Source organism: Vibrio sp. MMG023, assembly GCF_021654215.1.
Taxonomy (GTDB): domain Bacteria; phylum Pseudomonadota; class Gammaproteobacteria; order Enterobacterales; family Vibrionaceae; genus Vibrio; species Vibrio jasicida.
The window spans coordinates 461,373-692,058 of sequence record NZ_JAKFZP010000004.1; the positions used below are offsets into that span (position 1 = coordinate 461,373).

Consider the following 230,686-nt stretch of genomic DNA (forward strand, 5'->3'; position numbering starts at 1 on the left):
ACTTCCCGCTTTCAGAGTTAGATAAACACTTTGCTAATGTCGATAAAGACACGCAGATCGTGCTCTACTGCCGCAGCGGCAATCGCTCAGGGCAAGCGTATCAGTACCTGCATCACAAGGGTTTACCAACCTTCATAACGCAGGTGGTTTAGTTGAGATGCAACAAGCGAAGTAGCACGACTTAGCTCCTACCTAGCCAACTGAACGGAAAGCACACCTCTCGTGTGCTTTTTGTTTTTCACAACCTATTTGTTATCGGTTGAAGCCAGCTCGCCAAAGTAGTCTTCCAGTCGATGATGACCATAAGTCGGTGCGATATTGTCACCTCCTAACATGGTCAGGAAGAACTCAGCAGGACCGCCCCATTTCTCCGGCAAGTGGCTTACTATCAACAACCCTGCTGCACGTAGGAAGTCTGGTAAGTGCGTATTTTTCTCCACTTTATTTTGAGATTTGAACGCAAGCCGGGCAATATCATTGACAGACAAAACATCTGGACCACCGACATCGAGTTCTGTGTCATTTTGTTCAATAGCCTCTAAACAAAACCTTGCCAAATCTTTTCCGTGAATGGGGTTAAGCAGGTTTTCACCATCACCAAAAGTAAATACTCGACCTGATTTCGCCATGTTGTACACCTCGGTAATATCAGAGAAAAAACCGTTCGGGCGAATCACACAAGGGACTAATTTTGTTGATTGTAAAAGTCGACTCACAAAGCGCTCTTTCGCCTCTAGCAGACGAACTTGAGGATATTTCTGAGCATTAAACGCAGAGATGTAAATGAATTTACCGACACCTGCTCGCTCTGCTTCTTCAAGCAAGTTCAAATTTGCTTGGTAGTCGACATCCAAATAACCTAATCCGTCTTGTTGGCGAGTAATGCCCAAACATGAGATAACAACATCGACACCCTCACAAACACCTTTAAGCTCATCGGGATGAGTAACCTGCGCCTCTATCACTTGTGACTCTTCCACACCCATTGCGAGTAACGTGGTTTTGTTTCTCGCAATGGCTTTAAAATCAATGTGCTCAGAGAGAAGTAGCTCAACAATGTTCGAACCCAAGTACCCCGTTGAGCCCGCAATTAAAATTCGAGAGTGCGTTTTCATAACATGACGTCCTATTCTTGCTCTGGTCGGTATGGCTCTTCACGCAATACGTGGCTCACCAATAACTTTAGGTAGAACAGCGGTAAAAACCATTCCAAACCTTGTGGTGCTTGTGCCCAGTAAATTGAAATAATCACACTCAGAGAATACAGAGTTAGCGCCACAGGACGTTGTAAATACAACGGTGTTTTCATGACTAGGCTACATGCCAGAACCATGTAACCACCGATCACAACAATCCACATGATATCGAAATTCAAGAACGCCCAACTGTAGAGAGAAAGCTGCACGAAATGAGTCAGAATAAAGCTCATGTGCTGCTTATAACCTTGTCCTTCACGATGAAACCAGCGCTTTGCCGTAGACGTCGCATTGGTAATAATGCCGCCGATGATATCCACTGTGAGCAAACCCGCGATAACATATTGAGTAGTAGTCCAACCCAGTTGTGCAAAGTACGCATAAATCACCACGACAAAACCAGCAGCAAAAGGGACATACAGCTGTAAATTCTTTTCAGCTTTCGTTGCGCCCGGACCAATCAGCTTATCAATCCCACCCCAGAAACCCGCTCTTGCTTGAGGAACACTCCAATCAATTTTCATACTAAAACCTTATTTCGACCACTTGGTCTTTTTAAATTAGTACGCTTTGAGAGCTAGGTAAAGATCTTTTTTGTCCACTCGGTCTAAATAAAGGTTCTTGTGTTATACTGCAGGGCATTGCGGTAACAAAAGCTGAGAAGAAAACCATGCCGAAGATCGTCGATCATGAAAGCAGACGTAGAGAAATTGCCTTAAAAGCAACCGAAGTGTTCCTTGAGTTCGGTTACAAAAATATTGGTATGAGACAACTGTGCGAACAGTTAGGAATGAGCAAAAGTGCGGTTTATCACTATTACAAAAGTAAGGATGAACTGTTCAAAGCCGCAACAGAGGCCATCGTCAACTTTGACGCAGAAGTGCTAGCAGACAGACCAAACTCAAGTGAAGCGAATACAGGGCAACAAATCGAAAACTTCGTATTGATCTTCCAGCAAATGGCTCCGCGTTTCTTCCAAGAGATGAAGCTTGTCTCTGATTACATTGATGTGATTGGGCAAGAAAACGTAGCTACCGATCCATGCATGCTACTAGCGAATCAAAAGTACATGACGATGCTAGAAAACTACGTTTCAGCGCAACACAAAGAATCGCTTTATACCCTTATGCTAGGACTACTGAACCATCAATTGATGTTGGGTAAAGCGCTAGAAGATTCGTATGTTATTGAGCAAGTTGAGCGCATTTTATTTTAGATTCAAACTCGCATTTAAAACGAACGTGAAAGAGGCTCCGTCGAACCTCTTTTGTTTAGATTAATATGGTGAAGTCTAGTCGCTTAATCGCTCTACTTCCCTCGCCCGTACATCTTGTCGAAGTTTGGGATGTTCTTCTCCCAAATGGGCGTCTCTTCTCCCACAATGGATTTGAGTGTGTCGATGAATAACTTGGTTTTGATTGGTGCATCTCGGTGCGGGTACACGGCGTAAAAGGTACCGAAATCATCAATGTTCAAGTCCGTCATGATCGGCACCAACTTGCCTTGCTTGATTTCGTCTTGAACCATTTGCGCAGTCACCACAGAAAGCGTATTTCCTCCTGCTGCGCTTCTTGCCAACATTTCCACATCATTCACTTTATAAGCGACACTAAGCTGAAAGTGCTGTTGTTTACCTTGCTCATCTTGATAGCCGAATTTATCGAATAACAGACCTGGGGCCGCGTAAATAGTGGCGGGTAAAGATTCCAATTTCTCCAGACTGTTCACCTCACCATGCTTTTCTAAAAATACAGGGGCAGCAACAATCAACAGGCGACTTCGCGCAATCTTACGGGTAATCAAGCTCGAGTTTTTAGGTCGCCCAATTCGGAAGCCAATATCAAAGCCCTCTTGCACCATATCCACCATGCGATCTTCTAAGCGCAGTTCAAATTCCACATCTGGGTATTGCTGTTGAAACACCGAAATCGCATCTTGAACATATTGACGTCCGAACATGGTCGAGCTGGTAATGCGCAAGACACCACGAGGCTCTTCGTGATAATTCTGCGCCAAACGGTGAGTATCACTGAGAAGTGACCGAAGGGATTTGGCTTGGTTGACCATTTCATTCCCAGCAGCCGTCAATGATAAGGAGCGCGTAGTTCGGTTGAGCAATCGAACACCCAACTCATCTTCCAAACGGCTGATCTGTTTTGAGATCACCGAACGATCCACATTCTTCTGTTCTGATACCTTGGTGAACGAGCCAAGCTCGATCACTTCAAGTAACAGCAATAAACGACTAGAGAAATCCATAACGTCTTACCTAAAAAACCATTGTTGCTTTTATGGCACCAATTATATGCCATTTAGCTTATTTTTCTCATCTTATAACAAATCTATAGTAGCTGCACACAACGGGAGAGAGACAAACCTCCTCAATACCAAACCAATAAATTCGCGTTACCGAGGTCTGTTGATCTTACTAACGCTGAGGAAACAGCTATGAAAACTCTATCAATCACACAACAAAACGGCATCGCTACTGTTGAAATCAACAACCCACCGGTGAATGTACTGACTATCGATTTGATTAATGAAATCAACGAATTTGTCCTATCACTTAAAGATGACCGCGATACGAAAGTAGTGGTCTTCAAATCGCTTCATGAGTCTTTCTTCTTGGCGCATTTAGATTTGAACGTTATCAACGGCACACAAGGTGGTCAGGCAGCATCAATTGAATTCAATCATATGATTGCCAACATCAAAGCGATGAAACAAGTATCGGTTGCTGTGGTTGATGGCGTGGCTCGTGGCGGCGGTAACGAGTTTGTGATGGCGTGTGACTTGGCTTACGGCACTGAAAACGCAGCATTTGCTCAGCCAGAGATCCACGTCAATATCCCAACGGGTGGTCAAGGCGCGGTTCAGTTCGCTCGTCGCATGGGTAAAAACAAAGCGCTTCAAGCACTGCTACTTGGTAACGACTTTACGGCACAACAAGCAGAGCAGTTAAACATCATTACTCAGTTTGTTCCTAAAGCAGAACTGGATGGGTTCTTAGCGGCAACATTGGGCGTGATTAGCCAACTAGAAGTGCGTGACATCGTAATGTACAAAGAGATCATCGCAACCTCTATCAAAGACGAAGACGCAGGTGCAGAGCTAGAGTTGCGTTACTTCTTAGAGCGCGCAAAAGAGCAAAAAACCGCAGCGATCATCGATGCGTTCCTAAAATACGGTGGTCAAACAGAACGTGAAGCGGAAGACATCCAAGGCATCTTTGTGGATACCGCGGCAGAGCTAAACAAACAATAGAGCTTGGTTCGCCATCGACCTAAGGCACCAATAGTCCGTTGGTGCCTTGTCTATTTGCAAACTCTGAGGAATCTTATTGCATGAAAAACGATTACATCGGTCGTTTATTGCAAATTTAACTTTTCGAAAGCAATGTTAGAAACAAAATTGCGCGTGCGAGGAAATACAATGGAGGCAGTTAAACAATAGCCAGATCATTAGAGAAACGAGGTCCTCCATGAATCAACTTCCCGACGAAAAACAAAAACGATTTGTTGCCGTAATCAGTAAAAAAGTCGAAGTGGGACGCGCCGTTAACGTATTAGGACATTTGAGCGTAAGCCTTGCGAATCAACTTTCTGATGACGACGCAGTCTACACCGACTATCACGACCTTGATGGTAATCTTCATCCAAATATCTCCCACTATCCGTTTATCGTCTTGAGAGCGGACAACTCCAACAAAATCAGAAAGCTTCGCCAAGAAGCACTCGATAAAAGCATCCCCTTCTCCGACTTTACTCACACCATGGTAGAAGGCGGCTCTGAAATACAACAGCAAACCACCAAAAACACACCAGAAGCCGGGTTAGAATACTTGGGTATTTGCTTGTTCGGCGAGACTGAAACACTTCGAGAATTGACCAAGAAGTTCAGCTTATATCGCTAAAAGCGCGTGATACCTTGGTGATCCTCTCATCATTTTTTCATCAAGCTATCTGTACATTGCCACTTTTAGGGTTAGAATCTAGCGCATCTATCAACCAAAAGTGGCAACACTTACAACGAAATTAAGGAGGAATTTATGTCTTTGTGGTGTTCAATCAACCCACGTTTTTATGGCATGAAGGACCGCTCAAGAGTTTCAGATTTCGCGCTGCGATAATCTCGACTTGAGCGAATAATTACCCTTCGACGAAAACACGTCACCCGAGTACTTTCCCTCAAGCTCGAAGAATTATTGTCAGCTATGACAACGGCGTCTTGCGCCCAAAATTCTTGAGAACACTATGAGTACTTTTTTAACTGCACAATCACTAACCCTTTCTCACACAGCAACACCAATCTTCAAAGATCTAACGTTTACGATTCATCGTGGCGACAAAATTGGTCTTATCGGTCATAACGGCTGTGGTAAAAGCTCCCTACTCAAACTGCTTAGCGGTCAATTTGAACCAAGCCAAGGCACGGTTGCCAAAGCCAGTTCATGTTTGATGCGTTATGTTGAGCAGCATTTACCTAAGTCTTTAAGTACACATGCCGTATTGGACGCGTTAGCGGAATCCTTATCCGATGATGAGATTTGGCGCGCCGAACTCTTATTGGATGAACTCGGATTTTCAACCACAGAACGACACATGCCGGTTAAGAATTGCAGTGGTGGTCAGCAAATGCGACTCCTGCTTGCTCGTGCGATTATCCATCAACCTGACTTAGTGCTTCTGGATGAACCAAGCAACCACTTGGACTTGCCATCGCTCCTTTGGTTAGAGCAATTCTTATCAAACTGGAAAGGCTCATTCGTATTGGTATCTCACGATCAAACCTTACTCGATCGCGTCACCAACACCACTTGGGTCATGCGAGATCGCTCTCTGCATCATTTCTCTCTGCCTTGTTCTCAAGCAAGGCAAGCATTGAAAGAGAAAGATGAAACCGATCAACTTCGCTATGCCAGCGAGCAGAAAGAAATCGACCGAATCGAAAAAAGCGCCAAGCGTTTAGCCACTTGGGGCAAAGTCTACGACAACGAGGATCTTGCTCGAAAAGCCAAGACGATGTTTGCGCGCAAAGAACGTTTAGAGGAAGAACAAACCGAACTGACAGAAGGCACACCGTGGGCGCTACAACTTCAAGGTGAATCAATGCCAGCAAATCGACTGTTAGAGGTTTTGCCTTTCTCTGTAACGCCACCAAATAGTGATTATCACTTGTTTGATATGGCGGAAATGCGAGTAAAGAGTGGCGACAGAATTGCAGTTCTAGGCAGTAATGGTTGCGGCAAATCGACTTTGTTGAACCTGCTTTATCGTCAGTATGAAGCCATCCAAACCGACCTAGGCAACCAACATGAGAGTGTGACTTTCCACGATCGCTGTCGCTTGGGTTACTACGATCAATCTCTAAGGCAACTCGACGATCATCAATCCATCACGGATGCGTTGCAGTCGTTTGCCAGCATCAGCAGTGAACAGGCAAAACGTTCGCTTATTGGTGCAGGATTCGAGTACGCAAGACACGAACAGAAAGTCGTCAGTCTAAGTGGTGGAGAGCGAGCAAGGCTGCTGTTTGTGGGCTTAACCCTCGCTCGTTATCACATGTTGTTTTTAGATGAACCGACCAACCATTTGGATATGGAAGGCAAAGAAGAGCTGATTGAAACTCTGCAAAACTTCGAAGGCGCCGCTTTATTGGTGAGTCATGACCGAAGCCTGATAGAACAAAGCTGTAATCGATTCTGGTTTATTGCAAATGGCTTACTGACGGAGTATTTAAGCGCGGAAGAAGTGTATCAACGCGTAACTGATACTGCTCCCAAATCAGCCATATCGCATCATTGCAATGAAGTAATATCGATGGAAACAAACACCGCGTCTGATGAACAATCCGAAGAGCAAATGCTAGAAAGACTGTTGGAACTGGAAAGCTTACTGGAAGCCGATTTAGGGCGAAAACCCAAACATCAAAAACCAGCGATGCAAAAGCAATGGCAGCAAGAGATAGAGGAAATTACGGCGCAGCTATAAAAACAAAAGGCACCATTAATTGGTGCCTTTCTACTTTCTACTTTCTACTTTCTACTTTCTACTTTCTACTTTCTACTTTCTAGGAAGGAGCTTATTAGTCTTTTTCGAACGTAGCCACGGTCTTAATCACACCAGACATCATTTCGTTAGCATCTGATTTCTTAGCCGAACTTTGCATGGTTTGAGTATTTTGACGCAAGCGTTCACGCAATGCTTCTAGTTCCTTTTGTGTATCCGATAATTCCGTAGATTGGTGGTTACTCATCTTATTCTCTACTTGTACTTAACGATTAATGGAGCGATTTTCATCTAAAGTTTTTATAAGATATAGTTAGCTACCATCTAAAAATTAGATACATCGTTATGTTCAACCTTCAACAACTTGAAACGTTAGTCATGTGCGTGGAATATGGTTCGTTTTCTGCGGCGGCAAGAAAGCTTGGTAAAGCACAATCTGCGGTCAGTACTACGATTTCAAACTTGGAAATCGACACAGGGCTGACCATCTTTGATCGCACTTCTCGCTTGCCTACCTTAACGGCACAAGGCGAGCGACTGCATGCTCAAGCCATCTCCTTGTTAGAGCATGCTCAACACGTACAAAATATGCTGCAAACGTTCAATGTAGGAGTAGAAGATAGGATCTCGATAGGGATCAATGCGCTTTTACTAACACCGCAGTTTTTTGGCGTCATTGAGGTGTTTTATCAGCAATTCCCGCACACCGAGCTCAATCTCAATGTCTTGAAAAACAATGACATTGCTGATGCTGTCGCGAGTAATGAAGTGGATATCGGTTTTATGTTGTGGGGCAGCACACAGCCTAAGAACGTGATTTTAGGTTCGATTGGTTACGTGCCGTTTTCTATCGCCGTGCATCAATCACATCCACTACTGGCTGAAGACTCCGTTTCTTTTGAAGCACTTAAGGCGTATCGGCAAATCGTATTAAAAGACTACCCTGCTCATTACAACGCAAACTTATCTAATTCACTAACCAAAGTGAATGACTTAGAAACCCTAGTAGAGTTGATTAAACTGAATAATAACTGGAGCTTGATACCTGATCACCTGTTTCAAAAGCACTCGGATATCGTTCCCCTTAAGCTACAAGGGGAAGAGAAAGATTGGCTTTTACAAATTGACCGTGTGAAAAGTAAAGCAAAAGAAGCAGGTCCTGTTATGCAGTGGCTTACAGAGCGTTGTTTGGACTTTTATCCGAGCGTACAGCCCAAGTAATAGCCCGAAGAGCGGAGAGTGAACCGCTCAATATGACGAGTGAATTTGAATGTCATCACCCGTATCTCGATACCTTTCTAATGACATTATGCTCATTACTAATCAATGGTGATTAGTGAACCAAGCTTATTCTCGTTCCACGCTTCATTTTTCATCTTGTTTAAAGCCACTCAATCTCAGGTCCTACTGGCACAATCCCATTTGGGTTGATGTGCTTGTGCGAGAAGAAATAATGCAGCTTCATGTAATCAATATCGATGGTGCTGCGAATGCGGTCATCGGCAACCAAATCCAGCATACAACGATACAAGTTTTGGTGCGCCTTTAGGGGCTTTTTGTTGGCTTTGAAGTGCACTTCATACACCGCCTCGAAGCGCACTAATGTTGGCAGCAAGAACACGTCTGATAAGGTAACGTCTTCGCCATGCAAGTAGCGCGACTGCCCCAAACGCTGATCCAATTGCTCCAGCGCATCAAACAAAGTTTCACTCGCTTGGTCATATTGCGCTTGCGAGGTTGCAAAGCCAACTTGATACACCTTGCCATTCACATTGCTGTTAAGCCATCGATTTAGGCTTTCGATCTCTCCACGCAATGCGGCTGGTACCAACTCCACCGGATGTTTTGCCAAAGGCAGCCAATTCGTAGCTAGGTCCATTGCCATTGCGGCTGAATCATTGCCCACAATGGCATGGTTTTGCTTATCCCACAGTAAAGGGACGGTTACGCGTCCGGTGTAGTCGCTTTTCGCTTTTACATACAACGCCGCTAGATTATCCGCGCGGTATAGAGGATCAGGATGTGCGTCATCAAACTCCCAACCATTGCTGTAACGCTTTGCAGCAACGGAAGAGACGGAAATAACTTCATCCAAACCAAGGTACTTGATCACTAGGTAAGGGCGATGGGCAAATGGACAAGCCAACGACATATACAAGTGATAGCGACCCGCTTCGATCTGACTTGGTAACGCGAATTGATCTTCTGCTGTCAGCTCACTTGCGTCTTTGTTTGGATACCAAACGCCTTGTTCTAATACCGCCATACCTTACCTACCTTTCTTAATTAGCTACCCTGATGAATCACTACTTATGCGAGTATAGATAACTTACAGAGACTTCTCGAAAGAGGTCATTAGCTCACTCAATTCCGCTGAGGTCGCAGCATCAAATTTGCCATCTTGGAACTTGTCGTAGAAGCCGCCTAGGCTATATGTGCCTTTTACATCGCCACCCCACCAAGGCATCAACTCAGCCATGGTTTTAATGTTAGTTGCGCCGCCGTTTGCACCTGGAGATGTGCTCACCAGTAGAACTGGTTTCTTCGTGTCACCAAAGAAAGACGTACCTTGAGGTGCAACACGCGATAGCCAATCAATCGCATTTTTCAGAAATGCTGGCATTGAGCCGTTGTGCTCTGGTGATGCAATGATGATCGCATCGTATTCGTTTAACGTTGCACGCAGTTTGTGTGCGTTTTCTGGGATGCCCTGACCTTCAACGTCCAAACCGTACATTGGCAATTCAAAGTCATTTAGGTCAATGGTGTTTACTTCTGTTTGTGTAGCTTGGTTTGCCAACGCTTGAACCAATAGGCTGTGGATTGATTGGCTGTTGTTGCTACCAGTAAATGCGACGATCTTTTTCATAGTGGAATCCTAATTACGTTTGCCCCTACTTATGTCGGGCACTCAGTGATTGAGGTGATATTAATTAACTCCCACCAGTGAATAAACACTATAATAGTGGCTATATAGTTCACCATCAGTGAACAATAAAGTATGAGGAAACTAATGCGTGGATAAGATCAGAGCATTAACCGTATTTCGTCGAGTGGTGGAGCTAGGTAGCTTCGTCGCGGCAGCAGAAGATTTAAATCTCTCAAAAGCCGCAATAAGTAAGAACATCAATGAATTAGAGAGCTATTTGAAAAGCCCTTTGATTAACCGCACTACCCGCAATTTACACATTACCGATAATGGTCAGCTCTATTATCAGCAAGTGTGTCAGGTTCTCGATGCACTCAACAATGCCGATCGTTCAGTGATCGAGTCTTCGCACACATTAAAGGGCACGCTAAAAATCAGCATGCCGATGTCATTAGGGTTGATAGAGCTAAACCCCATTATCTGCGAATTTATGAAGCTGCATCCAGAGCTATCCATCGAAGTGGTGATGAGTGATGAACATATTGATTTGATTGAGCAAGGGGTCGATATTGCCATTCGTGGCGGAGGCGAATTGGGTAACTCTAGCCTACGCTCGCGCAAACTATTGGATATCCGCCGTGTACTTTGCGCTTCCCCTCAATACCTTGAAGAGTCGCAGCCGTTTAAATCCCCACGTGACGTGATACACCATCGCCTACTTAGCTATAGCCTCTCTTCAACGTCTCGCCGTTGGACATTTCAAAATGGCAGTGAGGTATTGGAAGTTGATCTGCCTGCGAGTGTTTACACTGTCAACAGTGGTTTGGCGCTCACCCAAGCGGCATGTGCCGGACATGGGGTTGCGTTGTTGCCAGACTTCTTTGTTGAGCCTCAATTAACTTCAGGTGAATTGGTTGAAATTACTCCTGAATGGCAGATGGAAAAGCACGCGCTGTATATCGTTTACCCTTACCACAAAGAGCAATCGCAAAAGTTACGAGCCTTTATTGATTATGTGGTGGAGAGCTTCCAAGCGCGATTCAGCCGTCAGTCAGATCCGCAGCAGATGTACTCTTCGATTATCAAGCTAGGGTCTGGATAAACAGATTTAGCCAAAGAAAAGGCAACAAAAAAAGCCAAACTGAATAGCTTGGCTTTTCATCACCTTTCTTGTTCACGAAGCATCAAAGCACATGAGAACAAGAAAACTGAAAGTTTATCGACGGCGATTGTTAAAACGAGCGCGATCTGCACGCTGTTTAGACGAACGCTCTTTGTGCGCAGACGCAGCTTTTGCTTGTGAAGCCAGAATCGATTCAACCGTCAGTTCCATTGGTTCACGTGGTTCCAATCCATGACGGAAAGTACGTGCACGTGGTGGCAGATTGTATTCGTATTCAGATGCCTTTGGCATGCGCTTGTAACGGTATAGGTAGAAGTTCTCTACACGCTCGCGAGCCCATTCTGTTTTCTTCAGGTATTTAACACTGCTCGCAATGCTTGGCTTAGTGTTGAAACAGTTCATACGCATTGCTGTGTCGAGGATTTCCCAACCGTAATGGTCAACAAGCTGCTGCAACATGTCTTCTAATTTAAGACCGTGCAGAGGGTTGTTCTTCTGCAGTTCAATACGTTCTTCGTCGGTCATAAATTCATGGCTCATGAACGGCTCCTTAATTGTGGGTGGCGAGCGTAGTACTCACCACCTTACCTCTATTAGGTTTAGATTAAATCACTATTACGAATAATCTGTTGTTTGTTTCGTCTCAAAGACGATCTATACATCCAATTATTCGCGATGATCGGCGCTTGGTTACGCAGCGCTAAGCACCTTTTGTTGGTGTGCCATGTACTCTTCAAATGTACCTTGGAAATTCACCAACTGTTTGTCTTTTACATCAATGATTGAAGTCGCCAATGACGATACGAACTCACGGTCATGACTGACAAAAATCAAAGTACCAGTGTAGTCTTTTAATGCGCTATTTAACGCTTCAATCGCTTCCATATCCATGTGGTTGGTTGGCTCATCCATCACCAAAACGTTGATGTCTTGCATCATTAGCTTACCAAACAGCAGGCGGTTCTTCTCACCACCCGAGCAGTTTTTCGCTTTTTTGTTGGCATCATCAGCGGTAAACAACAAGCGACCTAGAATGCCACGCACCATTAAGTCATTGTGCTTCACGGTACGCCATTGTGAGATCCACTCAAAGATGGTCAGATCATTATCGAAGTCTGCACTGCTGTCCTGTGGACAGTAACCAATCGAAGCGTTTTCAGACCATTTTACTACGCCCTGAGTTTGCTCTAACTCGTTCACTAGGCAACGCAGCAAGGTCGTTTTACCCACACCGTTTTCACCGATGATCGCAAGGCGAGTGCCCGCTTCAAGTAACAAATTGCCTTTTTCAAACAACAACTCATCACCAAACGAGTGACCCAGGTCTTGCAGTTCCAAGGCTAAACGATGCAGTTTTTTACCCTCACCGAAATCAATCGATGGGCTAACACGGCTACTTGCTTTCACTTCGTCGAGTTGGATTTTATCCATCTTTTTAGCGCGCGAACTGGCTTGTTTCGCCTTCGATGCGTTCGCACCAAAACGGTTTACGAAATCTTGAAGTTCGTTGATTTCAGCGGTTTTCTTCGCGTTAGAAGCCAATAGCTGCTCACGACGAAGACCAGATGCCTCAAGGAAGTATTCATAGTTACCAGGGTAAATTCGCAATTCGCCGTAATCGATATCTGCCATGTGAGTACACACAGAGTTTAAGAAGTGACGGTCGTGCGAGATGATGATCATCGTACACTTACGCTGGTTCAACTCTTCTGCCAACCAGTTGATGGTATGAATGTCCAAGTTGTTGGTTGGTTCGTCGAGCAACAAAATATCCGGGTTAGCAAACAGAGCTTGTGCCAAAAGCACGCGCAGTTTCCAGCCCGGAGCAACTTGTTGCATCAAACCAAAATGCAGCTCTTCTTCAATACCCGCTTGCAGCAAAATATCGCCAGCACGACTTTCTGCTGTATAGCCGTCCATTTCTGCGAACTCGCTTTCAAGCTCAGCGACTTTCATGCCGTCTTCTTCACTCATTTCTGGTAATGAATAGATGCGGTCACGTTCTTGTTTCACTTCCCACAATTTGCGATCACCCATGATCACGGCGTCAATCACGCTGTATTGTTCAAACGCAAACTGATCTTGGCTCAATACGCCAAGTTTTAATCCTGGAGTAATAGAAACGTTGCCTGAACTTGGCATGAGCGCGCCACTCAGGATTTTCATGAACGTAGATTTGCCACAGCCGTTCGCGCCAATCAGGCCATAACGGTTACCGTTGCCAAATTTAGCGGAAATGTTTTCGAACAATGGCTCGGCACCAAATTGCATGGTGATGTTGTTTGTACTAATGATAGCAGTGCCCTCGAAGTAAATTTCTTTTAATAACAAGCTCTTAATTTACTTTCGAGATACTGTTAAAAAAGGTCATATTGAATGTGGCCGCCATTCTATATGATTCATTCATAAGGTGATATAGGTCACATTCATATTGCGCCGAATTTTTCGAAAAACAAAAAGCGCGACATTTGCCGCACTTTCGTTTTTTCTACTCGTCACTATTAAAAGTCGAGGTGGTAGTTATTGTTGGACTGATTTAATGATACGACCCAATTCTTCTCTGATTCATTCGCACTCATGGGTACCCACTGAGCATACAACTGGCTCCAGTTACCATTTACCTCTAACTCCACTTCGCTGGTTCGTGTTGGATAAATGGTGGTAATGCGCGACATTGGATCGGCCACGACCACACCGTTTTCTGTGGTAAATGCCGCTTTGGTGTAAAGGTGTAAAGCGCCATCCGCAGAACCTTGATAGTTCATCGATATAGTAATGGTTTCTCCGATATCAAATGAAAAATCACGTTCCGCCACAATATCTTGGGTGTTATCGATGGTTTCAACAGTGGGCGTTGGTGCAGGCGTTGAAGAACCACCACCACCGCCGCCTCCACCACCACAAGCGACAATAAACACAGGAACGAACATGATGGTCAGCAGTTTTGTTGAAATTTTCATGTGAAGCTCCTTATTATTCCGCTACTGAAATGGTTTTTCCGCTTACTGGCGTGCTATACCAACTGGTATCCGTTTCACCATTGCTCGATACCCACGCAGGAAAACCGGTATAAGCATGGCTGATGTCCATAAGTTCGATAGGATGTTCCCACTCATCACGAATGTTGATCGCCCAAGGCATGTTGTTATCGGTCAGGAAGTATTCCGAACCACCCGTATCGTCATCATGCATATTGAATATTGCATTGTTCATCTCAGCAGTACCGGAGAACGACTTAAAGTGCGTTTGCCATGTCATACCAGGGAAGGTCGCCACAAAGTCGCCATGGTAGGTATTTTCAGCTGCAAAAATGAAAGAGTCATAAGGTGGATAGCCAACCAAATCTCTCTCCACAGGAGTGGTTAACTCAACAACAAGTTGGTATGCAAGGAGCTCAGCAGCTTGTTGGTTCAAACAACCGCTTTGCGTTCGGTAATAAGTACAAGTCTCACTGAGCACGCCAAGCGATTCCAACTCTGCTCGTAGATCTTCTGAAACCACAAGAATCGTTTCACTACCAGATTGTAAGACCGTATGTTCAACCGCCTGCCCATTTTTCGTGAGCGTAACAGAAGCAACGTTTGCCGGGTCAACATTCGGCAGTTTTACAGCAAAGCCGTTTGAAAACCCTGCTCCCATTGCCTGTAAGGTGTAATCCACGGTGATGGTTTTCAGTTCACGTTGACCATTCAACAGTTCAGTCACGCGGTAGCGCCACACCACATCGTTAAAATCGTAGTCGCCCATTAATGGCCAGCGATCTTCAAAGGCCATGGTCGCATAAGAATTAGAACTTGGATAAACAGAAGTAACGGTAACATCTGGGTCGTTTTCTTGTACCAGCACTTCGTATTTAGAATCCGTCGTTCCATCCGGGTTTACACCGTCTACTGCGGAGAATGGTGAAACATCGACGGTAAACAGTAAGTCGTTAAAGTCATTGTCACCGTAGGGGCGAAGAAGATCCTCGAACCCCAACACAAGAAATTCGTTTTGCGTATCGATAAACGCAACATTATGTCTACGATAGAGCGCTGTTGATTCAGGGTTAAGGTTCGAATAACTATAGAAAGGCGTGTTCCAAGGACCTAAATTCAAAATATTGTTGTAAGTACTGGCTCCCCACCCATTTGGGATAACGAAAAATGCCAGCGTTTGGCCTGCTGTCAACTGCACATTGAGGTCAATCGTATCACCTTCAGCCATCTCACCATCTGGTGCCTTGGAAGCATTAGGGAATACAATCACATGTGCGTTAACTTCGTCTTTGTTTGACGGTGGATTATCAGTGTCGTAAACGAAGTACCCCAATGCATTTCTATAACCAGCCCCTTCATTCAGAAACGTAATTGAGGCGGTCGCATAAGGGGCTCCATCGAGTTCATCGTCAATATCGATGTTCGAGTAACGCTCTGGTGCGATAAAGGCATTGTTGACGGCTGTACCCTCTGGCAGCATTGAATAAACATTACTGAGTGTGTCTTGTGGCAATGTCCCGGAAATAGAATACATATTATTCGGCTTGCCTTTTAGCGAGTAGTTTGAGCTATCGCTGCCAGATTCATATGCCAAATCACTGGTAGTAAGTGCGTATGCTGACGCAGATGCACAACAACACGTTAGCACGAACATTTTCCTTGTTTTCATATTATTCCCCTTGTCAACTGAATCGTTGGTTGTACGGGGGATAACGCAAATATAGTGCCGAGTTTAAATCCTTAAAAAACAAAATCTTATTTAGATGTTTTTATCATTATCATTTTGAGAATGAAGCTGATAGGCAAAGTGAAGCGAAATAGGAGAAGAAGAAAGAAATGCAAGAGGCGGATATCTGAAACAAAAAGAGCGCCCCGAAAGACGCTGTTAATATCGATGAGTTCGAACCTACGAACGCGCAGCCATTGGGTGGCTTGGGCTCATCTCTAACAAGTCCCACAGGTTGCCATAGAGATCTTCAAATACTGCTACTGTACCGTAGTCTTGCTCCGCAGGCGGGCGAACAAACTTAATGCCCTGCTCTACCATTCGGTTGTAGTCACGCCAGAAGTCATCGGTGTTTAAAAATAGGAACACACGTCCACCAGTTTGATTGCCGATAAAATCATGCTGTTCTGGCTTAGACGCTTTGGCTAGCAATAATGTCACACCATTAGAACCCGGTGGAGAAACCACAACCCAGCGCTTATCTTGCTCTGGTTGGTAAGTATCTTCCACCAGCTCAAACTTCAGCTTATTCACATAGAAATCAATCGCTTCATCGTAATCTTTTACGACCAAAGCAATATGGATAATGGATTGTTTCATCGCGTTATACCTTTAGTTTTCCGCTGATTACCGTCTTTGCGGAGCCAATTAGTTTAATGCGCCCATTTTCAAGTAGTTCGGTTTGTAAGTGGCCGCCACGTGCTGAGGCTTGATAAGCTTTAAACTGATTTTGACCGAGCTTCTGCGCCCAGAACTGAGTCAGTGCGCAGTGGGCTGAGCCTGTTACAGGATCTTCGTTCACGCCCACCCAAGGGGCGAAGTAGCGCGAGATAAAGTCGAGATCCGGGGAGTTCGATTGAGCAGTTACCACCACGCCACGCCCTTGAATGTTCTTTAATGCGTCAAAGTTAGGCTCGAGATCCAGCACGGTTTGTTCACTGTCGACTTCAATAAAGCCTTTGCTGTCAAACTGAGCGTAAGAAACCACCTGCTCTGCTTTCAATCCAAGCGCCGCTAGCAACGTAGCGTCTTGTTCAACATCCATTTCAAGCTGAGTCGAAGGAAAGTCGAGCTCAATTGTCGACTCGTTTACTTTTGCATGAAGCTCACCAGAGAGAGTTTGAAAGGCAATGGTATCGCCAACCTTCGCTAATCCTTGTTCTTTTAAGATTTGCGCTGTGGCTAATGTGCCATGACCACATAGCGCCACTTCTACCTTAGGTGTGAACCAACGCAGACGCATGTCTTTCAAACAGAGAAAAGCAGTTTCTGATACCGCCATTTCTTCAGCGATAGAGAACATCAATGCTTCTGGTAACGGTTCTTGTGAGAGACAGACTCCAGCAGGGTTTCCTTTGAAAGGTTCGGTGGTGAAAGAGTCCACTTGGTAGATATCGAGATCCATGATGCGCTTCCTAATACTGCTATTTTGGCAAGATGCCAAACAGCTTATCGGTTTCACCGCAAAGCGACAATGCATGCCCTGATTGTTCTTGCAAAACACAAACAAAAGGCACCCTTTGCGGTGCCTTTTTACATTCTGATGCTTGTTCAGCTCAAACCAATAACGTTCAGTTTACTTGAACGAAACTTTAAAATTACTAGATATAATTAACCATTCATATTGGATATCTTATTCCCGTGCTTTGATGGACATCAAAAACAAATCGTTTTTCCTGCCTCTTCAACACTTCTTTGGATGCTCACCCAAAGAAAATAAATAAGAAAAATCAAACTCATAGGTATTCAATATGAAACAGCCTTTAAAAACGTTAGTGCTGGCTCTAGGGTTATCCTTAGGCGCAGCCAACTGTTACGCATTAACTGTCGAACCGCTCGAAAAAGATTTTACTTTGCAGTTACTCGGATCGGGTGGACCAATCTCTGATGACCTGCGTGCATCGTCTGGTGAACTGATTTGGTGGAAAGGAAAATCACGCGTGATGATCGATGCCGGTGGCGGTGTCTATCTGCGTTTTGGTCAAGCGGGCGGCAAACTGGAAGACTTAGACTTCCTTGGTTTAAGCCACTTTCACACCGACCACGTCGCTGACGTCCCTGCCTTATTAAAAGGTGGCTACTTCTTTGATCGTCAAGATCCCCTTGATATCGCAGGCCCTGAAGCAGGCTCTGCATTTCCTAGCTTAACCGGTTACATGAAAGCGCTTTTCGACGGTGATGAAGGCGCTTACGCATATCTGAACGGTTTATTTGATGGCAGCGATGGCTTGTTCCCAGTCACCATTACTGATGTGCCATACAAAACTTCCCAAGGCACCAAGGTGTACGAGCAAGATGGGTTGACCATTTACGCTCTCGGCATCCCACATGGCGACGTACCTTGTCTCGCTTTCCGAATCGAAAGTGCCGAAGGGGTAATGGTGATTTCCGCCGACCAAAACGGCAGTAACCCTGACTTCATCGACTTCGCTAAAGGTGCGGACATCTTATTGATGCCATTGGCAATTCACGAAGAAGCCGACGAAGTCTCGTCATTTATGCACGCTAAGCCATCAGTTGTCGGCAAGATCGCCGCAGAAGTGAATCCAAAACTCTTGGTGCTTAACCACTGGATGGGCTTAGGTCTAAAACTCAAACCCGCTTCCATCAAGATCGTTAAAGAGTACTACCACGGTCAAGTTATCGCTGGTCATGACTTATCTAGCTACCCAATGAGCGCAGCGAAGGAGATGTCTCATGAACAATAAACTCGCTCTATCTATCGCGATGACGTCTGTCATTACTTTGAACTCTGGCATGGCGTTTGCCGATGCACCCACCGAGGCTCCCGTTGAGGCTCAATCCAGCTCTCAACATGGCGGTAAGTGTGCGGCTGGTAAATGTGGTACAGAGAAACGCTTTGAGAAACAAGAGTTAAAAGATGATCCGCAAGGCCGTTTGGTACGCGCTCGTGACGGCAAATGTGGCGTGACTGGCGAGGGCATTAACCCTTCGGCTGAAACCATCAAATTAACCAAAAGCAAAATCACAGGTGGGGTATGCGGACAATAACCGATACATCAAAAGGGATTGGGCTGCGCAGCGAACACGTTGATTTGCTGTGTCAGTTGCCCGAGCACCCAGATATCGATTTCCTCGAATTAGCACCGGAAAACTGGATGAATATTGGCGGCTTGAAACGTGAACAGCTGCAAGACATTGCGAAATATTATCCGCTTGTCGCTCATGGCTTGAGCTTATCGATTGGTGATTGCCAACCGTTAAACGAGTCTTTTGTACGAGACGTCGCACGCTTTCTCGATGAATTTAATATCGACATCTATAGCGAACATCTGAGTTTCTCTAGAGACAATCAGGGCTATTTGTATGAACTGCTTCCGATGCCTCGACATAAAGAGAACATTCCGTATTTGGTCGAACGCATTCAACGCGTGCAAGACATTATTCAGCGTCCATTGGCGTTAGAGAATATCTCTTACTACCACGATTACGGACATGAAATGCCAGAGGGCGAGTTTATCGCTGAAGTGAGTGACCGCAGTGGATGTGAGCTGCTTATCGACATCAACAATGTGTTCGTCAACAGCCGAAATCATCATTTCTGCCCTTACGACATGCTCAGCACTTTACCAAGCGACGCGATTCGTTATTACCACATTGCGGGTCACTTGAAAGAGCGTGACGACTTCTTGCTCGATACCCATGGTAAACCAGTGCCTGATGAAGTGATTGATCTGGCTCGTTACACCTACTCGGTACATGGCAGTAAGCCTTTGCTTCTTGAACGCGACCACAATGTGCCGTCGCTGCTTGTTCTGGCTGAAGAGCTTCGCAGCATTCATAGCGAGATCTTGGACTTCAGCCAAACCCTCGAAGTTTTATGTCAGGAGGTGCTCAATGCTTAATCCTCCGAGCAAAATGCGCGCGCAAACCGAGTCCCTAACGGCTCTGATTCGCACGCCTATGAATCAGCATGCGCTGTGTCGATATAGCGAATTTATCCGCGACAACATCTTGGGTGTCGTTGCGAATACGTTCCCTCTATTTTCTTCGCAGTTCGCTGATGAACAACTTGAACGCATGGTGGATGACTTTGTGGTGATGCATGGCGCGTCCGAGCCTGAGTTTCATCATATTGCCACCGAGTTTGTTCAGTTTTTGCAGCAGAAAGCGCATCAAGATTCCAGCTCTATTTCTGCCGACCAGATGGCGTTGTTGGAATATGAATGGGTGGCGTTCAATGTAGAAATTGACACCTTAGTCGTGGCATTCATTTCTGCATCGAATCCGATATTCGAAGAGAACCAAGCGCTGCAACTCAACCCAACATTAAAGCTGGTCGAAGTGCCTTTCTTGCTGCATCAAGACTCCGTGACCTTCTTAACTGACAGGCGTCACCCTGTGTTTTATGGCGTGTTTCGGAACTCACAGCATCATGTGATATCGCAAAAGCTCAGAGAAGTGGATGTCGCATTGATTCAGCTATTACAACAGCAACCAAACCTGACTCAGGCGCAACTACAACAAATGATTGCTCAGCAACTCGCCAGATTCAGTTTCATGGAGTGGGCTCAACACTTCAGTGAACTAGGACTCGTCAGCGTGCGCCCTTCAGGAGAAAAATTATGATTAAGTCAGCCCTCAATTGGTTCGACGGTCTCGTCGAGAAATGCAAAAGATACGATTACTTAGCGTTACTTGCGATTCGTCTCTACCTCATTCCGGTCATTTTTGTTGGCGCTCGCTCTAAGGTGCTGGGTTTCTCTGGCACCGTCGCGTGGTTTGGCGCGTCCACCGCAGATGGTGGTTTGAACTTACCATTTCCCGAGTTGTTAGCGTTTCTTGCCGCAGGTACGGAAGTGCTTGGCTGTATTTGTATCGCATTGGGTTTGTTTACCCGAGTGATGTCGATTCCGATGATTTTCTTGATGAGTGTTGCGAGCGCAATGGTGCACTGGAAACATGGTTGGGATGCCATCGCCACTGGCGGCATGGAAGCAACGGTGCGTTTGAACGGCTTTATTGAATGGTTAGCAACCAACTTCCCAGGTCGATACAACTACATCACCGAATTGGGTGACCCAGTAATGCTCAACAACGGTATGGAGTTCGCAGCCACCTACTTTGTGATGTTGCTGGTGCTGTTCTTCTACGGCGGTGGTCGCTACGTAAGCTTGGATTACTGGTTGAGAAAACCTTTCTCTCGCACACCAGCAAAAGCGTAACTCAAGCGCCCAAGTTTTAACGCTTAGTTAAACAGACTAATAATAACCTTATCTAACCCGCTACTCTGGTAGCGGGAAGGAGTTCTTATGTTTGCAGATGTCGTTGATCTGTCGCGGTTTCAGTTCGCTAGTACCGCACTCTATCACTTTATATTCGTCCCACTGACCATAGGTTTGTCTTTCTTACTGGCCGTTATGGAGTCTTTGTACGTCATGACGGGAAAAACCATCTACAAAGACATGACCAAGTTCTGGGGTAAGTTATTCGGGATTAACTTCGCCGTGGGCGTCGCGACCGGTCTTACCATGGAGTTTCAATTTGGTACCAACTGGGCGTATTACTCTCACTATGTGGGCGATATTTTCGGGGCGCCGCTTGCCATCGAAGCCTTGATTGCCTTCTTCCTCGAATCCACCTTAGTCGGCATGTTCTTCTTCGGTTGGGATCGATTATCAAAACGCCAACACTTGTCGGTCACTTGGCTGACGGCGCTAGGGTCTAACTTCTCTGGGTTGTGGATTTTGATGGCGAACGGCTGGATGCAAAACCCAGTCGGCGCAGAATTCAACTACCAGACCATGAGAATGGAAATGATCAACTTTGCTGATGTGGTGTTTAACCCCGTCACGCAAGTTAAGTTTGTTCATACCGTGGCTGCCGGTTATACCACAGGTGCTTTGTTTGTAATGGGCATCAGTGCTTACTACTTACTCAAAGGTCGAGATATCTCTTTCGCTCGCCGATCGTTTGCAGTGGCGTCAGCATTTGGCATGGCTGCGATTGTGTCGACATTGATGTTGGGCGATGAATCAGGTTACGAGCTTGGTGACGTGCAACAGGTAAAACTGGCGGCAATTGAGTCCGAATGGCACACCGAAGAAGCACCTGCCTCGTTCACGCTATTTGGCTTACCAAACCAAGAAACCATGGAAACCGACTACGCCATTAAGATTCCATATCTAATGGGGATCATCGCGACTCGCTCGCTGGATGAACCTGTGATGGGCTTACGCGATCTGATGGCGCAGAACGAAGATCGTATCCGCGATGGTATCCAAGCTTACGGCATGCTGGAGGAACTTCGCGCAGGTAACGACAGCCCTGAAAACATCGCTCAATTCGATGAGATGAAGAAAGACCTCGGCTACGGCTTGCTATTGAAAAAATACACCGAGAACGTCACCGACGCGACTGAAAGTCAAATCAAGCAAGCGGCGCAAGACACGATTCCTCAAGTAGCACCACTGTTCTGGAGCTTCCGAATCATGGTGGCGTGTGGGGTATTAATGTTCGCCATTATCGGTTTGTCTTTCGTCCAAGTCTGCCGCAGAAAATTAGGTTCGAGCCCTTGGTTATTGAGAGCGGCACTATGGGCGATTCCATTGCCTTTCATAGCTTGTGAAGCAGGTTGGTTCGTTGCCGAATACGGACGTCAGCCATGGGCAATTGGTGAGGTGCTTCCGGTCAATATGGCAGTATCTAACCTCGCGCCAAGTGACATTTGGATTTCGCTCGGCTTTGTTTATGTGCTCTACACAGCGTTCTTGATTGTAGAAATGTTCTTGATGGTGAAGTTTGCCAAACGTGGACCAAGCGTGCTCAAAACAGGTCGCTATCACCATGAAGAAAACAACGAAAAAGACAAACAACCCGACACATTCAAACTGATTGATCAGCACTAAGGAGGCACTATGTTTGATTACGAAAACCTACGCCTATTTACTTGGGCGATCGTTGGTGTGCTGTTGATTGGTTTCACCATCACTGACGGATTCGATATGGGGGTAGCCGCGCTGCTCCCTGTTATGGGGAAAAAGAACCTAGAACGTCGTGTAATGCTTAACGCTATCGCACCACACTGGGACGGCAACCAAGTTTGGCTAATTACCGCTGGCGGTGCCATCTTCGCGATATGGCCCTTGGTATACGCCGCAGCGTTCTCCGGCTTCTACATTGCCATGCTGTTAGTGCTCGCATCCCTTTGGTTGCGTCCTATTGGTATGGATTACCGAGCTAAAATCGATAATCCGCAATGGCGCAATGTGTGTGATGTCGCCTTGTTCATCAGCGGTGTGATTCCACCGATTATCTTTGGGGTTGGCTTCGGTAACTTGTTGGTTGGCGTACCGTTCGAGTTAAACAACTTGCTGATGCTCGATTATCAAGGTGGGTTCTTTGACTTGCTCACTCCATTCCCAATTCTGTGTGGCTTGGTGAGTTTGACCATGGTGGTGACGCAAGGTGCTGCTTTCCTTCAAATGAAAACTAAACATGAGCTACGCAGTCGAGCACAAAACATTACGTTGTGGGGTGCGGGTGCAACCATGATGTTGTTTATGTTCGGTGGTTTGTTTGCGGCATCGCAATCAGGTTACATCATCATCGGCGCGATGCTAAAAGATGGCATTTCAAACCCACTCAACAAACAAGTGGTGAGTATTGCAGGTGACTTATTGCATAACTTCAGCGAAATGCCACAACTTTGGCTGATTCCGTTCACTGCGGTAACCAGCTTACTCGTGTGCTTTTGGGCAACAGTCTCTCGCCGTGCTGGGGTGGCGTTTACTATGTCGAGCATTGCGATTGCTTGCATTATCTTAACCGCGGGCGTCACCTTGTTCCCGATGATCATGCCATCAAGCATCAACCCATCGCACAGCTTAACGCTATGGGATGCCACATCGAGTGAGAAAACGCTCGGAATTATCTCTATCGTAGCCATCATCGTTGTGCCTGTGATTCTGGGCTACACCGCATGGTGTTACTACAAAATGTTCGGACGTTTGGATAACAACTACATCCGCAGCAACAGCTCATCGCTCTATTAAGGAGGCAAGTATGTGGTACATGTGTTGGGTACTTGGCGTGTTACTCGCCTGCGCCTTTGGTGTCATCAATGGTTTATGGCTAGAGAACACAGGGCGCTTTGAAGAGGAAGAGTTCTAGCTTCTCACTTCAGAATGGAACATTCTCAATAACAAACGCCCTCAGTCACGAGGGCGTTTGTTCATCTCAATGAGTTTACTCTGGCGACAATCGATAGCGGCGCACTTCGTATTGATCTTGTTCTGAATAAAATGTATTGAGGAACTCGCCACCCGCTTTTTCGATCACGCGTCTTGATGCGATATTGTTCACGTCACAAGTGACGATTGCGCTGCCTTCAAGAACCTCAGCTTTCACCCAGTTCAACATAAATGTGGCGATGCCTTTGCCTTGAGCATCTGGCGCGGTTTCGTAACCAATGTGCCCAATCACATTTTCAAGGTAGTCGTTATTACCGTTACGAACTCGAATCGAACCAAGTATCATCCCCTCCTTGATACAAAAGTAAGTCGAAGACGGCGTCCAACCTTCCGGCAAACCTTGGCCTTTCGCGTATCCAATTCGTTTTTTCAGCAGCGCATCACTGTCGCGTTGGGCGGCGACGTACATTTCCATTCCCACCTGAGCACACTTTTCAACATACTGCTCAAACGCTTCAAAATGGCTGAGATTGGCTTTAGCTATTTCCATATCATTTCACTTATTTAGGCTTATTTCATATGCGCTTTAAATGACATAAAAAAATAAAGCTCAAAAGAAAAACATTACTTTTGAGCTTTACTAGAGTATCGATGCTCTTACATTTTTAAACTGTGTGCTTAGATTTCGCCAGATTTAATTTTCTGCTGAGCGTCACTAATAGTTTGCTCACCAAATAGAATTTGAATCATCGATTCAATACGCTTTGTATCGTCACCAAATTTGTCTAAATTACCATTGTTGGACGCTTTAAATTCAACGTGGCCGACTTTCTGATCATTCTTGTAAGCGTTAATTTTTGCATCAGCGATAAACGTTCTCAAATCCCAACTCCAACGTGAAACATAAGTTAACGTCAGTTCGTCTGTCTTAGGCGCTGTACCGTCACTTACAACAGTACATTTACGTGCTGTGTCTAAGCACCATTCTTGCAACGAATCCATGAACACTTCCCTTGTCGCATCATCTTTTACGATAGTGATTTCTTTGCTTTGATTCGACTGTGCAATAGGCTCAGCAGTGAATTTAGGAGCAGAACAACCTGCTAATACAACCGGAAGAGCCAGAACGAGTGCTTTTTTAAACATATTTTTTCTCTGTTTTTAAATGACAACCAATGACGCCAAATGAATAATCAGCATCGAATATTGGATTCTGGCAGTTTTAATTCAACACCTCAATAATCCTTCTCACAAAATCAACAGGATAAATAATTCATAACTCATTTATCTTCCTTGCACTTAGTGTTTAGTTTCTCACCAGACATTCATTTTGAAATACAACAAGAAACAGCTGATAAAGATCAAGCCACACCATGAAAAAAAGGTTATCGCCTTCTGTTCAGTCGTTGCTTCCTCAGGCTCTGGGTACAAAATGCCGTAAAGGCAGGCGATGGGGATCAGCTCGTAGGTTTTGCCAATGTATTGATGCCCCATTTCGAGAAATGGTGGAACGTACAAATACACCACAGCGTAAGTAATAAAATAAAGTATGCCGAGGATCCGGTTCAAGCCAATGACTTGCCCTTCTCGATAAAACCAAATTAACGCCGCTACCCCTGCAAGTATTGCGATGAGTAAAAACATCCGTTCTTCTACCCTTCTTTTTAATTTTCTTCCACACTATTGAAAGTGCTATATTTTTCAAATGGTTATATAGATAAACACGATAGAGATCAAACAGATTTATTTGGTCAACTTAGCTCGATAATTGATTAGCTTTCTTCCACTGCAAAGGGGTGATGCCATTCGCGCGTTTAAAGGCACGCACAAACTGAGTGGCATCAGCGTATCCCAAGTGCACAGCAATATCTCCAACCGCACTGTTTCTTTGAATCAAAACGCGTTTGGCAAAGGCAAAGTTGAGCGCCTCTTTTACCTCTCGAAAACTGGTGCCTTCTTGCTTCAAACTGCGCTGCACCGTGCGCTTTGAAATGCCTATTAACTCGCTAAACACTTCCAAAGACATATCAACTCGCCCTACATACGCTGATAAAGCTTTCTCAACATAGTACGTAAAAGGCTTGTCTTCCGCGCACACATTTATGCTATCGATCTCTTCTAAAGCGGGATACTCCAGCGCTAAATGTTCTTGACCAAGAAACTGCGGAATATCGTTTCTGATTTGGAGCTCAGTTAAGGGCTGGCCTTGCGGGTGAAGCAGATAGTAAGCGCTCGGCTCTTGCAGATTTGGGTACCAAGCTTTCATATACGCATGAAGATAAACCGTTAGAAACAGCTCGGCTTCTATTTGCTCAAAGGCACTAGCGTGAGCTTCTACACGAGTGACATGAGCTGTCGTTTCAACATTCAAGGCTCTTAGCCCTAAGCTCGTGATGACGTTTTCCGGCGTGGCTTGATTGAACTTCAAATTAATACTCGCGTGCTTCGCGATACGTTGTAATGAAGAGACAAACACCGTTGCACCCAAGTGCTGCCTCACCCCAGATAGCAACCGAGAAAAAGCATGGAAAGGAATGAACTCAGCCGTTGAAGTGTCTAGCGCAAATGGCATGTCTGCTTGCTCTTGCAGTTGCGCCAATGCTTTAGGCTCCAGAGCTAACTGACCAAGAAAATCATACACGATTGTTTTTCTAATCAATGGGATGGAATGACTCACACCTTCTCCTAGGTTCAACACGTCTCTTTTCATTACACGACTTCTGACGTTACTTGACTGGCTTTTCAAAAGATAGAACACGTGGCGCAAAATGCACATTTTCACATTCATAACTGACTAAGATAACCACATCGCTTGAGTGAAGTTAAGGCAAAAAATTTGAGCCATAGATCGTATTTCACATCAAGTTTCCGTTATCGCTTAGAGATTGGCAGCAAGAACGTGAGTTTTGACTAATATTCAATTAGTTGAATTAAACCGTTCACAACAAAAGCCATCTCTAAACGCTAGATGCCCCCATCAAAATAAACGGACTTACACTCACTATTGAGAGGTTACTATGATCAAGAAAATGTCATTGGCAGCAATCACTATCGCCGTATCAATGGGCTCCGCTTACGCCAGCGTAGAAAGCAAAACGTGGCCAGCTTCAGACAAAGCAAAAGCCTTTGTTCAAGACACCATTGTGATTGGCATGCTAGCAAGCCCTTATGGTGCTGGTTGGACAGACGATCAACAACTTCTCGATTACTTCCAGTTAGCACGCGACAACGGCATTACTGGTCATGAATATACGATTACTGCGGCTGACCATAACTTTGATGACTTCATTTTCCACCACCACAAACACCGTGCAGCCATGGCGAAAGAACCAGACAACTTTATTGTTGCCCATTCCAACCAAGACATTGAGAAAGCGCACGTAGAAGGCAAAACCGCCGTTCTTTGGAATAGCCAAACTGCCACCATTTTGGAAGAAGACGTGACTCGTATAGCGCTGCTTAAAGACATGGGTTTGAAAAGCATGATCTTAGCGTACAACGATATTTTTCGTACCGGTTCAGGTCAATTAGCGGCCTATAATGGTCGCGATATTGGCTTAACACCTTGGGGCCAATCAGTGATCGATGAGATGGTGAAATACCGCGTAATTCTCGACTTGAGCCATACAGGTTCCAAGACCGCCAATGATGCGATGGATTACATGGAAAAGAATCATGCTGGAACGCCATTTATCTACTCTCACTCAGTCCCAGCGGGTTTGTATAAGAGTGAACCCGATGCAACACCAAAAGGCTGTTATCGTGCAATCCCTGATGATGAGGCAATTCGTGCAGCGAAGTCAGGCGGTTACGTATCACCAACCTTTACCGAGTGGATGATGGATGGTGTATGGCCAGAAGACATCTCGCCAAAACAAGCAGCAGATATGATCGATTACTATGTGAAATTAGTCGGCGTTGACCATGTTGGTATCGCAACCGATGACATGTTCTCAACAAAAGGCGTGGTCGATTTTGCGATGAAAAACGCCAAGATGTATGACGATGGCGGCTACATGATTGACGCCTTCAACAAGGGCGCAACAGGCAACGGCGAACTATCCAAGATCTTAGCCGCAATTACTGATGACTTATGGGCACGAGGCTACAGCAACGAAGACTTGGCGAAGATTTACGGCGGCAATAAGATGCGAGTATACGCTCAAGTTTCCGAAGGCGTCGACCCAAAAGCGTTCCAAGAGCAGTATTCAAAACGCTTAGAAATGCTAACAAAAATGCGCCACGAGCATATGGGTAAATAAACTCAGACCAAAACGCAAAAAGGCACCAATCGGTGCCTTTTGTTTTAGTTAGTCAGTGTACTTACAGTTCGTGTTCAGTACGTGCGATGATGTCGTCTTGCGCATCTGGTGATAGCGCGGTGAAGAAGGCTGAGTAACCTGCGACTCGCACAACAAGATCACGATATTGCTCTGGGTTCTTCTTCGCGGCTAGCAAGGTCTCGCGAGAGACGATGTTGTACTGAACGTGCCAACCTTTGTGGTGGTTGAAGAAGGTACGAATCAACATAGAAAGCTTGAGTTTATCCCCTTCAGACTCAACCGCTGCTGGGCTTAACTTCTGGTTAAGCAGCACGCCACCAAGGATCTTATTCGCTTGGATCTTACCGACCGAGTTGTATACCGCTGTTGGACCTAAACGGTCTGAGCCAGATGACGGGCTTGCACCTTCTGCCAATGGTGTTTTCGCTTTACGACCATCTGGCGTTGCCATGGTTGAAGCACCGAATGGGACGTTTGCCGAGATACTTGATGTACCTGCGTAGTAACCGCCGCCAATTGGACCACGCCCATGACGCGTATTAACGAACTGCTCTAGCTCATCAATGTACACTTGGTACGCGTCTGCGAGCAGTTGGTCTACCGCGTCATCATCGTTACCGTATTTTGGTGCAAAGTTGATAAGACGTTGGCGAAGCTGTTCGTTCTCCATGCCGTCGAAATCTTCTGCCAATGCTTTTGCCAGCTCTGGCTGAGTGATTTGCGCGTCATCGAAAACAAGGTGCTTGATGGCGGCTAGGCTGTTACCCAAGTTTGCGATACCGACTTGCAAACCAGATACCCAATCGTATTTCGCGCCACCTTCTTTCACGGTTTTACCGCGAGCCAAACAGTCATCCACCAGCGTTGAACAGAAAATGTCTTGAGCTTGCTGTTCAAGTACGCTGTCGACTACAGTATCAATCTCAATCGATTTACGGGTGTAGTAGCGGATTTGCTCTGCCCAAGAAGCGGTCACTTGCTCAAAGTTCTCAAAGTTGCCTTTTGCTAATGACTTATCGTGTGGCAAGAAAGCTTTACCCGTTGTTGCATCCACACCTTCGTTCAATGAAGCTAGCAAGATACGAGCGAAGTTAATGAAGCTCATGCCCGTACAACGGTAACCCCATTTGCCCGGAACTGCGGTCTCGATACAGCCGATAGATGCGTAGTTGTAAGCGTCTTCTTTCTCTACACCAAGCTTGATGAATTCAGGAATAACAATCTCATCGTTGTTGAACGCTGGCATACCGAAGCCGCATTTAATCACTTCAATACAGCCCATTAAGAACTCTTGGTTTAAACCTTCATGGTAACGCACACTCAAGTTAGGTTGCGTCGAACGTAACTGACCACACGATTCCAGAATCGCCCAAGAAAGTGGATTCACTGCTTCTTCAGGCTCACCCTTTTCATTCAACTTCTGACCGCCGATACACACGTTTTGATACAGCGGAGAACCTGCCGATGCTTTTGAGTGTGCACCAGAGCGAATCTTGTTTACTTCAAGCAACTTCAACCAGCAGCTTTGTAAAAGCTCTAGTGCGAAGTCTTTCTCAATCGTGCCGTTTTCGATATCGCGAACATAAAATTCGTTGAGGAACTGGTCCATACGACCGAAAGAAACCGAGTGACCGTTCGATTCGATTTGTAACATCAACTGAACGAAGTAGCTCAATTGCAGTGCTTGCCAGAAGTTTTCTGGTGCGTGGCTTGCTACATGACGACAGTTTGCCGCAATGCTTTCTAACTCAGCTTTGCGTAGCGGACGCGTCTCTTCTAGCGCCATTTTTGCCGCCAATTCAGCGTAGCTCACCATGTGGTCTTGAATGGCAAGCAGTACAATTTCGACCGATTTGTAGAACTGCTCTTTCTTCAAGCCTTCAAAGGTCGAAACATCATTGTTAGCACGGTGCTGACGAACATCCTCTAGCAAACCGTTCATGCCTAGCTTCAAGATTTTCTCGTTATCCACGGCAAGGTGCGCGTCACCCGAAGTCATGTTGCCTTCAGCTTTAATGATGGTGCTGGCTAAGATTTCTTGCTGCTCATCAGTGAACAAGCCATAACAACGGTCTTGTACGGTTTTACCGCGCCAGTACGGTGTGATGCTGTGGATGCTTTGCTTATCTTCTTCAGTGACCGCAAAGCCTGCACCAGGACGGTCAGCTAGCTCATCAATTTCCGCTTCAATCCAACGCACTGTGTATTCTGGGAAAATAGGCGCAGCGCGTACTTTGCTCGCTTGGTTACCGACGATTAGCTCATCGTGTTTAATCCAAATCGTACGAGTGCGTAAGTGCTCTTGCAGTGCGAGCGCACGTTGGACAATCACAGGTTTGTCTTCGTTTGCTTGATAAGCACGAGTGTATGCCTCTGCACGCTCTGTACAGACAGGTGGCGTTACGATATTTACCAGTGCCGATTTGTGCGCTTTGATACGCTCAGGAAGGTAATTCAGGTCCATAGTTAACCTCTTACAATCACGTTAAGTTGGGTGTTTTCGCTTGCGTATTGCATGGCGCTTTCTAGCAGTTCTGGTTTGTTTAGTGGCTTGTCAGAACACTCGTAAGGCATATCGAGCAAACGGTATTTATTGATGCCGAGCGTGTGGTACGGCAGCAAGTGAAGTTCTTGGCAGCTTTCTAGTGAAGCCGCAAAATCGATGATGTCTTTCAACTCTTCGATGGTGTCATTGAACCCCGGCACCACGGGAACGCGAATCACAATGCGTTTCGCGATAGGTGCCAGTTTTCGGAAATTGTCTTTGATACGTTTCAGTGAACCTTTCGCCCAACTAAGAAATTTTTCTTCGTCGGTGTGTTTTAAATCCGCCAACCAGCAATCAATATGCGGCGCGGCTTTTTCGACATTCTTCCAAGGCACATGCATGCACGATTCAATGGCGGTAGAGACTTGGTTGTCATGCAGACGCTGCGCGAGTTCTGCCACCAAATCTGCTTGCATGAGTGGCTCACCACCGGAGAAGGTCACGCCACCTTGGCTTTGGTCGTAGAAAGGTTTGTCTTTCATTAAGGTGTCAAACAGCATGTCTGATTTCGCTTCTTCACCACATACAGTCAGTGCTTGCGTAGGACAGACGTCTCGCAGCGCGATCAGTTGGTCTTCTTTGATGGCTTTGCGATTAATGATGATCTGGTTGTCGATACGTTGAATACCATCGCTCACCATTTCACTACCCGCTGTGGTTAGAGTTGTGGCTTGATAAGCAGAAACGCACAGCTGGCAATCTTCCATGCAGCTTCGCTGATCAAACAACAGTGAATGCTTTTCGCTGCGGCTTTCTGGATTTTGACACCAAGGGCAAGACAAGCTGCATCCTTTAAGAAAAAGAATGGAACGAATGCCATCACCATCATGGGTAGAGAATCGTTGAATATTGAAATACATCTCTGCTTGCCTCTTGGTCTGTGCTACCGCTGTGTACTTAATCCGTTTCTTTTGCTCGTTGAGTCTTATGAACGGCTTTTCTTTGTTCGAACTGAAAGCTTCATTTGAGCGTTTACAAGTTTCACTCAACTTTCATTTAATGAAATTATTATAGTTTCAAATGAAATTTCAATTGATCAAAGTCAAGATCTCGTTCGATTGTCAGATCTATAGTGATCCCATCATCAAAACGAAGATTTTGTTTAAGGTAGAAACCATGATTGAACTTTATTTAGATACTGCTGATGTGGCAGAAGTAAAACGCTTTAACCAGTGCCTACCGCTAAAAGGCGTGACGACAAACCCAAGCATTTTGGCGAAGTCAAAACAGGGGCTGAATGAAACCCTAGCAGGCATGCAAGAAGCACTTGGCGGTACACCTCGCTTTCACGCTCAAGTCGTGAGTTCAACCGTCGAAGGTATGCTGGCAGAAGCGCGCCAACTGAATGAATTGCCTTACGATATGGTGGTAAAAGTGCCAGCAACAGAAACCGGCTTAGCAGCAATTAAGCTAATGAAAAAAGAGGGAATTCAGGTTCTTGCTACCGCTATCTATTCAGCTCAACAAGGCTTCCTTGCAGCACTGTGCGGTGCAACCTACCTAGCACCTTACGTAAACCGCATTGATGCGATGAACGGCAACGGTGTTGAAGTGGTCGCGGATCTTCAATTACTGCTCGACCAAAACCAATTACCAGCGAAGATTTTGGCAGCCAGCTTCAAGAACACTCAACAAGCGATGGAGGTGATGAAACTGGGTATCGAAGCCATTACATTACCAACTGATGTGGCGGCACAAATGTTTGCTCACCCAGCAGTAAAACCTGCGGTTGAACAGTTCGATAAAGACTGGAAAGAGACGTTCGGCGATAAACTTTCATTTGAAAGCTAATTAAAAGTAAGAACTCAATATCTTAGTCAATAGTAAGGGAATCTTAACTCACCCTGTGCGCCGGTGAGTTTGAGATTCCCTTTTGATTTCATATAAAGAGGTGAGGTTTACAGCAGTTCTCTATTGGTCAGTGACCAAAGGTACACGCGCTTGAGTAAACTGATTTTGATCCTTTTACGAATACCTCGTTTGGAATGGCGGAGTCGGTTTGGTAGCGCAATGGCTTTCATCTCGTTTTTCATTTCTTTTCCATCCACCAGCACAGTAGACCTCCGATGCAGTAAGCCAGTAGATCTTTCCAATCAAATGTGGCGCCCAAAATTACAGCCAGAGGCGATGAAGATTCGATACCAAGCCAAACCGCGACCTGTAACAATTGCCCTAACTCAACAGCAAACGCAATCAACACCACCAGTGAAACCAGCCAGTTAACAGGCATGGAAAACATACTTGCAAGAAAGTAGTAGAGCCAAACCACAACCAGAACATCACCAAATGTCGGACGAATAAAGCTGTCTCGAACATAGAGTGCGATAACGACCAATGCGATAAAACACACCAAACTTTTCAGTCCATTTTTTACCGAAAATCGCAGGTGGATAGCGCACGTTTCTTCCACCATATTGCTTGGCTGCCCAGTGAGAATTGCTCGTTTAAACATCTTCATGATTCGCCTTTGCGCTTTCTTCCGCTTTCTTGTTTCGTGCGTACCAGTCGACGTTGCGTGTAATGACCATAGTGAAGCTCAAAATCGCGAAACACAGTAATGTCCCCATGACCAATGCGTAGCTCTCTGCTTGTAGCAAGCCAAACAGCAATCCGTAGAGAGTGAGCAAACACGCTCCGAATATCGCGCCGTGTTTGGTGTTGCTCAACATACCGCTCACGTACACACTTAAAAGCCCCGTCGATGCGACTGCTGACACCACATATGCCCAGTTGAAGCCGAGGTGTTCACTCATCGAAATCAGCAATAGATAAAAAAGCGCTAAAGCCAGACCAATAAAGCCGTATTGCACTGGGTGAACCGGACGCGCTTGGAACAGCTCCAGTAAGAAGAAACTCGCAAATACTAATGTGATAACCAACAGTGAATAGTTCACAGCCCGGTGAGATTTCAAATAGTGGTCCACGGGATCAATCAAATCTACGCCCATTTGTCGCTGTTCAAGCTCATGACACGCGTGATTCGATGACAAACAGCTTTGGAACAGTTGCGCGATATTGGTAGAGAAGTTGTTGCTCGCCCATTGTGCTTTAAATCCATCTTCAGATACTTCTGATGACACCGGTAAGTAATCACCGATAAAGCTTGGATGTGCCCAAGTTGAAGAGAGTTCAACCGTTGTTTGACTGCCGATTGGTGTGACTTGAAGCTGTCCCATCCCTTGCAGTAAGAAGTTAAGATCGAATGCCAAAGGTTGCTCTGCGTTTAGGTCTGCGAGTGTCATAGCACTGTGGAAGCCTTGTGGTAACTGATCTAACCCCGTTCCCGGTGCGACTTCGATTTCAGAGCTCGCCATGGTCATGTCATCCAAACGAATCAATCCACGGCTGTCTTCAATGCCAACGACTAGGCTCATATTTTCAATATCAAGCCCCTGCAACGCCGCGAGATCGTCTGCATCAAAAGTGCCTTTCAGTGCCACTTGTGCTTTGTATAAACGCGCACGGTAAATGCCTCGGTACTTTTCAAAACTGTCCAGATTCGCGCTCATATCAAAAGTGCTAGGTAGGAGGAATTTACGACGCTCTTTAATCTGTACTTTGTCATCTCGGTAACTGGTTTCGGTGTAGTTAACCATGATGAATGGACCAATGATGCGCTGTTCACCGCTGCTGCTGCGTGCGATGTCGTTTCTGACTTCATCTTGGCGATATGAGCGTTCTGAGATCAGCCCTGTGACCATTGAAAGCGGGATTTGCAGTAAGACAAACAAAAACAGCACGAAGGCGAACTTCGTGCCGAGTTGGTTATTGAGGATCTTTTTCATGTTTCATTCTCCATTTGCTGATGGGAGTAATCTAAATCAGCAATTTGGAGAACGAATGGAGCTAATGTGGAGTTTCTATGGAGTTGGTAAAATCAAGGTCACTTTCACACCAGAATCGACGTTTTCTACTTGCAACTTACCCTTGTGCAGCTTGATCACTTGCTCAACAAAATTCAGCCCAAGCCCAGTGCTTTTAACACCATTTTCCCGAGCGAGCGAGTAGAAGCGTTCCGTCAAACGAGGCATCGCGTAGTCGGGAATGTGAGGACCTGAATTGAAAATCGACAGGCACACTTTCTCTTTCGTAACCTCCGATTTCCATTCAATGCGTCCCTCTGAATCAGCAAAATCCAGCGCATTGTCCATCAAGTTAAAAACAGCTTGTTTCAGTAAGAAGGCATCACCAAGCACGCCGAGATGGTCATCAATTTGGACGTTGGCAATCACCGACTTAGCACTCAAGCGCGCATCCGCCGATTCAACCACTTCATTGACCATTTGTTTTAGCGAGACAGCTTCGACTTGTTCTAACTCGGGGCGCTTTTCAAGACGAGCAAGTTCTAACAACTTATCAATCAATGATTGCATGCGATCGCTTTCTCGCTCAATGTTACCAGCAAAGCGCGCGACCTTTTCTTCAGGCAACGGCATTTGCAATATTTCACTCGCGCCTTTAATCGCTGATAACGGGCTTTTCAGCTCATGAGTCAGCGTCTGTACGTACTCTTCCACATATTGTTTACCATCGAGCTGATTGCGCATTTTCTCCAATGCGTCGCTTAACGTACCGTACTCATAAAAGATACGAAATGTCGGCTTAGAGACCTTTTCGCCCTCACCCATTTTGGTCGCGTAGTCTTCTAGCTTGTTCAATGCCGAGTGAATTCGCCAAGCAAACAATGCCCCTGCCAATAGCACTAAACCACTCATCCACACCATCCAAAACAATACATTGCGTTTAGAAAGATCGATGAAAGGTTGTACTGAGCGATTGGATTTTGCCACCGTCACGCTGCCAATGATTTCGCCTTTGTGGTAAATGGGCGCAGCAACGTGCATAACGGTTGAGAGCGGATCTTTCGGGTCTTCGATGGTACTGCGCGCGCCGTATTGACCACGCAACGTGAGATAAACATCGTTCCATTGCGAATAGTCTTTGCCAACGTCTTGCTGCCAAGAATCCGCAATCACAATGCCTTGTTTGTCGGTGATGTAAATTCGATGGTTAATCGCTTTTTTGCCAATTTCCCAAATGCGCGCTTGAGGTTCTCGCTGCCCATAAGCCGCTAATAGTTTGGAGAAGCGACTCTCAGGCAACTTTCCGTTTGCAACATCTTCTTCTGCCAATACCGCAAGCAAGTTCGCCATATCCACCAGCGTTTCTTCGGTAGTTTGGCGTACGGTTGGCTTAAGTTCTTGAACAACCGTTTTGCTCACCATATAAGCCGTCATCCCGACTAAGATGAAGTAGAGAAAAAACAGTCTGAGTCCAAGTGGGATCTTCGGCCAGCGATTCATCATTCACCTTTAATGCAGTAAAAGTAACCAAAGCCACGCTTGGTACAGATGCGTTCAGACATCTCAAACGGCTTCAACTTATGGCGAATAGCTTTGATGTGGGTATCGATATTGCGCTCGTACGCAGCTTCCGGCGCCATGTCAGCAGCGACCATGAGCTGCTCTCGGCTCAATACATTGGAAGAGACAGAAATCAGTTTATCGAGGATCTTGAACTCCACCGCAGTTAACCCAAGCATTTGCCCGCCAACACCATAATCGAAGTTCTGCGCAACTAAATCCTGGTTCAAATGAAGTTGTTCTGGAACAGCTGCAGGCTCCGGTTTGTGCTCCATCATTGGCGCTTTAGCTTTGATTCGAAGTTTAATGCGAGCCAACATTTCACGCGGACTAAATGGCTTCGTCACGTAATCATCCGCGCCAATCTCCAAGCCTACCACTCGGTCAATTTCATCGCTTCTTGCGGTGAGAAAGATAATGGGAATATCAGAAAACTCACGGATGGTTTTGCACAATTCAAAACCATTGCCATCCGGTAAGCCTACGTCTAACACAAGTAACGCGGCAGAGTTATGCTGCAAAAAGGCTAAGCCCTCTCCTGCCGTTGCAAACCACTCTGCGTGGTAGCCATCCATCTCTAATACATGAATCAGGTTCTCTGCGATGGCAGATTCATCCTCAATAATGACGACGGTTGATTGGTCGCTCAATGTTCTAACCTCACTGACGATACTTGTTTAGATGCACATCTTATTCACTTACTTTGGCGCAAAGGCTATCGGATTGATACCACAAAGGCAAAATCCGTGAATAATATTAATCAAACACCCTCTCATTCAGCGTGGTGAACTTATCACTCACACTGATGAGTCACTACAATTGTGAATACAATGATTTCAACCATTGATATGAACAGTGTTCATTTTACACTCGAGTTATCAATTCGATTTTGTTTAAAGGACAGTAACTGATGAAAAGAGCGCTAATCCCCCTAGCTTTACTCACTTTGCTCTCTGGTTGCGCCAGCATGTCTCCGGATGAGTGCAAGACGGCGAACTGGTACAAGGTAGGTTATCAAGATGGCCGAGACGGCAACGATCCAAACGTTATCAATAGCTATACCGAAGACTGTGGTGAAGCGGGTGTGACACCAGACCGAGCGAAATGGAAAGAAGGCTTTGATAAAGGCACGATTCTTTACTGTTCACCAGACAATGGCTATACCGTCGGTATTGAAGGTAAAGAATATTATGGTGTGTGTAGCAATAAACAGTTCATTGAAAACTATCAGTTAGGCCATCAAGAGTACCAACGCCAACAGCGTATCCAAGAGATCGATAATGAAATTTCTATCATCGATAATCAACTGGATAACAACCCAGATAAAGACAACGCTAAACGCTTAAAAGAGAAGAGAAAGCGATTGGCTGACGAACGTTCAAACCTCTTGTCGCCAACCATCAATTTCAATTTGAACTTCTAATTTCAACTCACTATCAATCAATGACCCTAGCTCAATTCTAGGGTCATAAACTGGCTATTTGGATCGAGTTCGTAGTCACCAAACGGATCGCAATACACAAAGCCATGCTTTTCATACAACAGGCGCGCAGGTTTAAAAAATTCCATCGAGCCAGTTTCTAAACTTAAGCGCTGCAAACCTTTTTGCTTCGCTTGCTCAATTACATGAATCAATAATTGAGACGCCACACCTTGGTTTCTTGCCGCTGGCGTGGTGCGCATGGATTTAAGCTCAGCATGTTGATCATCCAGCTCTTTAATCGCTGCACACCCAAGCAGTTGCTCACCCTTCCATCCGGTCCAAAATGTCACTTCTGGCGCTTTGAGCTTATCTAAATCTAACGCATGCACACTCTCTGGTGGCGACGTGGCGTACATGTCTTGCAAATGTTCTTTTAGCAATGCAATGACTGCTGTTCTTTCTAAATTGTCGACTTCTATCTTCACGACTCTTCCTTGATAACCAATGGCCTTTCTGGAATTTATGTGAAAACAGCCACATAAACAACTGTCTTCAACATCAAAGATATCAAGAGTCATCGTAATCAAAAATCTGTGTCTACACTCTTAAAGTCATTTCCCCACCTAACTGATCATTGAGGACATACTATGGATTTCTTGATTGAGGATATTCTGGCGCGCGAAATTTTGGATTCACGCGGAAATCCGACTGTGGAAGTCGAAGTCACACTTGGCTGTGGCATTGCAGCAAGAGCATCGGTGCCCTCGGGTGCCAGTACTGGTTCACGAGAAGCGGTTGAACTGCGAGATGGTGACGACACCCGCTTTGGTGGCAAAGGTGTGCTCAATGCCGTTCAACTGATCAACACCGAAGTGCTTGAAGCCATTGTTGGTTTGGACTCGCGCGATCAAGCGTTAATTGACCGCATTATGATCGAGTTAGATGGCACCGAAAACAAATCCCGTCTCGGCGCGAATGGCATTCTTGGTGTCTCCCTCGCCGTTGCCCGCGCAGCCGCACTAACCGCTGACGTACCTCTATATCAGTATCTTGGCGGTGTGGGCGCTAACCTATTACCTGTGCCTTGTATGAACATCCTCAACGGCGGTGTGCATGCTCGCTGGCAAGGTCCGGATTTTCAGGAATACATGATTGCGCCATACGGTGCTGAAAACTTCAGACAAGCCGTGCAATGGGGCAGCGAGGTGTATCATGCATTGCGCCAAGTTCTGTTGGAGTCTAATCACTCGGTTGGCGTCGGTGATGAAGGTGGCTTTGCGCCAGCTGTGAAGTCCAACCGCGAGCCATTAGAGTTGATTGTCAAAGGCATTGAGAGAGCTGGATTAAAACCTGGAGTCGATGTCGGTATCTGTATGGACCCAGCCTCTAGTGAGTTCTATGAGAATGGTAAATACAAGCTACGCTCAGAGAACCGTGAACTGACCTCTGCAGAGATGATTGAATACTACGAGAAGTTGGTAGAAGACTTCCCTGTGGTTCTTCTCGAAGATGGACTTGCTGAAGACGACTGGGATAACTGGCCGCTATTGAATGAGAAGCTTGGCGGTAAGATCGAAATCGTTGGTGATGATCTTCTGGTTACTAACACCAAATACATCCAAAAAGCGATCGACATGAATGCTGCTAACTCAGCATTGATCAAACTGAATCAGATTGGCTCGCTAACCGAGACCATTGAAGCGATTCAAATGTGTCATCACGCTGCATGGGGCGCGTTTGTTTCTCACCGTTCGGGTGAAACCACAGACAGCTTTATTGCCGATATGACCGTTGCACTTCGCACTGGTCATCTTAAAACAGGTGCGCCATGTCGCGGTGAACGTGTCGAAAAATACAATCAGCTAATGCGCATTGAAGACGAGTTGGGCTCAATGGCGGTGTTCGCTGGTCGCAAAGCCTTCGTTCGCTAACAGCTCAATACATCTAAAAGAAAGCCGCTCTGTGTAGAACTGGGCGGCTTTTGGTTTTTTAGCACAATGACTACAAGGCTTGTCGCATAATGTGCTGAGGCCCAACCGGACCACCATGATACAACTCATTAGTATCTTCAAAACCTGCTTTCAAATAGCACTGATAAGCCGGTACATTGCGGCAATTAACCGTCAAATAGAGAAAATCAAAGCTCGGAAAATGCAATTTCGCATAATCAGCAAATTGGCTGATGGCTCGCTTGGCAATGCCTTTGCCTTGATGACGATGATCCAACAATAACCAACGCACGCCTAAGCTCTTTTCCGGACAGAAGTCGCAATTCTCACTGTATCCGGCATCAAAGACAAAAAAGCCGACCACTTGATCATCCAATAAGATCAAATGCGCTAGCTCTGTCGGTTTAAGACTTCCCAATAACTCTGGAATGTTCGCTACTGTGTATTGGACTTGATCCTCTAAGACTTGCAGCTCAAGGGTTTGCTCATGACGGCATGGCGTGTACTTTTCAATGGTAATCATAGTCATCCTTGCTGTTTTTATACCCATTTCATACAGGGTATGTCGTAAATGGAAAAACCTGCTGTCGTATTTCCCACTCGCAGGCAAACGTTTAGCACACTATTATCCTCATCAACTGTTAGTGAGGTTGTCATGTTTCGTTTTCTGCTTTGTAGTTTCTCTCTTGTTTTACTCTATCCTACCGCCATTGATCTTTATCTTGTTGGGTTGCCTCAAATTGCCGCGGATTTAAACGCCAGTGAATCACAATTACACATCGCGTTTTCTATTTACCTTGCTGGTATGGCAACCACCATGCTGTTTGCAGGAAAAATCGCCGACTCCGTTGGGCGTAAACCGGTGGCAATGGTAGGTGCAGCCATTTTTATTGCAGCATCATTACTTGGCGGAATGGCAGAACAATCCAATACATTTTTAATCGCACGTTTTGCCCAAGGTATTGGGGCTGGCTCTTGCTATGTGGTTGCTTTTGCTATTTTGCGCGACACATTGGATGACAAACGCCGCGCTAAGGTGCTATCTATGCTTAACGGCATTACCTGCATTATTCCTGTTATCGCCCCTGTTGTTGGCCATCTCATTATGCTCAAATTCCCTTGGCCGAGCCTGTTCACCACAATGGCAGGCATGGGTGTGGTGGTTTGTTTGCTTTCGATCTTGGTGCTGAAAGAATCAAAGCCTAGTGCATCGCCACAACAAGACACCGCTTCAACTTCTACCCAAGAAACGTTCGCGGAGCGCTTTTTCATCAGCCGACTCATCGTTACGGCCATCGGCGTGACCACCATTCTTACCTACGTGAATGTCTCTCCAATGCTGGTGATGGGCGAACTTGGTTTTGATCGTGGTGGCTATTCTTCTGTCATGGCAGGCACTGCATTAGTCAGTATGATCACTTCTTTCTCTGCGCCATTGGCTTTGTCTTACTTTAAGCAACGTACTCTGATGCTGACTTCGCAAACCTTGCTTGTCAGTGCAGCGATGGTGATTGGTTTTGCTCATCTAAACCAATGGGGAATCCCATTTTACTTATTCGGATTTGGGCTGATTTGCGCTGGCTTCTCGATTGGCTTTGGCGTGGCCATGAGTCAAGCGCTCAACCCTTTCTCTCTGCGTGCTGGTGTAGCAAGCTCACTGTTGGGCATCGCTCAAGTGTGTTGCTCTGCCCTCTACATCTGGTTTATGGGGTTCATTGGCGTTAATGCGCTGAATATGCTGGTGTTTGTGTTAGCTATAGGTGGCGCAATCAGCTTGGCTCTAATACTATTTATTCCTAAGCCTGCTCATGAAAGCCACTATGAAGAAATCACTAGCCCGTCTTGATCTCAACTTGTTGTTCACTCTGCAATTGCTGCTGCAAGAGCAGAGTGTTTCCAAAGCGTCGAAGAAATTGAACGTCACGCCATCAACGGTAAGTAAATCGCTCAATAAGCTTCGTGACTGGTTTGATGATCCTCTGTTTGTGAAAACACCAAAAGGATTAGCACCGACTCCATTAGCGCAAAGCATGGAGCAAGATCTGGCGGAGTGGCTACAAATTGGTAGCCAAATTGCAGAGAAGCGCAGCGATATAGCCCCCAAAGGCGTGCGCTTTGATCTGACCATTGAGTCACCTTTAGTGCTGACGATTCTTGATGATCTTCTTGTTGCAATCCACCAGCGCTACCCAGATGCGAAAGTCAAAACCAGTAACTGGGATTACGATTCACTCGACGCAATTGTGCGTGGAGAGGCAGACATCGGTTTTACCGGCAGAGAGAGCCATCCCCGCTCAAAAGAGTCACTCGACCTGCTTCCCTACTTTCTTGATTTCGAAGTGCTGTTCTCAGATTTACCTATGGTGTACCTACACAAAGATCACCCCGCTTTGGAGCAGGAATGGAACCTTGAGACCTTTTTGAGTTACCAACACATCAATATTGTTTGGGAAAAGAGTGAGACGTGGGCACTGGATGAAGTATTGAGTGAACTTGGCTTACAGCGCTCCATTGGCTTAACCATGTCGAGCTTCGAACAGTCTCTATTTATGGCCGCGCAACCACACCACAATATGCTGACCACAGCACCGCAATACTGCGAGAGTTATACCAAGAAGCTGCATCCAGATTTGGTGTGCTTACCCATTCCTTTGGAGCAACCACAACAAGAAAAATTGCTGATCCCGTTCACCATGATTTGGCACAAACGTAATGCGTACAATCCCAAACTGGTGTGGTTACGAAATACCATTAAGTCACTTTATGGTTGTTCCAGTGACATCGATTAATGGCAAAAGGGGCGATGTTCTCGCCCCTTTTTCTTCTAATGGTGTGATTAGCTAAAAAACTCGATGATCTGCTCAACAGCTTGATCAACATATTCATCTTCGTCATAGAGCCCAATGTGATTCGCACCTTCAATTCGAATCAGCTGTTTAGGCTGCAAAGCTGCATCAAACATTTGCTCGCTTTCGTATGCGGAATCCGCTTCTGTACCGACAATCATCAGTAGTGGTGTCGGCGTCAAGTTTGCAGCAATATCCAAAGCTGAAAAGTTAGCCAACGTTTCATAAGACCAAGGCAAAAACTTGCTCTCGTATAAGCCTTTTGCTCCGCGCTCTGTCATGTAGTACTGGTAGAACTCTCGGAACAGACGTGGCATTTCCTCACTGTCTTCAGTTGGTGCATGAGGCAGAAAATCAATCTGCCCAGTAGCCAGATAACGTTCTCTCGCTTCATTACCTTTAAGCAGTAAATCTAACAAACCCTCTCGACCAATGACGTTGTGATAAAAGCCTCGGTGGTCAAAGTAAGCACTCACGGTCGCAAGTGATTTTACGCGTCGATCTGTCGCAACGGCATGAGCTAAATACCCACCGCCAGAACAAACACCTAACCCATAGATTTGCTCACTGTTTACGTATGCTAAGGAACGTAAATATGTCACCCCGTTGCGGCAATCTTCCGCTTTATTGTATGGGTTCTCATGAAATCTTGGCGCACCTTCACTCGCGCCAAAACTGGCATGGTCAAACGTTAATACCACAAATCCCTTGGCAGCAATTTTCTCGGCGTAGATTCTTACCGTCTGCTCTTTCACACCCGCCTGTGGCGCAGCAATCAAAACCGCTGGTAAAGGGTTTTCCACTACGGATGGACGATGAATTTCCGCTGCAAGTCGGTTGCCATTGCTGAAAAATGAAGCCTCATACCTTGTTACTGTCACTCGATTCACTCTCTATGTTTAACGGTTTTTAGACGATAAAGACGAGCATTCACAAACATTTGCACTCTGCTCCTCTCTTTTAAACAAGTATAAGGAGCGCTATTATTCGGATATATATGGCCATTATGAAAACACTGTTAGGTTTATATGAACAATCTATCTTGGCGCGGTATTCGAGCGTTTATTTATGTAGCGGAATGTGGAAGCTTCACCTCCGCAGCCGAAACGATGGGCGCATCAAAGGCAAACGTAAGTCAGCTCGTGAGTGAATTAGAGTCCTCGCTAGGTGTTCAGTTACTCTATAGAACCACACGTCAGCTCCGCCTTACTGAGATTGGCGATGGTTACTTTCGTAAATGTAAAGAAGCGATGCTCCAACTGGATTCCGCCGCAGAATGGGCACAGCAAGCCACCAGCGAAATTAAGGGTCGGATTCACATGAATTGTGTTGGAGGTCCGATTGGTGAAGAGCTTATTGCACCATTGGTGATGAGTTTTCAAGCCGCCTACCCGAACGTTGAAGTAGAGCTCGATTTCTCAAAACATCGCGTCGATCTGATTGAAGATAGCTACGACTTGGTGCTACGTGTTGGTGAGATGCCAGACTCGACTCTCATTGCGCGCCGTCTCACCATACTTCGCACACACTATGTCGCAAGCCCGGATTTTCTCGAACGGCACCCGAAGCTCCTCGTCCCAGAAGATCTTAAAGCCTTGCCTTTGATTCATGGCAGTGTTGATCATTGGATCATGAAGAATCATAAAGAACAGCGCATTATCAACGTAGGGCAAGGTATTAAAGCGGCTACTGGCAGAACCATGCGCCACGCGGCGATTTCTGGGCTAGGGGTAACGCGACTAACCGATGTGTACTGCCATGCTGATTTAACATCAGGGAGACTTATCGAAGTGCTCCCTGAATGGTCAGAAAAAACCTTACTTTCGCTCGTCTGTCCGCCAGTCAAATATCAACTGCCAAGAGTCAAAATGCTTATGGACTGGATAAGTGACCGATTTGAAGAGCACTATAAACAGTTCAAGATTGAGGGTGAGCATTCCAGCTAAGCTCGGTTTCAATCACTCCGCGCTCACAACCTTTTTCTCAGCAAGAGCCATGGCAATATTGGCTTTGCTGTATGCACTTTCATTGATGAAGTGCGGATAGATATCTTGTTTACCTTCCCAGAAAATGTCGTAACCAAAGAAAGTCGCGAGTAGTGGTTCGCCCGGTTTAACTACCTCGAAGTCTCGTCCACAGATCATAGGGTGAACTGTCGCGACACGCATACCATCTTGGCCGAGAGGAATCATGACCTCTTCGGTGTAAAAATAAGCGTCATAGTCACTCAGTTCGCCAACTTCTCCAAGGTTATGCACTTCAACGTAGTCCAGAACCATGGTCAACATTTTCTTCATCAGCTCCAAGGTTTCATATTTCAACGAACCATGGGCTTGAGCACCAACTTCAATCATCACACCATACTTCCCTGTGGTGCATAAATAAGGTTGGTCGTCCCACTCTTTTCTGTCTTCAAACAGGATATTCGCTTCTGGCATTCGCTGCTTCACATACGCCCCCATCTTTCGATAAAACGCGTTGTTCGACACCAAGATCAGGGTTGCGCCCATATTACTAGTAGTGTTGTGCAGATCGACGATCAATTGATTCTCTTGGCGAGCATGTACTTGCGTGAATTGCTGCGCGACTTCGGTTTCTTGCTGAGTCGCAGGCGATGATTGATTCGCCAAGGCAAATTCACGATTGAGATCCGTCTCAACATAACGAACGTTTTGCTTAACCGCTTCAGGGTTGCCAAGTACACACTGAGTATTGAACGTCGAACGGTCGGCAACATAAAGACGGTCTTTGATGAGCTTTTGAAGGTAAATACCAGAAAGCTCATTGCCATGCGTACCTGCCACGAGCAGAACACGATTGAGTTTGTCCATAAAAGTGATATTCCAAATAATTAAGTAAAAGTTAGCTTTGATTGACAGTGGGCGAAGCTATTTTAGCGAAACGCCATCGCTCCTTTCCCTACGCCTTCATAAGCGATGACCTGTAACGACTGCCCTTTGGCCAATGAAGGTGCAATGTCATTGGCAATAAATACAGCCAGTAGCTCTACCGTCGTATCCGTATCTAATACTTCAGTTTCGCTATGTGCGATAGCAAGTTGGAAGTCACCTTGTGAAGTGGTATATCGGAACCCAAAATGCGTGTCGCAGTTGATAAGGCTTGCATGTTCACTCAGCTCCAGATGACCAATCTCGACTAGGTCTTCGATGGACGCGAGGTAGATGTCTTGCCAACGCTGTGCAAAAGCGTGTTCACGAACGGTATCACGTTCACCATCAGTCAAGATTTCAATCGGTGAACGATGCCCGTGTGCAATGCGTTGGCAGTTGCCGTCGTGTTTTTTTAAACCATGGGTATAGTGGTAATACGCACCATTAATCTGTTCATGGCGTAAGGTAACGTCGATTGAAGCCACGTTGCTTGGCAAATGACCGATCAACACCTTGTGAATATGCTCAGTCACACTTTCAATCGAGATAGCTTCGGTTTCAATAAAGCAGAATGCTTCGTCGGGGCAGTTCAAATGAATACTTTTTTCACCGCGAATGAGATCAACTTGGGAATAACCCGCTTTCACATGCGCAGAATGCACTGCTGAGTTCTTTGACGGTACAAGCAGTCGATGGTCGACGTGTTCATCAACCAATTGTTTAATTTGCTTTTTCACTTTAGAGAAATCCAGCACCATGCTCATCTCGTTGAGATCACCATGCATTACGACATCAAGAATCCAACTCTCTCCGACCATTCCTCGTGTTGCGCACAAGTAAGAAGCATCAATAACAGTGAGGTCCTTAACAAATAAATTCAAACTGAATTCCTCATTCATCTAGTTTAGGGATTTAAAATTATTGTTATATTATAACAATTGCAATTTCTACTCAATTTAACCTAACGTTGTCTGTTCTCATTCCAGCTTGAGCGATGTTTTCCGCTATAACTAATCACTTTATCAACTAGTCCGTACTTGATATTTGGCGCTACACTGCCAGCTCTTACGATAAATAAGGATAAGGAATGTCGACATTTTTACTGACTGCGATTGCCATGATGGCATTTGCTGCCAATTCACTGCTCTGTCGTTTGGCATTGGCAGAAGGATTGATTGATGCTGGCAATTTTACCCTTATCCGCTTGCTCTCAGGCACAGTCATATTAGTTTTCATTCTTCTCATTCGTGGAAACTGGCATAGCCAACGACCGACAACCAAGTTCAGCGTACTCGCAGGGTTAGCACTCTTTGGTTACGCCACACTCTTCTCCTTTGCCTATATAAAACTAGCAGCAGGCACGGGGGCTCTGTTACTTTTTGGTGCCGTCCAGCTCACATTGCTCGCCCTGTATTGGTGGCAAGGACAACAATTTAGAACGCTCGAGTTGATCGGTATTGCGGTATCTTTGATTGGCTTTACATGGTTGATGCTGCCATCTGCGACTCGTCCTGATATCTGGTCAGCAATATTAATGGTCGCTTCTGGTATATGTTGGGCAGGTTTTACCGCACTTGGTAAACAAGCACCGACACCAAGTAGTGGCATTACGTGGGGGTTTATCACCGCTTCTTTATTCGGTCTTATGCTCTCTCCTCTCTTATCAGCTCCCGCTCACTTTACAATACAAGGTAAATTGTTGGCTGTTGCATCGGGTGCCATTGCTTCCGGTTTCGGCTACGTGCTCTGGTATCAAGTAATGCAAAAGCTGTCATTGTTACAAGCTGCAGTCAGCCAGCTCTCGGTTCCTGCTATCGCCTTGCTGCTTGGCTCGCTGTTACTCGGTGAAACATTGACATTCCACTCAGTCATGACCAGCCTAATCATCCTCAGCGGTATTGCGTTAGTATTTTTATCTCGCGCTCAAAAACCTAATATCGATCTCAAAAAGTAGCACTGCTCTCGGCAAGCCAATAAAAAATAAAAACTTTCCTATCTACTTAGCTATCATCATCTATGCTTTTCTATAGGCAGTCAGTCTCACAAATTTGGACGTGAGCGCTGCCGATAACGCACCGGCTCTATGTATTGATTGAAAACTTGGCTTGGTAATTCCTGCAAATCTGTATCACTAATGAGATTTTCTAGTTAAACGTTTTCTTTCTCATTTTCCTCTCGCGCCAGCAGCAGTAAGGCGTAAGGAACGATTGTGGCGTCTAACCCTAATTTGGTTTTGACAAAGGATTTACAAACCGCCTCTTTTCACTCGCTATATTCCGCCTCCGCATTTTATTCAGAACGAAATTCTGAATATTGACCGAGTAAATTCATTTACTTACAACTATAAGCCTGAGCAAACTTTGACACTATGAACGATAAAATCAAATTCGCCACAAAAGTCGCGCTTAGCCTAACTCTGGCTTATCTGATCCCATTTGCGATGGGTTGGCCTCAAGCTTCAACCGCAGCAACGACTGTCATGCTGATTGCTTCTACAGGCAGCCGTCGCGAATCATTAGCAAAAGGGACACTACGTGTACTTGGTACACTAGTCGGTGCCGTCATTGGCTTATTGTTGGTAGGCATGTTCGCGCAAGATCGCTTAATGTACATGTTTAGTGTTTCAGTGGTTGTGTCTTTTATCTTCTACTTCCGCAATGCCTACCAAAAAGACCCGACGTTATTAGCTCTAACCGGCGTAATGGTTTTGATGATGTCTAATGGCGGAGATGCCGAGGGCGCATTCATGTACGGTGTTGATCGTGCCCACATGACTATTTTTGGTGTCGTCATTTATACCTTGGTTGGTACTTTTTTGTGGCCGACCAAAACAGAACAGAATTTGCGCCAGATGATCGAGCAGCTTAACCAAGCTCAGCAAACTTTGTTCGCAGCGATCTTGCAAAATTTCGAAGAAAAGACAACGCCACACCACGTTAACGCCTCTTCCTCTGAACAAAAAGAAGGGGATGAAGATGAAGAACCGACTCCCACGATTGATGAGTTATTAGATAAGGTTTTCACTGCTCAGAATGCGCTAGAACAGCGCTTCGCCATGGTCAGTGTTGAATGCAGTGATGTCTCGGCTTACATGAAAGAATGGCAACTCGCGGTTCACTTCAATAAACAAATCACTCAAGAACTCAGTGTCGCGGCACACAGCCACTTTAGCCATCAGCAAGACCGTGATTGCATCAACAACTTTGATCAAGTGGTTAAAGAGATCCAGACCCTATTTCAAACCTGCCAAGAAATGTGGGAGCACGAAGGTCCAGCTTATCGTGCGCAAGAACTCAGCATTGATTACAACCAAGAAGCACTATCGAATGCCTCCCACCTAACCAAAGGCTCCGCTCTTACTCTTGGTCACTTGCTAAAGTTAATGCATCAAAGCTTATCTCGCCTATCAGAAAGCATCAGCTGTATTGATTCCGTCACGAACAATGTGTCTTTCAAGCAAGAGCTGCCGAAACAAAAAAGTAAGTTCCTTTGGTGGGATGCTGAGAACTTTAAAACAGCAGTGAAAACCTTTACGACTTATTGGGTAGCAGGGTTGATTTGGATTTACTTCAATCCTCCTGGTGGTTACTCATTCGTTACCTTCTCGACCATCTTTATGTCATTGCTGTCATTCGTACCCGTTCACCCATTTATGCTGCTGATTTTGTTTACGTTTGGCTTCCTATTTGCGGTGCCTTCGTACGTCTTCATCTTACCGGGATTAGAGCTCGGCGGTGAGCTCGGCTTGTTCATCTTCATCTACACCTTTATCGGCTTCTATCTGTTTAAAGGACCGGTAACGATCTTCTACATGATTGGCCTGTTTGTGCTCGGACTCGACAACAACATGACCTATCACTTCGGGATTCTAATGACGATCATGACCCTGTTCTACATGGTGGTGTTTATGATCATTTTTGCGCATTACTTTCCATTCAGCTCTCGCCCTGAGCATTTGTTCCTGACTTTGAAAGAGCGGTATTTCCGACACGTTGGCGACCTGTTTAGCAGTTATCATCAGCCATCAAACTCCAGCTTCAAATCCGTCAAGCGCTCACTGCACTTGGTCACTCTGAATGTGTCTTCGAAAAAACTCAAAGTGTGGGGCTCAAAGGTCAACCACAAACTGTTTGAAAAAACGACACCAGAGGCGATCGGCGCATTCAGTAAATCCTGCGATGCGTTGAGTAACCACGTCAACATCCTGATTGCAGCTGAACAAAAGTTATTAAGTAACCCACTTATCAAACAGTTACGCAGCAAGCATACCGATTCCATATTACCCCTGATGGCAGGCGCATTAGCAAGCCATCAGCCAACAACTGAACTCGATACTGTCTTCGAACAATACAGCCAAGATTACCAATCCTTTGAAAATAAACTGGAAGATTTCTTTAGTGAGTTGGATTTATCTGACTACGCTTATTCAGAGATTGCTGGTTTTTATATCTTGCTGAATTTAAAACGGAACGTGTTCGAAGCGATCAACCAATGCAAGCAAACCTATGAGGATATCGATTGGGTGAACTTACGTCAGAAGCGGTTTTAAAGGTGAGGATATGATGCTTCTAAAACTAACTAAACCAAGCCTCGCCATACTCTCTGTACTCGGATTAAGTGCGTGTACGACTTTGGGTCCGGATTATGTCCACCCAGAGCAAACCGCCTTGCCAAGTGACTGGTCGGTAGAAAAAGCCGCCGCCACGCAAGACGCAGAGCAGTCAGAGCAAAAATTGCAGCAGTGGTGGCAGCAATTTAACGACCCGACCCTTAACCTGTTGGTTGAGATGGCCAGCCAACAAAACCTTGACCTTGAGGCAGCTGGCCTGCGCATCGTTCAAGCACGTTCACTACTGGGCATATCGACTGGGTTGCAGTACCCACAAGTACAAACCGTCTCCGGTAACTTAGCGCGAGCTTATGTGAACGACCAAGGTGTCAATAACGCCGCGTTGTCATTTGATGCGGGTTGGGAGATGGACATTTGGGGCAAATACGCACGTGGAATTGAGTCTGCCGAAGCAGGCTATTACGCGTCGATTGCGTCTTATCACGACATTATGGTCACCATCACTGCGGAAGTGGCTCGCAACTACATTAACTACCGTACTTTCCAAGAACGTATTCTGCTTTCTCGCCGAAATATCGAGATCCAAGAACGTGTGGTGAACATCACTCAAGTCCAGTTTGATTCTGGCAACGTTACGGAACTCGACGTTCAACAAGCAAAAAACCAGCTCTTCAACACCAAAGCAGCGCAACCTTCGTTAGAAATCGCGATGAAGCAATCCCGAACCGCGTTAGCGTTGTTACTTGGTGTCTTGCCAGAAGAGGTTGAAGGATTGTTGAAATCCGCGGGCTTTGCACAGCGAATGGCGGATTACGAAGCCCAATTTAAATCCTCAGGAAGAAAGCCAGCGCTCTCCGGTAATGATGAACGTTCAATCGTGCCTCGCCCTCCTCTGCTTGATAACCAAGTGGATGCGAACTTAGTGATGCGTCGTCCTGACTTGCAAGTATCTGAAATGCAAGCACGTGCGCAAAGTGCGCAAATCGGTGTTGCTGAAACGGCTCTCTATCCTAGCTTCTCCCTTTTTGGTTCTATCGGCATAGACAGCACAGTGCCAGATGGCAGCAGCTTTAGCTTCAGTGACTCGCTCACCATGGTGATAGGTCCGACATTCAGTTGGAACATATTCCAGTACGGCCGTGTGAAAAATAACATTCGATTTGAAGATGCGAAGTTCCAAGAAACGCTCACTAACTACAACAAGAAAGTTCTGCAAGCAGTCAATGAAGTGACCAATGCGCTGGAGGCTTATGATCTTTACTTGGAGCAAAAGTCATTGCGTCTGCAATCGGTGAACTCCTCTATTCGTGCATTCAATATCTCGATGACTCAGTATGAGAATGGCCAAATTTCGTTTGAACGTCTACTCAACTCAGTAGAGAAAATGACGCGTGCGGAAGACAGCTACGCCACCATCAAAGGCAATGTTGCTAACCAAGTTGTCGCCTTATACAAAGCGCTCGGTGGTGGCTGGGAGGCCCAAACGGGCAAACCTTTCTTGTCGGAAGGTGTAGCAAAGCAAATGCAAGAACGCAGCGATTGGGACGGCTACTTGGATGAAGAAGCACGTGTGCTGCCGCCTTATCGTATCGAGGACTCAGCCTCGAAAGATAAAGTAGAAAGCAATAACGCACCACAAGAAGGGGAGGCTCAATAATGCCACATGAACTCTCTTGGGGTGACGTGTACTTCTCACCATTGTTGCTAGTGCTGTTTTTATCGGTTACTGCCACTTGGATTACCGTGATCATTTTAAACAAAACACGTCTGTCTCGTTTTATTGCGTTTCCGTCCCTGACATTCCTTGCCATCATGGTGTTTTACGTGGTGGCCATCGACAGTTTTTATATACAGTTTTAGGTGCCCAACAAGATGAAAAAACTACTCGTTATTGCACTCAATCTTGTCATTCTTGGTGGCGCGGCTTGGTTCGGCTATCAGAAGTTCGAAGAGTATTTTAATAACCCTTGGACTCGAGATGGCCAAGTTCGTGCCAATGTCATTAAGGTGGCGCCAAGAGTCTCTGGCCCTATCGTCAATGTCACCGTGCAAGATAACCAAGAAGTAAAGAAAGGCGATCTGCTATTTGAGATCGACCCTACTACTTACGAAGTTGCCCTCTCACAAGCAGAAGTGGCATTGCAAAAGTCTATCGTCAGTTCACGCGGCAAGAAGATAGAGTACGATCGTTTGAAAGACATTCGTGCTAAAGACCGCGGCGCAGTTTCTCACAAAGACTTAATCCGCCGTGAGATCACCTACGAAGAGTCACTGCTGCAAATCAAATCCGCTGAAGAGCAATTGAAATCAGCTCGTTTAAACCTTAGCTACACCAAGATTTATGCCTCGGTTGACGGTTTTGTCTCTAACCTTGATATCCGCGACGGTACACAAGCCGTTGCGAACCAACCTTTGGTTGCCCTTATCGATAAAGACAGTTTCTGGGTATTTGGTTTCTTCCGTGAAAACCAATTAGCGCAAATTGCTCCGGGCAGTGATGCGCGCGTTACTCTGATGTCACACCCAGACACACCAATCGATGCCACCGTCGATTCTATCGGTTGGGGGATCGCCCCAAAAGACGGCACCGTGGGCTATAACCTTCTGCCTAACGTGAACCCGGTATTCCAATGGATTCGCCTAGCACAACGTATTCCTGTTCGAGTGTCATTGCATGAATTGCCGGAAGACGTTGATCTGAGATTCGGGCTTTCCGCTTCCATCATGGTGATGAAGGACTCATCACAAGAACAAGAATAGGAGTTAAACAGGCAAACCATGGCTATTGGAAAAAAACTCAAAAACATCAATGAAGAAAACAACTTCTTCTACCTGACGTTAGCGCTTATCGGTCTGTTGATCGGTGGTGCGTTTGTACAAGTCGTAGGGGAAGGTGCAATGGAGCATCTTCTGCAAGGCTTCACCATTCTGACTTTCATCGTTTGTATGGCGAGTCTGCGTTTTGATAAGAACTGGTCACGCTTCCTTTATACCTTGTTAGGTACGTGGATCGTGGTCATTGCCATCAAAGCAGTATTAGGCATCAAAGAGATGGACGTAGTGATGCTCGCCCTAACCTTCGCCTTCTTCTTTGGTACGTTTAAATCGATTGCAAGACAGATTCTTTTCACTGGACATGTGAACACCAACAAGGTGATTGGATCTGTTGCACTCTTCTTGCTGCTCGGTCTGATGTGGGCAATTGCTTACCTCATTCTGCTGGAGTTTTCCCCAAACTCATTCACTGGGATGGAAGCCATCTCATGGGGCCAAAACTTCTCTAACGCAGCGTATTTCAGTTTCGTCACTCTAACCACTCTCGGTTATGGCGACATCAGCCCTCTAACACCTTTGGCGCAAGTCGTCGTGTATCTAGAGGCCATCGTAGGCGTGTTTTATATGGCGATTGTTGTTTCAAGTCTCGTCAGTTCCAACATTGAACATCAGGTAAACAAAAATGGATAAACAATCGGTAAAAATCGAAAGTAAGGTTTTCATCAGTAACATGGTGGAATCTGCAATACGAATCGGCTTGATCTTGATCTTGCTGATGTTTACATACGACATCATCAAACCTTTCATCCTTCCGGTGATTTGGGGTGCCATCATTGCCGTCGCTCTGATGCCAATCTGTAAAAAGCTGGCAAAAGTGTATGGTGGTAAACGTGGCCTCGCTGCAACGACCATCGCCTTGCTGGGTATCGCGCTATTGGTTACACCTTTAGTCATGGTATCGGGTTCTATTGTCGATGGCGCAACGCATGCGCTGGACGTACTGCAAAGTGGTGACATTAAGATCCCAGGTCCAAAAGCATCGGTAGCAGATTGGCCTTTGGTCGGTGACAAGCTTTACGAAGTATGGACACTGTTTGCGACCAACCTAGAAAAAGCAATCCAAACCTTTATGCCTCAAATTAAGGCAGGTCTGACTTCTCTGCTTGGTATGGTCGGTGGTGCACTGGGTAGCTTACTACTATCAATCATCTCTCTAGCGATTGCTGCTGGCTTTATGACTTACTCTGAGTCTCTAGCATCTGGCTTGAAAACCATCGCGGTTCGTACTGCGGGTGATAATGCGAAGAGCTGGACAACGCTTATTGCAGCGACCATCAAGAGTGTGTTGCTTGGCGTTGTTGGTGTAGCAGCCATTCAGGCTCTATTAATTGGTGCAGGTTTCTTCATCTTTGGTGTTCCGGCTGCGGGCTTACTAACACTAGTACTGATGATTCTTTGTATCGCACAGCTACCTGCTCTATTGGCAGTACTGCCAGTCGTTGGTTACATGTACATGACGCAAGACACCAGCACAGCAACCATGTTTACGGTTTGGGTTGTGGTTGCAGCGCTATCTGAAAACCTATTCAAACCAATGTTGATGGGTCGTGGTGTGGATGTACCAATGCCCGTCATTCTGCTAGGTGCCATCGGCGGTATGTTGTTCTACGGCATTGTCGGCCTATTCTTAGGTGCGGTTATTCTAGCGATTTGGTACGAGCTGTTCGTGTGGTGGTTGAACATTGAAAAAGCGCAACAGCAGCAAGAAGCGTTAGAGGAAAATGCCGAGCGAGATTCCAGACAAAACGAAGCCGGACACGGCGCTGGTATCTAATCGTTCTATCAATTGAAACAAACCGCTGCTTGCAGCGGTTTGAGCTATTTGGCTCACAGTTTCATCGACGCGAATAAGATTAAAATGACGTTCTTGTTAAATTTTCATACTTCTTACATTCGAGAGTTGCAATAAAGCACTTTACGATGCACTCTCGGTGACCACAAATGACAGTGCTTAGGATAAAAACAATGAAATTGATCAAGCCTTTAACTTGCGCGCTTGCTCTTGCTATGAGCGGAATGGCATTCGCGGATGTAACCGTAAATGTTCCTGACGACGTTTCAGTTTTGGCCGCAAACGGCGAAAAAGTAAAACTATCTGGTGGCTTCTTTGCTTCGGAAAAGAGCTTCACTCTACCTGACGGCGTAAACCAAGTTGTGTTCCGTTACGCGCCATATTTCAGCCAAGGTAATGACCGCCTAAGTGTTGAGAGTGACGTGATCGTAACGCGTTTCGACGCGACAGATGCAGAGCTGACTCTACAACTACCGGAATACCGCGACCTTCGTGAAGCCGAAAACAAAATCAAAGATCTAGATTGGAAACTGGTTGACGCTTCTGGCAACGCTATCGCAGTTGAGCAAGACAAGCTTATGAAGCCTGGCATGCAAATCGGTCGTGACTACGTTCGTGAAGTGGAAGATTACAACAAAGCTGGCGGTGTTGCGGCAGTTGGCGTTGTAAGTGCTGCAGTAATTCAACCAGCAACACTTCCTGCAAAGATCCCAGCGGACATGAAGCAAACTAAACCTGCGACCATGAAAGCCGATTCAACAGCTGAAGAGATGCTGCACTTCTGGTACCAAAAAGCAGACGCAGAAACACAAGCGCGCTTTAAAGCGTACATCAACCAGCAATAAGCACGTTGATTTAGTCACGTATAGCTAAATGCAAAAAGCCACACTCGAATGTGGCTTTTTTAATATCAGAATGTATATGCCATGGTCAGCATCGGCCCGTAAAACCGATAAGTGACATCCAATGCTGATTTGTCACTTTCATAATCAACGCCCACCTCATAATAGTTGAATGACCCCGTCATGCTGAACTGATTGGTAAAGAAGTATTTAGCGCCCAAATCGAATTCCAACAAGTAACCTTCAATATCATCTACGGCTAGGTAGAAGACTTGGGCGTGACTTTTCAAAATCCAATCAGGACTCAGCGAATACTCAGCTCGAATACCTAAGTCTGGTAATGGCGCTGTGACATCATTTAAAACCGCATCATCAACAAACATCACTGGGATTTCATCCACTCCACTCACTTTCGCACCGAGCTTGCCATCTAAACCCAATGACAGCCACATCACGTGCAACCCAGCCAATACATCCACCGCCCATTTATCGCTGGTATAAAATTGGTAACCGTAACCTAGGCGTGCAATATCAATATTCAGCTCTGTTGTAAGCTTTGAACCAGCCTGAACAGCATACGTTGTTCCATCTATCGTCACTTCGAATGGCTTAGTCACCGCCGTTCGGGTGGCTTCTCGATGCAAACTTCGCCAGTCTGCGTACACGCTGTGTTTGGGGTTAAAGTAATACTCCAACTCCACATAAGGCAGCACAGTAAACTCTTTCAAATCGAGATCCGATTCAAAATCGATAGTGCGTATTTGATCGAGATAAGGGTCGTAAGCGTTGAGTTTCGTATCGGTGCGAGAGAAAAACCCACCGGCTTCAATCTCCCATTCACCCGCAGAAGCAGCCGAAGAGAATAGTGCAGCGAAACAAACCGCCCAACCAGCTTTGTTCATCATCCTTGATCCTAAGCGATTGAATTTATGTCTGAAGAAAGTGTAGACGCTAGAGAAGGGTTGTGGAAAGGTGAGTCGCTCGCAACTCTGTATGAAACAGGCGAAATCCGAGATGTTTTAACAGTTCACAACTTTAGTTCCGGAAATTAAATCGTGCAGTAGTCGCCTTTGCGGGTGAAGAATCAGCAACAACAAATTCACTAACGGCGTATATGGAACAAGCATTTCTATCAAGTAGCCCACGCATAATCGCAATGAAGCAGTGACTTTCGTCGTATCATGGCCATTACTCATCACCACTTTAATCCCAACTAAACGCATGCCAATTGTCTGGCCGTCACGCAATAAATTCCAATTCATCATCATTAACATCGGAATTGTTAGGACGTAGTTTGCTTTGGTCTCATTAACGAGTTGAAGATTTTCACGAAAAGAAAGTTCGAAGCCATTAATGAGGGAATTGATCGTAAGAGCAATAAGTAGCACTATCCCTGTCACAAGCATTAAATCAATCAGCCCACCAATAAATCTGCGCCGTTTACTGGCAATTGAACACCACATACTTCCCCCCTGAAATGCAAGCTGATGCATTCTAGGGATGGACCACAAAGTGCTCAATTGTGAGATGTGATATTTGTGAACCTCTCTCAGAAGTGAGATGGATTAAAAATCAGTCAAAGCTTACCAATACCTTTCGTAAATGATATTGCCACCCGTTCTCGCTCGGTATTTATCAAGCCCTAATTCTTGCAGTACTGGAGAGGTATCTTTGATCATCTCCGGATTACCACACATCATCACAAAGCTACTTTCTTTAGAAAACGGTAAGTCAGCGCGATTAACGAGCTCTCCCGACGCAATCAGATCTGGAATACGGCCTTGAAGCTGACCCGGAATACTCTCACGGCTGACAATCGGTACATAACGAAGACGACCTTCATATCGCTGTTGGAGCTGCTCTATCAGGTATTTGTAAACTAAATCTCTCTCGTAACGCACACCATGCACCAGCACAATGTGATCGCTATGTGGCAGTAGATTGATGTCGTCTAACAAAGAGAGAAATGGACCAATGCCTGTGCCCGTGGAAAGCAGCCATAGATCGTTTGCGTGTTTGGGAATGGTATCGTGGGTCAGATCGCCATGGGCCGTTTCACCAACATAAATGCTATCGCCGGTTTGAAGCTGCTGTAGCCTTGGTGTCAATTGCCCTTCTGGGTTCGCGACGACTAAGAATTCAAGCCATTCAAACTGCTCACTGGGCGCATTTACTACCGAGTATGCACGGCTAATGGGATTACCCTGTTCGTCGAGTAGTGCAAGTTTGGTAAATTGTCCGGCTTTGAAGGAGAGAGGCGCTCCGGAAACTCGTAAACTGAACAGCTCACCTGTCCAGTCGATTCGTTTTTCTACTTTGGCAAGATTGAAACCTTTCAGTTCTGTCATTGGACATCTCCTTTTGGTTACGCTTACTTAAACCTACGCCTCACAACTGACTATGTAAAGTTTTTAGTTTACAAAAATAAGCATCTAATTCATTTCACATTTTACATACAATTTTATTACATTTTAATCAGTTCCATCTAGAATAAATACTCAAAGTGATAAGTCGCTTGGCAAATTGCGGCAACGTCGATGAAAAAGGAACATGAGTAATGGATACGTTATTAAAAGAATTCCCAGTGATTACGGAAATCAAAGTCGCTTGGGGAGAGATGGATGCCCTGCAACACGTCAATAATGCGGTGTATTTTCGTTACTTCGAAACTGCGCGTTTGGACTACTTCAACAAGATTAATCTGTTGGTAGATTTGCAGACGTCTCACATCGGTCCGGTTTTAAGTGAAACCCAGTGCCGCTACAAACTACCCGTTACGTTTCCAGATACGCTTTTGATTGGCTCACGCGTAATCGACATGCAAGAAGACCGCATCACGATGGAGTACCAAGTGCTGAGTAAAAAGTGGGGCAAGATTGCGACCATCGCAACCGCTACTGGTGTGATGTTTGATTTTAAGAACAATGTGAAAGCCGCGATTCCAGACCACGTTCGCCAGTCGATTTTAGACTTGGAAGGCACCGTGGGCAGTACGCATCATTTGGAGTAATAAAGAGGCGAGAAGCGAGAGATTAGAATCGAGATTCCCGACTGCGCTCCTTCGTCGCTATCGGGAATGACGCAGAGGTACTCTTCCAGCCTATATAATGAGAAAAGCTGTGTCATTCTAGCGAGCCATCCGGAATCTCTCTTTTAGACGTGCACCAAATCCAATTAGCAGAACGTCTCGATGTACAGCGCTTCCACTTTATCTCTTGCCCACTGCGTTTTGCGCAGGAACTTCAATGACGATTTGATTGAAGGATCTTTCTGAAAACAATTAACACGAACGCGCTCATGCATTCCTTTCCACCCGAAGTGCTCAACTAAACGGGTAAGGATTTTTTCTAAACTCAACCCGTGAAGTGGGTTATTCGGCTGCTGTTGGCTCATGCTATTGATCCAGTAAAGTGAAGTTGCGCGCTAATCTAACTCAAACTCGCCGTGCAACCTAGTGTTTTAACCTTGAATTGCCCTGCGACTCTCCCCTATAGTAGCCCAAACTTCTTAAAAGCCCTTTTCATTATGAAAGCCCTCAACGATCTGAATATCTTTGTCGAAACCGCACGCCAAGGCAGTTTTTCGAAAGCCGCCAACAGCATGGACATGACACCAGCAGCCATCAGTGCATCGATCAAACGTCTTGAGGGACAAATTGGCTTTCCGCTGTTTGTGCGCTCCACTCGCAGCCTTCGCTTAACGTCGGAAGGTGAGCTGTTCTTAGACAAAACCACCCAAGCACTCGCAACGCTACAAGAAGGGTTAGATCAGATATCAAGCGCGCGTGGCGAGCTCTCGGGCCAACTGCACATCACCGCGCCATCTGATTTTGGTCGCAACATGCTGCTTGATTGGGTTGATGAATTTATTGATGTTTACCCAAACGTCTCTATCAAGTTAGAGCTGTCTGATAGCTTAACCGATATGTACACCAAGCCCGTCGATATCGCGATTCGTTACGGCGAACCTGCTGACTCTAATCTCGTCGTATTGGCATTGTGTGGCGCAAATGAGCGAATCCTGTGTGCCTCTCCAGAATACGTCGCAAATCATCCTGTGCTGACCAAACCGGAAGATCTCAACCAACACAACTGTTTGTGTTACATGGTGGCGGATTCGGTTTACAACAAATGGACGCTGACTCGCGGAGACGAAACAGAACAGGTTGTCGTGAGTGGCAAGCTACTTAGCAACGACAGTGACTTATCCCATCGCTTAGCAATCAAAGGCAAAGGGATCACCAACAAATCACTGATGGACATCAGCCAAGATTTGATTGAGGGAAGATTAGTAAGAGTATTACCTGAATGGGATTGTGGTCCGGTACCGTTATACATGGTGTGCGCCGATCGTCGTTTGCTGACGCCAACCATTCGTACTTTCCGTGAATTCATTCATGAAAAATGCTGCCAGCAACGTAAGAAAGTGCTGGCAACATTCTGCTCGGAAGCTTAACCGACAAACGTCATTGGACGAATCTGAGAATATTCAACCCAGTCGTTATCTTCTAGAGCCGAGATGAACTGCGCGATATGTGGGCTTTGTAAGTGCTTATCTAACGCTTCTTGCGATGCCCAAATTTCTTGGAACATAAACAAGCCTTCGATCTTTTGATCCAAATACAATTCGTATTGGCAACAACCGTCCTCTTCACGAGTTGGCTCTAGCAGCCCCGAGAGTAAATTGGTCACGTTGTCGATACTATCTGGATACGCTTTAATTTCTGCAACTAAATGAATCATCTATATCAACTCTATTGATTATGAGGTTATAAATTGCGCAGGAAAAATCGTTTAGAACAAGGCGTGAACTGCGGTAACTAGTGGGTCTAATTACAAAGTTCAAAACGAAGTTATCAACGATTTTAACCAGCAAGGAGGATTAAATAATTGATAGAGTTGATATCAAATCTCAGTAAATACAGTTTCTGCTTCCCAGCGTGACTTAGGCGTCTTGGCATTAAAGTCATCTTCCGCATGGTAGCCAAGCGGCACAATCACAACGCCGGTGTAGCCCTTTTCGCGAAGACCAAATTCTTCATCCAGCACTTTCGGGTCAAAACCTTCGATTGGCACCGCATCAATTTCTAGTGTTGAAGCGCCCAGTAATAACGTACCGACGTTGAGGTAAACCTGTTTCTCCATCCAATGATTGGCGTCTTTCAGGTCAAAACGGTGCATGTTTACAAAGTAACTACGACCACCACGTACCGCTGCTTTTGCCTCTTCGGTTGGGAATCGACCGTCTTTTTCTTCCTGTGCCAATAGCGCTTCGATGTAGTCGTTATCGATGCCCGTTTTGGCACAGAACACCAACACGTGTGACGCATTCAAGATCTTCGCGGCATTGAACGCGTAGTTCTCTTGCGCTGCTTTTGCGATACGTTGCTTGCCCTCTTCTGTGCTCGCCAGAATGAAGTGCCACGGCTGAGAGTTCACGCTCGATGGACTAAAACGGATCAGCTCTTTAACTGCGTCGATCTTCTCTTGTGGCAGCTTACGAGTTGGGTCAAAGACTTTGGTTGAGTAGCGGGATTTAGCAGCTTGAACGATGTCCATAGGGGTCTCCAGTCGAGTAGTTTATGCTGGTTATCACTTTAACCTTATGAGTTACAGGGAAAAACCGATTTCAGTTAAAAACATCTTCAAAATAAATTTGAAAATCGCCGATGTAACAAGCTTTGAGCACTCTCACTGAAGCAACACTTGGTTTAAGCAATAATGTCGCCTTTGCTCTGTTACCGAACCACTTTCATGCTGCCTCAAGACAACATCATCACGCCCTTTCTCTGCAAAAAACTTGGGCATAATCACCTAAGAATTGCTGGCGAATATTGGCATATTGAAAAGCTGGTTGCCTTGCAATGTATGATGTTGCAAGAGGCACCGACTCTGCGTGAAGGTCTGTTGTGGTGGAGCAAAAGCGTTTCGCTGTTCGACCGTCGCTTGTACATTGTTTTCGAACACAGTGATAACAAGGTTCAGATGCGGCTAGAGTGCAGAGCTACTGAAATGCCAAGCTGGGCAGAATCGGTTTATGACTTGCTGCTGATGCAATTGGAACAGCTAGGTTTGAATAAATCTATGCGCATTCATCTTCACAACCATGACCTTCATTCTGCTCATTTCGAACTAGAAGAAGAAACCAACTCAACACAAAACTCGGTTGTGTTCGACTTGGTGAAACATGTTTATTTGCTGCTGTCTCACCAACCAATTGAACAGCCAGAATTGTTGAGCGTGCTTAATGCTCTGTTCGTCAAAAACAGCAATTACGCACTGAAATTAGACCAAGCCGCACTGCAACTGGGCGCATCCAAGCGCACCTTGCAACGTCGACTGCAAGAAAAACAAATGAGCTATTCGCAATGCGTCGACTTCGCCAAGAAAAAGCACGCACTTGCCCTACTTGCAGACACTCAACTCACAACGCAGCAAATCGCTTATCAGTTGGGTTATGAAGAGCCTTCCAACTTCCACCGAACCTTTCGCCGTTGGTATCCGTTTTCGCCAATGCAATATCGCCAGCAGTGCTTGGATAACCGCACTCATCTCAATAACCAACCCATCCGCTTGTACTATGCCAAAGCCAATACTTTAGCCGATAACGATATTGACCAACCCGTCGGTAAAATCTGGATGGAAGTGGATAATATTGCGTTTGAAAAAGTGGTCTCAGTTGAGTGTCGAGACCGTGATGGCACGTGGCGTCGCTACCCCGCCTTCTTCGAGCGTTTCTTGAATAATGGCACCGAACTATGGGCGACAACAGAGCTTCCTGTCGCTCATCCACTAACCTTTAGACTGTGTTATGAAGTCGATGGTGAACGCTACATTGATAACAACCACCAGCGTGATTACGTGGTTTCTAAAGGGCTTTTAATTGGTGCAACGGAATACATAGTCCCGACAAGGCAACTTATCCAACTCGGCACTCAGTACACCTTGTTTGTGGAACTCGCATGTCGATTAAAAGACGTGGCGAAAATCGAATGCTATGTCGGTGACGCGCCAGCTCCGCACGAAATGAGCCAAACTCAGAATGCAGAAGATTACACATGCTGGGCGCTACAACTTCCCCTCACCCAAATGGCTAAACAGTGTCGATTCCGACTCTATGATCATTCTGGTAATGAGTTAGCCAAAGACCATTACCCGATTCAATACCCAATTGTGCAACCACTCAGTTAAATATGTAGCACAGTTCAAACTCAGCACTTCGTGACATCATTCCACGTCTCTTTTGGCGTGAAATGACACTCTCAATTTCAAACCTTTGCTTTATCGTTTCCGCATTGCTGCATAACGGAGACAAAAACCGTGTTTGAAACCTTACCTAACCCTATGAATAAAATAAAAATACTACCTTTAGCGGTCGCCTTAGCTCTTTCTGGCTGTGGTAGCGATGAAACCACACCAGCAGATACAGGAAGCCACGTGGCATCTCCTGATTGGCAAGACCAGATCATTTATTTCTTGATGATCGACCGTTTTAACGACGGCGACAACACGCTTAACGATCAAGGCCAGAATGAGTACGATCCTACCTCAGACAAGAAATTTAGCGGTGGTGACCTTGTTGGTGTTAGTGACAAGCTAGGCTACATCGAAGACCTAGGCGCTACCTCTATCTGGATTACGCCGCCTGTGGCAAACCAATGGTGGGATGCCGAACAAAACTACGGCGGCTACCACGGCTACTGGGCGCGTGATTTCCAAAAAGTGGATGAGCACTTTGGTAACATGGAAAGCTACCAAGCGTTAGCACGAGAAGTGCACGCTCGTAACATGTTCTTGATTCAAGACATCGTGACCAACCACGTAGGTAACTTCTTCACTTACGATGACCCATACAATTACGATCCTAGCCTACCTTGCCAAGGTTTCCGTTTGATTGAAAATGCGCTGCCAGCAGGGCAAGAACTGCCTTATCCGCTCAACATGAATGAGTGTAAAGATGATGGCACCGGCATTTACCACTGGACGCCAAGCATCACCGACCACAACGACCCAGTACAAGAAAAAACCTGGCAACTGTCAGATCTGGATGACCTGAATACATCCGACCCTGAAGTACGCGCTTATCTAAAAGAGAGCTACCGAAAATGGATCCGAGAAGTTGGCGTTGACGGTTTCCGTATCGATACTGTGAAGTTTGTAGAGCACGATTTCTGGAATGACTTCCTGCACGCCGACGATGGTGTGATGACTCAAGCGGTTGATACTGGTCGCGATAACTTCCTGACCTTTGGTGAAGTCTTCGAAACATCTACGCCTTACAACACAGAAGGCGAAGAGAAGATGCTGACTTACATCGGCGAAAGCGGCTCACCGGAGCAGTTAACCTCGGTGCTGAACTTCCCATTGCAAGCTACTATGACGCGCGTGTTTGCAGCAGGACAACCGACCGATTACTTACGCTTCCGCCTTGAGAAAATGATGGAGATGTTCCCGAATCCATACATCATGCCGAACTTCATTGATAACCACGATATGCCACGTTTTCTATCGCAAGGCAGTATCAACGATATGAAGCAAGCGCTGATTACCATGATGGCGGTACCGGGCATTCCTGTGATTTACCAAGGTACAGAACAGGCGATGTCAGCAGCGCGCGATGCGATGTTTGCTGGCGGTTACCGTGAAGACGGTGACTACGTAGATTCATTCGACCAAAATAGCGAGATGTACTTGTTCATCCAAGAGCTTGCTAAGTTACGTACCGAAAACAAAGTCATGACACGCGGCGAAATGAAAGTGATTGGTAGCGATAAAGCTGGCGCCGGTGTGTTCGCCTTTACCCGAACGTTGGATAACGACGAAGTCTTAGTGGTAATGAACACATCGAATTCCCCGATGTTGATGAACCAACTCGATGTAGAGCAAACGGGCGGCACCGTCTTCCAACAACAAATCATGTCTAACTGGGCAGACGCTCCAGAGCAGTTAATCGCCGATGAAAACGGTCACGTAACCCTTGAGCTACCAGCCAAATCTGCTGTGATTTACTCGAAAACTAACGACACCCAATCGGTAGAGACCCCAGATCTCAACATCCAACTGGCACAGGATTGGGAAGGACAAACCATCACTGATGACATCGTGATTGCTGGTACTGCTAACGCAAACGAGAAATTGAACCTTGTCGTGGACGGTAATCTAGAAACCGCACAAGCCATTACCGTAAGTGCTGACGGTCAATTTAGCGTGACTTTATCTACCCGTCACTTTGCGATTGGCGAACAGCAACACCGCTTCGCGATTTACTCCACTGAGAAAAAAGCAGGCATTGAAGATGTGAACTTTGTGTCGGACTTAAGCTGGTCGAACACGCCAGATGACACTATTGATGACGCAGGCGATGCACAAGATGGCATGGGCGGTCCTAATGGTAACTACTCGCTACCAACGGATCCAACGTTCGACAAAGACAACAGCCAACTCGCAATCAACAAAGCCGAGGTGTTTACCGTCGGCAGTAATGTGCGCTTGACCTTCACCATGGATAAGATCACCGATACTTGGTTGCCACCAAACGGCTTTGACCACGTTGGTTTCACCATCTTCATTGATTTACCGGAAGAAGCAGCAACCAACCTGACGGAACTGCCTAAGATCAACGCTTCTATGCCAAGCGGAACATGGAGTCGCAATGCTGTGGTCTTCGGCTGGCAAAGCTCGATTTACAACACCCAAGGCGCAAACGCGACAACATGGGGCGAAGCAGTAACGCCGGCACCAATGGTGACGGTAGACAAAGCTAACAACACCATTTCGATGGACTTTGCAAGTGACGCACTAGGTCGACCTGATTCACTGGATGGCATTCGATTCTATGTGACAACTTGGGACTTGGATGGATTGTCTGCCACTTACCGTCCACTTGAACAAGACAAAGGTCCTTGGAACTTCTCTGGCGGCGCTTCGGATGAGAGCAAGATTTGGGATGACTTACCAATCATCACCTTGTCTGAATAATCACTGAAACCGCAATAAATGCGAAAGTCATCTCAGCTATAAAGAAAAAAAGCAAAAAGCAGCTCACCTTCGAGCTGCTTTTCTTTTTCTGAAACTCTTAACTCACTATCGCAAATATTGTCCTTGCGCTAGTTAAACAACGACTTCACCCACAGCACTAAACTGTCCCATAACTTCCCAATCCACGAGCCCTCTTCCACCGCTTGGTTACTTACCAACGGATAGCTCGCCACGGTTTTATCGTCACTCTTCCACACGACTTTACCAACCACATCCCCTTTTGCGATGGGAGCAATCAACGGCTCATTCACGACCACGCTTTTATCTAAACCAGCGGTTAGAGAGCGAGGCAGCGTCAGGTACGCATCTTGAGCGAAGCCCAAATCAATCTCACTGACATCGCCTTTCCATACTTTAGCACTCGCCTGAACTTCGCCCTGTTTTGCCACTTGTTTGGTGTCATAAAAGCGGAAGCCATAGCTGAGTAGATTCTTAGACTGGCTAATGCGTGACTGTTTGCTTGGCGTTCCCATCACTACCGAGATCAGTCGCATCTTTCCTTGCTTTGCAGAACTGACCAAACTGTACCCTGCATTGCTGGTGTAGCCAGTTTTGCCGCCATCGACATCCATCGATTTGTCCCACAACAGTTTATTGCGGTTGTATTGGGTGATCTTGTTCCACTTAAATACCTTCTCACTATAAAGCGCATAGACTTCGGGCACGTCATTGATGATGGATTGCATCAGCGTCGCCATATCATTAGGAGAAGTTTGAATGCCTTCGCTATCTAGACCATGCGAGTTAACGAAGTAGGTATCGTTCAGGCTGAGTTTATCCGCCCAACCATTCATCAAGGCGACAAACGCCCCTTCACTACCGGCAACATGTTCGGCGAGCGCCACACAAGCATCATTACCAGATTGAACGATCACACCACGCATTAAGTTGGCGACGGTGATTTCATCTTTAGGTTGGATAAACATTTTTGAGGAGTCTGGGAATTTGGCTGACCACGCGTTCTCACTCACCGTCACTTTGTCATCCCATTGGAGCCGCCCGGATTTGATTTCTTGCCCCACGACGTAAGCAGTCATCAGCTTAGTTAAACTGGCAGGGGCTAATCCGGCACGCGCGTTTTGCTCTGCAATAATGGCACCGGACTGAAAGTCCATTAACACATAGCCTTTTGCCTGCAACTGAGGCGGATTCGGCGTTACAACTGCCAATGCAGGGGCACTGATGGTCTGTAGTAATAAACAAGCGAGCGTTATTCGGGTAAGTGACGTGTTCATCAAGCATCCTCCATGGTCAATGACCGCCAAGTGTCTCGTTTCATAAAAACGGTAAGACAGTGATGTCTAAACTGCACCTATCAGATCATAGTTCACTCAGTGCATACCAACACGGAAAGATCGAAGAGTTTCTGTTTTGAGTGCCATTCCTTGCCTTTCCCGCTTCAAAAATCGTGTTCTTACAACAAATCTATTGTTTCTAATAAGGAATTCGATATCGTAAAGCGACTATAAACAAGGACAGACCATAACAATGAACGCTCAATCATTTATCGACGCAGGACTGCATTACACGCCCCACTCGTTTACCGTGCCGCTGGATTACCAAGATCTAAGCAAAGGCACGATCAACGTCTTCGCTCGCTCCGTTTGTTTAGTCGGCGATGAAGACTCCAACAAACCGTGGCTAGTGTATTTTCAAGGTGGTCCGGGCTTCCCTTCGCCTCGTCCAAACGGAAACAACGGCTGGATCAAACGCGCACTGAGTGAGTATCGTGTAGTGCTGCTCGACCAACGCGGCACTGGCAACAGCAGCGTGATTAATCACCAGACGCTTGCGCACCTCACACCGAAGCAACAGGCAGACTACTTAAGCCACTTCCGCGCAGACAACATTGTTCGCGATGCAGAATTTATCCGCGAACAATTTGGTGTTGAGAAGTGGGCAATTTTGGGTCAGAGCTTTGGTGGTTTCTGCTCGTTAACTTACCTATCGTTGTTCCCGAACAGCTTGCTGCAAAGCTACATTACGGGCGGTGTACCTTCGGTTTCTCGTCATGCGGATGATGTGTATCACGCAACATTCAAGCGCACCATGGAGAAGAACCAAGCCTTCTTCCAGCAATTCCCACAAGCGCAGCAGCTATGCCAGAACATTGCTAATCACTTGTTGGAGCACGAAGAGTTTCTGCCAAATGGTCAGCGCTTTACTGTCGAACAGTTCCAACAAATTGGGATTAACTTTGGTGTCAGTGACACCTTCTTGCCAACTTACTACTGGCTAGAAAGTGCCTTGATTGAAGTGAACGGTAAGCCTCAGCTTCGTTATGAATTCCTCAACGACATGCTGGCGCAGCAAAACTTCCAGACCAATCCAATTTACGCGATTCTGCACGAATCAATTTACTGCCAAGGGTTTGCTTCTCAATGGAGCGCACACCGAGTACGTCAAGAACACGATGCGTTCAACTATGAACAAGGCAAGCCGTTCTACTTCACCGGAGAAATGGTCTTCCCTTGGATGTTCGATCAATACGTGAACTTAAAGCCACTGAAAGAAGCTGCAGAATTACTGGCAGAGAAAGCCGATTGGACGCCGTTATACGATGCGCAGCAACTGGCAAACAATAAGGTGCCTGTGAGTTGCGCTGTCTATGCAGACGATATGTTTGTGGAAATGGACATTAGCCGTGAAACGCTAGCTGCAATGCCAAACTCAAAAGCGTGGATCACCAACGAATATGAGCATAACGGTCTTCGCGCAGATGGTGAGCGTATTCTCGACAAGTTGATTGCGATGGGTAAACAAACCGCAACAACGTTGAAATGAGCAGCTAACGCTCAGAATTCGCCAAAACAACCTAGATAGAAAAACGCCTCTTTATCACGAGATAGAGAGGCGTTTTTGATTCGATTCAGGTTTAAATCGACGCTAGTCTTTGACTCGCTTGGTCATCATTTTGGTGATCACACGGTAACCCATCTTATGGTAGAAATCTTCGCCTTCGTGATTAAATGACGCCACGGTTAAACCGAGCTCTTCAATGTCTTGGCTGCACAAATCACTCTCGATTTTATCCATCAAAGACAAGCCAATACCTAAGTTACGATGGCTTTCAGACACCACCAATTCATTGATATAACCGACGCGTCTTTCTGGAGAGAGAATCGAGTTGACCTCTCGCACGGTACCAGAGATAAAACCAACCACCTGTCGGTTAGAACAAGCTATAAAAGCCGTGATGCTGCCATCAAAATATTTATCGAAGATGTTGCGATCTTCCCTTAACTGCGCCATTTCTTCCGGAGAACGGTAGAAATCTGGCTCAGCATTATAATGAGAGGCGTCGAGTTCGACCAAGAGCGTTTTCAACAGTGGGACGTCTTCTTCTCTTAGTCTTCTGATATGAAACTGTTGCATGTTGAATTCCTTTGCCAACCGACCTGTATCAAGCACAGATCTTTGCTTCAACTGATTATCGGATAAGAAGTTTTAGGAATGTGAAGCGAATCAACAGTACAAATTTCGACCATTTATGTCGAGTACGTTTTCAACAGTTTTACGAGTTTTTACTGATAATTTGAACATCCACAAAATTTAAGTGGAAATAAAAATCCCCTTTTCTCAATAAAAGGGGTTATACCCAAGTGACTTCAAGATGCAGGATTCAGAGCGTTGTCATTGATTCGAGAGCAAGGAAAACAACGCAGTGTAATAGCCAGCTATTTCCAAGTTGTTTGACGCAGCAATCGGGTCAATGACACGCTCCCAAAGGGCGAGCTGCCTTGGCTTGTATACTTTGTTGCCGATTCTTGATTTAGACCCACTAAACCTTTAAATCGCCGCCGCGTCTACAAACCAAGTCAGTCTCGCTGAACCTAGCATCTCGAAGTTACTTGGGTATACATAATTTAGAAAGCGGCGTTTTGCTCAAAAGCGAGTGCGGATTTTAAGCGACTGAAATCACCAATCGGTTCGCCATCAAGCATAAACTGTGGGTAGCTTCTTGCGGTTGGGAATAACTCGAACAAGGTTTCTCGGTCAAACTCCACATCCAACTTGAGCGTTGCCACGTTAAAGCCCTGATTTTGCAACCACATCGCAGCGGTCTCACATTGGGAGCACTGCTCCTTACTGTACATTTCTATTTTCATCACTCTTCTCTGCTATTCCTTGCCGTTAGAAATCCGCATCAAAACTCAATTGGCGATCTTGAGGTCGTTTGTACTCAGTAACACGTTTTTCGAAGAAGTTGGTCTTTCCTTCCATGTCCAATAAACGCATGTAATCAAATGGGTTTTCAGCACCAAAGATCGGGGTGAAACCAAACAAACCAGCGATGACATCGGCAGTGTGCTCAATATATTGGCACATCAATTCGGCATTCATACCAATCAAGTCTACCGGTAGGGCTTCCGTTACAAACTCTTTCTCAATTGAAACCGCTTCACGGCAAATTTCTTCAAACTCTTGTTGTGTTACCTTGCCCTGCCCCAAGGTTTTGAATAGCAGCGCAGAGAAGCTAAAGTGCAACCCTTCGTCACGAGCAATCAAGTCATTGCTTGCTGCCAAACCAGCCAGCAAACCACGTTTACGGAAGTAGTAAATGGCACAGAAGCTACCAGCGAAGAACAAGCCTTCTACAAGACCAAAGGCGATCAAACGCATTACCAATGGTTTATCGGAAGAGATCCACTTCATTACCCACTCCGCCTTACGCTTTACGGTCGGGACGTTTTCAATCGCATCGAACAAGCGCTCACGCTCTTCAACATCGGGGATGTAAGTTTCGAGTTGCAGCGCGTAAGTCTCTGCGTGAATGACTTCATTAAATGCCTGCAAAGCAAGGAAGCAGCGCGCTTCTGCGATTTCAATTTCGCCATAAAATCGAGTCAATAAGTTCTCGTTGATCATCCCTTCGCTCTGAGCAAAGAACGCCAACACATGTCGAATGAAGTGCTTTTCGCCTTCGGTCAGCTTGGAAAGATCAGCAAGATCTTGAGCGAAATCGAGTTCTTCTGTAGTCCAGAAAGCCGCTTCGTGAGTTTTGTACGCTTGCCAAATCTCTTCGTATTGAATGGGGAACAAGCTAAATTTGTTTTTAACAATCATACCGTTTCCTTACTTTCGGTTGATGTGAATCTTTTTAATTGACGAGATAGGTTTATGCGCCGCAGTTTAGGCAATCTTCATCTTCGCTTTGCTGACCAACGGTGACTTTCACCGCATTCGTCGATGGCTTGGAGCGCAAGTAGTACATGCCGGTTTTCAGACCACGTTTCCACGCGTAGAAGTGCATCGCATTGATTTGGGCGAATGTTGGTGATGCAAGCCATAAGTTGAGGCTCTGCGATTGGCAAACAAACGGGGCACGAGCTGCCGACATATCAATGATCACTCTCTGAGAGATTTCCCACACGGTGCGATACACGGATTGAAGATCGTCTGGAATGGCATCGATGCCTTGTACTGAACCGTTATTGAGAATAATGGCGTCACGGATTTTGCTCGTCCAAAGCCCGCGCTGTTCCAGATCGCTGACCAGATGTTTGTTGATGATGATGAACTCACCCGATAAGGTTTGGCGTTTGTAGATATTGCTGGTTTGCGCTTCAAACGCTTCGTTGTTACCTAAAATTTGCGCTGTCGACGCCGTTGGCATTTGAGCAATCAGTAACGAGTTGCGCACACCATACTCTGCGATTTGGCGCTTGAGCTGTGACCAATCCCATCGGCTGCTTGGTTGTTCATCCCACAGATCAAATTGGAACTGACCATGACTGATTGGTGAGCCGTCATAACTGGAGTACGCGCCTTTTTGCGCCGCGATTTCACAAGACGCTTCAAGGGAGGCGTGGTACATGGTTTCCGCGATGTCACGGTTAAGCTGTAATGCTTCTTCGCTATCGAATGGAAGGTGCATTTTGAAGAATACATCCGCCAAACCTTGGATACCCAAACCAACAGGACGATGCGCGTGGTTTGATTTTTCAATCTTATCGGTTGGGTGATAGTTCACATCGATAACGCGGTCGAGGTTTTTAATCGCGACTTTGGTGACTTGGTGAAGTTTGTCGAAATCAAACCCCGCGTCTGTAACGAACTTAGGTAGTGCCATAGACGCCAAATTACAAGCCGCCGTTTCATCTGGCGTCGAGACTTCCATGATCTCTGCGCACAAGTTACTCGATTTGATGGTGCCGAGGTTTTTCTGATTCGACTTTTCATTACACGCATCTTTGTAGAGCATGTACGGCGTGCCCGTCTCGGCTTGCGACTCAATGATTTGCGTCATCAATTGGCGGGCTTTGATGGTCTTCACGCCCAAGCCCATACGTTCGTATTCTTGGTACTTCTGAGTAAATTCAGCACCATATAAATCAGACAAGCCCTTGGTATTGTGAGGGCTAAATAGAGTCCATTCCGCGTCGTTTTCGACACGTTCCATGAACAAGTCTGGCACCCATAGAGCGAGGAACAAATCACGTGCGCGGAACTCTTCTTTACCGTGGTTTTTACGTAAATCGAGGAAGGATTCGATATCCGCATGCCAAGGTTCCAAATAAACCGCAAACGAGCCCTTGCGCTTACCACCACCTTGGTCCACATAGCGAGCCGTTTCATTGAAGACTTTGAGCATTGGCACGATGCCATTCGACACACCGTTAGTGCCAATAATTGGCGCACCCGTCGCTCGAATATTGTGGATATGTAGCCCAATGCCACCCGCCGATTTAGAAATCAGCGCACAATCTTTGAGGGTGTCGTAAATACCGTTAATGGAATCTTCTTGCATCGCTAATAGGAAACACGAAGACAGTTGCTGCATCTTACAGCTAGCATTAAACAGCGTTGGCGTAGCGTGGGTGTAGTAGCCAAGACTGAGCAAATCGTATAGCTCTCGAATTTCTTCAAGATCGTCACCTGCGACAGCGACTGCCACGCGCATGAACATATCTTGTGGTCGTTCAACCACCACACCTTTTACTTTCAATAGGTAGGAACGCTCGAGAGTTTTGTAGCCGAAATAATCAAACTGATAGTCGCGTTTGTAGTCAATCATCTCTTCGAGCGCAAACTGATTCTTGGCAACAAAGTCGACGTAAGTATCGGAAAGAATACCGATTTCAGAGAGCTCACGTGTTGCAGTAGCGTATCCGCTGGTTTCTTTTTGCAGAGAACTCACCATCACGCGAGCCGCAAGCTTGGCATAATCAGGGTGTTCCGTCGCAAGGCTTGCTGCCGTTTCAGCGAGGAACACATCGATTTCCGTCACCTTAATGCCGTCGTACAAACCGCTTACTACGCGTTGTGCAACCGCAATAGGTTCAACTTTTAGTCCATCAGCCAGCGCTTCGGCTCTTCGAGTCACCTTATCTAGGCTGGCTTTTTCTTTCCGTCCATCTCGTTTTATAACGTCCATAATCTATATCTTGTGTGTAGTTTAAATGTTGAGCACCATATGTACGCAATAGATCTAGATGATAATGGTTATCATTACAAGTAAGTTTTTTAAAAGTTAGGACTGACGATAGAGAGGGTAAGGAAACATATTGACACTGACACCAAGCTCGATACGAACAGCAATCAGAGGCAAGCACCGCAAAACTGATAAAGTGATGAAGTTTCCCACAAAGCTTTAATTTTCATTGACTTAATTCATTTATAGAAAAGAACCACAAATGTGATATGGTTCAAACTTTAACGTCCTTGAGTTTCCAATGATATCCGCCAAGATTTGTTGAAAAAATGGCCGAGTCAATATGACTGAAAATATCCGCATAGTTTGTCCGTATTTCCGACTAAATTACTCAGGTATACTCCGAGCCGCTAAAATTGTTAGGTATCGAGCCGTCGAACCATCGACCTTTTAAAGTAAGGAATAATCATGAGTCAGTATGTTGTCTGCGCCCTGTATAAATTTGTGGAACTAGAAAACTACCAAGAGTTACGCGAGCCATTGCTTGCCCTAATGGAAGCCCACGGTGTACATGGAACGTTGCTACTGGCAAGTGAAGGTATTAACGGTACGGTTGCAGCGAAACGCGAAGGTATTGATACACTGCTTGCATGGCTAAATGCCGAGCCTCGCCTTACTGGTATTGTTTACAAAGAGTCGTACTCAGATAATCAGCCGTTTAACCGCACCAAGGTAAAACTCAAGAAAGAGATTGTGACATTGGGCGTTGAAGGCATCGACCCTCGTCATGTCGTAGGCACCTACGTGAAGCCGCAAGATTGGAACGATCTGATTGCTGATCCAGAAGTATTTGTGGTTGATACTCGTAATGACTATGAAATTGAGATCGGAACATTTAAAGGTGCAGTTAACCCAAATACTGACACGTTCCGTGAATTTCCTGACTATGTAAAACAAAACATGGATCCAGAGAAACACAAAAAAGTCGCGATGTTCTGTACTGGTGGTATTCGCTGTGAAAAGTCGACTGCTTACATGAAAGAGCAGGGCTTTGATGAGGTGTACCACCTAGAAGGCGGTATTCTGAAATACCTTGAAGAAGTACCAGAAGAAGAAAGCTTGTGGGAAGGCGATTGTTACGTATTCGACGGTCGCGTTGCGGTGAACCATCAGCTAGAAAAAGCGGACTACGACTTGTGTAATGCTTGCCGACTGCCTATCACAGAAGAAGACAAACAATCAGAGCAGTTTGAGCAAGGCGTAAGCTGCCCGAAATGTTTTGGTAAGCACAGTGACGAACAGGTAGCGCGCTTCCGCGAGCGTGAAAAGCAAGTGTCGTTAGCAGCGGTTCGTGGCGAACAACACGTCGGTGGTGAAAGTGCCAAACAACGCGAGCAGCGACGCGCAGAAAAGCTGGCGAAGAAAGACGCACAGCGCAAACGAGCGTAAGATTCAAACATATTAAGCACAAACGCCCCGTTTCTGGCTTGGAGACGGGGCGTTTTTGTTATCGTTGGAAGGTAAAAACTAAGATGTTCTGATAAGGCCTGCGTAAGCTACATCTGAGCCGCTGTCAGGAAATACGCTTTCTAGCGCACTCGATTCTATGCTCATGTGTTGCTGTAGAACGGCTTTGATCACCGCCCTCATATCATTAGCAGGGGCTAAGTCACGCCCTTCATAGAGCTCAGCTTGGCCAAGCCCCGGGAATTCTCCCAATACTTTGCCTCCTTCAATGGCTCCACCAGCAATAAACATGGCGTTTGCTGTTCCATGATCGGTGCCTTTGGTTCCGTTTTCCGCTGCGGTGCGTCCAAATTCACTTGCCGCCATCACGACGGTTTTCGACCAGTTATCCCCTAACGCTTTCTTTAGGTTGGCAAGACCGTTATCCAATTTACGTAATTGATTGGCAAGCCTTCCTGTTTCTGCCCCCTGCCCTGCATGAGTATCCCATCCACCCAGTTCCAATACCGCGATGTTGGGACCGCCTTGTGCAGAGAGAAAAGTTCCCGCTTGAGACGCCAAGACAGGAAACTGCTTACCGGGACGATTACGATTCGACATCATTTCAATCTTCAGCGCTTCTTCAAAATTACTCGCGAGCTTCTCATCACTTTGAAACAACGCCTCTAGCAGCTCCACTTGGCTGTCTCTCGCTTGCAAATTGTTTGGATACCAACTACTGACTGCCTTCTCCCCTTGAACAATCAAAGGTAACCCTGAATCGATCGCCAAACCTTTCGACTTCGCATCCAGTTGTAGCAATCGGTTTAACCACCCATCACGATGTAACGGATTGTCTGTACCGTTTTCTAAAACCTTTTGCCCATCAAAATGAGAGCGCTCACGATACGCGGTGGCACAAGCGTGAACCATTGCCATCTGCTTATTTTGATACCACTCGAAGCTGGTTTTCATCGCCGGATGCAAACCATAAAGATCGTCGAGTTTATTCAGTTTTTCTGTTGCTAAACCAATCGTCGGACGGAGAGCTAAATACTGCTTATCAGCATAAGGAACCACAACGTTTAATCCATCCATCGCACCACGCAGCGTAATCCAAACAAAGATATTTGGAGAGCTAGATTGAGCAAAGACTGCATTAGGCAACAAGCTTGTTGCGCCCACGGCTAAAGCCGATTTCAAGAATTGTCGGCGAGTCGATGTGAAGTTCGTTTGTTTATCTATTGTCATCACTCACCTCATCGATACTGGAATTGCGGACTAAGCCAAAGTAGAGAAAGCTTCATCTCTGCAGATGGGGCTTTGTTCATCACCAACCTTGTGTGTTCGTCCAACGCGTCGCCGTAGAGCTGTTGGCTAATTTGCTCAACAAAAGCTTGTGGTTTCACACCTTGGGACTTCGCACTTTTCACCGCCAGCCGAGCAATTCGATTCGCTAACTGCCACCGCTGAGTTAATGCCGAAGGGCTGTTGTAATCCGCATCTTTGTCTGGCCAACCAGCAGGAGAACCCGCCATAAAAGGAGGCTGACCTAAGCTTCTTTGCGCACCGAGTAATTTATTCCCCGACTTGCTCATTTGCATGTCATTCGATTCAGGAAAACGGACATCAGCACTGCGCAAAACCGCGAATAACCACTCTTGAGAAGTACGAAAGCGCACCGCTTCTGCCGATTGGCTCAAAGCGCTTTGAATCAACAATCGATAAACCAGGAGCAAATCCCCTTTACCTTTTAGGTAAGCTTGGCTGAGCGGTTCAACCAAGGCTTCACCGGAAGGTCCTAGGAAATGCTGCACCAACTTACGTGCAATATGTTTTGCAGTATCAGGATGAAGCGCAAGATCTCTCAAACACGCTCGTCCTTGTTCAATACCTTGTTGAGAATAGCGCTTGCCAAGCAGAGTTATCGAGCCTGGCTCATGGGTTCTTGCATTAAATTGGAAACCAACTTTTGGCGCTTTGAATCCAACGCTCCAGCCAGTAATGGCTTTTGCCAGCTCAATTACGTCTTGTTGTGTATATTGGCTATCGACACCAAGCGTATGCAGCTCCATGATTTCTCGCGCGAGGTTTTCATTGAGCCCTTTACCCTGTTTCAGTCCTTGTTTGGAGTTCGGTCCTACCGACAAGTTGTTATCCAGAAACATCAGCATGGTTGGGTGCTGACTCACAGCTAAGAGCATCTCAACAAAGTTGCCATTCCAGTGTTCTCGAATCACTTCATTTTCAACGCTAGCCACAATCGGACGCACCTTTCGTGTGTCTGCCGATATGGCAAAATGGTTGCTCCAAAATTGAATCAAGCGTTCCTGAAATCCACACGGAGTGTGCAAAGTCTGTTGGTTGCGAGCCTCGACTTGTCGCAAATATTGCTCACGAAAGAACGCACCAATTTGCTTTTGCACTTCACGTTTTTTGGTAGGGGATTGTTTGAGCTCTCGTTTGGTGTCATTGAGCTTTTTCAGTTCCAACAACACTTCGTTTGTACTCGGCAACTTGGTTACTGCCTCATGCCAATAGGTCTTACTGCTTAGTTGCTTTTCTAAACTTGGCGAATTGTGTTGATAAAGGGCCCCAAAGCCAAACCGCTGCTCAGAGATAATGTCTTGAGTTGGGTAATACTGCATAGCCGATTCCGTGTGATGCTTTATGTCAGTCTAGCAAGCATCACATGGCGTCGAGTTCAATTTTTGGTTATTTCTCAGTCAGTAAAGCTGGTTATCACGCAGAGGAACTTCTAATTCATTAGTACCATCTTTGGATGACTGCCCAACCATTTCGTCATAAGCGCTTTGTTGACGAAGCACCTGCTGTTTCGCTTTCAAGTGACGACATTGCTTTTGCAACTCCAGTATCGAATGCGCTCTTAAAAACTTGCCTTTATCGTCGGTAACAAAGTGTTCCTCTCCATCGACTAAGACGGATACTTGATACAAAGCGAGATCGAGAGAGTGGATAACGAGCTTGTCGATGTAGAAGAATTTTTCCAATTTACTGAGTGGCATAGACATAAAGCACCTCCTTGCTCCGTGCCTCTACGTCAACACCAATAAAATCGATCACTGAGTGAGAAATATGCCCCGCAAATACGTAGAAACCGGAAAAACAAGCGAGGGGCACAATGCAAACAATCAATTTAGTGTGGCTAAAACGCGATTTACGCCTGACCGATCATAGGCCTTTGCAACACGCTTTATCTTCAGAGCATCCAACTGTGCTGCTCTATATTGTCGAACCCATGTTACTGGATGACCCACATTACTCTGCTCGCCACTGGCGTTTTATTTGGCAATCACTCCAAGATATGAACAAAACACTCTCGGCTCGTGGCCATCAAGTGTCCGTAATGTCAGGTAGCGCAATAGATTGCCTCAGCGCGATTCAAAACCAGTTTAACATCAATGCTATTTTCTCCCATCAAGAAATCGGACTGCGTTGTACGTTTGAACGAGATAAACAAGTATCAGAATGGCTTCAATCACAAGGGATTCCGTGGCGCGAATTTGAACATGGCGCCGTCATTCGAGGAGCAAAAGACCGACTCGGCTGGGATAAGCATTGGGATACGGTTATGCGAGCAGAGATTGAAGATATAGACCTTGAAAGTGCTTCTCTCATTACCCTCGATGTTGACGCACTTGGTTGCTCGTTTACGCCCCCTCCTTCTTGGTTAGAAAAAATAAAAGGCATGCAAACGGGCGGAAGTTCGCTCGCTTGGCAAACCATGGAAGACTTTTTTCAACGTCGGGGACGCGATTATTATCGAAGTATTTCTAGTCCAACGGCATCTCGAACCGCATGCACTCGCCTCTCTCCCTATCTCGCATGGGGCAATATATCGCTTCGAGAAGTGTACCAATACCTGCTGCAACATTGGCAAGTGGCTGGGTTTCGTCGCAGCTTAATAGCACTGTCTTCGAGATTGCATTGGCATTGTCACTTTATGCAGAAGTTTGAATCCGAATGCGAAATGGAGTTTCGTTGTGTCAATAGGGCTTATGAACCTTTATTACAGCAAGCAAGCGTCAGAGATGAGGCACTCTTGGACGCTTGGAAGTCAGGCACAACCGGGATACCGCTCATCGATGCTTGCATGCGTTGTCTTCATCACACCGGATACATCAACTTTCGCATGCGCGCGATGTTGGTGAGTTTTTTAACGCATCATATGAACATGGATTGGCGCGATGGCGTCACTCACTTAGCTCAGTTGTTCCTCGACTTTGAACCGGGTATCCATTACCCACAATTTCAAATGCAAGCAGGAGTGACCGGCACCAATACGATTCGCATCTACAATCCGACGAAACAAGCACAAGAGCACGATGCTGACGGTGAGTTCATTCATAAATGGATTCCAGAACTTGCAATGGTTCCCACGCCCTTGTTGTTTGAACCATGGAAAATGACCGCAATGGAAACCGTCATGTACCAACTGGATCCCGATTCCCGATATCTCGCGCCCGTCGTAAATGTAGAGGCAAGCGCAAAAGCAGCAAGAGAGCGATTGTGGGCATGGCGCAAACGCACAGAAGTGAAAATAGAAGGAGCGAGAATTCTGGCGCAGCACGTTCGGCCTTCGAGCAAAAAGAAAGCAAGTTGATCGCCCAGAAAGAAGCGCGCGTACAAACAAAGGCTTTTATCAGGGAGAGAGCGGTACCCAAACAACGAAAGGAATGCACAATGTTAAAACGTATTTTGGTTACAACCACGGTTATGTTTGCCACTTTTTCATTTTTAATGCCAGCGCAAGCCCATGAACACGGAATGATGAAAGAAGATATTGTTGATGTCGCCGTTGCAAATGGCTCCTTCAACACCTTGGTGGCAGCAGTCAAAGCCGCAGGCTTAGTAGACACGCTTAAAGGAGAAGGTCCATTTACGGTGTTTGCACCGACTGACGAAGCATTTGCTAAGCTTCCAGATGGCACGGTTGATATGTTGCTGATGCCAGATAACAAAGACAAGTTGGTCGCGATTCTTACTTACCATGTGGTTCCGGGCAAAGTAATGGCCGCAGACGTAGTGAAAATGGACAAAGCGACGACAGTCCAAGGGCAAGACGTGATGATCAAAACTATGGGCGATAAAGTGATGATCAATAACGCTACCGTGATTGCTACCGACGTCAAAGCAAAGAATGGCGTGATTCATGTAATTGATGAAGTCATCATGCCGAAATAAAATCAACAAGGAGGGCGGGTTCACCCGCCCCTTTCAAGGATATGGAAAACATCAAACTTTCGAAGCACGACATTCAAGCGATGGAGCAACGCCAACGCACCCGATTGATAAACTCTCTAGCGGGATACAAAAGCGCTAATCTCATCGGCACAATGGACAGACATGGACAGGAGAACCTGGCTGTGGTGAGCTCGGTGGTTCATTTGGGTTCGCATCCACCTCTATTCGGCTTTATCGTTCGTCCACGTAAAAGTCGCCGTCACACGCTAGAAAACATCCTCGATACCAAGCATTTCACCATCAACGCTATCGGCGTCGACTTTGTGCAAAAAGCCCATCAAACCTCCGCGCGCTACCCAAAGCATATCTCAGAGTTCGAAGCAGTAGGCCTGACACCTTATTATGATGATGCGTTTCCTGTACCTTTTGTCCTTGAAAGTAACCTCAAGATGGGCCTAGCTTTGAAAGAACACATCAAGATTGAAAGTAATCAAACGGAGATGTTGATTGGTGAAGTGTTAATGGTGCACGCACCGGAAAGAGCGATCATGCCAGACGGTTACCTTGACTTGGAACTTCTCGACTTAGTGACCATTTCTGGGCTCGATAGCTACCACGTGACTCAGCGTCTGCATCGGTTAAGTTATGCCAAACCTGACTCTCGTCTGTTCCCCTTAACAAGAGAAGGAGAACCTTCATCTTGGGGAGCGCTTGAAGTCGATTTGGACTAACTCCTCATACTCGAGAACTAAATACAAAAATGGCAGTTTTCTCTGTCCAAGCCGTGTTCGCCCGCTCGGTTGGTAAGGTGAGCGCGTCCTGCTTCTAGCCCCATTTCATAGCCTTCGAGCAAGACAGATTGACGCATAGACAATCGCTGAACGTTGAATTCATCTGGCGGAGCAACTACGCGAACACGCGTTCCTTCGGGAGGATTGCGAATGAACTCAAGCGACTCATTGTAGTTCTCTGAGCGATGAAGCATAGCCTCTGCCATTTGTGGATGTTCAGCGAACAGCTTCTTCATTAACCAAGGCGTCTTCACTGGCTTTTTCTCATAAGCCAAAGGATGTGAAAGAACAACCGTGATATCACGAGCACCGCGACGATAGGCTTCTCGTACAGGAATGGAATCTGCCACACCGCCATCGGTATAACAACCACCGGAGAAACACGGGGTATGTTTGTAAGCAATAGGCAGAGCAGTTGTTGCTTCCATCGCGTTGTGGAAGTTATGACGATTCACTCGGTAGTAATCCGCTTTACCTGTATTGATGTTCGTCGTTGCCGCTAAGAAAGGAATGCCTTCAAACAGTTTCGCTTCATCGACTGGGTACAAACGATTTGACTCTTCAAACAACCATTTAACGTCGATCAAATCTCCACCTTTCAAAAAGCGGGTAGGATCGAAAAAGCGTTTGCTCGTCGCTAATTTAGTAATGACGTTGATGCTACGGTGCGGATAATCAGTGAGATAGCCGATCAAGTTTGAAGCCCCAGCTGATACGCCAATCGCAAAATCAAATGGTTTGTAGTCTTGCTCTAAGAATGCATCTAATACGCCGCTGGCAAAGACGCCACGCATTGCACCACCTTCGACTACGATTGCTTTTGTTGCCATGTTTCCCCCCAATAAAGACGTTAAAAAGATTACTGAAATTCGTGCTACAGCAACAATCGGTTATTCTTATTATTGAGATAGGCGAAGTCTATGTGTTTCTTGCTCTTTAAGTGGAAACTTAGGATCAAAAAATCCACATCAACCAAAGCGTTGATGTGGATTTTTAGTCGTTCAATCGGAGATTACGCAAAGACGGTTTTATACGCCTCGGCAGCACCTTCAATAAACATCTGTGTGCCAATCACCGCAAGAATCAAACCCATCATTTTGGTGATCACATTCAGTGCGCTTGGACCAACGGCTTTCACTAACTTGTCACCAAACAAAAACAGAACATAAGTCATCACACAAAGGACTGCGAATGAAGCAATGGTAATGATGGTTTCGGTGATTCCACCCGTTGTTGCAAAGTTCATCGCCGTCGCAAGAGTTCCTGGCCCCGCCAATATCGGCATGGCTAATGGTGAAACGGCAATGCTCAACGCAGCTTGTTCTTGCTCCGGAGAATAAGCCTTTTCCTTAGTCTTCTTGTGTGTCGATTCCCCTTGCAACATGTGGAAGCCAATGAGGAATACTAAGATACCGCCTGTAATGCGCAGTGCGTAAAGGGTAATACCAAACAGATCGAAGATGACTTTGCCAGCAATAGCGAATACCGCAACGATAACAAAGGCGATAAACACAGAACGAAACGCAATTGAGCGTACGGTTTGCTTGTCTTCATCCGCGGTCAGACTCAAGAAAATTGGGATATTAGCGATTGGGTTCATGATGGCAAAAAAGCCCATGAATACAGTAACGGTATGAAGTATCAGTTCTTTCATGTTTTCTACATTTGGTAAGTTATTGATTATTAAAAATCATTATATACCCAACTTTATAAATAACGTCACTTTATGTTCACTGTACTTTCCAAGCGCCTCACCTTTTGCTCATCGCCACAGTTTGAAGCCCATGCTGGTTTACGCTCAATATAAATAGCGTTATGGTGAAGATTCAGCCAATACAAAGAACAAACTAAGGAAGTTGATTGATCATGAACAGTACGATTGAAACCATTCTCGGTCATCGCTCTATTCGTAAGTTCACCTCTGAGCCTATTGCAAGTGAGCAACTACAAACGATTCTCCAATCTGGATTAGCCGCCTCTTCTTCTAGCATGCTTCAGGTGGTCTCTATCATTCGTGTGACAGACAGAGAGAAGCGCAAACTGCTAGCACAATACGCTGGCAATCAGGCTTACGTTGAAAGTGCTGCAGAATTTTTGGTGTTTTGCATTGACTACCAGCGTCACACAACCATCAACCCAGACGTTCAAGCCGACTTTACTGAGCTGACCCTAATTGGTGCTGTGGATTCCGGCATCATGGCGCAAAACTGTTTGTTAGCTGCCGAGTCTATGGGATTAGGTGGCGTATACATTGGTGGCTTAAGAAACAGTGCTGCGCAAGTCGATGAGCTACTCGGTTTACCTAACAACGCCGCTATCCTGTTTGGTATGTGTTTGGGCCACCCTGATCAAAACCCAGAAGTAAAACCACGCTTGCCCGTTAACGTTATTGTCCACGAAAACCAATACCAAACGCTGAACGTAGACGATGTACAAGCTTACGATCAAACCATGCAAGAGTACTACGCGAGCCGCACAAGCAATCAAAAGCAGAGTGCATGGTCACAAGAAACAGCCGGAAAGCTGTCTGGAGAGTCTCGCCCGCACATCTTGCCTTATCTAAACTGTAAGGGATTGGCAAAGCGCTAAGAAATAGAAAGGTGGTACGATCAAAAAAGGCCTCAGATGAGGCCTTTAGTATCAATTAGTTTATTAGCGATTAGTTACCGCCAGTACCGCCTGTGCCGCCACCCGGTGGATCTTCAGGTTCGATAGGCTCTCCCACTTCTGGATCAGGAATGGTTGGAACGTCAGGTTTGATATCTTCAACAGGCGTACCTGCTTCAATCGCATCCTTCACTTCCTCAACAACTTTCTTTGTATCTTCCGCAGGGATCTCTACATAGATAACATCACCCGTTTCACTTTTTGGGTAATCAGGGTTTGCAGTAATTACTTCCTCTGTGATCGCTTTTGCCGCTACAGAAATTGCTTCTGGAGAAGCCTCTGGGTTAGCTTTAATTACGTCAGAAACAACGTTTGCCGTCGCGATTAGTTGCGTAGCAATTGCGCTAGCTGCTGGATCATCACCGCCTTGCTCTTGTAGATCTTGAACGACTTGCTCTGTGTTTAGAAGAAGCTCATCCACAGAAACACCAATTTCATTGATATCGATACCAAGATCTGCAAAAACTTTTTCTGCTACTTCTGGTGAGTAAACTTCACCTTCTTCAAGAGAGCCAGCGATTAGTGTTGTAAAAGGGGAACCTGTAACTAAGCCATCAGCTTGTGCTAGTCCCTGTGGAATCGCATAATCAGTTGTGATTGGTTTACCGTTTGAAGCATCACGACTGGAGTCTGTATGAGTCAAAATAAATTCACACTCATCAGGAGAAGTTACTACATCTAGATTTTCAAAACGAGCTTGGCCAACCATGTTTTTGTAGTTGGTAGTAAGTTCGATAGCCTCGTAGGTTTCACCGCCACATACAGCTTCCACCTTCATGCCAATAACTGCTGGATCATATGCCTGAACTGAATAGGTTTTCACTACTGGGTCGCTATCGCTACCACAGCCAGCCAGTAGCACCGCCGCCACACTTGCCGTTAAAAGTTTGATTTTCAAAATTAGCTCCAATATTTTTGTTATATCCGACCGCAACAGGAAGCATAACGGCAGTTGCATATAGTGTAAATAGGATGCATAGAACTTTGGTATGAGTTTTTTCACATTAACAGTGGTTTACATGTGCAAAACAGCGCATTTTCACTAGTAACTTGAGATAGCCCCACTTTTGTCAGGTATTTGTCAGTATTTTTTCAGTATCAGGTTGCCTTCATTGCAACAAGATGGATAATAGTTGTCTATTTTTTGTTGGTTAGAATCTCTACCTTCATAAATAAAAATGACCTCTCTGAATCATTACGCACGATTAAGAGCATTTATTACATAAAAATACTGAATGGAATCGTTTTAAAAAGGCTAACGATGACACGAATACATCTGTATTGATGGGCGTCTCGTCAAACAAAAAGTGAACCAATTTCAGTCGGCAAATTTTCTTTCGGTAGTAAGAAACCAATGAATAAATTTAACAAAGTTTTGGGGATAACGATTCTTCCAATCGTTCTGACTGGGTGTACTGTACCCGGTAGTCATCTGTCAACCAGTGACAAAACGGTAATGACTACCGAAGCGACAGACCTAGAATCTCAAATTACTGTCTATCCGTTAACCCTTGAAGGTGTCTCCTCATTAAATCCTGCAGAACCATTTTCCAAGCCGAATCCCGAGCTTGATGTAGAGGTTGCGAAGTACGAGTACGTTGTTGGCCCTGGCGATATTCTGAACATTACCATTTGGGACCACCCTGAACTAACCATTCCTGCCGGCTCTTACCGTAGTTCCGCAGAAGCAGGTAACTGGGTCCATGCCGATGGCACCATCTTCTACCCTTACATTGGTATTGTTGAAGTTGAAGGCAAAAACGTACGTCAAATTCGTACTGACATCGCTAAACGTTTAGCCAAGTATATTGAAAGCCCTCAAGTAGATGTGAGTGTCGCTGCATTTCGTTCTAAAAAAACATACGTTACTGGTGAAGTAAACAAACCTGGTCAACAACCCATCACAAATATTCCATTAACACTCCTTGACGCAGTTAACCGCGCGGGGGGGTTAGCTCAAGATGCTGACTGGCGTAATGCGACACTAACACGCAATGGTGAAGTCCAAGACATCTCTCTATATGCATTGATGCAGCAAGGTGACTTGACTCAAAACCGCCTACTTCAATCAGGAGACATCGTTCACGTACCACGTAATGACGCCCAAAAAGTATTCGTGATGGGTGAAGTAAACGATCCGAAACTACTTAAAATTGACCGCGCGGGCATGAGCCTAACGGAAGCATTAAGTAATGTAGGAGGAATCAGCCAAATCTCTGCAGATGCAACTGGCGTATTTGTCATTCGACGCTCAAAAGAAGAAGCTAAGATGGCTGATATTTATCAGCTAGATGTTTCAGATGCTTCTGCTCTTGTGATTGGTACTGAATTTGACCTAAACCCATACGACATCGTTTATGTGACTGCAGCACCAATCAGTCGTTGGAATCGAGTAATTGCTCAGTTAGTACCTACAATTTCTGGCTTCAATGAATTGACGGAAGGCGCACTGCGTATCCGCAACTGGCCTTAAATCGCATACGTCTAGAGGGAGTAGCTTAACTCCCTCTACAAACATCAATTTTTAAGCAGAAAACGTTATTCATAACGTTTGTTCACTTAGAAAGGAAAAGAATTTGTTTTCTAATATTTTAGTGGTTTGTGTGGGTAATATCTGCCGTTCACCAACAGGAGAGCGACTTTTACAGTCTCTTTTACCCAACAAAAAGGTGGCATCTGCTGGTATTGCCGTAGAAAAAAGCCACTTAAAGGGCAAGTCTGCTGATGAAATGGCAACTAAAGTTGCACTTGAACACGGAATAGATTTAGAAGGGCATTGCGCTCAGCAATTAACCCCTGAGTTATGTGCACAATATGATCTGATTTTAGTCATGGAGAAAGGCCACCAAGAAGCCTTAACCAAGATTGCTCCAGAAGCTCGCGGCAAAACAATGTTGTTTGGCCAGTGGATTGGTGGAAAGAACATACCCGATCCATATCGCCAGAGCAAAGAAGCATTCGACCATGCTTATGCTCTCATAGATGAAGCCGCACAAGCTTGGACTAAAAAACTATAAGCCGAAAGGCTCATTTTCAAACGCCTATGGCAAGGTATTTAAGAAGTTAATGTAATGACAACACAAACTATTAAGCAATCACGTCAAGTCGACGATGAAATCGATTTGGGGAAGCTATTTGGGATCATCCTTGATGCCAAGTGGTTTATATTATGTACCGTATTCCTATTCTCTGTTGTAGGTGTCGGTGTTGCCATTCTATCGACACCCATATACAAAGCTGACGCGCTTATTCAAATAGAGAAGAAGAGCTCAGGTGGCATTTCAGCAATGGTTGGTGATATGGGCGAATTGTTTTCTGCCGAATCATCTGCAACGACAGAAATTGAGATCATCAAGTCACGTATGATCCTTGGTGATACCGTTGATAAATTCAACTTAACCACTGTCGTTACACCAAACTACATCCCATTTATTGGTAAAGGATTAGCGCGTTTACAGGGTGACCAAATCCGCCTTTCTGTGTCTCGGTTTAACATCCCAACTTATGCTCTTGGTATTCCTCACACATTAGAGGTCGTCAACGCAGAACAAAAAACCTTTAAACTACTGCAAGATGATGGTCGTGTCGTGCTTGAAGGTAAAGTTGGTGAGTTGATCGATAAAGACGGTTACCAATTTATGGCAAATGAGATGTTTGCTCAAGATGGCTCAACTTTTACAGTAAGCAAAATTAGTAAGCTTGATGCAATCAACCAACTGCAACAAAACCTGTCGATTAGCGAACGCGGTAAACAAACCGGCATCATTTCACTTAGTTTCTCAGGTCAAGACCGAGCTCGAATTCAGGAGATTTTGAATGATATTAGCCAAAACTACTTCTTACAAAATGTTCAACGTAATTCAGCAGAAGCAGAACAAAGCCTAGAATTTTTAAAAGGTCACCTTCCGGACATCAAAGTAAAGTTAACCGCCTCTGAAGATATCTTGAACCAATTCCGTCAAGAAAACGAATCTATTGACCTTGGCCTTGAAGCGCAATCAACCCTGAAAGTAATGGTTGAATTAGAAGCGCAATTGAATGAGCTTACTTTTAAAGAGAGTGAGATTAGTCAACGCTTTACACAAGACCACCCTGCTTACAAATCACTGCTCGATAAACGCCAAACACTTCTTAAAGAGAAAGAACGTTTAAATAAACAAGTACAAAAACTGCCTAAAACACAACGTGAAGTACTTCGTATGACACGTGACGTTGAAGTAAACCAACAAATTTACATCCAGCTTCTAAACAAAGTTCAAGAACTAAACATTATTAAAGCAGGTACCGTTGGTAACGTACGTATCCTAGACAGTGCACAGTCTTTCTCTAAGCCAATTAAACCAAAGAAAGCGTTGATTGTTGTTTTAGCAACACTTCTAGGTGGCATGGTAGGTGTTGCATTTGTACTTATCCGTGCAGCTTTCCATCGTGGTGTCGAGACCCCTGATCAAATTGAACAAATGGGTATGCCAGTATACGCAAGCGTACCAAAGTCTATACAACAGCTTGAATTTGCGAGCAAACTTAAGCGCAATAAAGGCAAAGTAAACAAAGAGTTGGTTCTACTTGCCGAAGCAAACCCTGCAGACCTCTCTATTGAGGCATTGAGAAGCCTACGCACCAGCTTACACTTCGCAATGATGGAAGCAAAAAACAACATCCTGATGATTTCTGGCCCAGCGCCATCTATTGGTAAGACGTTTGTCTCTACCAACTTTGCAGCAGTAGCAGCCAAGACAGGTCAGAAAGTTCTACTCATTGACGCGGATATGCGTAAAGGCTATTTACAACAATGTTTCGGCCTTCGTTGGGACAATGGCCTATCAGATCATCTAAGCGGCAAAGTAACAGCCAACGAGATCATCAAATCGACGTCTATCGAAAACTTAGATGTGGTCACTCGTGGTCAAGTGCCACCAAACCCATCGGAGCTTTTGATGCACCCACGATTCAAAGACTTTATTGATGCTATGGCTGCACAATACGACTTAGTCATTATCGATACACCACCAGTGTTAGCCGTAACTGACCCTAGTATCGTTGGCGCACTAGCTGGTACAACTTTGATGGTTGCTCGTTTTGACCAAACGACATTGAAAGAGATCGAAGTTGCCCAAGGCAGATTTGAACAATCTGGCGTAGAGGTAAAAGGTGTTATCCTCAACGCGGTTGAGAAGAAAGCATCTAACTCCTACGGATATGGCTACGGTTACTACAACTACAGCTATAAAAGTGAGTAACACCTAGCTAGAAACACAAAGCCCCGCTATTATCGCGGGGCTTTTTTATTTGTGCTGCAGGAACCGATTTTATTCTTATTGCTTCTTCCATTGAATAAAAGTAAGCACACTCAGTAATAAGAAGAAAGCAGGGTCACTCCAACCAAAGCCGACAAATACACCGGTAATGCCAGCATAAGTGGTGATCACAACGCCTAAGAGATTAGTGGTCAACAGCGCTTTGAACAGTTGCTTGGCTGTAGTGCTAGGTTCCACATCACGTAACATCAAACTGACCGCAGCAATCCCACCTAAAAAGATCGACGTATGCTGCGATAAAAACAGCGCGTACTGGTCGTTAATTTGTACGCCATACATCGGCCACATCATGGTCGGAACAAAAAACAGCGCAAACGCAAATACCGTATATATGACACCATGAACGGTTAGAAAAGTGCGGTTAGTCATAATGTTACTCTCCGATTGGGCCTTGGTTGATGATGCTCAGCGGCGTATTGATATCAAATATCTGGCCTCTTACTTCTTCTACACCCATCTGTTTCAAACGAGCAGTGTGCATTTCGAGATAAGCTTGCGCCGTGGCTTCATCTTCAAAAAGATAGATACCACCACCGAGTTTGTCTTTTTCGCTTTCCGTCCAGATTTTCCAAATCATGCTCGGCTCTTGGTTAATTGATTTCGCTAAATCGATCAGAGCATTCGACATCTCTTCACCAAATGGGCCATGAAATTCAAAATCAACTTGCAGTAATTTCGCCATCTTGAGTCTCCTCTTATTATTGACTCGCTTTCGATGAAAAGATTATTGCCTTTATAAAACTGACAAAAAAGTTCATAATTTTGCCATTACCTGTCGAAAAAACTGACCAATGAGACTCAAAACAACCCTAGAGCAATGGCAAACACTACAAGCAATTGAACAGGCAGGAAGTATTCAATCAGCCGCAGTAACGCTCAATAAAAGCCATACCACGCTTATCTATTCGGTGAAAAAGCTCGAAGAGCAGCTCGGCATTAAGTTGATAGAAGTGAAAGGCCGAAAAGCAGGGCTAACCGAACACGGTAAAACCATGCTTCGACGGGCTCAGTCAATGCTTGAGCAGGCTCGTGAACTTGAAATGATCAGTGAACAACTAAATAGCGGTGTAGAGTCGCAAATTACGGTAGCTATCGATCACCTGTGCGATCCAAGTTGGCTCTATACTCCACTTAGCGAATTTCTCACACAAAACAACACAACTTCAGTTCAAGTAGTAGAAACCTCTCTGAGTAAAACCACAGACATGGTAGTGAATGAATTAGCAGACATCGCGATCATCAACCTTCCCATTACTAACTACCCAGCAGAAGCGTTCGGTACGACCACGATGGTGCCAGTGATTTCGGCACATCATCCGCTTGCGCGAAAACCACAAGTGTCACTGGCAGACTTTGCTACCACCAGCCAGATTGTGGTGCGTGATCTAGGAGACTCTGATAAAGCGAGGCAAAATGTGGGCTGGCTGAGAGCGCGCCAGCGAATTACTGTCGATAATTTTGACCACGCTTTCAGAGCTGTAGAACAAAGTGTCGGGTTTTGTCGGTTGCCTCAACATCTGGTCGAATATCGTCAGAACAACAAAATCAAAGTATTAGAATTAGAACACTCCAATCAGTATCAAGTGGCTTTGCACCTTACATTACCTAAAGGTGCGAAAAGTGGCCCCGCTGCCCTTGCGCTATACCAAGCTTTGCTAAAAAGCGCCGAATACCGAGCTTAATCCTCTTGACTCCAATCTTTTATTTTGTGACACCATTCTCTCGCAACGTATTGCATGACAAAGCTTGAGCACCTAATATCAGGGTGCTCAAGCCTAAAGCGCCCAACACTCGCGGAAAGAACTCAGTTCATGGCAATTCAACTTCCCTGCTCTCATTAGCAGGAACAATTTGTTTTTACCTTCTTTATAGCTTCTGTTAAGGCGAGTGTGGAAGAATAAGAAAGGTGAAAAATGCAATCTCACAACAGCTTCTCAATTAATCTAAACCAGCAAAAATCCGTGGCAAAAAAACGCTTGAAAGCGATCCGCCAAAATAATGAAGATACCTTAAAGCTGGTTAAGCAGTTTCATACTCAGCCAGAAAAGCTCACGCCAGAATCAGTCAAACTTTCGGATGTGCAACACGCCTTAGCAAGAGAGCTTGGTTTACCTAGTTGGAGCAAGTTAAAAGCGCACGTGGAAAAACTCGAATTCCATAAACGTGCCATTGATAATCAAGAAAAGCCACTCGATGCCGAGTTGACAACGCTGCATGTACGCTGCGGTCATGACATTCAGCAGCAACTAAAGACATGCGGTTTCGAAGGTGACTTCTTGCCCATGATTGATCCGTTGTGTATTGGTCCAATTCCCGATGATGACAACACGTTTCTTGCCCTAAGAGCACAATACGTTGTGGACCGATTGCTGCCTGTTATGGGGAGAAAAGACTCGGTGCAAGAGGTAGCGCAGTTTGAGCAAGACAATATCCATACCCTGCTCGACGTGCAGTATGAACGTATCGTTTTTTGGGTTGAACATGATGCCTACGATCAATTCATGCTACTTCGAGGGCTCTCTCTGCTAGAGGAAACCGTAGGCAAAATCATTGAGATCATCGAATTCAATCAGTTTCCGGGAACCGAGCGCTTTATTGGATTTGGGCAACTGCCCGCAGAAGCCATTCGCTCTTGCTGGCAACACCGAAAACCTGTCTCTGAAAAACTATTAAGTCAAGCCGCGCGGTGTTGGCAAGCGTTAACATCCCCCACGCCGGATTCACTTTTGAATTTAATCAAACATCACGAGTTAGATTGCTTGCCAAACATCAAAGCTGTATTAAAACGGCACCTTCAAGAATTGCCTCATTCGAGTTCAGGGTTGAGCCTCACACAAAGATTGGCATTGGAAACATTAGCTAAGCACAGCGTCCCAATTACGGTCAAAGATTGGTTTCAGCAGTACCTCACCAAGGAACCACTACCAACCTTGGGTGATGTGATGTTTTACGCTTTGCTATTACCACTCTCCCAATACGAAGAACCGCTGTTTACGATAAGTGAACTCGAGAAAAACTGGTGGGAACATCAAGTTAGTTTAAGTAAACAAGGTCAAGCATGCTTGAATGGTAAATGCCGAGCCACACAAAGTTACTGGGTTGGAGGCATCCGCAATCAAAGGCAAGACTTCTGGACATGGGATCACGAGCAACTGCCTACATTGCGTCGCTTAACCACAAATTAGAGATAAGAGTTAACAACAATAACCATTGAAAAACAGCGTCAGGATTGATTCAACGGTTTCCTTGCGCTGTTCTTCATTTGGTACAGCTTGATTCGCCACCAGTTGTGGCCACAAAAAGTTGCCCTTGAGCAAACACATCAGCATGTTACTCATCATTGCAGGATCAAGAGGTTTGAATTTTCCGTCTGCAATCGCCTCAGCAAACCAAGCTTGGAGAAGTTCATCTTGACGTTGAAGTTGATGAAGGTAGTTTTCGGCTAAATCCGGTGTACGCATAAACTCACTGATCACCATTTTAGCCAAAGGCAAACCAAAGTCTTCGTACATAGAATCCAGCTTAGAATACAAATAGTCACGAAGCTGAGATTCTATATCCACATCTTGTCTGTATGTGAGTTGCAAACGCGCTCTTTGTGTTTCAAGCACCGATTGGATCGACTCAATAAACAACACATCCTTACTTTCAAAATGGCGATATAAGGTTCGCTTTGATGTTGCTGCTCGCTCACACACTCTGTCCATATTCGCACTGCTATAACCGTGTTCAATGAACTCTTGTTGAGCTGCTTCAATCAGCGCTAAGCGTTTCTTTTCTGAAATTTTCATGGTCCTAGATTCACCAACCTCATGTAAGTGGATGCAGAGTATAGCGCACAACAATCAAAAGTATACTTTGAAGTTTACTTTCTTAATTTTAGGAGTAAGATGCGCTCGCCGACGTTAAGATTCCACGAAAATACCAAACAATAATCACTCTTAACTCACGCTGTGGCGCTTCGTCCTTCTGATGAAGCTGTGATTTTTCCGTGACACAAACTCCAGAGTCGATGCCCTTATTACAAGGCCCCTGGTGTTGTTGTGATCGTCACGTTTAATGAAGTTACTTATGAAATTACGCTCCTTGCTTGTTGTCGCTTCCTGTCTATTCACTGGCGTGGCGAATGCTGACTCGATCTCACTGCCAATCTGGAAAGATAAAGCAGAAGCACTTGGCTATGACTTACCAAAACCCTTTGGCTTAAACCTAAGCTATATGAGTATGGAACAAGGCATCAATGTCGACTCTATTGCTCTAAGCGGACTGCATGGCTTAGAGAAAATGCTCAACATGGAAGCTGGCGCAGGAAAACAAGCCAGCGATGTGGTGACGTTGCGCGGTGATGTTTGGCTGCTTCCATTCCTAAATGTGTATGGGTTGGTGGGTACACTGGATGGCTATTCAGAGACCAACGTAAAAGTCAGTGTCCTTGGCCAAAAAATTGGTGAATTTCCATTCCGCCTAGACCTCGAAGGGTACACCTACGGTGGTGGTTTTGTTCTTGCTGGCGGCTACGACCAACTATTTGCCCTTGTTGACGCAAGCTACACCCAAACAAATCTAAATGTGATCGACGGTGCAATTGACGCGATCGTCGTCTCTCCTCGTGTTGGCTTCGACTTCCACAAAAATGGAGTACCAGTTCGACTTTGGGTTGGTGCGATGTACCAAAACGTAGAACAAGAACTTTCAGGTACGTTGAAACAAGCCGGTATCAACCTCTCTGGTCGCTTCGACGTTAAACAGCATTTGGAGTCCGAATGGAACACCATCGCAGGCATGCAATACCAAATCAATGACGATTGGTACCTTTTAGGTGAAGCCGGCTTTGGTGATCGTGAAAGCATCTTCTTCTCCATAGATCGTCGTTTCTAAGGTAAAGAGAAGATGAAAGCTTCTTATTCCCTTGCAATTGCAGCACTGTTTTGCACACCACATGTTTTTGCTATGCAGCAAAATGAGAGCAGCTTGATGGATGACATCCTAACTAAGCTGGGTTCAAGCGAAACGGTGGATGAATCGAAGTTAATCGATTGGGGTGTATTACCAGGTCCATTCGTCAACCCAGAGCAAGGCTTCGGAATCGGCGTAGCCGCCGTTGGGTTGTACACACCATACGACTGGCAACAAGGCGACCCTTATTCAACCGTCACTGTCACTTCTTACGGTTCAACCTCAGGCTCTTATGGCTTGGGCTTGAACAATCGCACTTATCTAAACAGTGACAAAGTCCGCTTACTTGGTGAAGCGTGGATCAGCCATACGCCCGGTTACTACTGGGGTATTGGCAGCCAAGCGGCTGAAAATGATCGCAACAAAGTTCAGTACGAAGGACAACGCTTGCAACTGAGTCCCAAAATTGCAGTAGAAGTCGCACCCAATACCTACGCGAAATTGGGCTGGCAATGGCAATCATTCAATAAAGTTGATGGCGTGGATGATGACATCCTACCTTCCGAAGTCACAGACGCCACCAGCAGTGGCGTATTAGTCGGAATGGAATACGATACTCGCGATTTCGAACCTAATCCCATGAAAGGGCAATTTCTCGATATCGAATGGGTTGCGAACAGAGATTCACTGGGCAGTGATGAAGACTACGACAATCTTATTGCTAACTACCGCCTTTACCAACAATGGTCTGACACGACGATTGTTGCGATGGAGGTATATTCACAATCTATTTTCGGTGATGCGCCTTGGTTCGATTACGCCCAACTGGGTGATGATCAACGCATGCGCGGGTACTACCAAGGGCAGTATCGCGACAAACATCAGCTTTCGACACAAGTAGAAATTCGCCACACCATTTCTGGTCGTCACGGTGTGGTCGGTTGGTTGGGTGCAGGTAACATTGCGCCAACCTACCACGATTTGTTTGCCAGCAGCTGGCTACCAACCGTCGGCGTTGGCTATCGATTCGCCTTTAAAGCACGCATTAATGTCCGTGTCGACCTTGGTATAGGTAAAGACAGCACCGGTTTTTATTTCCAAATCAATGAAGCATTCTAGGAGTATGGTTTGAAGAAAGCAGCACTATTACTACTTAGCCTTTGTAGCGGGTTCGTCCAAGCACAAGCACTGAAGGCGCCCGTGGGCGTCAGGCCATGTTGCGCATTCGGAGTCGATCTCAAAGCTGAGTTAGGAAGCGTGCCAGTACCCTTCTTCTCCTTAGAAAATGTATTGTCTAGCAACGAAGTGGGTACTCACCACTACAATGACGGCAGTGAGTCTGTACCCGGCAGTCTGCTTGGATTAAATGAAGAAGCCAATGGTCTGATTTTTACCGAATTAGGCGGCTTTATTGATACGGCACACGTGCGGGACACCTCAGATTACACCTACTATCTGTTTCAGTTAAATCGACACTATTTAGGCAGAGCAGCACACTTAGATCTGCCTGAAGAATTGCGTGTTCGACGTATTCGTTGGTACGAGCATAAAAACAAACTCAGCGAGCAAGAAAACATCGAACGCAGCGCTCAAGCTGCAGCACTGACTGCTTTTCGTCTCGCACAATGGCATGAAATCGCTCAATGGTTTGGCATGGTATCGGTGAGTGGCTTTAAAGAGCTGGCCTCTGCGTTTTCCTCTGAAGATCTTTACTCAAATATGCTTGGTGCAAACCTAGCAAAACAGGTACTGCTCAGTAACCCAGATCTAACACCTAAAAGTTTTTCAAAAGCCATGGACAGCGCTTTCCAACAAGCATTAAAGGATCTGCAAGCACAACCTAAGTCCGTGACAAAAGCAAAGATTCAACAACTAGACGGAGTATGGTGGGATAGTTCAAAACGCTTGCCAGATAAATGGGTAGTGAGATTCCGCGACTACCATATGGCGCTACAATTAACACCCAATTACTCCGGTGCGAACCATGAGCTTTCATTAGATGCTTACTTTGCCGATCGACAACCCATCGATCAGTGGATGAGCGTCGAACTAATAGCAAAAGACAAGGAAAAAGCATTTTCGTCATTGCCTAGCGCGCTAAAGTCACGCTCCACTTGGTCTCCAGCCGACTACCAAGCATTGTCGAACTTCGCTCACAGCGTTGATGAAAAAACTCGCCCACCGTTAAAGCAATAACCTGGAAGTAAGGTGAATAAATGATGCTTAGTTATGCACTAAGCATCAAAAGCCTCACTTTTATGCATACTGTTTTCTATTAACTGAAAATGTAAGAAATCATTTCTATCGGTTGTATATTCGATAAATTTGTTAAATTTAAAACTTTTCAACCATTCAGTTCGTTACTTGTTGGTTAAAATTCTATTTTTTAGAGTGACTCACTTCACATCTATTAACCATTCAGACGATTATTCTTTCGTATTTTCACACTCCACTGCTAATCTGCTCGCCGCCTTGAAGTGAACTTAAGGTGCATAACTATAAGGAGTGTTCTCATGAATACCAAGAAACCGATGTCGCTCACCAGCCGCGTAATTTTGGGTATGGTAGCGGGTATCTTGACAGGATTTGCAATTCGCACACTTTTCGCCGACAACGGATTTGTCGACGCATACATTGTTAATGGATTATTCGAAGTTGGTGGACAGATCTTCGTTGCCAGCTTAAAAATGCTTGTCGTACCGCTAGTATTTGTTTCGCTAGTTTGTGGTACCAGCTCCCTAAAAGACCTATCTACATTGGGTCGCATGGGTGGTAAAACCCTTGCTTTCTACGTAGCAACAACCGCTATCGCAATCACACTTGCTTTAACCATGGGTACGCTATTCCAGCCAGGCGCAGGTGCAGACCTAACTGCAGCAAGTTCATTCAAATCAGCAGAAGCGCCATCTTTGGGTCAAGTGATCATTGATATGTTCCCGACTAACCCAATCAGCGCGATGGCAGAAGGTAAAACCCTGCAAGTTATCGTGTTTGCCGTACTATTCGGTATCGCGATCAGTGCAGCGGGTAAGCCAGGCGAGCGTATTGCCGCTTTCTTCTCTGATCTGAATGAAGTCATCATGAAGCTGGTTGCGATTTTGATGAACCTAGCGCCTTACGGTGTGTTCTTCCTAATGGCGAAGCTGTTTACCGGTCTTGGTCTAAGCGCAATCTTCAACCTTGCTGAATACTTTGTTGTACTAGCAGGTACGTTATTGCTGCACGGCCTTGTAACTTACAGCTTGATGCTAAAAGGCTTCACGGGTCTAAACCCAATTACGTTCCTACGTAAGATGGAAGACGCGATCATGTTTGCTTTCTCGACAGCATCATCGAACGCGACGATTCCAGTGACAATGGAAACAGCTAAGCACCGCATGGGTGTTGAGAACCGCGTATCATCGTTCACAGTACCGCTGGGTGCAACCGTGAACATGGATGGTACGGCGATCATGCAAGGTGTGGCGACAGCGTTCATCGCACAGGCATTCAATATCGACCTAACTATGGGCGACTACCTAATGGTTATCATGACGGCAACATTGGCGTCGATCGGTACCGCAGGTGTTCCTGGTGTTGGTCTAGTAATGCTAGCAATGGTATTAAACCAAGTAGGTCTACCACTAGAAGGTATTGCACTTATCATGGGTGTTGACCGTCTACTTGATATGATTCGTACCGCAGTAAACATCACCGGTGACAGTGCAGTGACTATCATTGTTGCTAAATCGGAAGGCGCATTGGATGAAGCTCGCTTCAACGATCCAAAAGCTGGGGTCGAAGAAGAAGAAGTACATCTAAAACGCGCGGAAGCTTAATTCCTTCCAAGCTAAATTATCCTGTCTAAATGAAAGCCCCGATGGAAACATCGGGGCTTTTGTTTTAGCTGTCGAAGCTCAACGAAATGATAAATAAGTTCATTTTTATTCTTCGTATATTCCAGAGTCTACATAACCAGTTAACTTGCACTGACTGTATACATAAGTATCATCTTCACCAGTTCCAGAATAAGAAAAAGCGAAGTAGTAAACTTCATTGGTTACTTCACAATTCAAATTTCCCATATTTTCGCTAGCAAACTCATAAGTCTCATAACCATCAATTGAAGATTCCCATATCGTCACCTCTTCTCCATTTGCTAGATGAGTTTTCAGGAAAACGAGCACGAACTTCTGATCTAGGTTTAACACGCCTTGTGACTTGTGCTCTTCAAGTGCAGGAAAAGCAAACGCTCCGCTGGCATCAGTAAGAATTTGAAACTCATGTATGGTTCCACGAACACCAACTCGAAGGACCACTAATTGAGATGACAACGGTTTTCCTTTCAAAGTTAGCATTCCGCGGATATCTGGCGTATACCTGTACATGGAAGGCTTCTCTTTAGCTAAAAACTTAAATCCAAAAGTACCCTTTCCAATAGACCAAATCTACCACTGTAAAGTGCATTGCGACGAGCTCGTGTACTTTGAGTAAATATTAAAAATAACAATTTCTCGTTTGAGTTAGCCCAAACATAGACCATGTTTGATGGGCACTTTTCCTCCTACTCCGTCATCGAACTCAGCTTTTCTCTCGCTTGTTCTTCATGCTCGTCGGTAATGGCATTGCCGACCGAGTTCGCGGCTAGGGTAAGTGCTGCCATGTCATCGGTAAAGCCGACGCCTGCTAGTACGTCGGGCACCATATCAGTGGGGAGAACGAAGTAAGCTAATGCGCCACCTAAGATAGCTTTGTGTCGAACAGAGGTATTGGAATCTGCCATCGCGAGCCATGATTTGATGCCCATAACAGCAATCTCTTCGCCTGCTCTCTTGACGGAATTTTTCATTTTACGCCAAAAGGTTTTCTCATCTGGCGCTTGCATCGTTTGGTCTAAGACGTCATCGGACGCCGAATTTACAGACATGCTTGTGGTCATCGTGCCTCCTAAATTTATGACTGTGGCATAGATATTAAGGCGATGAACCTGAACGTAGGATTAATAGCGAGAAATGATAATGAAGAAAGGAAACCAATTGGCTAGATAAAAAAATCCCCAAACCGAAGTCCGGGGATTATTGCTTTGGAAACAAAAAGTTTTGGAAACCAAAAGCTCTGGGAAGCAAGCTTTAGAAGCAGAATGCCTTATTGAGCAATCTTCTCTAGGACACGCATCAACATTTTGATACGTGGTTCGATAGACTCAAGCAACAAGTACTCTTGATCACTGTGGAAGCCTGCACCGATAGGCCCTAGACCATCCAAAGTTGGAACACCAAGAATTGCAGTGTTGTTTGCATCAGATCCACCACCGACTTCTTTCCAGTTGATGTCGATCGCCAGTTCACTTGCCGCTTCTTCAACTAGCATCATCAGGCTTTCTGTTTGTGGGCTTGGCACCATAGAAGGCTTATAAGCTTCACGAACCAATTCGATACTTACGCCATCAACGAATGGTGTTTCCAGCATGCCGTTTAGCTTGCTATCGACATCATCGTATTCTTCGTTGCTCCAGAAACGCACATCCACAATCGCTTCAGCATGTTCAGGGACGATGTTCGCGCCGTTACCACCAGAGACAATACCGACGTTCAACGTGGTACCAGATTCAAAGTTGGTCATTGCATTGACTGCCAAGATCCAGTTCGCCATCTCAGTGATTGCGCTGCGACCATTTTCTGGCTCGTTACCTGCGTGAGCAGCAACGCCATTAAAGGTCATTTTGTAGCGAGCCATGCCTTTACGCGCTTTCACTAAACCACCGTCTGCACGTGCTGCTTCTGCAACCAGTACATTCTTAGCGTTTTTCGCTACTGATTGAATCCAATCCACAGAATCCAGAGAACCCGTTTCTTCATCTGGATTCATGCAGATAGCGATAGACAGCTTATCCAACACCGTTTGGTCTAGATTGCGCATCGCGTACACGATGTTCAGCAAGCCAGATTTCATGTCCGAGACGCCCGGACCGTAGGCTTTCTCTGCATCTTGAGACATTGGACGAAGCTCAGCAGTACCCACAGGGAACACGGTATCCATATGACCAATCAGCATCACGTCGATTTGCTCAGCTTCCGGCTTATTTCGAACTTCAAGACCAACACCCGCTCTGCCACAGTCGATGCGTTTTACGCTCCAACCTGACATCGCTTGGTACTTCTCTTCAAATTGAGAAGCGATAAACTCGATACCATCAGTGGTGTAAGTGCCACAATCCACATTGATTAGCGGACGTAGCTCTTCTAGATATTCATTTAGAGAGAATTGCATGACTCACTCCTAGACAAACAGATTCATCACCAGCATTGCGCCAAACGCGTTCAATACTGAGATTGCAATCATAACTGGGATGTAACGACCTTCAGTACCGATTGGGCCCATGATACGACCCATGTACTGAACTTGAGAACCCATAAGGTAGATAGCAGGCGCAAGAATCGCAATGTGCGTGCCGTTAAGGATACCTTGGTCAAACAGCGTGATAACCACACCCACTGCACCGCCCATCGACATCCAAGCGCCGATAAGAACGGCTGCCGCTTCACCAGGAAGACCAAACACCGCCATGATTGGAGAGAACACAGTACCCATCAGATCCAGCGCGCCAGTGATTTGCAGCGCTTTGATGATAACGAATGCCATCAATACGTTAGGAACCGTAGAGGTAGTCGCAATCACCCAACCTTTCTTAGCACCTTCGACGAAGATATCCGTCACCATTGGTTTTTTCGCTTTAACGTCACCCATTATGCCGTCTCCTCTTTTAGGTTCTCAGATTTGTTTTGGTCTTGCTTATCTTCTTTACCTTCAGTCATGTTCAGATAGATGCGGAACAGGTTCGCGCCAACGATCTTGAATGCAAACATCACAACAACCGCTAAACCAATTGAAGACGTTACCGCTAGAGAGCCGTCAGCCATCGTCAGCGTGAATAGCACAGCACCTGATGAGAAGAAGTTCACGATGGTTGCACCAGCAGTGAACTGGAACATGGTAAATACGTCCGTTTCACGCTTAGTTAGGTGACCTTCATCTTTTAGCTGACGCGTCATTGCCGCACCTGCATCGGTACTTTGTAGAGAAGCAATCAGAGCCAAACCAGAGTTACCAGGGATGCCCATAAGAGGACGTAGAAGAGGAGTAAGAAGCTTACGAGCAGCTTCAAGTGCACCGTAGTGCTCAAGTACGTTGATCATACCTAATGCGAACATAACGGTTGGAATCAAAGTAAGTGCGAAAATGAAACCGTCACGAGCACCGCTACCGCCAGTACCGCGGAAAGAGGTAGTCGCAGCTTGTACCGCGCCATCCGCACCTTCCGTTACGCCGTAAGCCACTTTACCGAAAGAGCCATTAAGCGTTGTAAAGTCGAATACACCATACCATTCGTTGGATTGCATTAAACCAGAGAAGAACACAACCGCAAACGCGAGTGCGATGTAACACCCAATCGTTACCTTGCGTTCAGCATGAACAGGGCTTGTCATAAATTCACCTATATATGTGGAACAGAACACATAGATGATCCCTTGAATAATGTGCTAGAGAGATGATCAAAATCAATCCGTTTGCCGAACAATCATCTCACTCAGTTATGAAGTTTTATTTTATGATTTGAATCACATTTAAAAGATAATAAATATTTATGACCAAGATAAGGTAGATTTATCTAACATCCGTACGAATCAAACGTTTAACAAAGTATGTTTAACTTTTGAGCAAAATTGTATTTAACCACACCTTCGACGTGCTTCATGTTTTGTTGCTTATTTGGTGTTTTCTGACCAAAAACTAACAAAAGCCCAATGAAATTTAATTTAGGGTTGTGCGGTCATATATAGAGTTTCACCTAGGATTTGCCTTTTGCTTCGATCACAATCTAACATCGCTCGCTGGACACTTGCCCTCGTAGCTTGGGTGATCGTGATCTGTTTAAGTAAAAATGCAGGCCTCTATCAATCTTGCCCTCTCATAGCGGATAAAGTCACGGCTGAACACGCTACTGCGCAACAACAAAAGAGCGAAAAAGGCCTAACGAAACAGTGTGAACTGTCTGAAAAGTTGATTCAGGTTTCACAAAACCATCTGGATAGCTTCATTGTTCCCTTATTTCTGTTTACGCTGATCTTACTCTCTATCTGTGGTGGTGAACGTAACGCTTTCCGTCATCATACCGAACCGATACCCGAAAAAGTTCGGGTGCACCTAAAACTGTGTGTGTTTAGAGAATAAAACCCGATTGTTAGGGCCTATTGCCCACAAATTAATTGTTTTATTTTTAACCACTTCACTAACAAAACAGTGAAGACCGATAGTTTTAGGAAAGATCATGAAATTCACACGCACCTTGTTAACGGTAGCACTTACGGTAGTACCAGTGTTTTCACAAGCAGCAGAAAAAACCACTCAAGAGAAACTGGATGACATTACGCAGATACTGCAAGAAAACCCGCAAGTCCTCGACTCTTTGCATCAAAACTTACAAGAGTACGTCGCCTACCAAAAATCATTCAGCTCTACGCTTGAAGAAGTGCGCACTTACTTGAACGATGGCAAGCACTCGTATTTCGGGGCGGAGAATCCAGAACTGACGATCATCAATGTGACTGATTACAGCTGTCCTTTCTGTAAGCGTCTTGAAGGCGAGTTGGTGAAGGTAGAGAAAGCATACCCGCAAATAAAAGTACTGAACATGACGGTATCGTTCAAAGAACAGTACGAGAAGAACGGTTACAACTCAGCAAGCTACGCATTGAACGTATGGCAAAACCAACATGACAAATACAAGCAAGTACATGACTTATTGGTGAAAAAACCGGGACCACACGATGCAAGTTCGCTGCAAAAAATCGCTAAGAAAACAGGCACCGAAGCACAGCTTGTTGACGACAAAGAGACCAAAGCGCTGTTGGATAAGAACTACGAGTACTTCACTCGCTTAGGTCTACGAGGCACACCAGCGATCATCATTAATGACCAAGTCATTCCGGGTTATGTACCTTTCGAGGAGCTTGAGAAAGTCATCGACCAAGAGCTAAAGAAATAAATAGCGATTGATACCGATAGCTATTGAAGTAGCTAAGTAAGAACCGAAAATATCAAAGCCCTTCCCTGAGTCGTCAAGGAAGGGCTTTTCTTTATCAAAAGAGCACGAGGCTAAATAGCAATTGGACGACTATTTGAGCTGGCTCCCACCAAAACTTGGCTCATTGTTTAAGTAACTCATTGGCGTGGTCCCCGTCTTTTGGCGGAAAAAGTAAATGAACGCGCTGTCACTTGAAAACTCCAACCGATGCGCAACATCCGATAGCCTCATGCCGCTGGATAACAACTCAATGGCCCCCAGCAGACGCCATTGCTGACGCCAACTTTGGTACGGCATCCCCGTCTCACGATTAAAGATCCTCGTTACCGTCTTTTCACTCGCCCCAACCAATTGGCTTAACTTAGCCAAAGAAGGCGCTGTAAACGCTTCATCATCGATTTTCGCGATCCAAGACTGTAATCGATAATCTTTGGGTAACGGCAATTGTAAATAGACATCTTCAGAATCGTTAAGCTCTTCTATAAATAAATTCAGGGTATTGATCTGTTCACTTTCAGGTTTATCAAATGGCCAGAAAGACATCCTTTCGATCAAGATTCTCATCAGAGGCGTCACATCGAAAATTCGAATCTTCCGCGGCAAACGCTCTGTCAATGACGGGTCAAAATAGAGAGAACGGTATTGCGCCACATTCGTTGACTGAGCGTTGTGTGATACCCCTTTAGGAATCCATGCTGCTCTCATAGGTGGCAACACATACTTGACGTCCTCAAGCGTTATCGTCATGCAACCATGTTGTGATGAAAGTAATTGGTCTTTCGCATGGAAATGAACACCTGAATCATGATCCGATACCTCGACAGCGACGCCAATGACCAATCCATTGTGTTCATCAGCACAAAAATGATCACCTTTCGAAAGTAATGCCATTGAAATCAACCTGTCCTTATTTCGATATTTTATGTTTGATTCTCATTATAAGCCCAAAGCATGGCACAGATATACTTTGCTGCATCACGTAAACCAAGAAACGTGAAACACGTAATTGAATGTCGTTCACTCAACATCAAGCTAAATGTTCAAACGACGCTCTGCAATAGAGGTATTTTTGAGAACTTAACAATGAATAAATTAATAGAAAAAGTGTCCATTCCGTTGGCTGTTGTGCTCTTAATGTTTCCACAGATCATCGAGACAATGTACAGCCCTGCACTGACTTCCGTGAAAAGTACGTTTGGCGTCAGTAGCAATGAAGCCGCACAAGCGATGTCCATTTTCTTTGTCGCTTTTGCGTTTGGTGTGGTTTTTTGGGGAAGAATGTGTGACGTCATAGGTCGAAGAGTATCAACGATACTAGGGCTTATCGTCTTTATTATTGCAGCCATTTTTACCATGCTCGCACCAACATTCAATTTGCTGCTAACCGGTTTTGGTTGCTGCGCTTTTGGAGCGGCGGTTGGTTCTGTCTGCACGCAAACCATCATTCGTGATGGCTATCATGGTAAAGAGCTCAGCCACGTTTTTTCGATTGTTGGAACATCGATCGGCATTAGCCCTGTGATCGGAATGTTGGCTGGCAGTTGGCTAACATCATTCGGCGGATACCAATGGGTTTTCATCGCCATGGTCGTGTTCATCATTGCACTGTTAGTTTGGTCGTTGTTCAAATTGCCGGAGACAAAGCCAACACACACCAAAAAAGATAGCCTGTTATCCGTCGGTATAAAGATGCTGACCGATGCGCACATCTGGTACATCACACTCATGGTAGGGTTGTTTAACATTGCGCTGTTTTCTTATTACAGCATCGCACCATTTATGTTTGAAAAACTAGGCACAAGCGTTAACTTTTTCGGCAATACAGGGTTCATACTCGCACTGGGTTCTGTATTAGGTTCTGTCATCAATATGAAGTTAATACGCATGCATTTAAGTCACGAAAAGATTGTGATGTTTGCATCGTGGCTACTTTTGATTGGCGGATTTGGTGTATTCATCATGCAAGAGTCAGTTTGGTTTTTCATCCCTGTGGTATTGGTTTCCCTATCATTTGGACTGGCTATTCCAAACCTCTTAAGCGGCGCGTTAACTCACTATCGCGATCACTTAGGGAGTGCAGGAGCACTATTGGGCTTGTTCTATTATCTGGTCATCGGATTTGGCCTTCACAGAGCCGCTGAGCTTGGTGATTTGGCGATGACTTTAATCGGCTGTGCTGGCATTGCTTGTGTCATATCCATCATCAAATATCTTGTTGGACTGATTACTTTCAAAACCTCTGATATTGAGTTTTAAATACGACTATCTAGAAATAAAAACCTATTAGCACTTACGCAGCCCCTCCCCACATTCAAGCGAGGAGGGGCTGATGCAGTAGTGTCGTTTATTTCTCACGACCAACAAACGCCACAACGACTTTGTCATTGCCAAGCGAACGAGAGAACACGTACGCGCCTTCTTGTTCAATCACTTGATGCTGACCCGCACCAATCGCTGGGTGCGCTTTACGGAACTGACCAAGTGTTTGCCAATGTTTTAGCAATGCTTGCTTCTCATCTGACAGTTTCCATACCATGTCAGAGCGTGTGCCTTGATGGAAATCGTCTGCGTAAGGACCAATGTTACGACCCACTTCGTCACCGTAATAAACCTGAACAGCACCTGGGCTCAAAAGTAGTGCATTCGCGGCATTACGCTGCATGCCATAATCTTTGAAACGAGAGAAGAACAGTTCGGTATCGTGAGAAGACATGTAGCTCACAGGGTTAAAGTCTTTCTCATTGGCGATAGTATCTGCGTAACTTTGGTAGGTGTCTGCCATTTGGCTAAAACACGCTGCGCCTTTGTCTAACTTCTTCTGCATGTCGAAGTTAATCAAGGCGTCAAAGCCATCGTCAAAGTAAGGGCTGCGATAAGCGGTATGCCCCCATACTTCACCCATCATCCAGAATGGCTGACCTGACTTACCGTTCTCTTTACGCCACTGCTCAAGACTGCTTGAAGCCTCTTCTTTTAAACGCTTCCACACATCACCTTCAACGTGCTTCACCGTATCGACACGGTAACCATCAATACCAAAGCGTTTCACCCAATCAGTTTGCCACTCAATGAGGTAATCGGAAACGGTGTAATTGTCACGCACTTCTACGCGAGTGCCTGGGTTATCCAATAGCCATTGCGCAGGCTTCACGGCTTTGTCTGATTCAGTGATAAAGTCAGGCAAACCCGCCAATGACATAGTGATATCACTGCTGCCCGGCGCAGGGTAGCCCGGCAAACCGGTTCTTACCCAGTCACCGCCCCACCATTTCGCCCAGTTTGGACTCTGGTAATCAATATTCTGGTGGTAGCTATGCCAATTTTCACCCGCTTTTGGTTGCCAGTCGCCCCACTTCTTCGGTAAATCAGCGTTTGGTTTTAACACCTCAATACCGTCAAATTGCAAATCGGCTAACGTTGAGTAACCGGTGTGGTTGATTACCGCGTCCATCAAGACTTTAAGGCCACGTTTGTGCGCCTCTTCCACCAGCTTTTTAAGATCAGCCTCGTTACCGAAGTTCTCATCAATCTTGGTAAAGTCACGCGTCCAGTAACCGTGGTAAGCATAGAATGGGAATGAGCCGCTATCGCCGCCACCCACAAAGCCGTGTACTTGCTCAACGATTGGCGATAACCAAATCGCATCTGTACCTAGGCTCTTGATGTAATCTAGCTTTTCGATCACACCTTTTAGGTCACCACCGTGGAAGGTGCCGATCTCTTCTTTACCGCCTTTCTTGCGACCATAGCTGTTGTCATTGCTGGTATCGGCATTGTTGAAACGGTCGACCATCACGAAGTAAATGTTGGCATTACGGTAATCAAACGGTACTGCTTCTTTGGTTTTCTTCACTGGCTCTAGTAGCACCAAACCGCCTGAATCTTTGCTTGGTGTCAGCGATACTTGCTGATCTTTTACTTCAACCATTTGCCCAGAGTAAGCATCACGCAACTTGGTGCCATCTGGGAAACTGTCACCTAACGCAATGGTGACCTCGCCGCCTTGGTAAACCTCACATTGCACTTGTGGGATTGGGCGTTTGAATTCTGTCTTGGCAGCTTTCTTAGGTTCACGCTTGAAGCGTAGAGTTTTGGCTTCCGCATCAAAAGCAAAAGAGTAATCGCCGGTAAAGCGGATTTTTAACGGCAGTTCTGTTGGTTTTCCACAGTTCAGCGCGATAGGTTTGTTGAACTTGACTTTCTGACCATCAGGCGCGACACAGTCGCCTTCAACGCCAGTGATTTTGAGCGTGTATCCGTCTTTGGTTAAGGGCACAACCAAAGGCTGCTCAGCACTTAAAGGAAAGTCACGGCTGTTGGTCGTGGTAGATATGGTGATGTTTGGCTCGGCGATGGCACTTGCCGATGCAAGCAATAAGGTAGTCGTAAGCAGATTCAGTTTCATCGTTCAGTCCATAGGTTGCGCATAGGCGCAGTATTCGTGTTGTAGTTTTATTCACACTAATAGTAAATGGATGAAAAACTGAGCACATCATTCTGAAAGGCTACGCCCTAAAGCTTGTGACGCTTCACATTTTGCTTTTATTGGGGCGTAGTTCTATTTATGAGCAAGGTAAAAGGGAGTTTAAAGCTGAACGCTACCAAGGTTACTCATTTGTCTCATCGCCCAATTGACGCGGCTGATGGTGTAAGAAGTCTGAGGATAGACTTTGATGCGATACGGATTTGGCAACACCACCGCAAGCCTTGCAGCTTGGCGAGTTGAAAGTTGTTTAGCAGGAATACCAAAGTAGTTTTGCGCAGCGGCTTCCGCGCCATAAATACCCGGGCCAAATTCCACCACATTCAAATACACTTCGAGAATGCGTTCTTTACTCCACATCGCTTCCATCAGCAGAGCAAAATAAAGTTCATACGCTTTGCGCACATAAGAGTGTGAAGGAAACAGAAACACGTTCTTTGCAGTTTGCTGAGTAATTGTGCTCGCACCGCGAGAAGGGCCGTTCTCGCCAGACTCTGAGATCACTTTAAACAAGGAATCAAAATCCACTCCGTAGTGGGTCGGGAACTTTTGATCTTCTGTCGCAATCACAGCCAATTGAATGTGCTTAGAAATGTCACTCAAAGGCACCCATTCATTTTGACTCTCTTCAGGGAATCCCTCAGGAGGAGAAATCATGCGGCTGATCTTCCATCCCCAAATTGGTGGATCGACGTATTTCACTATGCCAACGAGCATCACTGGTAAAAGCAAAAGCACCAATAAGATATTGAACAGAAGGGATTTAATCTTTCTCAAAGTCCGACCTAGCCTGATTTCATAAAACAATATGGTGCAAGTATAGAGTATGGAGTCTGTTTACCGTTAGTGAAAAAACGGTCAAAAAAAACCCGATTTACATTGTAAAGCGGGCTTGGTATTAATTATGTATTTTGGCTAGTTAAGTTTGTTTTACGAACTCAACTTACTTTGCCAATTTGTAGAATACGGTTGATAGTGGCGGTAAACGCAGCTCAAGAGACTGAGGTAGCGACTCGCTTTCTACTTCTTCTGTTTCTACGCTGGCCAGCACTTCAAAATCGCTGCCATCGTATTTCACATCATCAGTATTCAACAGAAGCTCATATTTGCCTTCCATTGGAACACCCAAACGGAAACGCTCATGCGGAACTGGAGTGAAGTTACTGATCACCAATACACGCTCGCCTTTTTGGCTGATACGCTCGTGCGCCAAAATGCTGGAATCAGCTTCATCTTGCAGACGCCATTCAAAACCAGCAGGCACGCAATCTTGGTCGTGCATCGCCGCTTCGTTTCGGTATAAGTGGTTTAAGTCACGAATCAGCGCTTGTACACCTTGGTGGCGACCAAACTCAAGTAAGAACCATTGCAACTGATCGTCGTGGTTCCATTCAGCCGTCTGGCCTAACTCAGCGCCCATGAAGTTGAGTTTCTTACCTGGCTGCGCATACATGTAGCCGTAGTACGCACGTAGGTTTGCAGTTTGCTGCCACTCATCACCCGGCATCTTGTTGTGAATAGAACCTTTGCCGTACACCACTTCATCATGAGATAGCGACAATACGTAGTTCTCACTATGTGCATAAACAAGCGGGAATGTGATGGTATTGTGGTGGTATTTGCGGTGAACAGGGTCTTCTTGAATGTACGATAGACTGTCGTGCATCCAGCCCATGTTCCACTTAAAGCCAAAGCCTAAACCGCCCATAAACGTCGGAGCAGACACACCCGGGAATGCGGTCGATTCTTCTGCAATCGTCATCGCATTCGGGAAGTGCTTGTACACCTCTTCGTTCATCCACTTCAAGGTTGCGATCGCATCGTAGTTCTCATTACCACCGTCGACGTTCGGGATCCACTGATCGTGGCTGCGTGAGTAGTCTAGGTAGAGCATTGAAGCGACAGCATCAACACGAATACCATCAATATGGAATTGCTCGAACCAGTACAGTGCGTTAGACACAAGGAAGCGACGAACATGTTCACGACCTAAATCGTAAATGTATGAGTTCCAATCTTGGTGCCAACCACGACGAGGATCTGGATCGTGGAACAGTGGCGTACCGTCGAAGTTCGCTAAGCCATGATCGTCCGACGGGAAGTGAGCAGGCACCCAATCCAGTACCACGCCCAAGCCAGCTTGGTGACACGCATCGACGAAGAATTTGAAATCGTCAGGTGAGCCGTAACGACTGGTTGGGGCAAATAGGCCAACTGGCTGATAACCCCAAGAACCAAAGAACGGATGTTCAGACACTGGCATGAGTTCAACGTGGGTATATCCCATGTCGACTAAGTATGGAACCAACTCAGTAGCCAGCTCACGATAATTTAGGAAATCACCGTCCGCATTGCGCTTCCAAGAACCAGCATGGAGTTCGTAGAAGGATAAAGCCTCATCACGTTTTTGCGTGACCGTTCGGTTTTGCCATTTGGTGTCTTGCCATTGGTAACGATTATGATCGTACGTAATCGATGCGAAAGACGGGTATTGCTCTGAGAAGAAACCCCAAGGGTCTTGTTTGTGAGGAAGCCCTTCCCCATTTGGTCCTTTGAGCTCAAATTTGTATTGTACGCCCTCTTCCAAATCAGGAATGAACAAGCCCCAAATGCCGTAATCAAGGCGTTGCATCGGATGACGGCGGCCATCCCACTGGTTGAAACTGCCAACTAGGCTAATGGCGGATGCATGAGGTGCGTAAACAAGGAATCGAACGCCCGAGATATTTTTACCATCTCGCTCCATCGTCACGAAATGTGAGCCCATGTAGTGGTACATGTCTTTTGGCGTATGCAGGTGCTCATATTCTTGATAAATATTGTGATATTGGTAAGGGTCGTCGACAAGCTGTTCAACACCATCCCAATTCACCGCTAATTGGTAGTGTGTTAAGTGCAAATCGCGCACTTCTTCTAGGACAAAAATGCTGTCACCATCGCGCTTTAATTCCACACGTGGCTCGCCTTCGACAACCAGTTCAACTTTGTCTGCACCTGGCATCCAGACTCTTAATGAACCTTCTTCGTCATTCGCAAAAGGACCCAGTGTAGCAAACGGGTCTGAGTAAGCCGCCTCAGCCAATAGTTCGTATGCGCGTTTGTGGTTTTTCTTTACCTTAGTTTTCAAATCTTTCTCCCTAGCACCGATATTCTCCTAGTGGTTTTTGAATATCGGATTTCCTCAGCCAAACGTTGCGAATTCACAAAAATATAAAACCGCTCACTTTATCCATTCAATGAATAAAGTGGCATCAAAAAACAAAAATGCCCGCTATTGTTGCGGGCATAATAACGGTACTCCATCCTAACGGATCGTACCGATTTAATGAGTGACCTAGGCTGTACTTTCGTACCTCTACGCAATTAAATTCACGATTTCCTACATCACTCAATACTCATTATTTGCCTACTTTCGCACGCACTTCAGTGAGACGTTTCGAAATGCGGTTTACGTCTTCGCGGCTAAAGATTTCATCAAGGTTCATCGACAGCTTACGACGCCAGTTTGGATACTCATCTACCGTGCCAGGAATGTTAACTGGTTGATCCATCTCTAACCAGTCTTCAAGCTGAACACTCAGTAATGCAGAATCACCCGCAGCAACGTGCAATTGAAGCGCTTCACTCAAGTACGTGTCCATTGGAACGTATTGAGCATCATGGCCAATACCTTCTGGCAAGTAACCATGCCAACGAACACTGTCTAGAATGCCTTGTTTACACTTCAAACGATCCTCAAATAGACCTTCTAATTGTTGCTCGTCTGGGTAAAGACCAATCTCACGCCCCATCTTTAAGTCATCGCAATGCCAGAAACCACGGAGGGTTGGCATGTCGTGTGTACACAATGCCGACATCGACTGTTCAGCGTAATGCTTCGGAGAAATGAAGCCGCCATCGTCTTTTGATGTTTCGAAGAAGAACACTTTGTATGAGTGAACGCCTGCGTCACGTAGGATATCGACAATTTCATCTGGCACGGTACCCAAGTCTTCACCGATAACTGAACACTGATGACGGTGAGATTCAAGAGCTAGGATTGCCAGCATGTCTTCAACTGGGTAGTAAAGGTAAGCACCTTCTGTCGCTTTCTCACCTTTTGGAATCCACCATAGACGAAGTAGACCAAGAACGTGGTCAATACGCAGTGCACCACAGTGCTTCATGTTGGCACGTAATAGCTTGATGTACGCATCGTAACCAGTTGCTTCTAGCACTTGTGGGTTTAGCGGTGGTAGACCCCAGTTTTGACCTAGAGGACCAAGAATATCTGGCGGCGCGCCGATACTTGCATCTAGAACTAGGTTGCCTTCATCAGCCCACGTTTCACTACCTGAATCCGCAACGCCTACAGCGAGATCTCGGTAAAGACCAACGGTCATACCTTTTTCTTCAGCCAGTGCTTGAGCTTCTTTGATTTGATCGTCAGCGATCCACTGTAGGTACATGTACAGGTGAACACGCTCTTGATTATCTTTGATGTACTTCTGAGTCGCCGCCGAGTCAAATGTACGGTATTTCTCAGGGAATACAGGCCAACCCCACACGCTTGAATCTTCCGCGTGCAATTCACCATGCAAAGCATCAAATGCCGTTTGATGAAGTAGGCTGTCACCGCCAAGCTCTACAAACTCTAGGAATGCACGAGCACGGTCAGTGTTCTTGTCTAAGTGGCGCGCTTTGAACTCACTAAATAGTAGCGGTAACACGCTCATCTTCAGCTCAGACACTTCGGTGTAATTCACCCAATGTGATTCACGCGCTTTTTGCAGACGTTGTTGGAACTCTGCGCTGCCAACGCGTTGTTGTGCTTCTGCACTTAGTGCAAATTCAGGCACAGAGCTTACGTCGATGTACATGATGTTCAGCCAACGACGAGAAGACGGGCTGTATGGGCTCGCACCTTCAGGGTTCGCTGGGAACAATGAATGAATTGGGTTCAAACCAATGAAGTCACCGCCACGAGAGGCGATATCACTGACCAGTTGCTTAAGGTCACCAAAGTCACCGATACCCCAGTTGTGCTGAGTACGCAGTGTGTAAAGCTGAATGCTTGGACCCCATAGCTTTTTATGTTGGTTTAGATCTTCTTGTTTGAAACACGCTTTCGGTGTGATGATCAGCGACATTTCGTAAGGTGTCTTACGGCGTTTACGGCTGATGATCAGTTTGTGGTAACCCCATGCCAAATTCTTTGGCAATGCAAACACTAGAGGGCCACCCTCAGCTCGTTCATCACGAACAATTTGCGACTGAAGATAGCCTTCAAGTACCTCTCCTTGTTCTGTTTCTAAACGCCAGCTAAATTCGCTCTCGCGAGCACTCGTACCTAGGTTTAGTTCCACTTCGACTGGTTCGCCGTCGCGTAAAACAAGAACAGGGGCTAGTACGTCTTTCTTATGTTTTTTCTCAGCAGAAGCCAATAGCTTCTCATCGCTGCTAGTATCGTAGCCAAGTGAAGTGAGCAAGCGGCGCAGTGTTTCTTCAGAAACTTTTGCCTCGTCTCCCCACGCGCTGACGTAGCTATCAGCTAATCGCGCCATGTCTGCGACTTTCTTTAGTGCTGTTTGTTCTTTCATCGCTTTCTCCGAAGGTAATACCAACACCTTCCATGTAGGGTTTTATTGTTATCAATAACTAATCTTTGAAAATGACCAAAGGTAGCGCTCGGCTACCTTGGTCTTAACTGGGTTCTATTAGCGTTTCACCGCTTCAAGTTTCCAGATGTTGTTCACGTAGTCGCGGATAGAGCGGTCTGATGTGAACTTACCAACTAGGGCAGTGTTAAGAATTGCTTTCTTAGCCCAACCTGCTTGGTCTTTGTATTGTTTGCCCATTTCTTCATGCGCTTTCACGTAAGATGCGAAGTCAGCAAGACATAGGTATGGGTCACCGCCATCTAGTAGGCTATCGAATGTAGCGCGTAGTAGGCCTGGTTGACCTGGCGTAAACTCTTCACCAGTTAGTAGGTCTAGAGACGCTTTCAGTAGGTGATCTGCGTTGTAGTAGTCGTAAGGGTTGTAGCCAGCTGCTTTAACCGCTTTCACGCCTTCAACATCAAGACCGAAGATGTAGATGTTCTCGTCGCCCACTTCTTCACGGATCTCAACGTTAGCACCATCCATCGTACCGATAGTTAGGGCACCGTTAAGAGCCATCTTCATGTTACCTGTACCAGATGCTTCTTTACCTGCTAGCGAGATTTGTTGTGAAACGTCTGCCGCAGGGATGATGATCTCAGCCATGCTCACGCGGTAGTCAGGGATGAAGACCACTTTCAGTTTGTTACCGATGCGAGGATCGTTGTTGATCTTGTCTGCAACCTTGTTCACCGCGAACATAATTTCTTTCGCTAGGTGGTAGCCCGGTGCTGCTTTCGCTGCGAAGAAACATACGCGTGGCTCACACTCGAAACCAGGTTCGTTCAGGATGCGGTGGTATAGAGATAGAATGTGTAGCAGATCTAGGTGCTGACGCTTGTACTCGTGTAGACGCTTGATTTGAACGTCGAAGATAGCGTTAGTATCTAGCTCAATACCCATGTTATCTAGAACCCAATCAGCAAGACGCTGTTTGTTTTCTTTCTTAACAGCCATGAATTCTTTTTGGAATTTCGCGTCTGTTGCGTATTTAGCGATGCCTTCTAGCTGCTCTAGTTTCGCAGGCCATTCTGGACCCACTTTCTCAGTGATTAGCTTAGATAGACCTGGGTTACAGAACTTCAGCCAACGACGAGGAGTGATACCGTTCGTTACGTTATGTAGACGAGTTGGGTACATCTCGTGGAACTCTGGGAATAGGTCTTTCTTAACCAATTCAGAGTGAAGTGCTGCTACGCCGTTCACTGCGTAAGAACCGATTACACATAGGTTAGCCATGCGAACCATGCGGTTGAAACCTTCTTGGATGATAGAAAGCTTCGCTTGCTTCTCACCGTCACCAGGCCACATCTTACGAACTTCTTGTAGGAAGCGGTGGTTGATTTCAAAAATGATTTCCATGTGACGTGGAAGTAGACGCTGGATTAGCGACTCTGGCCATGTCTCTAGTGCTTCTGGAAGTAGCGTGTGGTTAGTGTACGCGAATGTCTGAGAACTGATTTCCCATGCTGCTTCCCAAGTAAGACCTTTTTCGTCCACTAGGATGCGCATTAGCTCAGGGATAGCAATTGTTGGGTGCGTATCGTTAAGCTGAATAGTCTCTTGCTTCGGTAGATCCGCTAGCGAGTAACCTGCTGCTTCGTGGCGACGTAGGATGTCGCGTACAGATGCTGCTGAGTGGAAGTACTGTTGCATTAGACGCAGTGTTTTACCTTTCTCGTGGTTATCGTTCGGGTAAAGCACTTTAGTGATGTTGCCTGCGTCGATCAGCGCGTGCTGAGCTTCGAAGTAATCACCGTTGTTAAAGCTTTCTAGTGAGAATGGTGCGATTGCCTGACATTCCCAAAGACGTAGAGGGTAAACCGTGTCTGATTCGTAACCTACGATAGGTAGATCCCAAGGCATTGCTTTTACAGACATGCCAGGAACCCATTTACGAACTTCTTTACCGTTTTCGTTTACCACTTCAACGTGACCGTAGAAGCCGATTTCTTGCGCTAACTCAGGGCGAGCCACTTCCCAAGGGTAACCTTCTACACCACGCCATGCGTCTGGTGCTTCTTGTTGACGGCCGTCTTTGAACGACTGCTTAAATAGACCGTATTCGTAGTGCAGGCCGTAACCTACAGTAGGGAATTCTTGCGCCGCACATGAATCCATGAAACATGCTGCTAGACGACCTAGACCACCATTACCCAATGATGGGTCGCGTTCTTCTTCTAGAAGGTCAGTTAAGTTGTGACCTAGTTCAGCCATTGCTTCAGTGATCTCTTCGTAAAGACCCATGCTGATTAGGTTGTTACCCGTTAAACGACCGATTAGAAATTCTAGAGAAAGGTAGTTAACGCTTTTCGCATTCTTGATGCGAGGATCTTCTTCTGTAGCAAGCAAATCACAAGTCGTGAATTCTGCCAGTGCGCGACCCATTGCTAGGTACCATGCACGGCTATCTGCATTTTCAATCGTGTGTGCATAAGTTACAGATAGATGCTTCTTCACACTCTCTTGGAACGACTTCTTGTCAAATTGTTTTTGTTGAGTTGGTTTCATTAAGAAATTCTCACGTCATTTAGTAATTCATCTGCCATACATCCTGCATTTCCCTCTGTGAATAAACATCCTCCTGTTTCTCCTCCTTCGTGGGAGGAGGGGGTAGGGCGTAGAGGGAGTACCATTGAAAAGTTAGTGATCCAAATCGCAACACAGCTCTCTCTCGTCCTGTTCTTAGTGATTCGGATCACAACCAATCTTGAGAAAGATTAAAATTTGTTCATGACGGTTTTTATGCCCCCTTCCCACTCCAATGTAAAAAGTGTCTAATCGATCACATTACGTCTTTTAACATCGATAATTTTTTCGTAATAGATGTGCAACTCAAACTACATGAAATCAATACCAGCGACGTTTAAGTGACCAGAATCACAAATACAGGGCGTAGTTGACGGCATTTTCATCAACTCTCGAGAATTAGGAAGTGGATCAAAGTAAGAGGCATTTCTGATGTCGTACCATCCCAAACGACTCACAAGCCTGTACACTTTTCATACAAACTAAAATTTTTAGTGGTGTGGGTCAGTTTTCTAGTTTCGCTAGCTCAAAAAACAAGGACAGAATCAATAATGTGGATTCCATCTAAACTTACTCGTCCGGGTCGTTTGCATAATGCTATCGTCCGTCCACGAGTATTGGACTTACTACAACAAGCGCCTTACTACAAATTAGTACTATTCCGCTCGCCTGCTGGTTACGGGAAAACCACCATGGCGGCTCAGTGGCTGTCAGATAAACCCAATGTCGGTTGGTATAGCATTGACGATAGCGATAACGATGGCTTCCGTTTCGTTAACTATCTACTACAAGCCTTAAATAAAGCCACCAACTACAACTGCTCTAATGCTCAAAAACTGGCGGAGAAACGTCAGTTCTCTTCGTTGCGCTCTCTATTCAGCGAAGTTTTCGCCGAAATGGCGGATTTTCAGCATGAGTGCTATGTCGTTTTAGACGATTACCATTTGATCACCAACGACGAAATTCATGAGTCAATGCGCTTCTTCTTAAAGCACATGCCAGACAACCTAACCGTGGTTGTGACAAGCCGTGCGGCACCACCTTTGGGTACGGCTAACTTGCGCGTACGCGATTTAATGATCGAAATTGGCAACGAAATGTTGGCATTCGATACAGAGGAAACCACACGTTTCTTCAACCAACGTATTGCCGATGGCATTGATGAAGACATGGCAAACAATCTACGTACTTATGTGGAAGGTTGGCCATCCGCGTTGCAATTGATCGCGCTGCAAGCACAACATCAAAACCGCACACTGGCACAAACCGTCGAGTCGGTTTCCCAGTTTAATCATGCGCACCTATGGGATTACCTTGTCGAGGAAGTGTTTGATTTGCTTGATCACGAAACACGCCACTTCTTAATGCAAGTGTCGGTGCTGGACCATTTCAATGATGAGTTAGTTTTCGCACTCACACAGCGTGAAGACGCGCTAGGTATGATTGAATCTCTGAACCGTTATGGTCTGTTCATCTATCCGCTGGAAGGTGAGCAAAACTGGTTCCGCTTCCACAATTTATTTGGCGAATTCCTTTCTCATGAACGTCTTGCTCGAATTCCACAACAAGAAAAAGACCTACATCGTAATGCCGCCGTTGCTTGGTTGAACCAGAAAGCACCGCATCAAGCCATTCATCATGCGCAGAAATCTCATGATACCGACTTGATCGTCGAAATCTTAAATGAATTTGGTTGGAAGATGTTTAACCAAGGTGAGTTAACCACCTTAGAATCGGCGATCAACAAACTGGATAAAGAGTTACTCTTCAGCCATCCAAAACTGTCGATGCTAAGAGCATGGTTGGCACAAAGCCAACACCGTTACAATCAAGTGGGCGAGTTGCTGGCAGAAGCCGAAGAAGAACACACTAAGCGAGATATCGAGTTGGATTCTGGCTACCAAGGCCAAGCCCACGCCCTGCTCGCTCAAGTTGCGATCAACAGCAACCAACCAGAGCGTGCATTGGAACTAGCCGAACTTGCATTGAGTCAACTTGACCCTACCGTGTACCGCAGTCGCATCGTGGCGACATCGGTCGTCGGTGAAGTTAACCACGTATTGGGTAAGCTCGATCGTGCATTGCCAATGATGCAGCAAACCGAAAAGCTGGCTCGCCAGTATCAGGTTTACCACCAAGCGTTGTGGGCAATCCTGCAGCAAAGCGAAATTATGATTGCGCAAGGTTACGTTCAAGCAGCATTTGAACTGCAAGACTCAGGCTTCCGTCTGATCGAAGACCAGCAGCTACAACACGTACCCCTTCATGAATTCTTGCTGCGTATTCGCGCTCAAGTATTGTGGTGTTGGAACCGTCTGGATGAAGCGGAAGAGTGTGCGTACAAAGGTCTGCAAATTCTGGAAAATCACTCACCAAGCAAACACTTACATAGCTACTCAATGCTGGCACGTATTGCAATTGGCCGTGGTGAACTCGATAAAGCAGGAAAATTCATTGAGCACATCCAACACTTGATGAAACAGTCTACTTACCACGTAGATTGGACTGCGAACGCATCACTTTCTCTGATCTTGTTCTGGCAAGCGCGCGGTAACACAGAAGCGATTCAAGAATGGTTGAATACTGCCGTTCGCCCTGAATCCGCATGTAATCACTTCCAACAACTGCAATGGCGTAACATTGCTCGCGCTCATATCAACCTAGGCCAATATGATGAAGCACGTGAGGCACTGAACTTTTTGCAAAGCGAAGCTAGTCGTACGAATTTGGTGACGGATACAAACCGCAACTTGGTTGTAGAGGCTATCTTGGCAGCACGCCAAAAAGACGAAGACCAAGCGAAAGCGCTATTGAAAGAAGCCCTAGTTATGACGAACCAAACTGGCATGGTAGGTAACTTCCTTACTGATGGAGCCACCATTGGTGGTCTGTTAGAGAAGCTAAGTCTTCGTCACGAACTCGGTGACCTAGAACGTCATCGTGCTCAGCAATTGATGAAAGACATTTCATCAAACCAACGCAGTCGTTCTATTCACTTCGATGAAGACTTTATTGAGAAATTGGTGAATCACCCGAACGTACCGGAACTGGTTCGTACAAGTCCACTGACTCAACGCGAATGGCAAGTTCTTGGTCTAATCTACTCAGGCTTTAGCAACGAACAAATCGCGCAAGAGTTGGATGTCGCAGGCACAACGATTAAGACTCACATTCGTAACTTGTACCAAAAGCTCAACATTGCTAACCGTAAGGAAGCCATCGTAACAGCGGAAAATCTGTTGCAGTTGATGGGGTACTGATCGGACTGAATAAATTAGTGCTAGATACTAGGGTTGGCGTTATGCGTCAGCCCTTTTTATTGCTCATTAATCGTTGAAAAGTGCAAATTGCAAAGCACGTAGGAAACGTTGTACATATATACCCGAGTCACTCTCGCAGAATCAAGCATCTCAAGGTTACTTGGGTATACTACAGACAAAAAAATAGCCAACCGCAATTAAGGCGATTGGCTTATGTATGATGTGAACAATGTGTATTCACTAACAACGTCAGTTGGCTAGGTGACCCTCGGCTTAAGAAGGGTCGAAAAGAATTATGCATTAATCATGCCAATTTTAAAAGCCTTATTTTTGGGCACAAGATCTCATATTAGATCAGACCAGAACGGATAAATTTGCAATATGCAAAACCAAAACGCAAAACGCAGTTGCAAGACGCAACCATACTTCATAAATGATAAATAAATCATCAAATAGCCAGATTCACGATATTTATTGTTTAGTTAGGTTGATTTAGACAGTGTTACGCCTTTTATATTTCCCCTCTTCACATTGCTAAATCTCGCTTATCGTTCTGTTTTTATTTGTTCAAACTCGCGATAGAGTTTGTGTTTCTCCGATAAGCCATCATTTCGAACTCTTCCGAAACACTATTTCATACTTTTTTGACATCAATGTTTGTATACTCACTGCCATCAACATGACTTAGTACTTGAGAAATGAACTATCTAATCACCTACTTTAAAGGAATGGCCATGGGTGCAGCCGATGTTGTCCCTGGCGTATCAGGCGGCACCATTGCATTCATTACTGGCATTTACGACACACTGCTAGAAAGCATTCGACGTATTAACCCATCACTTTTCTCGATTTGGAAAAAAGATGGCTTCAAAGCCGCATTTAACCATATTAACGGCTTCTTCCTGATTTCATTGTTTGCGGGCATTTTCACTAGTATCGCAACACTGGCAAAACTGATCAGTTGGCTACTAGAAACCCACCCAATTCCAATCTGGTCTTTCTTCTTCGGCCTGATTTTGGTGTCGGTCTACCACATCATTCGCCAAGTAGAGAAACGCGATGCGATTCGCTTTGTTGCCCTCTTGATTGGTATTGGCTTTGCCTACAGCATCACGGTACTAAAACCACTTCACATGGAGCCAACTGCAATCAACACCATTCTTGCAGGTGCGATTGCGATTTGTGCAATGATCCTACCGGGCATCTCAGGCAGCTTTATTTTGCTGTTGATCGGCATGTACGCTCCTGTACTAGGCGCAGTGAAAGGGTTCCAAGTTGATATCCTTGCCTTGTTCCTTGTTGGCTGTGTGGCTGGTCTATTGTCTTTCTCTCACCTGTTATCTTGGTTACTGCGCAAATTCCGCGATTTAACGTTGATGTTCCTAACAGGCTTGATGATCGGCACGCTACCGAAGATCTGGCCTTGGAAAGAAACGCTAACATGGCGTACAAACTCGAAAGGCGAGCAAGTGCCATTGCTAGAGCAAAACCTGTCACCGTTTGAGTTTGAGCACATCACGTCTCAACCATCACAACTGGTGTTAGCCGTGATCATGATGCTAGCTGCCATTGCACTGGTACTTGGTTTAGAAAAGTTTGCGGATTCAAACAAATAAATCTGAACTACTATTCCATCATTTAAGAAGCGGAGCCATTGGCTCCGCTTTTTTATTTACGCTTTACAAACAATAGGTTTCAAATAGATAGGAATATACCCAAGTGACTTCATGATGCAGGATTCAGAGCGTTGTCATTGATTCGAGGGCAAAGAAAACAACGCAGCGTAATAGCCAGCTATTTCCAAGTTGTTTGACGCAGCAATCGGGTCAATGACACGCTCCCAAAGGGCGAGTTGATTTGGCTTGTATACTTTGTTGTCGATTCTTGATTTAGACCCACCAAACCTTTAAATCGCCGCCGCGTCTACAAACCAAATCATTCTCGCTGAACCAGCATCTCGAGGTTACTTGGGTATAGCGCACAATTTGTTGAAGTTACGAGTTTTCCTACATCCCATCTGTGCTAGGATGCAGACAATGTTAAGTGATAAATACTGAATCTTAATGAAAGTGTTACAAATCGCAGGGATAGCCGTTGCACTGGTTGCTGGCTTTTACGCGCCTACCCTCATCAAAAACTTCTCTTCAGCGCCCGAGCCTAAGTCGCTCGATGAATACTGTTTCCTCTCTACTGAACCTTGCATCCAACATGATGTTGCGATGACGCTTAGCGTCGATACTGCTCAACCTCTGATCCCCGCTCAACTCGAAGTCGAATGGCAGGACAGCGAAGCCGATCAGCTTGTATTAAGTTTGGTTGGTCGAGAAATGGAAATGGGCGAGCCAAAATTCATGCTGAAGAAAGTGGCGCCGGGTAAATTCGTGGGCGACGTGACATTGCCCGTTTGTACACAAGATTCGATGACGTGGGTTGGTGAGCTTTCCGACGGTAAAGACACCATCTACCCAGCCCTCAAAATGCAAAGATAAGGAATTGATATGAGCCGTAATTGGTCTCTTTTTCTCGTGGTTGCTTTTGTCCTCGGCTTTGGTACCAAAACGTATCTAGATGGACAAAAAGACGTAGAGAAAAAACAACAAGTCGCGACCGAACAAAGTGTGTTGTTCGGCGAAGGCGATAAACCTGTCGATATCTTCGATACCAGCGATGATCGCATTCGCATTGTTTACTTTGGCTTTACGCGTTGCCCAGACGTGTGTCCGACCTCATTAGCCATGCTAGCAGGCGCACTCAATCAAATCGACGATGCGCAAAAAGCACAGTTGCGCCCGATGTTTATCTCGCTTGATCCAGAGCGCGACGAAGCCGATGCATCCGCCAAATACGCGCACTACTTCCACCCTATGATTGAAGGCCTGTCAGCACCATTGGATGTCACCACCCCACTTGCTCACAAGTACGGTGTTATCTTCCGTAAAACGGAACTCGAAGGTTCTGAGCTGAAATATACTCTCGACCACAGCTCATATTTCTATTTCTTGAAGCCCGACGGCACACTCATCACCAAAGTGCCTCATACCCTAACGCCTGCACCAATTGTCGAGGCGATTTCAAAATTGACAGCAGAAGGAAAAACCAATGAAAGCTAAACAAGCCATCAAGAGTCTGGCACTTACCGCCCTTCTTCTGAGCCCATTTGCTCAAGCAAACTTAAACGTGATGCCTCATGAACCATACGCGCGAGCGATGGCGCCAGGCGCAACGACAAGCGCGGTCTTCGTGACATTCGCTAACCGAAGCCAAGAAGACATCAATATCGTTGCAGCAGAAACACCAGCAGCAGGCAAAGTTGAGCTGCACGATGTGATTAAAGAAGGTGATGTGATGAAGATGCGTCAAGTAGATCACATCACACTAACAGCAAAAGAAACCACCGAGCTAAAACCGGGCAGCCTGCATATCATGCTGTTCGACCTTAAACAGCCGCTTAATGAAGACGACGAAATCGAAGTCACCGTGACTTACGACAATGGTCAAAAGCAAAGCTTTACCGCACCGGTTAAAAAAGTCATGGCTGGAATGAAAAAGCACGAGCATCAGCATTAATTGTTGCTCGGCAAATCAGTTCAAAGCTCCTCCAACGTGAGGAGCTTTTTTATTCCTCTCCCTTTTCTCTGAGCAGTATTCACCAAGCTATCAATGCATGATTTTGTGTCCTAAATCAGAGCGAAGCAGCCGCAGCTGAGATATAAACAAGGCTTTGCTGCCAAACGAGTTTCTCGCCATGTTAAAAGCCCTTTCTCGCGTCTTCAAAATGCTGACGCACGTGAATCCAAATCTGGAACAAGATGTCGACACCGTGATACAAGCCATTGGCGGTTTGGATAACTTGGTCGAAACGGGCGCTTGCGCGACAAGGCTACGCCTGACGTTAAAAAGCACCGCTATCGTGAATCAAAAAGCATTGAAAGAACATGGGGCACACGGTGTGGTGATCATCGATGACCGACATATCCAAATCATCTACGGCGTAAAAGCCAACACCTATTCACAAGAGATGGAAGAACGTCGAATAAAACACATATAAAACGCAAAGGAGTTGTAAGATTCGAATCACAGCCGCTATACTCCGGCCGTTAACTCACCAACGAAGAGGAAATATGATGATTGTAATGAATAACACTAACTGGGCAGTGAAAGGGTAAACGTCCAACTTTTTCTCGTGGCTAAGCCACAGCACCTCCCTTCTTTGCCCGGTTTCCACCGGGGTCAGCTCTATGCGAATTAGACCCTCATACGATTTGTATTAAGGCGCTTTGTGGCGTCTGGGATAATTCAACAATGAATAAAACACATTCTTTTTGTGAAACACTACTTACTCAACCTAACCCGTTAAAGCTATTAGGTTGGAAACCGTTTTTTCAACAACAACTGACGTTAGACGATTACGAAGACACGCTCTTCGCGCGAGTGATTGCTCACCATCGCAGTGGCTATGTCGTGGTAAGCGAGCAAGGTGAAACCCATTTGCCTATCCAAGCCTCACTGCCCAGCATGACAGTGGGCGACTGGGTGATACTAAACCACCAACAGCAGTTTTCTCGTTTACTTGAACGCCGCAGCTTATTCAGTCGTAAAGCCGCAGGCAGCAAGGTTGCCGAGCAGCTTATCGCCGCAAATGTGGATACTGTATTTATCGTTTGTTCAGTCAACCACGACTTTAACCTCAGCCGCATTGAGCGTTATTTAACTTTGGTCAATGAAGCCGATGTTGAGCCCGTGATTGTGCTGACCAAAGCCGATTTATGTGACGATGTCGATGAACTAAAAACTCAGGTGCAAAGGCTCGATCCATTGCTAATGGTCGAAAGTGTAAATGGCCTAGATGAATCGAGCGTAAGCAAGTTAATGAGTTGGTGCGGCGAAGGGCAAACCGTTGCTTTTATTGGCTCATCTGGTGTGGGTAAATCCACTTTAGTGAACACGCTACTAGGCGAACAAGAACAAGAAACAGGTGGTATCCGTGAAGACGACAGCAAAGGTCGACACACTACCACTTCTCGCTCTATTCACTTGTTACCTTCTGGCGGCGTCTTAATGGACACGCCAGGAATGCGTGAGATCCAATTGACCGATTGCGAAGCCGGCGTTAGTGAGACCTTCTCTGATATCGAAGCATTAGCAGAGCAATGCCGATTTGGTGATTGTCAGCATCAAACAGAGCCAGGTTGCGCCGTTCAAGCTGCGATTGAAGATGGCACGTTGGAGATGCGCCGCTTTACTAACTACCAGAAGTTACTGCGCGAACAAGCCCATAACGGCGCGACACTTGCTAAGAAACGAGCGCAAAGCAAGCAGTTTGGAAAAATGGTACGTAATGTCGTCGGAGAAAAGCGAAAACGCCAACAAGGTTACTAAGTTGTAGTATTTAGGTAATCAATAGAACAAAGGAGGCTAACGCCTCCTTTTTTAATAACTTAATGAAAAACCATCATTCATATTTGGCGACACAAATCAACACAAAAGACCAATAATGGCAACATCAAGCAAACATTTAAACTAAGAACAAACTAAAACTAGACACAAAATATTACCAAGCTAAGATATGTGATATTCAGCAAGAATATAGCTGAATTTATAAAAACAGGATAATTGATAATCAGGACGTCTTAGCAACGCAATTCCAACCTTCAGCCCTTGTTTTACGAGGAACATTACGCCGTGTAATGACTGAATTTTGCGCGCTTGCTCAGACATCACATTGCAGGAATGATGTATGCAACACAACAGTCTCGTTGCCCGATATGCTCGCGGTAACCTCGTTCTCCAAATCCTCGTCGGTATCGTCTTTGGTATCTTACTAGCAACAATTTCTCCAAGCCATGCTCAAAGTGTTGGCATGATTGGTAGCCTTTTTGTTGGCGCACTAAAAGCCATTGCACCGATCTTGGTGTTCATTTTGGTCGCAGCATCTATCGCGAACCAAAAGAAAAACCAACACACTTACATGCGCCCAATCGTGGTTCTTTACCTAGCGGGTACCTTCTTTGCAGCACTAACCGCGGTATTACTAAGTTTCCTTTTCCCGACCAATTTAACGCTAGTAACCGGTGCTGAAGGTGCAACGCCACCACAAGGTATCGCAGAAGTTCTACAAACCTTGTTGTTCAAACTGGTTGATAACCCAGTAAACGCATTAGTAGAAGCTAACTACATTGGTATTCTTGCTTGGGGTGTTGGTCTTGGTCTTGCGCTTCACCACGCATCAGCAACGACGAAAGCGGTATTCGAAGATCTAAGCCACAGTGTTTCTCACATTGTTCGCTTCATCATTCGTCTTGCTCCGTTCGGTATCTTTGGTCTAGTTGCATCAACGTTTGCAACAACAGGCTTTGGCGCACTAGCAAGCTACGCACATCTGCTAGCGGTACTGCTAGGTTCGATGATGATCATTGCGTTAGTGGTTAACCCAGCGATCGTATACTTCAAAACGAAAGAAAACCCATACCCATTAGTGTTCCAATGTCTACGTGAAAGTGGCGTAACAGCATTCTTCACACGCTCAAGTGCTGCGAACATTCCAGTGAACATGAACCTATGTAAGAAGCTAGACCTAGACGAAGATACGTACTCTGTATCTATCCCGCTGGGCGCGACCATCAACATGGCAGGTGCAGCAATCACCATCACAACGCTAACGCTAGCAGCAGTACACACTATGGGCATCGAAGTTGATCTCATGACAGCAGTACTTCTAAGTATTGTTGCCGCAGTATCAGCGTGTGGCGCATCTGGTGTTGCTGGTGGTTCTCTACTACTGATTCCACTGGCGTGTGGTCTGTTTGGTATTTCAAACGACGTAGCAATGCAGGTTGTAGCAGTTGGTTTCATCATTGGTGTAATTCAAGACTCTGCTGAAACAGCGCTAAACAGCTCAACAGACGTTATCTTCACTGCCGCTGTTTGCAAATCAGAACAGCAAAAAACTCAGTAAGACTTATGCATCAGTAAGATTTACGCATCTTTGGTGTAGGAAATAGAAAGGGGAGCCAATGCGGCTCCCCTTTTTGTTTCCTGTTAAGGGTGACTTACAAACGAACCGTCTTCCCTGTTTGCATCGACTCTAACGCAGCATCCGCTAGCGTCAGAGCAATCTCGCCATCTATGCCAGAGCAGCATGGCGCTTCGCCTTTCAGTACTTCAACAAAGTGTTGCCATTCCGCCACGTAAGCACGCTCATAACGCTCTAAGAAGAAGTACTTCGGTGTTGCGCCTGTTTGCCCTGTTTCTGTACTGCGGCTGACTAGATTTTCGGTCAGATTCGCCACTTGCAGCGTACCTTTCTCGCCATGCACTTCGAGACGTTGATCGTACCCGTAACCAGAGCGACGACTGTTATGAATCGTCGCCATCGCGCCAGAAGGGAATGTAAGCGTCACCACACTGGTATCGACATCTCCCGCTTCACCGATGGCAGGATCTACCTTGCAACTGCCATGTGCAGTAACCGCGATTGGATCTTCCCCTAAGATAAACCGCGCCATGTCGAGATCGTGAATCGTCATATCACGGAACATACCACCGGACGATTTGCTGTATTGCGCTGGCGGGGGCGCAGGATCGCGAGACGTGATGATTACGCTTGCTGGTTCTCCAATTTGACCGTCATCCAACGCTTTCTTAAGACTCAGGAAATGCGGATCAAAGCGGCGATTGAAGCCTAATAGGAAAGGCACTTGATGCTGATTTACTACGCCCAAGCAATCACGTACTCGCCCCAAATCAAGGTCGATTGGCTTCTCACAAAAGATGGCTTTACCTGCTTTTGCTGCTCGCTCAATCAAATCCGCATGAGTGTCGGTTGAAGAGCAAATGCACACCGCATGAACGTCGTCATCCGCCATCGCCTCTTCTACGGTTTGGCGTTTTGTCTGCGGATACTGCGCACAAAACTGATCCGCATAGACTTCATAAGGTTCGATAAGCGAATAAATCGTGGTTTCTGGTGAACGTTCGATATTGACCGCATGGACTTGACCAATTCGACCCGCTCCAAATAAAGCAATATTAAACATAGTAATTCCCTTCCGTGTCGCTTAATCGAATTGACGCTTCATGCCCGCCAACATATCTGTGGCTATGTCGTAGTAATCCCCTTCCCACAGTTGGTCATTGAGGAATTCACCAGAATAGAAGCCGTCGTAACCTGTTTGGCGAATCGCATCGACCCATTCTTTTAATGGCACCTCACCTTGCCCTAACAAGTAACCACGTAGAGCGCGCTCATCGGGCCAAGCCTCGCCCGGAGCAGGACGCTTACCGTCAGACAAGTGCACATTGTAAATCAGCTCGGCATCGATATTTGCCACTTGCTCCAACGTTGCCCCGCGACATGCCCATAAGTGCCATGTATCCAGAACAAAACCAAAGTTGTCGCGGCCGACGGCGTCGTACAGGCGGAAGTAATCTTCCAACTTGGCGATTGGAGTCCAAGCCGCGCCTTCATATTGGAAACGGATACCATAGCTCTTACCAATATCGACAATCTGGCGAATGTTCTGCGCCGTGAGTTCGATGTTTTGCTCTTTGTTTAAGCCATTTAATGCCTCAAAAGCATTGAGCTGGATGGTAGGTGCACCCACGGCTTGCGCAAAACGGCACAACGTCTCTGAATCTTGGAACAATTGACGTTGGCCGGCTTTATCTGTCACTTCAACTGCGCCAATGATGTCGATCGCTGTTGGGACAATGCCAAACTCATCCATGCGCTGTTTGAGTTGTTCAGCAGTGAAGCCAGCTTGAATATAACGCCAGAGTTTTTCGGTGTGGATTTCGAGCCCTTGGTAGCCAGTTTCTTTGGCAAGTCGGACATCAGATAGAATATTACTGTGCAGAGAGCACATGCCATGTAGAGCAAAACGCATCAGATTTACCTCTTCTCATTGCCCTGTACATTGCAGGACATAAGCCGAATTCAGCTCGAGCAAACCCGCAGCACAACCGCTAAGTTGCACCTAATCAGTGGACAAAGGTATGGAAAAATCTGCGCGCTTTACTGCTTATTCGCTCGCAGGATCGCGTCCCTATTCGAGATTACTGAGCGATGAAATTACTTCACTTCTCGACAAATCAGACTCACCGCAATCGCCTGCGCCAAATACATGGAGCTGCTGAGCGAACGGAAGCCCATCAATTCGCCTTCTTGCACTTCAAAACAGACATCCATTTTGCTGCCATGAGGCGTCATTTGGTTATCAGTAATGCAGACAATCGGCACGTTCTTTTTGCAAGCATCATCAATCAGTTGGCTGGTTTCTTCCGCGTATGGATTGAAGGTGATAGCAAACAGAACATCTTTATCGTTCATTCGTCGAGTTAACGGAGACAACATGCCACCGTGATCATCCAAGAGCACGACACTCTTGTCAGATTTCATGAGGGCGTACCAAAGATAGAAAGCCACTGGGTAAGCGCGGCGAGTCCCCTGAATGTAGATGGTTTCAGCACCATCCATCAGAGCCACTGCACGTTCCAGCTTTTGAGGAGAGACCGACATTTGAAGCTGTTCTAATGCTTCAATGTTCGCGTGTCCGAAATCTTGGAAGATGGCTTGAGGCGAGTCATGCGGGACGTCCTCCATCTCACGAGCTTTACGAACGCGCTCTTTGTAATCTCTCGGGCGATTCAAATATTGATCGCGAAACAGTACTTGCATAGAAGTGAAGCCATCAAAGCCCATCGCATTAGAGAATCGACTCAAAGTCGACAGGGGGACGTTGGCTTGCTTGGCAATGGTCGCCATGGTTTCTACCGCCACCAGCATCGGCTGGTCGGTTACGAAATCCGCGACTTGCTGCAAACGCCCGCTCAAACTGTCGTAACGTTTTGCGATTAACTCTTTTAGTGTGTCTAAATCTGCAGGTGCTTTCACTTCAACATCCATAGTTATACTGCTCTCCTATCAATGAACGCTTGGAGATAGAGGCCCCTTATAGTAACAAAAGGGGCCGCTATTTTAAGATAATAATTCAAAGTTTCGTACCGCTTCTTCTTTCACATAAGGCATCGCCTTTTGCATGAAGTAAATACGGTCAAACTTTTGTGGTTCCTGGTTCATGTAATCGCGAAGATTATGACCCAGAGCCTGACGCAAACAGGTGCCAATATTGAACTTGGATACGCGGCTTTGCTTGAGCTTGAGCATGTCTTCATCACGGATACCACTCGAACCATGAATCACCAACGGCACCGCCACAGCATTTGCGATACGGTCTAAGCGACCAAAATCGATAGTACAAGTTGGCTCGGTTAAGCGGTGAACGTTGCCGACGGAAATTGCGACACAATCAACGCCACTTTCTTCTGCAAAGCGCGCCGCGTCTTCCGGTTCTGTGTAGATAGATTTTATGTGGTCGCGACCTTCTTCATAAGGCACCGAACCAATTTCACCCTCTACCGATGCTCCTAACGCATGCGCCACTTCCACGACTTTCTTGGTGCGAGCAATGTTCTCGTCCAACGTCAGTTGCGAGCCATCAAACATCACGGAACTAAACCCAGCTTTAAGCGCACGAAAGACGATGTCTTCTTCGTAAGTGTGGTCAAGGTGAAGCACAACAGGCACTGTGCTCTTGTGCGCTAGATTTAGGAACATCGCCGCAGCGGTTTCGACGCCATAAAAATCCACTACGTCTTTGTTGCAGGCTAAAATTACAGGTTTGTTCACTTGCTCTGCCGCTTCAACAACAGCACGTGCATCTTCAAAGCCGAACACATTAAAGCAAGGGACAGCGTAGTTAGACGCCGCAGCCTCTGGCAATAGGTCATTCAAATTTACCAACATGATGATTCCCCTACTTAAATTTCGCGATCATGTCTTTGATGCCAGGGATCGTTTCCACTTGGTATTCGTGGTGCGGATCGAAGTGCTGAATCAAAGATTTCTCTGTTTTGCCAACGATGATGGTGAAGTAATACATTTCGTAGCCCGGTGCCGCCACGCTTGGGTGATAGCCTTTGTCGATGGCGATCACTGAGCCCGTGCGCACGTGGTAAACCGGACCAAAGTCGTCTTCGTGCTCATATAGGAACTGCGCACCAAAGCCGAAGTCTGGGTTGAAGCGGAATTGGTACACTTCTTCGTAAAGGGTTTCTTTGCTACCGTCAGGCTTAACACGATCTTCATCGTGCTTATGTGGAGGGAAGCCAGACCAACCACCAGCCCCAACGGTGAATAGTTCACTCACTAATAAACGACCACGTTTATCTGCGTTGGATTGACCCAGCACGTGTTTGATCTTGCGGTGTGTTTTGGTGTCATCTGAACCGTACTGAACCATATCCACGGTCTCTTCGCGGACACAGAAAGGCTCCAGTGACGCTTCAAACTTACCACCCGCAATCATGACGTCAGCCTTGTCGCTCACACATTGAATGGTCGCACGGTAGCCAAGTGGTACATAAACCGCTTCTGGGTTGCCGTCCCAAACTGATTTACGCTTACCAATGTTGTCGAACGTTTCGCTCTCGCCGTCTTTCGTTACGGTGATGCTGCAAGTACCGCCAGCCAATACGATGACAGACTCATACCCTTCGATGACATGGTCAAAGGTTTCGTTCTGATTCAAGAACACTTGGTTGAAGTAACATAGCGGTGTTACTTCGTCGTTCGCACCAATAATTGGTTCATTCTTGTTATCAAATGGTGGAATGTGTTTTCCCATTTTTCTTTTCTCCTCACAGTTCGTTTGATAACGAGACTGTCCTATCCTTCTGAAAGTGGCTTAACAAAAAAGCCGGGCCACGATGGTGTGTACGCGCACTGTTTGGTTACCCTCAAGTGACATACCGGCCCGGGAGACCAAACGCGCAGCAATGTGGTGCCCGAAAGCACCAAACCGTGCTTAACTTCGCGTCTCAATAAAATCGAATAGTTGTTCCTTAGTTGGCATGGCCTCTGTGCAGCTGTGACCGCTGACATTAATCGCCGCTGCAGCCGTGCCGTTGCGTACGCCCTCTTCTAGCGAACCGCCAGTAACTAGCGTCCAAATCAGACCTCCGGCGAATGAGTCACCAGAGCCAAATGGTTTGTTGGCTTCGACTCGGAAAATGCCTTGCTCGAACTTATGACCGGTACGGTCGTACACTTTCGAGCCATGCTCACCAGCTTTCACCACCACCACTTGAGTGTTCTCTGTTATGAAGCGAGCCGCCGTTTGGTCATCATCGGTGTTTCCCGGAGCAATGACGGTTTCCATCATGTCGAATTCTTCACGGTTACCGATCACGATGTCTGAAAGACCCGCGGCAATGCCGTAGTAAATCGAAGCATCGGTATCCGTACGCCAAGAGTAAGGACGGTAATCGACATCCAACACCACTAAGGTATTGCTGCGGCGCGCATGCTGCATCGCAATCAAAGTGGCTTCACGGCTTGGGCTTTCCGACAATGCTGTTCCCGTGACCACCAAGACTTTTGAGCTAGCGATGTAAGCTGGGTCGATCTCTTCTGGTTTGATGGTCAAATCCGATGCGTTGTTGCGGTAGATAAGCACGGTGCAATCTTTTGGCTTCATCTCTGTGAATGCCACCGAAGTGCGCGAACCAGAATCATCGGTTCTCATGCCATCAAGGTTGATGCCTTGCTCCGTCATGTAACCTTTAACGTAACCACCGAATGCATCGTCAGCCACGCAGCCAATAAAGCCGACCTTACCGCCTAACTTGGCAATGCCCACCGCAATGTTCGCTGCTGAGCCACCAACGAATTTGTTGAAGCCAGAGATGTCCGCCATGTCGGTTTTAGCTTCGCGAGCGTAGAGATCTACGCCCGCACGTCCTAAAACGATGGCATCCAATGGTCGATTTGTTTCAAGTGCAATGTTTGTCATCGTCTGTTCCTATTATTTGTAATCAACCCAAGCGGCGTTCTGGTCTGCAGATTCCACACACTTCTCGCATAGGCGCACGCCTTCGATACCTGCATCGATTCCTGGGAACCAAATTTCAGACAGCGCTTGTTGGTCATCACGGTCCGCGGCATCAAATGCCAACGCGAAACGGTGGTACAAGTTCGCCCATGATTCGAAGTAACCTTCTGCATGGCCACCACCGACACGGTTAGAAGCCACACCCGGAGCATCTTGGTATAGGTAGCCCATGCCACGCTCTAGAATTCGTGGTGCTTCACCCTGCACTTCAAAACGAAGTTGGTTTGGTTGCTCATCCCACCATTCGATGGACGCTTTCGAACCGACGATGCGGATTTTTTGTTGGTGCATCGAACCTGCGTTCACTGCCGATGCCCAAAGCGTACCGACCGCGCCATCTTTGAATTGCATCATGATGTGAGCGTTATCTTCGAGCGGAGCACGTGACTTGATGAAGCTTTGACGCATGCAAGACAGACGGTCAATTTCAAGACCTGTCATCACTTCACACAGGTAGAAAGCGTGCGTACCTACATCGCCTAAAACATAAGTTGGACCTGAGACTTCTGGGCTGACGCGCCATTTCAAACCTGGATCGTTTTTCTCGTATTCTTCGTTGTGGAAACCGTGAGCAAACTGCATGTTCACCACACGAATCTCACCCAGATCACCACGCTTCACCATTTCACGCGCTTGCTGAACCATTGGGAAACCGCTGTAACCGTACATCACGCCAATCACGCGATTGCGCTCTGCTGCGATCTGTTTGAGCTCTTCTGCTTCTTCCGTCGTGAAGGTGATTGGTTTTTCACACACCACGTGTAAGTTAGCTTCCAGTGCCGCTTTGCAAATTTCGTAGTGGGTTGAGTTTGGTGTTGCTACCGAAACAGCTTGAATGCCATCTTCGCGTTGCGCTTCTTTCTCAAACATCTCTTTGTAATTTGTGTAGCAACGGTCGCCATCTAGACCTAAGTTCTCACCGAAATCACGACAACGATCCGCATCCAAATCGAATGCACCAGCGACCAATTTGAACAAACCATCGCGCTGCGCCGCATTACGGTGCGAGTAACCGATCTGACTGCCACGACCACCGCCGACCATTGCCCAACGGATTGGTTGTTCAAAATGACGTTCTTCATTAAACATGTTTGACTCCTTGATAGGCTCTTGTTTAAGAGCCTATAAATCGAATTGTTGAAATCTGTTTTAAAGCTGGATGTTTTGATACATAAATCGGTTTGGGATTAAACGCCGGCACGTTGCGCTGCTCTGCCTTCTTCCCATGCCGCCACTTTCTCTGCGGTGTCGTCATTGCGTGTCACTTGAGGAAGTCCCACTTCCCACCAGCAATCACACTTAGACCAAGCCATTGGCGATACTGGGTCGATGTCGACCACAATCACGTAAGTACGGTCGGCTTCTTTTGCGCGTTGGAATGCGTCATCAAACTGGTCGATTGAGGTCAACTTCTCGCTGATTGCGCCTTGCGCTTCGGCATGCTTAGCAAAGTCCACGCGAGCTACCTCGCCATCAGGACGGCGACAGTCTTCCAATAGGTTATTGAACGACTCGTTACCCGTATTGTTTTGCAGCTTGTTGATCACCGCGAAACCACCGTTATCGCATACCACGACAATCATCTTGTGACCCGTCAGAACTGACGAGTAGATGTCTGAGTTTTGAATCAGGTAAGAGCCATCACCGACGAGCACAACCACATCGTTATCTGGGTTCGCAACTTTCGCACCCCAGCCACCTGCGATTTCATAACCCATGCAAGAGAAGCCAAATTCAATGTCGAACTTACCAATTTGGTAGTTCTGCCAGTTCATCGCGAGCTCTGCTGGTAAGCCACCCGCTGCCGTAAGTACGGTGTCGCCCGGCTGCATAGATTTGTTGAGCTTGCCAATCACTTCTGCATAAGAAGACGTACCGTCGAGTAGGTCGCCTGGTTGAGGATGAGTACGGCGATGCACCACGGCCTTCCATTCATCCGCTTGCACTTTCGCCGTTACCGCCCATTCGTCACTGCTACGGAAATCACCCAGTAGGTTAGACAGCTCAACTAAGCCACGTTTTGCGTCTGCTTTAACTGGAATAGCGCGATGTTTAATGGCATCAAAGCGTGCGGTATTGATGGTAACCAGCTTCATATCGGGGTTCTTGAACACCGACCAAGAGCCTGTCGTGAAGTCTTGTAAGCGAGTACCCACCGCCAACACCACATCCGCATGCGCTGCCATGTAGTTTGCAGAGTCTGAACCGGTCACGCCGATTGGACCTGCGTTCAGAGGATTGTCTTGCAGCATCGTGGCACGACCGGCAATGGTCTCAACCACTGGGATGTTGTGTTTTTTCGCAAAGGCAGCCAACTCGTCCGTTGCTAGTGAGTAATGCACACCACCGCCAGAGATAACCAAAGGTTGTTTCGCGCTAAGCAGCGCCGCTTTTGCATCTTCTAGATCTGCCACTTCTGGCTCTGGACGACGAATGCGGTGTACTTTTTCTTGGAAGAAGACTTCAGGGAAATCGTAAGCCACGCCCTGAATATCTTGTGGTAAGCCGATAAACGCTGGACCACAGGTTTCTGGGTCAAGCATGGTGTCAATTGCCTGAGGCAATGAGTGCATCAATTGTGTTGGCGAGATAATACGATCCCAGTAACGTGTTAGCGGTTTGAACGCATCGTTACAAGTGATCGAAGGATCGTAGAAATTCTCTGGCTGTTGAAGCACAGGATCTGGCAGACGACTGACGTAAGCATCACCAGAAATCAAAAGCACTGGTAAGCGGTTTGTGTGCGCGATACCTGCTGCGGTAACCATATTGGTTGCACCCGGACCAATTGAACTGGTCGCGATGCCGATGCGACGACGTAAGTTCGCTTTGGCATACGCGATTGCCGCTGTTGCCATCGACTGCTCATTTTGACCACGCCAAGTCGGAATTTTGTCTTCGATGTTTTTTAGCTGTTGGCCAAAACACGTCACGTTACCGTGACCAAAGATGGCAAACGCCGCACCAAACAGCTGTTCTTTTTTACCATCAATTTCAATCATTTGTGCGGCTAGGTACTGAGCTAGCGCTTCTGCAACAGTTAGGCGTACAGTTTTCATTGTCTTCCCCGGTAGTATCAATCATTTTTGTAGCCACGTTGTCTCCGCGGCTTGATACAGGGGAGACGAATCTCCCCTTCCTTGCTTGTGCTCTTATAGGCCGTATTTCTTCGCGTAGCCTGTAATGTTCTCGTAAGCGGTTTTCGCGTACGTCAATGGGTGCGCTTTCGCTGGGTCTTGCTCTGCTTCAACCAACAACCAACCTTGGTAGTTGCGCTCTTTCAGTGCTGCAAATACGTCGTCGTAATCCACGTCACCTGTACCAGGAACAGTGAATACGCCATCAAGCACTGCGTTTAGGAATGACTTGTCTGCATCACGCGCGGCTTTCATCACTTCTAGGCGCAGATCTTTAAAGTGCATGTGGCCAATACGGTGCCCCCAACGTTTGATCATGGTCACTGGGTTACCACCACCGTAAGTGATGTGACCTGTATCTAGGGTTAGGTAAACGGCTTCGCCGGTGAATTCCATCATCATGTTGATGTCATCTTCCGTTTCACAGATGGTGCCGACGTGATGGTGGAAAGACAGCTTGATGTCGTGCTCGTTTAGAAGGTATTCCGCAACTTGAGTGAGTTTCGCGCAGTAGGTTTTCCACTCATCCATAGTAAGGATCACGCGTTGAGAAAGTGGCGTGTTGATGTCGCCGTGAACCGTGTTGCTCACTTCACCGAACACCATTGCTTTACAGCCAGCAGCCTTAAGCAATTTGATGTGCTCTTGCATCGCTGCGATTTCTTCTTCCGCAGTCAGCTTCATTAGGTTGCCGCTGTACCAGCCAGAAGCGAGCACTAGGCCATGTTTTTCTAGTAGAGGGATTAGAACTTCTGGCTCACGTGGGTACTTAGTACCTAGCTCTGTACCAGTGAAACCAGCTTCTGCCATTTCACTTAGACACGTTTCCAATGGGATATCGCCGCCTAATTCAGGCATATCATCGTTGGTCCAAGTCAGTGGGCTAATTCCATATTGCACGTTGCTCATTTTTATTCTCCGACAATGTTTGCGTTATTTAATAAATGTCGTGAAGTAAAAGCGTGTTTTTATCGATGCTTTTCTTTCACCAATTTCGTTTCACTGGAAATTACATTAGCGAAAAAAAGACAAATTGAAAAATATTTTTCAACCAAGGCAATCGATGTCATCAAATTGTTAAATCATGAAAAAAGCTAATAACCACGTGCCTTTCAAGCGAGTATGATCTGGATCTCGTTTATAATTTATCATTTAAAATCATAAAGTTAAACAAATCACATCAAATGAAAAATGTTTTTCATTATTTGATTTGGATAACACTTTAGGATAAAAAACGAACAGACACCTAGTCGAATAACAAAAGAGTAAATATGATTAAACCAACCGACAAATGAAAAATAATTTTCATACATCTAATAAACACAACAAGTCGGCAATATAGATATCCAATACTCGTACCCTACAAAGCGGAGTATTGGCCGCTACCCAACTGGCTCTTATTCGATGGTTAAGGGAAGGATTGGGGATCTAATAAAGGAAAAAACAATGGAAGCTACATCCAAGGCCGAAGCTCGAAAGCACAACCTCGCCTACATCATTAGGATTTGTTGTATCGCTGCACTCGGAGGCATCTTATTAGGTTACGACACTGCTGTTATCTCTGGGGCAATTGGACCAATCCGTGAATATTTCGGATTGTCAGCAGCACAAACCGGTTGGGCCGTATCCAGCGTTGTACTAGGAAGTATTATTGGCGCAGTAAGCGCAGGTTGGGCAGCCCTTAAATACGGTCGACGCAACACACTCTTTATCGCCGCTATCCTCTTTATCATTTCAGCCATCGGTTCTGCCCTCGCACAAACCTTTTCGTTCTATGTCATGCTCCGTATCGTAGGCGGTGTCGCGGTAGGTCTGGCTTGTGTGGTATCACCAATGTACATGTCGGAAGTCGCGCCAAAAGACTTCCGTGGGCGCGCGGTGAGCATGTTCCAGCAATCCGCGGTTATCGGTCAGACTGGCGTGTTCTACGTTAACTATTTAATTGCAAAAGGCATGTCCGAGGCTTGGCTCGTCGATCTCGGTTGGCGTTGGATGCTCGGGTCAGAAGTGATTCCAGCCGCGCTTTTCGCCATGTTGCTGTTCCTCATTCCAGAGTCACCACGTTGGCTGGTACTAAAAGGCAAAGTCGCCGAAGCAAAAGATACTCTCTCTCGAATTTCTAACCCGAAACACGCGGACCGCTTGATCAAAGAGATCCAAGAGTCGTTAGTAGAAAGTCATGGTGCGAAGAAGAACAAGGTCAGCCTGCGTTCGCCATTATTGTTCGCAATCTTGGTTATCGGTACGTTTGTCGCAGCAGCTCAGCAGCTAACCGGTATCAACGTGATCATGTACTACACTCCGGAGATCTTAAAACCAATCACAGGCTCTACTGAAAACGCGCTATTCCAAACCACTTTCGTGGGTATCGTATTTATCGGTGGTAACGCTTTGGGTATGTACCTGATCGATAAAGTCGGCCGCTTGCCACTGATGAAATACGGCACCTTTGGCTGTGCGTTCGGTATGTTCATCGTTGGCTACGTGCTTTACCAGCAAACGGAAGGTTACGCGGCGCTATTCGCACTTTGTCTGTACGTGGTGTCTTACGCGACCTCTTGGGGCTGCGCATGTTGGACTATGATTTCAGAAATCTTCCCGAACAGTATCCGCTCTCGTGCCATGGCTATCGCGGTCGGTGCACAATGGTTTACTGGCTTTATCGTGACGCAGTCATTCCCAATGCTCAATGAAAACGCCTACCTACAAGAGAACTTCAACGGTGCCTTTGCCTTCTGGTTATTCGGCGTGTTGTCACTCATTTGTATGTTCGTGGTCGTCAAGTATGTGCCTGAAACCAAAGGCGTCAGCTTGGAGAAAATGGAAGAAGCGATGGCGAAAAAACTGGGTAAAAAAGTATCTGGAACTGCGACTGAAGCACGTGCATAAGATAACTTAATGTTTTACAAAGGGAACAGGTGTTAGCACTTGTTCCCTTTTGCTTTTGGAGGCAAACCTCATGCTCGATAAAATGGCGTTCTTTGTCTATGTGATCCGCTCTGGGTCTATCTCCTCCGCAGCGCGTAAATTCAATATTTCAGTCTCCGCCGGAAGCCGCTGGCTGCAAGAGTTGGAACAACACTTCGGTACTACCCTATGCCGCCGCTCGAACCGATTATTGGAGGCCACTCAAGCAGGCCAAACCTTATATGAAGAGTTCTCTCCTCTTGTTGACAGCGCCGAGCGTATCAGCCGCAAATTAGAAAACTTCCAAGACAGCGAAAAAGGTCATATCAACATCGCGTGCACGCCCGTGTATGCCAATCACTACCTGATGGACAAAATCGCCGATTATTCCAAGCTTAACCCAAAGGTGACCTTCAACATCAACGTCACACCTTGGGCATTGGATCATGCCAGTACATGTGACCTGATGATCAGCGCTAACGCTAGCTTCCAAGGCTACCGTGAAAAAGATTTATTACTGGTGAAACGCGAGCTGATGCAGTGCCCGTTTATCGTCGTGGCTTCGCCGCAATATCTAGAAAAGCATGGCTTGCCTAGGCATCCAGAAGCACTACGAGACCACGCTTGCTTGATTGCAACCACACTGACAGGCAGCAATGATTGGATCTTCCGCCAAGGAATGGAAAACATGGTGCTGAAAGTGCCAAAAACAATTGAAGTGAATGACAGTGACCTGTTGCTCAGTGGCACCTTAAAGGGGGCAGGCGTCGCTTACTTACCGCAATTTGTCACCACAGAAGCAGTAGATAAAGGCGAGTTAGTACCGCTATTGGAAGAGTATGAGACCAGTATTTGGAGTTTGAATCTGTATTACCATTCACCGAAAGCCGCCTCTCCAGTGGCAATAAAGTTCAAAGAGTTCTTATTGGAAAAGCCTTGTTAGGGCGGATTGGATTTAAAACAATAAAGTGCTGACGCCATCGTAAGTCAGCTTGGCGCCTGAAAGAAACAAGAACAAGTAACAGAGCTGATAGATTCTTTCCTGACTTACGCGATGCAGAAGATACACGCCCATCTTAACGCCAACAGGCGCGAGTGGAATCAACACTAGCGCAGTCATCAAGTTAGTCGAATCAAACTCACCAAGCCAAATGTAAGGCACGAGTTTCGCCACATTCACTATGCCGAACAGCACCGCCATGGTCGCTATCAGGTTGATTTTAGGCAGTTTCAATGGCAGTAAATAAATACTCGCTGGACCGCCACCAGCATGAATTGCAGTACTGGAAAAGCCGCTCAGAGTACTCCAAATCCAAGCACCTAATTTCCCTGATTGAGAGGGTGAGTCACCACTTAGCCAATACTGAAAACAGAACAGCAAAGACAGCATGCCAACGGTGATCTTCAACCCCGACTCTGGGGTGATACTCAGAAATAAGCCCGCTAATACCACGCCAAGCAAAGCCCCAGGCAGCATGGTTTTAAGCACTCGAACATCGGCATTTCGATAATGATGACGCACCGCAAAGGCATCCATCACCAACAGAATGGGCAATAAAATCGCTGCGGCTTGTGTTGGCGGCACCACCAGCGCCATCATAGGAACAGCCAAAATGCCCAGTGCCCCACCGAGCCCACCTTTACCAATGCCATAGATTAACACCGCAGGAATCGCCAAAAGATAGAACCAAGGATCGCTGAGCATCATCGTCACCTTTTTAGAATCGAATATCGAACTACGCCACAATCTGAGCGAGATAATTGCGACTGCGTTTTAAATCACGCGAAACCTGACTCACGTCTGCGGTGCCGTGTTCATGCTCGACCACGATCCAACCTTGATAGTCGGCCGCCTTAAGTGCACTCATCACTTGTTGGAGCTTGATATCGCCATCCCCTAGTGGCGTAATCAGCCCTTTGCTGTAAGCATCGACCCACTCCAACTTATCGCGAATAGCTAACCTCAATTTATCCGTCGAGATATCTTTAACATGAATATGCTCGATGCGTGATCCGTACTGACGAATGATCCCTAGCGGGTCCATCCCATCTAAAAACACATGCCCGATATCAATGCATAATCCCAGTTTGGTCCCGGGAATCTGACTCATGACAAAATCGATCTCGTCTTTATAACTGATGTAACCGCCGATGCCCGGGTGAAGTAAACAACGCAAACCATATTGGCTAGCCACGCTAATGATACGTTCAAGGTTGGCAATCATGGTTCGTTTACTTTCCATTTTCAAACGCGGCGCAGTGACGCTTTGTCCGATATAGCCATAGCGCTCTGCATGAATGCCTTCCATCACCAGCAAGTTCTTTACACCCAATGCATCCAAACGCTGACAAACGGTTTCGACTTCTTCCAAAATGGCAGGCATGTTTGCAGAATCGCAAAATGGCACTTGTACCTTGCCTGCGCACACCTGCAATCCACGTACGCGAAACGCACTTTTCAGCAGTTCAGGATCTTCAGGGAAGAAGCCATCCGGCCCCAATTCGATACCACGAAAGCCACTGTCACTTGCATCCATTAACACCTTTCCCCAGCTTGGGTTGGTCGCATGAGATGCCTCTTCCACTCCCCAGCAACATGGGGCGCAAGCAATACGATCAAGCATGTGTTTTTCTCCTAAGTTGATTTCCTTTCACCTTAAGATTGGTAAGGGTAAATGTTCGTGATTTGCGCCTCGTTTGTACTTTGCATTTTCGCAAAGCGGCTTTGAATTCCTGGCTATATCGCGAGCACATCGCACTCCCTACACTGGTTGTGACAGAACGATTACGGAGTAAACAGCGGTATGGAACGAATCTTTATTGTGGCGGCAAAGCGCACCCCAATTGGCAGCTTTAATGGCTCGTTAGCGTCATTGTCTGGTGTGGAATTAGGTGCTCATGCCATCAAGGCAGCCTTGGAGCAAGTGGACATCGCACCAGAACAAATCGATGAAGTGATTGTGGGCAACGTACTGACTGGAGGCACAGGCATGGGACCGGGTCGCCAAGCCGCAATGAAGGCAGGCATTCCAGAATCCGTTCCCGCTTACACCCTCAATATGATTTGTGGCAGTGGCATGAAAGTCATCATGGACGGTGCAAGCCACATCCGAGCGAGCGATGCTGAGTTAGTGCTTACTTGCGGTATGGAGAGCATGTCTAACGCACCTTATGTCTCTTCTGGTCAGATTCGTCGCGGCTATCGCATGGGTCATCAACTCCAGGAAGACAGCATCATCAAAGACGGTTTGACGGACGCCTTCCACAACTACCACATGGGTGTTACGGCAGAAAATATCGCCAAACAATTCCAAATCAGCCGAGAAGACCAAGATGCCTTTGCCTTACAAAGCCAACGTAAAGCAGTCAGCGCGATAGAAAGTGGTCATTTTGAAGCGGAAATTGCGCCAATTACTATTGTGGATCGCAAACGCAAATTCGAAGTGAAAAACGACGAATATCCGAAAGCCGACAGCACCTTTGAAGGCTTACAAACGCTGCGCCCTGCATTCGATAAAGAAGGCAGCGTTACCGCAGGCAATGCATCCGGTATTAACGATGGTGCATCCGCAATTTTGCTCGCTTCCGAAAGCGCAGTGAAACGCCATAACCTCAAGCCACTGGCAGAACTCGTCGAATATGGACAAGGTGCTATCGCTCCAGAAGTGATGGGCCTAGGTCCGGTGTCTGCAATTGCCAATACCTTAGCCAAAGCCGAAATGGCGATTGAAGATATCGACGTTTTTGAGCTTAACGAAGCCTTTGCAGCGCAAGCGCTTGGCGTGGTTCGCTCGCTTACTGAGCAACACAATATCGATGAAGCATGGCTGCTAGAACGCAGTAACTTAAGTGGCGGTGCCATTGCACTGGGTCACCCAATCGGCGCATCCGGTAACCGCATTGTGACCACCTTGGTTTATCAACTGCAACGCACACGCCGCGATTACGGTTTGGCATCACTTTGTATTGGCGGCGGCATGGGCACGGCGTTGATTTTAAAACGTTGCTAGAAGGAATCTCTCATGGACACGAAAAACATGAAAAAAGCAGCCACTACAGAGCAAATTGAAGACCTGCTACACGATGGCATGACCATCATGATTGGTGGCTTTATGGCGACGGGGGCCCCAGAGCGTTTGATTGACTTGCTGATCAAAAAGGACATCAAAGACATTACCTTAATCAGTACCGACACAGGCTCACCGGGTCGTGGCTCTAGTCGACTTATTGCGGAAAAACGGGTGAAGAAACTGTATGCCTCACACATCGGCACCAACCCCGAGACTGGCAAGCAGATGAACGAAGGCACACTTGAAGTGGAACTGGTTCCTCAAGGTTCATTGGCAGAGCGCATTCGCAGTGCAGGCGCTGGTTTGGGTGGCGTACTAACACCAACAGGACTTGGCACCATAGTCGCAGAGAACAAACGCGTAATTGAAGTTGATGGCAAACAATATCTCTTAGAAATGCCACTGAAGGCCGACTTAGCGCTGATTCGTGGTTCTAAAGTTGACCGTCGAGGCAACGTTTTTTACAGCAAAACCACTCAAAACTTTAACCCTTTAATGGCAACTGCGGCAGAAACCGTGGTGGTGGAACCAGAGCAGATTGTGGAATTGGGCGACATTGAACCCGAAGCCGTGCATACCCCAAGTTTGTACGTCGATTACATCTTAGTGGAGGACAACTAATGACTGCACAATTAGATAAAGAAGTCGTTCGCCGCCGCATTGCATGGCGCGTTGCTCAAGAGATGCAAGATGGCGACATCGTTAACCTAGGGATCGGCCTACCAACGCTGGTTGCCAATGAAGTAGACAAAGACGTCGAGCTACTACTGCAAGCAGAAAATGGCTTAATTGGCATTGATAAACTGGCATCAGAGGCAGAGGTCGACCCTGACCTGGTCAATGCAGGCGGGCAGAACATCACTGCAATCGCGGGGTCATGTTATTTCAACAGCGCCGACTCTTTTGCCATCATTCGTGGTGGTCACGTGGATTCAACCGTGCTTGGTGCGCTGCAAGTGGATGAACGTGGCAATCTTGCCAACTGGATCATTCCGGGCAAAATGGTCCCGGGAATGGGCGGTGCAATGGATCTTGTGGTCGGCGCAAAGAAAGTGATTGTCGCCATGGAACACACAGTGAAAGGCAATCCTAAACTGCTCAAGCATTGCACTTTACCGCTGACCGCCGTGGGTCAGGTGGATTTGATTGTTACCGAGATGGGTGTATTCGAGATCACCGATAAAGGCATGATGTTAACCGAACTTGCACCAGAGTTTTCCATTGAAGAAGTACAAGCGGCGACGGAAGCTCAACTGATTGTATCGCCTAACCTTATTCCAATGCAGACACCAAATTAACTCTAAATGCAAGAGGAGCAATATGCTCCTCTCTTCATAATTTGATCGTTCTTCAAGTTTGTGTCAGGTTTTTCTGAAACACGCAGTTTGCCCTTAAAATTCCCTCAAACCATGCGTAGAATCCCGCCCTGTTATGCGCATGGTTGAGTTGTATTTAGGGTAAAAACCAATGAGATTGTTGTCTGGATTTTCGTCAAAAGAGTGGCTGCTAACGGCTGTCGTGCTCGGAGGCTTAACTGCGTATGCCGTTTATCACTCCAATCAACGAACTTCTGATGCCCGCACAGCCGCCATTCAAGTAATCTTTGCCGACATGCAGTATCACGTTTCTATTCTCAATCAGAATGCGAAAGCCTTTAAGCAAGACCAAGGGGCCGACCAGTGCGTCTTAACCGCTGCTGGGTATCAAGAGTTTTACAATGGCTACCCAGAAACCCAAAGTGAGTGCGGTGAGCAGGTCAGCTTCTTCGATAACCTAACCATCACCGATGAGATGAAACAGACAGATTTAGTCTTCATCGAAAACAATCAATACTCTATGGTTGGGTATGGCAATGACGAATCACCAGAAGCGCTCATGGCTGGCAAGTGCTACGCGTATTACCGCTTGGACGGAAAAGGGGATGATGGACACAGCTTTAAGGTAGACACCTCTCGCTGTTAGGGCAGACTTAACGTTGTGGTTGTGTAGTACAGCTATAGAAATCAAAAAGGGAGCGTTGTGCTCCCTTTTTGGCTATTTTCAACCTGAGTTTACACTTGGCTGAGTGTCACTTCTTGCAATGGGAAGTGCGCACTTGGCTCTACAAACTCTTGTTGCGCTGCGATGGTTTGAAGTTCCCATTCGCCCGCCTGGTAAGTCGCGTTAAGTACGCCATAGCAAGCGTCGTGGCAGTGTTGGAAGGCTTGTTTTGGCGTCCAACCTTTCAACAGGCCAGCGGTGAAGATCGCCGAGATCAAATCGCCAGCGCCTACAGGTGCTTTGGCAAATTCAAAATGAGGACGCTTCGCTAGGTAAGTGCCTTCTGGTGTCGCAAGCAGCATATTGAAGCTTTCATCTGACAGACAGTAAAGGTGCTTCACCAACACCACTTTAGGGCCTTTTGCTAGCGCACGCTGACAAGCATTGATTGCGTCATCCAACGTGTGAATTTCCATCTCTGCAAATTGGCTTAGCTCGAACTGGTTAGGCACGATCACATCCGCCATTGGCATGAGACGATTCAACAAGTTTTCTGCGATACCCGGCGCAACAATACAGCCTTTGTCTGGCGCGCCCATCACTGGGTCACACACGTAAAGCGCTTCTGGATTCGCTTGTTTAACTTTAGTGACGGTATCTTCTACTGCCAGACATTGCTCAGCACTGCCTTGGTAACCCGTCAGAACCGCTTGGCACTTCTCTAGCGCGCCAATGTTGCCAAGACCACGAACTAATTCGCTGATGTCATCAGCCGAAAACGCACGACCCGTCCAGCCTTCTTGATACTGGGTGTGGTTAGAAAATTGAACCGTGTGAATAGGCCACACTTCGAAACCCATGCGTTGCATTGGGAAAACGGCACTGCTGTTACCAGCGTGACCAAAAGAAACATGAGATTGTATAGAGAGGATACCTTGCATAGTACCAGACCTCTTCTTGTTGTTATCAATAGTTCAAAGACAGCGGCGAGCGCCAGATTTGCGAAACCAGTAGTGTATCCGACAAACCAAGATTCTCTAACTCAATTCTAGCCTTCTTCGCTGGAATCGGTTGGAGAACTGGTTTTCAGTACCATTTTCTTAATTTCCATTTTGTCTTTATTGAGCGCAATTTCGAGGGTGTCCCCTTCCCTTATCCCGAGCTCGCTCAGGATCACGCTTGGAATGACTACGACGGTATCGTCACCGATCTTAACAGGTTGGCTAATCATCTTTCGTCCCCCAATTGTCGAAAATGAGTTTTCACGTTACGAATGGCGAGTAACTTTCTTTTGTGTCCTTAATCTGCCAAATGGATAAAACAAAAGAGCCCTCCACACCGCGTATGGGAAGGCTCGATTGAAAAAACTTAGTTCACTAGCGGTTCATGCTTAGAGGCAATCAGACCATAAGCGCTCCAACCTAGGAAGGTAACGATAGAGCCCCACATCATGGCTTCATAGCCAGAGCCGTACAACGCGTAGAAGCTGTAGAGAGAGCCAACCAAAGCGATGATGTTGGTGGTTTTCATTTCTCGGTCAGGTACATGCGCCACTTTTTGCATGATGAAAATCGCCCCCATACATAGAATGTAAGGAATAACGTTAGTCACAACCGCAAGGTTAACCAATGCTTCAAACTGCTCGTTCAACGTCGGAGAGATCGTCATAAGCGACAAGACGGATTGAATGACTGTAATAGCAAGCATACCTTTGATTGGCGTACCGCGTTTATCAACTTCTGAGAACAGTTTCGGGAAGAAGCCCGCATCTGAAGACGATTTAAATACCGACGCGATGGTGAACTGCCAACCAAGTAGTGAACCTGCACAAGCTAGCACTGCCATGCCCGCAACCACTTTCCCTGCCGTAGAACCTAGCATTACTGTCCAAACTGTTGAGAATGGCGCCGTAGAAGCAGCAAGCTCAGAGTTCGCCACGATACCAGAACAGATGTTGGTTGAAACAATGTAAACCACTGCCGCGATCAGCGTACCGCCCAATACTGCGATTGGAACGTTCTTCTCTGGGTTTTCTACCGCTTCTGAGTTTGCACAAGCCGATTCAAGGCCTAGGAATGCCCAAAGTGTCATCGCGATCGACGCACTTACCGCTTCACCAAATGGTAGGTGGTGTGGGTTCCACGCTTCGATGTACATGGTTGGGCTGAAGTAGAACCAACCAACAATGCCCAAAGAACAGACAGGAAGGATAACGCCCCAAACCGTAAACGAGCCGATTTGACCTGTGATCTTCGCACCACCAAAGTTAGCGAAGGTACAAATCCAAAGGATAGCGATGGTGTACAGACAGGTTTCTACTGGCGACAAAGTCACTTCAAAAAACGCTGAGCCGTAACCGACACAGGTAATGGCGATTGCGATATTGGCAATCAATAATGATAAGCCGTAGGTCCAACCCGCCATAAACGCACCCGATTTACCAAACGCGTACGACGCATAACCGTTCATACCACCGTCACGTTTGCTAAAGCGACCACATTTTGCGAACACATACGCGAGAGCCAAAGAGCCAGCAGCCGTAATCAACCAAGACAAAATCGAAATGGTGCCTACTTGCGCTAGCTTACTTGGCAGCATAATGATGCCCGAGCCAGCCATGTTAATGAACGTCAGAATGGTAAGCTGCACCACCGACATTTTTTTGGTTTCAGTACTCATAAATTATTCTCCACGAATAAACGGTTCGCACCGCGGTTTTCACGCACGGTGCGAACGGGTAGATTAATCTTTTAGGGCGTAGCAATGGGCGGTGGTGCGGCCATTGACGTCTTCTAGGTATACACCTTGGATCTCTGGTGCAAAGCCTGGGAATCGGTTGATGCCTTCTTCTAGAGACAAGAAATAGTCGACAACGTGCTGTGTCCAAACCTCACCAGTGATCACACAGATAATGCCAGGAGGGTAAGGAAGCGCGCCTTCTGCTGCGACACGGCCTACCGCTTCTTTAAGTGGTAAGTAATCACACTCTCCACGGAAGTATTTGCGTGTTGCCACATCTGGTTTGTGCACCATGGTTGGGAAGTATTCACTACGGAACATCGCTTTTTGTAGCTGTTTCACATTCAGCTCTTTGTACATGTCATGCATTTCCTGACATAGCTGACGGATGGTGTAGCCGCGGTAGCGTTCTTTGTTTGCTTCATAAACGCGAGGCAGCACGATGTTTAGCGGTGCATCATCACGAATGAACTTCTCGAAGCGGTTGATTTGCGCCACAAGATGACGGATCTTGCCCATATCTTCTGCTGGAGTAAGCAGGAACAAGATAGAGTTCAAATCACACTTCTCAGGAATGATGCCGTTTTCGCGTAGGAAGTTAGCCAATAACGTTGCAGGAATACCAAAGTCTGCGTAGCTACCATCTTCTGCAATACCAGCTGTGGTTAGTAGCAATTTACAAGGGTCAACGAAGTACTGACCTTCACCGTAGCCTTCGAATTTATGCCAGCTTGCATTTGGCTCGAACATGAAGAACTTCTTATTGGTTGCGATAAGATCGGTGTCGTAGCTACCCCATGGCTGGCCTTCAACTTCATCCGGAATGAATGGACGGATCAACTCACAACTTTTCAGGATTTCTTTACGTGCTTCGATACCTATCTTAACTGCATCTCGCCATAGACGTAGACCTGCTTCACCATCGTGGATCTTCGCGTTCACATCTAGAGCAGAGAACAGCGCGTAGAATGGTGAGGTTGACGCATGCATCATAAACGCGTTGTTGAAGCGTTTGTGGTTACAGTAGCGAGCCTGACCTTTAATATGGTGGTCTTTTTTATGGATTTGCGAGGTTTGAGAGAAGCCAGCCTGTTGCTTGTGAACAGACTGAGTCACTATCACACCCGCATCTTCTGGTTTCAGATCCAGTAGCAATGGAGAACAGTCTTTCATCATAGGAATGAACTGCTCGTAGCCTACCCATGCAGAGTCAAATAGGATGTAATCACAAAGATGACCAATCTTATCCATCACGTAACGCGCGTTGTAGATCGTACCGTCATAAGTACCTAACTGAATGATCGCAAGACGGAATGGACGTTCATCACGCGCACGCTCTGGTGATACTTTCGCAATTTGAGCACGAATGTATTCTTCATCAAAACAGTGCTCATCCATACCACCGATAAAACCCCAAGGGTTACGTGCCGTTTCTAGATAAACTGGCGTACCGCCCGCTTGAATTAACGCACCGTGGTGGTTTGATTTGTGGTTGTTACGGTCAAACATCACCAAGTCGCCCTCGGTCACTAACGCGTTACAAACCACTTTGTTTGAAGCCGAAGTACCGTTGAGTACGAAGTAGGTTTTGTCGGAGTTGAACACTTTTGCTGCGTGCGCTTGAGCTTGGTGAGCAGAACCTTCGTGGATCAGCAAGTCACCTAAATCAACATCCGCGTTACACAAGTCACTGCGGAATAGGTTTTCACCGAAGAAATCGTAGAACTGTTTACCCGCTGGGTGTTTTTTGAAGAACTGACCGCCTTGGTGTCCTGGGCAGTCGAATGCAGAATTGCCCATTTCCACATAGTGAGTCAATTGTTTGAAGAAAGGCGGTAATAGGCGGCATTCGTACTTGGTCACCGCTTCATTGATTTGACGACCGTAGTATTCAATTGATTGTCTTTCTAGATCAATAACGCCGGTTAACCAGACATAATCGTCGGCGGAGACCGGATTTTCATCTGTTACTAAGAAGACCGGGATACCATAACCCGTCTCAGAAATAATTTTGTGCAGACCAGCCTTAATATCTGAAGAAGTAATAATTGCAGCGCCAACGTCAGTTAATTCGACATGCTCTAGCGGTTTTAAAGTTCGGTTAAATTGTTCATCCAAAGATTCAGATAATAAACTGAAGTCTTCTGGCATGTAATTACTAACACCGATAATTAAACGTTTCATTGAAATATCTCTTATTTGTTCTGTAAAAACGATAAGACAGATATTACAAATGGATTTAATATTTAAAATTAAAAAACCAAATTTCGTGATTATTCGTTCATATTTATAACTCTTATTTTCTCGAAATAAAATTTCGCGATCTTTATCACTTTCCTTTCAATAAGCCAATGATATTGAATTTTGGTTTAAATTGAATTCAGGTGAAGAATTATGTGACCTCACCAGTTATTATTAAAAAAGGAATCAAAAGAAAATAAAATTTTGCGATTTTCATCACTCTATATTTAACTAGATTGATTTATTAGCAATAACAAACACAATAAATACGCTTATATTTAACAATTTATAAACTATAACAAAAAGCCATCAACATTTCTGCTGATGGCTTTTCACGCTATTGTTTTTTCTTTGGTGCTTTCTTCGAGCTCAAGTCTAATCGAACAAATGGCTATCGAGTTTAACGCCGTTATTTGACCACAATTGATACCGTTTCACCGCGTTACCAGACGAATACATGGTGTGCTTGCAGTCCATACATTCGACAAAATACAAACCACTCATACCAGCCATAACGTGTAACCTTCGACTGTCACAGCGCTTACAAGAAAGACGCTGAACCTTACTGTTTACGTCAACACGACGAGCGAAGTTAAGTGTCTCATGGGAGCACAAGGCGTCCACTGCACTGTCTTTAAACGGATGCTCACTGAGCAAATGATTGATGGCGTAATCGTACACCGGGGGAATCGAAGATTTGCCATTCTCTATATTGGTTATCTTAGCTACGGAAACACCCAACAAAGATGCAAACTCCACTTTGCTGTATTCCAAGATAAACCTTGAAGAGATGAACTTATCTGCACTAATGATTCTCAACATACACAAATCTCTAATAGAAAAACAAAAAGAGCACGACGTTGCTCTTTTATGTTGAAAAGGATAATAACAGGTTACTTCCGACTGTATTTATACGCAGAGTATGCGCTATTTTTATTTTTGGTATCTTGCGCTCAATTTAATTAAAGATCAATAGCATTCACTTAGTAACAAAAATAGAAATTAAGATTTAATAATATAATTCTTAATAGCAAATATTAGTTAAAGTAATGGTTCTAGTGAACTAAAAATAATTTAAGCTAACAAAGTAATTTCATAGCCATGATATGAGCTAATCAATAATAATGGATTGGAGCTTAATTCATGTATTTGCAGCAAGGGGGGATTTCCCTCTATTTGTCGATTTATATACCAACAGCTCGGTGACAGGTAGAATTCTGTTGAAGCTTTGCATAAAGATCACCCAACAATTATGCAATAGATAGAGTAAAGAAGAATTTGAGTGATAAAAAAGCCTCACGAATGAGGCTTGTTGAGATTCTGTGGCTGTAAGAAGTTTTGCGTAAAATCGAGCACTTCTTTGGAAGGTTGTTTTGGTGGAGGCGCAAATTCTTGTTGTGCGGACACTTCGCTTTCGAAGTTTAACTCTGGCATCCCATCAGCTACGTTTGCTTCTTCATGATGCTCTTCATTAAGCAACTCGTTCAGTTCTTCTTCTCCAGGGAAATATGGCTCACGCTTGTAAACCTTGTTTAAGGCTCTGATGATTGAGTGCTTTTTCACCACGCCAGAAGCCAACTTTCTTTGTAGCGGTTTAGCAATTGATTGTAAGCCAACCACCACATCTACACCGATGTTGCTGGCAACCTCATCACGTACAACTCTCGCAGGCTCATAACCCATGTTCGCAGACAAGAACAACCAAACGTAAGCAATCGCGTTACCTGTTTTGCCAGTGTCTTTCCACGCTTCACCTGCATGGAACATGGCTTCAGCACTGCCGCTTTCCGCCGCTCTTTCTAACCAATAACAGCCTTTGACCATACTTTTTTCAGTACCAATGCCATTGAGATAGCATAGACCTACTTGGATTTTGCCATCAGCACTATCTTGCTCTGCAGCTTTCATAAACCAAAACAACGCATCAGCCCGCTGACCTGATGTGTTTTCTGGTGACAACTGCCATTCGCCCATATACAGCATGGCTGGAATGCAGCCTTCATCGGCAGCTTCTTCGATTAATTGGTGACCTTTAGGAATGTTTTTCTCTGTACCACGCCCAAATACGAGCGCTTTTCCGGTCGCGAATTTCGCATCGATATCGCCTTCCAAGCCCGAAATAGCCGTACGCCAGAAGTTTGCCTGCTCTCTTAAGATCACATCTTCACGCATACGTTCGGCAAGTCTTACTACACCGTACATACCAGTGACATTATCTAACTTGGCTGCTTTATCATACCAATAGAGCGCCTGTTTAATGTTCTCTCGTTCCGCTTCTTTTGCTAAATAAAGAATGGTCGGGATATGCCCCGTTTCCGCCTTAAACGCACGTTCTTTACGCTCTTGCTCTCGCGCCTTCTGCATCGCTTTGCGGTATGCCGCTTCACGAGCTTTCCTCTCGGTCTCGAGACGTTGCTTACGCATCGACAACGAGATCATCCACACAAATATCAGGACGAGTGAAAGGCCAGTTGCCACAATGGCAATGCCCATACTACTCATAAATAGCCTCTTTTTAGGTCAGGGCCCATAAGGATTTCCCGTAGCTCGGGGAATCTAGAAAATTGTTAATTTGGGTGTGAAAGCAATCATTCCACTGTACACCGCCTTTATTATATAACGACCATGTAGGCAAAATCTGAAGTTTACAATTTTACTGTGAGGGCAATTTATTCAATATCATCCAAACTTATTTTTTAAAGAAAAATATCACCCTTACTTTTATAGAACCTAATCACAGTTTTGGGGCTTAGACATTCTCCTCCCCTATCATCCCCCCGATCTCCTCCTATAGAAATTTACATTTTTAGGCTGTGCTTAACATCTCACTATGCGCTCGTTTTATTATTTAATTTGTGAACAAAATCTAGTGTGATAGAAAATTTTCTCTTGTAAAAAACTTAACCGCCTGCTCTCACATTTTGCTGATAGTTCAGTGTATTAGCATTTAGTTGAACATTTCCTTTTCGGCATCTTGCCCAATCTATTCTCAATTCAATAACAATGGATTTGTAAACGTGGACAATAAAACATTTAAATTATCAGCGATTGCCAAAACCGTGCTACCTCTACTTTCTGTAGCAGTGATCAGCGGCTGTGGCAGTGACAGCTCTAGCGATGACACTACGAACCCTGGCTCCGGCCTTCACCCTGCGGGAGAGAACGAAGTTGTCATCTATTACAAACGCGATGTTGCTTCGGCTTCAACAGCAAGTGATTACGACGGTTGGGGCCTACACCTTTGGAATGGCGAAGGCTGTACCAGTACTGACCTAGAAGCAATGGGGATCGCTGACGGCGGTACGGATTGGGCAGCACCGCTTCCGTTCGAAGGCATCAGCGAAACTTACGGCGCTTACTACGTACTTAAAGTGAACCCTGACGCATCAGACCCACACGAGTGTATGAACTTCATCTTACACAAAGGCGATGAAAAAGCCTTTGGCAGCGCGAACTCTAAAGTGGAGTTAACCAAACTGGGTGAGTCTCAAGGTCTATTCGGCTTCCACGGCAGTAGTGAGCTTTACTATGAGCCAATTGCAGATCGTCCTGTTGATATTGATGGCCAGAAAGCACACTGGTTAGATGCCGACACTATCGCTTGGGAAGCGGCAGCAAACGCCGACTCGATGAAGCTATTCTACAGCTTGACCAACGACATCAAGATGGACGAAGACAAGCAGATTTCTGGCGGTACAGCCGTTGAGTTGACGAAAGCAGGAGACCTGTCTGAAGAACTGAAATCTCGTTTCCGTCACCTTGCGAGCTTACAAGCCGCAGGCATTGATGTGGATTCTGATACGCTACGCTCTATTCTGAAGTCACAAATCGTGATGGTGGCATACAACGCAAGTGGCGATGTTATCTCTGCCACTGAAGTCCAAAAGCCAGGTGTGCTTGATGCGGTATTCGCAGATGCAGACGCAGGTAACGCCATTGGTCAGGAACTTGGTGCCATTGTTGAAGGCAATGCAGCAACATTCAAACTTTGGGCACCAACAGCGCAAGACGTTGACCTGATCATCTACGATGCCGATTTGAAAGAAGAATCCACCGTTGCGATGACAGAAAACCCAACTACTGGTATCTGGGCTTCTGAAGCGCAAAGCGATGCATTGAATAAATACTACCGCTACGAAGTGAAGGTTTATCACCCAACAACAGGTGTGGTAGAAACGCGCCTTGTGACTGACCCATATTCATTAAGCCTTTCTGAAAACTCGCTTTACTCACAAGTTGTGGATCTAGACAGTGCAAGTCTGCAACCACAAGGCTGGAATGATTACGATCGCCCAACGGTTGAAAAAGACGAAGACCATGTCCTTTATGAATCACACCTACGTGATTTTAGCTTTAGTGACACGAAAGGCACAGAATCGTTAAACGGCAAATACCTTGCGTTGACGGAAGCTGAGCGTGAATCTGTTACTCACCTTCAAGCTCTGAAAGATGCTGGTTTAACAACACTTCACATTCTTCCTGCCTTCGATATCGCAACCGTTGATGAAAACGAAGCTAAACGCGTTGATATCACGGATACGGTAGGCAAGCTATGTGGCATTAAGCCTGAAGCTTCTGTTTGTGAAACCGAAGACGATGCAAAAGTGATTGAAGATGTCCTAAATAGCTACGATCCAGCAACTGGTGCTGCACAAGCACTGATGAACGATCTACGCATGCTAGACAGCTTCAACTGGGGTTACGACCCATTCCACTACACTGTCCCAGAAGGCAGCTACGCGACTGATCCAAACGGTTCTAAACGTATCCTTGAATTCCGTGAAATGGTGCAAGCGACGCACAAAATGGATCTGAAGCTGGTTATGGACGTGGTATACAACCACACCAACGCATCTGGCGTAAACGACAAGTCAGTTCTCGATAAAATCGTCCCAGGGTACTACCACCGTCTGAACGTCAACACAGGTGGCGTTGAGAACTCAACCTGTTGTGATAACACAGCAACTGAGAACTTAATGATGGGTAAACTGATGGTTGACTCATTGCTTGTGTGGGCAGATGACTACAAAGTCGATGGTTTCCGCTTCGACTTGATGGGCCACCAGCCAAAAGACGTGATGGTGTACGCGCTAGAACAAGTACGTAAAGTTGATCCTAATACGCTGTTCTACGGCGAGGGTTGGGACTTCGGTGAAGTCGCGAACAACGCGCGCTTCGACCAAGCAACACAGCTAAATATGGCTGGCACAGAAATCGGCACCTTCTCTGACCGTCTACGTGATGCGGTCCGTGGTGGTAGCCCATTCGATGGCGGCATGGACTCTGAAGGTAAACATCCACTTCGCTTCAACCAGGGCTTTGGTAACGCAGGGTACCCGAACGAAGAAACAAAGACAGATGCAGATTCAGTAAACGGTCGTCTACACAACCAAGATATCGTTCGTTTAGGCATGGCTGGCAACCTAGCAGAATTCGTTCTACTCGATTACAAAGGGGATACGAAGCTTGGTAAGAACGTAGACTACAACGGTGCACCTGCGGGCTACACTAAGATGCCTTCTGAGAACATCTCTTACGTATCTAAGCACGATAACCAAACCCTTTGGGACAACAACGCTTACAAGATTGCGACTGGCACTTCTTCCGCTGAGCGCGCTCGTATGCAAACGGTGTCTCTATCTACGGTAATGCTTGGTCAAGGTATTCCGTTCATTCACATGGGTTCAGAATTATTACGCTCTAAATCAATGCAGCGTGACTCTTACGATTCAGGTGACTGGTTCAACCGTGTTTACTTCGACGGTAGCGACAACAACTGGAACGTAGGCCTACCTCGTGAAGACAAAGACGGCGCGAACTGGGAGCTAATCAAAACCATCGTTGCGGATGGCACAGCAAAACCAGACTCGACTGATATTGAACTTACTAAACAACAATTCCTAGAACTACTAACTATCCGTAGCTCAAGCGAACTGTTCCGTTTAGATACTGCTCAAGAGGTCATGAACCGCGTTGATTTCCGCAACGTAGGCAAAGACCAAGTTGAAGGCTTGATTGTGATGTCTATTGACGACGGTACGTCAGCTGGAGCAGACCTAGATACAAACTACGACGCCATCGTCGCGGTAGTGAACTCAACAGCAGAAGAGAAATCTTTCAAAATTGAGGGCGCAACGGGTTTCGAACTGCATGACGTTCAGAAGAACTCGGCTGACATGACCGTTAAGAATGCAAGCTTCTCCGGTGAGACTTTCACGGTTCCGGCACTTACAACAGCGGTATTTGTACAACCTCAAGGTAACGCACAAGGTGCTGGTCTGCCTGTTGATACAGATAACAAAGACGTATCGAGCATTCCTCCTTACGGTGAAACCAAGGTTTATGTTCGTGGTGACATGAACGGTTGGAATCCATCAGAAGAATGGGAAATGTCATTCATTGGCAACGGTATGTACTCGGTAACGGGTGTACTTGAAGCTGGAGATTACGGCTTTAAGTTTGCTGATGATAGCTGGGGTACACCAAACTTTGGCTGTGATTACGCAGAACAAGCTTCTGGATCTCTAGACTTGGGTACTGAAGGTAACTGTGCATTGTCCGTTACTGAAACAGGCAAATACACCTTCGTTCTAAATGCAATTCATGAGCAAAGCGATTCAGCTGACAAACCGGTTGTTTCTGTAACGAAAGCGGCAGACGCACCAACGTTTGGTGAAACTTCACTCTTCCTACGCGGCACGATCACAACTTGGGATACGCCAGCTGAAGATTCAAGCGCGAAGTTCAACTACGTAGCCGCCGATGTTTACTCTTTAGACATCGACCTAGCAGCAGGTAGCTACGAAATGAAAATCGCAAGTGCGGATTGGGCAGGTGACACCAACTTCGGTGGAGAAGGCAATGTAGAGCTCGGCGCAGCAGTCACCATGGATGTTGGTGGCGACAGTGCAAACCTTAAAATCACAATTGCAGAAGCAGGAAACTACAACTTCCACTTCAACGCAGCTGATAAAGCCGCACCAGTCGTGACAGTGACTAAGAACTAAAAACAGTAGGCGCAATCATGTGCTAGCTTGGGGAGGGTAAAACCTCCCCTTTTTTGTGCCTGTAAAACGGCATTAAAAAAGCCGCTCGAACAGTGACGATGGCGGCTTTGTTGTTTCTAACGATTTGCTTTAACTATGGGGTTAGTTTCCCCAAATGATCTCTACAAATTCAGGGTGATCCACAAACGGGTTGCGGTTACCTTGGAATTCAAACACCGCTTGGTTACGGCTGATCTCTTTCGCGCTAACAGGATCGTTTTTGTGCCAACGTTTCAACATGTTCAGCATCCATGGTTCAAAGACGGTCGTTTTCGTGCCGTTCAATACCGCGTCAGAGTTACTAGAGTTGCTTTCCCAGTTGCCAATGACGTTTTCATAGCGCGTCGCCATGTAGAAATACGCACGAGCAAAATCACCTTTGAACTCATCAATAGGCTCAAATACTGTTCCTGAATAGCCCAAAGTAGAGCTTGCTGAGCCGACTTTTGAGCCATTGCTAGATACGTAAGTGCTGTTACCCACTTCACCAAATGCCCAGTTGCTGCGCTTCGCATTCACATAACCATCGGTTGCAAACAGGTGGTGACCATCCGAGTTCATCGGTTCAACCTTTCCACCAAACCAGCTCTTAGGAAATGAGTGCTCACGGTTGTAGCAATCGCCTTCAGTTCTGTATTGACCACATTGGTCTGTGACTTTGGTAAAACTTACTGTATCGCTACCAGATGGCTTCTCAGAATACATATCGAGAATGGAGCCGTCTTTCTCGTAGTAGTTGTCTAAATCCGCGTCTTTCACTAAGGTCCAAATGGCAGAGTAACCGCGCCCTGTGTGATCCTTGATGATATTAAACAGCGCTGTTTTCAACTCAAAACCGGTTTTGCCTTCTGCGGCTTTATAGTATTCACCCACAACAGGCGGAGGTGTCGTTGAACCACCAAGAGTAAAGCTTGTGGTTTGAGATTTCGTGAATTCACCACCAGACGCTAATGTGGTTTGGCCAAACATTAAAACGTATGAGCCACTGCCATTGCCACAACAAATACCATCACCATAACTGTCACTGATCGTGAACTGGTAATCGCCGTTCGCTAAGCACATGGTTTTTTCGTAGGTTTTCGAAGATTCAAAGCCTTGGCCTGAAAACAGAACTTGCGATTGGCTATCTTTCAGTTCCCAGCTGGTTTCTGAGCCATAACTGTCGGTGTTCAATGTCAGTAACACTTCGTTGTCATTACAGCTTTCTACCGGAGGCTGAGTGCCACCATTTTGGTTTGGCTGAAAGTTATCGACATAAACGACTTCAGAACCGTCAAAGCCCGACTCATCATAAAAGCGTAACCCGACATTGATCGCTTTGTTTGATGATGCAGTGTAACTGTGCGTGAGTTGTTGCCACTGATTGGTTTGCTGAGGGTTAGAGTAGCTGTGGTATCCATCAACCACCAAACGCGCTTTAACATTACCTTCCGTATGATAAACCGCGACAGAAAATGGGTAGGTTTTCCCTTGCTCCACATTAATGGTTTGCAAAAAGTCGGTGTTGCTTTGGGTACCTGTATTTACGATAACTTGAGCCGCTAGACCACCAGATTGGTGCGGGTCACTGGTCGGTGAAACAGCAATGCCGGAATCAATCACAGACCACTGCGTTGGTGCATTGCCATTCCACTGTTCAAAGTCGCCATTAAGAACTTGACTGAACGCGAATGGAGAGCAAATAAGGGGTAATAGACAGAGGGGTTTCGTTATGGATTTCATTATAATTTTCCATTAGTTATATAAATCCACAAAAAGATAAACATAACAATTACACATGAGTAAGCCTTAAATCACACTTTGACTTTGCATGAATGTGAATATTCTCATTATCGTGCAGCACATCTCACAAACTCCGTACTGTTTCTTTCACCTGTTCAACGTCGGTTGTGCGATAAAAAACAAAGGGATGTACAGAAAGAACGCGGGAGCTCAAAGTGGAATATCGCTACCGATGACTAAAATGAGCGGCATCTTAGACAAAGCGATAAAAAAAGCCAAGTGCGTTTCTATTGGGGTAGAGAGCAACACTTGGCTAGGTATGGGTTATCTTGATTGAGAATGACTTATTGAGTGTTTGCCGTCACTTTGAAGAAGCGTCCTTGTAATGATGACATCGGGATCTGGTATTGCCCGTTATTTGGTGTGATTTGTTGGTTAGTGATTAAATCCACCAGCGCTTGATTGCTGCCGACTTGCGCTTCTGTCAGCACAATATTGCGGGCACTCTCAAGGGTATTCAAAGCAAATAAGACTTGGTCATCGCCAGATACTTTCAAGTCCACATAACTGCCATTGCTTGCTACCAAGTTAGTGCGGCTGCCTTGATACAAAGCAGGATGAGCAGCGCGCATCGTCATCAATGACTTAACGTAGTTTTTCAGATCAACTTGGTTGGCATCTAAGGTTGCCGTTACGCCTTCGATCTTGGCACTGCTGCGAGCGACATGGTCATCACACACGCCACGAACCGCACACGTATTGTTGTCTTCTTTTGCGTCAAAACCATCAACTTGGTCACCGATTTCATCTCCATAATAGAGAGTGATTGGCCCGGTGTAAGCCGCTTGGAATGCAAACGCGGCTTTGTGGCGTTGCCAGTATTCAGCATCGTTCACATCCGCTAATCCGCCTCGTTGCAACAAGTCACCAAAGCGAACCAAATCGTGATTGCCAATCATCAAGTTTGGCTGAGCATGAGACGGATATTGATTATGTGTTTGGTAGCCATTGTCGAGCCAATCCACACCACGACCGCCGACACCGCTCTCATTGACAGCAAGTGTTTCCACCACGCGATAGCGCATTGGGAAATCAAATGCCGAGCACAACGCAGGATCGTCAGCCGCGCCATATGCGTCACTCGCGATTTCTGACTCGCCCTTCCAGATCTCAGCGACCATGTAACCCAGAGGATTCACTTGATCACCTTCCGCGTTGGTGTAAGTCACACTCTGTGAGGCTTCATCCACCGCTTTGCGGATTTGTGTCCATGCGCCGGTTGGAACTTGGTACGCTTGGTCTAAACGCCAACCATCAATTTTTAGCTCTTTTACCCAGTAAGTCGCGACTTCTTTATAGAAGTCCAAGCTTGCTGGGTAGTCGACCGGATTGCTCGAACCAGAAGGTAATAAACCCGATGGAGACGGCTTAATCAACCCTTCTTTGTGATGACCAAACACGCCATCAAAGAAAACATACAAGCCGCGTTTGTGTGCTTCATCAACTAAGGTTCTCGCCGTTTCTAAATCGCCAAAGCGAGGATCAATCTTAAAATAATCCGTGGCAAAGTAGCCCGTTGCATCCAAACGATCAGCCCAATGATCCTGCCCATCAATGGCTTCCGATTCAAAAACTGGCGTCAACCAAATTGCATTCATGCCCAAGTCTTGGATGTAATCGAGCGAATCGATAATCCCTTGAAGATCACCGTTATGATGGCTAGTGCCGTAACCTGTGCCATGGCCGATAGTCGAATCGCCATCAACAAAGCTCTCAACCATGATTTGATAGGTGCGAAGTTGGTTGCTTTGCTCCATTACATTCGCTTGGCAAGCATAACTTGCATCAGGAAGTGGCGTGCTGCCATTATCGCTTCCACCAGAGGAATTACACGCGGATAAAACACCAACCACACTCAAGGCTAAAAGCGATTGGCCAAATAGTTTTTTATATCGTACGTTGCGCATTTAACTCTCCCAAATAAAATTAACCCCAACATGTTTCCCATGCAGGGGTTAATAAATAAAAATAAATTTCAAATAACTGAATGGAATATTATTGGCACTTATTTACCATTACGTGAAGTGGCTTACCTTTTCCTTCAAATTGAAGGCTCCAAACGTATTTTCCACCTTCTTTAATATCAACCGAAGTATCTGTGCCGTAACCACCAAATGTTAATGGCGTTAATTCACCGACATTCATTCGATTACCTTTCGCGGTAAATTGTGGGAACCACAACTCAGTCGCGTACTGCATTTTGAAAGAGCCTGCTTTTTCTTGCGTCACAACTTGATAGAAGTTATTGCCTTTGTAAGTGTATTTACGTTGAGGTACATGTTTCCAATCTGAATCAGCAAACGTACCGACAACAAACAGAGGTTTAGAAATTGGGCCTTTCGCTGTGCTATCTGGGTTGTCACAAGCCGCCATGAAAGCAACGACTTCGTCTTGAGACAGATTAACAATAGGTTCAGCAGCACCTTCTGGTTCTGCTGTCGATTGACAACCAGCAAGAGCAACAAGTAAGGCAGCAGCAAGTGAAGTTTTCATCATGTTCATTTTCACGTTAATTCCTTTTTAATATTCCAAAGTAAATACAAACTCACCAATCTGGATAAAGTTAATATTTAAAAAGAACAAAATACCAAACTAGTGATAAAGAATATTATTCTCTATCTTGCTGAGCCAGATTACTTTGAGAGGTTTAATTATTTCCTAATCGATGACGAGTAAGGTTAGGAACACATGTTAATTATTGATCTGTTAAATATGAAAAACAAAGTAAAACAAATAAATTTGTGAATAAGCTAACTATATGTAGGGGTGAGTTTTATCGTTCTAAAGTCAATTAAAAAAGGCCAGCAATTTGCTGGCCTTTTTTATTCGTTTATTTGGTATTTACCGCTTTAACAAATACAGTTTGTGCACCTTCAATGCCCAGTTCTTTTGCCTCATCGAGAAGCGTCAGAGCCTTCGGAATATCATCCGCTTCGACGGCTGCTTTGATGGCATTATGGTAGTAACTGGTTAAGTCTGTACCTTGCGGGATATTGTCGTTTTTCGCGACAATCTTAGTATTCACGATATCATTCGCGGATACTGAAAAACGGAACTGACCGAGTGGGCTGTGTTTTGCTTGAGGATCTGCAATATCTGGCGGCTGAGTGTGATTTGCCAGAGCGAAGGCTTTTGCAGGGTGAAGAACTTCTGAGCTTCCTTTGAGATCAGAAGAAGTCGTGTAAACCAAAACATGCAAGTCGTTACCTGTCATGTCAGGAATCACATTCATTTCAAGTACGAATTTATCGTTATCCAACAGTTTTGCTGGCTCGTACTTAAACTTTGAGAAATCTGCTTGATAAATAGTTTCGCCAGCCGTGTTCATAACAACGACATTAGGTGCGTAAAACTCTAGATTTTTGTTTACGAATGTTTCTAGTTTGATATCTAGACTGCCACGATTACCTGGTAACGCGAACGCTGCAATTGCGCCAGCGCTATTACCATCTAACAGCATTTGGCTTTTGTCAGTCAAAGCGAACTCAGTAACCACAGGCACATCAATTGGTACCCATTGAATGTCGCCCGATTGCGTGATCACTTGTTGCTGACCTTTCGGGCTCATATCGACTTGTTCTACAGAAGTACAACCTGTAGCCAACATTCCCAACAGTACGGGAGCAAGCCATTTTTTCATTACCGTCTACCTCGACTCATTATTGTTTTTTGAAATAAATACAGCCAGATAAGGTTCTGGCTGTATCATTCTAGGACAATTTAGGACTTAGTGGCTAGATGATTACCACCAAGCTTCAGCTTGTACACCGAACTGGAATGTATCGTCAGAACGACCGTTGTCGAATGTGTTCGAGTTGTCGTCTTTATCCGCTGTTAGGTAAGAAGCGTATAGACGAATTTCAGGACGAGCCCAGAAGCTAGAGCCAGCAGACCATGCTTGAGCAACTGTTAGCTTACCGTATTTGTTCTCTGCACCGTCGTTATCATCGATAGCGTAACCTGCTTCGAAGATAGTTTTGTGGTTGTCATCCCATTTGTACATTGGACGAACAACAGCAGACATTGCTTCCCATTTGTCTTGGCCGTCCCACATGTCTTCACCTACACCGTAAACAAGTTGGTGACCAAGTTCCCAGCTATCACCCATACCGATTACACCCCAGTTGATTAGGCGGTAACCAGATGCGCCACTGTTTGCTTCTGCACCGTACCAGCTACCGTCACCGTAAAACGCCATTGTTTTAGAGTAACCTTCAGTACCGTATTGAATTACAGTTTTGTTGAAGCCTGAATCTAGACCTTGAGTCAATTCAGCTGTGAACATTACGCCATCTTTCGCATCTTTAGTGCTGTTTGGCGCAGCGTCAGTTTCGTTAACTAGCGCGTAGTTTAGACCTAGTTCTAGAGAACCGTTATCCCATACTTGAAGACCCGCGTAACGCGCATCAAGTGTATTTACGTTTGCGTCACCGCCATCGTTACCTGGGTCAGCGATGTCAGAACGGTCATTACGAACCCATGCTAGAGATAGTTTACCTGGACCAGCTTCGATGTTTTCGATACCAGCACCTGCGCCAGAGATGTTCCAGTAGTAGAAGTCAGAGATATGGATGTCGTGACGTTGGTAGTAACGCTTACCTGCCCATAGAGTCGCTTCTGGAGCGAAATCTAGAACACCTTTAGCTTGAACGTTGAACTGACGTAGTGCGAATTGTGCATCATCAACACATTTAACATCGCCAGCGCCATCAAGACCACAGTTAGCAGAAGTGCTTTCCCAGTCGTTTGAACCGTTAGAAGTCATTGCAAACATAGAGTCAACGTAGAACGTTTTACCGTTGTTGTTGTAAACTTCTTTACCTAGTTGAACTTCACCGTATACATCGCCTTCGTTACCTAGACGACCGATTTTGTTCTTTTCAAATGTTACTTGTTGGCCACCGTCAGCGCTAACGCCAACACCAGCACGCATATAACCATGGAAATCCACTGCGAACGCAGAACCAGCAGCTAAAGTTGCAGCAACAGCCGCTGCAATTGCACTTACTTTTTTCATTCTTAACTCCATTAAGGGTATTTATAATTCTGTCTTCCCTGCTCGCTCTTTTTGGTGAATATAGGCAGTAAAAACGCACCAAAAGAAAGAGAGGTAAGATGGGAACAAGTCCCCGTTTGTTTCAACAGTCTTAAGATTACCCAAGGAGTACAAGGATGACGTCCTCCACCCCAAACTAATTTAGGGGGGATGAGAAGGGATGAGAAAATATACCGAATGGTGTTTTTTCGAGTCAGATCACCAATCTAGGGAGGAATTAGTAAGTTTCTTCAGTTTATGGCCGCTACAAAGTGATAGCCATTTCATATTTTTGTCAAAAATAGGTCGTAGAAAGTAATTTAATTACAGTGATAATTTTCGATATAAGGTGGTTGACCTTAGTAAGACAAAGTTTTTTACTTATAGTTTCTTAAAGGTAGCAATAAAATTAAAAAAAGATTCGCTGATGACACAACTTCACTCTCGCCCATACCCACTCGGCGCAACCGTCAATAAAGAAGGTTGTAACTTCTCTATTCATGCTCCGAGTAGTAAAGACATTCAACTTGCGCTATTTTCGGAAGACGGTAGCTACAAGCTGCACGACTTACCAGGCGAATATGCAGGCATTCGCCATACTTTTATCCCTGACATCAAACCGGGGCAAAAGTATGGCTATGTGGTGACGCACAAAGACGAACCTTTGCTGATCTCCGATCCCTATGCAAAGTCGATTGATAAAGCCCTTCACTACCAGCCTCCATTTTCTCCTGCAAAAAGCTTCGATATGCCAAAGTGTGTCGTCATAGAAGACAACTTTGATTGGCAAGACACCGATCATCCTCGCATACCACGAGAAGAGATGGTGTTGTTTGAAACTCATGTGAAAGGGCTCACTCAGCAGAACCCTGAAGTTCCAAGCGATACAAAAGGCCGTTATTTAGGTTTGTCTTCACCTGAAATGTTGGCGTTCTACAAACAGCAAAACATCAATACGTTGCAATTGCTACCTGTCGCAGCGTGTATGCATGAACCGCATTTGCTTAAGATGGATAAAGTGAACTATTGGGGTTACAACCCATACTTGTTCATGGTGCCAGATCCTCGCTATGCAGAAAAAGACGCGGTCACCGAACTCAAAACCACCATCCGCGAGCTACATAAACACGGCATCGAAGTGATTCTTGATGTGGTGTATAACCACACGGCGGAAGGCGGTGAAGGCTCAACGATCTTCAACCTAAAAGCGCTCGACTCACGTTTCTACATCAAACATGGTCAGAACTTCGCGAACTTCACTGGTTGTGGCAACACTGTCGACTTAACTTACCAGCCAGCCCTGAATCTCGTTATGGATACGCTGCGATACTGGGTGAGCGAATTTAAAGTCGACGGCTTCCGTTTTGACTTGGCAGCAACACTCGGTCGCCAAGGCGACGATTACAATCCAGAAGCGGCCTTCTTTAAAGCCGTCGCGCAAGATCCTATTCTTCGCGAAACCAAATTGATCGCCGAACCTTGGGATATCGGTCCTAACGGTTACCAAGTGGGTAACTTCCCATTTGGTTGGAACGAATGTAACGATAAACTCCGCGATATCTCCCGCAGCTTCTGGCGTGGTGACCAAGGCTACCTAAAAGAATTTGCGACTCGTTTGATGGGCTCTCGTGATATATACAGCGCAGCAAACTGGCCTTACAAACTCACGGTTAACTACATCACGTATCACGATGGTTTCACCCTGCAAGATTTGGTGTCTTACAAGCAGAAGCACAATGAAGCGAACGGGGAAGAAAACCGCGACGGCCACGGCGATAACCGCTCTGAAAACTATGGCGTGGAAGGCGAAACCGAAAACCTGATGATCATCGCCACGCGTGAAAAACAAAAGCGCAACTTAATGGCGAGCTTGCTGTTTGCATTTGGTATCCCTCACATCCTAACCGCAGATGTGTTGTCGCACACGCAAGGCGGTAACAACAATGCTTACTGTCAGGATAATGAAACCAGCTGGCTAGATTGGTCGAGCACAGAACGCAAACAGCACTTCAAAGTGTGGATGTCACAAATGGTCGCTAATCGTAATCAGTATATGGTGCCATTCATTCGAGCGTTCAGTGGTGAGAATCGCAATAACAACCGTATCTTCTGGCGTCGTATTGATGGCAGCTTGATGGAGCACGACGATTGGAACCGTTTAAGCTCTGTTGCGCTGCATTTAGGCATCGGCAAGGAAGGGCAAGAGTTGGTTTACCTGATCAACCAAACCAACGCACCTGCGCGATTTAAGCTACCAAATGAGCGTGGTCAAGAGTGGGTGACCGTATGTGATACCAATGTGCGTAACCTCAATCCTGGTCATGCCGAGGGCGAAGTACTGCTTTCCCCGACTTCAATGGCGATTCTGCATTATCAACCAGAGTAAGAACCTTACCTGACAAAAGCGAAGCTTATTCCCACAAGTTCTGACAAGCCCAGCCATGCGCTGGGTTTGTTTTATCAACGTTTCGGATACATAAACAGCAATCAGCTCAAAGAACACACCATACGCATTGATGCACAAGTGAAACTAATCTAATATTGCTAGCCAAATCACATTTATAATATATACAACGTTATTTGGCATATGGCTTTACCTAAATTCTTAATCCGCATTCTGCGGCCTTACCTGCTATTACTCGCAGGCTTCATGGTCTATCTGGCTTACGCTCAGTTAGTCGATTCTGAGTCGATGGTCTATCGGCAATCACAGACCAATATCATCACCGCCGAGCGTTTGATCCACTCTCAAATCGAAGCGACTTTCAGCAAATTCTATCTTCTAGAAACCGCATTAAAAGCAAGCAAACAAGACCTCAATGATCCTGACTTCCGTGAACTAAGCCAAGGCATCATCGACTATTCTCCGCAATACTCCAATATCCTCTATACCACATCCAACAACAGCATCGCTTATGGCCTATCTGGTCAAATAAAACAACCAGACACCAGCGCAATTCAATGGCACAAACTGGATACTGTCAGCGATAAATTCTCTATCTCTTCGCTGTACCAAAACCCACAGCAACGCTGGGTATTCGCCATCAAGCACGCCAACCCAAATCTGAAATACCAACTTTGGCTTGAGTTCGATCTTCTTCATACCACTCAACAATTGCGTGGTCTTAAAACATTGAATAAAGGTTATGTGTTTGTCGTAGACAGAGATACAGAACGCTTGGTATTCCATCCAGATCCAAGCCGCATCGGTGACTATTCAGTGAGTTATCATGGCGGTATCAGCGATAAAGTCGCGTCGGGCTTACTGTTTGGTAAACACGAATACTATTACCAAGATAACTTCAAAATTTCGGTCTTCGATGCAGACAACGGCTTAAACTGGGTGTTTGTCGCAGGGACAGACCGTGCCGACATCCTCAACAGCAGTTATCCGTTCACGCTAACCGCCGGTGTCATTGCCTCTCTACTCGCACTCGCCATCGGAATCAACTACCTCACTTACCAACTGCATTTGTCTCTAGCCTGCCTAAATGGCACGGAGAGCGTTGGTGAGTTCAAAACCCAGCTCAAGCATGTCTTGGATCGTTTTTGCTACCACAGAGGCATACAGTTCTGTGTCTACGACAGCTTGAATTACAGCTTCTACACCCTCGATTATCACGGCAACAAAAAGCTGGTGTTAACCGACGCGGAACTCGCAGCGCGTTTTTCTCATAGCGCGCTGACTTACCGAACGAAGAAGTACGGCGACGAGCTGACGAAAAAGCTCAAGATCAACAGTAATCACTACTGCATTCCATTGTTTGATGGACGAGAGCTGCTTGGTGTTACTTATGTCAGTTGTCGATTCCCGACCTACAAATGCGTGCTGAGCTTGATTCAAAACTACGCCCAAGTTGCGTTGGCAAACCTGAAATTACATGACCGTTTGCGCCATCAAGATCCAATGACGCAACTCGAAAACAAAGCGTGCTTAGCAGCAAAAGTGTCGAGAGAGCTTCATTCAGAGAACCGTTTTATCGCGATGGTTGACATTGATAATTTTAAATACATCAACGATAAATTCGGTCATCCAGTGGGCGATTTAGTCATCCAAAAAACAGCAGAAGTGATGCGCGATTGCTTCCCTAAACCAAAAGGGATTTGTTTAGCGCGTTATGGTGGTGAAGAGTTTGCCATCGTGTTCCAAGCCAATGACGAGTTTGATGCCAAACATCAGCTGGATAACTTCCTAACCGCGTTGCAAAGAAGCCATCTCACATTGGGTTGTGGCGATGTGCGATTTACGGCAAGTATTGGGTTTACGCCATTAGAAACCAGCTATCACCATGTAGTGGAGCAAGCTGACAAAGCACTTTATCAAGCAAAAAGATTGGGCAAGAATCGCGTCTGCCACCTCAAAGCAGCATAGCGAATTTCTTACGAAAAAAGACAAAGCCAGAGCAGATATCGCTATGGCTTTTTTTATTTCTATTACAGTCAGTTAAGTCACAAGTTCTGACACGACACTTCTCTCTTTCCGCCGTCTTTTGACCGATTCAAATTCTGCCCCCAAACACCCTATCGTTAATCGGTTCTGAACAGGTGTTTATTTTTCTTTGATTTAACTTAACGGCTCTCATCAATAACCTTAAATGCATCAGGGGATTGCACGAAGCCAATTGAAAATGAAAGAACTGGACGATTACGTAGAGCAGATAAATTTAGACCTGACTAGCGAGATGTTAGAAGAGCTAGGTTGGGTCAGCGATAACGTCCATCAAGTTCTTTATTGGGTTATTGCCGCCATCCTATTCGTTGTATTGATTTGGGGTATTTTCTCATGAAGGCATCCAATCCATCTTATGGTCAGGTTTATTTGGTTGGAGCAGGCACAGGCGATGCGTCACTGCTTACCATTAAGGCATTTCGTCTGCTTAATCGCGTTGATGTCGTGCTTTATGACCACCTGGTTTCGGAAGATGTCTTGGACGTCATCCCACGAAAAACCCTAAAAATCTGCGTGGGTAAACACTACGGTAAGTGTTCGCAAACTCAGGCAGAAATCAACGAAATGATGAAGGGCTACGCAATCACAGGTCTTACGGTATGTCGCTTAAAAGCGGGCGACCCGTTTGTATTTGGTCGAGGCGGTGAGGAAGCGACCTATTTAACACAGCAAGGCATCAACTATGAGGTTGTACCGGGTGTAACTGCGGCACTTGGATGCTGCGCTTACGCGGGGATACCGGTCACTCATAGACAAGTTTCGAGGGGTGTCACCTTGGTAACGGGACGAAACTGTAATGATGCTAGCGAACCTAATTGGAGCGCACTTGCCGCCATCGACCACACCCTAATTTTCTACATGGGGCTACACAAAGCAGAAGCGATCGCAGACAACCTGATTGCTCACGGTCTCGCGCCAGATACACCTTGCGCTATCGTCAGCAATGGGACACGAGAAAATCAAAACAAGATCGTCACTACCTTAGCTGGACTGTATGAAACCTGCAAAGCGCAAAAACCACCACTGCCAGCAATCATAGTGGTGGGAGACGTGGTTTCCCTCTCGCAGTCACTGGAATGGTTTGAGTCCACCGCCGAGCCCTGTTTAGAACGCACGATTCATTAGTTTTTGAAAATAACGAGATAGAACAATGCCTAAGTTTTTAACTACTCAGCAAATGGGTTCGACGATCGAGGCGTTACGTCAGAGCTATAAGGTGATGGCGCCCGTCTATGAAGAATACGCAGGTCGTTTTGCCCATACCCCAAATTTGGATTACCAAGAAATCGAACGTTACGACCAACTGGAGTGGAAAGAGAAAAGTCATTTCTCACCCAAAGAGATCGTCTTCCCAATTACCGAAACCCTATTTTGGTTTAACGCCGACGAGTTACGAGAATCCAGTGTCGATGCGCGCCCCGTGTTTCTGTTTCTCAGAGCTTGTGACATCAATGCGCTCAAAAGCCTTGATTACATGTTTTTAGAAAACGGCGGCCACAAAGACTTCTACTACAAACGTCTGCGCCAGAAACTCAAACTTGTACTGATTGAGTGCAGCGAAAGTTTCGAAAACTGCTTTTGTGTCTCTATGGGGACCAACAAAACCGATAACTTCGCCGCTTCAGTTCAATTTAGTGAGCATGGCGCAATTGTCACTATTAAAGATCCAGAGCTAGCGCCCTACTTTTCACAAGGCAAAGACGTTGAGCACAGTGTCAGCTTCGTCAAGTCCAATCCTGTCAAAGTCCGCACGCCAGATTCGGTTTGCGATGATCCGGCTAAAGTACGCGAAGTGTTACTCAGCCATCCGGTGTGGTCAGAATACGATTCACGCTGCATTGGTTGCGGTCGCTGCACTTCTTCATGCCCGACTTGTGCCTGCTTCAACGTGTTCGATGTGGTTTACAACAAAGAAGCCAAAGTGGGTGAACGTCGTCGCCAACACGCCAGTTGTATGATTGATGGCTTCTCGGATATGGCAGGCGGTCACAGCTTCCGTCATAAAACTGGAGAGCGCTTACGTTATCGCGCCTTACACAAGGTCAACGACTTTAAGTCTCGCCAAGGCGAACACCATATGTGTGTTGGATGCGGACGCTGCGACGACCGATGCCCTCACTACATCTCATTTAGCAACATCATCAACAAGATGACATCGATTGTAGAGGAGGCGCTCTAATGTGCGATTGTGAAAACAAAATGCTGCCGCAAAGCTACCCGATCATTCATATCGAAAAGCACACAGAACTGGAATGGAATTTTCGCGTTGCGTGCGACTTTCCGGTGCACTACGGACAATTTGTCGAAGTGGGTTTATCCCTAGTAGGAGAAGCACCTATTTCCGTCTCCGATTACGGCTTAGGTTACGTCGACTTGCTGATACGTAATGTCGGCAAGGTAACCAGCGAGCTGTTCCAATTAAACGCCAGTGATCGCGTGATGATGCGCGGCGCAATGGGCAACGGCTACCCGATGGAAGCATACCAAGATAAACACCTCATTGTGGTCGCGGGCGGCACTGGCGTTGCTCCGGTTAAAGGGCTGATTAACTACTTTCACAACAACCCAAGTGATGTGAAGAAGATGTCTTTGATCCTCGGATTCAAAAACCAAGATGCCGTGTTGTACAAAAGCGACTTGCTGAATTGGTCTTACTCCAATCACGTCATCACCACCTTGGATGACGGTGGCGACGAACACTTCTATGAGAGCGGCCTGGTCACCGAGCACATCAGCAAGCTTGACCTCTCAAACAAAGAGAACATCCGCGTCATCGTAGTGGGCCCTCCGATCATGATTAAGTTCGTCGTGCAGGACTTCTTATCCAGAGGCATTCAAGAAGATCAGATTTGGGTCGACTACGAACGCAGAATGGCCTGCTCAGTTGGTAAATGCGGTCACTGCCGAATTGGCGACAAATACGTGTGCTTGGATGGTCCGGTTTTCCGTTATGACCACGCCAGAACCATGATTGATTAGGAGGGAATCACAATGACGATGGATGTAGATATCATCAAAATGCGCGCCAATGGCGATTACCGCCTATCGAAAGTACGTGGCGAGTGCATGATCAGCGTGCGCATTCCGGGTGGCATTATGCCTGCTTACTTACTCGGTGCCGCGCAAGAGATCGCCGAGAAGTGGGGCAATGGTGTCATTCACCTCACCACGCGGCAAAAGCTGGCGATGCCAGGCATTCGTTATGAAGACATTCCAGAGGTCAACAAAGCGCTGGAGCCTTTCATCAAAGACATCACCGTCGATACATGTGGCATTGATGTCGAAGACACTCAAGCAGGTTATCAATCGATTGGTGGGCGTAATATTGTCGCGTGTCAGGGCAGTCGAATCTGCCAGAAAGCCAATACCGATACCACTGGTTTAGCGCAGCGAATGGAGCGTCACGTTTACCCTAGCAAATACCATTTAAAAATGGTCATGGCTGGCTGTCCGAACGATTGTGCCAAAGCCAATATGGCGGATTTTGGCATCTTAGGTATCGCCAAGATTAATTTCGAAAGCCATCGCTGTATTGGTTGCGGCGCCTGCGTCAAAGCTTGTGCGCACCACGCTGTAGATTGCTTGTCACTCAAAGACGGCAAAGCGGTGAAGGAAGAAAGCAAATGCATTGGCTGCGGCGAATGTGTACTTGCTTGTCCGACACTGGCTTGGCGTCGAGATCCAAAACAATTCTATATGGTCAAGCTGGGCGGTCGAACTTCGAAGAAGACCCCTCGCGTTGGCAAGATGTTCCTCAATTGGGTAACGGAAGACGTCCTACACCCTGTCATCGACAATCTATTCGAATTTGAAAAAGAGATGTTGGGCGGTAAGCCGATTTACCTCCACATGGGACATCTGATTGATAAAGGCGGCTACTTGCGTTTTAGAGAGCGCGTCTTAGATGGCGTTAGCCTAAATCCGGAAGCCAAAGTCGCCGAACGTATGTATTGGGCAGAAGATGAATACGTAGCGAACATGCACGTGAAATAGGCATAGTATGAACAAACTAGAAGAAATGTTTAAAGAGGCGTTAGCTCCAGCAGGTATCACCATCAATGGTTCTAAACCATGGGATATCCAAGTGTTTAACCCAAAAGTGTATGAGCTTGTGATGCAGTCAGGCTCCTTGGGTTTAGGGGAAGCGTACATGTCCAAGATGTGGGATTGCAGCCGCTTGGATCAGTTCTTTGAGCGCGTACTTTTAAACGACATTGAAGGCAAACTAGGACTGGCTGAAAAGCTCAAGTTCGCCTCTTCCGCTGCGAAGTTAAAACTGAAAAGCTGGGTTAACCCACAAAGCATTGAACGTTGTAAATTCGATGTACCGCACCACTACGACATCGGCAATAAGCTTTACCAAAAAATGCTCGACTCGCACATGACCTATACCTGTGGATACTGGAATCGAGCAGCAACGCTGGACGAAGCGCAAGAACATAAAATGGATTTGATTTGTCGTAAGCTCGATCTGCAACCGGGGATGCGTATTCTCGATATTGGCTGTGGTTGGGGCAGCTTTATGATTTACGCTGCGAAGAAGTATGGTGTGATTTGCGATGGCCTGACTCTATCGAAAGAGCAGAAGAAGCTCGGCAGCAAACTGGCGATAGAAAATGGCGTCGTCGCCAACTTCATTTTGAAGGACTACCGCGAGTTCAAGCCCACCGTGCAATACGATCGCCTAGTGTCGATTGGTATGATTGAACACGTGGGACCAAAGAACTACGCGGAATACTTCGAGTGCGCAGAGCGCTTCATGAAAGACGATGGCGTGTTCTTGCTACACACCATTGGTTCACACCACAGCACTACCGCATCGGACCCGTGGATCTCGAAATACATCTTCCCAAATGGCGTTATTCCATCGATGAAGAACCTCGCAGAGGCGATGGAAGATCGATTCAATATCGAAGATGTGCACAACTTCGGTGAAGACTACGACAAAACCCTGATGTGCTGGTTCTCTAACTTCCAACACTCATGGAATCAGATCAAAGGCGACTACAGTGAAGATTTCTACCGTATGTGGAAATACTACTTACTCAGCTGTGCTGGCGCCTTCCGCTCACGAGATTTGAGCCTATGGCAACTTGCCCTAACTAAGATTGGTCGCCGCCGACCATTGACCGTACGTTCCATGTAAGCAATCTGCCTCCAGATTGTGTTTTGAGCACCTTCGTTTGGCTCCTAGCCAGAATGGGCGGTTTCATTCTGGCTTTTTTTACTGTTTTCTATTTCCTTCCAAAGCACTAAACAACCCATCTAGGGGGCATTTAGTACGACCTTACTTGCAAAACCTAATACTTAGTAACGCCCAGTATTACTTTTAGTCTTGCGCGCTATGACTTGTTTTACATTGATGGTGACGTTCGTTCGACTCAGGCAATCTTCCTCTCAACCAAGGCTCATCCCGATAACCAAAACCAGAGCCAAAATACTATTTTTGAGAGTCACCATTATGAAAACCATCAAATCAATCATCATTGCACTGCTATTTACGTCTACACTTTCTGGCTGCGCTTCCACTCCAAGCTACTATCGCTTGGCTCCCAACGTTCGCCCTACTTTGATGAATGCCAATATCAACGTTCAACCACTGGTAAACACCGCGGTCTCTGTTGGTAAAGTCGTACTGCCTTATGCGATTTCAGCGGGACATGCTTACGTTAATACGCCTTACTTCCTATTGCGATAAACCCACCGAACTCATTCAGCCCTGTAAAACTAGCCCATTACTTCGGCTAGTTTTCATTTATGTATCATAGAGATAAAAGATCACCACCTTAAGTAGGTTCATTTGGTGTTGTGGTTATTAATGAACCTCTGTATATTTATGGACCATTACAGTATATGAACCAATCTAAAGAGACGCATTGCACCCATGGCTACCTTTCTCTATACGCGGCACTCCCCTAAAAACCGAGCTTACCCTGAGCAACTCAACGCTTTGAAAGCCTTTGCTCCAGAAGCAGTTCACCTTGAGGACAAGGTACGCGGCTGCACGCCACCAGCCGAGCGACAAGCCTTTCAACAACTCTTAACTATCGTGCAAACCGGTGACACCGTTGTACTTTGGTGGCTAACCGCCTTTGGCCGAGACTTCAGCCAAGCCCTTAGCACGATTCAAACTCTGCTTAACAAAGGCATCACCCTAAAAACCGTTTGTGAACCACTGACTTTTGAGCCCGATTCAGTACAAACGCAAACCTTGCTTTCGCTGCTTTCTGGCTACGGGCAAGTGCAAACGCAACATCGCTTGTTCGCCGCAGAACAAGGCCGCAAAGCACTAAAAAACGATCCACAGATGTGGAAGCAGAAATTCCGAGGTCGCCCTGCAGACAAAGCGAAACATCAACACATTGCAACTTTGCTTCTGGAAGGCAATACGCTACAAAGCGTCGCAGAACAATGCGAAGTCAGCCTATCGACGGTCAAACGAGTGAAAGCCAAATTGAATGAATTTGATGAGGAAGGAAGCCTGCGCCGCCGTGGCGATGGTGAAAAATCATGAGTCGACCGATTGAATTTAAAACCATCTTGCTGGCGTGTCTTATCATCAGTGTTGGTCAGCTCAGTATGGGCTTGGTGTTCCCATCTCTTCCTTGGATCGCGAAAGATTTCGATATTTCCCTCGACCAAGCTCAGCTGTTAGTCAGTGTTTACTTACTTGGTTTTGGCCCGTCTCAGTTTATCTATGGCCCAGTATCCGATGCGTTAGGTCGCAAAAAGGTGCTGTTAGCTGGCTTGTTGATTGCCATGCTCGGTCTATTGATGATCATCTTCCTAAGCCACACTTTCACTGGCATGGTAGCAGGCCGTTTTCTGCAAGGTTTAGGTACAGGCTGTTGCGCGGTGTTAGCCCGAGCATCAACTCGTGATCGCTTTAATGGTCCTGAGCTCCCTGTCGCTTTGTCCTACATTGCGATGGCTGCCTCTATCACACCGTTAGTAGCTCCTGTTATTGGTGGTTTCATTAACGCCCACTTCGGCTGGACTATGGTGTTTATCTCGCTGTTGGGTTACGTATTGTTGGCTTGGACTGTGATCGTATTTCGCTTCCAAGAAACCATCACACAAACCTCTGCGTTGCCATCACCGAAGAAGATGCTGCTGCAATATCGTGACCTACTGACTTCTCGTTACTTTATGAGCTTTGCCAGTATCGGTTGGCTTAACTTCAGCTTGATGATCACGACCGTTTCGGTGATGCCTTTCATCATGCAAAACCAAATCGGCATGACATCCGATCAATACGCGATGTGGGCACTGATTCCGGCGTTCGGCATGATTTGCGGCACCAGTATCTGTAATCGTGTGCGTCCAATCATCGGCACGAAAAAGATGCTATTGGTCACACCAATCCTGCACGTCAGTTCCGCAGCGTGGCTGTTCTTCTGTCCTGTTGAGCCGCTGTACTTAATGCTAGGCCAACTGCTGATGATTTTAGGCAATGCTATCGCTCTACCTTGTGCTCAAGCCATGGTAATGCAACCCTATAAGAAACAAGCAGGTGCAGCTGCGGCGATGTCGGGCGGTGGCCAAATGGTGGTGTCATCAATTGTAAGTATGGCATTGGTGCAGCTCGGATTAAGCCAAGCATGGCATCTGTCATTGGTGATTGTGGTCTTTGCGACCATTACACTAACCAACGTTCTGCGAGGCTTTGCCACTGAGCAACCTTCCGAGCAATAGAGCCCGGGCAATAGAAAGTAACAAGGAAGACAAATAACGATATGAAATCACTCAATCTTGCACAAGCACAGAAATTGGCTTTGCTCTCTCAAGGATTGCCACTAGCAAGCAATAAAGGCAGCGCCAAAGCAAAGACCTTAGCCGTCTTTGAACAACTGGGCTATGTGCAGATTGATACGATTTCTGTCGTTCAGCGCGCTCACCATCATACTTTGTGGAGCCGAAACCCAAGCTACCAACTTGAGCACCTAGACCAACTGGTGGCAGAAAAGAGAGTCTTCGAATATTGGTCTCATGCGGCGGCGTATTTACCTATGTCGCAATACCGTCATAGCTTGCCTCGCAAAGCGGCGATCAAATCCGATCAGCAAAAGCATTGGTACAAAAAAGACCACGACTTAATGGCGTCTATCTTGAACAGAATTGAGCAAGAAGGCCCATTGATGGCAAAGGATTTCGAATCTGCCAACCATAAGACCGATGGCTGGAATACTAAGCCAACCAAACGCGCCCTAGAGAACTTATACATGCAGGGCGATTTGATGATAAGCGAACGTCGTGGTTTCCAGAAAGTGTACGACCTAACCTCACATGTTCTGCCTCAAGATGTTGATACATCAATGCCAACCGAGCAAGAACACGCGCGATTCTTAGTCCTCAATTATCTTAAATCTCATGGATTCGGCACTTTGCCTGAAATGGTTTACCTACTGAAAGGAGTTAAGAAGCAGGTACAACAAGCTCTGTCCGAGTTGGTCGATTTGGGTGAGATAGAAGCCATTAGCATCAACAATTCGGCTTACTATGCCTGTAGCGATGCGCTGAACTTGCTCGACAAACGGCTCAACCGCAAACGGGCTAAAATCCTTTCCCCATTTGATAACCTGCTTATCCAACGAAAACGCACCAACGCAATTTTCAACTTTGATTACTTGCTTGAGTGTTATGTTCCAGAGCCAAAACGCCAGTTCGGTTATTTTTGTTTGCCAATATTGTGGGATGGAAAGCTGGTCGCGCGCGCCGACTGCAAAGTGGATAAAACCTGTTCAACGCTGAACGTTATTAACCTAGTTACCGAGCCTTCGATCAAAGACAGAGAAGCATTTTTCGCCGCTTTAGAAGAAGAGTTACATGCTTTCGCGCAGTTTAATCAGTGCCAAGCGTTTGTGATTCAGAAAGTGGGTCAAAGAGCATAATGAAAGGAACAGTGTACGAAGAATCGAAGAGCAAAGTGCTGAAAAACTAAACTGTTCTCATGAAGCCCATGCTCTCTGCATATCGATTCTGAATTACATCCGTCTCTCGCTATTCAAAGAGACAAGATATTTAGGTGATAGTGACCTTTAAGAACTTTGTAGGCTCACCAGAATCACGCCAACGGTGATCAAGCCAATCCCCATCCAGTTGACCATGCAGAGCTTTTCTCCCAGTAAAACCACACTGAATATTGCCACCAGCACCACGCTTAGTTTGTCGATCGGCGCAACTTGAGAAGCTTGCCCCAATGACATGGCGCGGAAGTAACACAGCCAGGATGCACCTGTTGCCAAACCCGATAGCACCAAGAACACCATGCCTTTGGTCGAGATCTCTCCAATGGCACTGAACTGCTTAGTCGCGTAAGCAATCAAACCAACCAAAACAAGAATCACGCAGGTACGAATAAAGGTCGCCAAGTCAGAGTTGATGTTCGCCACACCAAGTTTGGTCAACACTGCGGTCATCGCCGCAAATACCGCCGACATGAGCGCCCAAAATAACCAAGAAGTTTGAAGCATTGTCTTTTCCTATTTATCCCTAAAAGCAAAAAAGGCGTTACAGAGTGTACTGCAACGCCATATCTTGCTTCGATTAAATTCGACTTAAATCCAATCGAATCAGTCTGTAATTAGAGCTTAAAAGTCTGCTGTCATACCAACATAGTAAGTACGCGGTGCTTCAACATAACCGATGTTTTCTAGCTCTCTTGATACGCTTTCATCGGTTAAGTTAGTGATACCCGCACGAATACGTAGTGCGTCATTCACATGGTAAACCGTACCTAAATCCATCGTGGTGTAAGCGTCTTGCGTTAGCTGAGAATCAATCTTACGGTCGCCACGGTAGCGTGCGCTCGCAAACAGGTTCAAATCTTGAGTTGGGTACCAGTTTAGGCGAGCAAATGCAGAGTGCTTGTAACGCTCGTTCAGCTCTTCACCTGTCGACTTATCTTCTGTGTCTAAGTAAGTGTAGTTACCAGACATCGCCCATTGCTCATTGAACTGAATGCTACCCGTTAGCTCCACACCTTGGATAACGGCTTTCGATACGTTTTGGTAAGACTTGTACGGGTTAGACAGTTCACGATCGATTGGGTCGCCATTGTCATCAATACAACTCATCACCGCACTCGACCACGTACCGACTTCACAGAAGATGTCTGTCTGTTCGATTAGGTTTTCGATTTCGTTACGGAATACCGCGCCTTCTAAGTTCCAGTTACGACCGCTGTATAGCGCCGAGAACTCGTAGTTCACGCTGGTTTCTGCTTCCAGATCTTCGTTACCTACGATGTTACAGTTACCTTTACAGCTGCTCATCGAGAAGTCTGGGTGGTTTTGCGTCATGGTTGGTGCTTTAAACGCTTTACCCACACCACCTTTCAGTACCAAGTCGTCCGTTGTTTGGTGTACTAGGTACACACGCGGGCTGAACTCTTCGCCGTAGTGCTCGTGCTTATCTAAACGACCACCAATGGTTGCCATCAGCGTATCGGTCATTTCCCATTGGTCTTGGATAAATACCGCACCTTGGTAAGCTTCTGCTTTGTTACCCACGATGTGCTCTGGGTTGGTCAGCTCGCTAGTTTGGTAGTCCACACCAAACGTCACAGTGTGGCTTTCACCTAGGTAAGTCGTTGCTGATGCTTCAAAAATTTGTGTCAGTTCTTCAATTGAATCAGCACCATCGTTTGCCGCTTCAATGTTCTCTACGTTTTCACGTGAGTAACGAACTTGCGTATCACCCCAAGACCAAAAACCGGTGTGCGATAGCGCTTGGCTGTTACGTTTAACGCGAGACTCCGAGAACAGAACCGTAGTACCACTTTCTGCTGCGGTATCACGTTCGTCGTCGCTGTAACCAAGGTCAAGGTCGATAAATTGATTGTCCGCCAAATGCCATGAAAGCGTACCGAACATCGCTAAACTATCGCGATCTTCAAGTGCAGTAACCTCTTCACGATCAATGCCGCCTTTCTCGCCAGAGTATGGCTGCCACGCATTACGACTCGTTTGAGAAACAGAGAAGCGAGCAAATAGCGTGTCTTCAATCAAAGCGCCCGACGTCGTTAGACCCACTGTGTACTCTTGACCACCATTGCCATCGTTTGGCGTGGTGTTGTCTAAGCTGAGCTGAGAGCTCCAATCGTTACTTGGTGACTTAGTGATGATGTTGATCGTACCGCCCATACCGTCAGAGCCGTAAAGCGCCGACATAGGACCACGGATGATCTCTACTCGCTCAATTGAATCCATTGGGATCGCAGAAAGATCGAAGTCGTTACCACGTACGATCGCACTTGCCGAACTCATGCGACGGCCATTTACCATGATCAGTGTGTATTTCGAATCCATACCACGAATCGAGATTTGCTGACGACCTGCACGTGTGCTGTCGAAATCTGACTCCACGCTGGTTGCGTTAGACACGATGTCCGCCAGCGTGATGCCTGGATCGTTTTCGATGTCTTCAGCGGTGATCACCGACATAGAAGCTGGAGCGTCTTTCAGCTCCATCTGGGTACGAGTTGCTGTTACAACAAGCTGCTCATCGGTTTCGATTGGCGTTGTATCAGCAAAGACGGAAAAAGAGGTACATAGCGCACCGATCACCACTGCTAATGGTTTTGGCGCAAACGGAGTCGTCTTCGACATGGTAAAAACCTATAAATTTTAATGGAACTTATAATGATAATGGTTCGCATTAAATAGCCTTTGTTTGACGAAGACAAGCAACCGAGCATTTGTAGGATTAATTACCACTATGTCGAAAATGAATAATAATATTCTTTACCATTCAGCCTCAGTTGAGCCATATATTTCCTTGAACAATGACTTAACCCAATTACACATCGGGTCGTTATGATAGCGCTTATGCCAGTATAAATAGACCGATTCACTGTCCATTCGAATCGCTTTTGGTACGGTTTTGGTGATCAATTTTCTGCCCTGACAAGCGTCTTGTGCAAACGGCGTTGGCAAGTGGAAAATCACATCCGTTTGCTCGGCAATCGCTGGCGCAGCGTTGAAGTTTGAAAGCTGAACAGGAATCGATAATTGGCGCTTTTTATCCACCACACCAAGCTCAACAAAACGGTGATAAATCGACAGGGTTTTGCCACCTTGAAGTGAGATTTGACCGAAGTTGCAATCGAGCAGCATCTCCACCGTCAGTTCTTCAACATGGGCAAGTGGATGAGTTTCGCTCATTAGGAATCGGTAGTCGCGATTGGCAATTTTCATGCGGTACAAATTCTGCTCAGAGCTAGGTGGCTCGGCGGTTGAGAGCACAAAATGTACATCCCCTGCGATCAGCGAATCGAAATGGCGTTTCGGGATGGAATCGATATCGACAATCATGTTCGGCGCTTCTTCACGGATGCGCGAAACAATCGGTGGCAGTAAGAAAATCACCTGCGGAACCAAGCCGTAAAAACGGATCGTACCGTTGCTCTTTTCTGGCACAAATGACTGGCCGTACATCAGCTTTTCTAGCCCAGTTAACACCGTGTTCAAATCTTGCTTGATCACTTCCGCTTTTGGGGTCAATTCATAGCCGTGTGCAGTACGTACTAACAGCTCATCGTTGAACAAGTTTCTGAGTTTCTGTAAAGAGCGGCTCACCGATGGTTGGCTCATATTGAGCGATACCGCGGTGTTGGAAACATGCTTCTCTTCAAGTAGGTGTTTGAGAATAAACAATAAGTTCAAGTCGACTTGAGCTAAATTCATTTTTTGAATACTCACTATTCCGCTAATTCTGTTGCTGCATATAGACTATCTGCTAATGTGTCTGCAATCAATAATCATTCTTATTTGATTTTAATCAAATAAGTTATACCGCTTTACGACTAATCTCGCGCTCTATTTTTTAAAGCATTATTTGTTTTTAAGGCACTCTTGCGAGATTGCATCGCACCTTATGGAAATCATTATGTTTGGTAAAACTTCTCTTCGCGTAGCAACGGGAGCTTTGCTGCTTGCATTGGCTCCTATGGGGGCAATGGCTAAAACCTACCAACACAGTTTGGGCACAGTAGACATTGATGGCGTTCCACAACGCGTCGTTGTATTGGGCTACGGCAGTTTAGACTACATTGATGCTTTGGGCGTAACACCCGTCGGCATGCCAAAGACGCTGCTGCCAAAGTCACTAGAAAAATTCCAAATCGACTCGTTCGCAAACACGGGCAGCGTGAAAGAAGTGAACTTCGAGACGCTGTTTATGCTTAAACCAGACTTAATCATCGCGGAAGGTCGCATGGCAGATATCTACAAGGATCTGAGCGACATCGCGCCAACTTACATGTTCCGTATCGACACCACCGACTACTGGAAAACAACCCAAGAACACTGGCGTGCGCTGGGTGACATCTTCGACAAAGAAGAGCAGGCAGAGCAGTTGATTGAAGGCGTTCAAGAACAAATTAATCACCTACACGCAAAAGTAGAAGCTCAGCCACCACGCACACTGACCGTCTCAAACAGCGGTAACAGCTTGGCGATGTTTGGCACTAACAGCCGTTTCTCATTTGTGTATGAAGAAGCGGGCTTTGCAACGTCGACTTCTGAGAACGTGAAATCTGTACCACGTACTCACGGTAACTTGATTTCATTCGAATACATTGCTGATGCGCAACCTGAGGTACTGCTTATCCTTGACCGCGAGCAAGCAATTGGTCAGAGCAGCGGTAAAGCAAAACAGCTGTTCGACAACGATCTTGTCAAGTCCACACCAGCGGCGAAAAACAACCGCGTGCTGTTTATGGACCCAGCAGCTTGGTACTTAACCGCAGGTGGCTACCAATCGACGCAAACCATGATTAAAGAGCTGAACCAAGTCATTGCAAACTAACAGATTCGGTTCAATCTCACTCTAAAAGATGACCTTTCCCACTTCACGGTGCGAAAGGTCATTGTTGTTTTTATCACCCTATAAATACACCATGAAATTACATCATATCTTGGCTTTTTTATTACTCGTCGTACTCGCCTGCGCCTCTTTGCTGGTTGGGGTGGCGAACGTTTCTCTCTCGCAGATTTTGGCCGGTGACAGCCACAGTTTGAACATCTTACTGGTTAGCCGATTGCCCCGCTTGTTGGCCATCGTCCTCGCTGGTGCAGGCTTAAGTGTTGCAGGTTTGATCATGCAGCAGATCGTGCAAAACCGCTTTGCTGCCCCGTCTACAACGGGTACGGTCGATTGGGCAATGTTCGGCTACATCGTCGCGCTGATTCTGTTTGCAGACATGAGCAGTTGGGTGCACCTGATCACCATCTTCACGTTCTCTGTGATTGGTACGGTGATCTTCGTGCGCTTCTTACAACGTTTGAAGTTTAAGAACACCGTGCTCGTCCCGCTGATAGGCATCATGTATGGCAACGTGGTTTCGTCCATGACCACTTTTATTGCCTACAAATACGACCTAGTACAGACCCTTGGTTCTTGGACGGTGGCTAACTTCGCATCGGTATTACGCGGCAACTACGAGTTCTTGTATCTCGCTCTGCCAGTCTCGGTTCTGGCTTACGCTTACGCCAACCGCTTTAGTGCTGCGAGCGTGGGTGAGAGCTTTGCTAAGAACATCGGTTTAAACTACCAGCGCATTGTTTTGGTCGGTGTCATTCTTGTGGCTGTGCTGTCGTCATCGGTGGTGATGATCGTTGGTATGATTCCGTTTCTTGGGCTTATCGTGCCAAACCTTGTCTCCTTGTTCATTGGTGACAACATGCGTCGCAACTTACCTTGGACGGCATACGCAGGTGTGATTTTGGTGCTTACATGCGACATCCTCGGCCGTCTTATCATCTTCCCTTACGAGATTCCAATCTCGATGATCATCAGCATCTTGGGTGGCTCAATCTTCATTTACCTAGTTCTTAGAGACAAATCGAATGCGTGATTCTATGAAAGTAACCCTGCTGGCAATCGCGGCGGTTTTGATTTGTGCGGTGTTCATCGGTAAAGGCTTAACGCCAGATAACTACCAGTTCTTCTTGTCACGCCGCATCCCGAAAGTATTGGCGATTGTCTTGGCAGCGATGGCGATCGCATCGTCGTCACTGATTTTCCAGACCATCACCAACAACCGAATCCTTACCCCTTCGATTCTGGGTTTTGATTCCATGTACGTGATGATTCAAGTGCTGCTCGTGGTGATGTTTGGCGGCTTGAGTGCTTTGGTCATCAACAGCAAGCTCAACTTCGTGTTGTCGACTGGCATCATGATTGTGTGTGCGATGACTTTGTTCAGCTTCTATTTCCGTGGTCGTCAGCGCAACATCTTCACCTTGTTGTTGATTGGTATCGTGCTGAGCAGCTTGTTCAACAGCGTCACCGGTTTCTTCACCATAATCACCGACCCAGATGAGTTCACCTTCATCCAAAGTTCGATGTTCGCGAGCTTTAACAACATCAACAGTGAATTGGTGTACTGGTGTGTGGTTCCGATGCTGCTGTGTGGTGCGTACCTAATGCGTATTGCCCACAAATTGGACGTTATGTGGCTTGGTGTCGATAACGCGAAAAGTCTAGGTGTGGATACTCACAAACTGACCATGCAAGTCATGTTCATCATTACTTTGATGGTGTCTATCTCGACCGCGTTGATTGGTCCAATCTTGTTCTTTGGCTTGATTGTTGTGGCTCTGGCTCGCCAAATCTTCACTGGCTATCAGCATCGCTTATTGATTGTCGCAAGCTCAGTACTGTCAGTTGTACTGCTGTCTGGCGGTCAATGGGTGGTTGAAAACCTGTTCGATTTCGACACCACCATCAGCGTTATTATCAACTTTATCGGCGGCGGCTACTTCTTGCTTCTGCTTATGAAAAACAAATTCGATTAAGGGTTTATCACATGATCCGTATTCAAGGTCTTAGCAAAAAATACAACGAAAAATACGTGGTAAAAAACGCCGATGCCCTTTTTCCACTTGGTAAAGTAACCAGCATCATTGGTCCTAACGGCGCGGGTAAAAGTACCCTACTGTCTATGGCGAGCCGACTAACAGAAAGTGATGCTGGTAGCGTCGTGATTGGTGATAAGCCACTTGACCAATGGAACACCGAAGACTTGGCAAAGCGCCTATCAGTGCTACGCCAGTCAAACAACATCAACATGCGCTTTACGGTGCGTGATTTGGTGGCGTTTGGTCGCTTCCCGTACTCGCAAGGTCGTCTGACAGAAGAAGATCACCGCATCATTGATGAATCAATGCAGCATCTAGAAATCGACCATTTGAAAGATCGCTTTATCGACCAACTGTCTGGCGGTCAGCGCCAAATGGCGTTTATTGCTATGGTGGTGGCGCAAGATACCGACTACATCTTCTTGGATGAGCCACTGAATAACCTCGACATCAAGCACTCCGTCGACATCATGAGTACGCTACGCAAACTTGCGGAAATGAAGAACAAAGCCGTAGTGATCGTGATTCACGACATCAACTTTGCGTCTTGTTACTCTGACCACATCGTGGCGATGAAACTTGGTGAAGTCATCAAAGCGGGCTTGGTTGAAGAAGTGATTGATGCCGAAGTGCTGAGCGATATTTACGAGATTCCATTTATCGTGCAAGAGATTAACGGCAACCGTATTTCGTTGTACTACCGACGTTAACGTAACCCAATCTGATTCCAAAGGCGGCCTCGTGTCGCCTTTTTTAATTTTGGTCAATGAAGAAGCGTTATACACGGAAAAGCGGTGTGTCTCGGCGGCAATAATGATACTGTACTGAACAGTTTTATTTAAGTTGATTTAGTTATGCGCGCATCTACTGAAAAGAAAAGAACTCGAATCATCGAAGTGGCAACCGATCTGTTTATTGAACAGGGCTACAAGGACACGTCACTCGACCAAATCGTTGCAATTTGTGGTGGCTCAAAACAGACCCTTTATCGTTACTTTTCCAACAAAGAAGGGCTGTTTGTTGAAGTGCTCGCACATAACACCAAGATCAGCCTAGAGTCCGTTTTCCAACTTGCCGATAAGCAGAATGAACCACTAAGAGAAACCTTAGAAGACTTCGCGAAGAAGTATCTACGAGGCATTTGCTCTAACCCAATCCTATCGCTTTATCGCATCATCTCTGCCGATTTTAATAAACATGACTCAGTTCCAAATCAGTTTTGGCAAACCGGACCGCAGCGTATTCACCAGTACTTAATTGATTTTTTAAAAACCGACACCATCAGCCAGCAGCTTAACATCGACGATGCCGATTTAGCTTGTGGTCAGCTACTCGCGCTGATCAAAATGGATTACCAGAACATGGCACTGATGGGCTTTGATTTCTTAAGCGATGAAGAATTGGATTCGCATACACAAAAAGCGGTGACGGCGTTCCTTAAACTTTATCAGCGATAAGAACCTCAAAACTAAAAAAACAAAGGGAGCACATTGGCTCCCTTTGTTCTTTTACGGCTTAGTTACCGAGTCGCTTGGCTGGCTATTTGTTCTGTTGACCTAACCTCAGTGCGTTTCTTGTTTTGCGGCTAGCTTCTTACCAATCAACAAGATTGGCGCAAGCGCAAAAATAGAGACAATAAACATCACCAACGAATTACTCAGCGCCAGTGTCGTAGCTTGCTCCTTCACAACCGCACTAATTTGGCTCATGCCGAGTGCCGGATTAGGTAAGCGACCATGAGTCAGAATCGCGCTACTCAATGCCTGTTCATACGCCGCAAACACATGGTTTGAACCATCCAGAGTACGACCGATTTCGCCCGATGCTTGCGCACTGTGGTTTTGAATCACACGAGAGAAAAACGCCCCGCCAATCACCCCGCCCATGGTTCGGAACAGATAGAAGTTTGCAATGCCTTCTAATCGCTGTCCTACTTGGAAGTACATCAACACCGCAATCGTCACCGACACATTCAACAAGCCAACACCAAAACCGCGCAGCAGCATTGGGATGGGTAGTGACTCTGTGCCAACAAAGCTTGGTAATTGGCTGAACTCGTGCACCGACAGTAGAATCATCAGCACGCCAAAAGGCACCACTGCATCCGCTAAAGGGCGGCGGAAGTAATACACCAACACACTTACCAGCATGCCGACCAACATGGCGTAAAACGATGGTAATTGCGCATAGCCCGCATTGAGGCTGTTGTAGTGCATCGCCATTTTTAGGAAGTTGGCAAACAGCACTGTACTTGCCATCACGGCAAAGCCCGCAAGAAAGGCGTTATACATAAACACGTCGGTCTTTAACTTACCGTGCAATTGCATCGACGCAGTATCCAAATGGCGCGTTTTCACCAATTGATACACGGCCAACAAAACCAGTGCTGCAGCGACAGAAGAAGCCTGTACAAACCAGTCTGAATCCAACCAGTTGTAGTAGCTGCCACGCATTAGCAGGAACACCACCAAACTCATCGTTAACGCGAGTACGAGGTACACCGAACCTGAAGACTTTGGCTTAGTTTCAATCTCAATCGCCTGAGGCTTATACACGCCGATCATTACTAAAGCAGAAAAGTACAACCAAGCCGAGGCTACGTTCAAAAACGACCAATCAAACTCTTCGACAATCTCAGCTACCAACCACGGATAAGCGCCCATTGGTAACAGTGTTGAGAAGATCAGTGTCAGCGCAATAATCGCAGGCAACCAACGCTGCTCAAAGGTATTGAGTAGATAAAGGTTCACCACCACCAATAACATGCTCATGAAAAAGCCACTTACTAACCAAGTTAGCGTAAACAACAACGCATGCTGACCAGTCCAATAGAGCACAAGGTTCGTTCCCAAACCCACCAGCAATGCAGAATGCAATGGCAGTGACGTACCAAGCTTACGCACCAAGATAGGGGTAAACATAAACCCCAACACTTGAGTGATCATAAAGCCGATTTTCACTAGCTCGACTTCATCTACGGATAAACCGGTTGCGGCTGCCATCTCGTGGGACAACTCAGTAAACATCACCGAATTGATCCCAAAAGCCGCAATGGCAAACAGCGCGAAAATCAGCAATGGTGAACGTGTTTTCATGGCGATTAACCTTGCGTTGCGGTCTCAATCGACACTTCAGCCGATAAGCCAGGGTAGATGCGCTGTTTCAGCTCTTGTGGAATATCCAACTCGATACGCACTGGCACACGCTGTACTACTTTCACAAAATTACCCGTCGCATTTTGCGGTGGCAATAAACTAAACTGCGCGCCTGTTGCAGGGGTGATAGAAGATACACGACCATGCAACGGATGATCAGGGAACATGTCTAACACCACTTCAACATCTTGCCCTTGTGCGACGTTCTCTAGTTGAGTCTCTTTGAAGTTTGCCTCAATCCAAACGTAATCCGGCACCATCACAATCAAACCCATGCCCGGTTGAACAAACTTACCGACTTGCACTTGTCTGTCTGCCACATAACCATCAAATGGCGCTCGAACGATGGTTCGCTCAAGGGCGATATTTACCAGTCTCAAGTTCGCTTCTGCTTGCTTGCGTTGCGCGGTTAACTGCATCTTTTCTGTTACTAGCGCATCGAGCTGCTTCTGTTCAGCGGCTAGTGCTAGCTTGGCAGTTTCAAGATTGCTGCTTGCTTCAATAGAACGCGTTCTTTGCGCTTCAAATTGGTTCTTACTCACCGACTGCTTTTGTACCAAGCGTGAAAGGCGTTTGAACTCCGCCGCTTGATGTTCCGCGTTGGCACTTGCACTGTGAATGCCCTGCTTCGCCTGCTCAATCTTTACCAGCTGCATTTCGGTTTTGGTTTGATTTGCGGTCAACGCAGCCTTTGCGACATCTAACGCCGACTTCGCAATTTCTTGGTTGGCAATGAAATCTTCATCATCAATCGAAAACAGTGGCGCACCTTTGCTTACCCACTGGTTATCTTCGACAAAAAGTTGGCTTACCTGCCCACCGACTTCCGGAGAAATCGCCGTCACATCCGAGTGAACATAAGCGTTATCGGTGGTCACCGTATTAGGTTGGTATAACGCACAACCTGCAGCGACTAACGAACCAATAACAAGCGACAACGCAATGACTTTCTTCTTCATTTTTGAAACCCAACTTAATGACTTTCACAAACTGTACTGTACCGTACGGTTTTAGTAAAGATACATTTGATCATTGATGAGAAGAAAAGATCCATCCCATTGATTTTTAATGGTCTTATTTGGTGGTCACTTTTGAATGAAAGAGAAGGAGTTGAAGGGCTTTCGCGAGAAAAACAAAAAAGGCGACACCGAAGCCGCCTTTTGATTATGAAGAAATGCTTCGAGATTGAAGCCGGTGAATCACGCTTATTGCTGCGCTACCTTCACTTGTGGTTTGGTTGAGCTTGTGTAATCGAAGTCAAACGCAATGCCATCTTTGGTTACGTCCAAAGCCATACCACCGATAAGCTCACCTTGTAGGCTCATCTTCACGTCTTCCGGTACTGGCTCGCCAGACACTTCCGATGCTGTTTCAATCACTTCCAGTACGCGGTCCGAATCCATAGTGAAGCTCAATAGACCATTTGCCGTTAGCGGCTGAGCCATGACTTTCTCACTCGCTGCTGCTGATGCATCACCGCTGTAAAGCGTTAGGTGACTACCGTTTAGACGAGCAAACACGTCCATCGGCTTACCTGCGTATGGTTCAATCAGACCACCGATGTTCACTGGTTGGTTATCAGGTTGGATTTGAATCTGAGCCAGTTCAGGCATGAACATTTGTGCCGTTTGCAGCAGCATGTTTGGATCGTCCGCTGAGATAGAGAAGATCGCATCCAGCTGACCTAGCTCAGGTCCGTACTGGCCATTCATGTTCACATCAAGACCGAACATTTCCATGCTTAAACCTTTCAGGCCATTTGCCATACCCGCGCCCATGCTGATCGCCGGAGCTGGGTTTTGGCCACGCATGTCATTTTGCGCTTGCGCTAGGATTGAACATTGGTATTCAGGCGTGGTTAAATCTGTCCAGATCTTACCAATCGCAGGCGCCAACGTAGCAACATCTAGGCCTAATGCCACACTAAACATGCTTTTTTCACCGTTGGATTCTGCCAGCACGCCACGCATAGATTTCAGCGCCTCAAGGATCACTTGGTTCTTCGATTCAACAACAAAACTACCGTTGAGGCGAGCTTTGTCGTCACCCGCACTGTACTCGGCAAACGCGACCATTTGTGGCCAGTTTTCAGCGATTTGAGTGAACTCAGTGTGACACGCCGGAGAACGCAGTTGCTCTAAAGTCGGGTCAGAATCGACATTCTTAAGTTGGCGTGCCATTCTGTTGCCATCAAGTGTCGTTAGACCTTTAATGATTTCTCGAATGTCGAAAATCCCAAACGAGTTGTTGTTCATTCCGTACTTAGTTTGCACTGCCTCTAGACGGCCAGAGTCAACGATGCTGCTCTTAGGAGCTTCCAGACCAAATGCCAGTTTAAGTGGGTTTTCAACACCCAGCTCTGGAATGTCGAAAGTCACGGTCAGTACGTTATTAACCACTCCCACCGCAAGACCAATGCCCAGTTGTGGATCTTGCGAATCTGTCAACTCGTAGCGGCGGAACTCCACGGAATCGAGCTTCACAAGTTCATGTTGAATACCCGCCAGTTGCTCTTGCTCATCCAGTGTTTTCCAAAGCGCTGCAGGGTTCTCCAACTGCACTTTATAAACAGGTACAAGACCTAGGGTGTACATGATTGGGTTGACCATATCACCGGTACCCAAGAAGGCTTTTAAATTCTCAGGGGAAGAGGCTGCTGCCATGTACGCATCTAAGAAATTGACGGCAAACTTGAGACCAGACGTCAGCTCTTCTTCCACGAACAGCTCCGACATAGGTGGCTGCTGTGATGTACCGAAAGCGTTCATGTACTCGAAGTGATTGAAAGGTTCTGTTTGGTAAGTGATCAACAAGGTATCAGCTGGAACTTGAGCAAGTAGCGAGCTTGAAGATTCACCTTGGGCAAGATTGTTTTGGTACACATATGCGGCACCACCGGCTGCTGCGACCACTGCAGTAGCTAATAATAATTTTTTCACGACCAACTCCGTTGTCTTGGTTTTATTTCCTCAAACCAATCAGTAGGTTTGAGTGAGCATTAAGCCTTTAATGAACGCCATAAAGTATGAGAATCACCATTCGGGAACTCAGACGTTAATTTGCGTGCAACGCCATCATAAACCCCCAAACAAAGTTATCAATTTGCTGAATGCCAATTTCTTAAGATATCCAACATTTATAAGATGAACCGTGAAGTCGGTTAAACTGCGAAACCACACTATTAGCAACTTACTCAATAAAATTTCATAAATGCTATACCCTACCGGCCAAAATCCACGCAATATTAAATCCAATTACTGATTTTTCTCTATTGTCTGAAAACAGCTCACGACCTGACATTTTCGTCGATTCCTCCTCTAGAAGACGGTCGTACTTTTACTTACAGTCAGAGCTATCAATAACGAATGTTGAACATCTATCGCGCCATTAATCACCATGAAAGATCAGCTGACTATCTCTATCTCCAACATCAATGGCTCTAAGCATTGGTACTTCAGCAAAACCATGCAGCGCAACTTTAAAACGGGCTTGGTGGCATTTATTTTGGGATTAACCGCAACCGCTATCTTGATCAATCATCTTTATTCTCAGGTCGATGACGCCGTACTTGAGCAAGCAAAGTTAACCGAGCAATCACGCAGTATGGGTCAGGAGTTAAGTGAGCTAAAGGCTCTAAAATCAGAGCTAGAGAATGACCTATCGGAGCGAGAAGAGCGCGTTCAATTGGTCTCGGAGCGTTTAGGCGAATTGGAGAAAGTGCTCGGTGTCGCCAACGAATCCAACACTGAGAGTTTGGATGCGCGCTTTGATACCGCCGCTATCACATCCAATGTTCGAATGGTGATGCTCAACCAGATCCCTAACGGCTCTCCAGTCGGTAAAGCACGGCTTTCATCGGGGTTTGGCAAGCGCATTCATCCGGTTACCAAAAAAACAAAAATGCACCGTGGGCTAGATTTTGCGGTTAACACTGGCACCAAAGTGTATGCCTCTGCTGATGGCGTAATAGAGACCACACGCCGAAGTAGTAAAGGGTATGGAAACTTACTGCGCATACAGCATTCCTTTGGCTTTTCGAGCGCTTATGCCCACTTGAAAGAGTTCAAAGTCAAAACCGGTGAGTTCGTCAAAAAAGGCCAGCTCATCGCTATTTCTGGTAACACAGGGCTCTCTTCTGGTCCTCACCTTCATTATGAAGTGAGATTTATTGGAAGAGCCGTAAACCCAAGGCCATTCGTGGATTGGAACCTCAATAATTTTGAAGACATCTTTACCAAGGAGCGAAGAATACGATGGGAATCTTTAATCAAAACCGTGGAACAACGAGTGGCTCATCAGCTTCAACTCTCATCGCCAAAGGCTGTTCTGTTAGCGGAGAACTCAAAGTAGAAAGCGATATTCAGGTTGATGGCATCATCGAAGGCCAATTGCACGTCGAAGGCACATTGGTCGTCGCAGAAAGCGGCCGTGTTAAAGGCGACATCTACGCAAAACAGCTGATCGTCAATGGCCTGCTTGATGGTAACTGCCATGCTGAACACATCCAAGTGCTAGCGAAAGGACGAGTCAGTGGCAAAATCTGGAGTAACAACCTGAGTATCGAAGCGGGCGGAAAGTTCTTCGGAGAGGCCGCAGAACTACCAGAAAAAGAAGTGGTGACGCTGAAAGACAAGTCCACTGAAACCAATAAAACGGATAAGTCACAAGCTCGCAAAAGCGCATGATTGATGATCTCAAAAAGGGCACTGACTGTGCCCTTTTGAGTTGTTGCTATGCTTGCGTTAGACCAAATTAGAATTCGTAGAACAAGCGAACACGTGCGCCGAAATCGTCTTCTTCTTTAAACGCTTCGCTCGGTGAGTTCGCGCTAAGATCATTGGTCACAGTTGTGAAGTAAGAACCCAATAGCACTGAGAAGTTCTCAACCTCTAGTACGTCCGTGAACTCGTAAGAAGCGTAAAGTGTCGATACCTTCACATCGCCCTCAGCCCAGTCTTTGATCTCTTTGTTTTCGTATTCGTTCAGCGCGTAAACGTAACCAATACCTAGCCCTTTCCACAGTGCGTTAACCCCTGTCGAGAAGTTGTTTTCGTCAACCGCATCTAAGTAAGCCACGTTTGCATTCACCGACCAATCACCGCTGGTCCAGTTACCTGTTAAGCCGTAACCAGTACGGTCAGAAATATCAACACCTTGGTCGGTCACCACCGCATCAGAAACGAGGTTGGTTTCCATCGAGGCTGCTAGGCTGAAATCACCCATTTGGTAAGCAACAACAGGGCGTACTAAGAAGGAGTCTTTACTGCTTGTAATGGCTTGACCATGGTATGTTCCGCCATCGGTACCTTCATGGAAAAGATCCGAGCGGTCACCAATCATGGTGCTCAGTTCCAGATAAAGATTGCCGAAGCTTTGGCTGTACATCAGCTGACCATCAGATCCGCGGCCGCGCGCTTCTTTCATCTGATAGGTGTAAGCCGAGCCATCAGTGTAAAGCTCGTTAGAGGTATCACCTGAGTACTCTAGGAACACATCCAAACCAACAGGGAACATATCATAAGCTTCAAAACGACCCGCTTTGATTGCCCAACTGTCTTTCTTACCGAACTCGAAGTATGCGTCATCAAGATTTACGTCGCCCGTGCTTTCAAACAAAGGCTGCGCTTTCACGCCAACGTAGTGACCGTTGCTTGTGAATTTCTCACCGGCAAACTCGATCAGTACACGACCATCTTGGTTGAATTCTTGATCGCCAGAATCATTAGACTCACGATCTTGGTAGTTGAAGTTCAATTCAACGTCGCCGCCGATAGAAAAGTTACCGTCTTCGTTGTCGATAATGCTGATGCCCGCATTTGCCGATAGTGCCGTGCATACGCCGATGGCGCTCAGAGATAGTTTCAGTGCTTTGTTCATGTTAAACCCTATATGTATTAGATTTTATTGTGTAAATGTGCTGATTTTAGAGACAGAAAGCCCCGCCCCTTCTTATTAAAAAAGAAAGACTTAGTAAGATTTATTGTTGTTATTTGAGTATCCCCTAACCGTCGAAAATCTCGAGGTTAGGAAAATTTGGAATATTGAGAATTAAGCAGATTGCTGCGCGACCAGCTCCACCGCTTCACGCGTTAGCTGAGCCAGTTCTTCCCACTTGCCCGCTTCGATAAGTGTTTTGTCGACCATCCAAGTGCCGCCACATGCCAACACTCGCGGTACGGCTAGGTAGTCTTTAATGTTCGAAGGATTGATACCGCCAGTTGGCATGATTTCCACATCACCATAAGGGGCCAACAGTGCTTTCACCATGTTGACGCCACCAGATGCTTCTGCCGGGAAGAACTTCAATGTGGTCAGTCCCATTTCTAACGCCGCTTCAACTGCACTTGGGTTGTTAACACCAGGTACGATATCAATACCAATCTCTTGGCAGGCGTTAACGGTGTTAGGGTTAAATCCCGGAGAAACCACAAAGGTTGCCCCCGCTTCTTTGGCTGCAATAGCTTGTTCACGATTGAGCACTGTGCCTGCACCAATCAGCATGTCTGGCTGCGCTTCACGCAATAGACGAATGGCCTCGACAGCGGCATCGGAGCGAAACGTAATTTCAGCTGCTGGCAGGCCGTTTTCTGCCAACACTTTACCCAGTGGGATGATGTCTTCTGCGCGATCAATGGCGATCACTGGGATCACTTTTAACGCTTTCAATTGAGCTTTTAAATTCGACATGTTGTTTCCTGTAAATCTATTTCTTGAACTGAGCAATAGCCGCATCGGTTGCCGCTTGTGGGATGATGGCGCCTTTATGTTGAATAACGGTACCGGCGAGGGTATTGCCATTCATACACGCTTGTTTGATGTTGCCGCCCGACAAGTAAGTCGCGAGGAAGCCACCGTTAAATGAGTCACCTGCTGAAGTGGTATCGATGACATTGTCTATGGGCGTTGTTGGCACAGAATAAGGCTCAGATGCATTTGAACCCGCGACTAAACAGCCTTCTGCACCGAGCTTGACCACCACATTTTTCACTCCTTGCTTCTGCAAGCGCGTGATTGTGTCGTGCGCCGTTGCATCGCCCAAAATAAGCTGCTCATCATCGAAAGTGACCAAAGCCAAATCTGTGATTTGATACATGGCTTGGTAGCATGTTTGAACCGTCTTCATTTGGTCTTGCGGCCAAAGTGCCGGGCGGAAGTTGCTGTCAAAAGCAATCTCAACCCCCGTAGATCGCAAGCGACTCAAAAGCTCAAGCAATTGGATTCGATCATGCTCAGGCAAAATCGCCAAGCTAATACCACTGACAAACACCATATCAACTTGCTTGAGTGATTCCGCTACACGTTCGAACTCAGCGTGTTGGAGCAAGTAACGTGCAGCCGATTGATTACGCCAGTAAAGAAAAGTGCGCTCACCTTGGTCATCTAACTGAATCAGATATAGGCCCGGCGTGCGCATTTCGTCTCTCAAGACTAATTCCGTAGCCACACCTTCTTGTTGCCAACGCGCCACCATGCCGTCACTCAGTGGGTCTGTTCCCATGGCGGTGACGTATTGCACCTGTACCTGCGGTGATGCGCCTGAAGCTTGGCTGCAACGGCTGAGGTAAACCGCCGCGTTAAGGGTGTCACCACCAAACGTCTGCTGCATGTCGCCAAACGGCTTGCCGTTCAACTCGATCATGCATTCGCCAAGTATTGCGATTGTCTTCATAACAGTTCTTTTAAGCGTGCTGAAGAGACCTGCGAAAATGGACACGACAGGTCTACATAGAGAGAAGAAAGGGATTATTTATTATCGATGCGTACAAACATCATGGTCATTGCGAATGACAGCGTGAACACGCCAATCACACCCAATACCGCTTGAACAAAGTTCTGAGTACCACTTGCCAAGTAAGCAGGCAGGCTGAATACCGAAGATAGGATGTAGCTTGTTAGGTGAGTATCGATAGTCACTGAAATCGCGCCTACGATACCCGTTGCCAAGCTCGCCATGAATAGTGCTTTAGTGTACTTAGTCAGTACGCCGAATAGTGCTGGCTCTGTGATGCCAAGGATTGCGGTCACACCCGAGCTTACGGTTACTGAAGATTGCTCTTTGCTTGCGTATTTACGTTGCTTGTACCAAATCGCCATTGTCGCGCCTGCAATACCTAGGTTACCCAGACACATGATTGGCATCAGCAAATCTTTTCCGTATAGCGCGAAGTTGTTCAAGCTGATTGGCGTCATGCTGTGGTGAATACCGAACACAATGGTAATTGGACGAGTTAGACCAAACACGAACCCGGTCAGTGTTGGTGAGATCTCTAATAATGAGCTCACTACCCAACCTGCGCCGTTACTTAGCCACATCCCCGCAGGAGCAACAACAGAGAGCACAAGAGTCGATGTCACAGTGAAAGCAAGTAGCGGCGTGAATACTGGTTTGGCAGAAGCAGGAACTAACTTATCTACCATAGGGGTGATTTTGGACAGTACCCAAACCGCTAGAATCGCAGGTACGATCGCGCCGCCGTAGTTAAGCAGCTCAATTGGAATCACACCAAATACGTTCAATTCCGGTGCATTGCCAGCCTCGGAAAGAATGGTCGCTTTTTCCAATAGTTTTGGCGACATCATCGCCGCAGCCACTGCTAACGCAATGTATTCGTTCACTTTAAATACTTTCGCCGCAGAGAAAGAGACCAGCATAGGTAGGAAGAAGAACACCGCGAGAGAAATCGAACGGAAGAAGAAAACGGTATCTGAGCTTTCTGAAATCACGTTGGTCGCAATTAAGCCCGATAGCAAACCCATCAACATACCCGAACCCGCAATCGCAGGTACGACAGGGCCAAAGATGCCCGCCACCACGCGCATTGCATTTTGGAATAGCTTGCCTTTCTCTTGCTCGATTTCTGCATCTTCTGGTGCTGCACTTGCTCCGGACAAGGCTAAGTACCATTTTTCAACGTCGACACCGATGATCACCTGTGTCTGACCTTGTCCAAGCACCACGCCTTTTACGCCTTGAATTGCTTCAAGTTTTGCTTTGTCGGCTTTCGATTCGTCCACCAGTTTGAAGCGCAAGCGGGTCATGCAGTGGGTAATGTTAGCAATGTTCTCGTTGCCGCCAAGTGCTGCGACCAATTCTTGTAGTTTCATGCTAAAGCTGTCTGCCTTACCTGACGACGCATCGCCAGTTGCCATGTTTGTTTGTGTCAATTGCATCATACTTTCCTATGTGCTTTGTCTGCTCATTCACTGCGCTCATCTTAGCTACTGGAGGTATTTATCCAATCGACAAATTAGTGATTAAACTCACATTAAAACGGCTAAAAATTAAATTTTCGGCTTTTTTCGCCAATTGGTTCGTTTTTCTTGCCGAATTCAAAACAGGAACGAACCAGTTAAATTTAAGCATAATTTACCGCTTGTAATTTGTATTTTTTCACGCTTATATAAAATAAATCCTGTTAACTAGAGATAGTTTTAAGTGAACAAAAATACCATATCAAATATTGAGTGCGTGATTACCAAGCCAGACAGACATAACCTGATTACTGTTATTATAGAAACAGAATCTGGTGTAACGGGCTACGGTTGTGCGACATTCCAACAACGACCATTGGCAGTAAAAACCATGGTTGATGAATATCTTAAGCCATTATTAATTGGTAAAGATGCAAATAATATTGAAGATCTGTGGCAAATGATGATGGTCAATGCATATTGGCGCAATGGCCCTGTGATCAACAATGCTATTTCTGGTGTTGATATGGCACTTTGGGATATTAAGGCAAAAATAGCCGATATGCCGCTTCATCAATTATTTGGTGGTAAGTCTCGTGACGCTATTCAAGTATATACGCATGCCACCAGCGATACGATGGAAGGCTTGTATGAGCAAGTCGATAAATACCTAGAACAGGGTTATCAACATATTCGCTGTCAGTTAGGTTTCTACGGCGGTGTGCCAGAAAATATTCAAACGGCACAAAATCCAACCCAAGGCTCTTACTACGACCAAGACCAATATATTGAAAACACGGTAGAAATGTTCAAAAGCCTACGTGAGAAATATGGTAAGCAATTCCATATTCTTCACGATGTACACGAGCGTTTGTTCCCGAACCAAGCGATTCAATTTGCGAAGCAAGTCGAGCAGTATAACCCGTTCTTTATTGAAGATATTTTGCCGCCAAGTCAGACAGAATGGTTGGATAATATTCGCAACCAATCGAGCGTATCTCTGGCTTTGGGTGAGCTGTTTAACAACCCTGAAGAGTGGAAAGCGTTGATCATCAATCGCCGTGTCGACTTCATCCGTTGCCACGTGTCGCAAATCGGTGGCATCACACCAGCACTGAAACTCGGTCACTTCTGTGAGAGCTTTGGCGTTCGTATTGCTTGGCACTGCCCACCAGATATGACGCCGATTGGCGCCGCAGTGAATACTCACTTAAATGTGCATCTGCACAACGCCGCGATTCAAGAACATGTAGAGTACAAAGCCAATACACAGCGCGTTTTCCCGAACGCAGCAGAGCCAATCAACGGTTACCTATACGCATCTGAAATTGCAGGTATCGGTGTGGAGATGGATCGCGAAGCGGCACAAGACTTCCCTGTTGAATACCGCCCACACGAATGGACGCAAAGCCGTTTACCAGACGGCAGTATTCATACGCCTTAATGCCTCATTTGTCCTAGCGACGGCGTTAAATGCAGACCTAAAAAAACGACCGCTATTCGCGGTCGTTTTGATCTCGGTAGTTAAGACTCTCGGGATTAAACTTGGTGTGATAAGTACACTGGTAATTAATATCAATAATATCGCTCACCACAAAGACTTCACCTGTTTTTAAGAATCCTCGATTAGTAATATTCATCGCCGAACTATTACGTTTACAGCCCAATAAATCCGCATCTTCTTTAGAAACATTAATTGCTTGATAAGTGGTTAAATAACTGTCGATTTCTAAACCTAAAGACAACACGTGTTTCTGTAATGAACTCTCAATAATCTCTTCGGTAATTTTAGGAAACATACTTACGGGTAATTTTGTTTCCTCAATCTGTGTCACTTTACCCTGAATTAATCGCAGACGTTTAATATTCCACAGATATTCATCTTCCTCGATAGAAAACATCTGCATTTCATGCGTAGTAGGTAGACGTTTATTCAGTTTTATTTTCTTGTATGAAATCTCACCAAATTTGTTTTCAGTGACCGAATTATAGATGAGTGGCGAACCAATAATTGAGGTATTAACGAAATAACCTGAACCTACTTTGGATTTCACAATACCAATCGCTTCAAGTTTAGACAGCGCCTTTCGTACCGAAAAACGAGAAATATCATACTTTTCCGCCAATTCACGTTCAGATGGCAACTTCACATCGATGACGTTTTGGCAAATTTTACTGATGATATCTTGAACTAATTCTTCGTATTTCTTCATAAGCATTCAATTATTATCGACAATAGGTAATTTATACCATTTTTTACTTATCAATATAATCCAAATACCTCAATTAAGCTAAGAAACAGCTATAAGAAAGCAAAATAATTTAGATAGCTTTAACTAGGTGTCCATCTCTTATTTTTGTTGTGAAAGTGGCGCTTTCAGTAAGTGGATCGATTTCATAACAGCTCAAACATACCATATGCTGTATCAAGTGATGCTCATCATTGAATCCCTGAGACCACGATAAGTAACTAGATCCTTTCTCATGTTTTTGAGCTTCATCGTACCTGTCGAAGTTTAAATGAAAGAGATACACAGTAAGACTGCCATTGAATCTGTCATTAACTGATGAGTTCAGAAAAAGTTAGAATTGTCGTAAGTAGATCTACTAAAGATTATAATTGAGATTCTCTATCACAAAACAATAGTCGTTTAATTAAGAATATCTACCATCACTTGAATCAGTATCACGAATAAATATTTCGTCTTAAAAATTTATTCCAAAATATACTAATCATTTTCCTTGCCTACATAGAGCCTTGAACCAATATCGTAATAAAATATTCCACATTGAGTATAAACAGTTTAAATATGGAATAAACTATTTTGTGACGAATATACCAATAAACTTAATTTTCCTTAAATAGTATCTATTGAAAACAACGACTCTTTACAAGGTGTATTATGAATTCAAAAATAGCCACATCATTTATATTCTTATCGATGACCGTTGGCTGTCAGTCTAACTCAAAAGATACTTATGACTTTTCAAATGTTGATAAAGTGATTAAGCAAGATATATCTGATGGTTTTCCTAGTGCAACCATTGGTATTTGGTATAAAGGAGATATTATAAAAATTGATTCTTATGGATACATTAAAATCCATGATGAATATACACCAAAACGATCACTCGGCAGCACTGAACATAATAATGACGTTAGCCTACCTAGTGAGAAGTTAATTCCAGCGGTAGATAATACTATTTACGATCTAGCATCAAACACAAAAATGTTCTCTACTAACTACGCAATTCAATATTTGGTTTCTAACGGGAAATTAGATTTAGATCAACATGTATCAGACATTCTTCCTGAGTTCGCAGATCAACCTACCGACCGGATCAAAGGCAAGTCTGAGATAACAGTACGAGACCTTTTACAGCATCAAGGTGGGCATAAGCCAAGTGTCGAATTCTACAAAGAAACAGGGGATATGTACTCCCAGTCTCGCGAAAAGACTTTAAACATAATGCTCAAGACCGAGTTGATGCAAGCTCCTCACACCGCTGTAACCTACTCTGATATTGACTATATGATATTAGGGCAAATCATCGAAAAAATTACGGGTATGACGCAAGACAAGTTTATGCATGACACGTTTTATCAGCCTATGGGACTTGAGAGAACCGGATATAACATGTTGACTTCCCCCCTTTATGGTAATGCTTTCACCTTAGATGATTTTGCTGCAACAGAAATATATGGCAATAGTAGAGAAGGACAAATTCATTTTAATAACATTCGAGAGCATACGCTTCAGGGCGAAGTCCATGATGAAAAAGCTTATTACTCAATGGAAGGTGTCGCTGGTCATGCTGGGTTATTTTCTACCGTTGAAGATATGTTATCTCTAATGTCCATCATGATTAATGGTGGAGAGTTTGATGGCGTTCAATATTTTTCTGAAGAAACCATAGAGGAATTTTTAACTCCGATAGAAAACCATGAAGAAAGTGGTTATGCATTAGGATGGAATATAAATTATCAGCACGAAAATACATGGTTATTTGGTCGCTATGCTAGTGAAAATACTTACGGACATTCCGGGTGGGTAGGGACAGCATCCCTAATCGATCCGGATAATGAATTAATGGTCATTCTTTTAAGCAATAAAAAGAATACACATATAAAGATGGACTGCGGAGAGGCGGTTTGTGGTGCATTTGAAGGTGACAAAATGAAAATAGGTGATTATGACCCTATTTTTGAAGAAATATATAAATCTCTTAATCTATCTAACTGATTCACACCAAAAGACAAATTATATTTAAACATAAGTACAAAACATGAAACGATATATATATGCAGCACTACCATTAATTATTATTATGGGATGTCAGAGTAATAATAATGATGATAATCATACAACTGATACTAAAATAACACTTGGTATAGAAAATACCGACCAATATCTAACGTACTTACAAAACAAACGAGTAGGTTTAGTCGTCAATCCCACGTCGCATTTATCTAATGGCGAACACACTATAGATTTTATGCTTAGTCAAGGAGTCCATGTCACGACTCTTTTTGCACCTGAACATGGTATCCGGGGGGAACAAGAGGCAGGAGAAGAAGTCGAAGATGGCATTGATGTCGAAACCGGCTTACCCGTCATTTCACTTTATGGCGACCATAAGAAACCAACAGCGGAAGATCTTGAGAACGTAGATGTTTTAGTATTTGACATACAAGATGTTGGTGTACGTTTTTATACCTACATAAGTACCATGCACTACGTAATGGAGAGCGTGGCTGAGAACAACAAAGAGATTGTCATTCTAGACCGTCCAAACCCAAATGGGGATTATGTTGCCGGCCCCATCATGGAACCAGAGTTCATCTCATTCGTTGGCATGCACCCGATCCCCGTAGTTCATGGTTTAACAGTCGGTGAACTTGCCAACATGATTAACGGTGAAAGATGGCTTTCTAACGGTATTCAGATACCAAAAGAGGACATTGTTGTAGCTGAAATGCAAGGCTACGACCATAGCACTCACTACTCTCTACCAACCCCTCCTTCTCCAAATCTTCAAACCGACAATGCTATACAGTTTTATCCTTCTCTTGGTCTATTTGAAGCAACAAGCATCAGTGTGGGACGTGGCAGTAAAACACCTTTCGAGGTAATCGCTTTTCCAGATCCCCAACTCAAAGTAAATATTGAATTTTTGCTTGATGACACCTCCGCTACTTGGCCACAACGGGGCCAATATGTTTACGGTGAGAGTTATCAAGTTTCTCAAACCAGCCCATTCAACTTTACTCTTCAGCCACTTTATGACTGGTATTGGAACATGCGTGATATGGGCTATGCGAGCTCTGAAATCATCGATAGACCTGAGTGGTTAAGCTCGTTACTCGGAACGGATAAAGTGCTGCCAATGATCATAAATGGCGTCCCATTAGAAGACATTGAAGCCTCTTGGGATAGCAATCTCAGTAGCTACGAAAACATGAGAACTGAATACTTAATTTATACAGAACAGAGCAACAAATCGGAGGGGGAATAATGAAAAAACAAACACTCTGTATCTTATCAATACTGGGAATTTTATCCGGCTGCAATAATGGAGACGGTAATGAACAGTCTTTAGAACAACGCGCTGAAAGTATCTTATCGGAGATGACAACCAGAGAAAAAATAGCGCAAAAAATCACCATGTCATTTCGTTATTTCTGTGCCGATGATGTGGAAGAATGTTCGACAGGATTGACTCAAATAAACGAAAGTGTCAGAAGAGTGATCAAAGAGGAAAGTATCGGTGGTGTAATCCTTTTTTCCTCAAACATGGATGGCATCAAGAATACCGCTCGCCTAATCTGGGATATGCAAGATTCCGTCAGTGATGACCAGCCTTTAGGCTTATTCATGACCATTGATCAAGAAGGTGGAAACGTCGTACGCCTTCCAAGAGAACAAGCAACAAACTTCGCAGGTAATATGGCTCTTGGTGCAGCTTACCTGGGCGATCAATTTAATGATAATCTAGCCTACAGGCAGGGCTTAATTCTAGGTCGAGAGGTCGGTTCTATAGGGTTTAATGTCAACTTTGCCCCAGTCGTTGACGTACAAAGTAACCCACTCAACCCTGTTATCAATGTGCGCTCTTTTGGTGAGTCTCCCGAAGATGTAGGAGTACTTGGTGGCCAGACAAGCATGGGGATGTCAGATGCCCACGTTGTATCTGCTTTTAAACATTTTCCAGGGCATGGTGATACCGAAGCTGACTCTCACTATGGTTTACCACGCGTAAACAAGACGCTAGAAGAAGCGTATGCGACCGATCTATACCCTTATATATCAACAATACAGGCAGGCACACAACCCGATATGATTATGACCGCACATATCCAATATCCTGCACTTGATGACTCCGTCCTCTATACGTCAAAAGAAACCGACGATACTCCTATAGGCTCTGAAATCCTTGTCCCTGCAACTTTGTCTTATCACATTCAAACTGAGTTATTAAGAAACGAGCTAGGTTATAGCGGATTAACTATCTCTGATGCATTAGATATGAAGGGAATCGCAGATTACTTCACCGAAGAAGATGCGGTTGTGAAACTATTCAATGCAGGCGTTGACATTGCATTGATGCCAACTGAATTTTACTCACAGAAAGACGATAACAAAGTTACACATATTATTGATGCTGTAATGGAAGCCGTAGACAAACAAGAACTGTCGATAGAATTGATCGATGATTCGGTAAAAAGGATCATTTTGACAAAACTTGAAAACAATATCTTGAATGAAAATGGAGCAACTGACTTCGAGGATGTCTACAGCTATAGCTTAGAAGTGCTTCAGTCCAGCGAACACAAAGAAGTAGAAAAGGAGATTGCCGATAAATCAATTACCATTGTTAAAAACAATGGATTACTCCCAGCCAACGCAAGCACACTTGGTAAAATTCATATTATAACCCCATGGGAAGAACAGGGCGCAGCAATACAAATACAGCTAGAACGAAATAATGTATCCCCCTTTGACATCTCACGAACCAAATTTTCTAACACAAGCTGGGATGAAGCCATTGTTGATATTGATAATGCAGATACTCTAGTTATTGGTACTAATTCCACTGCACCTTCACCTGTTGAAGACGATGGCATACCAAACGCAACTAAGATGGTCGCATTTTCAAAAGGCACGAAGGCACCGAAGAATTTATCGAACTACTCTTTAGTACGTGCTTCGACTCTTCCTACCGACGAGTCAATGACTGAAGAGCAACTCGCTCGATATTTATTTGAGTACGCCTCACAAAAGGAAAAACAATCCGTTCACGTATCTCTTCGAGCACCCTACGATATTGTGAATTATGACGATATTGTTGATACATCTATAGCTGCATACAACTACTACGGCTATGAAAATGGTTCAATGCGTGGCCCTTCTCTACCGGCTGTTATCGACACATTAATGGGGGTAAACAAGCCAAAAGGACGACTCCCAGTCAATGTCTATGAGATAGAGCTCGATGAAGATGGAAACACTGTGTTGGGTGAAGTGAAATATCCAATAGGACATGGCCTTTCCTACTAAGCCTCCCCAGTAAAACCTAAACATAAAAGGGCACATTCCGTGCCCTTGTTTTGATTCAAATCTTGGCCTCTGTGCTTTCCAACAACTCTTGTGGCATCGATGGGTTCATATCTTCTACCCCAAACCGCTACTTACTTTTTCTCCCACACGTTAAATTCTCACATTTATGCAATCAAAGTCAGCGGACTGTGAAATTTCATTCACAAAGAAAAATATTGCTAGCTGAATTTTATTGAGCTCGACTATGATTCGCGCTCCTGTGTTTTGGTGATTTTTTAAATGAGAATTTATACCGCTATTATCACTGCAGCATTGGCTGCAACAACACTTATCGCTCCTGCACACGCAGACGATAAATTCACTTTAGGTCGTACTATCTTGCTTGAGCACGGTAACCTAGCTGCAAAAATCCCAATGGTGATTTGCCGCAACACCAACGCGATCAAAGTGAAAGCAGAGAAAGACCTAGAACTAAGAAAGGTCGTTGTGCGATTCCAAAACGGTGACGAGAAAACGATTCGCTTCCACCGTGATCTAAAGAAAGACAAGATGACCGACTGGCGTTACTTCGGTTACCGTCGCTGTGTGAAAAACATCGAAGTATACGGTAACTCAGAAGGCTCTAAAGCGGGCGTGCGCGTTTACGGTAAAGAGAAGAACGATTAATCGTTACTGATCTCGACATTCAAAAGGGATGAGTATCCTCCTCTCTACGAATACAAAAATCCCTCGTCGATTGGCGAGGGATTTTTATTGTCAGTCAGAAACGAAGAAGGCTCTTATTCTGGCACAACCAATTCGGTTCCATTGACCGTAATTTCGACTTTACGCGCGGCTTGCTCGCGATATTCTTGTTCAATGACTGACGTCTCAAGACGAATGTTGTCCGCTTTCACGCTATGCAAAATCAAGAAATCTGCCACGACTTTTGCTCGCTCTTTCGCTAAGTGATTGTTGTACTCCAGATAAGCAGGCTTACTGTCTGCCCCCCCTGTCACCACCACTTCATAGCTTTCCAACTCAGTAATTCGAGTGGCCAATTGCATCAACTGAGCTTCCATCTCAGGGTTGAGCGATGCATCGTCATAGCTATAAACTGGACTGTTCTCCGCTAGAATCACGGTTTGCTCTTCTGGCGCATCTTCTATGTACTCAATAGGTTGCGGATCGTAACTGCTGCTCGACCACGGATGAAGCACCAGAGACAAGTTCACCTGACGCAACTGCTTGGTGTCTTTTTTGTCGTAGTACTGATCGAGCACACTGACATTAAACAGATTGTCGAATTGCAACGAGACGTCGATGTACTCACTCAGAGCATAGTAACCGCCCACCGACAAGTACGGTGCCACGCCGCTAGTTTCTGTCGGTGAATCCAACTGAGGCTTGTCCATGTCGGCGTTGTAGATGTAGCCACCCACACCAGCAAACAAACCACCATCGCGCCACAGTGACCATTTGTGTTTGGCGAGAATGTCCAAACCTTTCATGTCAAAACCATTGCCGTCCGATAAGCTGCGATAGCCTAACTCATAATCAAAAGGCTGCGTCGAGATACCTAAGCTGTACTTCAAACTGGTGATGTCGTTGTCGTGCTTGTAAGGATCGTCTTTAAACTGAGCGAGTCCCCCTGCCACTTGAAAATACAACCCATTGGATACCAAAGTATCGATAACACCTTTCTCGGGTCCGTCAACTTGCTTAGCCTCTTGTGCCAAAACTGGGGAGAGTGCAAAAACAGAAATCGCGAGCAAAATCATTTGTTTGTAATTCACAAGCCTTCCCCTATAAGTAAGAAACGGTGTACACCACCATTCCCTCGAACTTCCCTTTCTTAATGTTGGCAGGGTCGAAAGGCACCAGTTTGGCGAAGTAACGGTCATAGCCGACTTGCTCTACTTCGTAACCATCACCGACAGGCTCATTAAGTTGCACTTCTTCACCACTCGGAGTGTAAAGTTTGATGCCATAGGATTTGATTTCCGTGCCGCTTTCGTCAAAGACAGGCACATAAGATCGGTTGGTCAGATCACGCACGTTATCAAAATAACCACGCAGCTTAACGGATGGACAATCGGCTCCGTACTTTAAGTTGCGAACGATAATAGTGAGAGGGCGAGGCTCGGTTTGCACAATATCGTCCACACCAATGCGCCCGTAGTCGATGTTGTTGTTCTTGATCTCCAGCTCAACCAAACATTTAGAAGGCTTAAGAATGTCCATGTTCTGAATCACGCTGCGGTAGTTCGCATACGCCCCGTTGTAACCCAACTCCCCATCTAACTGGAAAATGTTGACCGGTGCGCTATATCCAGAGAAGTCCCCCGGCCCCGTAACAATGATGGGCTGGTATGTAATGGTTTTGGATGTTTTAGTGCGTGATTCACAGGCGTTGTTATCTTCACTAGCACTACACTGAGGTACCCTGAAGCCATCGACCGCCGTTTTTACGCCATAAATATCTCGGCCTTCATATCGAAACCCCACCTTAATACCAGGAATATTCGGGACGACTGTATCACCCGTTTTACCGGGCCAAAAGAACACTTGCTCGGGGAAATCCTTCAGGTGAGGGAAATTCGTCGCATCTTTATAGCAAGTAACATTCACCGTTTGAGACGGGCCACGCCATACCACTTGTCCATCAGGCGCATCAATGGGTACCGATGCAGAAGGGTCAATGTAGAAACTGCTTACACCGCCAGGACCACTACCACCAAAACTACCACCGGCTTCTGTGCTGTAGCAGGCTAACGCCCACGCATTGGGAGCAACTGAAAGCCCCGTAACGAGCAAACAAAGTGTTAGAAATAACGCTCTCATCATTACCCCTCACTTTCGTCTTTGGCAGTGCAAATGTTTTTTGAATTGCAGAAATAGGTGTTGCTCACCGTGGCACCATAATCATTGATGTGGCTTAACGTGTATCGGTCGCTTTTTTCTACTATCAAGGTTCTACTGGTGAACGGCGCAAGCATCACAGGGGTGAAACCTGTCGCGTCTTTCTTAGCTTTCCCCACCATCAATTCAGAGTAAGTCACGTAAAATGGCGAACCGTTTTCTACCAAGATCTTATTGCTGCCCGTGCGCTTAATTTTGGTCGCGCTCGCCACCGCTTTATCGATGCGCTTAATCTTGTCCAGACTGGAAGGTCGATAGAAAAATTTGATCACCGATTCAATCGCGATTTGGATAGAGCCACTGGCAGTTTCTGCGACAGCATCATCGTGCTTGTCATGCTCCGAAGGCGGCACTTCGCGAACATGTAAGAAGTAAGCTGTTTCCCTGTCTTGCGGCAGTTGGGAAGCCGTTGGCAAAGATTTGATGCGCAACATGGCGTAATCTTTACTCTCGATTCTCAACACGGGTGGAACAACGATGAATTTGTCTTCTACATCCTTTCCGTCCATGTCCGTCAACCAAGATTGCGCCAAGAATGGAATGTCAGCGGGGTTCTTTATTTTGACGGTCTCTACCTTTGAGTGACCTTCATAAACCACACGAGTTCGGTCTAAAGCCAATGCTGCATTCGCCGATGCCGAGACCATCAAACAACACATGACGGCTAGAATTGATTTTTTCATAACTTCTCAACTACTGATTAATTATCACAATGAACGGAACGGATGACTTCTTTACTGTTTAGGATTGAGTCATCAATGATTAAGTGGCAGCTTTGGTTATCCCCCCAGCTCACACTGATTTTTGAATCGAGATTGACGCCGACCAGATAAGCCGTCGAGTCTTGCCCAACAATGCCAATCTCTTGATTGAGTTCGTCGTCAAACACCAATGCACCAAACGGAATGTCTTGTTCGCCTTGCAAGCGCGCCATGAAGTTGCTGCCTTGGCGGGCCTTGATTTTTTGATAGCCGATCGCACCTTCGGTCAGCACCATGCTCTTAACGCTGCCGAGCACCTCAACATCATCAGGTAGTGATTTGTAATCGATGGTGTTGTAGCTCTTTTGATAAGGCGTCACGCCATTGATCAGCGCCAAGCCAAACGCATTGGTCTCTTCGTTGTTGCTGCCGTTAATGGTGACGTCTGGTACATTCGAGTCGATAAGAATGCGCGACGTACCCGAGTTAAGTGCGCTGTATGCCAAGCCATGTTTTGAAAGCAGCACTGTCCCCATCGCATTGGCGTTTACTTGGCTGTACGAGTTGGTTTTGTAGCTGCCACCAACAGACGTCGACATGAATGAGAAATCACGATTGTAGTTGACACTTACGCCGTTGGATTCACCCTCGTAAACATCGTAAGCAACGCGATAGTTAGAACCGTCATCGTTGTTGTATCCCGAGTAGGCAAGGTTTTGAGAGTAGTCGCCACTGCGTGAATTGGTTTGAACTGAGACAGTGTTGCTGCCACCAATAGGAATAGAGATCCCCAATGACCAACCTTTTTCGTCAATGCTTGGCGAGTATTCATTAATGCCCGACTCGTAGTCGTAACTGATGTATGAATCGTTCGACTTGTACAGGTTCATCGTTAAGTAGAGATCGATCCCGTTGATCTTCAACGGATGCGAAATATTGACGTCGTAACGAGAACTGTCGCGGCGATTGTCCCAATAGTTGTTTGAGGTGTAAGACAAATACGCACTGGTCGAGCCAAAGCTCTGGGTTAGTGCAATGTATTTTTCATCTTTGCGGTTGTTGTTCGCGGCATAGACGATGGAAGAAGTGCGGTCATCATAAGACTTCAAATACTCATCAAATTCGTAATATTGCTCTTCCGAAAAACGGTAGCCTGCCACACGTAAGCCCAAGCCAAAGTCGGTCAGCGTGTTGTTGTAAGTAAAGCCATAAGACAAGCCAGAGGCATCCGTGTCGTCGCCTAATTTCGCCTGTGCAGAAGAAATATCGAATGAAGCCGCCCCGAAGTAATTCAGGTTAATACCACTACCGAAAGTGTAAGATTGGTAATCTTCAGAGAGCAGCGTTGCAGAGAACAACGACAGGTAGTTGTTGACACCATAGGAAGCTTCGGCGGAAAAGAACTCTGGCGTGTGCTCATAAGCGTCACTGTCCGGCACACCCGCTGAAACGCTATAACGCACATGATTAGGTCGAGTTAGGTACAGCACATCTGCACCGTTCACTTGGTAACGTTGAATCGTCCCGTCGGCTTGCTTTACTTCAACATCCAACGTACCTTGAGACGCTTGTGATAGGTCATCAATCAGATACGGCCCCGCATTCACATTCACCACTTTAAGTACGTTGCCTTGCTGGCGAATGGTGATCACCGCATTGGTATTGACCGTGCCAGAGACCACTGGCGAGTAACCGCGCAAGTTCGATGGCAACATTTGGTCATCGCTTTGTAGGCGAACACCTGTCATTTGGAACGAGTCGTACACGTCCGAGCCAAACTGGGTATTACCGAACGTCAATTTCGATTTAATGCTGCGAATCGGCGCGTAGCCATACAATGAAGTAAAGTCACCCGAGTAGTTGTTAGATGCTTGGTAATTTGCTCGAAAGCGAAACGCTCCGGCATTTAGCCCAACAATGCCATAGGTGGATAGATCGTCATTCCAACCGTTTTCATCGTCTTGTTGGCTAGAAAAATAGTTAACGTTGTAATCCAGATAGAGCGCGGCGATGCCATCGTCCCATAAACGATCAGGTACAAAGCCATATTTGTACTCATTGGCGATGTATTCTTGAGGCGTCGTGATGTCTAAACGTGCTTTACCGAGATCGGACGTGACTTTGGTGTAGCCGACATCTTCAAACTGATAACACACACCACCATCAACTGAGATCGCGTTTTCTTTGTAGACTTTATAACCACGCTCGCTAAGAGGAAGGCTGTCCATTAATGCATCAGAAATGCAGGGTTTATTGTTATTAAATACAATATTTTCTTTGGTTAAGAACTCCCCATTAATATAAACCTCTAGCTCATATTTACCGTCTTCCACAAAGTTCGCATTCGAGAATTTGCTTAAATCGACACTATTTTTACTTCTTATAAAATAATCATTGAAGCTGGTCGCGTAAGAAAAAGAAGGAAAGGAAAGTACAATTATTAAACCGAGTAAATGACGACGCATTTTATCAACCAGTGTTTTTTATTAGAACGAGAGCTTTGGCTAAACAGCCAAAGCTCTCTCGGCAACTGCTTATGGGTACGTTACGCGTAGTAGCGCCCAAGATTCTGCAACACCCGCAGTAACAGGTGTTGCTGTTACGTCTACGTTTGCTTCATACGCTGCAGAGAAAGACGCGATGTTTGTGCCGTCTACGATTACGTTGCTTGCCGCTACGTCACCGTTGTCGATTGGGTTACCATCGTGAAGGATACGTACGCCAACGCCCGTTGCACCGCCTTCAACGCTGAATAGGTCACCAGTAGTGTCTGGGTTAGAATCGAATGTGAATTCTGCTTTTGTTGCTACAGTCGTATCACAATCCGTCAGCTTCACTTGGAAAGGCACTGGTGTAGAGCGGTCACCTTTTGCTTTAAAGATGTGCGTTGGCTGTTGACCAAGTTGGATTGTCTGATCGATGCTGTCTGGTGATAGACCACATGCTGATTCTACGATTTCACCTTTGAAGTAAACGTTGGTCGTGTTTTCTGCCAAAGCAGGCGTTGCAGACATCAGTCCAAAAAGAAAAGTAGCTGCGATTGATGAGCGAATGAATTTAGCTTTCATTTTTAAATCCCGTGTATTTTTAGCGAATAAATGCAGACAAGAAGTGATGACTTCTTATCGTTGCAATTTAGTTTTTAATAAATGTGTGGATGGAAACGTTTTATTTCCAACTCGATGTGTTTGTATCGTTTCAAAAACATTATGATTTTTGGTTAGCGTGAATGTTATTAAGTTCTAAATCATTAATTCTCCCTAAATTATTTGCTCCTTTTCATCAAGAAATAATGCATTCTTGTTACGAGCCTATATGTTATTTACCTGTTCCAATTTACATTCATCCAATTAAACGTTTTTCCGAAGATAACGATGACTCGACGTACAATTCGTGAAAATTAAGTGTTATTTGAGGAGCTCCAAGTGCGAATAGTCAACAACTCGCCTAATACATAATCTGACGTTCCAGAATATATATTCGAACACAAGCCAACCTCTTCAAGCTGAAGGACTCGAGCTTTCTTTGCCGCTTTTCTTTCAGCCGCGACGATCCAAAAAAATTTTGCCTCACTTTCGTACAATAGCTCAATCAAACGCTCAATCGTCGACAGCAACGCACTGTAAGTTAAGCTTTCAGAGTGGAGAAGAATGAAAGTATCGCCTTCGATTCGATATGTGACTGATGCTAAATAGCACCCAGTAACAGACCACTGCTCCGTTCGCTCCCTACCTGTCACAAACGGTTCATACTCCTCAACGGAACATAGACTTCTAAGAAACTTATAACCACTGCCTTTTTCTTTTAAACGCCGCCACCTCCCCTGCCTTTGGGGAAGTTCAATCAGTCCAAAATTTCCTCTTCGAAAGCGCTCAAATCTCTTCATCAGTTGAGGTTTGTTCGGAAAGCCACAAACCTTAAGTTCATCTACACTGATTCTGAGAGCTCTAAATATTTGAACCATTCGTTCAGGTGTCGGTTGTATCTTCTCGCTTTCCCAACGAGAAAGTGCATTCACATCAAGCCCAGAAAACAAAGAGAAGGAAAGATCGTGCAAGCGCTCAACTAACTCTCTTTGAGACCAACCTCTTCTCTTTCGTGTCATTCGAAGGTGATGAGAAAAGTTCGATTTCATCTACTGTTCTCCTGCACTGCTTAATTGACTTATGAATCAAGAGGTTAAATAGGCATAAAAAAGTTAAGCAATACGGACATGCTCTGTATGTTTGAGGAGGATAGGTTGTAGAATTTGTCTCGAGTTATTTGATGCTATGCCATTAAAAAATAAAGAGAAATGTACAAAAACGGCATTTTGATTCAATGGTAAAGAACAACTACGTTGATATCGATAGATTCAGCCTTTACCTGAGCAACCCTATCAAGAAACCGATGACTCACCGTGCGTTTCAGCCACAAATGGATGCAGAAAAAAGACGCAAATAATCAGCGCTAGGAATTCAAGACATTAGAAAACGTGAGGTCGCGGTCGCTTCCTCAGTCATTGAGAATATGAACTGTGTTGTTATTGGCTATGCGAAAAAGTAGTCAAACAGCCGCAATTGCGCCCTTCTTGTATCTTCATCAGATATGCCAATGTACCTCAATGTTGTCGCAACAGATTGATGACCGATGATAGTAGCAACAAGGCCAATATCCATATCACTTGAATGATAAAGGTGACGTGCAAAGATTTTACGCAGGCTGTGACAACCAATCTTGTGTTGGCGAAGCTCATCGATACAACAAGATAAGCATGAGAATACCCGCCAGCACGCTTGTCGAGAAATGACACCTCGCTGCCTTTTTGCACGATTACTGCCCAGTGTCGCTCTTGAAAAGATGAATCCGCTGTCTCGACCTTGCCATACTCTTTGTCGCTTTTTTAATGCCGTTAATGTTCGCGGACTGAGATAAGCCACTCTTTTTTTCACTGGCGCACTTTTGGTTGCTTCTTCTAATCGTGTTTGGACGCTATCTTTCCAGCAGCGAGGAACAAGATCAGTGATGTGTCGATAGTCACATACGTAAACAGAAAGCAGTTTTGTGTGATCACGCTTGTAGTAGTTAAGCAACTCATTTTTGACACTTTTTAAGACTTTATGCCTCGCTCTGGCTTGTCGGGCTAGCGTGCCTTTACTCTCAATCACAACCACTTCTCCGGATTCGAAATTGATATTATCGTAACCCAACTTGGTGATATCGGTAATTCGTAGCCCTGTTTCAATACCTATTCTCCAAATTAGCCAATACACTTCATCATGATGACTCTTGAGGTATTTCTCTGCTTTTTTTACAAGGCGCTTGTCACTGATTGCCTGTACGGTACTCATAAACATACCTTCCATTGCGTTATAATTATTAATAATTAAAATATAGTTCAAACAACCATAAGTAATAAGGATGAGTGTTCGTCAGTTATTACCCAATGCTTATTAACCCGTGTTTGAGCGTATTTTTCTCATGCTATGGTGCAGGGCAGGCAATGATTGGTTGAGCCCAATCCCCTGCACAAAATCCTCTGGACTATATCAAGCTGAATTGGCCTTCCGACAGTGCTGATCTGTTCGGTAAATACATCTCTTAACTTGATAATTTATCTAGACTTATAACTATATTGACTTTTTACTCAGAAAGATGGCGGTTTGCTTGGTGATAAGAACGGTGCTCACCCGTTAGATAAGCCTTCGTTTTGTGATCTAGTTATCATTAGGTTTTTTACTGAACCAAGATCACAATAAGTCTCATTAAATTTGTTACGTTTTGATGACCTTAAAGCACCGCTCATAACCGTTAATTTAAGGAGTGGGAAAGGTCCCTTTCATTTTTGAATGACAAGAAAAAAGACACCTATTAATCAGGTGTCTTTTTAATCAATTAGACAATTAAAATCGTTCGATTACTGAGCTTGCTGCTTCATCGATTCAAACTTTTTAATTTGTTCTTGTTGGCGCTTTTCTAACGTCGACTTCTGCTCATCAGTCAGAACGTTGTAAATGTCGTTTTGTGCTTTTAGTTTTGCAAGCTGGACATCGATTTGTGTCTTGTTAGCTCGTTCAAGCAGCGCTTTTGCTTTTGCTTCGTCAAACGATGACGCTTTTACTAACTTCTCAAACTGCTTCGCACTTTCTTGGATATCTTGTGGCGATTGCTCCTGAGTCAGCGTACTGCTTAAGTTAAGCTGAATTTCTTCAATCTTAGCTTGCTGATCAGCAGTAATGCTTTCTAAACCAAATGGTTTTGGCGCTACAGGTTGAGTGGGTGCCGCTTCTGCAAATACATTGGCACTGCTTAGGAGTAAAATTGTCGACAATAAGTAGCGTTTCATTGGGGGAACCTTTATTTACTTCAATCAGGAGTAAGGTCAGACTCAAGCGATACCATATGGTTTCCTGCCTATTATTAATGTGCGACTTTCCTTCACAAAAACAGCATTAGAAGTGCATCGCAAGGAACCGAACAAAAAATAAGGAAATGCGTCGTCTTTTTTCGGCCTCTGTCGTCTTAGTTATTGTTTTACTGAATTTTAAGAGATTATGTTTACCTTCAAACCTGCAATCATAGAGATTGATAACCATCAAATCGCGATTTCACTAGATGATCAGAACTTGGTAGAAACAGCCCGCAAGGTCAAAGTGAATATCGCTGCGCCCTGCCTAAAGAACAAGCGTAAACACGGTTGCTGCCATGCTTGCAAAGTAGAAGTTAATGGCACGCCTCTTTACGCGTGTAAGGTAAAGCCTCAATCAGGCATGAAAGTGATTGTGCGCCGCGCAGATTTAGACGAAGAACGTAAACAAGCGATAAAAACTTACAAACAACAAATAAAGAAAGGCGAAACAAAGCCCTGCCAATGTGGCTAAATCGCGCAAGGAATTGGCAAAGCGAGACAGAAAAAGGGCGACTCACACGTCGCCCTTGTAGATGATTACGATTTTGGATTTAGAATAATCGTTGTTCGCTTAGCTTTGATGCCAAATGCCTCTTTCGCTTTGGCTTTTACTTCTTCTAACGTCACACTCTCAGCCGCTTTATCTACATCAAGCAATGTGTTTAAACCATATCCATGAACAAGATAGCGTGTGTAAGCCCAGCTACGTTGGCCCGGATTATCATCCAAATCCTTCATTGCAACCGCAAGTTGTTTAGCTGCGGTATCAACCTCTTTTTGAGTGATATTTTTAGCCAGTTCATCAAAAACCTTATCTAACTGCGCATCCATTTTGCTAACGTCTTTAGGATCGATTTGAGATTCCAAGAACCAGTCGGACACCATTTCACGATCTTGTGTGATTGGATAAATACTCGGGCTGTAATCCAAGCTTGCATCTTCACGTAATTGCTCTGTAACACGCGCAGCCGCAATACGTTGAAGCATGTCTTCCACAATCATGTCATGCCCAGTTCTTGGCGACTCGTGCTGATTGGTTAGACGTAATAAATACATCGATGACGGTTCGTTACCTTCTTCCATCACCGTTCGGCTTAATGCATTTGGGTTGAACTCAATCGAGTAATCCACCGGTTCCCCTACCTGCATATCAATAGAGGCGACGTATTTACGCAACAATGGGGTAATTTGTTCTGGTTCAACATCCGCCACAATGACCATTTTAAAACCGCGATTGTAGTTGAACAAAGCATCATGTACCGCTTGAACCTGCTCAGGTGTCACATCCTTTACACCATCACTTGGTAACAAACGATGGCGACTGTTTGGTAAGTACGAGTTTTCGTTCGCCGCTTTAATCCATTTCCCCATCGACGACTCAAAAAAGGCACGGCGCTGCTGAAGAAACTCTCGTTTCACCGCTTCTAGTTGGCGTTCATCCACTTTGATATCAGTGGCAATGTTGTACAAACCATTTAACGCACTCGCCAAATGCGCTTTCGGAGTAATGACCTCTATGCCATGGTTAGTTGGTCCTAAAATAGGGAACAACGAGATATCGTTTTTACGTAAATAACTGTCGAGTTCAGAACCAGAAAAATCACCCAAACCACTACGAGCTGCTGCCATCGTTGCCACGTCAAACGCAGGATACAGTGGCTTATCTAACGCGGCTTTACCACCTTGGCTGACGAAGTAAACATAAGCTCGATTGGCCGCTTTATCATCCTTTTGGAACCAAACATCCACACCGTTTGACAAGGTATACACTTGGAAACCACCCGCATCTTCACGAGTACTTACAATAGTGCCTTCTTTCTTTGGCTGAACAAAACCATCGGCTTTCGCGTACATGTTCAAAGGCTTTTCCCCCGCTTGTGCGTAAGCGGCACTCAACAGGGCAAATTCTCCAGCGAACTGAGCTTTATTTTCTGTTTTACCTAAGCCGACAACAAAACTTGCTGGCTGAGAAAGAAGAGCCTCCAACGCTTCATTCGCATGGGTTAGCGTATTGCTCTTAACAAACGTCGACAAGCTCAATTCATAGCCTGCTTTGGATTGGCTCACTGAATCTTGTTCTAGTTGGAATACACGCGCTTCTGCATAGCCTGCTGGTTTGCGTTTCGACCAATCAGAATCGAGATTAGCCAGCTCCCCATACCAACCCGACATGATCCCGTCGAGTTCTTGTTGAGTAACACCATAGTCACGCAAGGACGTCAATGTGTTCATGAAGATTTGCTGGATTTTCTCTCGGCGCTCTGGTGCAAATGAAACACCAGCAGACATCATGCGGTGATAGTTTGAAGAGTATGGTTGTGCGTACGCGTATTGAAATGACTCCGCAGCATCATTCAAAACACTAAGTAGGCGTTGTTGAATAAGTTGAGCACTGATTTCATCTTGCCATGCTTTATGTTGATCTTGCATGGTTTGACGACTCACCGAATCTCGGTCGATAATCAAATGCAAACTCGGCGACTCCATCTGACTACTTGGCAAAATACGGTCTGCATTTTTTGCTCGGATGTCACGACGTTTTTCAACAACAGCATCGGATGTACTATCCCAGTTAGAAAACTTACTCTCAATAATCTTAGTCAGTGATTCTGCATCCACATTACCCGTCACGATAAGCTCTGCGTATTGTGGTTGATACCATTTGTCATAAAACGTTTTGAGTGCAGGCGAAGTTGTGTTTTCTATAGAACTACGTGTACCAATAGGGTCGTGCTCTGCGTAAGGTGTTCCTTCAATTGAAGCTTGGTACGCGTTAAAAGATAGGGATTTATCATCGGGACGAGAACGTCGCCACTCACCTAAAATGACGCCTTTCTCTTTCTCCACTTGTGTTGGATCAAACTGAATACCATCACTGATGTCGCGCATCCAAGTTAGCGCATCATCAAGCTTTTCAGGGTTCGCCAAGTCCAACTTATAGGTCGTCTGTTGATAGGTCGTTGTGGCATTGATATCTGCACCAAAACTGCCACCAGAAGCTTCAAACAACTTCACTACATCATTACCAGAAAAATGGGTACTGCCGTTGAACGCCATGTGCTCAATAAAGTGTGCATAGCCTTTTTGATTGGCTTCTTCTTGGAATGAGCCAACGTTCATCATCAAACGTACCGAAACTTCTTCATCTTGAGTTGGGTAAATGTGGTATTTCATCCCATTGGGAAGTTGGTCCACAACCCAATTAGGGTCAGTTTGAAGAGGTGTAGATTGGGGCGTCAGAGCGCACCCTGACAGCAATAATGCGGGAATTAACAACGTGCTACGCATAACTATCGTCCCTAACAATGATTAATTGAGGCAATATATCGATCACGTCATATGCTTGATATTTAATATGAAATATACGCCCGAATAGTAAGACTTCGATCACACTTTATAAAAATAAGAATCATTTACAAAGACTTAGATAACGCTTTGCTAATAAACAAGTTAGTCCAAAAAAGTAAATAGCATTAAAGATTAATTCTTTATAAACACCGATATGGCTCAAATACGCGACATAGATCGGAATTTATTTTGACCACTAAAATATAATGTTCGCGCGAAACACCCATTTTTATAAATATAAGAGCCAACGATACCTCTATGCTTAAGAATTTATCTTTGAAGAACAAGCTGGCGATTTCTGCCAGTGCTGCCATCATCCTCGGGGGAGTGTTGGTGGAGGGGCTGTCTTTCCGTGATGCTTTGGAGCGACTTGATGTTGAAGTCGCGCAACGCCTAGAAAGTACCAGCGCATCTTACAACCAATATGTGAGCGATTGGCTACTGTCGAAAGAGCGCGCACTCACATCACTGTCACAAGATGCTGAGAAATCCGCCATTGTGACCCACCTAAAACAAGTTCGTGATTCTGCCGCATTTGATAACGTCTTCCTTGCGTATCCAGACGGCTCTCAAGACAACGCGAACGGTGTTGTCCTTCCACCGGGTAACGACGACCCTCGTCAATGGGGTTGGTACACCAACGCGATCGCAAACCCTTCGAAAGTCTTTATGGACAACCCGACTGTCGCTGCGGCAACTGGCGCAAACGTGGTGTCTTTGGGTAAGGCGTTGCAACTTCACGGTCAAACCAGCGTACTAGGTGCAGACGTGGAAATCGGTGACATCTTAAATAGCCTGAACCAAGTGATTCTGCCTGGTGAAGGTTATATGTTTATTGCCAACGACCAAGGCAATATCTTCACCCACAATGACAGCAAACTGCTTAACCAGCCTGTCAGCAAATTGGGACTGAACAACAGCGATATCACAGCGGCAGCAAATTCTGGCCAAGATCGTACCGTGTCCATCAACGGCAAAGACTTCGTGGTTTACGCGAAAGCCATTGACGGTACTAAGCTAACAACGGTCACGGTTCTGGATAATGACTCTTTGGTTGCCCCACTTTACGACGCAGTTTGGGGCCAAATCATCGCGACAACGATCGTAGTGATCATCTGTGTGGCCTTGTTTAATCTGCTGTGTAACATCCTATTCCGTCCACTTTACAACGTCTCAAATGCTCTATCGCAAATCGCCAATGGTAGCGGTGATTTAACTCAGCGCATCAAAGTCGAGAACCGTGATGAAGTGGGTGAATTGGCAGAGAACTTCAACCAGTTTGTTGCTAGCCTTCAGCAACTTATCGGCCACATTCGTCACCAAGCGGAAGACTTGAATCATCAGTCAGAGCTGAGCACCAAACGTGCAAATCAATCTGTTGACGAGCTCAACCACCAGCAACAAGAAATCACACTTGTGGCAACGGCAGTAACGGAAATGGCTTCTGCGACGCAAGAGATCGCTTCTCACGCTGAGCAAACGGCGAAAGTGGCACAAGACTCTTCCGTGAGCACACAAAATGGTCATGCGTTGGTTGTTAACACCAAAGACTCGATCAACAACCTGTCTTCGGAAGTGAACCAAGCCAGCGGCGTGATCAGTGAACTGAACCAACACGCTCAAGACATCAATACCGTGCTGTCGACCATTCGTGACATTGCAGAGCAGACTAACCTACTTGCATTGAACGCCGCGATCGAAGCCGCACGTGCAGGCGAACAAGGCCGTGGTTTTGCTGTAGTCGCAGATGAAGTACGTGTTCTATCGCAACGTACTCATACATCGACAGAAGAGATCAAATCCACCATCGAAACGCTACAACGCACAACTCAGCGTGCTGTTACCTTGATGGAACGCAGCTCTGAACTGGCAGTAGGTTCGGTAGAAGATGCCGACCGCGCTTCTCAAGCGCTGGATGAAATCAACTCGGCAGTGGCGATGATCAGCGATATGGCAACCCAAATCGCCACCGCCGCGGAAGAGCAAACCCACGTGACCAATGAAATCACCCAAAACGTTACTTCAATCAAAGACGTGACGGACCACTTGGTTATCGGTGCAGAAGAGTCGATGAATCAGTCATCAGAGTTGAAGTCTCAAGCAGAAGATCTCAACTCGAAAGTGGCAACCTTCAAACTGGTGTAGTACCCACTTCAACCATTAATTTCAAACCCCGTCATGTTGCGGGGTTTGTTGTTTTTCCCGCCTGTAAATTCGGCTTAATTTGACCCGAAAGCCCCGAATAACCGTACATAAAAGCAACACAATCAACATTATCGCCTATCAACATCAGTAAGTTCCTCAGAGAACAAGATAGGCAAAACTTTTAGGGAAACGGCTTTTCAACCTTATTCAGAAACTTTGAAGGGGTGCGCTTATGAATCTTATGGACCTACCCAAAAAACGGGGCAAATGGAACCTAGAACTGTGCAAGCAAAGTGCAGCAAAATTCAAGACTCGCACGGAGTGGTGTGAAGGATGCAAAGCGGCTTATAGCGCGGCGTATCGCAACGGCTGGCTCGACCAATGTTGCGCTCATATGCAGCGCGTTGGCTTGAAATGGACGTACGAAAAATGCAAACAAAGCGCCTCTGAATACAAGACTCGTTCTGCATGGAATCATGGTTGTAAGAGCGCTTACCATGCCGCCAGAAAAAACGGCTGGGTTGAAGATTGCTGCGCCCACATGCTCCCTTCTCGGACTGGGAAAAAGTGGACCTTTGAAACCTGCGCTGAAAACGCCAAACGATACAAAACTCGCTCCGACTGGCAGCGCGGATGCAGCGGCGCTTACAACGCGGCTAACCGCAACGGTTGGTTGGAAGACTGCTGCGCCCACATGAAACCAATCGAACTCAAGTGGAACTTATCAGCCTGTATCCAAAGCGCAAGACCATTCAAAACTCGTACGGAATGGATTAGCCATTGTAAAAGCGCCTATCAAGCGGCAAGAAACCGAGGGTGGTTAGAGCAATGCTGCGCTCATATGGGCGAACCAAGAACACAAAAGAAATGGACGCTGGATGCCTGTATGAGAAGCGCTGCAGATTACAAAACACGAACAGCGTGGCAAGAAGGATGTAGTGGAGCCTACTTCGCCGCCCACCGAAATAATTGGATGAAAAGATGCTGCGCCCACATGCGTTCTGCACGTTCAAAATGGACACTTAAGATCTGTAAAGGCAGCGCGTCCTATTTCTCAAGTAAACGAGATTGGCTGCGCTGTTGTCGAGGTGCTTACAATGCCGCTCACCGTAACGGTTGGCTTGCAGAATGCTGCTCACACATGGAGAGACCGCGAGCAGCATGAGGAAACTACTTCGCTGCCGCGCCTGTGAGCTTACTCAGCACACCACTGACTTTGGCCAACACCTCGTCACACCCTTCAATCTTGTGGCGCTCTTTTAGATACATTGGGTTGTTGTAAGCGAGCCAAGTTTTGCCTTCCGCATCTTCATAAACCAGCACTTTTTGCGGCAAATCGATCGCCACCTCTTGGGCGCATTGCATCAACGGCGTGCCCACTTTGGGATTACCAAACACAATCACTTCGGTTGGTCGTAGCGCCATATCGACCTTAGCCGCATTCTCTTGGTGATTCACACGCGCAAACACGTTTAAGCCCTTACTTTGCGCGATTTCGACAAACTTATTCGCCGTATCTTGCACCGAATGTTGACTCGCAACTCGTACCACACTGTCTTCTGCCAAAGAGGAAAACGACGCCAACACTGCGACCAATCCTACTGTTATTGCTTTTACCATCTGCTGATTCCTTATGCTTCGATGTCACTACCCAAAAACTATAGAAGCCAAGCACCAGACTCGCGACCTGCTCGTGTTTGATTTTCGGCTTTCCTTATCAACAATAGACCGACTCAGAGTGAAAATTGATTCAGATTAATAAAGCGTTAATCAGTCCAACATTAAAACCGTGAAGCACATAAAATACGTGACCTATTTTACTGAGTAAGAGATAACTAGTGACACGCGATCAATTTGAGTTATTAGCCCCGGGCGGCGATCTGGATTCCATCAAAGCTGCCATTGCTGCGGGTGCCGATGCTATCTACTGCGGACTAGACCGTTTTAATGCCCGTAACCGAGCGACCAACCTCACTTTAGATAACTTGAATGGCGTGCTGACGCTAGCTCATCAGCACAACTGTAAGATCTTCCTGACTCTGAACGTATTGATACTGGAAAGCGAAATCCCAGCCATCGTGCGTTTGCTCAGCCAGTTAAACACCACCGCAATTGATGGCGTGATCGTGCAAGATCTTGGTTTGGCTTACATTCTCAAGAATCATTTCCCAGATCTAGACGTACACGCTTCAACTCAGCTCAACACGCACAACGAAGGACAGATCTTGTTCCTGAATCAGTTGACGGCGAGCCGCGTGAACCTCTCTCGTGAACTGAACATCAATGAGATCAAGCATCTGGCTCAGTTTGGTCGTGAGCATGACGTGATGATGGAAGTGTTTGTGCACGGCTCTTACTGCATTGGTTTCTCTGGCATCTGTTACATCAGCTCTGCGCGCAACGGGGCTTCGGGCAACCGTGGTCGTTGTAGCCAGCCTTGTCGTGAGCAATACGAAACCACCAAAACAGGCAACAGCTACCCTCTCAACATGAAGGACAACTCAGCATTTGGCGATTTAGAAGCGCTTGCCGATGCGGGCGTGTATTCGTTGAAAGTGGAAGGCCGCATTAAGAAATCTCACTACGTTTACACCGTAGTCGATAACTGGCGTAAACAGATTGACCGCTTATGTGATGGCGTAGAACTGTCGAACGACACCACAGAGTTGTACACCGTATTTAACCGCGATTTCTCTAACGCGTTTTTGCAAGGTGATTTCGGTAAAGCGATGTACATCGACAACCCTCGCGATCACGCCGTAAAACACTTTTCGAAGATCTACAAATGCGAATCCGCCGATGATGTGCAAGGCGTGAAGAAAAAGCTCTACGACGACAAAACCGCAATCATTGAGAAGGTTGCAGAGAAGACTCAAGATTTTGATGTGACTTCAACGCAAGCCTCTGGCAGCAGCCTAAAGGGTGCGATTGATGTACCGACTTTGCCGACGCTGCCTCAACCAGATATTCGCGAAGGCGCTCCGAAGCTATCTGTCTTGATTTCATCAGCAGAAGACACCGCACTATGCGAAAGCAGCAATGTCGATGTGTATTTCCAGCTACCAATGGGATTGGCGGGTGAACTGAATGCGATGATTGAGTTGTTCCAAACAAACCCTAGATTGAAACCTTGGTTCCCTGCGATTTTGATTGGTGACGATTACCAAGCCTCACGTGCATTCTTAGAAGCAGTGAAACCAGAATTGTCGATCACCAACAACTCTGGCGTGGGCATGTTGGCTCAAGAGCTAGGATTAGGTTGGGTTGCAGGTCCGCAGATGAACACGGTGAACTCCTACTCGTTCAAATGTTTGCAAGAAGAGTTCGCCGCAAGCGGTGCGTTTATCTCTAACGAGCTGAACATGAAGCAGATGCGCCACATTAAGCGCCCGCACAACATGCGCAGCTATTACAGTATTTACCACCCAAACACTCTTCTCACCAGTCGCCAGTGTTTGTTCCAACAAACCGAAGGTTGCCGCAAGATTAAGGTAAATAAAGGCTGTTTGAAGCGTTGTGACAAGCGCACATCGATCATCAACCTAAAAGACAACCCGTATGTGGTGCAAAAACAAAAAGGCAGTCACAACTCTATCTACAGCGAGCACAACGTATTGAACCTACAAGTGCTGCAAGATTTGCCGCAACTGTTTACGGACGTGTTGATCGACCTGCGCGGCATCCAGACAGAAACCAAAGTCACGATGACCAAACCTGAATTGATCGATGCCTTTACCGCTCTACTGAATGAACACAATGAGCAGCATGTTGAAGCACTTAATACTGCGACTCACCCAACGGCAAACGCTCAATACTTGAAAGGCTTGTAACGGAATCTCATCAGATTCAACTGCACAATTTATGGAAGACTTATGCACCCAATGAAGCAAGAAACACTGAGCTACTTTGATGATTTGAACTACAGCGTGATGGCGCAAACGGAAGCGGTTTATGAGCTCAAACAAAACCGTACGGGTTTAACTGTTGAGCTTAACTTCTCTGCACTTGGTAAAGGCAAATTACCCGCAGAAAGCGACCAAAGAACCGATAAGAAGCTGTATTTCATTGATATTGAAGACATCGAACACATTGGATTTGAAGCATTCGAACCGTTCGTGGCAGGGCTTGGTGAACATTGCTCTATGGTGGTGTTTGAAGAAGAGTTCTTTGAACAAAGCATGAAAGAGATGTGGATGTTCCTATCGAACGATCCGCGTGATCGTGACGTTTTCAACGACAGTAAGTTTTATCGCGCTTAACCCTTTCAAGGCGATTTTGCTCTTGATTTTTACCTCTTGGATGGCCGCTTTGAACACCAAAATCGCCATCCAATTTATCACTTTATCCCGCTTATTCTGACTCTGTAGCAGCTTATTTTTGGGCTCAAGATCCACTTTTCTCATCGTATTAGCAATTCATTTTATTCGCCCCAACAATGCTCTCCCACCCAACCAAAAGCAATAACCAAGTAAATACTCTAGTCACCAATAATTGACATCAATATTCATCCCAATCAATAAATTAGCTCAATTTATAAACCTGAATGCATATGGTGATTTTTTTCTGAATCGGCCTTCAAATTTTGAGTTGTTTCTTTTCATTTGTAACTGGATGTAAGCAAAAAATATGAGTGATTTCGGCAGTGGTTAGATCAAGGGGCTTCCCTCTCTTTGTGACGTTTGCTTAGTGTTTGAAGTCCTCGCCGGAAATCCCCCACGAATAGAAAATCAACAAGGACAGTCGCTTAGCTTTTTAAAGCAAGTGATGAGGATTCAACAATGAAGAAAACAACAATCAGTTTGATGGTAACAGCGGTGCTCATGGGTTCCCCAATCATGGCCACCTCTGCACTCGGCGCAACACAAGAAAACATCATAACGGCCGCTCAAAGCGAGTCAGTCTCTGCCACGATAACCGTGCCACAGGTTGACCAGTGGTACTCACAAGCGCAGGTCGATTTGAAGAATATCTCAGGTCAGCAATTAGACTTGGCGGACGCAGAGATTTGGGTTACCTCAGACAAAGACGCGACGGTGAATAGCTCATGGGGCGCACCTTTTAATGTCAGCAGCCCTGCTCCTAATACGTTTGTCTTTACTCATGACAGCACGTCACAAATTCTAAACGATGGTCAAACAGCTCAAATCTTCTTTGGTCTTAATGCTACCAATGGTGATTACATCGATGGAAACGACGTGCATGTCGAGAAGGTGATCATCAAGAATGATCCTGCGCTTCAAGGCAAGATCACCTTACAGGCACCAAGTGCACCACATGCCAGCCTAGCCGCAGCATCGATTTTGGTTGAGGGTGAGAACTACAGTGAGACCGTGTCTGTACCGTGGGGAAGCAGCTTTGTTCTGGAGCACCTCCAAGATGGCGAGTATCAAGTCACCGCGCAAGATGTAACGAGCGAAATGGGGATTGCCCACGCCTCCTCGCCAACCTCAACCGTGACTGTCGATAGCGATGCAACACAGCCTAGTGTCTCCGTGCAGTACGATGCGTTTATCTACTACGCTACCATCTCGCTCACCATGCCTGCACTGGATGGCATTACGGCAAGCCTAACCACAGATGCCACCGTGAAAGCGGCAGGCACGCAAGACGTTGAACGCAGCCTAGTGGTGCCATTTGGCGGCGAGATCGACATCAGCAAGCTGCTTGATAACCACAAATACGATCTCTCCTACTCACCTATTACGGTGAACAACGTGCTTTACCAACCGAGCGACAACCTCGATGTAATGGTCAACAAAGACACGGCGACAGAAATCAGCACTAACATCGTTGAAACGCCGATCGCGAGTGACGACTTCACTACCGTTCAAGCGAGTATTGTCAACTTACCTCAAGAAGCGATGCCAATTGTGCTCAACCTTGTCGCGAAAGATGGATCTAGCCGCTACAGCTACGAGATTAGTAGCTCGCCATTCACCTTACCTGACGACGTTAAACCGGGTGAGTACGATATCCAAATCGATTCGGTGTTTGCTGGAGACACACGTTATGCCTATGACGGGGATGATTCTGTCTCTGTCACGCAAAGCGATGCTCCGTTGTTGCTGACGCTGCCATTCCGCGAAGCGATGAGCCTTGCAGTCAAAGGCTTCCCAGATTACGTAGCAAACGGCACGGTGACGAACGACAGCGAACAGACCACCAATGAAATCGGCGCAACCAAGGTCAACGCCATATTCAAGTATGCTGGCTTGAGTGGTTCTGGTGATCCGGGGGTAATCCTGCCGAAAGACGAGCTTCCGCTGCATAGAACCTACGCGAATGCACAAAGCGCTTCAGAGCTTTCAGGCCATCACGTACTGCCAGTCATGGTGGTTTACACTGCAAACGCTAGTGGCGGTGCAAGCTGGACAGACTTAGTCGATGATGAATTGCTCTACAAACATTACGCGACCTTCATTACTCAAGCCATTGCGGCGCAAGAGTACGCAGCTGGTGATGGCAGCTCGCCAATGTCGTTTGTGCTTAACCCTGACTTCTTAGGTGAACTACAGAAAAACCCAAGCCATGTAGACGACCTAAACCAAGCGGGCGCGGTCAATGTGAATGACCAACTCGCTCGTGCGTTGGATTACATGAAGACGACTTACGGTTATCAACCACCAGTGGCCGTTCCTCAATTCGAGAACACACTAAAAGGCTACATTGCGTCACTCAACTTCATCATGAATGGGTTGGCAGAAGACGTAACTTACGGCTGGCAAATCAACTTGTGGGCGGTAGGCTCTGCCAACTGGATTCACCAGACCGACGACCAATCAGCTGACAAAGGCCAAGAAGTGGCGAACTTCGTCAACTCGCTGGATGTTTACACTGGCACTTACCAACCAGATTACATTGTGTTCGACAAATATGAGCGCGACGGTTTCGGCTCAGAAGCGATCGCGAACTACGCGTACAACGCCACCAGCTGGACACGTTACCTATCGTATGTAAAAACCATCAGTGATGGCGTTGAGTCTCCGGCCATGATTTGGCAAATCCCAGGTGGCCACATGCCGACTCAAGATGAAGGCAATACATTGATCAACGTTGAACATGAAGCGTCTGGCGGTTCTTACTTTATGGGTGATGCACGCATCGGAACGGACATCAACAACGTACGTACTGGCCTACTCGACAAACAGCTCAATCCAACCACGTACAACGGTGCGAGTAACGTTCGAGAATTGCTAGAAAAAGACGCGGGCTACGACTGGTCTCATGTCGCGATGCAAGATCTACCGAAGAGCAACGTGTTTGCCTTGTTATGGGGTGGTGGCTCAACTACGGCGGTCGTTACCATTGGCTCAAACGGCACGGACAACGGCTGGCTAGACAACAAAGTCGACGCTTACGCACAAAACCCAACGTGTTTGGTTGGCAACGATTGTGACGGCTCAATTTGGGGCGGTGACGGCGGCGATAAGCCACCAGTCGACAATAATCCACCAAGCGTTTCACTGTCTCCGAACTATCAGGTGAACAGCGGCGAAAGCGTAACCATCACGGCTAACGCTTCTGATCCGGATGGTGATGTGATTAGCTATCAATGGGAAGTTCCTTCTGACCTAACGGTTGTCGGCGACACCAATAGCGACACGTTAGTGGTAACGGCTCCGGTCACAGACCCAGACCTCACCTTCACGATTTCATTGCAGGTTTCTGATGGCGAGCTAAATGCCTCAGATTCAACTTCATTGAAAGTCGTTGGTGATAACAGCGGTGGCGGTGATGGCATTTGTGCCGACATCCCAGAGTTCGAGCAAAGACAGTACCAACCGGGCGAACAAGTGACCTACCAAGGCAACTTGTATCAAGCCGACCGTTGGACAGACTCGACACTGACCCCGGCTGACCCTTATGCTGGTTGGACGTTGATTGACAGCTGTTCATAACCATTCCTAAATGGTCAAAGAGATACCGCCGAAACAGGCGGTATCTTTGTATCTACATCATCAGGCAAGGGAGTCACGGTCAAAGCTTAAGGTGACTTAGGTGTTATGTGCTTCAAACTCACATCAACATTTCTTGAACACTCGCCTTGCACTGACTACAATGGCGCACTTTTTTTAATGACTTCAAGGTCACAAACATGACAGATACAGCTAAACCAGCTCTACCAGATCGCCTAGCGGGTAACCCACGTAGCCCATTCTTCATCAAAGAATGCTTCGAGCACCAAATCGGTATTCGCATCAACGGCCAAGAGCGTACTGACGTAGAAGAATACTGCATCAGCGAAGGTTGGGTAAAAATTGCATCTCCTAAAGCAAAAGACCGTTTCGGTAACCCAATGCTAATCAAGCTTAAAGGCGAAGTTGAAGCGTACTACGTGTAAGCTGACCACGCTAAATATCTTTGAAAGCTCGAGTTTGACTCGGGCTTTTTTAATGCCTGTCATATCCCTCCTCATTTAATCTCTTCCCTCTTCTTTTCAGTACAAGTTATTAAGAAATCGAAGTAAATCGCTGTTTTTATCTGATTGTTGTCTAAAGTTTCTAAAGGACTAACTGCAATAACCATTGCCAAAAGAAACAACACCTTTTTAATACAGGGAGAGGAAATGGAAAGCCCACTTGTCACACTCAAACACGCCAGCAAAAGCTTTGTCGATGGCAAAGAGACACATCGCGTGTTGGAAGGGGTCGACTTCACGTTGAACACCGGAGCGAGTGTTGCGTTGACGGGCGCCAGTGGTAGCGGTAAAAGCACCTTACTCAACATCATCGCTGGCTTTGAGCCACTTTCCGATGGTGAATTGTGGTTAGATGGTGATAACGCGGCGACTTGGAAAGACCCACAATGGAGCCGATTTCGACACCAAAAACTCGGTGTTATTTTTCAGCAATTCAATCTATTAACGCCACTCAACGTGCAGCAGAACATCGCCTTCCCTCTGCATTTGAATCAACAGAAATGGAACGACTGGTGCGATTATTTGGTCGAGACTCTAGGCATCAGCCAACTGCTCGATAGACATGTTTCTGCCCTTTCCGGTGGTCAACAACAACGTGTAGCAATTGCGCGCGCATTGGCTCACAAACCTAAGCTTCTACTCGCCGATGAACCCACAGGTAACCTCGACCAAAAAGCGGGCTTGGAAGTGATGAAACTACTGAGTGAAATCACCACCCAAGGCAATACGGCAGTGCTGTTAGTCACCCACAGCCCTGACTGCGCTGGGTTTATGAAAACACGGCTGCGATTGGATAATAGTCAGCTACAGAACAGTCATCACCAAAACAAACATGAGCTTCGCCATGAAGCAAGCTAAGCTATCAAACACCAGATTTACTCATACTCGACTCGCCCTGAATCTGTTTACGGCGCACTATCGGCAGGCGCCACTGCAAGCCGCCGCAATTCTGATCGGTATCGTGCTGGCTGTGACCTTGTTTGTTGCGGTACAAGCCATCAACCTCAATGCCCAACGCAGTTATGCAGAGTCTACCGAGCAGCTTAGCGCACAAGCTCAGAACTTAATTATTCCACCAGCAGGGCAAAACTATCTGCCTGAATCGCTCTACTTCAACCTTAGACAAAACGGGCTCAGTGCAGCGCTACCTGTAATCGAGGGGCGAGTGAGAGACGAACAAGGTCGACGCTGGTCAGTACAAGGTAGCGAGTTGATTGCCGCTATCTCTTCACGTTCTCGGTATTCTGCAAACGGAAAGTCATCAGAAAACCAACAGAACGTGTCTTTGTTCGACAGCGCTTTACCTTTACCTGAGCTTTTAGCTGGCAAGCCAATCGTGATGATGAGCCAATCTCAACATCAAAACTTAGGAGAGGTAGATACCCTAACTCTGGACGACATTCCAACCCAAGTGGTGGTGCTACCTGACGAATGGCAGTTAGGTAGCCGAATGTTAATGGACATTGGTTTTGCGCAGCAACTGCTCAATAAACAAGGACAGCTCAGTTACATTGCGGTTTTCCATTCGGGTGATAAAGGGAATAAAGACACGCAAGCAAAATGGCAGAAGCTGATTGGCGATCAAGGGCAATGGATTTCCAATAATCAAAGTACAGACCTTGGCTCGCTGACCGACAGCTTTCACCTCAATCTCACCGCAATGAGCTTACTCGCGTTTTTAGTCGGGTTGTTCATTGCTTACAACGGCGTCAAGTACAGCTTGCTGAAACGCAATCGGCTGTTAGTGCAAATTCAACAGGCGGGTGTCGCGCCTAGCATTGTGTTCTCTGCGCTGTTAGTTGAACTCACTCTTCTCGTTACCACCGGCGCCTCCCTCGGTTTTGTATTGGGCATGCAGCTTAGCCACTGGCTACATCCGACCGTGGCACTGACTCTAGAACAACTTTATGGCGCGACACTGCTGCCCGGCACTTGGCAGTGGCAATGGTGGGCGCAAGCATTGCTGCTCACGTTAGCCGCAACCCTATTGGCGTGTTGGCAGCACTTTAAACAGCGAGTGCGCCAACCGCTTTCCTCTCATGGCGGTTTTTATCAAGCACCTGAAGCCTCTAACGAAAACCAATTGTTCGTGATAGGTGCTGCGTTGACGGCTTTCGCACTTGCAGGGTTATGGCTGAGTGAGCACCACCGATTTACCATGGCGTGGCTTGGCGTGCTTGTGGTGTCGATTCCTTTGTATCTACCCAAAACACTCAGCGTACTAGCCAATTGGTGTGGGAAGCGCACCACTTCCGGTTTGATGCAGTATCTGTTTGCTGAGTTGCGCGAGCTGATTTCTCCGCTTTCTCTCGCCATGATGGCACTGCTACTCGCCGTTACTGCCAATATGGGGATGAACACCCTAGTTGGTAGCTTTGAATCCACCCTTAAACAGTGGTTAGAACAAAGGCTGCACGCCGATATTTACGTCAGCCCTGCGCAAGGAGAAATCGCTGATGTAGAGCGCGCATTAGGGCAGTTCGACAAGGTTGAGACCGTCTACAAGCAATACTACGTCGACGATAACCTGCAAGGCTTACCGATTTTGCTTGGCACCAAAGACAAAGACACCTTAGAACAAACCATGGTGTTCAAATCCCATTTGGAGAACTTCTGGCAGCGTTTTTACCAAGGTGAGTTAGTCGCTATCAGTGAGCCAACCGCGGTCAAACTGGGTTTATCACTGGGTAGCGAGCTCACGCTTGATGCCGTTCCAAATAAGAACCTACTTGTGGGTGCGGTATTCCATGATTACGGCTCACCTAACGGTGAAGTCTTATTAGCACCAAAGTTATGGCAAGAGAGTGGCTTTACCGACCTGCCAACAAGCCTCGGCATTAAAGTCTCAGGTGACCCACAAATCGTCTACGAGCAACTGCGCGAGCAATTGAATCTGCATCCAAGTCAGCTCTACGATCAGGCGCAAATCAAATCCATCGCTTTGGATATTTTCTCGCAGACCTTCGCCATTACGCGGGCTCTCAACGGCGTAACTTTGATGGTCGCCGTGATTGGTTTGTTCAGTGCTTGCTTCATGTTGCTCGACGCGCGCAAAGCCGCCATTGCAAGGCTGTACGCTCTTGGTGTTAGTCGTCGTAAATTAATGACCATGGTGGTCGGACAGATCGTCGCTCTGGTAAGTTTTACTCTGGTTATCGCCCTGCCCCTAGGTGCCATGGTTGGCTATGTACTGACAGACATCGTCACCTTGCGCGCTTTTGGTTGGAGCTTAAATTATCTGTGGAATTGGAGTGATGCGCTTAGCATTGCGGCAATCACCATCTTGGTGGCAGTGATCGCAACCTTGATTCCGCTGTGGCGATTGGTCAGTAAGCCTGTCGTGTCCAGTTTGCAAAGCGAGGTATTGTGATGGTTCGAATAGCAAGCAAACTTACTCTACTCATAAGCAGCTTATTCCTGTTCGGTTGTGAAGATGCCCAACAAAAAAATATGGGCACGCAAAATATGGGCACGTTGCTGGGAAGCGGAGACACACAAAGTGAGAGCAACCTATTCACACCCGTAGAAAAAGGGGTGGAACTCACCTTTCCTGCCGATCATCAAGCACACCCGGATTTTCGTCATGAATGGTGGTACTTAACCGCTAACTTAATTGATGAAGACGGCACTCCACTTGGCGTCCAGTGGACACAATTTCGCTTTGCCGCTGCGCCGCCAACGGGTGAAGATGACGTGAAGAAAACCGAGTGGCAAGCTCAACAAATCTACATGGCGCACAGCGCAGTCACGACAGCTGACAAACACTACGCCGATGAAAAATGGTCGCGCGATCAAGCCTCTCTCGCTGGCGTTGACAGTTCACCATTTAGAGTTTATCTCGATGATTGGCAGTGGCTCTCTTCAACCAACGACCTCTTCCCTGCCACATTGAAGGCGAACTCCGAACAGTTTGGCTATGCGCTGACCCTTACCAGCAGCGCACCTTATCAAAAGCAAGGCGAGCAAGGGTACAGCACCAAAAGTGCCGATGGTCAGGTGGCTTCGTATTATTACAGCCAACCGTTTATTGAAGTCTCCGGTGAAGTCACGATCGACGGCGAAACCCATCAAGTATCCGGCAAAGGTTGGATAGACCGAGAGTGGAGCTCGCAATTCTTACTCGACTCACAACAAGGCTGGGACTGGTTTGCCTTAAGGTTGAGTGACAAGACTAGCTTGGTGGTGTTCCAATTGCGGGATTCCAAAACCGGAGCAGCCAGTTACTCCAGCGCAAGGCTGATGCAGCAAGATGGTTCTGGCATCGCCATTTCTCAAAAAAACATTCAGTTAAAGGCGACTAAGCAAACAGAAATCCAAGGGCGAAAGTATCCAACCCAGTGGCAAGTGTCGATTCCTGACCAGCAAATTGAGCTTACCGTTTCTGCTCTCAACCCGAACACGAAAATGCCGCTTTCTGTGCCTTATTGGGAAGGCCCAGTACGTATTGAGGGCTCTCATTCTGGGACTGGTTATATGGAGTTAACAGGGTATTAAACCCTCTAAGTGAGAGGCTAAGTAAAAAATCCGTGCAGAATTTCAGTGGTTCGATTCATAATAAATAGGTCCACCAGCA

General features: G+C 45.9%; 202 protein-coding genes and 1 pseudogene (1 of these 203 running past the window's edge). 101 read left to right on the forward strand and 102 right to left on the reverse strand.

The window, feature by feature from the left end:
- Positions 1–175 (forward strand): annotated as a pseudogene (locus L1076_RS15530) (rhodanese-like domain-containing protein); it begins 175 nt to the left of the window's first position.
- A gap of 70 nt (positions 176–245) precedes the next feature.
- On the opposite strand, the gene L1076_RS15535 reads toward L1076_RS15530, so the two are convergent.
- Positions 246–1,115, reverse strand: coding sequence for an SDR family oxidoreductase (locus tag L1076_RS15535; protein WP_237303954.1), 870 nt, complete (start codon positions 1,113–1,115; stop codon positions 246–248).
- 11 nt (positions 1,116–1,126) lie between these two features.
- Positions 1,127–1,720: a hypothetical protein gene (locus L1076_RS15540; protein WP_039977518.1), complete on the reverse strand. Its 594-nt coding sequence runs from the start codon at positions 1,718–1,720 to the stop codon at positions 1,127–1,129.
- Between the two features lie 146 nt (positions 1,721–1,866).
- Here L1076_RS15540 and L1076_RS15545 point away from each other — a divergent pair, with 146 nt between their 5' ends.
- Positions 1,867–2,412: a TetR/AcrR family transcriptional regulator gene (locus L1076_RS15545; RefSeq protein ID WP_039977519.1), complete on the forward strand. Its 546-nt coding sequence runs from the start codon at positions 1,867–1,869 to the stop codon at positions 2,410–2,412.
- A gap of 92 nt (positions 2,413–2,504) precedes the next feature.
- Here the strand turns inward: L1076_RS15545 and L1076_RS15550 are convergent, their stop codons facing one another.
- Positions 2,505–3,455 (reverse strand): LysR family transcriptional regulator, encoded by a 951-nt coding sequence (locus tag L1076_RS15550; protein WP_237303955.1) that lies wholly within the window; start codon positions 3,453–3,455, stop codon positions 2,505–2,507.
- A 189-nt stretch (positions 3,456–3,644) separates the two neighbouring features.
- Here L1076_RS15550 and L1076_RS15555 point away from each other — a divergent pair, with 189 nt between their 5' ends.
- The 3 genes from L1076_RS15555 to L1076_RS15565 all read left to right on the forward strand — a co-directional run bounded on the left by L1076_RS15555 (position 3,645) and on the right by L1076_RS15565 (position 7,186).
- Entirely contained in the window at positions 3,645–4,460 is an 816-nt protein-coding gene (locus L1076_RS15555) for an enoyl-CoA hydratase/isomerase family protein (protein WP_237303956.1), read from the forward strand.
- 217 nt (positions 4,461–4,677) lie between these two features.
- Complete coding sequence (locus L1076_RS15560; protein WP_039977521.1) at positions 4,678–5,109, forward strand: DUF2000 domain-containing protein; 432 nt, start codon at positions 4,678–4,680, stop codon at positions 5,107–5,109.
- A gap of 340 nt (positions 5,110–5,449) precedes the next feature.
- Positions 5,450–7,186 (forward strand): ABC-F family ATP-binding cassette domain-containing protein, encoded by a 1,737-nt coding sequence (locus tag L1076_RS15565; RefSeq protein ID WP_237303957.1) that lies wholly within the window; start codon positions 5,450–5,452, stop codon positions 7,184–7,186.
- 94 nt (positions 7,187–7,280) lie between these two features.
- Here L1076_RS15565 and L1076_RS15570 read toward each other — a convergent pair whose 3' ends face one another.
- Positions 7,281–7,451 (reverse strand): hypothetical protein, encoded by a 171-nt coding sequence (locus L1076_RS15570; RefSeq protein ID WP_167391665.1) that lies wholly within the window; start codon positions 7,449–7,451, stop codon positions 7,281–7,283.
- A gap of 98 nt (positions 7,452–7,549) precedes the next feature.
- Between L1076_RS15570 and L1076_RS15575 the strand changes: the two genes are divergently transcribed.
- Complete coding sequence (locus L1076_RS15575) at positions 7,550–8,425, forward strand: LysR family transcriptional regulator (RefSeq protein WP_237303958.1); 876 nt, start codon at positions 7,550–7,552, stop codon at positions 8,423–8,425.
- A 160-nt stretch (positions 8,426–8,585) separates the two neighbouring features.
- Here the strand turns inward: L1076_RS15575 and L1076_RS15580 are convergent, their stop codons facing one another.
- Positions 8,586–9,470, reverse strand: coding sequence for a glutathione S-transferase C-terminal domain-containing protein (locus tag L1076_RS15580; protein WP_237303959.1), 885 nt, complete (start codon positions 9,468–9,470; stop codon positions 8,586–8,588).
- Between the two features lie 63 nt (positions 9,471–9,533).
- Positions 9,534–10,073 carry an NADPH-dependent FMN reductase gene (locus L1076_RS15585; RefSeq protein ID WP_039840493.1) on the reverse strand — a complete coding sequence of 180 codons (540 nt, stop codon included), beginning with the start codon at positions 10,071–10,073 and terminating at the stop codon, positions 9,534–9,536.
- 148 nt (positions 10,074–10,221) lie between these two features.
- Between L1076_RS15585 and L1076_RS15590 the strand changes: the two genes are divergently transcribed.
- Complete coding sequence (locus L1076_RS15590; RefSeq protein WP_171373486.1) at positions 10,222–11,175, forward strand: LysR substrate-binding domain-containing protein; 954 nt, start codon at positions 10,222–10,224, stop codon at positions 11,173–11,175.
- Positions 11,176–11,289: 114 nt separating this feature from the next.
- On the opposite strand, the gene L1076_RS15595 is transcribed toward L1076_RS15590, so the two are convergent.
- From L1076_RS15595 to L1076_RS15620, 6 genes are all read right to left on the reverse strand, one after another.
- Complete coding sequence (locus tag L1076_RS15595) at positions 11,290–11,721, reverse strand: VF530 family DNA-binding protein (RefSeq protein ID WP_038885589.1); 432 nt, start codon at positions 11,719–11,721, stop codon at positions 11,290–11,292.
- Between the two features lie 165 nt (positions 11,722–11,886).
- Positions 11,887–13,491: an ABC-F family ATPase gene (locus L1076_RS15600; RefSeq protein ID WP_081634991.1), complete on the reverse strand. Its 1,605-nt coding sequence runs from the start codon at positions 13,489–13,491 to the stop codon at positions 11,887–11,889.
- Positions 13,492–13,697: 206 nt separating this feature from the next.
- Positions 13,698–14,156 (reverse strand): hypothetical protein, encoded by a 459-nt coding sequence (locus L1076_RS15605; RefSeq protein WP_039977527.1) that lies wholly within the window; start codon positions 14,154–14,156, stop codon positions 13,698–13,700.
- A 13-nt stretch (positions 14,157–14,169) separates the two neighbouring features.
- A complete protein-coding gene (locus L1076_RS15610; protein WP_045405966.1) occupies positions 14,170–15,843 on the reverse strand; it encodes an LruC domain-containing protein in 1,674 nt (557 codons plus the stop codon).
- A gap of 237 nt (positions 15,844–16,080) precedes the next feature.
- A complete protein-coding gene (locus tag L1076_RS15615) occupies positions 16,081–16,500 on the reverse strand; it encodes a VOC family protein (protein ID WP_039977529.1) in 420 nt (139 codons plus the stop codon).
- A gap of 4 nt (positions 16,501–16,504) precedes the next feature.
- Complete coding sequence (locus L1076_RS15620) at positions 16,505–17,305, reverse strand: PhzF family phenazine biosynthesis protein (protein ID WP_237303960.1); 801 nt, start codon at positions 17,303–17,305, stop codon at positions 16,505–16,507.
- A gap of 346 nt (positions 17,306–17,651) precedes the next feature.
- Between L1076_RS15620 and L1076_RS15625 the strand changes: the two genes are divergently transcribed.
- From L1076_RS15625 to cydX, 8 genes are all read left to right on the forward strand, one after another.
- Positions 17,652–18,608, forward strand: coding sequence for an MBL fold metallo-hydrolase (locus L1076_RS15625; RefSeq protein WP_237303961.1), 957 nt, complete (start codon positions 17,652–17,654; stop codon positions 18,606–18,608).
- Positions 18,598–18,912, forward strand: a complete 315-nt coding sequence (locus tag L1076_RS15630) for a hypothetical protein (RefSeq protein WP_005436274.1) — start codon at positions 18,598–18,600, stop codon at positions 18,910–18,912. Before L1076_RS15625 ends, L1076_RS15630 begins: the two co-directional genes overlap by 11 nt.
- On the forward strand, positions 18,900–19,766 hold the full coding sequence (locus L1076_RS15635) for a DUF692 domain-containing protein (protein WP_237303962.1): 867 nt from the start codon (positions 18,900–18,902) through the stop codon (positions 19,764–19,766). The genes L1076_RS15630 and L1076_RS15635 overlap by 13 nt, the downstream gene beginning before the upstream one ends.
- Complete coding sequence (locus L1076_RS15640) at positions 19,759–20,490, forward strand: putative DNA-binding domain-containing protein (protein WP_237303963.1); 732 nt, start codon at positions 19,759–19,761, stop codon at positions 20,488–20,490. The genes L1076_RS15635 and L1076_RS15640 overlap by 8 nt, the downstream gene beginning before the upstream one ends.
- Entirely contained in the window at positions 20,487–21,086 is a 600-nt protein-coding gene (locus L1076_RS15645; protein WP_005429408.1) for a DoxX family protein, read from the forward strand. The genes L1076_RS15640 and L1076_RS15645 overlap by 4 nt, the downstream gene beginning before the upstream one ends.
- A gap of 87 nt (positions 21,087–21,173) precedes the next feature.
- On the forward strand, positions 21,174–22,769 hold the full coding sequence (locus L1076_RS15650; protein ID WP_237303964.1) for a cytochrome ubiquinol oxidase subunit I: 1,596 nt from the start codon (positions 21,174–21,176) through the stop codon (positions 22,767–22,769).
- Between the two features lie 9 nt (positions 22,770–22,778).
- Positions 22,779–23,915 carry a cytochrome d ubiquinol oxidase subunit II gene (gene cydB / locus L1076_RS15655; RefSeq protein WP_045405952.1) on the forward strand — a complete coding sequence of 379 codons (1,137 nt, stop codon included), beginning with the start codon at positions 22,779–22,781 and terminating at the stop codon, positions 23,913–23,915.
- A gap of 10 nt (positions 23,916–23,925) precedes the next feature.
- Entirely contained in the window at positions 23,926–24,033 is a 108-nt protein-coding gene (gene cydX, locus L1076_RS15660) for a cytochrome bd-I oxidase subunit CydX (RefSeq protein ID WP_010453186.1), read from the forward strand.
- A 75-nt stretch (positions 24,034–24,108) separates the two neighbouring features.
- Here cydX and L1076_RS15665 read toward each other — a convergent pair whose 3' ends face one another.
- The 4 genes from L1076_RS15665 to L1076_RS15680 form a co-directional block, all read right to left on the reverse strand.
- Complete coding sequence (locus L1076_RS15665; protein ID WP_045405950.1) at positions 24,109–24,603, reverse strand: GNAT family N-acetyltransferase; 495 nt, start codon at positions 24,601–24,603, stop codon at positions 24,109–24,111.
- Between the two features lie 128 nt (positions 24,604–24,731).
- Positions 24,732–25,199, reverse strand: coding sequence for an Sbal_3080 family lipoprotein (locus L1076_RS15670; protein WP_039977538.1), 468 nt, complete (start codon positions 25,197–25,199; stop codon positions 24,732–24,734).
- Between the two features lie 168 nt (positions 25,200–25,367).
- On the reverse strand, positions 25,368–25,697 hold the full coding sequence (locus L1076_RS15675; RefSeq protein ID WP_237303965.1) for a hypothetical protein: 330 nt from the start codon (positions 25,695–25,697) through the stop codon (positions 25,368–25,370).
- A gap of 112 nt (positions 25,698–25,809) precedes the next feature.
- Positions 25,810–26,763, reverse strand: coding sequence for an AraC family transcriptional regulator (locus L1076_RS15680; protein ID WP_237303966.1), 954 nt, complete (start codon positions 26,761–26,763; stop codon positions 25,810–25,812).
- 307 nt (positions 26,764–27,070) lie between these two features.
- On the opposite strand from L1076_RS15680, the gene L1076_RS15685 reads away from it, so the two are divergent.
- Positions 27,071–28,315, forward strand: a complete 1,245-nt coding sequence (locus L1076_RS15685; RefSeq protein ID WP_045416102.1) for a membrane dipeptidase — start codon at positions 27,071–27,073, stop codon at positions 28,313–28,315.
- A 61-nt stretch (positions 28,316–28,376) separates the two neighbouring features.
- On the opposite strand, the gene L1076_RS15690 is transcribed toward L1076_RS15685, so the two are convergent.
- Positions 28,377–30,800, reverse strand: coding sequence for a formate C-acetyltransferase/glycerol dehydratase family glycyl radical enzyme (locus L1076_RS15690; protein ID WP_237303967.1), 2,424 nt, complete (start codon positions 30,798–30,800; stop codon positions 28,377–28,379).
- A gap of 2 nt (positions 30,801–30,802) precedes the next feature.
- Complete coding sequence (locus tag L1076_RS15695; RefSeq protein WP_237303968.1) at positions 30,803–31,744, reverse strand: glycyl-radical enzyme activating protein; 942 nt, start codon at positions 31,742–31,744, stop codon at positions 30,803–30,805.
- A 256-nt stretch (positions 31,745–32,000) separates the two neighbouring features.
- Between L1076_RS15695 and L1076_RS15700 the strand changes: the two genes are divergently transcribed.
- Positions 32,001–32,675, forward strand: coding sequence for a fructose-6-phosphate aldolase (locus tag L1076_RS15700; protein WP_237303969.1), 675 nt, complete (start codon positions 32,001–32,003; stop codon positions 32,673–32,675).
- A gap of 107 nt (positions 32,676–32,782) precedes the next feature.
- Here the strand turns inward: L1076_RS15700 and L1076_RS27005 are convergent, their stop codons facing one another.
- The 5 genes from L1076_RS27005 to L1076_RS15720 all read right to left on the reverse strand — a co-directional run bounded on the left by L1076_RS27005 (position 32,783) and on the right by L1076_RS15720 (position 36,897).
- A complete protein-coding gene (locus L1076_RS27005; RefSeq protein ID WP_005453163.1) occupies positions 32,783–32,917 on the reverse strand; it encodes a hypothetical protein in 135 nt (44 codons plus the stop codon).
- The gene (locus L1076_RS15705) at positions 32,914–33,342 is read right to left on the reverse strand and encodes a DUF2809 domain-containing protein (RefSeq protein WP_237303970.1); all 429 of its coding nucleotides are present in this window, start codon (positions 33,340–33,342) and stop codon (positions 32,914–32,916) included. The genes L1076_RS27005 and L1076_RS15705 overlap by 4 nt, the downstream gene beginning before the upstream one ends.
- Positions 33,329–34,669 (reverse strand): cell envelope integrity protein CreD, encoded by a 1,341-nt coding sequence (creD, locus tag L1076_RS15710; RefSeq protein WP_237303971.1) that lies wholly within the window; start codon positions 34,667–34,669, stop codon positions 33,329–33,331. Before creD ends, L1076_RS15705 begins: the two co-directional genes overlap by 14 nt.
- A 75-nt stretch (positions 34,670–34,744) precedes the next feature.
- A complete protein-coding gene (gene creC, locus L1076_RS15715) occupies positions 34,745–36,187 on the reverse strand; it encodes a two-component system sensor histidine kinase CreC (RefSeq protein ID WP_237303972.1) in 1,443 nt (480 codons plus the stop codon).
- Positions 36,187–36,897: a response regulator gene (locus tag L1076_RS15720; RefSeq protein ID WP_237303973.1), complete on the reverse strand. Its 711-nt coding sequence runs from the start codon at positions 36,895–36,897 to the stop codon at positions 36,187–36,189. The genes creC and L1076_RS15720 overlap by 1 nt, the downstream gene beginning before the upstream one ends.
- 260 nt (positions 36,898–37,157) lie before the next feature.
- Here L1076_RS15720 and L1076_RS15725 point away from each other — a divergent pair, with 260 nt between their 5' ends.
- Positions 37,158–37,670, forward strand: coding sequence for a DUF2799 domain-containing protein (locus L1076_RS15725; protein ID WP_237303974.1), 513 nt, complete (start codon positions 37,158–37,160; stop codon positions 37,668–37,670).
- A 26-nt stretch (positions 37,671–37,696) separates the two neighbouring features.
- Here the strand turns inward: L1076_RS15725 and L1076_RS15730 are convergent, their stop codons facing one another.
- On the reverse strand, positions 37,697–38,155 hold the full coding sequence (locus L1076_RS15730) for a GNAT family N-acetyltransferase (protein ID WP_237303975.1): 459 nt from the start codon (positions 38,153–38,155) through the stop codon (positions 37,697–37,699).
- 162 nt (positions 38,156–38,317) lie between these two features.
- Here L1076_RS15730 and eno point away from each other — a divergent pair, with 162 nt between their 5' ends.
- Positions 38,318–39,601 (forward strand): phosphopyruvate hydratase, encoded by a 1,284-nt coding sequence (eno, locus tag L1076_RS15735; RefSeq protein ID WP_038879500.1) that lies wholly within the window; start codon positions 38,318–38,320, stop codon positions 39,599–39,601.
- A 70-nt stretch (positions 39,602–39,671) separates the two neighbouring features.
- On the opposite strand, the gene L1076_RS15740 is transcribed toward eno, so the two are convergent.
- Positions 39,672–40,142 carry a GNAT family N-acetyltransferase gene (locus L1076_RS15740; RefSeq protein ID WP_237303976.1) on the reverse strand — a complete coding sequence of 157 codons (471 nt, stop codon included), beginning with the start codon at positions 40,140–40,142 and terminating at the stop codon, positions 39,672–39,674.
- Between the two features lie 132 nt (positions 40,143–40,274).
- Between L1076_RS15740 and L1076_RS15745 the strand changes: the two genes are divergently transcribed.
- Together L1076_RS15745 and yidZ are read left to right on the forward strand one after the other, a co-directional pair.
- A complete protein-coding gene (locus tag L1076_RS15745) occupies positions 40,275–41,465 on the forward strand; it encodes an MFS transporter (protein ID WP_237303977.1) in 1,191 nt (396 codons plus the stop codon).
- Positions 41,440–42,408: an HTH-type transcriptional regulator YidZ gene (gene yidZ / locus L1076_RS15750; RefSeq protein ID WP_038869058.1), complete on the forward strand. Its 969-nt coding sequence runs from the start codon at positions 41,440–41,442 to the stop codon at positions 42,406–42,408. Before L1076_RS15745 ends, yidZ begins: the two co-directional genes overlap by 26 nt.
- A gap of 47 nt (positions 42,409–42,455) precedes the next feature.
- Here yidZ and L1076_RS15755 read toward each other — a convergent pair whose 3' ends face one another.
- Positions 42,456–43,346, reverse strand: coding sequence for an alpha/beta fold hydrolase (locus L1076_RS15755; RefSeq protein WP_237303978.1), 891 nt, complete (start codon positions 43,344–43,346; stop codon positions 42,456–42,458).
- 147 nt (positions 43,347–43,493) lie between these two features.
- Here L1076_RS15755 and L1076_RS15760 point away from each other — a divergent pair, with 147 nt between their 5' ends.
- Complete coding sequence (locus L1076_RS15760) at positions 43,494–44,411, forward strand: LysR family transcriptional regulator (protein ID WP_237303979.1); 918 nt, start codon at positions 43,494–43,496, stop codon at positions 44,409–44,411.
- A gap of 12 nt (positions 44,412–44,423) precedes the next feature.
- Here the strand turns inward: L1076_RS15760 and L1076_RS15765 are convergent, their stop codons facing one another.
- Both L1076_RS15765 and L1076_RS15770 read right to left on the reverse strand, forming a co-directional pair.
- Positions 44,424–45,296: an aspartoacylase gene (locus L1076_RS15765; protein WP_237303980.1), complete on the reverse strand. Its 873-nt coding sequence runs from the start codon at positions 45,294–45,296 to the stop codon at positions 44,424–44,426.
- Positions 45,297–45,358: 62 nt separating this feature from the next.
- Positions 45,359–46,237, reverse strand: a complete 879-nt coding sequence (locus L1076_RS15770) for a 6-carboxytetrahydropterin synthase (RefSeq protein WP_038879483.1) — start codon at positions 46,235–46,237, stop codon at positions 45,359–45,361.
- Between the two features lie 206 nt (positions 46,238–46,443).
- Between L1076_RS15770 and L1076_RS15775 the strand changes: the two genes are divergently transcribed.
- The 8 genes from L1076_RS15775 to L1076_RS15810 all read left to right on the forward strand — a co-directional run bounded on the left by L1076_RS15775 (position 46,444) and on the right by L1076_RS15810 (position 55,398).
- Positions 46,444–47,310: a DMT family transporter gene (locus tag L1076_RS15775; protein ID WP_237303981.1), complete on the forward strand. Its 867-nt coding sequence runs from the start codon at positions 46,444–46,446 to the stop codon at positions 47,308–47,310.
- Between the two features lie 414 nt (positions 47,311–47,724).
- Positions 47,725–49,905 carry an FUSC family protein gene (locus tag L1076_RS15780; protein ID WP_237303982.1) on the forward strand — a complete coding sequence of 727 codons (2,181 nt, stop codon included), beginning with the start codon at positions 47,725–47,727 and terminating at the stop codon, positions 49,903–49,905.
- Between the two features lie 10 nt (positions 49,906–49,915).
- A complete protein-coding gene (locus tag L1076_RS15785; protein ID WP_045405919.1) occupies positions 49,916–51,583 on the forward strand; it encodes a TolC family protein in 1,668 nt (555 codons plus the stop codon).
- Positions 51,583–51,786, forward strand: a complete 204-nt coding sequence (locus tag L1076_RS15790; protein WP_019821560.1) for a DUF1656 domain-containing protein — start codon at positions 51,583–51,585, stop codon at positions 51,784–51,786. The genes L1076_RS15785 and L1076_RS15790 overlap by 1 nt, the downstream gene beginning before the upstream one ends.
- 12 nt (positions 51,787–51,798) lie before the next feature.
- The gene (locus L1076_RS15795) at positions 51,799–52,686 is read left to right on the forward strand and encodes an HlyD family secretion protein (RefSeq protein WP_105067832.1); all 888 of its coding nucleotides are present in this window, start codon (positions 51,799–51,801) and stop codon (positions 52,684–52,686) included.
- 18 nt (positions 52,687–52,704) lie between these two features.
- Positions 52,705–53,391, forward strand: coding sequence for a potassium channel family protein (locus L1076_RS15800; protein WP_038869040.1), 687 nt, complete (start codon positions 52,705–52,707; stop codon positions 53,389–53,391).
- On the forward strand, positions 53,384–54,535 hold the full coding sequence (locus tag L1076_RS15805) for an AI-2E family transporter (protein WP_038869038.1): 1,152 nt from the start codon (positions 53,384–53,386) through the stop codon (positions 54,533–54,535). The genes L1076_RS15800 and L1076_RS15805 overlap by 8 nt, the downstream gene beginning before the upstream one ends.
- A 191-nt stretch (positions 54,536–54,726) precedes the next feature.
- Positions 54,727–55,398, forward strand: a complete 672-nt coding sequence (locus L1076_RS15810) for a DUF2057 domain-containing protein (protein ID WP_038879472.1) — start codon at positions 54,727–54,729, stop codon at positions 55,396–55,398.
- Positions 55,399–55,463: 65 nt separating this feature from the next.
- Here L1076_RS15810 and L1076_RS15815 read toward each other — a convergent pair whose 3' ends face one another.
- From L1076_RS15815 to L1076_RS15825, 3 genes are all read right to left on the reverse strand, one after another.
- Positions 55,464–56,300 carry an outer membrane beta-barrel protein gene (locus tag L1076_RS15815; protein ID WP_045421687.1) on the reverse strand — a complete coding sequence of 279 codons (837 nt, stop codon included), beginning with the start codon at positions 56,298–56,300 and terminating at the stop codon, positions 55,464–55,466.
- Between the two features lie 114 nt (positions 56,301–56,414).
- Complete coding sequence (locus tag L1076_RS15820) at positions 56,415–56,858, reverse strand: RDD family protein (RefSeq protein ID WP_104028232.1); 444 nt, start codon at positions 56,856–56,858, stop codon at positions 56,415–56,417.
- Positions 56,859–56,978: 120 nt separating this feature from the next.
- Positions 56,979–57,743, reverse strand: a complete 765-nt coding sequence (locus tag L1076_RS15825; protein ID WP_237303983.1) for a ferredoxin--NADP reductase — start codon at positions 57,741–57,743, stop codon at positions 56,979–56,981.
- Between the two features lie 209 nt (positions 57,744–57,952).
- Between L1076_RS15825 and L1076_RS15830 the strand changes: the two genes are divergently transcribed.
- Positions 57,953–58,405, forward strand: a complete 453-nt coding sequence (locus L1076_RS15830; protein WP_005453229.1) for a thioesterase family protein — start codon at positions 57,953–57,955, stop codon at positions 58,403–58,405.
- Positions 58,406–58,569: 164 nt separating this feature from the next.
- Here the strand turns inward: L1076_RS15830 and L1076_RS15835 are convergent, their stop codons facing one another.
- Positions 58,570–58,788 (reverse strand): VF530 family protein, encoded by a 219-nt coding sequence (locus L1076_RS15835; RefSeq protein WP_005429327.1) that lies wholly within the window; start codon positions 58,786–58,788, stop codon positions 58,570–58,572.
- Between the two features lie 132 nt (positions 58,789–58,920).
- Between L1076_RS15835 and L1076_RS15840 the strand changes: the two genes are divergently transcribed.
- On the forward strand, positions 58,921–59,850 hold the full coding sequence (locus L1076_RS15840) for a LysR family transcriptional regulator (RefSeq protein WP_237303984.1): 930 nt from the start codon (positions 58,921–58,923) through the stop codon (positions 59,848–59,850).
- Here L1076_RS15840 and L1076_RS15845 read toward each other — a convergent pair.
- A complete protein-coding gene (locus L1076_RS15845) occupies positions 59,847–60,137 on the reverse strand; it encodes a putative quinol monooxygenase (RefSeq protein WP_104028222.1) in 291 nt (96 codons plus the stop codon). The genes L1076_RS15840 and L1076_RS15845 overlap by 4 nt on opposite strands.
- A gap of 162 nt (positions 60,138–60,299) precedes the next feature.
- The gene (locus L1076_RS15850; RefSeq protein ID WP_038898248.1) at positions 60,300–60,953 is read right to left on the reverse strand and encodes an oxygen-insensitive NAD(P)H-dependent nitroreductase NfsB; all 654 of its coding nucleotides are present in this window, start codon (positions 60,951–60,953) and stop codon (positions 60,300–60,302) included.
- A gap of 195 nt (positions 60,954–61,148) precedes the next feature.
- On the opposite strand from L1076_RS15850, the gene L1076_RS15855 reads away from it, so the two are divergent.
- Together L1076_RS15855 and L1076_RS15860 are read left to right on the forward strand one after the other, a co-directional pair.
- Complete coding sequence (locus L1076_RS15855) at positions 61,149–62,585, forward strand: helix-turn-helix domain-containing protein (RefSeq protein ID WP_237304065.1); 1,437 nt, start codon at positions 61,149–61,151, stop codon at positions 62,583–62,585.
- A gap of 129 nt (positions 62,586–62,714) precedes the next feature.
- Positions 62,715–65,372 carry an alpha-amylase family glycosyl hydrolase gene (locus tag L1076_RS15860; protein ID WP_237303985.1) on the forward strand — a complete coding sequence of 886 codons (2,658 nt, stop codon included), beginning with the start codon at positions 62,715–62,717 and terminating at the stop codon, positions 65,370–65,372.
- Between the two features lie 128 nt (positions 65,373–65,500).
- On the opposite strand, the gene L1076_RS15865 is transcribed toward L1076_RS15860, so the two are convergent.
- Positions 65,501–66,667, reverse strand: coding sequence for a D-alanyl-D-alanine carboxypeptidase family protein (locus L1076_RS15865; protein ID WP_009706471.1), 1,167 nt, complete (start codon positions 66,665–66,667; stop codon positions 65,501–65,503).
- 253 nt (positions 66,668–66,920) lie between these two features.
- Here L1076_RS15865 and L1076_RS15870 point away from each other — a divergent pair, with 253 nt between their 5' ends.
- Positions 66,921–68,216 carry an alpha/beta fold hydrolase gene (locus L1076_RS15870; RefSeq protein WP_045405904.1) on the forward strand — a complete coding sequence of 432 codons (1,296 nt, stop codon included), beginning with the start codon at positions 66,921–66,923 and terminating at the stop codon, positions 68,214–68,216.
- Positions 68,217–68,318: 102 nt separating this feature from the next.
- On the opposite strand, the gene L1076_RS15875 is transcribed toward L1076_RS15870, so the two are convergent.
- From L1076_RS15875 to L1076_RS15890, 4 genes are all read right to left on the reverse strand, one after another.
- Entirely contained in the window at positions 68,319–68,807 is a 489-nt protein-coding gene (locus L1076_RS15875) for a GNAT family N-acetyltransferase (RefSeq protein ID WP_045405902.1), read from the reverse strand.
- A 491-nt stretch (positions 68,808–69,298) separates the two neighbouring features.
- Positions 69,299–69,541 (reverse strand): glutaredoxin domain-containing protein, encoded by a 243-nt coding sequence (locus L1076_RS15880; RefSeq protein ID WP_005529518.1) that lies wholly within the window; start codon positions 69,539–69,541, stop codon positions 69,299–69,301.
- Positions 69,542–69,566: 25 nt separating this feature from the next.
- Positions 69,567–70,499 (reverse strand): ribonucleotide-diphosphate reductase subunit beta, encoded by a 933-nt coding sequence (locus L1076_RS15885; protein WP_237303986.1) that lies wholly within the window; start codon positions 70,497–70,499, stop codon positions 69,567–69,569.
- Positions 70,500–70,551: 52 nt separating this feature from the next.
- Positions 70,552–72,810, reverse strand: a complete 2,259-nt coding sequence (locus tag L1076_RS15890; RefSeq protein WP_237303987.1) for a ribonucleoside-diphosphate reductase subunit alpha — start codon at positions 72,808–72,810, stop codon at positions 70,552–70,554.
- Between the two features lie 465 nt (positions 72,811–73,275).
- Between L1076_RS15890 and L1076_RS15895 the strand changes: the two genes are divergently transcribed.
- Complete coding sequence (locus L1076_RS15895; protein WP_104038102.1) at positions 73,276–74,256, forward strand: rhodanese-related sulfurtransferase; 981 nt, start codon at positions 73,276–73,278, stop codon at positions 74,254–74,256.
- Between the two features lie 78 nt (positions 74,257–74,334).
- Here the strand turns inward: L1076_RS15895 and L1076_RS15900 are convergent, their stop codons facing one another.
- The 3 genes from L1076_RS15900 to L1076_RS15910 form a co-directional block, all read right to left on the reverse strand.
- Entirely contained in the window at positions 74,335–75,504 is a 1,170-nt protein-coding gene (locus L1076_RS15900) for a DUF1501 domain-containing protein (protein WP_104038101.1), read from the reverse strand.
- Between the two features lie 8 nt (positions 75,505–75,512).
- Positions 75,513–76,901: a DUF1800 domain-containing protein gene (locus L1076_RS15905; protein ID WP_237303988.1), complete on the reverse strand. Its 1,389-nt coding sequence runs from the start codon at positions 76,899–76,901 to the stop codon at positions 75,513–75,515.
- Between the two features lie 78 nt (positions 76,902–76,979).
- The gene (locus tag L1076_RS15910; RefSeq protein WP_009706480.1) at positions 76,980–77,285 is read right to left on the reverse strand and encodes a DUF6482 family protein; all 306 of its coding nucleotides are present in this window, start codon (positions 77,283–77,285) and stop codon (positions 76,980–76,982) included.
- 110 nt (positions 77,286–77,395) lie between these two features.
- Here L1076_RS15910 and L1076_RS15915 point away from each other — a divergent pair, with 110 nt between their 5' ends.
- From L1076_RS15915 to L1076_RS15925, 3 genes are all read left to right on the forward strand, one after another.
- Positions 77,396–78,877 (forward strand): deoxyribodipyrimidine photo-lyase, encoded by a 1,482-nt coding sequence (locus tag L1076_RS15915; RefSeq protein WP_237303989.1) that lies wholly within the window; start codon positions 77,396–77,398, stop codon positions 78,875–78,877.
- Positions 78,878–78,957: 80 nt separating this feature from the next.
- A complete protein-coding gene (locus tag L1076_RS15920) occupies positions 78,958–79,458 on the forward strand; it encodes a fasciclin domain-containing protein (RefSeq protein WP_039976121.1) in 501 nt (166 codons plus the stop codon).
- Positions 79,459–79,499: 41 nt separating this feature from the next.
- Complete coding sequence (locus L1076_RS15925; protein ID WP_045405887.1) at positions 79,500–80,189, forward strand: flavin reductase; 690 nt, start codon at positions 79,500–79,502, stop codon at positions 80,187–80,189.
- Between the two features lie 17 nt (positions 80,190–80,206).
- On the opposite strand, the gene L1076_RS15930 is transcribed toward L1076_RS15925, so the two are convergent.
- Positions 80,207–81,079, reverse strand: coding sequence for a patatin family protein (locus tag L1076_RS15930; RefSeq protein ID WP_061035303.1), 873 nt, complete (start codon positions 81,077–81,079; stop codon positions 80,207–80,209).
- A 182-nt stretch (positions 81,080–81,261) separates the two neighbouring features.
- The gene (locus L1076_RS15935) at positions 81,262–81,903 is read right to left on the reverse strand and encodes a MarC family protein (RefSeq protein WP_005437917.1); all 642 of its coding nucleotides are present in this window, start codon (positions 81,901–81,903) and stop codon (positions 81,262–81,264) included.
- Between the two features lie 212 nt (positions 81,904–82,115).
- On the opposite strand from L1076_RS15935, the gene nfsA reads away from it, so the two are divergent.
- Positions 82,116–82,838 (forward strand): oxygen-insensitive NADPH nitroreductase, encoded by a 723-nt coding sequence (nfsA, locus tag L1076_RS15940; RefSeq protein ID WP_237303990.1) that lies wholly within the window; start codon positions 82,116–82,118, stop codon positions 82,836–82,838.
- 70 nt (positions 82,839–82,908) lie between these two features.
- On the opposite strand, the gene L1076_RS15945 is transcribed toward nfsA, so the two are convergent.
- Positions 82,909–83,814, reverse strand: a complete 906-nt coding sequence (locus tag L1076_RS15945; RefSeq protein ID WP_104036192.1) for a hypothetical protein — start codon at positions 83,812–83,814, stop codon at positions 82,909–82,911.
- Between the two features lie 456 nt (positions 83,815–84,270).
- Between L1076_RS15945 and L1076_RS15950 the strand changes: the two genes are divergently transcribed.
- The 3 genes from L1076_RS15950 (at position 84,271) to L1076_RS15960 (ending at position 88,156) form a co-directional block, all read left to right on the forward strand.
- Positions 84,271–85,389 carry a polysaccharide export protein gene (locus L1076_RS15950; RefSeq protein WP_237303991.1) on the forward strand — a complete coding sequence of 373 codons (1,119 nt, stop codon included), beginning with the start codon at positions 84,271–84,273 and terminating at the stop codon, positions 85,387–85,389.
- A 103-nt stretch (positions 85,390–85,492) separates the two neighbouring features.
- Positions 85,493–85,933 (forward strand): low molecular weight protein-tyrosine-phosphatase, encoded by a 441-nt coding sequence (locus L1076_RS15955; RefSeq protein ID WP_104036190.1) that lies wholly within the window; start codon positions 85,493–85,495, stop codon positions 85,931–85,933.
- A 54-nt stretch (positions 85,934–85,987) separates the two neighbouring features.
- Complete coding sequence (locus L1076_RS15960) at positions 85,988–88,156, forward strand: polysaccharide biosynthesis tyrosine autokinase (protein ID WP_104036189.1); 2,169 nt, start codon at positions 85,988–85,990, stop codon at positions 88,154–88,156.
- A gap of 75 nt (positions 88,157–88,231) precedes the next feature.
- On the opposite strand, the gene L1076_RS15965 is transcribed toward L1076_RS15960, so the two are convergent.
- Together L1076_RS15965 and L1076_RS15970 are read right to left on the reverse strand one after the other, a co-directional pair.
- Entirely contained in the window at positions 88,232–88,603 is a 372-nt protein-coding gene (locus L1076_RS15965; protein ID WP_237303992.1) for a hypothetical protein, read from the reverse strand.
- Between the two features lie 4 nt (positions 88,604–88,607).
- On the reverse strand, positions 88,608–88,916 hold the full coding sequence (locus L1076_RS15970) for a monooxygenase (protein ID WP_237303993.1): 309 nt from the start codon (positions 88,914–88,916) through the stop codon (positions 88,608–88,610).
- A gap of 109 nt (positions 88,917–89,025) precedes the next feature.
- On the opposite strand from L1076_RS15970, the gene L1076_RS15975 reads away from it, so the two are divergent.
- Positions 89,026–89,916: a LysR family transcriptional regulator gene (locus tag L1076_RS15975; RefSeq protein WP_104038095.1), complete on the forward strand. Its 891-nt coding sequence runs from the start codon at positions 89,026–89,028 to the stop codon at positions 89,914–89,916.
- A gap of 231 nt (positions 89,917–90,147) precedes the next feature.
- Positions 90,148–91,419, forward strand: a complete 1,272-nt coding sequence (locus tag L1076_RS15980) for a DUF1835 domain-containing protein (RefSeq protein WP_237303994.1) — start codon at positions 90,148–90,150, stop codon at positions 91,417–91,419.
- A 9-nt stretch (positions 91,420–91,428) separates the two neighbouring features.
- Here the strand turns inward: L1076_RS15980 and L1076_RS15985 are convergent, their stop codons facing one another.
- Positions 91,429–92,025, reverse strand: a complete 597-nt coding sequence (locus tag L1076_RS15985) for a TetR/AcrR family transcriptional regulator (RefSeq protein WP_237303995.1) — start codon at positions 92,023–92,025, stop codon at positions 91,429–91,431.
- A 280-nt stretch (positions 92,026–92,305) separates the two neighbouring features.
- Between L1076_RS15985 and L1076_RS15990 the strand changes: the two genes are divergently transcribed.
- From L1076_RS15990 to L1076_RS16005, 4 genes are all read left to right on the forward strand, one after another.
- Positions 92,306–93,112 carry a hypothetical protein gene (locus tag L1076_RS15990; RefSeq protein WP_104038093.1) on the forward strand — a complete coding sequence of 269 codons (807 nt, stop codon included), beginning with the start codon at positions 92,306–92,308 and terminating at the stop codon, positions 93,110–93,112.
- A 12-nt stretch (positions 93,113–93,124) separates the two neighbouring features.
- Positions 93,125–94,249, forward strand: coding sequence for a BamA/TamA family outer membrane protein (locus L1076_RS15995; RefSeq protein ID WP_237303996.1), 1,125 nt, complete (start codon positions 93,125–93,127; stop codon positions 94,247–94,249).
- Positions 94,250–94,258: 9 nt separating this feature from the next.
- Positions 94,259–95,326: a DUF4056 domain-containing protein gene (locus L1076_RS16000; protein ID WP_237303997.1), complete on the forward strand. Its 1,068-nt coding sequence runs from the start codon at positions 94,259–94,261 to the stop codon at positions 95,324–95,326.
- 317 nt (positions 95,327–95,643) lie between these two features.
- Positions 95,644–96,948, forward strand: a complete 1,305-nt coding sequence (locus L1076_RS16005) for a dicarboxylate/amino acid:cation symporter (protein WP_038868990.1) — start codon at positions 95,644–95,646, stop codon at positions 96,946–96,948.
- Positions 96,949–97,053: 105 nt separating this feature from the next.
- Here the strand turns inward: L1076_RS16005 and L1076_RS16010 are convergent, their stop codons facing one another.
- From L1076_RS16010 to L1076_RS16030, 5 genes are all read right to left on the reverse strand, one after another.
- Positions 97,054–97,497 carry a DUF6795 domain-containing protein gene (locus tag L1076_RS16010; RefSeq protein WP_061035292.1) on the reverse strand — a complete coding sequence of 148 codons (444 nt, stop codon included), beginning with the start codon at positions 97,495–97,497 and terminating at the stop codon, positions 97,054–97,056.
- A gap of 176 nt (positions 97,498–97,673) precedes the next feature.
- Positions 97,674–98,048 (reverse strand): YkvA family protein, encoded by a 375-nt coding sequence (locus L1076_RS16015; RefSeq protein ID WP_237303998.1) that lies wholly within the window; start codon positions 98,046–98,048, stop codon positions 97,674–97,676.
- Positions 98,049–98,254: 206 nt separating this feature from the next.
- Positions 98,255–99,379 (reverse strand): M20 family metallopeptidase, encoded by a 1,125-nt coding sequence (locus tag L1076_RS16020; protein ID WP_237303999.1) that lies wholly within the window; start codon positions 99,377–99,379, stop codon positions 98,255–98,257.
- A gap of 9 nt (positions 99,380–99,388) precedes the next feature.
- The gene (locus tag L1076_RS16025) at positions 99,389–99,856 is read right to left on the reverse strand and encodes a YjiG family protein (protein WP_005374849.1); all 468 of its coding nucleotides are present in this window, start codon (positions 99,854–99,856) and stop codon (positions 99,389–99,391) included.
- Positions 99,856–100,596, reverse strand: a complete 741-nt coding sequence (locus tag L1076_RS16030; protein WP_038881332.1) for a nucleoside recognition domain-containing protein — start codon at positions 100,594–100,596, stop codon at positions 99,856–99,858. Before L1076_RS16030 ends, L1076_RS16025 begins: the two co-directional genes overlap by 1 nt.
- A gap of 376 nt (positions 100,597–100,972) precedes the next feature.
- Between L1076_RS16030 and L1076_RS16035 the strand changes: the two genes are divergently transcribed.
- Both L1076_RS16035 and L1076_RS16040 read left to right on the forward strand, forming a co-directional pair.
- Positions 100,973–101,341, forward strand: a complete 369-nt coding sequence (locus L1076_RS16035; RefSeq protein WP_237304000.1) for a hypothetical protein — start codon at positions 100,973–100,975, stop codon at positions 101,339–101,341.
- Between the two features lie 97 nt (positions 101,342–101,438).
- Positions 101,439–102,155, forward strand: coding sequence for a DsbA family protein (locus L1076_RS16040; RefSeq protein WP_045405869.1), 717 nt, complete (start codon positions 101,439–101,441; stop codon positions 102,153–102,155).
- A 129-nt stretch (positions 102,156–102,284) separates the two neighbouring features.
- Here the strand turns inward: L1076_RS16040 and L1076_RS16045 are convergent, their stop codons facing one another.
- Positions 102,285–103,085, reverse strand: coding sequence for a helix-turn-helix transcriptional regulator (locus L1076_RS16045; protein ID WP_039977970.1), 801 nt, complete (start codon positions 103,083–103,085; stop codon positions 102,285–102,287).
- A gap of 192 nt (positions 103,086–103,277) precedes the next feature.
- Between L1076_RS16045 and L1076_RS16050 the strand changes: the two genes are divergently transcribed.
- Positions 103,278–104,450 carry an MFS transporter gene (locus tag L1076_RS16050; RefSeq protein WP_105068067.1) on the forward strand — a complete coding sequence of 391 codons (1,173 nt, stop codon included), beginning with the start codon at positions 103,278–103,280 and terminating at the stop codon, positions 104,448–104,450.
- Positions 104,451–104,538: 88 nt separating this feature from the next.
- Here the strand turns inward: L1076_RS16050 and L1076_RS16055 are convergent, their stop codons facing one another.
- The 5 genes from L1076_RS16055 to L1076_RS16075 all read right to left on the reverse strand — a co-directional run bounded on the left by L1076_RS16055 (position 104,539) and on the right by L1076_RS16075 (position 114,827).
- Positions 104,539–106,599 carry an alpha-amylase gene (locus tag L1076_RS16055; RefSeq protein ID WP_237304001.1) on the reverse strand — a complete coding sequence of 687 codons (2,061 nt, stop codon included), beginning with the start codon at positions 106,597–106,599 and terminating at the stop codon, positions 104,539–104,541.
- Between the two features lie 180 nt (positions 106,600–106,779).
- On the reverse strand, positions 106,780–107,454 hold the full coding sequence (gene mtgA, locus L1076_RS16060; RefSeq protein ID WP_275424162.1) for a monofunctional biosynthetic peptidoglycan transglycosylase: 675 nt from the start codon (positions 107,452–107,454) through the stop codon (positions 106,780–106,782).
- 166 nt (positions 107,455–107,620) lie between these two features.
- Entirely contained in the window at positions 107,621–109,825 is a 2,205-nt protein-coding gene (glgB, locus tag L1076_RS16065) for a 1,4-alpha-glucan branching protein GlgB (RefSeq protein WP_038868973.1), read from the reverse strand.
- Positions 109,826–110,075: 250 nt separating this feature from the next.
- Positions 110,076–112,256: a 4-alpha-glucanotransferase gene (gene malQ / locus L1076_RS16070; RefSeq protein WP_038881318.1), complete on the reverse strand. Its 2,181-nt coding sequence runs from the start codon at positions 112,254–112,256 to the stop codon at positions 110,076–110,078.
- A gap of 117 nt (positions 112,257–112,373) precedes the next feature.
- Positions 112,374–114,827 (reverse strand): glycogen/starch/alpha-glucan phosphorylase, encoded by a 2,454-nt coding sequence (locus L1076_RS16075; protein ID WP_104038084.1) that lies wholly within the window; start codon positions 114,825–114,827, stop codon positions 112,374–112,376.
- A gap of 569 nt (positions 114,828–115,396) precedes the next feature.
- Between L1076_RS16075 and malT the strand changes: the two genes are divergently transcribed.
- From malT to sstT, 8 genes are all read left to right on the forward strand, one after another.
- Complete coding sequence (gene malT, locus L1076_RS16080) at positions 115,397–118,105, forward strand: HTH-type transcriptional regulator MalT (RefSeq protein WP_038881313.1); 2,709 nt, start codon at positions 115,397–115,399, stop codon at positions 118,103–118,105.
- A gap of 698 nt (positions 118,106–118,803) precedes the next feature.
- Complete coding sequence (locus L1076_RS16085) at positions 118,804–119,721, forward strand: DUF368 domain-containing protein (protein ID WP_104042141.1); 918 nt, start codon at positions 118,804–118,806, stop codon at positions 119,719–119,721.
- Between the two features lie 447 nt (positions 119,722–120,168).
- Positions 120,169–120,594 (forward strand): hypothetical protein, encoded by a 426-nt coding sequence (locus L1076_RS16090; protein ID WP_005437869.1) that lies wholly within the window; start codon positions 120,169–120,171, stop codon positions 120,592–120,594.
- A 9-nt stretch (positions 120,595–120,603) separates the two neighbouring features.
- A complete protein-coding gene (locus L1076_RS16095) occupies positions 120,604–121,215 on the forward strand; it encodes an SCO family protein (protein WP_045405864.1) in 612 nt (203 codons plus the stop codon).
- The gene (locus tag L1076_RS16100; RefSeq protein WP_237304002.1) at positions 121,205–121,672 is read left to right on the forward strand and encodes a copper chaperone PCu(A)C; all 468 of its coding nucleotides are present in this window, start codon (positions 121,205–121,207) and stop codon (positions 121,670–121,672) included. Before L1076_RS16095 ends, L1076_RS16100 begins: the two co-directional genes overlap by 11 nt.
- A gap of 178 nt (positions 121,673–121,850) precedes the next feature.
- The gene (locus tag L1076_RS16105) at positions 121,851–122,153 is read left to right on the forward strand and encodes a PTS glucose/sucrose transporter subunit IIB (protein WP_039977958.1); all 303 of its coding nucleotides are present in this window, start codon (positions 121,851–121,853) and stop codon (positions 122,151–122,153) included.
- Between the two features lie 254 nt (positions 122,154–122,407).
- Positions 122,408–123,484 (forward strand): ribosome small subunit-dependent GTPase A, encoded by a 1,077-nt coding sequence (rsgA, locus tag L1076_RS16110; RefSeq protein ID WP_042600543.1) that lies wholly within the window; start codon positions 122,408–122,410, stop codon positions 123,482–123,484.
- Between the two features lie 358 nt (positions 123,485–123,842).
- Positions 123,843–125,060, forward strand: a complete 1,218-nt coding sequence (gene sstT, locus L1076_RS16115) for a serine/threonine transporter SstT (RefSeq protein WP_038868957.1) — start codon at positions 123,843–123,845, stop codon at positions 125,058–125,060.
- 94 nt (positions 125,061–125,154) lie between these two features.
- Here the strand turns inward: sstT and iolG are convergent, their stop codons facing one another.
- The 9 genes from iolG to iolE all read right to left on the reverse strand — a co-directional run bounded on the left by iolG (position 125,155) and on the right by iolE (position 135,101).
- On the reverse strand, positions 125,155–126,141 hold the full coding sequence (iolG, locus tag L1076_RS16120) for an inositol 2-dehydrogenase (RefSeq protein ID WP_237304003.1): 987 nt from the start codon (positions 126,139–126,141) through the stop codon (positions 125,155–125,157).
- Between the two features lie 21 nt (positions 126,142–126,162).
- Positions 126,163–126,990, reverse strand: coding sequence for a sugar phosphate isomerase/epimerase family protein (locus L1076_RS16125; RefSeq protein WP_237304004.1), 828 nt, complete (start codon positions 126,988–126,990; stop codon positions 126,163–126,165).
- Between the two features lie 185 nt (positions 126,991–127,175).
- Positions 127,176–128,009, reverse strand: coding sequence for a MurR/RpiR family transcriptional regulator (locus L1076_RS16130; protein ID WP_005437844.1), 834 nt, complete (start codon positions 128,007–128,009; stop codon positions 127,176–127,178).
- A gap of 72 nt (positions 128,010–128,081) precedes the next feature.
- Entirely contained in the window at positions 128,082–128,909 is an 828-nt protein-coding gene (locus tag L1076_RS16135; RefSeq protein ID WP_005437843.1) for a class II fructose-bisphosphate aldolase, read from the reverse strand.
- Positions 128,910–128,919: 10 nt separating this feature from the next.
- Positions 128,920–129,789, reverse strand: coding sequence for a 5-deoxy-glucuronate isomerase (locus L1076_RS16140; RefSeq protein WP_045405835.1), 870 nt, complete (start codon positions 129,787–129,789; stop codon positions 128,920–128,922).
- A 180-nt stretch (positions 129,790–129,969) separates the two neighbouring features.
- Entirely contained in the window at positions 129,970–130,956 is a 987-nt protein-coding gene (gene iolC / locus L1076_RS16145) for a 5-dehydro-2-deoxygluconokinase (RefSeq protein WP_237304005.1), read from the reverse strand.
- 12 nt (positions 130,957–130,968) lie between these two features.
- Positions 130,969–132,144 carry a Gfo/Idh/MocA family oxidoreductase gene (locus L1076_RS16150; RefSeq protein WP_237304006.1) on the reverse strand — a complete coding sequence of 392 codons (1,176 nt, stop codon included), beginning with the start codon at positions 132,142–132,144 and terminating at the stop codon, positions 130,969–130,971.
- 98 nt (positions 132,145–132,242) lie between these two features.
- The gene (iolD, locus tag L1076_RS16155) at positions 132,243–134,114 is read right to left on the reverse strand and encodes a 3D-(3,5/4)-trihydroxycyclohexane-1,2-dione acylhydrolase (decyclizing) (protein WP_237304007.1); all 1,872 of its coding nucleotides are present in this window, start codon (positions 134,112–134,114) and stop codon (positions 132,243–132,245) included.
- Positions 134,115–134,207: 93 nt separating this feature from the next.
- The gene (gene iolE, locus L1076_RS16160; protein ID WP_042600558.1) at positions 134,208–135,101 is read right to left on the reverse strand and encodes a myo-inosose-2 dehydratase; all 894 of its coding nucleotides are present in this window, start codon (positions 135,099–135,101) and stop codon (positions 134,208–134,210) included.
- Positions 135,102–135,638: 537 nt separating this feature from the next.
- Here iolE and L1076_RS16165 point away from each other — a divergent pair.
- Positions 135,639–137,081 carry a sugar porter family MFS transporter gene (locus L1076_RS16165; protein WP_038881291.1) on the forward strand — a complete coding sequence of 481 codons (1,443 nt, stop codon included), beginning with the start codon at positions 135,639–135,641 and terminating at the stop codon, positions 137,079–137,081.
- Positions 137,082–137,151: 70 nt separating this feature from the next.
- Positions 137,152–138,042: a LysR family transcriptional regulator gene (locus L1076_RS16170; RefSeq protein ID WP_237304008.1), complete on the forward strand. Its 891-nt coding sequence runs from the start codon at positions 137,152–137,154 to the stop codon at positions 138,040–138,042.
- Positions 138,043–138,054: 12 nt separating this feature from the next.
- Here L1076_RS16170 and L1076_RS16175 read toward each other — a convergent pair whose 3' ends face one another.
- Positions 138,055–138,804, reverse strand: a complete 750-nt coding sequence (locus L1076_RS16175; protein ID WP_237304067.1) for a sulfite exporter TauE/SafE family protein — start codon at positions 138,802–138,804, stop codon at positions 138,055–138,057.
- Positions 138,805–138,835: 31 nt separating this feature from the next.
- On the reverse strand, positions 138,836–139,723 hold the full coding sequence (locus L1076_RS16180) for a TIM barrel protein (protein WP_237304009.1): 888 nt from the start codon (positions 139,721–139,723) through the stop codon (positions 138,836–138,838).
- Between the two features lie 180 nt (positions 139,724–139,903).
- Here L1076_RS16180 and L1076_RS16185 point away from each other — a divergent pair, with 180 nt between their 5' ends.
- The 4 genes from L1076_RS16185 to L1076_RS16200 all read left to right on the forward strand — a co-directional run bounded on the left by L1076_RS16185 (position 139,904) and on the right by L1076_RS16200 (position 143,131).
- Complete coding sequence (locus L1076_RS16185; protein ID WP_237304010.1) at positions 139,904–141,109, forward strand: acetyl-CoA C-acetyltransferase; 1,206 nt, start codon at positions 139,904–139,906, stop codon at positions 141,107–141,109.
- A gap of 27 nt (positions 141,110–141,136) precedes the next feature.
- Complete coding sequence (locus tag L1076_RS16190) at positions 141,137–141,790, forward strand: CoA transferase subunit A (RefSeq protein ID WP_033005678.1); 654 nt, start codon at positions 141,137–141,139, stop codon at positions 141,788–141,790.
- The gene (locus tag L1076_RS16195; RefSeq protein ID WP_237304011.1) at positions 141,790–142,467 is read left to right on the forward strand and encodes a 3-oxoacid CoA-transferase subunit B; all 678 of its coding nucleotides are present in this window, start codon (positions 141,790–141,792) and stop codon (positions 142,465–142,467) included. The genes L1076_RS16190 and L1076_RS16195 overlap by 1 nt, the downstream gene beginning before the upstream one ends.
- Positions 142,468–142,636: 169 nt before the next feature.
- Entirely contained in the window at positions 142,637–143,131 is a 495-nt protein-coding gene (locus tag L1076_RS16200) for a type IV pilin (protein ID WP_237304012.1), read from the forward strand.
- Positions 143,132–143,220: 89 nt separating this feature from the next.
- On the opposite strand, the gene pdxY is transcribed toward L1076_RS16200, so the two are convergent.
- From pdxY to L1076_RS16230, 6 genes are all read right to left on the reverse strand, one after another.
- On the reverse strand, positions 143,221–144,090 hold the full coding sequence (gene pdxY / locus L1076_RS16205; protein WP_237304013.1) for a pyridoxal kinase PdxY: 870 nt from the start codon (positions 144,088–144,090) through the stop codon (positions 143,221–143,223).
- 107 nt (positions 144,091–144,197) lie between these two features.
- Positions 144,198–144,380: an AbrB/MazE/SpoVT family DNA-binding domain-containing protein gene (locus L1076_RS16210; protein WP_038868933.1), complete on the reverse strand. Its 183-nt coding sequence runs from the start codon at positions 144,378–144,380 to the stop codon at positions 144,198–144,200.
- A 137-nt stretch (positions 144,381–144,517) separates the two neighbouring features.
- Positions 144,518–145,828: a putrescine-ornithine antiporter gene (gene potE, locus L1076_RS16215; protein WP_038868932.1), complete on the reverse strand. Its 1,311-nt coding sequence runs from the start codon at positions 145,826–145,828 to the stop codon at positions 144,518–144,520.
- Positions 145,829–145,891: 63 nt separating this feature from the next.
- Positions 145,892–148,072 (reverse strand): ornithine decarboxylase SpeF, encoded by a 2,181-nt coding sequence (gene speF / locus L1076_RS16220; protein WP_237304014.1) that lies wholly within the window; start codon positions 148,070–148,072, stop codon positions 145,892–145,894.
- 432 nt (positions 148,073–148,504) lie between these two features.
- A complete protein-coding gene (locus L1076_RS16225; RefSeq protein ID WP_038868929.1) occupies positions 148,505–148,951 on the reverse strand; it encodes a helix-turn-helix transcriptional regulator in 447 nt (148 codons plus the stop codon).
- A gap of 474 nt (positions 148,952–149,425) precedes the next feature.
- Complete coding sequence (locus L1076_RS16230) at positions 149,426–150,631, reverse strand: SEL1-like repeat protein (RefSeq protein WP_045408244.1); 1,206 nt, start codon at positions 150,629–150,631, stop codon at positions 149,426–149,428.
- Positions 150,632–151,146: 515 nt separating this feature from the next.
- Here L1076_RS16230 and pulA point away from each other — a divergent pair.
- Positions 151,147–155,136: a pullulanase-type alpha-1,6-glucosidase gene (gene pulA / locus L1076_RS16235; RefSeq protein ID WP_237304015.1), complete on the forward strand. Its 3,990-nt coding sequence runs from the start codon at positions 151,147–151,149 to the stop codon at positions 155,134–155,136.
- A gap of 141 nt (positions 155,137–155,277) precedes the next feature.
- Here pulA and L1076_RS16240 read toward each other — a convergent pair whose 3' ends face one another.
- The 5 genes from L1076_RS16240 to L1076_RS16260 form a co-directional block, all read right to left on the reverse strand.
- Positions 155,278–156,897: an endonuclease gene (locus L1076_RS16240; protein WP_237304016.1), complete on the reverse strand. Its 1,620-nt coding sequence runs from the start codon at positions 156,895–156,897 to the stop codon at positions 155,278–155,280.
- Between the two features lie 344 nt (positions 156,898–157,241).
- Positions 157,242–158,864 carry an alpha-amylase family glycosyl hydrolase gene (locus L1076_RS16245; protein ID WP_237304017.1) on the reverse strand — a complete coding sequence of 541 codons (1,623 nt, stop codon included), beginning with the start codon at positions 158,862–158,864 and terminating at the stop codon, positions 157,242–157,244.
- Positions 158,865–158,952: 88 nt separating this feature from the next.
- Positions 158,953–159,459 (reverse strand): glycosidase, encoded by a 507-nt coding sequence (locus L1076_RS16250; protein ID WP_237304018.1) that lies wholly within the window; start codon positions 159,457–159,459, stop codon positions 158,953–158,955.
- Positions 159,460–159,787: 328 nt separating this feature from the next.
- Complete coding sequence (locus L1076_RS16255) at positions 159,788–160,597, reverse strand: MalM family protein (RefSeq protein ID WP_038881262.1); 810 nt, start codon at positions 160,595–160,597, stop codon at positions 159,788–159,790.
- 102 nt (positions 160,598–160,699) lie between these two features.
- Positions 160,700–161,974, reverse strand: coding sequence for a maltoporin (locus L1076_RS16260; RefSeq protein WP_038881260.1), 1,275 nt, complete (start codon positions 161,972–161,974; stop codon positions 160,700–160,702).
- Positions 161,975–162,419: 445 nt separating this feature from the next.
- Here L1076_RS16260 and glgX point away from each other — a divergent pair, with 445 nt between their 5' ends.
- The 12 genes from glgX to L1076_RS16320 all read left to right on the forward strand — a co-directional run bounded on the left by glgX (position 162,420) and on the right by L1076_RS16320 (position 175,333).
- Positions 162,420–164,378 carry a glycogen debranching protein GlgX gene (gene glgX, locus L1076_RS16265; RefSeq protein ID WP_237304019.1) on the forward strand — a complete coding sequence of 653 codons (1,959 nt, stop codon included), beginning with the start codon at positions 162,420–162,422 and terminating at the stop codon, positions 164,376–164,378.
- Positions 164,379–164,642: 264 nt separating this feature from the next.
- Positions 164,643–166,364, forward strand: a complete 1,722-nt coding sequence (locus tag L1076_RS16270; protein WP_237304068.1) for a diguanylate cyclase — start codon at positions 164,643–164,645, stop codon at positions 166,362–166,364.
- Positions 166,365–166,620: 256 nt separating this feature from the next.
- The gene (locus L1076_RS16275) at positions 166,621–166,779 is read left to right on the forward strand and encodes a hypothetical protein (RefSeq protein ID WP_009706538.1); all 159 of its coding nucleotides are present in this window, start codon (positions 166,621–166,623) and stop codon (positions 166,777–166,779) included.
- Positions 166,776–167,567, forward strand: a complete 792-nt coding sequence (gene cobA / locus L1076_RS16280) for a uroporphyrinogen-III C-methyltransferase (RefSeq protein ID WP_237304020.1) — start codon at positions 166,776–166,778, stop codon at positions 167,565–167,567. Before L1076_RS16275 ends, cobA begins: the two co-directional genes overlap by 4 nt.
- 25 nt (positions 167,568–167,592) lie before the next feature.
- Positions 167,593–168,621 carry an anaerobic sulfite reductase subunit AsrA gene (asrA, locus tag L1076_RS16285; RefSeq protein ID WP_054755454.1) on the forward strand — a complete coding sequence of 343 codons (1,029 nt, stop codon included), beginning with the start codon at positions 167,593–167,595 and terminating at the stop codon, positions 168,619–168,621.
- On the forward strand, positions 168,621–169,421 hold the full coding sequence (gene asrB / locus L1076_RS16290) for an anaerobic sulfite reductase subunit AsrB (RefSeq protein WP_237304021.1): 801 nt from the start codon (positions 168,621–168,623) through the stop codon (positions 169,419–169,421). Before asrA ends, asrB begins: the two co-directional genes overlap by 1 nt.
- Positions 169,422–169,433: 12 nt before the next feature.
- The gene (gene asrC, locus L1076_RS16295; protein WP_005429205.1) at positions 169,434–170,435 is read left to right on the forward strand and encodes a sulfite reductase subunit C; all 1,002 of its coding nucleotides are present in this window, start codon (positions 169,434–169,436) and stop codon (positions 170,433–170,435) included.
- A gap of 7 nt (positions 170,436–170,442) precedes the next feature.
- The gene (cfa, locus tag L1076_RS16300; protein ID WP_039974041.1) at positions 170,443–171,588 is read left to right on the forward strand and encodes a cyclopropane fatty acyl phospholipid synthase; all 1,146 of its coding nucleotides are present in this window, start codon (positions 170,443–170,445) and stop codon (positions 171,586–171,588) included.
- 315 nt (positions 171,589–171,903) lie between these two features.
- Positions 171,904–172,140: a hypothetical protein gene (locus L1076_RS16305; RefSeq protein WP_104037056.1), complete on the forward strand. Its 237-nt coding sequence runs from the start codon at positions 171,904–171,906 to the stop codon at positions 172,138–172,140.
- 186 nt (positions 172,141–172,326) lie between these two features.
- The gene (locus tag L1076_RS16310; protein WP_104037055.1) at positions 172,327–172,956 is read left to right on the forward strand and encodes a recombinase family protein; all 630 of its coding nucleotides are present in this window, start codon (positions 172,327–172,329) and stop codon (positions 172,954–172,956) included.
- Positions 172,953–174,137, forward strand: a complete 1,185-nt coding sequence (locus tag L1076_RS16315; RefSeq protein ID WP_009706552.1) for a multidrug effflux MFS transporter — start codon at positions 172,953–172,955, stop codon at positions 174,135–174,137. Before L1076_RS16310 ends, L1076_RS16315 begins: the two co-directional genes overlap by 4 nt.
- 41 nt (positions 174,138–174,178) lie before the next feature.
- A complete protein-coding gene (locus L1076_RS16320; RefSeq protein WP_237304022.1) occupies positions 174,179–175,333 on the forward strand; it encodes a crosslink repair DNA glycosylase YcaQ family protein in 1,155 nt (384 codons plus the stop codon).
- A gap of 147 nt (positions 175,334–175,480) precedes the next feature.
- Here the strand turns inward: L1076_RS16320 and L1076_RS16325 are convergent, their stop codons facing one another.
- The 3 genes from L1076_RS16325 to L1076_RS16335 form a co-directional block, all read right to left on the reverse strand.
- Positions 175,481–175,915 (reverse strand): EamA family transporter, encoded by a 435-nt coding sequence (locus L1076_RS16325; protein WP_237304023.1) that lies wholly within the window; start codon positions 175,913–175,915, stop codon positions 175,481–175,483.
- Between the two features lie 117 nt (positions 175,916–176,032).
- A complete protein-coding gene (locus tag L1076_RS16330; RefSeq protein ID WP_020195587.1) occupies positions 176,033–178,051 on the reverse strand; it encodes a TonB-dependent receptor in 2,019 nt (672 codons plus the stop codon).
- 135 nt (positions 178,052–178,186) lie between these two features.
- Positions 178,187–179,128: a LysR family transcriptional regulator gene (locus tag L1076_RS16335; protein ID WP_038868905.1), complete on the reverse strand. Its 942-nt coding sequence runs from the start codon at positions 179,126–179,128 to the stop codon at positions 178,187–178,189.
- A 202-nt stretch (positions 179,129–179,330) separates the two neighbouring features.
- Here L1076_RS16335 and L1076_RS16340 point away from each other — a divergent pair, with 202 nt between their 5' ends.
- From L1076_RS16340 to L1076_RS16360, 5 genes are all read left to right on the forward strand, one after another.
- Positions 179,331–180,251, forward strand: coding sequence for a siderophore ABC transporter substrate-binding protein (locus tag L1076_RS16340; protein ID WP_237304024.1), 921 nt, complete (start codon positions 179,331–179,333; stop codon positions 180,249–180,251).
- Positions 180,252–180,342: 91 nt separating this feature from the next.
- Entirely contained in the window at positions 180,343–181,299 is a 957-nt protein-coding gene (locus L1076_RS16345) for an iron chelate uptake ABC transporter family permease subunit (RefSeq protein WP_039974024.1), read from the forward strand.
- The gene (locus L1076_RS16350) at positions 181,292–182,242 is read left to right on the forward strand and encodes an iron chelate uptake ABC transporter family permease subunit (RefSeq protein ID WP_237304025.1); all 951 of its coding nucleotides are present in this window, start codon (positions 181,292–181,294) and stop codon (positions 182,240–182,242) included. The genes L1076_RS16345 and L1076_RS16350 overlap by 8 nt, the downstream gene beginning before the upstream one ends.
- An 11-nt stretch (positions 182,243–182,253) precedes the next feature.
- Positions 182,254–183,015, forward strand: coding sequence for an ATP-binding cassette domain-containing protein (locus tag L1076_RS16355; RefSeq protein WP_005449633.1), 762 nt, complete (start codon positions 182,254–182,256; stop codon positions 183,013–183,015).
- Between the two features lie 144 nt (positions 183,016–183,159).
- Complete coding sequence (locus tag L1076_RS16360; protein WP_237304026.1) at positions 183,160–183,762, forward strand: TetR/AcrR family transcriptional regulator; 603 nt, start codon at positions 183,160–183,162, stop codon at positions 183,760–183,762.
- A 105-nt stretch (positions 183,763–183,867) separates the two neighbouring features.
- Here the strand turns inward: L1076_RS16360 and L1076_RS16365 are convergent, their stop codons facing one another.
- The 3 genes from L1076_RS16365 to L1076_RS16375 form a co-directional block, all read right to left on the reverse strand.
- The gene (locus tag L1076_RS16365; protein ID WP_237304027.1) at positions 183,868–185,400 is read right to left on the reverse strand and encodes an MFS transporter; all 1,533 of its coding nucleotides are present in this window, start codon (positions 185,398–185,400) and stop codon (positions 183,868–183,870) included.
- A gap of 5 nt (positions 185,401–185,405) precedes the next feature.
- Positions 185,406–186,419 carry an HlyD family secretion protein gene (locus tag L1076_RS16370; RefSeq protein WP_038894615.1) on the reverse strand — a complete coding sequence of 338 codons (1,014 nt, stop codon included), beginning with the start codon at positions 186,417–186,419 and terminating at the stop codon, positions 185,406–185,408.
- A gap of 246 nt (positions 186,420–186,665) precedes the next feature.
- Entirely contained in the window at positions 186,666–188,399 is a 1,734-nt protein-coding gene (locus L1076_RS16375) for a hypothetical protein (RefSeq protein ID WP_237304028.1), read from the reverse strand.
- A 457-nt stretch (positions 188,400–188,856) separates the two neighbouring features.
- On the opposite strand from L1076_RS16375, the gene L1076_RS16380 reads away from it, so the two are divergent.
- Together L1076_RS16380 and L1076_RS16385 are read left to right on the forward strand one after the other, a co-directional pair.
- Complete coding sequence (locus L1076_RS16380) at positions 188,857–189,810, forward strand: M23 family metallopeptidase (RefSeq protein ID WP_237304029.1); 954 nt, start codon at positions 188,857–188,859, stop codon at positions 189,808–189,810.
- Positions 189,714–190,145, forward strand: coding sequence for a polymer-forming cytoskeletal protein (locus L1076_RS16385; RefSeq protein ID WP_080642206.1), 432 nt, complete (start codon positions 189,714–189,716; stop codon positions 190,143–190,145). The genes L1076_RS16380 and L1076_RS16385 overlap by 97 nt, the downstream gene beginning before the upstream one ends.
- Before the next feature lie 67 nt (positions 190,146–190,212).
- Here the strand turns inward: L1076_RS16385 and L1076_RS16390 are convergent, their stop codons facing one another.
- From L1076_RS16390 to L1076_RS16405, 4 genes are all read right to left on the reverse strand, one after another.
- Positions 190,213–191,337, reverse strand: a complete 1,125-nt coding sequence (locus L1076_RS16390) for a carbohydrate porin (protein ID WP_039974016.1) — start codon at positions 191,335–191,337, stop codon at positions 190,213–190,215.
- 171 nt (positions 191,338–191,508) lie between these two features.
- The gene (locus L1076_RS16395; RefSeq protein ID WP_237304030.1) at positions 191,509–192,147 is read right to left on the reverse strand and encodes a bifunctional 4-hydroxy-2-oxoglutarate aldolase/2-dehydro-3-deoxy-phosphogluconate aldolase; all 639 of its coding nucleotides are present in this window, start codon (positions 192,145–192,147) and stop codon (positions 191,509–191,511) included.
- Between the two features lie 16 nt (positions 192,148–192,163).
- A complete protein-coding gene (locus L1076_RS16400; RefSeq protein ID WP_237304031.1) occupies positions 192,164–193,129 on the reverse strand; it encodes a sugar kinase in 966 nt (321 codons plus the stop codon).
- A gap of 74 nt (positions 193,130–193,203) precedes the next feature.
- Positions 193,204–194,610: a PTS transporter subunit EIIC gene (locus L1076_RS16405; protein ID WP_227742621.1), complete on the reverse strand. Its 1,407-nt coding sequence runs from the start codon at positions 194,608–194,610 to the stop codon at positions 193,204–193,206.
- A gap of 286 nt (positions 194,611–194,896) precedes the next feature.
- Here L1076_RS16405 and L1076_RS16410 point away from each other — a divergent pair, with 286 nt between their 5' ends.
- Complete coding sequence (locus L1076_RS16410) at positions 194,897–196,096, forward strand: enolase C-terminal domain-like protein (RefSeq protein WP_237304032.1); 1,200 nt, start codon at positions 194,897–194,899, stop codon at positions 196,094–196,096.
- Between the two features lie 52 nt (positions 196,097–196,148).
- On the opposite strand, the gene L1076_RS16415 is transcribed toward L1076_RS16410, so the two are convergent.
- Entirely contained in the window at positions 196,149–196,865 is a 717-nt protein-coding gene (locus tag L1076_RS16415; RefSeq protein ID WP_009706571.1) for a GntR family transcriptional regulator, read from the reverse strand.
- 690 nt (positions 196,866–197,555) lie between these two features.
- On the opposite strand from L1076_RS16415, the gene pbp4b reads away from it, so the two are divergent.
- From pbp4b to L1076_RS16435, 4 genes are all read left to right on the forward strand, one after another.
- Entirely contained in the window at positions 197,556–198,896 is a 1,341-nt protein-coding gene (gene pbp4b / locus L1076_RS16420) for a penicillin binding protein PBP4B (protein ID WP_237304033.1), read from the forward strand.
- An 85-nt stretch (positions 198,897–198,981) separates the two neighbouring features.
- Entirely contained in the window at positions 198,982–200,169 is a 1,188-nt protein-coding gene (locus L1076_RS16425) for a DUF1343 domain-containing protein (RefSeq protein WP_275424165.1), read from the forward strand.
- Positions 200,169–202,211, forward strand: a complete 2,043-nt coding sequence (locus L1076_RS16430; protein WP_237304035.1) for a glycoside hydrolase family 3 protein — start codon at positions 200,169–200,171, stop codon at positions 202,209–202,211. The genes L1076_RS16425 and L1076_RS16430 overlap by 1 nt, the downstream gene beginning before the upstream one ends.
- Before the next feature lie 279 nt (positions 202,212–202,490).
- Positions 202,491–202,877, forward strand: a complete 387-nt coding sequence (locus L1076_RS16435) for a DUF2541 family protein (RefSeq protein ID WP_005434277.1) — start codon at positions 202,491–202,493, stop codon at positions 202,875–202,877.
- Between the two features lie 113 nt (positions 202,878–202,990).
- Here L1076_RS16435 and L1076_RS16440 read toward each other — a convergent pair whose 3' ends face one another.
- From L1076_RS16440 to L1076_RS16475, 8 genes are all read right to left on the reverse strand, one after another.
- Positions 202,991–203,986 (reverse strand): OmpA family protein, encoded by a 996-nt coding sequence (locus L1076_RS16440; protein WP_237304036.1) that lies wholly within the window; start codon positions 203,984–203,986, stop codon positions 202,991–202,993.
- 10 nt (positions 203,987–203,996) lie between these two features.
- Positions 203,997–205,037 carry an adhesin gene (locus L1076_RS16445; protein ID WP_237304037.1) on the reverse strand — a complete coding sequence of 347 codons (1,041 nt, stop codon included), beginning with the start codon at positions 205,035–205,037 and terminating at the stop codon, positions 203,997–203,999.
- Positions 205,037–205,795 (reverse strand): molecular chaperone, encoded by a 759-nt coding sequence (locus L1076_RS16450; protein WP_237304038.1) that lies wholly within the window; start codon positions 205,793–205,795, stop codon positions 205,037–205,039. Before L1076_RS16450 ends, L1076_RS16445 begins: the two co-directional genes overlap by 1 nt.
- Before the next feature lie 17 nt (positions 205,796–205,812).
- Complete coding sequence (locus L1076_RS16455; protein WP_237304039.1) at positions 205,813–208,278, reverse strand: fimbria/pilus outer membrane usher protein; 2,466 nt, start codon at positions 208,276–208,278, stop codon at positions 205,813–205,815.
- Between the two features lie 69 nt (positions 208,279–208,347).
- Positions 208,348–208,881 (reverse strand): fimbrial protein, encoded by a 534-nt coding sequence (locus L1076_RS16460; RefSeq protein WP_009706582.1) that lies wholly within the window; start codon positions 208,879–208,881, stop codon positions 208,348–208,350.
- Between the two features lie 332 nt (positions 208,882–209,213).
- Positions 209,214–209,948, reverse strand: coding sequence for a helix-turn-helix domain-containing protein (locus L1076_RS16465; protein WP_237304040.1), 735 nt, complete (start codon positions 209,946–209,948; stop codon positions 209,214–209,216).
- Positions 209,949–210,342: 394 nt separating this feature from the next.
- Positions 210,343–211,143, reverse strand: a complete 801-nt coding sequence (locus L1076_RS16470) for a tyrosine-type recombinase/integrase (protein WP_038868874.1) — start codon at positions 211,141–211,143, stop codon at positions 210,343–210,345.
- 566 nt (positions 211,144–211,709) lie between these two features.
- Positions 211,710–212,138: a Spy/CpxP family protein refolding chaperone gene (locus tag L1076_RS16475; protein WP_038868873.1), complete on the reverse strand. Its 429-nt coding sequence runs from the start codon at positions 212,136–212,138 to the stop codon at positions 211,710–211,712.
- 208 nt (positions 212,139–212,346) lie between these two features.
- On the opposite strand from L1076_RS16475, the gene L1076_RS16480 reads away from it, so the two are divergent.
- Complete coding sequence (locus tag L1076_RS16480) at positions 212,347–212,673, forward strand: (2Fe-2S)-binding protein (RefSeq protein ID WP_237304041.1); 327 nt, start codon at positions 212,347–212,349, stop codon at positions 212,671–212,673.
- A gap of 65 nt (positions 212,674–212,738) precedes the next feature.
- Here the strand turns inward: L1076_RS16480 and L1076_RS16485 are convergent, their stop codons facing one another.
- Complete coding sequence (locus L1076_RS16485; RefSeq protein ID WP_237304042.1) at positions 212,739–215,489, reverse strand: M16 family metallopeptidase; 2,751 nt, start codon at positions 215,487–215,489, stop codon at positions 212,739–212,741.
- A 318-nt stretch (positions 215,490–215,807) separates the two neighbouring features.
- On the opposite strand from L1076_RS16485, the gene L1076_RS16490 reads away from it, so the two are divergent.
- A complete protein-coding gene (locus L1076_RS16490) occupies positions 215,808–217,694 on the forward strand; it encodes a methyl-accepting chemotaxis protein (RefSeq protein WP_237304043.1) in 1,887 nt (628 codons plus the stop codon).
- A 232-nt stretch (positions 217,695–217,926) separates the two neighbouring features.
- On the forward strand, positions 217,927–218,859 hold the full coding sequence (locus L1076_RS16495) for a hypothetical protein (RefSeq protein WP_054822400.1): 933 nt from the start codon (positions 217,927–217,929) through the stop codon (positions 218,857–218,859).
- 5 nt (positions 218,860–218,864) lie between these two features.
- Here the strand turns inward: L1076_RS16495 and L1076_RS16500 are convergent, their stop codons facing one another.
- Positions 218,865–219,314 carry a DUF302 domain-containing protein gene (locus L1076_RS16500; protein ID WP_237304044.1) on the reverse strand — a complete coding sequence of 150 codons (450 nt, stop codon included), beginning with the start codon at positions 219,312–219,314 and terminating at the stop codon, positions 218,865–218,867.
- Positions 219,315–219,532: 218 nt separating this feature from the next.
- Between L1076_RS16500 and L1076_RS16505 the strand changes: the two genes are divergently transcribed.
- The 7 genes from L1076_RS16505 (at position 219,533) to L1076_RS16535 (ending at position 230,607) form a co-directional block, all read left to right on the forward strand.
- Positions 219,533–221,524: a U32 family peptidase gene (locus L1076_RS16505; protein ID WP_237304045.1), complete on the forward strand. Its 1,992-nt coding sequence runs from the start codon at positions 219,533–219,535 to the stop codon at positions 221,522–221,524.
- A 42-nt stretch (positions 221,525–221,566) separates the two neighbouring features.
- Complete coding sequence (locus L1076_RS16510) at positions 221,567–221,953, forward strand: hypothetical protein (protein WP_237304046.1); 387 nt, start codon at positions 221,567–221,569, stop codon at positions 221,951–221,953.
- A gap of 519 nt (positions 221,954–222,472) precedes the next feature.
- Positions 222,473–225,592 carry a hydrogenase expression protein gene (locus L1076_RS16515; protein WP_237304047.1) on the forward strand — a complete coding sequence of 1,040 codons (3,120 nt, stop codon included), beginning with the start codon at positions 222,473–222,475 and terminating at the stop codon, positions 225,590–225,592.
- 197 nt (positions 225,593–225,789) lie between these two features.
- Positions 225,790–226,035, forward strand: a complete 246-nt coding sequence (locus L1076_RS16520; protein ID WP_005374689.1) for a DUF3297 family protein — start codon at positions 225,790–225,792, stop codon at positions 226,033–226,035.
- 225 nt (positions 226,036–226,260) lie between these two features.
- The gene (locus L1076_RS16525) at positions 226,261–226,971 is read left to right on the forward strand and encodes an ABC transporter ATP-binding protein (RefSeq protein WP_237304048.1); all 711 of its coding nucleotides are present in this window, start codon (positions 226,261–226,263) and stop codon (positions 226,969–226,971) included.
- A complete protein-coding gene (locus L1076_RS16530) occupies positions 226,958–229,483 on the forward strand; it encodes an ABC transporter permease (RefSeq protein ID WP_237304049.1) in 2,526 nt (841 codons plus the stop codon). The genes L1076_RS16525 and L1076_RS16530 overlap by 14 nt, the downstream gene beginning before the upstream one ends.
- A complete protein-coding gene (locus tag L1076_RS16535) occupies positions 229,483–230,607 on the forward strand; it encodes a lipocalin-like domain-containing protein (RefSeq protein ID WP_237304050.1) in 1,125 nt (374 codons plus the stop codon). Before L1076_RS16530 ends, L1076_RS16535 begins: the two co-directional genes overlap by 1 nt.
- The last annotated feature ends 79 nt before the right edge of the window (positions 230,608–230,686 follow it).

Excerpts from the sequence above, each read along its gene's own strand:
- L1076_RS15620 (WP_237303960.1), bottom strand. The coding sequence starts at position 17,305 with ATGGATCTCGATATCTACCAAGTGGACTCTTTCACCACCGAACCTTTC.
- L1076_RS15790 (WP_019821560.1), top strand. The coding sequence starts at position 51,583 with ATGCCACATGAACTCTCTTGGGGTGACGTGTACTTCTCACCATTGTTG.
- L1076_RS15545 (WP_039977519.1), top strand. The coding sequence starts at position 1,867 with ATGCCGAAGATCGTCGATCATGAAAGCAGACGTAGAGAAATTGCCTTA.
- L1076_RS15855 (WP_237304065.1), top strand. The coding sequence starts at position 61,149 with ATGCTGCCTCAAGACAACATCATCACGCCCTTTCTCTGCAAAAAACTT.
- malQ (WP_038881318.1), bottom strand. The coding sequence starts at position 112,256 with ATGAAAGAACAAACAGCACTAAAGAAAGTCGCAGACATGGCGCGATTA.
- L1076_RS16270 (WP_237304068.1), top strand. The coding sequence starts at position 164,643 with ATGGTCTATCTGGCTTACGCTCAGTTAGTCGATTCTGAGTCGATGGTC.
- L1076_RS15580 (WP_237303959.1), bottom strand. The coding sequence starts at position 9,470 with ATGGCGGTATTAGAACAAGGCGTTTGGTATCCAAACAAAGACGCAAGT.
- L1076_RS15685 (WP_045416102.1), top strand. The coding sequence starts at position 27,071 with ATGATCAAGAAAATGTCATTGGCAGCAATCACTATCGCCGTATCAATG.
- L1076_RS16140 (WP_045405835.1), bottom strand. The coding sequence starts at position 129,789 with ATGGGAAAACACATTCCACCATTTGATAACAAGAATGAACCAATTATT.
- L1076_RS16020 (WP_237303999.1), bottom strand. The coding sequence starts at position 99,379 with ATGCAATTCTCTCTAAATGAATATCTAGAAGAGCTACGTCCGCTAATC.
- L1076_RS16450 (WP_237304038.1), bottom strand. The coding sequence starts at position 205,795 with ATGAAAAAATCAATTCTAGCCGTCATGTGTTGTTTGATGGTCTCGGCA.
- iolC (WP_237304005.1), bottom strand. The coding sequence starts at position 130,956 with ATGACAAACATTGCACTTGAAACAAATCGACCATTGGATGCCATCGTT.
- L1076_RS16150 (WP_237304006.1), bottom strand. The coding sequence starts at position 132,144 with ATGTTTAATGAAGAACGTCATTTTGAACAACCAATCCGTTGGGCAATG.
- L1076_RS16470 (WP_038868874.1), bottom strand. The coding sequence starts at position 211,143 with ATGAGTACCGTACAGGCAATCAGTGACAAGCGCCTTGTAAAAAAAGCA.
- sstT (WP_038868957.1), top strand. The coding sequence starts at position 123,843 with ATGCAACACAACAGTCTCGTTGCCCGATATGCTCGCGGTAACCTCGTT.
- L1076_RS16125 (WP_237304004.1), bottom strand. The coding sequence starts at position 126,990 with ATGCGTTTTGCTCTACATGGCATGTGCTCTCTGCACAGTAATATTCTA.
- L1076_RS15915 (WP_237303989.1), top strand. The coding sequence starts at position 77,396 with ATGCAAACAATCAATTTAGTGTGGCTAAAACGCGATTTACGCCTGACC.
- L1076_RS16490 (WP_237304043.1), top strand. The coding sequence starts at position 215,808 with ATGCTTAAGAATTTATCTTTGAAGAACAAGCTGGCGATTTCTGCCAGT.
- L1076_RS16405 (WP_227742621.1), bottom strand. The coding sequence starts at position 194,610 with ATGGCAACTGGCGATGCGTCGTCAGGTAAGGCAGACAGCTTTAGCATG.
- iolG (WP_237304003.1), bottom strand. The coding sequence starts at position 126,141 with ATGTTTAATATTGCTTTATTTGGAGCGGGTCGAATTGGTCAAGTCCAT.
- L1076_RS16170 (WP_237304008.1), top strand. The coding sequence starts at position 137,152 with ATGCTCGATAAAATGGCGTTCTTTGTCTATGTGATCCGCTCTGGGTCT.
- L1076_RS16460 (WP_009706582.1), bottom strand. The coding sequence starts at position 208,881 with ATGAAAGCTAAATTCATTCGCTCATCAATCGCAGCTACTTTTCTTTTT.
- L1076_RS15990 (WP_104038093.1), top strand. The coding sequence starts at position 92,306 with ATGAAATTACGCTCCTTGCTTGTTGTCGCTTCCTGTCTATTCACTGGC.
- L1076_RS15965 (WP_237303992.1), bottom strand. The coding sequence starts at position 88,603 with ATGACTAACCGCACTTTTCTAACCGTTCATGGTGTCATATATACGGTA.
- L1076_RS15610 (WP_045405966.1), bottom strand. The coding sequence starts at position 15,843 with ATGAAAACAAGGAAAATGTTCGTGCTAACGTGTTGTTGTGCATCTGCG.
- creD (WP_237303971.1), bottom strand. The coding sequence starts at position 34,669 with ATGAAAAAGATCCTCAATAACCAACTCGGCACGAAGTTCGCCTTCGTG.
- L1076_RS15985 (WP_237303995.1), bottom strand. The coding sequence starts at position 92,025 with ATGAAAATTTCAGAAAAGAAACGCTTAGCGCTGATTGAAGCAGCTCAA.
- glgX (WP_237304019.1), top strand. The coding sequence starts at position 162,420 with ATGACACAACTTCACTCTCGCCCATACCCACTCGGCGCAACCGTCAAT.
- L1076_RS16430 (WP_237304035.1), top strand. The coding sequence starts at position 200,169 with ATGAAAAAACAAACACTCTGTATCTTATCAATACTGGGAATTTTATCC.
- L1076_RS16465 (WP_237304040.1), bottom strand. The coding sequence starts at position 209,948 with ATGAAATCGAACTTTTCTCATCACCTTCGAATGACACGAAAGAGAAGA.
- L1076_RS16520 (WP_005374689.1), top strand. The coding sequence starts at position 225,790 with ATGACAGATACAGCTAAACCAGCTCTACCAGATCGCCTAGCGGGTAAC.
- L1076_RS15775 (WP_237303981.1), top strand. The coding sequence starts at position 46,444 with ATGTCGACATTTTTACTGACTGCGATTGCCATGATGGCATTTGCTGCC.
- L1076_RS15585 (WP_039840493.1), bottom strand. The coding sequence starts at position 10,073 with ATGAAAAAGATCGTCGCATTTACTGGTAGCAACAACAGCCAATCAATC.
- L1076_RS16240 (WP_237304016.1), bottom strand. The coding sequence starts at position 156,897 with ATGAAATCCATAACGAAACCCCTCTGTCTATTACCCCTTATTTGCTCT.
- nfsA (WP_237303990.1), top strand. The coding sequence starts at position 82,116 with ATGAACAGTACGATTGAAACCATTCTCGGTCATCGCTCTATTCGTAAG.
- L1076_RS16045 (WP_039977970.1), bottom strand. The coding sequence starts at position 103,085 with ATGGCATTACTTTCGAAAGGTGATCATTTTTGTGCTGATGAACACAAT.
- L1076_RS15900 (WP_104038101.1), bottom strand. The coding sequence starts at position 75,504 with ATGACAATAGATAAACAAACGAACTTCACATCGACTCGCCGACAATTC.
- L1076_RS16200 (WP_237304012.1), top strand. The coding sequence starts at position 142,637 with ATGAGATTGTTGTCTGGATTTTCGTCAAAAGAGTGGCTGCTAACGGCT.
- L1076_RS15780 (WP_237303982.1), top strand. The coding sequence starts at position 47,725 with ATGAACGATAAAATCAAATTCGCCACAAAAGTCGCGCTTAGCCTAACT.
- L1076_RS15975 (WP_104038095.1), top strand. The coding sequence starts at position 89,026 with ATGAGACTCAAAACAACCCTAGAGCAATGGCAAACACTACAAGCAATT.
- L1076_RS16415 (WP_009706571.1), bottom strand. The coding sequence starts at position 196,865 with ATGAAGAAATACGAAGAATTAGTTCAAGATATCATCAGTAAAATTTGC.
- L1076_RS16515 (WP_237304047.1), top strand. The coding sequence starts at position 222,473 with ATGAAGAAAACAACAATCAGTTTGATGGTAACAGCGGTGCTCATGGGT.
- L1076_RS15785 (WP_045405919.1), top strand. The coding sequence starts at position 49,916 with ATGATGCTTCTAAAACTAACTAAACCAAGCCTCGCCATACTCTCTGTA.
- L1076_RS16445 (WP_237304037.1), bottom strand. The coding sequence starts at position 205,037 with ATGATGAGAGCGTTATTTCTAACACTTTGTTTGCTCGTTACGGGGCTT.
- L1076_RS16525 (WP_237304048.1), top strand. The coding sequence starts at position 226,261 with ATGGAAAGCCCACTTGTCACACTCAAACACGCCAGCAAAAGCTTTGTC.
- L1076_RS15800 (WP_038869040.1), top strand. The coding sequence starts at position 52,705 with ATGGCTATTGGAAAAAAACTCAAAAACATCAATGAAGAAAACAACTTC.
- asrA (WP_054755454.1), top strand. The coding sequence starts at position 167,593 with ATGCCTAAGTTTTTAACTACTCAGCAAATGGGTTCGACGATCGAGGCG.
- potE (WP_038868932.1), bottom strand. The coding sequence starts at position 145,828 with ATGAGTACTGAAACCAAAAAAATGTCGGTGGTGCAGCTTACCATTCTG.
- L1076_RS15960 (WP_104036189.1), top strand. The coding sequence starts at position 85,988 with ATGACAACACAAACTATTAAGCAATCACGTCAAGTCGACGATGAAATC.
- L1076_RS15575 (WP_237303958.1), top strand. The coding sequence starts at position 7,550 with ATGTTCAACCTTCAACAACTTGAAACGTTAGTCATGTGCGTGGAATAT.
- L1076_RS16085 (WP_104042141.1), top strand. The coding sequence starts at position 118,804 with ATGAACTATCTAATCACCTACTTTAAAGGAATGGCCATGGGTGCAGCC.
- L1076_RS16135 (WP_005437843.1), bottom strand. The coding sequence starts at position 128,909 with ATGTTGGTAAATTTGAATGACCTATTGCCAGAGGCTGCGGCGTCTAAC.
- L1076_RS15935 (WP_005437917.1), bottom strand. The coding sequence starts at position 81,903 with ATGAAAGAACTGATACTTCATACCGTTACTGTATTCATGGGCTTTTTT.
- L1076_RS15930 (WP_061035303.1), bottom strand. The coding sequence starts at position 81,079 with ATGGCAACAAAAGCAATCGTAGTCGAAGGTGGTGCAATGCGTGGCGTC.
- L1076_RS15950 (WP_237303991.1), top strand. The coding sequence starts at position 84,271 with ATGAATAAATTTAACAAAGTTTTGGGGATAACGATTCTTCCAATCGTT.
- L1076_RS16315 (WP_009706552.1), top strand. The coding sequence starts at position 172,953 with ATGAGTCGACCGATTGAATTTAAAACCATCTTGCTGGCGTGTCTTATC.
- L1076_RS16340 (WP_237304024.1), top strand. The coding sequence starts at position 179,331 with ATGTTTGGTAAAACTTCTCTTCGCGTAGCAACGGGAGCTTTGCTGCTT.
- L1076_RS15925 (WP_045405887.1), top strand. The coding sequence starts at position 79,500 with ATGGAAAACATCAAACTTTCGAAGCACGACATTCAAGCGATGGAGCAA.
- L1076_RS16350 (WP_237304025.1), top strand. The coding sequence starts at position 181,292 with ATGCGTGATTCTATGAAAGTAACCCTGCTGGCAATCGCGGCGGTTTTG.
- L1076_RS15595 (WP_038885589.1), bottom strand. The coding sequence starts at position 11,721 with ATGACCGACGAAGAACGTATTGAACTGCAGAAGAACAACCCTCTGCAC.
- L1076_RS16105 (WP_039977958.1), top strand. The coding sequence starts at position 121,851 with ATGTTAAAAGCCCTTTCTCGCGTCTTCAAAATGCTGACGCACGTGAAT.
- L1076_RS16500 (WP_237304044.1), bottom strand. The coding sequence starts at position 219,314 with ATGGTAAAAGCAATAACAGTAGGATTGGTCGCAGTGTTGGCGTCGTTT.
- L1076_RS15875 (WP_045405902.1), bottom strand. The coding sequence starts at position 68,807 with ATGCAACAGTTTCATATCAGAAGACTAAGAGAAGAAGACGTCCCACTG.
- L1076_RS15995 (WP_237303996.1), top strand. The coding sequence starts at position 93,125 with ATGAAAGCTTCTTATTCCCTTGCAATTGCAGCACTGTTTTGCACACCA.
- L1076_RS15840 (WP_237303984.1), top strand. The coding sequence starts at position 58,921 with ATGAAAGCCCTCAACGATCTGAATATCTTTGTCGAAACCGCACGCCAA.
- L1076_RS16485 (WP_237304042.1), bottom strand. The coding sequence starts at position 215,489 with ATGCGTAGCACGTTGTTAATTCCCGCATTATTGCTGTCAGGGTGCGCT.
- L1076_RS16395 (WP_237304030.1), bottom strand. The coding sequence starts at position 192,147 with ATGTCGAATTTAAAAGCTCAATTGAAAGCGTTAAAAGTGATCCCAGTG.
- L1076_RS15695 (WP_237303968.1), bottom strand. The coding sequence starts at position 31,744 with ATGTATTTCAATATTCAACGATTCTCTACCCATGATGGTGATGGCATT.
- speF (WP_237304014.1), bottom strand. The coding sequence starts at position 148,072 with ATGAAACGTTTAATTATCGGTGTTAGTAATTACATGCCAGAAGACTTC.
- L1076_RS15640 (WP_237303963.1), top strand. The coding sequence starts at position 19,759 with ATGCTTAATCCTCCGAGCAAAATGCGCGCGCAAACCGAGTCCCTAACG.
- L1076_RS15890 (WP_237303987.1), bottom strand. The coding sequence starts at position 72,810 with ATGGACGTTATAAAACGAGATGGACGGAAAGAAAAAGCCAGCCTAGAT.
- L1076_RS16190 (WP_033005678.1), top strand. The coding sequence starts at position 141,137 with ATGAAAAAAGCAGCCACTACAGAGCAAATTGAAGACCTGCTACACGAT.
- L1076_RS16100 (WP_237304002.1), top strand. The coding sequence starts at position 121,205 with ATGAAAGCTAAACAAGCCATCAAGAGTCTGGCACTTACCGCCCTTCTT.
- L1076_RS16040 (WP_045405869.1), top strand. The coding sequence starts at position 101,439 with ATGAAATTCACACGCACCTTGTTAACGGTAGCACTTACGGTAGTACCA.
- L1076_RS27005 (WP_005453163.1), bottom strand. The coding sequence starts at position 32,917 with ATGAAAAACGAGATGAAAGCCATTGCGCTACCAAACCGACTCCGCCAT.
- L1076_RS15765 (WP_237303980.1), bottom strand. The coding sequence starts at position 45,296 with ATGGACAAACTCAATCGTGTTCTGCTCGTGGCAGGTACGCATGGCAAT.
- cfa (WP_039974041.1), top strand. The coding sequence starts at position 170,443 with ATGAACAAACTAGAAGAAATGTTTAAAGAGGCGTTAGCTCCAGCAGGT.
- L1076_RS16320 (WP_237304022.1), top strand. The coding sequence starts at position 174,179 with ATGAAATCACTCAATCTTGCACAAGCACAGAAATTGGCTTTGCTCTCT.
- L1076_RS15865 (WP_009706471.1), bottom strand. The coding sequence starts at position 66,667 with ATGAACACGTCACTTACCCGAATAACGCTCGCTTGTTTATTACTACAG.
- L1076_RS15570 (WP_167391665.1), bottom strand. The coding sequence starts at position 7,451 with ATGAGTAACCACCAATCTACGGAATTATCGGATACACAAAAGGAACTA.
- L1076_RS15815 (WP_045421687.1), bottom strand. The coding sequence starts at position 56,300 with ATGATGAACAAAGCTGGTTGGGCGGTTTGTTTCGCTGCACTATTCTCT.
- L1076_RS15970 (WP_237303993.1), bottom strand. The coding sequence starts at position 88,916 with ATGGCGAAATTACTGCAAGTTGATTTTGAATTTCATGGCCCATTTGGT.
- L1076_RS16095 (WP_045405864.1), top strand. The coding sequence starts at position 120,604 with ATGAGCCGTAATTGGTCTCTTTTTCTCGTGGTTGCTTTTGTCCTCGGC.
- L1076_RS16005 (WP_038868990.1), top strand. The coding sequence starts at position 95,644 with ATGAATACCAAGAAACCGATGTCGCTCACCAGCCGCGTAATTTTGGGT.
- L1076_RS16090 (WP_005437869.1), top strand. The coding sequence starts at position 120,169 with ATGAAAGTGTTACAAATCGCAGGGATAGCCGTTGCACTGGTTGCTGGC.
- L1076_RS15680 (WP_237303966.1), bottom strand. The coding sequence starts at position 26,763 with ATGAAAAGAGACGTGTTGAACCTAGGAGAAGGTGTGAGTCATTCCATC.
- L1076_RS15650 (WP_237303964.1), top strand. The coding sequence starts at position 21,174 with ATGTTTGCAGATGTCGTTGATCTGTCGCGGTTTCAGTTCGCTAGTACC.
- L1076_RS15670 (WP_039977538.1), bottom strand. The coding sequence starts at position 25,199 with ATGTTTAAAAAAGCACTCGTTCTGGCTCTTCCGGTTGTATTAGCAGGT.
- L1076_RS16330 (WP_020195587.1), bottom strand. The coding sequence starts at position 178,051 with ATGTCGAAGACGACTCCGTTTGCGCCAAAACCATTAGCAGTGGTGATC.
- L1076_RS16335 (WP_038868905.1), bottom strand. The coding sequence starts at position 179,128 with ATGAATTTAGCTCAAGTCGACTTGAACTTATTGTTTATTCTCAAACAC.
- L1076_RS16185 (WP_237304010.1), top strand. The coding sequence starts at position 139,904 with ATGGAACGAATCTTTATTGTGGCGGCAAAGCGCACCCCAATTGGCAGC.
- pbp4b (WP_237304033.1), top strand. The coding sequence starts at position 197,556 with ATGAATTCAAAAATAGCCACATCATTTATATTCTTATCGATGACCGTT.
- L1076_RS15665 (WP_045405950.1), bottom strand. The coding sequence starts at position 24,603 with ATGGAAATAGCTAAAGCCAATCTCAGCCATTTTGAAGCGTTTGAGCAG.
- L1076_RS15760 (WP_237303979.1), top strand. The coding sequence starts at position 43,494 with ATGAACAATCTATCTTGGCGCGGTATTCGAGCGTTTATTTATGTAGCG.
- yidZ (WP_038869058.1), top strand. The coding sequence starts at position 41,440 with ATGAAGAAATCACTAGCCCGTCTTGATCTCAACTTGTTGTTCACTCTG.
- L1076_RS16230 (WP_045408244.1), bottom strand. The coding sequence starts at position 150,631 with ATGAGTAGTATGGGCATTGCCATTGTGGCAACTGGCCTTTCACTCGTC.
- L1076_RS16175 (WP_237304067.1), bottom strand. The coding sequence starts at position 138,804 with ATGCTCAGCGATCCTTGGTTCTATCTTTTGGCGATTCCTGCGGTGTTA.
- L1076_RS16050 (WP_105068067.1), top strand. The coding sequence starts at position 103,278 with ATGAATAAATTAATAGAAAAAGTGTCCATTCCGTTGGCTGTTGTGCTC.
- L1076_RS15895 (WP_104038102.1), top strand. The coding sequence starts at position 73,276 with ATGAGTCAGTATGTTGTCTGCGCCCTGTATAAATTTGTGGAACTAGAA.
- malT (WP_038881313.1), top strand. The coding sequence starts at position 115,397 with ATGTGGATTCCATCTAAACTTACTCGTCCGGGTCGTTTGCATAATGCT.
- L1076_RS16385 (WP_080642206.1), top strand. The coding sequence starts at position 189,714 with ATGGGAATCTTTAATCAAAACCGTGGAACAACGAGTGGCTCATCAGCT.
- L1076_RS15615 (WP_039977529.1), bottom strand. The coding sequence starts at position 16,500 with ATGAAACAATCCATTATCCATATTGCTTTGGTCGTAAAAGATTACGAT.
- L1076_RS16195 (WP_237304011.1), top strand. The coding sequence starts at position 141,790 with ATGACTGCACAATTAGATAAAGAAGTCGTTCGCCGCCGCATTGCATGG.
- L1076_RS15565 (WP_237303957.1), top strand. The coding sequence starts at position 5,450 with ATGAGTACTTTTTTAACTGCACAATCACTAACCCTTTCTCACACAGCA.
- L1076_RS15795 (WP_105067832.1), top strand. The coding sequence starts at position 51,799 with ATGAAAAAACTACTCGTTATTGCACTCAATCTTGTCATTCTTGGTGGC.
- L1076_RS16015 (WP_237303998.1), bottom strand. The coding sequence starts at position 98,048 with ATGACCACAAGCATGTCTGTAAATTCGGCGTCCGATGACGTCTTAGAC.
- L1076_RS16025 (WP_005374849.1), bottom strand. The coding sequence starts at position 99,856 with ATGGGTGACGTTAAAGCGAAAAAACCAATGGTGACGGATATCTTCGTC.
- L1076_RS16180 (WP_237304009.1), bottom strand. The coding sequence starts at position 139,723 with ATGCTTGATCGTATTGCTTGCGCCCCATGTTGCTGGGGAGTGGAAGAG.
- L1076_RS16225 (WP_038868929.1), bottom strand. The coding sequence starts at position 148,951 with ATGTTGAGAATCATTAGTGCAGATAAGTTCATCTCTTCAAGGTTTATC.
- L1076_RS15625 (WP_237303961.1), top strand. The coding sequence starts at position 17,652 with ATGAAACAGCCTTTAAAAACGTTAGTGCTGGCTCTAGGGTTATCCTTA.
- L1076_RS15540 (WP_039977518.1), bottom strand. The coding sequence starts at position 1,720 with ATGAAAATTGATTGGAGTGTTCCTCAAGCAAGAGCGGGTTTCTGGGGT.
- L1076_RS16305 (WP_104037056.1), top strand. The coding sequence starts at position 171,904 with ATGAAAACCATCAAATCAATCATCATTGCACTGCTATTTACGTCTACA.
- L1076_RS16390 (WP_039974016.1), bottom strand. The coding sequence starts at position 191,337 with ATGAACAAAGCACTGAAACTATCTCTGAGCGCCATCGGCGTATGCACG.
- L1076_RS16075 (WP_104038084.1), bottom strand. The coding sequence starts at position 114,827 with ATGAAACCAACTCAACAAAAACAATTTGACAAGAAGTCGTTCCAAGAG.
- eno (WP_038879500.1), top strand. The coding sequence starts at position 38,318 with ATGGATTTCTTGATTGAGGATATTCTGGCGCGCGAAATTTTGGATTCA.
- L1076_RS16260 (WP_038881260.1), bottom strand. The coding sequence starts at position 161,974 with ATGAAAAAAGTAAGTGCAATTGCAGCGGCTGTTGCTGCAACTTTAGCT.
- L1076_RS16495 (WP_054822400.1), top strand. The coding sequence starts at position 217,927 with ATGAATCTTATGGACCTACCCAAAAAACGGGGCAAATGGAACCTAGAA.
- L1076_RS15830 (WP_005453229.1), top strand. The coding sequence starts at position 57,953 with ATGGATACGTTATTAAAAGAATTCCCAGTGATTACGGAAATCAAAGTC.
- L1076_RS15560 (WP_039977521.1), top strand. The coding sequence starts at position 4,678 with ATGAATCAACTTCCCGACGAAAAACAAAAACGATTTGTTGCCGTAATC.
- L1076_RS15850 (WP_038898248.1), bottom strand. The coding sequence starts at position 60,953 with ATGGACATCGTTCAAGCTGCTAAATCCCGCTACTCAACCAAAGTCTTT.
- L1076_RS15810 (WP_038879472.1), top strand. The coding sequence starts at position 54,727 with ATGAAATTGATCAAGCCTTTAACTTGCGCGCTTGCTCTTGCTATGAGC.
- L1076_RS15880 (WP_005529518.1), bottom strand. The coding sequence starts at position 69,541 with ATGAAAATAGAAATGTACAGTAAGGAGCAGTGCTCCCAATGTGAGACC.
- L1076_RS15725 (WP_237303974.1), top strand. The coding sequence starts at position 37,158 with ATGAAAAGAGCGCTAATCCCCCTAGCTTTACTCACTTTGCTCTCTGGT.
- L1076_RS15630 (WP_005436274.1), top strand. The coding sequence starts at position 18,598 with ATGAACAATAAACTCGCTCTATCTATCGCGATGACGTCTGTCATTACT.
- L1076_RS16010 (WP_061035292.1), bottom strand. The coding sequence starts at position 97,497 with ATGTACAGGTATACGCCAGATATCCGCGGAATGCTAACTTTGAAAGGA.
- L1076_RS16380 (WP_237304029.1), top strand. The coding sequence starts at position 188,857 with ATGAAAGATCAGCTGACTATCTCTATCTCCAACATCAATGGCTCTAAG.
- L1076_RS16455 (WP_237304039.1), bottom strand. The coding sequence starts at position 208,278 with ATGCGTCGTCATTTACTCGGTTTAATAATTGTACTTTCCTTTCCTTCT.
- L1076_RS15825 (WP_237303983.1), bottom strand. The coding sequence starts at position 57,743 with ATGACAGAACTGAAAGGTTTCAATCTTGCCAAAGTAGAAAAACGAATC.
- L1076_RS15690 (WP_237303967.1), bottom strand. The coding sequence starts at position 30,800 with ATGGACCTGAATTACCTTCCTGAGCGTATCAAAGCGCACAAATCGGCA.
- cydX (WP_010453186.1), top strand. The coding sequence starts at position 23,926 with ATGTGGTACATGTGTTGGGTACTTGGCGTGTTACTCGCCTGCGCCTTT.
- L1076_RS15700 (WP_237303969.1), top strand. The coding sequence starts at position 32,001 with ATGATTGAACTTTATTTAGATACTGCTGATGTGGCAGAAGTAAAACGC.
- cobA (WP_237304020.1), top strand. The coding sequence starts at position 166,776 with ATGAAGGCATCCAATCCATCTTATGGTCAGGTTTATTTGGTTGGAGCA.
- L1076_RS16355 (WP_005449633.1), top strand. The coding sequence starts at position 182,254 with ATGATCCGTATTCAAGGTCTTAGCAAAAAATACAACGAAAAATACGTG.
- L1076_RS16360 (WP_237304026.1), top strand. The coding sequence starts at position 183,160 with ATGCGCGCATCTACTGAAAAGAAAAGAACTCGAATCATCGAAGTGGCA.
- L1076_RS15550 (WP_237303955.1), bottom strand. The coding sequence starts at position 3,455 with ATGGATTTCTCTAGTCGTTTATTGCTGTTACTTGAAGTGATCGAGCTT.
- L1076_RS16255 (WP_038881262.1), bottom strand. The coding sequence starts at position 160,597 with ATGAAAAAATGGCTTGCTCCCGTACTGTTGGGAATGTTGGCTACAGGT.
- L1076_RS15885 (WP_237303986.1), bottom strand. The coding sequence starts at position 70,499 with ATGATTGTTAAAAACAAATTTAGCTTGTTCCCCATTCAATACGAAGAG.
- L1076_RS16475 (WP_038868873.1), bottom strand. The coding sequence starts at position 212,138 with ATGAAACGCTACTTATTGTCGACAATTTTACTCCTAAGCAGTGCCAAT.
- L1076_RS16345 (WP_039974024.1), top strand. The coding sequence starts at position 180,343 with ATGAAATTACATCATATCTTGGCTTTTTTATTACTCGTCGTACTCGCC.
- L1076_RS15905 (WP_237303988.1), bottom strand. The coding sequence starts at position 76,901 with ATGCAGTATTACCCAACTCAAGACATTATCTCTGAGCAGCGGTTTGGC.
- L1076_RS15605 (WP_039977527.1), bottom strand. The coding sequence starts at position 14,156 with ATGAAAATTTCAACAAAACTGCTGACCATCATGTTCGTTCCTGTGTTT.
- L1076_RS16370 (WP_038894615.1), bottom strand. The coding sequence starts at position 186,419 with ATGAAGAAGAAAGTCATTGCGTTGTCGCTTGTTATTGGTTCGTTAGTC.
- asrC (WP_005429205.1), top strand. The coding sequence starts at position 169,434 with ATGACGATGGATGTAGATATCATCAAAATGCGCGCCAATGGCGATTAC.
- L1076_RS16165 (WP_038881291.1), top strand. The coding sequence starts at position 135,639 with ATGGAAGCTACATCCAAGGCCGAAGCTCGAAAGCACAACCTCGCCTAC.
- L1076_RS16325 (WP_237304023.1), bottom strand. The coding sequence starts at position 175,915 with ATGCTTCAAACTTCTTGGTTATTTTGGGCGCTCATGTCGGCGGTATTT.
- L1076_RS16245 (WP_237304017.1), bottom strand. The coding sequence starts at position 158,864 with ATGCGCAACGTACGATATAAAAAACTATTTGGCCAATCGCTTTTAGCC.
- L1076_RS16055 (WP_237304001.1), bottom strand. The coding sequence starts at position 106,599 with ATGAAACTGAATCTGCTTACGACTACCTTATTGCTTGCATCGGCAAGT.
- iolE (WP_042600558.1), bottom strand. The coding sequence starts at position 135,101 with ATGAGCAACGTGCAATATGGAATTAGCCCACTGACTTGGACCAACGAT.
- L1076_RS16425 (WP_275424165.1), top strand. The coding sequence starts at position 198,982 with ATGGGATGTCAGAGTAATAATAATGATGATAATCATACAACTGATACT.
- L1076_RS16250 (WP_237304018.1), bottom strand. The coding sequence starts at position 159,459 with ATGAACATGATGAAAACTTCACTTGCTGCTGCCTTACTTGTTGCTCTT.
- L1076_RS16535 (WP_237304050.1), top strand. The coding sequence starts at position 229,483 with ATGGTTCGAATAGCAAGCAAACTTACTCTACTCATAAGCAGCTTATTC.
- L1076_RS16210 (WP_038868933.1), bottom strand. The coding sequence starts at position 144,380 with ATGATTAGCCAACCTGTTAAGATCGGTGACGATACCGTCGTAGTCATT.
- L1076_RS16510 (WP_237304046.1), top strand. The coding sequence starts at position 221,567 with ATGCACCCAATGAAGCAAGAAACACTGAGCTACTTTGATGATTTGAAC.
- L1076_RS16365 (WP_237304027.1), bottom strand. The coding sequence starts at position 185,400 with ATGAAAACACGTTCACCATTGCTGATTTTCGCGCTGTTTGCCATTGCG.
- L1076_RS16030 (WP_038881332.1), bottom strand. The coding sequence starts at position 100,596 with ATGACAAGCCCTGTTCATGCTGAACGCAAGGTAACGATTGGGTGTTAC.
- L1076_RS15635 (WP_237303962.1), top strand. The coding sequence starts at position 18,900 with ATGCGGACAATAACCGATACATCAAAAGGGATTGGGCTGCGCAGCGAA.
- L1076_RS15920 (WP_039976121.1), top strand. The coding sequence starts at position 78,958 with ATGTTAAAACGTATTTTGGTTACAACCACGGTTATGTTTGCCACTTTT.
- cydB (WP_045405952.1), top strand. The coding sequence starts at position 22,779 with ATGTTTGATTACGAAAACCTACGCCTATTTACTTGGGCGATCGTTGGT.
- L1076_RS15845 (WP_104028222.1), bottom strand. The coding sequence starts at position 60,137 with ATGATTCATTTAGTTGCAGAAATTAAAGCGTATCCAGATAGTATCGAC.
- L1076_RS15535 (WP_237303954.1), bottom strand. The coding sequence starts at position 1,115 with ATGAAAACGCACTCTCGAATTTTAATTGCGGGCTCAACGGGGTACTTG.
- creC (WP_237303972.1), bottom strand. The coding sequence starts at position 36,187 with ATGAATCGCTGGCCGAAGATCCCACTTGGACTCAGACTGTTTTTTCTC.
- L1076_RS16530 (WP_237304049.1), top strand. The coding sequence starts at position 226,958 with ATGAAGCAAGCTAAGCTATCAAACACCAGATTTACTCATACTCGACTC.
- L1076_RS15820 (WP_104028232.1), bottom strand. The coding sequence starts at position 56,858 with ATGTGGTGTTCAATTGCCAGTAAACGGCGCAGATTTATTGGTGGGCTG.
- rsgA (WP_042600543.1), top strand. The coding sequence starts at position 122,408 with ATGAATAAAACACATTCTTTTTGTGAAACACTACTTACTCAACCTAAC.
- L1076_RS16310 (WP_104037055.1), top strand. The coding sequence starts at position 172,327 with ATGGCTACCTTTCTCTATACGCGGCACTCCCCTAAAAACCGAGCTTAC.
- L1076_RS16275 (WP_009706538.1), top strand. The coding sequence starts at position 166,621 with ATGAAAGAACTGGACGATTACGTAGAGCAGATAAATTTAGACCTGACT.
- L1076_RS15980 (WP_237303994.1), top strand. The coding sequence starts at position 90,148 with ATGCAATCTCACAACAGCTTCTCAATTAATCTAAACCAGCAAAAATCC.
- asrB (WP_237304021.1), top strand. The coding sequence starts at position 168,621 with ATGTGCGATTGTGAAAACAAAATGCTGCCGCAAAGCTACCCGATCATT.
- pdxY (WP_237304013.1), bottom strand. The coding sequence starts at position 144,090 with ATGCAAGGTATCCTCTCTATACAATCTCATGTTTCTTTTGGTCACGCT.
- L1076_RS16480 (WP_237304041.1), top strand. The coding sequence starts at position 212,347 with ATGTTTACCTTCAAACCTGCAATCATAGAGATTGATAACCATCAAATC.
- L1076_RS15910 (WP_009706480.1), bottom strand. The coding sequence starts at position 77,285 with ATGTCTATGCCACTCAGTAAATTGGAAAAATTCTTCTACATCGACAAG.
- L1076_RS15645 (WP_005429408.1), top strand. The coding sequence starts at position 20,487 with ATGATTAAGTCAGCCCTCAATTGGTTCGACGGTCTCGTCGAGAAATGC.
- L1076_RS16400 (WP_237304031.1), bottom strand. The coding sequence starts at position 193,129 with ATGAAGACAATCGCAATACTTGGCGAATGCATGATCGAGTTGAACGGC.
- L1076_RS16435 (WP_005434277.1), top strand. The coding sequence starts at position 202,491 with ATGAGAATTTATACCGCTATTATCACTGCAGCATTGGCTGCAACAACA.
- L1076_RS15705 (WP_237303970.1), bottom strand. The coding sequence starts at position 33,342 with ATGAAGATGTTTAAACGAGCAATTCTCACTGGGCAGCCAAGCAATATG.
- L1076_RS16130 (WP_005437844.1), bottom strand. The coding sequence starts at position 128,009 with ATGGATGTTGAAGTGAAAGCACCTGCAGATTTAGACACACTAAAAGAG.
- L1076_RS15805 (WP_038869038.1), top strand. The coding sequence starts at position 53,384 with ATGGATAAACAATCGGTAAAAATCGAAAGTAAGGTTTTCATCAGTAAC.
- L1076_RS15740 (WP_237303976.1), bottom strand. The coding sequence starts at position 40,142 with ATGATTACCATTGAAAAGTACACGCCATGCCGTCATGAGCAAACCCTT.
- L1076_RS15555 (WP_237303956.1), top strand. The coding sequence starts at position 3,645 with ATGAAAACTCTATCAATCACACAACAAAACGGCATCGCTACTGTTGAA.
- L1076_RS15870 (WP_045405904.1), top strand. The coding sequence starts at position 66,921 with ATGAACGCTCAATCATTTATCGACGCAGGACTGCATTACACGCCCCAC.
- iolD (WP_237304007.1), bottom strand. The coding sequence starts at position 134,114 with ATGAAAACTGTACGCCTAACTGTTGCAGAAGCGCTAGCTCAGTACCTA.
- L1076_RS15675 (WP_237303965.1), bottom strand. The coding sequence starts at position 25,697 with ATGTTTTTACTCATCGCAATACTTGCAGGGGTAGCGGCGTTAATTTGG.
- L1076_RS15835 (WP_005429327.1), bottom strand. The coding sequence starts at position 58,788 with ATGAGCCAACAGCAGCCGAATAACCCACTTCACGGGTTGAGTTTAGAA.
- L1076_RS15745 (WP_237303977.1), top strand. The coding sequence starts at position 40,275 with ATGTTTCGTTTTCTGCTTTGTAGTTTCTCTCTTGTTTTACTCTATCCT.